This window comes from Pedobacter sp. ASV1-7, assembly GCF_040203335.1.
Taxonomy (GTDB): Bacteria; Bacteroidota; Bacteroidia; order Sphingobacteriales; family Sphingobacteriaceae; genus Pedobacter.
Genome location: NZ_JBEHBV010000011.1, coordinates 1 through 169,913, shown reverse-complemented (window position 1 = coordinate 169,913; position 169,913 = coordinate 1). Strand labels below are relative to the sequence as shown.

The following is a 169,913-nucleotide window of genomic DNA, read 5'->3' as shown; positions in this document are numbered from 1 at the left end:
GTGGCTGATGAGGCTTTGGGCCATTTTTCTTTCGTTAGCTGATATTTATACTCATCTACTGTACTGCCGTCTACTGTTACATCATTTTGGGTAAGCGTAATAATAATTTTATCAAAATCAAGACCTGAGGATGGTAGCTTTACAGGCTTAATCAGGATTGGTACATTAGTTTTATGATTATAGCTGTATTGTTTTATCGCTTGTATTGTAACTGGTGATGACCATTTACCTTTAAAAACCAAGACAAAGTTCTTTTTCCTATAATCCATTTTTGCTTCGAGATATTGGAATTTAAAACGGGCAATTGAATCAGATTTATTTAAAGGTTTGAGTATAGCTACAGGAAAATCAATGGTTGCAGTCGAGTCCAGACTCAGGTTGAAGCGAGGGTTAAAGTGATCATCTATTTTGGCTTTCATACCACCCTGAAAAAACCTGGTGACTGCATAGAAACGTTCAATTTTTTCCATGGTTTTTACAGAATCCTTTTGTTCAATGAACGTTTTGTATATGGGGTTAATGCGTTTTAAACCGAATGTCTGAATGTAGTATTTAAGATATTGGTTGATATCTGCATATGCCTTTTCAGGAACTATAATGTTGGTTTTCATCTTTTTGTTCACCATTTCATTAAAGATCTTCAGTTTTTCAATTGATCCGTCTGACTCGATTTCATAATTTAGTGTATTGGCTATCATTTGACCCGGTGATAGTTTGAGCATTTTATAAGCTATATAGAAAAAGTCTTCGTTTGTCTGTGGAAGTTCATCGTAGCGCACTTTGCCGAGATAAGATCTTATTTGCTGCGTGAACAGTACACTGATTTTTTGAGAACGTGCGCTTGGTGGCGGAAGTGTTGCAAAGTTTAGCTGCATTCCATTAGTGCCATCAAGCGGCACCAGAACAGGATTTCTTCCACGAAGAGAAAAACTCAGAAAGTTGTTATCTCCATAAGTTGATGTACTATACTGCAAATTCGCAATGTATAAAGGGCTGATAGATTTCTTAATCCACTCTTCTACTTTAGTCATGTCGCAAGGCATTTCGGTACAACTGGATAGATTGAAAAGTAAGTCTAAAGTGTTTTGAGCTGATGCTTTGGCTCCGCAGATAATAATTAAAATCAGTACAAAGAGCGTTCTTCTAATTTTCATAGTTCAAATCTAAAGAAAAACAAGTGTTAATTTTTATAATGTATCTATGAATCATTTGCAATATCTTGTAGTTCTTTTTTATCTTCAAAATAGGCATTGATATTCTTTGAAGTTAGCATGTGGATGATAAAGAATAAGTTACAAAAGCCGATTAAAAGAAATACCCAGGCAACAATGGTTAATTAGATTACTGGAATTGGACTTGCTGAAATGTTGATTAAATTAATAAAGACTACTTTATCTATAGTAAATAGGTAATGATGGATAGAAGTGGGAAATATTTCAATGAATTGAAACTACTATAAATAATACTATGGGAGAAACTGCAAATTAAATGCTTAAAGCCCGTTAACTCACCAAGCTGGATGTGCTTCGAATTATTGGAATTAACCAAAGAACAGGCTGCTGTAATTTAAAACTCTCACTTCTAAATATTTTTTATATTAGTGATCAATAAATATTTATGACGCTACTCAATACGTTTTTTGAAATATGAAAAGAAAAGGAACTGGTTTAAATATGGTATTCTACGCCATTATGTTTTTGGCTTCATTATTAGTGATATACGCTTGTTATAGGATTTTCATTAGTTCAAATAAAATATTTTCCCTGAGTTTCATTGCATTAATGGCAGGGTTGCTGTTTCATGATAAAAAGACCGTTGCAAAATTAACTGAAGGAATTACCTTGATCCAATCAATTGCCATTATCTACTGGGTTATTGACTACGGATATTTAAATATCGACAACTTATTTATGTATATATTACTTGGTATAGGTTTGTTGTTTTGTTTGTTTTCTTTTATTAATGCTTTGACTTATATTGAGTTGTCTAGACCGTATCGCTTGTGGTTAAGCGTCTGGAGCTCAATTATCATGCTATTGTTTTCCATAGATAATATTTTCAGGACTTATAGCAATGGTGATATCGAAAACACATGGGCAGTTTCTGATTCAATTTTTATTGGTTTGCAGTATTTTCTTTTAGGTGTTTCAGGAATGTATATTGTTAAGAATATGCTGATGCTATTCGGACCTTTACCAGGTAAAGGAACTTTCTTTAATGCTCAATATTTTAGGGATTTATACGAATTGAAGAAAGAATATATAGAAAGATATTCCGAAGATCAGATTTACATTGGTCATGTGATCTTTTGCATTCTGATTACCGCTGGTCTTTTTTTTGCAAATTACACCTACAGATTTATACCAGCTAATATTGCCATTTGGATCAGCTTTATTCTGTTCCCAGGAATACTTATGCTTGTGAATTTCAGAAGAGGAAGACGTAATGGATGAGGCTGTTATATTTAGCTGTAAGCGACTAAAAAGATAGCTTCCATAACCAAATCAACAAATTCGAAAATATGAGTGTATTTACTTATCATTTATTAAAAATTTCGCTTTATCAAGCATTGAAAAATATGATTTTTCCTCTAAAATCAAAAAATATCGAAGGTTTAATACATGCAGAAACGATGTCAGCAATGATTTTAGGGTCACCTGTTTTCTCTAGTTCCAGATTCTTATCACGAGAAATCATTGTCTTTGCACAATGGGAAAATGACCAAGTTTTCGACAATTTTTTGGCAAGTAATTCATTCGGGATACAATTAACCAGAGGTTGGTACGTCAAATTAGAATTTATAAGACAATGGGGTGAAATTTCTGGTTTCCAAATCCCTAATGAAACTCAAGAAAATCATAGTGATGAAAATCCCGTAATTGCGGTAACTATCGCAAAAATGAAATTTACAGAAATACCGAGATTTATTCGTTGGGGAAGACCGGTTGAAAAATTAGTTCGTGATCATCCCAGTACTACTCTATCATTGGCATCTATTAAATATCCTAATATGATTTCAACTTTTTCGATTTGGAAAACTCAAAAGGAAATGACAGATATGGTGAGAGGACATAGCGCTGTGCCAAAGCCTAAAAGACATATCGATGCAATGAAAGAACATGATAGAAAGAATTTTCATTTTGAATTCATAACCTTGAGATTCAAACCAATTTCTGAATTTGGTCAGTGGAAAGGTAAAACGAATTTAACCCACAAAAATCAAAACTTAGAATGAATTTAGCATATACGATGCAAAAATTTCAAGATTGGTTTACGCAACAATGGGTAATCCTAAGGGGAAAGAAATTTAATCCAAATGATCATTCTTGGCTTATTGGTCCATTCGGAGAGTTGAATGGAATAGGAGAAGATTTTATCTATCAATTAGCTAAAAAAGAAAATTTAAATGTTAAAAGAAATTGTCTGTCAAATGGCTTGTTGGCATCAATTAACGATCTTGAATTAAGTGAATATGATTTAAATAGGCTATCTAAAAATGTTATTGGTTTTTACGAACATACTTCAAGCTATAAACTACAATTCAAAGTAAAATGGAATCCATTTTTTAGAATTTTCGGTTACTTTGTGAACAGATTATTTAGTCAACGAATAAACCAACTAAATATCCCAATTAAAAACATTCATGATTCTGAAATCCTTAAAAGCGAAATAATAAATCTCTTTAATTCAGAGACAAATGAAGTAAAATACACTATTTGGTTAAGGAAATTTGAGTCGACAGGTAAAGTAATCTATTCGGGTATTTATGGAACTTGTAAAATTCCTTCAGGAAAAACATGTATCAAAGCTATTTTTCCTTTGCCGAAGGGAAACGCAACTGTTATAATGAAGTCTAGTGTTGGGGAAAATAATGAATTAATCTTAGATTCATCAGGTAATAAATTTGGAGATGCGGGATTTTATTTTTTGCTAAACGATGAAAAAAATAATTATTGGGCTCAATTTATTTCTTCATTTACTGATAAACTAATTGTAAGTGAAATCAACAATTCTCTACAGGCTACACAAACCTTAAAACTTTGGAATCTTAGAGTCGCTACTTTCAATTACATAATAGAAAAATAAACTACATACAACATAGGTTGGCAAGATTGCGGGCTAGTTCACCAACCTTTCCAAACTGCGAAACATTAACAGTAATAAATTTTGATAACCGTAAACTTGACTGTAAACTATTTCCAGTATCGGACAACCAGTATAGCCATATACGAATAAGACAATGGTGTCCTGATTAAATATTTTATACATATGGCAAGCATGAAGTATGGTATCCTTGGACCGATCATCGGGAAAATTTCAAATCTAGTGACTTATATAAGACGTGGCGTGCCAGTGGTCAGGACAAAGCCCACTGTTTATTACGACGCAGACTGGAAAACTACGATAAAAGCCAATGCCTCTTACTATCGAATAGTAAAGTTAGTTGAAGAAAGTAAAAAGTATGAAGTTACCGATTTCTATATGTCTGGAAAGATTCAAATGACTGGTACTTTTTCTTCTATGTCACCCGAAATAAAGGATGGTATTTTGATGTTCCATTTTGGAACATCAAGTCGGGTGGAACAATAAAGTACTTAATTTATGATGGTATTGCTACCCTCGTCAAATATTGGACTGATATGAAAAACGTTTGTGTCGATTAAATTCCCACTACTATTCCCCGGAAAATTCACCATTATGGGTATTTGTAATGTGAAGGGGAATCTGTAAAAATTTTCTTTATCCAAAGTCCTTGCTAAACCCAGGCTGTTCGGATGGATACAGATCATCAGAAACCCGTTTCAATATTTGGTGTGGATTACGAAACTGTTATATAATGTTACTTACTGGCCGTGTAATTATTCTTCCTAAAATATTTCAATTCTCATATTTAGTTACAGGAATACTTTCCAATAATTTGGAAAATCATTCAAATTTTTAACTATAAAAGTAATTATTGTTTTTTAGAGTTATTATTTTGTTTTTGTTTGTTATTTATTTCTTTTTGGTTATTTGCTAGATGCTCTATAAGTTTGTATTAATTATAGATTTCATAACAACCATTCTAATCAAAAAGTAAGCTTTTGACAAACTCAAGACGAATTATTAAAGTGCAAGACATTGGTATTGAAATTTTAAATGTGAATGGTTATATCTCATTAACAGATATCGCCAGAAGTAAAAGTGCAAATGAACCTAAAGATATAGTGAAGAATTGGATGAGATCAAGAAGTACGATTGAATTCTTAGGAATATGGGAGCAGTTAAACAATACTTCTTTTAAAGGGGTCGAATTCGACCCCTTATTGTTTGAAGCTGGAAGTAATTCATTTACATTATCTCCAAGTAAATGGATCGAATTAACCAATGCAAAAGGAATTGTTTCAAAACCAGGTAAAAACGGAGGTACTTACGCCCATAAGGATATTGCTTTTGAATTTGCATCTTGGATTAGTCCAGTATTTAAACTTTATTTGATTTCAGAGTTTCAGAGACTTAAAAAAAGTGAAAATAACAAAGAGAATTTGGATTGGAGTCTTCAACGTACACTCGCAAAAGTAAATTACGGAATTCATACCGACGCAATTAAAGAGAAAATTATCCCATTAGAATTAACTAAAGAACAAGCTGCTGTAATTTATGCCAATGAAGCGGACATGCTAAATGTCGCTTTGTTCGGTAAAACAGCTCAGCAATGGAAAAGAGAAAATCGGAATTTAGAAGGTAATGTCCGTGATTATGCTACATTAGAACAACTCGTTGTATTAAGTAATATGGAAAGTATGAATTCGGTTATGATTCACCAAGGTTTAGCACAGAAAGATCGTATTATACAACTAAATAAGGTAGCTATCATTCAACTTAAATCGTTGTTAGGCAATAAGCAATTGAAGAAATTGCAAACATCTGTTGGTTAGCTTTCTTAAAAGAGATTAAGAGTGTAACCCTTCCAAAATATCGGACTGTATAAAAGGCGATAATTCGTAACTTCCATATTAAGAACGATTGACGGAATGGCCAGTTGAATTTGCTCTTGTTAACAATTTAAAAATCAAAATTATGGCACTTATTAATCCTCACATTAACTTCAACGGAAATGCCGAAGAAGCATTCAATTTTTACAAATCAGTTTTTGGCGGAGAGTTCGCAATGATTATACGTTTCAAAGATATGTCAAGTCCTGAAGTTCCAATTTCAGAAAATGAAGCAAACAAAATCATGCACATTGCTTTGCCTATTGGCAAAAATATTCTGATGGGTAATGACGTTCCGGAGTTTATGGGAAAAGTTAATGAAAATGAAAACAGAAGTAAAATTTCCATAAGTGCAGAAAGCAAAGAAGAAGCTGATAAATTATTTAATGGACTTTCATTAGGTGGAAATGTTGAAGTTCCAATTGCTGACAGCCCCTGGGGTTCATACTTCGGAATGTTTAGAGACAAATACGGTATTGAATGGATGGTAGATTTTGACCCAAAATATAAAGAACAAATTTAGATATACTGAATATGAAATTTCGTGAAGCAACAATAGAGGATATTAATCAAATTCAAATTGTTAGAAATTCTGTAAAGGAGAATACTTTATCAAATCCGGCACTTGTTACCGACCAAGATTGCAAAGAGTTTATGTTTAAAAGAGGTAAAGGTTGGGTTTGTGAAATAGAAAATCAGATTGTTGGTTTTGCGATTGCTGATTTACAAGATAATAATATTTGGGCTCTTTTTCTTCTTCCGGAATTTGAAGGAAAAGGTATCGGCAAGAAACTTCATGAAATAATGCTAAACTGGTATTTTGAAACAGGGAAAGAATCTGTCTGGCTTGGAACTTCACCAAACACTAGAGCTGAAAAGTTTTATGAAAAATCAGGGTGGAAAAGAAACGGGATGCATGGCAAAAATGAAGTGAAATTTGAAATGTCAAAACAAGATTGGGAAAAAAGTAAGTTCGCGAATTCTTGCTTGGGAAAGCTCCTTTAGTGCAAACTATGGATTCGGAGATGCAACAATTTCTGCATTTAAGGCTTACAGCGGAAAGACGGTGAACAGTAATAATGACATCATCACCGCAACGGGCGGGATTGGTCCCATTTATAAGGACTGGATAGAGTTTCGATCGATGGCGGTAACAAATCTCATTACCAATATCCGTACTAAAGTAAAATCTATCAATCCGAAACTGGAACTTCATTTATGGGCTTCTGCAGATTGGGCTTCGCGTTATAGTGTGGGGCAGAATTGGGCCAGTAAAAATTATAAGCCGACACCAAGCGGTATTTACACAGATACTTATAGCAAGACCGGTTTTGCTGATCAGCTGGATGTATTTTCTTTAGGCGCATACACCGACAATATTTTTATATCAGAGAATCCTGGCTCGGTATGGTCAGTGGAGAATTTTGTTACTACCTATGATAAATTTACCAAGGGAGACTGTAAAGTATATGGCTCGTTCGCATCTTATGCGTATGGGACCACCGCAAGTAAAGTATCAGATGCAGTTTATCTGTCTCTTAAAAACACGGAGGGAGTGATGGCTTTCGAAATATCGCATGTAATCAATAACAATCAATGGGGTGCCATTAAAGCTGGGATTGACCGGGTTTATAAAAAATAAACAAAGTCCTAATCAAGCCGTTAAACGGAATTTAGAAAGATTCCCTTGGGGGTATCTATCAAATGACTAAGGAGGAATTAAAAAATTGGAAGTCACAATTTGTGACTTCCAATAAAGAAGTAATGAGGCTTCTTAAACGATTGTTAGCCTCCCATACCTAGTTTTATAATTCTATTTTTCATCTTCAGGGCGATAAAACTCCTGCACATTGCTTAAGTTTCACTTTACTTGTATTCTTTAAGGAAAGAAACGGTCATCCTGAATTTCAATAATAGCTAGGTTTATGGAAAGTAAAATCGGCATAGGTTTCGTTTATAGGTTTTGGTTAATTAATCTTTCTAAATCAGAAATAGGAATTACTCCAGACTGTCGCCAAAGGATTTCACCTTTTTTAAATAAAATAAGTGTTGGTACGCCACTTACACGATACGTAGCTGCAACTTGCTGATTTTTATCTACATCTATTTTAATGATGCTGGCTTTATCACCCACGCGTTTTTTTAAGTCTGTTAACATGGGGGCCATCATTTTACACGGGCCGCACCATTCGGCAAAAAAATCTATTAAAACGGGTTTATCTTGATTGATGATTTGTTTAAAGGTCATACTGTTTGTTTTTTATCTTTTGATTGCTAAGCCAAAAACAGCTTCCATAAATGATATTGTACTACATTAATGCCTCGATCTCTTCTCTTGAAAGCTTAGTGTATTTTGATATTTTATCTATTGATTCATTATTAGCTAACATCTCCATCGCTATTTTTATTGCTTTTTTATGTTCGCCTTCTTCACGTTTTAAAGCATAAATCCACTTATCCAATTGAGTATGAAGTTCGTGGGGCTCTTTAACAAAGTTAAGCAACTCAATGAACATTAAGGTTAATTTGTCGTAGAATATTTTACCTGTATACCTGTTAGCTAAACATATATCTGAAATACTGCGTTTTCCTCAGTATAAGGGGTAATACGTAATAAGAAATTTGCTTAAAGAAAGAGAATAGAATAGTTGACAGAATGTTGTTTGGTTCAAGATGTATCAATGGGCTTTCTTTATATCAATTACTGTAAAAATTGATATATCCGAAAATTTATTTATCATTGAATAATTTCTACGTATTTTTTGCGGGAAATAAAGCGGATGATAGATTATAGTAGCTATACAGATCAACAATTAATTACGCTTTTAAAGGAAGGCGATCACATGGCCTATGCCCAGTTGTACGACCGCTATTTTCAGTTACTTTTTGTATATGCATTTAAACGCCTTAGAGATGAAGCCGAAGCAAAAGATGTGGTACAGGATTTTTTTACTGTGCTCTGGGTTAAACGCGATACGCTGAATTTTAATTCATCTATTTCAGCCTATTGTTTTACTGCTGTTAACAACAGGATTATAGATATTTTTCTGCATAAAAGAGTAACCGATAAGTATAGGGATTCCATTTCTTTTCCTACAGAACAGGAGGAAGCCAATACAGATCATCTGGTAAGGGAAAAACAATTGATGGCTTACATCGATAAAGAAATACAGGCATTGCCTGCTAAAATGCGAAAGATCTTTGAATTGAGCCGGAAATCTAATTATACTTATAAAGAAATAGCTGGTGAATTGTCTATCTCTGAAAAAACAGTACACCGCCAGATGTCGAATGCATTACTACGTCTGAGGACCAAATTTGGGCTTTTTGTCTTTCTGATGATCTTAACAAAAATTTAATTTAAAATATTTTCATTTTTTTCTGCACGTATAGTGGGGACTTTCCCGTCATGTCTTTAAATACGGGAATTATCCGCTTTTAGCTATGTCAGAACAAGAGAGAGAATTACTTATAAAATACAATGCCGGCAAATGTACTGAAGCCGAAAAGGCCGCAGTTGAAAAATGGCTTTTTGAATTCGATACATCTGCTGATTTATCTGCTGAAAGAATTGCGGAAATAAAGGCTGAAGTGTTTAGCCAGTTACCCGGACCGGTAGTAAAAATCAGGAAATTCAGCTACTGGCCTCGTATTGCTGCGGCCATTGCATTGATGCTGGGTTTTATTTATTTCTTTAAGGCAGATTACTTCCCGGTTGGCAACCATCGGCTTTCCAGCCTCAGTAATGATGATGTGTTGCCGGGGAGAAATTCGGCAACCCTTACGCTGGCAAATGGAAAAAAAATTGTTTTATCTGATGCGCATAAAGGAGAGCTGGCCAGTGAGTCGGGCGTGGTAATTTCCAAGACAGCCGACGGACAGATTATTTACAATGTAACACAAGCTTCTTCATCAGGAGCGGCAACTTATAACACACTTTCTACAGCCAACGGAGAAACTTTCCAGGTCCGTTTACCTGATGGCTCATTGGTGGTACTTAACGCCGCTTCTAGTTTAACCTACCCAACCAATATAAACCTGGTAAATGAGCGAAAAGTGAAACTTGGGGGAGAAGCTTATTTTGAAGTTGCAAAAGCAATGATAAAGGTCGAAGGTGCAACGAACAATGTTGCAGGGAAAAGGAAACCCTTTATTGTAGAAACAGATAGACAGCAGGTAGAAGTGCTTGGAACGCAGTTTAATGTGAATAGTTATGCGGATGAGCTGGATACAAAAACAACTTTAGTGGAGGGAGTTGTGAAGGTGGCAAGCCTGGGGACGGTAAAGTATTCTTCAGTTTTAAAGCCAGGGCAACAAGCTTTGAGCAGGCCTGATGGGTTTTTGGTAAAAGAAGTAAACATTACACAGGCTATTGCCTGGAAAAATGGAACCTTTGATTTTGACAATGAGGATATCCAAAGCGTAATGCGTAAGATTTCGCGCTGGTATAATGTGGAGGTGGAATTTGAGGGCAATGTTTCCAGAGAAAGATTTAATGGCGCACTCTCGCGTAAAAAGAACATCAGCCAGATGCTTAAAATGCTGGAGTCAACCGGAGTAGTTCACTTTAAAATAGAAGGAAGGAGGATCATCGTAATCAATAACTAAACAAAACGATAGTCCTTGATAAGCCAGGAAACCGACGGCAATCGGAATCCTGACTAAGTCTGGATTGTCAATACATTAAATTACATATCAACTAACTGCGATTACCTTCGCCATCTTGCAAAATGAAAAGGTAAATCGCCTAACCAAACTTATCAAATGTACAATTTTTACTCAAAGAAAATGGTACAGCCACCAGACTGTATCGCAAGAATTTTGCTGATTATGAGGTTTACCCTGCTAATTCTAATCACCGCCATTTTACAGGTTAGCGCAAGTTCTTATGCGCAAAAAATAACCTTATCTGAAAAGAACGCTCCGCTAAGGAAGGTCTTTGATCAGATTAGGGTTCAGAGCGGATATGATTTCTTATTTACTTCGACTATACTGAAAGACGCGAAAAGTGTAAGTATTAATGTCAAGGATGCCGAAATTGAGGTTGTTTTGCAGAAAATATTTGAAGGACAGCCTTTGAAATATACCATTGATGAAAAAACTGTGCTGATCAGGAAAAAAGAAAAAAACTTTCTGGATAACCTTATTGAAGGTTTACAGGCAATTGATGTGCGAGGAAAGATCCTGACGGAGACAGGAAATAACCTTGTTGGGGCTTCCATTACGGTTAAGGGAACCGGTAGGGTGGTCAGGACAAATGAAAAAGGAGAATTCTTTATCGCCGGGGTAGATGAAAATGCCATACTTGTGGTTACTTATATGGGCTATGAAACCAGGGAAATAAAGGCCGAAAAAACAATTAGCCTTGTATTAAAAGTTGACATGACTGCTTTGAGTGAGGTGGTAGTAGTTGGGTATGGAACACAGAAGAAATCTTCCCTGTCAGGTGCTATATCATCTATTAAGGGCGAGGAATTGCTGAAAGGACCATCTACAAATATATCTAGTTTATTGGGCGGCCGACTTCCGGGTATATCATCGGTACAGGAATCGGGAGAACCGGGCGTTGACCAGGCGTCATTGAGAATACGTGGTTCTAATTATGCGGTTACTTATATTGTAGATGGAATGCCACGGTCTATAAATGATCTGGATCCAAATGATGTGGAGAGCGTATCGGTATTGAAAGATGGTGCTGCGGCTTCAGTTTATGGTTTGAAAGCTGCCGGAGGAGTAGTGATCATCACAACTAAAAAAGGACTTTCTGGAAAACCAACTTTAAATTATAGTGGTGCGACAGGTGTTTCGCTAAATGCCAATTTCCCGAAATTTATGGATGGGCCGCAGTTTGCTCATTATTACAACATGGCCGATATGATGGATAAGCTTGCAAATGGTACCATCAAAAATAGAAATGAATATACACCGATTTTCCTGAAAGCGGATGTGGATGCGATGTTGAACGGAGACCCTAACGACGGCTGGGACAATGTAAACTACATTGATGAAGTGTTTGGAACCGGACATACAACTAAACACAATCTTTCTGTACAGGGTGGAAAAGACAATACCAATTATTTTGTATCGCTGGGCTATCTGGGCAATAAAGGGAATATCAAAAACTTTGAATATGACCGTTATAATCTGCGCAGTAATATAAGCACCCGGGTGGCACAAAATCTGAATATGGAGTTTGGCATAGCGGGTAGCACAGGCTATAGACAAACACCTGGTTTTCTGTCGGGTGGTACAGACAGTAGCCCAAGTTTAGGTGAACAGGGATGGTTTTCAATTGCGAAACAAACTATTGGTATGCACCCTTATCTGCCTATCAAATATAACGGTCTTTACACCGGTGTTACGCCTAGAAACAATTCGGGGGCCCCAAACAGCCCGCTTGCTGCAATAAATGAATCGGGGTATAAAAAAACTAATGCTGTAGACCTGCAAACCAATCTATCTCTTGAATACAAATCTCCATGGTTAAAAGGATTAAGCTTTAAGGCTACAGGATCTTATGACTACAGCACTTCACACAATAAAAACCTGGATACTTACTATTCGGTAAATGCAGTGAGATTAACAGATGCGACCAGTAAACTGGGATTCAATAAAATGCTGGATCCAAGAGGAAGATCGTTCAATTTCTTGGGCGAAGGCCAATCTCAAAGTAAACAATTGGTAGGACAGGGTAGTGTGAGCTATAAAAATACTTTTGCTGAACATAATCTTGATGTGCTGGCATTGGTGGAAATCCGCGACAATAAATCCAACTCTTTATCGGCCTACGCCAAAGATGTTGCTTTCCCGGAATTGCCGGAATTGGGCCTAAATACGCCTGCTGATAATCCGATAGGCGGAAGGAGTGCAGGATCGAGGAGTTTAGGGTATGTGTTCCGTTTAAAATACGACTACAACGAAAAGTACCTTGCTGAGTTTACAGGCAGGTATGATGGTTCCTATAAATTTGCGGGCAATGTTGAGGGTAAAAGATGGGGCTTCTTCCCTTCTGCTTCATTAGCCTGGAGGGTGTCTAAAGAGGATTTTATGAGTAACCAAACTAGTATTGACGATTTAAAAATTCGTGCATCCGCAGGCTTGCTGGGAAATGATGGCGTGCCCGATTTTGCTTTCCTGAGTACTTATTCATTTGGGAGTAAATTGCCAATGAATGGTGGCCTGCAAAATTCATTGTATACCAGCGTTATTGCCAATCCAAACCTTTCCTGGGAAAAAACACTTTCTTATAATGTGGGGGTTGATATGACGATGTGGAAAGGGCTGCTGGGGCTAGAGTTTGATGCTTTTTATACTTATACCTATGATATCCTGACGGGGATGTCGGCCGGATATCCTCCGTCAATGGGCGGTTATTATTTTTCTTATGAAAACTTTAGCGCTACAGATGCCAAAGGTTTTGAGTTGTTGCTGAAACACAGCAATAGTTTCAATCTTGGAGGAAAAGCATTTAAATATCGCGTATCTCCGAATGTTACTTTTGCCAGAAACCGCTGGATTAAATATCCGGATAGCGAGAATGCTCCCGAAATTCAAAAGGTTACCGGAAAAAGAACAGGGATAGTTTCCGGTTGGATTGCTGATGGACTGTTCCGCTCGGAAGAGGAAATTGATAATGCAGCCTGGTATGGTAGTCGTCCAAATGTGGGTGATGTTAAATATGTGGATCAGAATGGTGATGGTAAAATTGATTATCAGGACAGAGGTCTGATCGGAAGGCCAAACAGACCGGAACTTACTTATGGACTGAACCTGGCTGCCGAATGGAACGGTTTCGATATCAATGCTCAGCTAACAGGGGGGATGTTTTTTGATGTATCATTAACGGGTACTTATTACAATTATTACGATGACAATACAATCTGGACGCAAACCTTTAAAGAGGGTGCAAACTCTCCTTTATTTTTGGTGGAGAATGCCTATAGTATAGATAATCCTAACGGAACGTTTCCAAGAATGACCTTAAGCTCTACTACACATGGTGGTGATAATGGCCTGGCTTCAACTTTCTGGTTCAGGGATGGAAAATACATCCGTTTAAAGTCGGCACAGATTGGCTATTCTATACCGAAGAAAATTATGGATAAAATGGGCCTGGGTACACTGCGCTTTTTTGTTGAGGGATCTAATATTTTTACCATATCGGGATTACCAAAGGGTGTTGACCCTGAGTCGCCTGGTGTAAATAATGGTTATTATCCGCAGCAGCGAATATTTATGGGCGGTGCAACACTCTCTTTTTAAATCTTAAATCTTGATTCAAATGAAAAAATATATATTCAAAGCTGCTCTGATTGGCCTGGCCGCTTTAAGTTTTTCTTCCTGTAAAAAGTACCTGGATATGACACCTACTTCTGCCGCCTCTGATAAACTGGTATGGAGCAAGATCGAATATGCTGAGCTGGCCATCAACAGCTTTTATCACGACCTGAATTACTTTGGTAATTTCAGCACAGGGCAATCTATTGCAGGTATGACAGATGGTTTTACAGATGCATTTAAATATTCATCAATGACCTACAATGCCTATATGTATATTCCTAATGAAATTGCTTATGGGGGTAGCGTGCTCACACCAAATTATGTAGCTGTTTACCTGGGTAACTGGGCCGCAGTTTATGAGCAGGTGAGACGGGTTAACGAAGCTTTGTCAAACCTTAAAAAGTATGGCACTTTTGGAGATGCCGACCGCAACCGTCTGGAGGCCGAAATCAGGTTTTTCCGTGCTCAGCTTTACTTTGATTTGGTAAAGCGTTATAAAGAAGTAATCATTTACGATGAGGACCTTTCGAAAATCAATAAGAATACAGGATTAAGTACTGAGGCCCAGGGCTGGGATTTTGTACAGGATGATTTAAATTTTGCTGCTAAACATTTGCTGAACAGTAAAAATCCGAATGGCAGGGTAACCATTGGGGCAGCTTATGCCTTGTTATCAAGGGCAATGTTGTATGCTGAACGCTGGGAAGCAGCAAAGATTGCAGGTGCTAAAGTATTGGAAATTGGCTATGAACTAACGGGCAATTATGCTGATGCATTTAAAACGGGAAGTACAGAAGCCATTCTCCAGTACAGTTATAATAAGGCTTCATTTACACATAATTTTGATGCAAGTTATGCACCGGGTGGCGACCGTAAGGGAGCTGGGGCTTTGGGTACTCCTACACAGGAAATGGTGGAGTCTTATGAGCTGAAAACAATTGGAGGCTTTCCCGACTGGACTGCCTGGCATAATACTTCTGGAACTAATGATGAACCACCTTACGCAGATTTAGAGCCGCGCTTCCATGCCAGTATCTTATACAATGGCGCAAGTTGGAAAGGACGTAAAATAGAGCCTTTTATTGATGGAACTGATGGTTGGGCAAGCTGGAAGGATGATGCTGTACCGGCTGGACGTACTGTGACCGGTTATTTTTTAAGAAAGATGCTGGATGAAAATATTGACCTGAGTAAAGATGGGTCTACACAGCCCTGGACATCATTTCGTTTAGCTGAAGTATTGCTGAATTATGCAGAAGCCTGCTACCGTTCTGATGCTACTGCAGATGCGAATGCAGCAGTACGTAAGGTAAGGGCCAGAGTAGGACTTCCTTATCAGGATAAAAGCGGTTCAGATCTGATGGCTGCCATTATGCAGGAGAGAAAAGTTGAGCTGGCGTTTGAAGGATTCTATTACTGGGATATGAAACGCTGGAAGCTGGCAGAAAGTGCATTTACGGGAAAGCGTGTACATGGATTGAAAATAGAAAAAATAGGAGCTGGGTTTAAGTATACTTATGTAGACTGTGATAAACAAGATCGTAATTTTCCCGCCAAGATGTATCGTATTCCATTGCCAACAGCTGAAATCACGAACAACACTGCAGTGAAACAATTTCCTGAGTGGAATTAATTGCATTATTAAGAAATATAAATATGAGAAAGCACATATTCAATATAATTATAGTGGCTGTAGTTATCCTCACAAGCTGTAAAAAAGCGGTGCATGTACAGCCAACAAACGATGCCAGGGGGATTAATAGCCTGGTAGCTAAGTTTGCTACTGGTGACCTGAAGGAAATGGAAGCCGTTAAGTTTGATATAACCGGAACTGAAACTGAGTTTGTGATCCCTGTACCCTGGTTTTTTCCAGAGGATAGCGATCATGAAACTACTCCGTACATGAAAGCGATGAAGATTGAAGCCAACCTTGCCAACAATTGCAAAATTGAGCCAAAACTAGGCATATTGGATCTGACTAAGGAGAACTTCTTTACTTTTACAGATCAGCTTGGAAATCAAAAGCGGATTTCCATCAGGGGAGAACGTACAAAATCTAAAAAATCAAGCATTACTTTCTTCAACATTGAATTAGTAGGGGTAACGGGCTTGATTGATCAGGATAAGAAAACAATTTCCTTAATTACAGTAGAAGATTTATCCGCTGTGAATGTAGAGGTCTCGATGTCGGCACATGCTACTTTAGACCGTTCTCTGGAAGGTATGAATCTGAATGCTCCGACTCAACTTACAGTAATTGCGCATGACGGGGTAAGCAAAACGACTTATTCGATTATGAAAACGGCTCCGGCTAAAATTACTTATGGTTTTAGAAGTGGTTCTGAAAATCTAAGCTTCAACCTTAACCTTGGTACTTTAGGCTATACTGATGGAAGTAAGCCAAGTTTAGCCGCATCGGGTAACTTCCTGGTAGTTTCTACGGCCAATGGACAGGCTCCTAAATATTATAACAGAAGTACTGGTAAGTATGTTGGGTTGATGAATTTGGGCGCTGCAAAAGGCAATGGTTCTGTTGCCAGTGATGGTGCCGGAAATATCATTGTAGCAGATTATACCAATGCTGGCGAAACCTTAAAAATATACAAAACCAGTGCGGTGACAACTGCGCCTCAAGCCTTAATCAGCTGGACAAATACCTCAGGTTTCCCTGTAGGAAGTAAAATGTCTGTTTATGGAAATCTGAACGATAAGGCAATTCTTATTGCTACCTGCGACGGTACTTCTGGTTCAGGTTCGAACAGGTTTGTGAGGTGGGTAATTACAAATGGAGTGGTAGGAAGTGCTGAAGTAGTTACTGCCGATGGTATTCCTTTCTGGGGAGCAGGCGTGAACGGCACGAAAGTCACTTCAAGAAGTGCTGATGTTGCTGATGGATCTTTTGTCGGTTTTTACGATGGCGGAGTAAATAACCTGTATTATCTGGATGGAAACAACACCAAAGCGTTGAACCTTGCCGATCAGACATCTGGTAACGGATGGGGTATTAACAATAGTTTAGCTGATGCCAAAGAATTTAATAATGCTAAATACCTGGCCTTCTACTGTCCAAGTCATTTCCCTGGATGGGGCATTTCTTCTGAGTTATACATTTATGATGTTTCTTCAATGGGGAACTTTAAAGGTAATGTAGATAAAACCAGTGCTTTGGTATTTTCTGCTAAATATGGTGTTGTAGGAAACGCAGTTTCGGCTAGTGGCGATGTGTTAATTGCCCCAAGTACCGATGGCTATAAAATGCAGGTCTTTACCATTGATTTTAATGCAGGCAATCTGGCTTGTTATGAATTTAATTGTGTTGACGTAAAATAAATAATGGTGGATATGGAAAGGGACTAATTGTGTAAAAAACAATCTATAATCCTTTCCATGCCACTGCTTTTGTGAAATTATTCAAAGTATAAAACTAACCGAATATGAATAGGAAGAATTTCTTGATGGCTGCAGCTGGTCTGGGCCTGTTTGGGGTTACCTCGTCCTGTAAAGAAGATAATGCTGCTATAGAATGGATCTGGGATAAAAAAGCTGATCCAAGTCAAACTGCAAAACCAAGATACATATGGATTGATGCTGCGGCAAATTTTCCTGATTATGCGAACAGTAAGGAAAATATTAAAAGAGACCTCGGGAAACTGGCCGATGCAGGGATTACTGATGTTGTGGTTGATGTACGCCCAAGTATGGGAGATGTGCTTTTCAACTCTTCGCAGGTACAACAGGTGAAAAAATTGGATGTGTGGTCTTCGGGCTCATACGGATTTGTGGAACGTACTGCAACATGGGATTATCTACAGGCTTTTATTGATGAAGGACATGCTTTAGGGCTTAAAATCCATGCAGCAATAAATACGTTTGTTGCTGGAAACAATTATGCATATGGATTGGGGCAGCAGGGGATGCTGTTCAGAGAAGGGACTAAAAAAGAATGGGCAACAACTTTAAACCTGCCGGGAGGATTGGTAAATGTAATGGATATTACCACTGCCCAGGATCCTAATAACAGTTATGGAACCAAGTTTATCAACCCTGCGAATGATGAGGTGCAACAGTATATGCTCAACATTATCGGTGATTTGGCTAAGTATAATATTGATGGACTGATTCTAGACCGTTGTAGATACAATGATTTTGTCTGTGATTTTTCTACTGTCACGAAACAAAAGTTTGAACAGTACATTGGTGAAACAGTTACAAATTTCCCAAATGATATCATTGTTCCCGGAACACCTTCTTACCCTTTGCCAGCTACCATGCCCAAACATTTTAAGAAATGGATGGAATTCAGGGTAAAGACGATACATGATTTTATGGTAAAGGCAAGGGAACGTGTAAAGTTGGTAAATGATAAAATACAGTTTGGCGTATACGTTGGAGGCTGGTATTCTACCTATTATGATGTAGGAGTAAACTGGGCCAGCCCGAAATACAATACCGCACAATTTTATCCGGCCTGGGCAAGTCCTGCTTACAAGGATTTTGGTTATGCTGATCATATGGATTTTATATTAATTGGGGCTTATGCACCTGTAGATCGTATATATGGTTCAGGTGAATGGACCGTAGAAGGTTTCTGCAAAAACGCCAAAACCTTAATGCAGGGCGATACTAAAGTCTCGGGTGGACCTGATGTTGGAAACGGAGATGGTTGGGGAAATGGTGGTATGGATGCTGCAGTGACCAAAACGGTTGATGCAGCAATAAATGCGGGCGACGGTTATTTCATTTTTGATATGGTTCATGTTAAAAGGTATAATTACTTTGCAGCCCTAAAAACAGGGATTGATAATTATCTGAATAGTATAAAAAAATAAGCGAATTTAATCAATGAATAAAATAACTAATCTTCTCATTATAGTACTTCTGTGTGGTATTGCTACGCAGCTGGAAGCAAAAATTAAGCTGAGTACTGTATTTGGAAATCATATGGTTTTGCAACAACAGGCAAATGTGACCTTTAAGGGATATGCCGATGCAAATAAACGTGTAAAAGTTAGGGTTGGCTGGAATACAAAAAAGTATGCCGTGATAGCCGATGCAACCGGATATTTTGAAATTACGGTGTCGACACCTGAATCTGTTGCAAAACCATATGAGATTAGTTTTAATGATGGGGAGGAATTACTGTTAAAAAATGTGCTTATCGGTGAAGTATGGTTTTGTTCTGGACAATCGAATATGGAAATGCCGGTAAAAGGTTTTCGAGGCCAGCCGGTTTTTGGTACTTTAAAACATATTGTAACAGCAAATCCTAACAGAAAGATAAGGCTATATACCGTAAAACGTGCCTGGAACACCATGCCACAAGTGGAAGGGGTTGTAGGAGAATGGAAAGAGCTGTCTGCAAAAGACGTAGCTGAGTTTTCTGCAACTGCCTATTTTTTCGGAGATATGTTGGAGCAATCGCTCGGTAGCCCGATTGGTCTGGTCAACTGCTCCTGGAGTATGTCGAAAATTGAAACCTGGATGGATCAGGAAAGCCTTGCCCGTATAGGAGGGATAAAATTTCCGGATATCAATCAAAAGGAATTTGAATGGCCAGCAGGAACGCCTACGCTTTTATGGAATGCCATGGTAAACCCATGGAAAGGATTTCCGATTAAAGGTGTGATCTGGTACCAGGGAGAAGCCAATACTGGCGATCCGACATTGTATAAACAATTGTTCGCTGCAATGACCAGGCAATGGAGGACATTTTTTGAGGCTCCTGAAATGCCATTTTATTACGTTCAGCTCGCACCCTGGCAATCGGGCGGGAAAGATCTGCTGGACTGGGCATATTTCAGACAAGCTCAACTTGAGTTGTTGAATGAAATTCCAAATGTCGGAATGGCAATAACCGCTGATCTGGGAAGTGAAGTTTTTATTCATCCGCCTCTTAAAATTGAAGTAGGGCAGCGATTGGCTTACTGGGCGTTAGCGAAAACATACGGCAAGGAAGGCTTTCAGTATTCCGGACCTATATTTAAATCTGCCCGCTTGAAAGATGCTGTTGCAGAACTGGTATTTGATTTCGGGAAGGACGGGTTAAATCCCGAGAACGAAAAGATTAAAGGATTTGAAATTGCCGGTAAAAATGGAGTCTTTAAGACTGCTGAGGCATTAATAATCAATGGTTCAGACCGCGTTAAAGTGTGGTGCGACGAGGTTAAGGAGCCGGTAGAAGTACGCTATTGTTTTAAAAATTATAAAATTGGTAATTTATATAATAATGCAGGTTTACCCGCTGCTCCCTTCCGTGCATTAATCAGTAGGTAGATGATTTCTTGGTTTTTTACATGTTTGAGCAAACTCAATCAGATCAATGAAAAATGGTATCATTTTTCTTTTTTTTGAAAATAAAGATTAACATTGAGCCTTGTTTTGACCAAATATTATGCAGAAGGATCTCTTTTATGACCGATTTTAGTAAACATTCCGATGCTGCGCTTCTGAGATTGTTGAAATCGGGTGATCATTATGCTTATACCGAATTGTATAACAAGAACTGGAAGTTTCTTTACAATTCAGCGTACAATATTTTACGAAATCACCAGGATACGATGGATGTATGTCAGACCTTATTTATGTGGATCTGGGAGCATCACGATCAAATTGAGATCAAAACTAATTTCAGGGCTTATCTTTTTGTCGCTGCCAAATATAGAATCGCTAATTTGATCAGGGATGGCAGGGGCAGAACTGACCTGTTTGAAAATGCAGATTTTGAGCATTTAAGTGATGGCGATTTTAATCCTCTGGAGGTGAAGGAACTCAAGAACCTGATCCGGCAGTTGATTGAAGAGCTGCCACCCAAGTGCAGGGAGATCTTTATCATGAGCAGGGAGCGTGCAATGAGTCATAAGGAGATAGCTCAGGAATTAGGCATCTCTAATAAAACTGTAGACGAACAGATCAGCCGGGCGTTGAAGAAATTAAAAATTCCATTGAATAGATTGGCTTCTATTATTTTATTGTGTTGATTTTTAATGTTTTGTGAGTTTTTGAAATAATTTTTAAATTCTTTGTAGGTGTTCCCTCTGTTTTTTGTGTCATACAAGCAATTCTCCGAAAAGTATGGACAAACAATTATTCAACAGGTTAACAGATAAAATTAATCAGGGCATTGCTTCTGATATTGAACTGGCTTTATTCAATGCTTATATGAATAAGATGGCTGTTGATGATAGAGATTGGACAAATGACTATCCGGGAGGGGAAGAGGCAATAAATGATGAATTGTGGACTAAGGTTAAGCCTATAAGGACATCAAGATGGCGTTTCTGGCAGGTGGCAGCTGCAGCAATGCTGATTGTAACTGTAGGGCTAGGTATGTATTTCTTAGCGGATCAATCCCCCAGAGCAGAGGAGTCTATTGTTCTGAGAAATGATATTGATCCGGGTAAACAGGGGGCAACATTGACACTTGCTGATGGAAAGAAAATTCGTTTGGGGGATGCCTCCAGTGGAAAACTGGCAGAACAGGCCGGAGTGTTGATAAGTAAGGCTGCTGGTGGAGGTTTGTTGTATGAAATTAAGGATTCGGATGCTGGAAGAAAGGTGAGAAGTAATCAGTCAGTCAATACCGTAAATACACTCTCTACTGCTAAAGGGGAAACCTATCAGCTTCGGTTACCTGATGGTTCTAGGGTTTGGCTTAATGCGGCCTCAAGTTTAACCTATGCTGTTTCTTTTCAAGGGCGTAGCCTGCGAACTGTAAAGCTTCAGGGGGAGGGATATTTTGAGATTGCAGAGGATAAGGCGCATCCTTTTATCGTGGAAAGTGCGGGGCAGCAAGTGGAAGTGCTGGGAACCCATTTTAACATTAATAGTTATGCAGATGAACCGTTTATAAAAACAACGTTATTGGAAGGAAGTGTGAAGGTGCGTTCAGGTGCTGAGGAGAAATTATTAAAACCCGGATATCAGGCTCTGAATTCTGGTAAGCAGATTAATATCACTCAAACTGACGTGAGTCTGGCTATAGCCTGGAAAAATAATGAGTTTGTTTTTGAAAGTGAGACCCTGCCCAATATCATGAAAATGTTAGAGCGCTGGTATGATGTAAAGGTCATCTATGAGGGGCCTGTTCCCGCAGATTTGTTTAATGGTGGGGTATCAAGATTTGATAAGGTCTCGGAAGTTCTGAAGGTATTGGAATCAACGAAAAAAGTTCGTTTTAGAACTGATGGGCGGGTGATCTATGTAAGTAAATAAAAAAATAAAATATAATTAACCAAATATTAAACCAAACCAGTAATAATGATGAGTAGATTTTACAATAGGAATGTTAAGTAAATAAAAAACAACCAGATCCTCTAAAGACCTGGTTGTGGTTGGCCTTGGCCAATACTAAGTATCAACTGAAACTGCAGAAGCCTTTCCCCTAGGAAAGTTGAGGCTACTGCCTGGAACCAACTAAAGACAAATGTATCTAAAAAAAACAAAAGATGGGAAGCCTATAGGGCTATGCTCCAATATATTGCTTATTATGCGATTATCAACTATCATATTGATTGCATCGCTGATGCAGGTAAGTGCTGCAGGACTTGCTCAAAAAGTTAATCTATCTGAAATCAATACGCCTTTAAAACTCGTTTTAAAAGAACTGAAACGGCAAAGTCGTTATAATTTTGTGATTACTGATGCTCAATTACGGATTGCTAATCCAGTGAATATTCATGTAAAGAATATGCAAGTTGAGCAGGTGTTGGTGAAAATTTTTGACCAACAACCTCTGTTGTTTGAAATTGACAACAAGACTGTTGTGGTACGGGATAAAGGGCCTTCCTTTCTCGATCGCATGGTTAGGCCCTGGACTACTGTTGATATCCGTGGTCAGATATTAGATGAACAGAAAAAACCGATGCCAGGTGCAACGGTCAGGATCAAAGGAGCCAATCAGGTTGCCATTACTGATCAGAATGGGAAGTTTGTATTGAAGGATGTTGCGAATGAAGCAATTTTGGTTGTACAATATGTGGGCTATAAAACCAGAGAGGTTCCTTTGAAAGATGTTAAGAATGGAAGTCCCATCATTTTATTTGTGGAAAATGCAAAGTTAGATGAGATTGTAGTCGTTGGTTATGGAGAGGTAAAAAGGGGTGATTTGACAGGAGCGGTAGGAACGGTTAATATCAATGATTTAAACAAAGCTCCTATAGCTACTTTTGATCAGGCACTTGCCGGTAGAATTGCTGGTGTGCAGGTAACTTCGAAAGATGGGCAGCCCGGCGAACAAATGAATATAGTAATTCGTGGAGGAAATTCTTTAACACAAAGTAATGCTCCTTTATATGTTGTTGACGGATTTCCAATGGAGAATTTTTCGGTTTCTTCCATAAATCCCTTAGATATTAAATCTATTAATATCCTTAAAGATGCCTCAGCTACTGCAATTTATGGGTCCAGAGGAGCTAATGGTGTTGTTATCATAGACACTAAACAAGGTTCAATAGGAGATCCTGTTATTAACTACGAAGGTTTTATTGGAACCCAAAATACCATTGCACGTATGGATTTAATGAGCCCTTATGAGTTTGTAAAATACCAAATTGAGTTAGACCCTGCTTCTATGACTAAACGCTATCTTACTGATAGAATGATGGTGCTGGAGGATTATAAAAATATTGATGGGATTGACTGGCAGGATAAATTCTTTAGGGAAGCGCTTATGCAAAATCATGCTATATCGCTCAGAGGGGGAAGTCAGAAGACGAAGTATGCGGTTTCATTATCTACTACAGATCAGGATGGAGTAATAAAAAACTCAGGGTTTCAACGAAATGTAGGTCGGGTAACTTTGAATCAGGATATCGGCAGTCGTTTGAAAGCCAATTTAATTGTCAATTATAGTCGGGACAAAAATTTTGGCTCAATCACATCTTCGCAAGCAACTTCGGAAGGCGGATATGCTTCTTACCTGATGTACAGAGTTTGGGGGTACAGACCTATATCTTTTGGGACAACAGATATTGTGGAAGATCTTTTTGATGAAGAGATAGATGGGGCGGATGGTGCTTACATATTAACCATGAATCCGATAATTACGACTGAAAATGAAATTCGCCAGCAAAATAGGGCAAATTTATTTACAAGTCTCGCATTGAATTACGATCTCACTAAAGACCTTAAATTAAGTATTAGGGGTGGATATACCAATGTATCAACGGTGGATGAAGCTTTCTATAATTCGAAAACCTGGCAAGGTTATCCTTCGGCGACGAATAGAAAAGGGGTAAATGGGAAGTATCAGAACGTAGAGTTAACAAACTGGATGAACGAAAATACGCTCAATTATAAAAAGAAACTAAATAGTAGAAACCAATTGGATGTTCTTGTTGGTGCAACAATACAAGGTGCTGAGCGTAAAGATTATGGTTATGAAGCATATAATATTCCAAATGAAGAGCTTAAGCTTAAATCCTTACAATTAGGATTGCCTGCCTCAGTTATATCTACGGGATCGGAAAATGCGCTTATTTCTTTTCTTGGAAGAATAAATTATAATTTAAATTCTAAATATCTGTTTACAGCATCAATTAGATCGGATGGATCATCTAAGTTCTCCAGATCAAAAAGATGGGGTACATTCCCTTCAGCAGCATTTGCCTGGCAATTAGGTAGAGAATCTTTTCTGAAAAACTCCAGATTTATCAGCGATTCTAAATTGAGATTGAGCTATGGAATAACAGGGAACAATAGAATAAATGATTTTGCCAGATATACAACATTAGATATCGATGATTATTATTCTTTTGGTAATGCGACTCCTGGTTACGCAGCACTGTTATCAAATCTTGGTAATGAATCGCTCAAATGGGAGAGAACAGCACAATGGGATTTAGGCTACGAGATCTCCTTGTTTAACAATAGAATTAACATAGAGGCAGATGTATACCGTAAAACCACTAAAGATTTATTGTTATATAGCGATCTTCCATATTCTACCGGATTTAACAGGGTTTATAGAAATGTTGGCAGTGTCCAGAATGATGGTCTTGAAATTAGTATCAATACCGTAAACATAGCATCTGGAGATTTCAAATGGACGAGTGACTTTAATATCAGTTTTAACAAGAATAAAGTTATTGCTTTATCCGATAATCAAAATAGTTTTTTGTCAAGCGTAAATTTTACAGGAGATTTTAATACGGTTCCCTTGTATATAACAAAAATAGGCGCACCTGTATCATCCTTTTATGGTGTTGTATGGGATGGTGTATATCAATATGAGGATTTTGATAAACTGCCTAATGGATATGTACTGAAACAGTCTGTTCCAACCAATGGTAGTGATCGTTCTTTGATTCAGCCAGGAGATATAAAATATAAGGATCAGAATGGTGACGGAGTGGTTGATGAAGATGATAGGGTGGTAATTGGACGTACACTCCCTAAGCATTTTGGAGGGTTTAATAATAATTTTTCGTATAAAAATTTCAGTCTTAATGTGTTTTTTCAGTGGAACTACGGTAATAATATAATGAATGCTAATCGTATGTTGTTTGAAGGAAGCTATAATAACCGGTTGAATTTGAATCAGTTTAGATCTTACGAAACACGCTGGACAGCAGAAAATCAATCTAATGTGATGTATAGGACACGTGGTGCAGGGCCAATGGGAGTTTATTCATCGAGAACAATTGAAGATGGTTCATTTTTACGATTGAAAACTGTACGCTTTACCTATTCTATCCCGAAAAAATCTATCAAAGGGATTGATAATGCGAGTGTTTTTCTTGCTGGACAGAATATTTATACATGGGATCGTTATTCAGGGATGGATCCGGAAGTTTCAACCAGGCAGACTGCACTTACACCTGGATTCGATTATTCAGCTTATGCCAGAAGTCTAACCTTTACGGTAGGAACCAGTATTACATTTTAAATCGTTTATACAACACATTTTTGATTATGAATGCAAAAATATCATATTATCGTTTAAGAATTTTGATAATAATCGGAGTAGCTTTTTTGACGCAATCCTGTAACAAGCTATTGGACGTAAATCCGGGAGAGTATACATTGACTTCTGGTGGTTTTTATAAAAACAAGGCAGAACTTAATGATGCTTTAAGAGGAGTATATTCATTCCTGGCTTCAGGAGATCTTTATGGAAGTGCGATGTTGGGAAGAATGGGACTTGATGCTGACGAAGGATATATTAATAATTCAGTTGATAGAGGCACCATAGGGTATTATGATGCAAGTACGGCAGATACCAAGATCTTGTTCTATTGGAGAGCGGTTTATGCAGCCATAAATAACGCCAATGCTATATTGGCCCAGGTAGACAATCCAGAGATTGAAATAGATAAGGCAGAAAGGGATAATATTAAAGGACAAGCACTTTTTTTAAGAGGTTACTATTATTTTATGCTGTTAACTAAGTTTGGTGAAGTGCCTCTGGTTAAAAAGCCTACCTCCTCTTCAGGATCTATGGACGTCTATTTGCCCCGTACCTCATTGAAAACGATTTATGAATCTATTGTTGAAGACATGGAGCAAGCTTCAGCATTGGTTTATGATATCAACAACGTAGAATCATCTGGGAGGGTATCTAAATCGGTTGTCTGGGGAATGCTTGCCAGAGTCTGTTTACATATGGCTGGAGAACCTTTAAAGGATCTTTCTAAGTATAATGAGGCTGCTAAGTATGCTAAAATGGTAATAGATACAAAATATCATGAGTTAAATCCATCTTATAAGCAGGTATTTGTTAACTATGCCCAGGATAAATACGATCCTAAAGAAAGTATATGGGAAGTAGAATTTTATGGAGATGGCAAAGGGGTTTATAAAAATATTTATGGTACGGTAGGTCGTACCAATGGTATTAAGTATGCAGGAACAGATGGACTTAGTTTTGGTTATTCTGTTGGTGTAACATATACTACTGAGTGGTTGTATAATTTGTATGAGGCTAATGATCTGAGACGTGATTGGGCAATTGCTCCTTTTAGATATGTTAATGACCAGAAAGAATATTGGACAGCTAGTGCAAATAAGCTACAGCGAAATGCAGGGAAATTTAGGCGCGAAGAGGAGATTTTATTACCTAGAAATCCAAGTAGTACTCCTCAAAACTTTCCGCTATTGCGTTATTCAGATGTCTTGTTGATGTATGCGGAAGCTATCAATGAATCAGAAGGAAATCCTGAAAATGCTTTAAAATATATCAATCAGGTAAGAAGAAGAGCAAAAGGTATTGCTGTTGAAGGTGGTAATACTTCGGCAGATTTACCATCCGGTATTCCTTATTCAGATTTTAAAACAGAAATTAAAAATGAACGGGCAAGAGAACTCTGCTTTGAACTTTTGCGCAGGGATGATCTGATGAGATGGGGAATGTTTTATAATAGTATGAAAATCAGGTTGTCACAGATACCCTCAGGTACATCTGGCTATCTTGTACAGGCTCGCTTGTATTTTGGAAATGTATCTCTAAGAGATATCAGATGGCCCATTCCATCTTACGAAATGGGTATAAATAATCAATTAGAACAGAATACAGGTTGGTGATTAACTTGTTGTTAGTGAGTTTGTTATTTTGAATGTGGAATTCAATAAATTATATATATTATGAAGTTGTCAATTATATTTTTTCTTGCTATTTGTTTGTTTTTCTGCGCTTGTACGAAGGACAAAATAGAGGCTGTTGATTTTAACGTCAATGTGGTCTCAAATACTGTAAAGGTTGGAGATGCCATACAATTTAATTTTACAGGCAATCCTGATATTATAGCATTTTATTCCGGAGAGTTTCTTTCTGACTATGATTTTATAGCAAAGGAAAAGAAATTCAATGCGTCGAATGTACTTTCCTTTTCCTCAACAAAATACAGTGGGGTTAATAATGATTGTGCAAGGTTAAAATATTCAACCAATTTTAATGGATCTTATGATTCTGTATCCATTGCCAAGGCTGATTGGATAGATATAACCAGTCGTTTTTATATACCGGATATTACACCTACTTCAGTTTTTTATGATTCAGGGGAAGTAGATATCACTGATATGGTAGAAAGTACAAACAATACTATTTATTTCGGATGGTTTTTTGAAACCCAAGAAAATAGTAGAAGAACCTTATTTAAAGTAAATGATTGGCAAATTAAGGCTGTGTCTAAAGATGGTACTTCTATAGTGCAACCTAAATACACGCATGTGAGTACTGCTTTTAAAATGCTTTTAGGAAGCAGCTGGGCAAATGAAACAACGGATATCCCTTTGGTAAATACTACTCAAATTGTTTGGACAGGAGTTTCAGCCAATGTGACACGTAAACAGGGATGGGTCATAACAGCTCCGCTTTATTTACCGAAGGAAATAAATTATGGTATAGCACATTCAATAGCTGTTAAATCTTTGAAGGACGGAAATTTGAGCAGATATACTTATACTTATGATAAGCCGGGTACCTATCAGGTAACTTTTATGGCGGCCAATTCTGGTATTTATGGGAGGAGTGAAGTCATAAGGCAGTTGACCATCACTGTTGAGCCATAGTTTTAAATTCTTGAATAACAATTTTAAATAACTTATAATATGAATATAATGAAAGTTGTAGGGATTCTTACGACCCTATTTTTTATTTCCTGTAAGGTCAATGGCCAGACTCCTGTAATCGTTTCAACAGATCCTTTACGTTATGCAGATACTGTAGTAACGGAATTTTGTATGGGATTAGAGAATTCTCCGACAATTTTACCTAATAAAAGCCTGATTTTTAATATTATTTTATTAGGAGAAGGAATGTATCAAAGTAAATACCTGGGTAAGACTCCAAATGGTTCAAATTTATATGATCGTCCACAAAAGTTGCCGGATTGGAGTAAAAAAATCACCTTCAGTAAATTATTCCATCTTGCTAAAAAATCTTCTGAGTTATTTTTATTTGATTCGGAGGAAAAGAAATGGTTCCATTATGATTTTGAAGAAAGTCCTTCTTTAAAAATCTCAAATCCAAGGGTGCTCATTGCAGGGGGGAAGCCTGTTGTTGGAGAGTTTACTATTATGAGGGTAGGGCAAAAGAATATTTTAATAAAAATGTTTAAAAGTCCTAAAAGTGGCTATTATATACCTAATAATAGAAGCCTTTTTGGATACCCTCCTAATCCTGATGCAGGTTTTAACAAAGGCTATGATGAAAAAGGAAAATGGATGGGAGAAAAAAGTATATTTTATATAAGTTATGCCGAACAGATTGAAGGGAAAGATTGGGAATTTGGAGGTTGGAAGCGAATTAAAATAAATGATGAGGATTTTACCTTAACAACATTTTCTAATCAGATCAAATTTCAACAAGTTGATCTGTTGAGGAATAATAGTCCTCAACTTCTTATTTCTCATGATGTAGATGAACTGTCTTTATACAGTTTGAATTATCATTCGGATAAATTGGAGTTTTTGTCTTTAAAGTTACCTAAAGGAATAAAGAAAACTACCGAAGAAGTATATTTTAGTATGCCATTTACCTCAACGATTCCTTATGGAGAGAAAAATAGTGGATTTGTAATTGGCGGAAATCCAGGTATTCTTATTGAATATTTTTGGGATAATAAAAATAAAGCATGGTCTCACAGACCTCTAATGATGCGTGGGGGAGATTTAAACGTAAGAACATTAGCCGTTCCTAACTGGGTTGATTGGGATGGGGATGGCGTTGCTGATATAGTTTCTGGAGACTCATCTGGTTTTTTATGGTTTTTTAAAAACACCGGTACCGATGAAAATCCAGTATGGAAGCCAGGAGTAAAGCTGTCTGCCGCCAACAGAACTATCCATCATCAGGCCGGTTTAACAGGTTCTATACAGGGGCCTAATGAGAAACGATGGGGATATACACAACCGTTAGTGACGGATTGGGATGGAGATGGTTTATTGGATATTGTTTGTAATGATATTACAGGATATTATGTCGTGTATAAAAATATTGGGAAGGTTGGCCAACCGACTTTGAGTTCAGCTGTGTCTTTAATGTTAGATCAAAAACAGTTTAAAGCAGCATGGAGAAGTAAACCTTCATTTTTACCGATGAAGTTTTTAAAGTTAACTGGAGTTAAAGATCAACTTGATCCTCTTTTAGCAATAAACGGGAAAGGGCTTTTGTGTATGTACACTAGAAATAAAAAAAGTCCAAATACACTTATTGAAGAACGCGAATTGTTAAATGTAAAAAATGAACCAGTAAGAATCGTTGGATTTGCCGGCAATGAAGGAAGGGCGACTTTAGGTATTTGTGACATTAACCAGGATGGTGTTTGGGACATTATTTTTGGACAAGGCAACCATATGTATCTATCCAGGGAAGTTCCTCAAGCTTTACCTTATGCTTCAGCCTATGTTATGGTTAATAAAGGAAGCAACGAAACTCCCAGATTTGCAGCACCAGCACCACTTTGTGATAATCAGGGGACTTCAATAAATATGGATAGGCATGGTTGCTGGATTAGCCCAATTATGGATTCTAATTATAAAATAATTGATTTGCTTGTAGGTGGTGAAGATGGAAGATTTTATATCTACAAAAATCCTATTGTTTGTGAATCAAGATAATGGGAAGCGTTATTTTTTGAATATTCTACATTTATAATTTATTATGAAAAAAGCCAGGTATATTTTGGTCATTATTTTAGTGATTTTTTGTACTCAATTTTTAATAGCACAAACTTCAATAACCTCTTATGTTAACCCTTTTATTGGTACAGGATCTGTCGATTCTAGTAGTCTTGCAGGAAATAATTTTCCAGGAGCTACGGTACCTTTTGGTTTTGTGCAACTAAGCCCGGATACGGATCCAAGCCCATCGTATAATTTAGCATCAGGGTATAACTATGGAGATAATACTATAGTAGGATTTAGTCATACGCATTTAAGTGGAACAGGTGTAGCAGATTTTTTTGATCTATTAGTCATGCCCATTTCGGGTGATGTAAAATGGACACCTGGGAATGGATCAGAAAAAAGATCAGGATACCGGTCTGCTTTTTCAAAAAAGGATGAGTTCGCAAAACCTGGTTATTATCGGGTTTTATTACAGGATTATAATGTAAATGCTGAGCTTACAGCAACTGAACACGCCGGTTTTCATAGATATACTTTTCGGGAAAACCAGCCGGCTCATATATTGTTTGATCTTTCCCATTCAATAGACAAGAAAAGGGAAAAATGGCCTGTTGATATTATAGGGTCACAGCTTAGAGTAATAGATCAATACACTATTGAAGGGTATAGAATTATAACAGGGTGGGCCAGATTGAGGAAGCTTTATTTTCATGTAAAATTCTCAAAACCTATAATTAATCACCAAATGGCAAGAGGAAATAAGGTATTTGAAAAACTTCCGATAATAAATGGATTTAATGCTTATAAAGCAAAAGGAGATATCTCAATTAGAGCAGTGTTTGATTTTGACGTAAAGCCCGGTGAACAGGTTCTTTTAAAAGTTGGATTATCTTCGGTAAGTGTTGCTAATGCGAAGGAAAATCTGGAGAAGGAAATTAATGATTGGGATTTTGATGCGGTTACAGCTAAGGCAGATGCACTTTGGGAAAAAGAATTGTCGACCGTTCAAATAGAAGCTACACCTGAAGTCAAAACTATTTTTTATACAGGTCTTTATCATTTGTTTATACAACCCAATGTTACATCCGATATAAATGGAGATTATCAAGCCTCTGATATGACAATAAAGACTGCACCTACTAAAAAACACTATTCGACTTTTTCATTATGGGACACCTATCGGGCAGCACATCCGTTGTATACCTTGTTGAAGCCATCAAAAGACGCTGCATTTATCAATAGTATGATAGCTCATTATGAATCTTATGGCTATTTGCCGATATGGCAATTATGGAATGATGAGAGCTATACTATGATAGGGAATCATGCAATTCCTGTAATCGTAGATGCGGTGCAAAAGGGGATAACGGGATTTGACTTACATAAAGCCTATGAAGCTGTTAAAAACACTTCTATAATAGAACACCCTGGTTCTCCTTTTAAATTATTAGATCAATATGGCTATTTTCCTGAAGATCTTCAAACACAATCTGTTTCCTTAGGCTTGGAAGTTGCTTTTAATGATTGGTGTGTTGCTCAATTTGCAAAAAAGATGGGCTATAAAGATGATTATGATTTCTTTATAAAACGTTCTCAGCTTATAAAAAATATTTACGACAAGAAAACAGGCTTTTTCAGAGGTAAAGACAAAAATGGAAATTGGTTAGAACCATTTGACCCTTTCAAATATGGAGGTAATGGGGGTAGTCCATATACAGAAGCCAATGCCTGGCAATATCTTTGGTATGTGCCACAGGATATTCCCTGGATGATTGAACTATTTGGTGGAAAAGATAAGTTTATAAAGAAGTTGGATGATTTTTTTAGTTTAAAGCAAGGTGAAGATCAAAAAAATCATAATGCATCAGGTTTTATTGGACAATATGCCCATGGAAATGAGCCTAGTCACCACATAGCGTATTTGTATAATACTGTTGACCAAGGGTGGAAAACACAAAAGATGGTTACAGAGATAATGAATAAATTCTATACTACTGAGCCTGCAGGTTATTCTGGAAATGAAGATTGTGGACAGATGTCGGCATGGTATATTTTTAGTGCTTTAGGGTTTTATCCTGTTAATCCAGCAATTGGGAATTACCAATTTGGATCACCAAAATTAAATAAAGCAGTTATCAACTTAGAGAATGGTAAACAATTTTCAATCTTAACTAAGAACTTTAGTGAGCAGAATGTATTTGTCCATTCAATACGATTGAATGGTAAGTTGGTAAAAGAAACTTTTATTTCTCACGATGATATACTAAAAGGTGGTGTTCTTGAGTTTGAAATGGGGAAAAGCCCAAAAAATAAGTTCCAAAATGAATAATTGAAGCTATCAATTTGCTTGAAAAGACTACTAAGTTTCTATGTTTGGTCTCATTTGTCGTTGATTTTCAGTATATTTATATGTATTGAGCTGCTGAATTAATCGTATGAAGAATAAGATTTTATACTTGGTTTTTCTCATTTGTTTCCCATTGATGTTAACTGCTCAAAGGGTTGTGGTGATAAAGATTGATGGTTCAATTAATCCGGTTTCGGCCTCTTTTATTCATGATGGAATTGAAAAGGCAAGCAGAGAAAAAGCAGAATGTTTGGTTATTCAACTCAATACCCCTGGAGGGTTATTGGAATCTACGCGTACTATTGTTAGCGATATTCTGATGTCACGGGTTCCTGTGGTGGTTCACGTTTACCCGTCCGGTGCGCGTGCTGGTTCTGCCGGGGTTTTTATTACCCTTGCAGCTCATATTGCCGCCATGGCACCCGGAACCAATATTGGTGCTGCACATCCCATAAAATTGACTGGCACGGTAGATTCAGTGATGAATGTAAAAGCTACAAATGATGCCGCGGCGTTTATTCGAAGTATAGCTGAAAAACGAAAACGTAATCTAGAATGGTCGGAGGAGGCTGTCAGGAATAGTTTATCTATTACCGAAAATGAAGCATTAGAAAAAAATGTGATCGATTACATAGCTCCAGATGAAAATGCATTGCTTAATCAGATAGATGGCAAAAATCTGGAGCTAAGTTCAGGGGATATTGTATTGCATACAAAAGGAGCAAAAATTCAACATCTGGAGATGAGTGCTTCTGAGAAGCTGCTTAACTTTATAAGTAATCCTGATGTTGCGTATATTTTACTCATGCTCGGCATGGTGGGTATATACTTTGAATTGTTCAACCCGGGAGCTGTGTTACCTGGTGTAGTAGGTGTTATAAGTCTGATCCTTGCTTTTTATGCTATGAATACCTTACCGGTTAATTATGCCGGATTAATGCTGATCATCTTTTCTTTAGTGTTGTTTCTGCTTGAAATTAAGGTGGTTAGTCATGGAGTACTGGCAATAGGAGGCGTAGTTTCTCTGTTCCTTGGATCTATAATGTTATTTAAACCAAGTTCTTCATTGGATATGATTAAGATATCAACAGGAATTATTATTTCAGTTACGGTTTTAAGTACGGTTTTCTTTCTCTTTATAATTGGCCTGGGACTACGGGCACAACGTCTAAAAACAGTGACGGGGATTAATATCTTGCTTGGACAAATTGGAGAAACATTGAGTCAGCTGGATCCTCAGGGACAGCTCCAGGTAAATGGAGAAGTGTGGACTGCAGAATCAACCCTGGGAAAAATTAATAAAGGGGAACTGGTAAAGGTGATAGAGATTAAAGGGCTTACTTTACTGGTGGAGCCACTGAAGCGTGTGGTTTAATTTTATTTCTAATTAAAAGGAGGTGGTTATGTACAATGTGTTTATTATAGTGCTCATTTTTTTTGCAGTTCTGGTACTTTCCAGTGCGATCAGGATACTTCGTGAATATGAAAGAGGGGTTATTTTTCGTTTAGGCAGGGTGCTTGATAAAGGGGCAAAAGGACCAGGTCTGATTCTTTTGATTCCTTTCATAGATAAAATGGTCCGCATATCTCTGCGTATTGTAGTTATGGATGTGCCACCTCAGGATGTGATCACTCGGGATAATGTGTCTATTAAGGTTAATGCTGTAATCTATTTTAGAGTAATAGATCCTCAAAGAGCTGTAGTTGAGGTAGAGAATTTTTTAACGGCTACCTCTCAGTTTTCGCAAACCACATTGCGTAGTGTGTTGGGGCAGTCGGAACTGGATGATTTACTTTCACAGCGGGATAAAATAAACCTGCATCTGCAACAGATAATTGATTTGAAAACGGAGCCATGGGGGATAAAGGTAACAGCTGTTGAGGTGAAACAAATAGACCTTCCTCAGGAAATGCAAAGGGCAATGGCTAAACAGGCCGAGGCAGAACGGGAAAGACGTTCAAAAGTAATTTCTGCTGAAGGGGAGTATCAGGCTTCGCAACGTTTGTCTGACGCTGCAAAAATCTTAAGCGAACAGCCAAGTGCACTGACCTTACGCTACCTGCAAACACTTCGTGAAATTGCTACAGAAAATAATTCAACTACCATTTTTCCTGTTCCCATTGATTTGTTGAAACCTTTTATGCAGCCATCTGTAGAGATTCATTCGAAGGAAGATAAGCCGGTAACAGATACCTGAGTTGAATTGCATATGTAAAAGATATTATCCTACTTTTGCAAGCAAAGAATTGATTATGGACTCAAGCGAATTACGAATCATCAGTTTGTATTAAATGAAGATTTACAACCTATGGACGGCGAAATTGCAATGCCGGGGATTCTTTGTAATAGATAACATAAGCAGTTGCAGATTTTGACTTCATTTCTGCTGTCCACTCATAATTGGTATGAATTAAACCTAGAGGTTTGAATATATGTTCTTTCATATAGCTTGAAAATCTTTCCTTAGTTTTTTCTTCAAGAAGTAATTGTGCAAGCGTGTAGCCACCACCGGAATATTCCCATTTTGTCCCTGGTTCATTTATCAGGCGTACACTTTCCCCATTTCTCTTTGTTTTCCCTTCAAGGGATTCTTCTAAAGTTAGCAATTTGCTTCCTTGCTCAGCTCCTCCATATCCATGTACCGAAAGACCTGCCGTATGACTCAGTATGCGTCGTAATGTAACTTTTGATCGATTGTATGACGATTGTGGTATTTTCCAACGGGTTAAGTATTGATTAATCGGAGCTCCGTTACTGGTTTCTTATCTGCCATATCAGCATAACCGATACATTGTATCCATGCTATCTTTCCATTTCGAATAACTGATACTGCTAATCCTGGAACATGCTCCCTTTTGGTGAGTTCCAAACCTAGTCTTTCAATTTCTTGATAAAGCAAGTCGGATTTTTCAGGTGTTACATTTGTTTTTATTTCCTGCGTTATATTTTTTGTTGATGAACACGAAAAAAGAAACACAATAAATGTGATGAAAAGTAAGGCGTGTTTTCTTCTATTTGGCATAAATGAAAGAAATACTGTCTTGGACAATAAGTCCGCTCATGTTTTGACCTACATACTTAATAGTGTATTTTGAAGGTTTGGTGATGCTATATCCTTTTAAAAGATCGACAGTAATAGAAATACTGTCTTTAGAATTTACAGGTAGGTAACTGTCAGCCGGTGGCGGCATTATTCGTTTCGCCATAGCGCCTTTGTAGTCAACTTCTTCACCAGATGCTGATGTTAAATCCAGGTATTTGCTGATGAATGGTTCAAAAGGAGTATGCCATTTGCAAAAATGTTGTGTAGTATCGGCATTGTTGTATACTGTGAATTTCAGTTCAACCAACTCGCCAGCCTTAACTGTATCTTTCATTGACATCTTTGCGAACAGACCTTTTTCAGCAGTGCTGTCTACAGCTTCAGTTGTTGAGGAGTCTGCCAGATCAGTACTGTTTTGTTCGCTATTATTGTTGATTCCGCAAGATGAGAGTACGAGTACAACAACAATGGATAATAATACTTTAAAGTTTTTCATAGAGTAAAAGTATCTTTTTTGTGCCAGACTTCTCTATTATCTTTATGTGATGTTACCTTTATGTCGAGAGGTGAGATTTTTGAGAATTATTCAGCTGATGGAGAAAATTTCAATAATGATAAACCATAATGGACAAATTTTTTTTAGATTTATTGAACATTAATCATCAACTATAAAAAATGGATGCATCCGTAAATGACCTTTTAGCAAGTAAATACGACATCAGATTATCAAAGCCTGAAGATGCAATCACAATTTTGGAAACTGGGCTCGCCGGCATGATTTTTATTCCGGATGATATTGACGAAAAATTTTTCGATCTAAAAAATGGAGTACTGGGAGAGACATTCCAAAAGCTTGTTAATTACCGTTTTCCTATAGCTGTTGTTCTTCCTGCCGATCACGATTTTGGATTAAGGGTAACTGAATTAGCAAGAGAGCATTCAAAACATCCCATTATCAGATTTTGTCAAGACATTGACGATGCTAAAGCATGGATGACCCAGTTTTTATTCTAATTTGTATTATCTGATTTTAAATATACATTTGGATTCTGATCAAATATAAAATGTCGATAGATAATCCTGTGGAAGAAAAAGAGCTACTGAAGAATTTGAGCAATGGTAATACTTTAGCTTTCGAAAAATTATATTTGAAATATAGTGCCAGAATATATGGTAACATTATTAAACTGGTTAAATCTACTGATGTTGCTGATGATATCCTTCAGGATGTTTTTGTAAAGATATGGGAGAAAAGAGAGTCTATAGATCCGGAGAAATCATTTAAGACTTATCTATTTGTTTGCTCAAGACATATGGTCATTGATTTTTTTAGAAAAGTATCTTTAGAGCAACTTGCAGAGAATTTTTTAAGTGAAAATGGATCTGAGTTGTATAGTCATGTTGAAGAGGATACAGTTTATCGGGAAACGGGAAAGGCTCTGGATAAAATTATTGATCAGCTTCCGGAAAAAAGAAAAATGATATATAAGCTATGTAAAGTTGAAGGACTGAGCTATAAGGTAGTTTCTGAACAACTAAATATATCTATCTCCACAGTACATGATCATGTAGTTAAAGCCGGTCGATTTGTAAAGAAAGAACTGTTAGTTCATGAAGGAAACACAATAACTGGTCTGATTTTCTTGTTGTTATTTAAATAATTAAATCTTTTTGATTTTATTTTCGTTTGGAGCCGACCATATGTCTGTCTCATCCGTATTATATATAAAAGGACCTGAATTGACAACTGAACAAAAGTTTAAAGAAACATTACATAACTACAAAAATGGACAATGTAGCATTGCCGAACTAGAGTGGTTAATGGATTATATACGCTCTTCACAGTCAACTGAGATGATGGACGATGCGATTACCGATGAACTGTTGGAAGAGATTTCAAATGGAGTAACAGATACTCCTGAAATGAGACAAAAGCTTAGCCATTTGTATGCGGGAATAGAAAAGCGGACAAAGGTTAAAGTTGTACAATGGAGAAGATGGTATGCAGCAGCGGCTATCTTGGTAATAACTTTAGGTAGTGTGTTTTTTATGTATCAAAAGGATAAAACCACAATTGAAAATAATGTATCTATTAACAAAATTAAGCCAGGAAGTAACAGGGCTGTGTTAACTCTTGCTAATGGGAGATCGATTGTGCTTAATGCTGCAAAGGAGATGGTTGTGATTGATGGTGATCGGATGCAATATAATGATGGAAGTGAAATCTTACCAAAAGGCACTAAAACGGATTTTTATACAATTTCTACACCTAAAGGCGGACAGTATCAGGTGTTATTAGCAGATGGAACTAAAGTTTGGTTAAATGCTGCAAGTACATTAAAGTATCCTTCTTCTTTTAATGGGGGTAGACGAATTATTGAGTTTGAGGGGGAAGGTTATTTTGAGGTTGTTTCTAATGAACAGAATGGTAAAAAGATGCCATTTATTGTTAAAACTCCTCAACAGGAAATTGAAGTTCTGGGGACCGGGTTTAATGTTAATAATTATCTGGACGAAAAGGTTGTGACCACAACGTTGCTACATGGGCGCGTAAATGTATTTTCAAAGGCAACAGGAAAACAGATGTCCCTTAAGCCTAATCAACAAAGTACTATTAGTACAATCGGTACTGATATGAAGGTTAAGGATATAGATGCAGAAACAAGTGTAGCCTGGAAAAATGGTTACTTTAAATTTGATGAAGCTGATATATGGGTAGTGATGAGGCAATTGAGCCGTTGGTATGACATTGATGTAGAGGTTGATAAATCAGTCCCTGCTTTGAACTTTTCAGGTAAGATAAAACGTAGTGAGTCTTTCAAAAGTCTACTGGATCAACTGAGTTATTTCGGAGTTCGATTTGAAGTCAAGGGTCGAAAAGTATTCGTTGAAAAGAAATAAAAAGAACTAACCAATTTTATAAACCAAATATAACAACCATGATATAGAAAAGAGACCAGACAATTCCAGGAACTTGAAAAACCAGTAACGTGCTCGAACACGTTACTGGAAAATAATCAGGTTTGAAGGGCTGTAGAAACGGCCCAATGTTACGAAATCAACAATTTCAATAAACCTTCATATCACAAATTTATGTATTTTATTAGACTTCTAAACATCCTGGCAAGGATGAGTGTACATGTGATGTATATTAATGAGCAGCCAGGCAAAACGAGGCGATGTCAGTTATTAAATAAATATGTCATTATGCGTATTAATATCGTTGCTCTAATCCTATTTACTTCGCTAATGCAGGCGGGCGCCACAGGTAAAGCGCAAAATATTACCCTGGTTATGCGAAAGGCTGTACTAGAGGAAATATTTAAACAGATTGAAAAGCAAACTCCTTATACCTTTTTAGTGGATAAGAACGAGCTGATCAATACAACTAAAATAAATGTAAATGTAAAGAATTTGCCACTTAAACAGGTTTTGGACCAGTGTTTTGAGGGGCTTCCCATTACTTACAAAATTGTAGATCAGAATGTATTGATTAAGACGACTGACGGTTTACTTGATAGAAATAAGATTTATGGAGTTCAGGACGGGTTGATCAAAGGAACGGTTACAGATGAAAATGGAGAACCCATACCCGGAGTATCTATCCGAATTTTAAATACTAATAGAGTTTATGCTTCTAAAACAGATGGTACGTTTGAATTCAATGCAAAATCAACCGATAATGTCTCTTTTTCTTATGTTGGTTACCAGACGCAAACTATCCCGATTAAAGATGCAGTACAATTGATTGTTAAAATGGTGCCATCAGATAATCAGGATTTAAGTGAGGTAGTTGTATTGGGGTTTGGCCAAACCCAGAAAAAGATAGCCCAGACAGGATCTACCGCTTCAATTACAACCAAAGAACTGAAACAAAGTCCTACAGCAAATATTACCAATGCCTTGGCTGGTAGATTGCCTGGTTTGATTACACTTCAAAGAGGTGGTGAACCAGGTAAGGACGCATCTTTATTGTTTATTCGTGGACGTGCAACAATTAATAATGCAACACCTTTGGTTACGATAGACGGAGTACAAAAGGATTATAGTGCAATTACTTTATTGGATGTCAATGAAATTGAAAGCGTAACTATTCTAAAGGATGCATCAGCCACAGCTTTATATGGTGTTAAAGGAGCAAACGGAGTAATTATTGTAACGACCAAACGTGGTGTGAGTGGAGCTCCACAGATCAATGTTTCAACCGAAACAGGTTTACAAAATCCAATTAATGTACCAGAGTTTTTAGACTCTTATAATTATGCAAAGCTTGCAAATGAAGCATATCTGAACGATAATCCTGGTGGAGTTCCTTTATACAGTGATCAGGTTTTAGAACATTATCGTATTGGTGATAGACCGCTAATTTATCCGAATGTGGATTGGGCGGATCAAATTATGAAAACCGGTATTCAGTCAAGAGTGAATTTCAATATTAATGGAGGTTCTAAGCAGGTAAAATATTTTGTTAACGTAGGTTATTTGGATCAAGGCGGAGTTTATAAGGCGCAAAAAAATGATCTTTATGATCCTAATGCAAATTTTAAACGTTATAATTTCAGGTCTAATGTAGACATTGAGTTTGATAAAGATTTTTCTATAGGCCTGAGTCTATATGGCGCAATTGAAGATAAAAGAAATCCAAACTATACAGATGCTGATATATTCTGGACTTTAATACAGATACCACCAAATTATGGGCCGGTGATGTGGCCTAATGGATATTACAGTTTAGGAAATGATGTACAGAATCCTTTATGGTTACTGAATGAGAGTGGCTATGCGCAATCATTTAACTCTTCCTTGTCTGGAATGTTTACTTTAAATAGAAAGCTGAATTTTATTACTGAGGGCTTATCCTTAAAGGCTAATTATTCTTTTGATGGTTATTTTAAGAATAGTTTAACCAGATGGGCCAGAGCATTACAAGCAAAATATAACAATGGCTATTTTGAAGATCCTTCAAGTTATACATATTTTAATGAAGAATTAGCTTTACAAGCTCCAGCCTCATCTTATTCACAAAACCGGGATGTATGGATGGACTTTTCTTTGAACTACCAACGTAGGTTTGGAAACCACGAAGTGTCAGGTTTATTACTGGCAAACCGTACACAAAGGGTTTTAGGAAATGAGGTCCCATATGTTTCGCAAGGTTTGGTTGGACGTGTGGTTTATAATTACAAATACAAATACTTTGCTGAGGTTAATGGAGCTTATAATGGTACAGATAACTTTGCAAAAAAGAATCGATATGGTCTTTTTCCTGCCTTTTCAGCAGCTTATGTTTTGTCTGAAGAATCCTTTCTTAAAAGTTCGCCAGTTATTAGTTTGTTAAAATTGAGAGGTTCCTACGGAATTGTGGGTAATGATCAGCTTTCAGGAAGACGCTGGCCATTTATTTCAGAGTACCAGGGCTCAGCCGGTTATGTGTTCGGCGAAACACTTTCGAATGCCATAGGGGGTAATTCGGAAGGAGCATTATCAAATCCAAATGTAACCTGGGAAACCGCTGTTAAATCAAATATTGGACTGGAGCTTAATCTTTGGAAGGACCTATTTGCTATTAAGGCAGATGTTTTTATGGAGAGACGTAAGAATATATTGATTAGTAGAAATACTGTTCCTGGAATTATTGGTGCTTCGGGATCACGATTGCCAACGGTAAACTGGGGGAAAGTAAATAATAGTGGGTTCGAGATTGAGCTTAGTCACAGGAATAAGATTGGTCAAGTGAACTATTTTATCAATTCAAATTTCTCTTTAGCTAAAAATAAAATCATGTTTATGGATGAGGCGCCAACTGTATATCCATGGCAGCAGCTTACCGGAAACCCTATAGGATCACTTTATGGTTTAACCTCTATCGGCTTTTTTCAAAGTCAGGAAGAAATAGACAATAGTCCAACTCAATTTGGGAAGGTAATACCTGGCGATATTAAATATGCTGATCTTAATAATGATGGAGTCATTAATAATAATGACGAGGGATTAATAGCGAATAGTAACATTCCGGAAGTTTTTTATGGGGCTTCTGCAGGAATCAATTGGAAAAACTTTGATTTTAGCGTCCTTTTTCAAGGCTCTTCAAATTCTTACCGCCAATTGTCGGGAGTGGCAATCTGGGAGTTTTTTCAAGGTGGTAAAGTTGCAAAATTGCATGAAGGAAGGTGGACACCGGAGAATGCACAAAACGCGACCTATCCTGCTTTACACTACGGAGCGAGTGCAAATAACTTCAGGCCTTCATCATTTTATTTGGACGACACCAGTTATTTAAGGTTGAAGAATGTTGAATTGGGCTACACTTTTAAAAATGTGAAATTATCAGAAGGAAAAAGCCTCTCAAGTATCAGGGTTTATAGTAATGCAATTAACCTGCATACCTGGACTAAGGCCAGGTTGTTTGATCCTGAGAATTATAATGGTTATGGTGCTGTGTATCCCCCAACACGTGTAATAAACTTCGGATTATCAGTAGGATTTTAATCAAGTTAAAGATGAAAACAAGATATATACTTATAAAAGTAATCGTATTGCTGATTTTGATTCAAGGAATCTCAGGATGTAAAAAGATTGATAGTTATCTGGATCGTGATCCAGTGGGTGGACTATCAGAGAAGCAAGTATTTTCGAGGTATAATGAAACTGAGAAATATGTGGCAGGTCTTTATGCAAAATTGCATAACCGTATAGAATGGTGGCCATCAGCAGAAAGCGACAATAAAACTTTTTCTTATGCTGCGGCAAGTGATGAAGCGTTATGCTCTGTTCAATACCCTGATGGTCCCCACACTTTTACACAAGGGACCATAAATTCAAGTTATAACCCTCTTGATCGCTGGGTAGAGCTTTATGGCTCGATAAGAGCTGCTAACCTTTTTCTTGAAAAAATAAACTTGTTGGTTCCTCAAAACAATCAGCAAACAATCGGTAAAAACAGAATGATTGGCGAAGTACATTTTATGCGTGCATTCTATTATATGGAATTATTTAAGCGTTATGGTGGCGTACCGATTATTGATCATGTACTGAATACTGATGATGATTTGAATATCAACAGGAATACCGCTGAAGAAACTGCTAATTTTATTGCAGCCGACTGTGATGCGGCAGCTGCGCTTTTGCCACTTGAATATACTTCTATAGACTTGGGTAGGACAACAAAAGGTGCAGCTTTAATGTTGAAAGCAAAAGCATTTCTTTTTTCAGCTAGTTTGTTGCACAATCCGCAACAGGATAAAGAGCGTTGGTTAAAGGCAGCAGATGCTGCTAAAGCTGTAATGGATCTGAACCATTATGAGGTTGATAATGATTATGATGGATTAACACATAAAAGAATTGCCAAAAATCTGATCTTTCAGTCTAACTTAAATCAGACCACTTGGGTACATTTTAATTTTTTGCCAAGTTTAGGTGGACAGGCAAGGGTACAGCCTTTACAAAACCTTGTAGATGCCTATGATATAAAATCAAGTGGATTGCCGATTAATGAAGATCCTAATTATGATGCTGTGAATTCTCCATACATTGATAGAGATCCCAGGTTTTATAGTTCTATTATTTATGATGGCAGTTCTTTTAAAGGCAATACTATTTACACTTACGTGGGAGCTCCCGGAGGAAACGATATCCAACGTTGGGGAGGTGACCGGAGGACACAAACGGGCTATTACCTTAGAAAGACAGTTGATGAAAATGGGAGTATAACTCCAAATTTTATTGTTGGAGATCATTTTTGGATTTTTATGCGATATGAGGAAACATTACTGATTTATGCTGAGGCTTTAAATGAATATTTGGCTGCACCTGATCAGAATGTGTTAAATGCTGTAAATGAAGTTAGAACACGTGTGGGAATGCCAGGATTACCCGCCGGAATGCCTAAGGAAAAGATGAGAGAGAGAATTCGAAATGAACGAAGAGTTGAACTGGCATTTGAAGGACATCGTTTTTGGGACATCAGAAGGTGGAGAATTGGTGGAGATGTTATGAAATTGGCACGTGGAGTAATTGTAGATGGTAGTGTAACGCCAAGAAAGCACTGGGATAACAATATTGAAGTTAGAAAATACCCTGTTTCATATGATTTGTTCCCAATTCCTCAGTCAGAAATTAACAAACATCCTAAACTGAAGCAAAATCCTGATTATTAATGTTATGAGAAAATTAAAAATAAATAATTTATCCTTTGTATTGACGATGATTGCTTTGTGTTTAGTCATCAGCTCATCATTTGGACAGCATACCACACATGGAACAGAAGATAATTTAAAGATTGGGATCTTCTGGCCACCGTCCTGGGCTCATACTAACGATATGCAATATAAACGCTTGCATGAAGCTAAAGTCGATGTGATACAAAATACTACTTCCACGGATTTAGCTAGGCCCGAGCGTAACAAGAAAATGCTTGATCTGGCTTTGAAGTACAAAATGTTAGTATCTGTCGCTGATTCATTGATTTATGGAAACCTGGAGGATTCGAAAACCTTTATAAATAGGTATAAAGAACATCCTGCTTTATTTGGGTATTATATTAAGGATGAGCCGACTATAGCAGAATTGGAAGGATATGCGAAAAAATATAAAGAATTACTTTCTTTAGATATTGATCATGTACCGTATTTAAACCTGTTTCCGAATTTCGGTGTTGAAGGTGATTACGATAAAGAATATGTTGAGCGCTGGATAGAATTGGTAGGGGCTAAAAATCTTAAATATCTCTCATTTGACCATTATCCTTTTAAGCCTTCAGGAGAGTTTGCGCCAAGATATTTTGAAAATCTTGAAAGCATTAGAAGAGCTGGTATCAAGTATAATGTGAAAACTTCCTCTTATTTGCACTCAATGGGTATAAGAGGGTCTTATAGAAGACCTAATGTTGCTGAACTCCGCTATAGTGTGTATTCAAATCTGGCCTATGGAATTAAGATGCCGGTTTGGTTTACTTATTATACACCAACAAGTTTAACAGAAGATTTCATGGATTCTATTGTTGCCAGGGATGGAACTTTAACGGATTTGTATGCCCCGTTTAAGGTGCTGAATGGAGAGATTAAAGCATTAGGTAAGACTTTAGTTTCACTAGAGGCAGAAGCCGTATATCATATAGGAAGCGAAATTCCTAAAGGGACACCAAAAATGCCAGCTGATTTTGAATGGAAACCAGTGAGTAATCAGGACTTAATTGTAACTCTGTTCCGTTCAAAAAACTCAACTGAAACTTATTTGATGATTGTTAATAAGTCTTTTGAGGAGACATCGAAGTTTTCAATGAATATTGCCAAAAGCGTTGATAAAGTGAGTGAGATTGACAATAAAAATGGTCGTAAAAAGTCTTTATCCTATAATAAAGCTACAAATGTGTTTGCTGATACTTTGTTGCCTGGAGGAGGTAAACTATATGTTTTACAAACTAATTAATCAACTTAAATGATACTATTATGAAACTAAATATATATCTGGCAATTTGGATTGCTACTGTTTGTTTGACTTTTTCATGTAAAATTGAGCCTATTGCAATTCCCGAGGATACACCAATACTTGTTGAACCACCGACTCCACCGGAGGATAATGAGTTAACAAACTTACTTATTGGCGTATATTGGCCACCGACTTTTGATTTTGTTACGGATCAGCAATTTAAAGTATTGAGCCAGGGAAATGTAGACATGCTTCAATATGTTATTACCTATAGTCAGGCTCAAAATATGACGATTTTAGATAAATGCAGAGACAATGGAATGAAGGCTATCATATTTGATGGCCGTGTGATGGGGAATGATAATGATTTAAGTAACATGGTTTCTGTTTACCGTAACCATGCAGGCTTAGGTGGATATTATATCAAAGATGAGCCTGCTCCAAATGAGTTAAATTGGGCTTCAACGTTGTATAAGAAACTCATTGCCCTGGATCCGGATCATTTACCTCATGTTAACTTGTTGCCTAGTATTGCAGCCTCTATGGCTGGTTTAAATTATGAAACAGACTATATGAAGGCTTGGATTGATAAAGTTGGTGCTCCAAACTTGAAATTCCTTTCACTTGATATCTATCCATTTATGGCAGATGGTACTTTTAACCCGGTTTATTATACTGAGCTCGACCGTCTAAGAAGGGTAGCACTTGAAAAAGGTGACCTCAAAACTTCTGCTTATATTCAATCTATAGGTATACCTGGAGCTTATCGCAGACCAAATGAAAATGAACTTCGATATAATGTGTATTCGATGTTGTCATATGGTATTAAACATCCGGTATGGTTCACCTATTTTACACCTGAAAATACTGTAAATGAAACATTCACTGATGCTATTATTGATCGGGAAGGAAATAAGACAAACTTATATGTGCCTTTTCAGGTTTTGAATGCTGAGATGAAAAAACTAGGAAAGGTATTGTATAATATGCAATCTCAGATTGTATTCCATACAGGGGCTAATATTCCTGCTGGTGCAGAAAGCTTACCGACTTCTTATTTTCTACAGTTAGCAAATCCGAATGAAGAATTGCTTATTGCTCAACTTAAAAACTGGCCTGAAGGAGGTAGAAATTACGCTATGATTGTTAATAAATCTTTAACTGAAACAAAAGAAATTACGTTTAATGTTGCCGGATGGATTACTGGGATAGGTGAGGTCTCTAAGGTTTCTGGATCTGAAAATCCAATTACTGTTACTAACAATACAATAACGCTGACTTTTAAGCCTGGGGAAGGAAGACTTTTTGGGTTTAAACCATTCTAGATTGGAATGATATAGAAGTGAAATTAACTTTTTTGACACTTACTCATCTCCCTGGATGCAAGATAAACCTGTATGATTAAAGTAAATAAATTGTTTTTAATGCCTTTAGTGGCTGTTTTTTTATGTTTCTGTTCAAAATCCAAAGTAGAGGACGCTATAGATTTTGAAGGGGCGGTATGGATTGGAGATCATAAAGAGGAGCCTATATTAGATTCGCTGATGTATCTGGATGATCCTGCTCCGGTATTCCGAAAGGAATTTGCATTAAATAAAGCTGTAAAATCTGCAACACTTTATATTACAGCAGCTGGGTATTATAGTGCAGTAATAAATGGAAAGAAATTAGAGGATAACTATTGCGATCCCGCCTGGACGGATTATCGAAAGCGTATTTATTATTCTGAATATGATGTTAAGGATGATTTACTAAAAGGGGAAAATTGTATCAATGTAATGTTAGGTAACGGATTTTACAATTCATTACCGATGAAATTTTGGGGGGTATACAATTTAAGGGACGCATTGGTTAGCGGCCGGCCTATGCTTTTGGCTAAGCTGAAAATTATTTATTCGGATGGAGAAATAAAGGAAGTTAGCACTGATAAAACGTGGAAATACACTTATGGCCCTGTGATTCGGAACAATATATATCTTGGAGAAGTTTATGACGCAAGGAAAGAGCTTAGTGGTTCAGAACTACCTGGCTTTGATGATAAAGGATGGAATAATGCAGTAGAAAAAGAAGGGCCGGGGGGACAATTACAACGGACGTTTTTCCCACATATAAAGGTTATTGATGTAAAACAACCAATAAAAATTACTGAGATGCCGAAACAAGTTTATGTTGTTGATATGGGGGTGAATTTTACAGGGATTTTTAAAATGAAATTGCGTGGTAAGCCAGGAGACACAATTCGATTCCGTTTTGGTGAGCGTATAAATGATGATCAAACATTGAATCCGCTAACTGCTGTTGCTGGTCAGATTAAAGAGAAAGGAAAGGGGGGACCTGGAGCACCTGATTTGGCTGCTCAGGCCGGAATGTACATTTTTGGCAAGGAAGCAGAGGTAGAATATAGCCCGCGTTTCTCCTATGCTGTGTATCGATATATGGAAATATCGGGACTTAGACAGGCTCCTGAATTAACAGATATTAAGGGACTTGCTTTAGGATCTAATGTGGTTAGTAAAAGCAATTTCTCTACCTCGAATGGGCTAATCAATTCTATACAGGATATGATAAGAAGAACTTTTCTTAGCAACCTGATGAGCGTGCAGTCTGATTGTGCCGGTAGAGAGAAATTTGGTTATGGCGGGGACTTAAAAGCAACGAGTGAGGCTTTTATATATAACTTTAATATGCATAGCCTATATAAAAAGGTTTTGTATGATTGGGTTGATGTATATCAGGATTCTGTTTTCGTCGATTCTGCGCCTTATGTTGGACTGAAGTATTGTGGAATTAACTTTGAATCAGCCATTTTTGATTTGCAAAATGATTTGTTGCAATATTATGGAGACACGGCTACTATAAGAGAACTCTATGACTTTAATCTGAAATGGATGGATAAGGCTGCAAGGATTCATCCTTCGGGAATAGTAGATAAAGGCTTAAGTGACCATGAATCATTAGTGAATGTACCTGTTGAGCTTTTAGGTACTGTGTCTTATTTAAATACTGCACGACTTATGAAAGAGTTTTCAGCGCTGTTGAATAATAAGGATAATGAAAAGCGTTTCGCTTTATTGGAAAACAAGATCAGAAAGAAGCTTAGAGAAATGTACTGGACCGGAGAATCCCCTGGGGCTTTATTGGATCAGCAATCAAGGGCAGCCTCTATGACTTACATCAGCACGCTTCCCGAATCAGAAAAGGCAATAGCGATAAAAGCCTTGAATGCTACCAAAGATGCATTCAATAAACAAACATTTTATACTCTATTATTATATGCTGATGTTATTCCTGAAAAAGATAAAAGTAAAGCTGTAGCATTATTGTTAAAGGCCTTGGATGAAGCACCTGCTAAACATTTTACGACAGGGATTTTTGGTACAAAATATATTCTTGACGTCCTTTCTAAATATGGTCACGCAGACAGAGTTTACCAGATTGTAAACAGTACAGAGTTTCCTGGCTGGGGGTTTATGGTTAAGAATGGAGCAACTACCCAATGGGAAACCTGGAAGGAAAGTGATAATATTTATTCAAACTGTCATCCGATGTTCGGTTCAGTATCTGCATGGTTTTATAAATGGGTTGCAGGAGTAAGGCCTTTGACTCCAGGTTTTAGAAAGTTTTTGATTGCACCAGTATTACCCTCTGGTCTTTCGGAAGTTAAATGCAGTTATGTATCTCCACAGGGGACTATAACCGCAGACTGGAGTAGAAAGGGAAATGAAGCCATTTTTAATTTGGTCGTACCTTCAGGAACTACGGCTTTATTTAAGTTACCTATTAAGAATCCTAAAAAAGTTAATGTAAAAAATCTGGAAGATGATCGTCAATTTACTCCAAAGCTTAAAGCTGATGGTTCATGTGAATTTGATTTATTGCCTGGTAAATATTTAATTGTATCGGAATGAAGAAATTAATATTTGTATTTCTTTTTGCATTTTCCACAGCTTTAAAAGCACAGGATATGGCCATAAAATTGCCCTCAATTATAAGTGATCATGCAGTGTTTCAACAATCTGAGGATGTGAAACTTTGGGGCTGGGGTCCATCAACCCGTAAAATTGCTATTGTTGGAAGTTGGGCCCCTACAGATACTATTAAGACTTTGGTTAAAGATGATTGTACCTGGAGTACCAGTATCAGAACTCCTAGAGCTGGTGGTCCATATACTATTAAATTTATTAATGGCGTTGATGTTGTTACCATCAATGATATTATGATTGGAGCTATTTGGCTTTGTAGTGGGCAATCTAACATGGCTTTACCTGTTAATGAAGCGCTATTAGATGTGGGAAATGCACTCAAAGAACCCAAGAACAATCAAATGCGTTTTTTTATGCCTGAGTTTGCATACGATGTTCTGCCTCGTAGTGATTGCAAAGGTAAATGGGTAGTTTGTGAATCGAAGACTATGGCTTCTTTTAGTGCTGTAGGATATTTTTTTGGTGCCAGATTGCAAGAACAACTAAATATTCCTGTTGGTTTGATTGGCGCTGCTGTTGGAGCAACAAGAATTCAACCCTGGATGCCTAATTATGCAGTAGAAAATGATGCAGAACTAAGTAAAGTAAGTGAAAATATTGGTAATTCATGGTCACCTCAAGGAGTCTCTATATTGTATAATGGGATGATTAATCCCTTGGTTCCTTATACTTTATCGGGAGTGATTTGGTATCAAGGAGAGACGAATGCATGTGTAGATGCTGAAGCCAGGGTATATGGGAAAATGTTAAGGGGCTTAATTACTAGCTGGCGTAAGGAATTTAAAAAAGAGATGCCATTTTATAGTGTTCAAATAGCACCTTTTGATGGTTACTATCCCCCTGATGCAGCTGCATACTTGCGTGAACAACAGGAGACATCACTGGTATTATCCAATACTGGGTTAATCACAATAGGTGATTTAGTAGATTCTTTAAAAGATATACATCCACGGTTGAAAGCGAATGTAGGTCGACGATTAGCAAACTTAGTTTTAAAGGAGCAGTATAAGGTGGATGAATTAGAACCCTATTCTCCTCGTTTTGCAAAAATGGAAATTCGCAATGGACGCGCTATTATTTATACCACTCAGGCTACTGCACTAAAAACCGCAGGAAAGAAAATTAATAGTTTTAAGATGGCAGGCAAGGATAAAGTATTTCATCCTGCCGAGGCCAAAATAGAAAAGAATGGAAATATAATTTTGTTGTCGAAAAGTGTTAAAGAGCCAGTTGCTGTCCGCTATTGTTTTACCAATGATGGTGTACCCAATATATTTAATTTAAGAGGTTTGCCGCTGATGCCTTTTAGGACAGATACTTGGGAATAAACACTTATTTCCTTTTACTACTTACAAGAATTACGACTCCTGCAATTAATACAATACCACCCACATAAGGAGGCCAATTCACATTTTTCTCTTTATCTGCGGATATTTGAATAGGTCCGGCATCTACTATTTTTTCTTTTTTATTGTATGTGAAGCCAGTCCATACTAGCATTACAATACCTAAAATGGTTAGGATTAGTCCAAGAGGTTTATTCATATCAGTTCTGTTAAGTTTATGTATTAACAGAACTGATAATGGAATGTTTGAAACTTGTTTGATTCATTTAAATCTCTCGAATTCGAGACGCTAGATGTTATTGGTCTGTAAATAGTCTTCACCGATATTTGTTACATCATCTGCTGCATTGGAAAGAATGACTATTGCCCGCTGTCTATTCAGATCAAACCCAACGAATGAGCGAAAACCACCTGTTCCACCCGAATGGTGGAAATAAGTGTTTCCCTTATTGTGATTGATTCTCCAACCCAGTCCCATGTCTTGCTCCTTGCCCTTAAAGGTAGTCTGATGGCTTAATATGATTGCTTTTTGAAAAGGGGTTGTATTGCTTATGTTCATTTGTGCCATGGTGTATTTCACCATGTCACTTAGAGTGGAGCGGATGGCTCCGGAGCCCTTCAGTGCTGCAAGATCCCATGGCGCTGTAGCTTCACCAGCTTCATTGTAACCTTGTGCAAAGTTTTTCCTTGCTATTGGGCTGAGGGAAATCGAAGTGTTGTTCATTTTAAGCGGTTTGCAGATTCTTGTAACAATGATTTGTTCAAAGCTGCAATTTGTATTACGTTCCAGGATAGTGCTCAAGACTCCCGCTCCAAAATTGGAATAGGAAAATAAGGTGCCAGGTTTTACAGTTGGTTGATAATGTTTTAAAAAGCTATAAAGTGCATCTGTTAGGTAATGTTTATATGGGTCTTTTGGATCTACATTTCTGCTGAAGATGTTGGCTGGTAGTCTTGGTAATCCAGATGTATGGTTAGCCAGGTTCTCCAGGGTGATTCTGGTATTTTGGAATTGAAGTGTTGGTATTGAATCTGGTAGATAGCTGTTAATCGGGTCGCTAAGTTTCATTCTGCCTGCAATGACTTCCTGGGCAAGAACTAGTGCATTGAAAGTTTTTGTCACAGAGCCGATCTCGAAAATGGTTGTTTCAGGACTTGGGAGTTGTTTTGTGATTTTGCTTGTCGATCCATAACTGTAGGTGCGTATTTTTCCGTTTTGGATAACGGCAAGGGTTATGGCTGCTGTATTTCCTTTTTGTATGTAGGATCTTACCTTTTGCTCTACCCAAAGGTCTGTTGAGTCTTTCAAAGGATTATTGCTTTCTTGTTTTTCAGTTTTGTTGGCAATGATAATGGGAGTGGCTGCAAAGTTGAGTCTATCGATTTTGCCTTCGGCATTGAGCTTGAGGGAAAAGATTTGTTTTGAATTCTCAAATAGAGCAATATAATCGAAGCCTTTCTCATTTTTTTCTTTGAAGTCATTTTTTTTCCAATCTCCAACTTTTGTACGGAATCTAGCCATTCCTCTAGCAAACTGTTCGCCGGTCATTTTCTTTTGGAATATAGCGGAGGTGAGTTGGTATATTCTCTCAGACTGATCAGCATTAAAGTTAGCCTGTACTTTTATGGCTATAGCATCGTAATCTTTTCTTTCCTGCTGGGCATGGGTAAATTGAATGCTGAGCAAAATAAAGCAAATTATAAGCTTGATGTTCAGAAGTCTACGCATGATGTTTTCTTTAGGTATTTTAAAGTTAATATCCTTGTTTTGAGATTACAAAAGAGTATTTGTTACAATCCCATTTCTATTTTTCTGGCTATACTTAACCTTGGGGATGGCTTTTTCTCAATTATATATTAAATTTGGTAAATGCATGTTTCAGGTATTGTAATTGATTGATTTAACGATGATTGTGCAAGTAGTTAAGCAATTAAGCCAAGTGAAGACACCAATTTTATAATGCAGGAGAAAGGAGATTGCGAAAGCACTATGAGAATTGAAATATCAAAAAGTCTAACAGAAGATCAGGCCAAGCAAATTGATCACTTCTGGAATGAAGTTTATCCGGTTAAATTAAAAAATAGATTTGGACTGTTGTTGAAAGACTTAAAAGAATCTAAACACCATGTTTTACTTAATGAAACCGACGAAGTAGTAGGTTGGGCTGCTGCATTCTTGCGAGATGGGGAAATATGGTTTTCTATTCTTGTATCTTCTGAAAATCAAAACAAGGGTTATGGAAATATGCTAATTGATAGTTTAAAGCAAAATTTCAAGAATTTATACGGTTGGGTTATTGATCATAATAATGATTTGAAAGAAGACGGTTCAACCTATTTTAGCCCAATTCAATTCTATTTGAAAAATGGCTTTGTTTTAATGGAAGATAGAATTAAAACCGATATTATTTCTGCAGTTAAAATTAAATATGAGGCAAATATTAAGTAGTTAAAAAATGAAATACTAGAGTCAAGCTCTGTCTTCAAGGTATGGAAATGGAAGAAAAGCCACTTTGCATTAAGCAATTTAAGAATTTCTTGTTGTAGGCTCCTTTTCTGTAATGGCCTTAAACCCGCACTCCAATACGGCTTTAAGTAGCTCTATGGTGTAACTATTAATATAAAGTCCAATATAGGAGTAGTTCTTAAGATGTTCATTAATAAAGCAGCTTTCGGGATATTTTTCAAGAAAGAGTTCCCTATTTTGAAAATTGGTCCGTATAATCAGAGATTCCCCGTTTTCGTGCAATCTGCAAAGTAAGTGCTTTTTAATCTTAATTGATGGTGTATTGTAATGAGATAAGCTGTCCTGGGCACCAGGGAATAATAAGGCGATCTGTCGTACTGTTTCAAAATCAGCTGGATTGAAATTGATCTCTTTCATGGCATATGATTTTATCTAATTAATGACAGCTAGATTGTTACAATCAATTAATTAGAAATTTATGTTCTATTCGTATTTTATACCTAATTTAGGATACTGCTAAAACAACAACGAAATGAAATAATGACATTCTATTACGCAATTATTAAGAGCAGAAATCGTTAAAGCTGATAATAGTTCGAAATATTAACCTAGTTTAATATGATAGCTTCATATTTTATTACAAAATAAATATGTTCTGATGAAAAAACTGAGATCAAAAATAGTAAAAACGCTCAAAAAGGAATTTACTTTCGAATGTATCATTTCCTCCAGAATGAATCAGGTAATTTTAGATGTTAAGAACATAGATTTTGAGCAACACCTTGGGCAGTTGATACAGCAAACTCAATTCATCATTGATAAATACTTCCCTCAAAGGGAAGATCACTTATGTCTTGTCATTCGCGCTATAGATGGAACAAACGAGAATAAATTTAAAATCTGGAAGTCTCATTAATACTTATTTGCCCTTTATATAGGTCTATCTTCCTTCTTTATCTCTTTGCTTTCAGGCGTTTCTTTAACTATAGTTTTTTCTACATAGTTTTCAACTGAGTTAGAATCCTCTGGTTTGATTTTTTCTTTCAAAATTGTATCCCAGAAAACGGTAGTTTTACTTTCCTTAATCTCGTCCTGCTTTTCTTTTCTGATCATAATATCAAATTTACTGAATTAATGTAGTGAAGACAAATCTCAGATTGCTGATGTATTTGAATAACGTACATGATAAGTTTTTTGTTATGTACTCAACTTTGTGAAAAATTAAATAATTTAATTTAGTTAAGTCTTTTGTTGTAAGATAATTATAGGATTAAAATAAATATTATTGTTATTGTGAGTTAAAACTATAAATTTGAGAAGGCCAATATCAAAGGAGATAAGGACATAAGTAAGAATTAATAAAACAGACGATGATTAAATACCTTTTAAAAATACAATTAATCGGATTTATGCTAGTTGCCATAAACACGATTAATGCGAAAGCTCAGAAAGGGGCATTGTATGAAAACTTTCCTGAAAGTTTTGAAAGCTCCGGAGAGCAAAAAGGTATAGCAAAAAAAACAGTAAATCTTTCTTCTGGTAAATGGGAATTTTATGGGGTTTCTATAGATTCTTTTATAGTAAATGATCGACCAACAAGTGGAAGTTTTGCTCTTAGAATGGCAGCAAATAATACTGAACCTTTATATGCACAAATGAATTTTGATTTAACCCAAGGCGCGTCTAAAGTTACGGTTTGGTATAGTTCTTATGGAGCTAAGGCAGACCAGAAAGGTACTTTTAAGTTAGAATATTCAACTGATAAAGGAAAAAGCTGGAATCAATCTGGAAAAGATGTGGTGGCTAATAGTAAGACTAAACAAGGATTATCTTTTCCATTAAATATTTCTGGGAATGTGCGCTTTAGAATTGTAAAACTTCCACTAGGTAATGGTAAAGACGATCCTAGCATTGAAAATGGAAGATTAAGTATCGACGATTTCTCAGTCTATAAAAATTAGCTTAGAACTCATTAAACAATAAATAAACCATCAAATAAAAATATTATACTAAAATAGATGAGAAAAGTACTTTTTATATTGATCCTGATTATTGGATCGAATCAGTTAATGGCACAAAGTATCCGATTAGCCACTTATAATATTAGAGGGATATTAGCTAGAGATGTTCCTGTGAATATGTGGAAGGATAGAGTAGGGCTTGTTATACCTTTAATTCAATTTCATGACTTTGATGTTTTTGGCGTTCAGGAAGCAAATGAAGAGCAATTGTCTGATTTAGAAAAAGCACTCCCTGGTTATGGAATTATAGCAGAAAATAAAAATAACGGCTTAAATACATCAGCTATATTTTATAAGAAATCAAAGTTTAATTTTCAAAAAAGTGGACATTTTTGGTTATCCGCTACTCCAGATGTAGAAGGAAAAGGCTGGGATGCGAAGCATCCAAGAGGTTGCTCTTGGGTAGAGCTAACAGATATCAAACAGAATTTTAAATTTTACTTCTTTAATACCCATTTTGATCATGTCGGAGTACAGGCTCGTAAAAATAGTGCAAAGTTAATTATAGAAAAAATTGACCAAATTGCTGGTAATAATCCTGCTGCGGTTGTTGGTGATTTTAATTTCGATCAGAGAGATGAGAATTTTGCCTACATCAAAACTTTTAATAAGCTTTTTGATTCTTATGAGGTAGCTAAATTTAAATATGAACCAAATGGAACATCAAATAGTTTTAACATCACTAAGAAATCAGATGCTCGTATAGATCATATTTTTATAACTAAACAATTTGAAGCCTTAAAATATGGTGTTTTAACTGATAATTCTGGAGGAAAGTTTCCTTCTGATCATTTTCCAGTGGTAGTAGATGTGATAACGAAAAAGTAATAGAAGTTACTATATAAGTTTTTAAACAAAAAGGTCGGATAAAAATATTTCCGACCTTTTTGTTTATTTCATAGGTATATAGCTTACTGAACTACTTTACCATCTTTATCAATTTTGATTGATCCTGTTTCTTCTCCTTTTTTAACATCAATTTGATAGTATTGAGTTTTATCTGCATTCGTTACCAGGAATGCTGCTACTGGAGTAAGTTCTTTAGCTTCTTCAGATTTTAATACTGCTTTTACAGGTTCTGGAAGGTCTTTTAATTCAACTGGAACTTTTGTAGTGCTATCTTGGTATACCGCAATGTTAATTGGGTTTTTAATTTCGCTTGCTTTTACTGATGTTAATCCTGCTACGGCTAAAAATGCTGCTGATAAGATGATCTTTTTCATAATATTCGTTTTAATCAATTAAAATTCTTGTTAATTATGAATAGGATAGGTTTGATAACCGTGCCGAAACAAGTGGTTTTTGGCACAACTCTGGATGTCAGTTTGTTGTGTTATTCTTGCCTTTTGAATATTGTAGTATTTTTCTACAGTTTGTTGTTTGGTTCAACAAAGTAATGTTGTGCTGTATTTATCACTTACAATCGCAATCCCAATCCGTATCCATATCAATTACAGTTACTACAATTTGAGTGTCGTTACAGGGTGAAAAGATAATTCTCACCAGCTGATTGTCCCTGGTTGTGCCTTCCAAAGCATATTTTTTGCGACATGGATTGTTAGAAGAAGTATCACTTTTAACATAATTAATATAACCTTTTTTAAGTATCTCATCTACTTCTAAAGAGTCAATAGAACGACATTTCATTCTACATTCACCGTGTTTGGTGAAGATAATCCGCTCAGGTTTTCTGTTAAAAGAATTTTCCTTTGTTTCAAAATCTTGTACATCTGTATTTTGGCTTTGATTACCGCATCCATTAGAAAGAACTGATATAGTCAAGCCGAAGAATAAAAAAATATTGAATCGAATCATGAATGAAGCTGATTGTTTACTACAATTATAGTTTTTTTATTGAATCAAATTGTTATTGTGAAGAAGAGAGATAATTTTTGTGCTTGTTTTTGCTGTGTTTTGGTTTTACTGAAGCTTTGTTTATAAAAACAATGCTGTTTTTTGCGGTTTTTTAATTTTATTGATATATTTAAGAATTGGCTTGACAAGAAGCAGTGATTTTTAAATGATAATTCTTTGTGACTTGTCTTATGAATTATAAACATGATACATGGTATGAAGTTAAAAGTTTTAATACTGATGGTTTGTTTGTCTGGATGTATCATTCCAATAGTTGCTTGTGCCAATCGTTTGACTGATTCTGAGGTCTTAGTCGATACCAGTCGATATACTAAATTGTATGGAGCAATAGTGAGAGGCGATATAACCAAAAAACAAATTGCTCTTGTTTTTACAGGAGATGAATTTGCTGACGGAGGAATGGTTGTCGCACGTACATTAAAAGAAAACGATATCAATGCTTCTTTTTTCCTTACGGGAAGATTTTATAGAAATAAAGACTTCCGAGATATTATCAGTTCGCTGATTGCAAATGGAAATTATATGGGAGTGCATTCTGATATGCACTTATTATATTGCGATTGGAAAAAGCGTGATAGCTTATTGGTTACACATAAACAGTTTACTGAGGATCTTGAAAATGCTTATAAAGAACTTAAAAACTGGAAGATTGAAAAGGATAAGGCAAGGTATTTTTTACCTCCATATGAGTGGTATAATAATACCATTGCCAATTGGACAAGTCTAATGGGCTTGCAGCTTGTAAACTTCAGTGCTGGAACTCGTAGCAATGCAGATTATACTTATCCTGAAATGGCTGGCAAATATGTTGATAGTGAACGTATCTATAAGTCTATTGTAGATTATGAACGGAGTTCTGAAAGCGGTTTGAATGGCTTTTTGTTACTTGTACATATCGGTACAGATGCGAGGAGGAAAGATAAGTTTTATGATCATTTGCCCAAATTGATCAGAGAACTAAAAGAGCAGGGGTATAAGTTTGTGAAAATTGATGATCTATTAAATTGATTGCTGATGAGGTTATTAGGTATTGATTTAGGTGGGACAAAAATAGCGGCGGCTACTTTTTCAAAGGAGGGGGATGTTATTGAGCAGTCGACTGTTTTATTAAATGGTAGTAATGGTAAGAAAGTAGGTGAAATAATACAAAATGAAATAATCAAGAGGATCGAGATAGGTTTAACTACGGATAATCCTATTGGTTCTATCGCTATATCAGTACCAGGTATCAGCAATACAAAAGAAGGTACGGTATGGGCGCCAAATATCCCTGGTTGGGAAAAATACCCTTTATTGGAGGAAATAAAGTCAATAGCTGTTAATATTCCTGTAGTGATTGAAAGTGATCGTACTTGTTATATTTTAGGAGAAGTGTGGAAAGGTTCTGCAAAAGGATGTGAGGATGCTATATATATGTCAGTAGGTACTGGAATAGGTGCTGGTATAATTATTAATGGTCATGTTTTTAGGGGAGCAAATGATATTTCTGGTGCAATTGGATGGATGGCATTAAAAGATCCTTATAATAAAAAGTTTGAATGCTGTGGGCATTTTGAATATTACGCATCGGGAGAGGGCATTGCCAGGCTGGCAAAGGAGCTAAGTTTAGAGAATGTCAAATACGAAGGTGTATTATCTGAGGATAGGTCAGCTATAACTGCTTATGATGTATTTGAAGCTTATGAAAGAGGCGATGAGCTTGCAGAAGCTGTTTTTGCCCAATGTATCACTTATTGGGGTATGGCGGTAGCTAACCTGGTCAGCTTATTTAATCCACAAAAAGTTATTTTGGGTGGAGGTGTATTTGGTCCGGCAAAACAATTTATACCTGAAATTTATAAAGAGGCTAAAAAATGGGGGCAACCCATTAGTATGGGGCTTTTTAAGCTGGAGGGGTCGGCACTTGGCAATGATGCTGGATTGTATGGCGCTGGTTATGCGGCTTTAAAAAATATTGGAGATTAAAAAATCGGAACAATGTATAATAAAAAGTTAGTTTTCTTTTCTTCCTGCTTGGGTATGCTTTTGTTTGGTGTAACCCTCATTACGCTTGGTTCGGTCGCTCCGGAGCTTGCCCGGAAATTTGATTTAAGTAAAATAGCTTCTGGTACTTTGTTTTCAATCATGCCATTTGGCGTTTTGATGGGGTCTTTTTTCTTTGGCCCTTTTTGTGATAAATACGGATATAAGTATCTATTGGTATTTTCGGCATTTTTAATTTTTATAGGTTTTGAAGGAATTGCTTATGCGACTGATTTCTCTATACTTCGTATTAGTGTCTTTTTATTTGGCTTGGGTGGGGGTGCTATAAATGGTGCTACTAGTGCTGTAGTAGCCGATATTACAGAAAAGGATAAATATGCGAATTTGAGTTTGTTGGGCGTGTTTTTTGGCATTGGCGCACTGGGGATGCCTTTTGTACTGGCCTTGTTTGAAAGTGTGGTTGATTATCAGGTTGTTGTTGCTGCTGTTGGTCTGTTGGCTTTACTCGCTTCAGTTTTTTATATGCTGATAGCTTTCCCTCTTCCAAAGCATGTTAATGGTTCTCCTATTAGGCGAAGTTTTAGTTTACTAAAGGATCATGTGCTGATATTTATTGCTTTCTTTCTTTTTTGTCAGTCGAGTTTTGAAGCTATTATTAACAATTGGACTACTAGCTATTTGATAGCTCAGGTAGGGGTTACGCCAAGTAAAGCGCTTTATGGTCTTTCTTTATTTGTAGTGGGGATGACCGCAATGAGGTTGTTAACAGGGAGTCTATTTAGAGATGTAAAGACGCAAAAATTATTGATGGCTTCTTTTCTGTTCTTACTTTTTGGCTGTTTTTTATTAAATACGACTAATTATATATCTGCAGTGATAGGATTGGTTTTTATCGGAGCTGGTTTGGCTGGAGGTTTTCCGATAATGTTAGGTATGGTTGCTGCAAGATATAGTGATTTATCGGCCACAGCATTTAGTATGGTGCTGGCAGTTGCGTTATTAGGTAATATGTTGGTGAACTATATGATGGGCATTGTAGCCCAGAAATATGGGATTCATAATTTGATTACTGTCGCTTTTATGGAAATTGTAGCAATGACCATACTGGCTGTATTGATATTTAAATTTCAAAAAACCAAAAGCGCTATTTAATTTTATTGACTTTAGAATACTTGCTTAATTCAGGATCTTCCGGATTAAGTTCGGTAATTAGGTAATCAACATCATTTAAATCGCAAACTGTTAAGTTTTGTATTGCACCAAGCTTTTCAGCAATACTCATAACGGCTAATTTGTTAGCACGTTTGATCATTTCCTTTTTTACTTGTACCACATCCCAATCTGTATCGGTTAGTCCTTCGGTCGAAGAGATGCTGTTTGTACCAAGTAAACAAAGATCAACCCTGATCTCTGAAAGTTGTCTGATGACAGATGGACCTGTGCAGATGTAGGAATTTCTGGCAAGCTTTCCACTGATTAAAATTACGTCTATCGATGAACGTTGTGCAACTTCTAAGGCTACCAATGGACTAATCGTGAAGAATGTGCCTTTTAAATTCTCAGGAATCATTCTGGCAAGTTCAAGCATTATAGTTCCTCCACCTGTTAAAATGTTCATCCCATCTTCAATCAATTCCAGTGTTTTTTTTGCGATTTCCTTTTTGTTTTCCTGGGCATAAACTGCTGGCTGTTGAAAGGGGTAATGGAAAGATTTTGATATGGCGCCTCCATGTACCTTTACAAGTTTGCCTATTTTCTCCAGATCAGTAAGATCTCTTCTGATGGTATCCAGTGAAACATTGAGCTCGTTACATAAATCAGATGTATGAACTTTGTTGTGTAAGTTAATCTGCGTTAATATGTAGTTTTGCCGCTCTTCTATTAGCATTGCTGATCTATTAAAATGTAGATTTTTTGATGAAATGATATCAAATATACCCCTTTTAAGCGCAAAAGTAAACAAAGTGGTACATTTTATTGAAGATTTAATTTGATGAAGATTTGCAGTTTATTGCGTTTTATTTGTATATTTAATTAAATTACAGCAAAAAGCTGCATCCTTACTTCTAAACCAATAGCAATATGCAGAAAATTAAGATTAAGAAACTTTTATGGATGTTGACAGTAATGTTGCTGGCGTTTAATTGTAGCTTGTTGGCAAAAGATAGTCAAGGCATATGGATTCGGATAAATCAGTTAGGCTATGCGCCTGCAAGTGTTAAAGTGGCCGTTCTGGGTGCTAAAATGGAAAATCCAGGTGTTACTGATTTTGAGTTGATTGATGCAGGTACAAATAGGAGTGTTTTTAAAAAGAGTGTAGGTAAGAATTTTGGAGCATATGGTCCATTTCTTTCTAGTTATCGACTCGATTTTTCTGCTTATAAACTTTCTGGAAGCTATTTTATTAAGGCTGGTGGCGCTGTATCACCTTCTTTTAAAATTTCGGATAATGTATATGATGGAGCAGCTGATTTTACTTTGCGGTATATGCGGCAGCAAAGAAGTGGCTTTAATCCTTTTTTGAAAGATTCATGTCATACGCATGATGGCTATATTGTTTATGGTCCGGTACCGGAGCGAACTAATATAGACGCCTCTGGAGGTTGGCATGATGCTACTGATTATTTGCAGTATGTTACCACATCGGCAAATGCAACCTATCATCTTTTGGCAGCTTATAGGGATTTTGGTTCTGTATTTAAGGATCAGCATCAGGCTAATGGTTTGCTCGGACCGAATGGAGTGCCTGATGTTTTGGATGAGGGGAGATGGGGACTGCAATGGTTGCTGAAAATGCATCCACGGGCGGATTGGATGTTTAACCAGATTGCGGACGACCGTGATCATTCGGGAATGCGCTTGCCAAATAAGGATTCTGTTGATTATGGCTATGGTAAAGGCACCGGTAGGCCTGTTTATTTTATTACTGGTGAGCCACAGGGCCTGGGTAAGTATAAAAACAAAAGTACAGGGGCAGCGTCTACCGCTGGTAAGTTCGCTAGTGCTTTTGCTTTGGGGGCTAATATTTATAAATCAAAAGAGCAAAAGTTTGCAAATTTGCTTGCACAACGATCAATTTCTGCATTTAAATATGGTTTAGCAAAACCCGGAGTAGCACAAACAGCAAGTGTTAAATCTCCTTATATCTATGAAGAAGATAACTGGGTCGATGATATGGAGTTAGGTGCAGCGGCCTTGTTTCAGTTAAATAAGGATAAAAATTACTTAAAAAGAGGGATCGAATACAGCAAGAAAGAAAAAGTAACACCATGGATGGGAGCGGATACCGCAGGTCACTATCAATGGTATCCGTTTCATAACTTCGGTCATTATGAACTGGCGAAAAATGCCAGTCCGACAGAAAAGGCCACCTTAATTAAATATTATAAAGATGGTATTGAAAGGGTGTGGACAAAAGCTTCTAATAATGCATTTTACCGAGGTGTGCCATTTATTTGGTGTTCCAATAACCTTACAGTTTCGTTCACCATACAGTGTTATTTATATAGAAAATTAAGTGGTGATAAAACCTATGAGCAGCTGGAACAGGCTGGTTTTGATTGGCTTTTTGGATGTAATCCATGGGGAAAGGCCATGGTTTATGGCTTGCCCGAAAATGGAGATACACCGCGCGACCCCCATTCGTCATTTACAAAATTATACGGTTATGCTTTGGATGGAGGTTTAGTTGATGGGCCTGTCTATACTACTATTTATAGTAAGCTCACAGGTATCCGGTTGACGGGTGAAGATAAGTATGCTGATTTTCAGTCTGGTTTAGCAGTTTATCATGATGACTCGGGTGATTATAGTACAAATGAGCCAACTATGGATGGCACTGCGTCTCTTATTTATTTGTTGGCTGCACGTGAAAATGAATTTAAAGCAGGGGGTAAAAAAAAGTAGAGGATAGGATGGAGATAAAATAGAAACGATTATTTATCAAAAAATAAACAGATATGTTAGCAAAAGAATGGTTGAATAGCGCAAGGGACATCATGACCCGTATTGAAGATACACAGATGGAGAACATCCGTAAGGCAGCAGAAATCATGGCCGACTCTATTGAGGCGGGGAGGTGGGTACATACTTTTGGATGTGGTCATGCGACCATTCCAATCGAAGAAATGTATCCAAGGATTGGGGGCTTTGTAGGTTTTCATCCGATGATAGAATTGCCGCTGACTTTCTTTACACGTATCACTGGTGAAATGGGAGTTCATCAATTTGTTTTTTTAGAACGTGTTGAGGGTTATGGGATCGAGATTATGAAAGGTTATAATTTTGATACACGTGACACGATGTGGTTATTTTCACATTCTGGTATTAACAATGTGAACATTGATGTTGCGCTTGAAGCAAAGCGTAAAGGGATGAAGGTGATCGTATTTGGATCTGCAGCAGAGGCGAAAGGAAAGCAGACTCGTCATTCTAGCGGTAAGAACATATTTGATATAGCGGATCTTGTGGTAGATTCATGTGCACCAATAGGTGATGCTGCGGTATCGTTAAAAAATCATCAGGATAAGATCGGACCTGTTTCAACTATGGCATTTGTAACTTGTGTATGGATGACTATCACTACTGTCGCCGAAATATTAGCTGAGCGTGGAGTGAAACTATACATACATCCATCTCATAATGTGCCTGGAGATAATACAGCAAAAGATAGGTTAGAAGAAGCTTTAGCTGTTTATAAAGAACGGATTACGGGAGTATAATTTAGTTGTTCATCTTTTAAATTCGTTATGAATATAGCTTTGTCCGGTACTACTCAAAGGCAAATTTCAATTGATGCGTTTCGTGCAATAACACTGATACTCATGATTTTTGTGAATGATCATTGGACACTGGTAAATATACCTTCCTGGTTGGAGCATGCTGATGCAAATAAAGATGCTATGGGTTTTGCAGATGTTATATTTCCAGCTTTTTTGTTTATAGTTGGACTGTCCATACCATTTGCTATTCAAAGCAGACTAAAAAAACAACCTTCAGTCTTTAAAATTGAATTACATATTATATCCAGAGCACTAGCTTTATTAATCATCGGTTTCTTTTATGTCAACATGGGGAACTATAGTCATGAAGCAGTATTGCCTGCTCCATTATGGAAGGCGCTTGCTACAATTGCATTTTTTTTAATATGGCTCGATTACCCAAATGATGGAAAACATAATTATTGGAAAGTACTAAGGGTTATTGGTATCGTGCTTTTAGTTATACTCGCATTTTTGTATAAAGGTACTTCTGCTGATGGGCCTGTTTGGATGCAAACTAAATGGTGGGGTATTCTGGGTTTAATAGGTTGGACCTATCTTATCGTTAGTTCAGTTTATTTGTTAAGCAGGAATAAATTATGGGTAATGGTGATTGCCTTTCTATTCTTTGTTTTATTTAACGCTGCAACACAACTGGGATGGTTGGATATGTTAAAAGGTGTAAGTAAGTATATTTGGATTGTTGGTGATGGTTCTATGCCTGCATTGGCCGCTGCAGGTGTAATAAGCAGTATGTTGTATCGAAATCCATCCGTTTCTTATCAAAAGTTTTGGATATTTACATTATTTTCGTCAATAGCATTAATTGCCTTTGGTTTTGCAACCCGGCCTTTATGGGGAATTTCTAAGATAAGGGCAACGCCTTCCTGGGTTACCATTTGTATTGGTATTAGCTTAGTCGCTTTTGCGGTTATGATTTATCTGACTGAAATTAAAGGGTATAAGAGGTGGTACAATTATGTAAAAGCAGCAGGTAGTATTACGCTAACTTGTTACTTACTGCCTTATTTGCATAACGTTTTTTTAGAGCTTGTTCCTTATCGTTTACCTGTCGAACTTAGGACAGGAATAATAGGCCTGCTTAAATCTATGGCATTTACATTATGTATTGTATTTATAGGAAATCTTCTAGAAAAGTGGCGTATACGCTTAAAACTATAAAATGCAGTTTCATTTACATCTTTATGATGGAAATGCAGGAGGTACTTATTACCTTTGTCCGAAATTAAACCTGTATAATGTATAAGAATTGGTGGAAAATTTTAGGAGCTGTGTTGGTTATTTACTCAACCATTGCCGGTCTTTTATCTGGTGTACCTGAACTTCCTATTTTGTATGAGAGCATAAGGAACCTATATTTCCACGTTCCTATGTGGTTTGGGATGATTGTATTGTTTAGTGTGTCTGTATATCACAGTATCAAGTTTTTAAGCAATGGTAATCCTGATCATGATCTTAAAGCTGTTGAAAGTATAAATGTTGGCGTGATTTACGGTATACTTGGAATTGTAACCGGTGCTATATGGGCAAAATTTACCTGGGGACAAGCCTGGAGTTTTGATGTTAAACAGAACTTTGCTGCAATTGCCTTATTGCTGTATTTTGCTTATCTGGTATTACGTAATGCCATAGATGAAGAACAAAAAAGAGCTAAAATATCCGCTATATATAACATATTTGCTTTTCCAATGATGGTGGTATTACTTTTTGTCTTACCACGTTTAGCTGATTCTTTACACCCAGGAAATGGTGGGAATCCAGGATTTAACGCTTATGATCTTGATAGCCGTATGCGAGCCGTATTTTATCCTGCCTGCTTAGGATGGATTTTAATAGGATATTGGATTTATACAGTTTTATACAGAGTACGTACATTAGAAAAAAAGAATATATTATAGTCATGAAGAAATTTTACGTTACCTTTTTAATGTTGGTATTATCCCTTCAATTGTTTGCACAAAATGGAGGTTCTTCCATCACTGATAGTATATATGCTTCAGGTAAAATATATGTTGTAGTCGCATGTATTGTTCTAATTCTATTGGGGCTACTGTTCTTTCTGTTCACGATTGAAAAAAGATTAAAAAAATTAGAACAAAAATCTGCTGGTAAAAACTAATTTTAAATCGTTTAATGCCTGTTTTTGCCTCTTTTTTTGTGTGGTGTGACAGGTACACTAAGTGATTTTGCATTTGTATTAATCGTTTTTTTTAGTGCAATTTTGTACTCATATTGAGACTTATTTCATAATTCATTAAAAAACTAATAATGGCTAATAAAGCAAATGAGACAAATTTCTTTGCAGATGTCTGTAAGAATTTTGACAGTGCCGCGCAATTTACCTCTCATCCAGAGGGTTTATTAACTCAGATTAAAGCTTGTAACAGCGTGTACCGTTTCCAGTTCCCTATTCGCAGGGGTAATGGTTTCGAGGTTATTGATGCATGGCGTGTAGAACACTCGCAGCATATGAACCCAACAAAGGGTGGTATACGTTATAGTGATATGGTAAATGAGGATGAGGTAATGGCACTTGCAGCATTAATGACCTATAAGTGTGCGATAGTAAATGTGCCCTTCGGTGGTGCAAAAGGTGGAATCTGCATCAATCCTAAAAATTATACCATTGGTGAGTTAGAGAACATTACCCGTCGTTATACGACAGAATTAATCAAAAAGAACTTTATTGGTCCTGGTATTGATGTTCCTGCTCCTGATTATGGAACGGGTGAACGTGAAATGAGCTGGATTGCAGATACATATATGACCATGAATCCTGGTCAGCTTGATGCTCTTGGTTGTGTTACAGGTAAGCCCATTGCATTGCACGGAATACGTGGGCGTAAGGAAGCTACTGGTCGTGGTGTTGCTTATGCAGTGAAAGAATGTGTAAACGTTGCAGAAGATATGGCGAAAATTGGTCTAACGGCTGGTTTAGGTGATAAACGTATCATCGTTCAAGGATTAGGTAATGTGGGGTACCACGCCGCTAAGTTCCTTTCTGAGTTTGGGGCAACGGTAGTTGGTCTTTGTGAATATGAAGGTGCAATTTATAACGAGAATGGCTTTAATATTGATGAAGTATTTGCTCATCGAAAATTAACAGGTTCAATTTTAGGTTTCCCAGGTGCTAAAGAGTTTAAAAACTCAATGGAAGGATTAGAGCAACCATGTGATATCCTGGTTCCTGCAGCTCTTGAAAATCAGATCACTGTACACAATATCCGGAATATCAAAGCAAAAATTATTGCTGAAGGTGCTAACGGACCTTGTACTCCTGAAGCAGAAGTAATTTATACAGAGATGGGGGGGATCATTATTCCAGATATGTACTGTAACGCAGGTGGTGTTACTGTTTCTTATTTCGAATGGTTGAAGAACTTATCACATGTTGCTTTCGGACGTATGGAAAATCGTTATGCTGAAAACTCAAATGCTAATCTGATCAATACACTGGAAAGTCTGACCGGAAAAAGTATTCCAGCGGAACATCGTTTAATGATTGTTAAAGGTGCTTCTGAGATGGAACTGGTAAATTCAGGTCTGGAAGATACCATGATTCATTCTTATCATGAAATCAGAGAAACGCTAAAGAATAAGCCTGGAATTAAAACTTTGAGAACAGCAGCTTTTGTTGGTTCTATTGATAAGATTGCTATATCGTATATGAATTTAGGCGTTTGGCCTTAAACTATTCTTAAATTTAGGGAACCGCGATACCTTTTGGTATCGCGGTTTTTTTATGCTTTTGTCAGAGAACTATCAATAAACTGTCATCATAGCGTTTTGAATGATTGCGAAAGGTTTTGGCTCCTTATATTTTTTATCTTTGTGAAGTTTCTTTAATTTTTTTTATAGTCCATGAGAAAAAGTGCAATTATTGGTTTGATAACAATAGCATTATGTGTAGGTTTTTTAGTAAGCCTTAACGCTGATACAAATACCTATTCGACCTTTAGTGAAGCGGCGAAAGATCCAAAAGAATTTCATGTGATGGGTTATTGGGAAAAAGATAAGGGTACACATTATGATGCCTTAAAAGATGCTAATCGCTTTGAGTTTTTTATGAAAGACGAAAAAGGGAAAGTGAATAAAGTAGTATACGCAGGAACCAAGCCCCAGGACTTCGAGCGCTCAGAAAAATTGGTGTTGATTGGTAAAATGGATAACAATACTTTTTACGCCTCCAAGATACTGATGAAATGCCCATCCAAATACAATGATGAACTTGTAGAAGTTAATAAGGATGGTATAGTAGAAAAATACAACTAAATTTAATGGATATACAGTTTATTGGAGAGAACCTCCTTCCCGGTAAAATCGGCCAGTTTTTTATTGTTTTGGCATTTGCCGCTTCTTTATTATCAACTATAGCTTATTTCTTTGCTACCCGAAATAAAGAACTCGGAGATCATTCATGGACTCGTATAGGTCGTATTGCTTACTTGATAAATGTAGTGAGTATTTTAGGTATCGGGACTACATTATTTTATTTGATTTTAAATCATTATAACGAATATTACTATGTTTATTCGCACTCTTCAAAAGAACTTCCTGTATATTACATAGTATCTGCTTTCTGGGAAGGCCAGGAGGGAAGTTTTTGGCTATGGGCATTTTGGCAGGCATTGCTAGGGATTATTTTAATCTGGAAAGCAAAATCATGGGAAAATAGCGTGATGACTGTAGTTGGGTTCTCACAAGTGTTCCTGACATCGATGCTGCTTGGTGTTGAGATTTTTGGTGAACGTTTAGGTAGCTCTCCATTTATTCTGTTAAGAGATGCTGTAAATTTAAAAGAAATGGCGCCAGCAGTATTTGCTGACCCTGAAAACTATAAAAACTATCTTAAATTTATTACTGATGGTAGAGGCTTAAACCCACTACTTCAAAACTATTGGATGGTAATTCACCCACCAACCTTATTCCTTGGTTTTGCGGCTATGATTGTACCTTTTGCGTATGCAGTAGCAGGATTATGGCAAAAACGGTATAAAGAGTGGATTAAACCTGCAATGCCATGGGCCCTGTTCGCTGTAATGATATTAGGTGCGGGGATTATCATGGGGTCATTTTGGGCATATGAAGCTTTAAACTTTGGTGGTTTCTGGGCATGGGATCCAGTAGAAAATGCCTCTATTATTCCTTGGTTAACATTAATCGCCGGTGTGCACGTAATGATTGCGTTCAAGAATACAGGACATGCCTTTTTTACAGCTATAGTGTTGGTGTGCATTAGTTTTGTGTTAGTATTGTATGCTTCTTTTCTAACCAGAAGTGGTGTACTTGGCGAAACATCAGTACACTCATTCACTGACTTAGGAATGTTCTGGCATCTGATTCTGTATAATGTTGTTTTTTTGGCTATCCCGACTATATTGTTAATCATCAGATGGAAGGAATTACCAATTACAAATAAGGACGAGGAGACTTATTCGAGAGAGTTTTGGATGTTTATTGGTGCATTGGTAATTACAGTAGCTTGTATTCAAGTGATCTTCTCTACCTCTGTCCCAGTATTTAACCAGGCTTTTGGAACCAAGTTCGCGCCACCAATTGATGCGATAAAATATTACAACCAATGGCAAGCACCATTTGCTATTCTCGTAACTATTATATCTGGTTTTGCGCAGTTCATGAAATACAAAAGAACTGACGCAAGGAAATTCTATAGCAGCTTAATTGCTTCTATTGTTTTCTCAATTGTAATTACAGCTGGGTTTGTTTATATCACAAACGTATATCATAACCTGATGTATATCTTGCTTACATTTAGCTGTGTATTTGCAGTTATATCTAATGCCAGGATATTAGCACAAGCATTTGGTGGAAAACGTAAACTGGCAGGTGCCGCTGTTTCGCACATAGGATTCGCTTTATTATTACTAGGAGCACTTGTTGCCGCTGCTACAAACAGACCAATTTCACTGAATGTAAGTAACTTCATTCCGGTTAAAGATTTCGAAAAGGTTGAAAAACCAGGAGAAAATATTGTTTTGTACAAAAATGAGCCCAAAAAGATGGGCCGTTATACAGTAACTTATGTTAGCGATACTACAGTTAAGCCGAATACATTCTATAAACTTAACTTTAAGGTGTATGATGAAAAAACAGGTGAACTAAAAGAGGATTTTGAATTGAATCCACACGTACAGGTTAACGAGAAAATGGGATTGATCGCTTCTCCTGATACCAAGCATTACCTTACGTACGACATTTACACACACATCACCAGTGCTCCTGAGAAAAAAGAAGATCATGACCACAATCATGAAGGACATACTGAGGAAGAAAATTATAAGGCACCAAGAATTGTAAATGTAGCTGCCGGAGATACATTACACACTAGTAGTGGAGTGCTTACAGTTAAAGGATTGAATAATCAACCAAAAGCGAAAAGCCTTATTTTGGCTCCGGGCGACTTAGCAGTAGGTTTACCTATTGAAGTTGAGGTGAATGGTAAGATTTATAAAACTGAGCCTATTTTCCTGATCAAAGGAAACAATACATTTGATTTTGCCCGTAATATCGACGAATTGGGTTTAAGACTTAGGTTTACAAAAGTATTACCTGAACAACAAAAAGTTGAATTGCAGGTTTATGAAAAACCACAACAGGCGAAAGACTGGGTCGTATTTAAATCAATTGAATTCCCATATATTAATCTTTATTGGGTAGGTACAATTGTAATGGTTATTGGATTTGTTATTTCTATCTTTAGAAGGCAAAAAGAAGTTAAAGCAGCTTAGTTTATCGCTGTTTTTTATAACCATAAAATAATAATTGTATCCCTATGAAGATTGTTTGTTTAGGTTCTGGTAATGTAGCCACACACATGGCTATTGCTTTTAAAGATAATGGTGCTGATATTGCGCAAGTATGGAGCAGGGACTTCGAAAATGCAAGAGAGTTGGCTAATAAGACAGAGGCTCAGGCTATTTCTGATTTAAAAGATGTAGATGAGTCGGCAGATTTATATCTTATTGCTGTTAAAGATGATGCTATTGAAAAGATATCTAAAGCATTGAGAAATGTTAATGGCCTGGTAGTTCATACTTCTGGGGCAACTAATATAGATGTATTACAAAATCATAAACAGTACGGCGTATTCTACCCTTTACAGACTTTTTCTAAATCGCAACCTTTGGACTTTATCCGGGTTCCTTTATGTTTAGAGGCCAATACAGATGAAAATATGAGTTTGTTGCAATTGGCTGCTATGAAATTGAGTCCTTTGATTTATGAGGTAGATAGTAAACAACGTGAGATATTACACGTTGCTGGGGTATTTGCCTGTAATTTTGTAAATCACATGTACCAGCTTAGTTATCAAATGCTTCAAAAGAATAACCTTGATTTTGAAATACTGAGACCATTAATTGTAGAAACAGCTGCAAAAGTTCAGGATGCTATACCAGCTGATGTACAAACAGGACCAGCAGCAAGAAATGATAAAAAGACAATATTAAAACATGAAGAGCTCCTGAAGAAAATGCCTCACATGCAGGAAATCTATAAAATTTTAAGTAATAGCATTAAAAAAACGCATTAATCATATAATTACCGTTTTTGGTGCTTATTTTTGAACCATATTATGAGTATTTTTAAATTAAAGATAAATTTCGAAGAACAAGGAAAAGAATCAGTTGAACTACCTATTGCCGGCGGAGAGTCTGTATTAGATGTCTGCCTTGATCATGGAATAGAATTACAGCATAACTGTGGTGGAGTATGCGGTTGTAGTACCTGTCATGTATATGTAACTAAAGGAATGGATAACATCCAGGAAATATCTGACAAAGAAGAAGACTTCATCGACAGAGCAGTTCGTCCAAGAATTACTTCCCGTTTAGGTTGTCAGTGTGTAGTAAGTGCTGGAGATATTGAAGTTACTATACCAGATCAATCTGAATTTTTAGGCCATTAATTATAAAATTTAATAAATTAAAACATGGATAAGTTTGCCCTGCCGATATATTGGAATGATCATGAGGATATCGCTCAAGAACTATATGAGAAATTTGGTGATGATTTTAATGAAGCTAAAATCTACAGAATCAGGTTTACTGAACTGTTGGAATGGGTATTAGCCCTACCTAACTTTAAAGGTACTAAAGAAGAAAGTAATGAAGGACACCTGGAGCAAATCCAGTCGGCCTGGGTTTACGAATGGAGAGATAACCAGGATTAGTGAATGTTTCTTGAACAGCTAAAACATATTACAACTTTCATCTTTGATATTGATGGGGTATTAACTAACGGTGATATCATCGCGTCTGATTCTGGCGAGTTTTTACGTACTTTTAATATCAAAGATGGATATGCGTTGCAGCTTGCTGTTAAAAAAGGTTATCATGTTTGTATCATTTCAGGTGGTAAGGGTGCAGCAATGGAGAAACGATTTGAAGGTCTTGGTATCACCAATGTTTTTTTAGGTGTTTCTGACAAGGTTGCAGTATATAGTAGCTTTCTTGAACAATATAAACTTAATGCTTCTGAAGTCCTTTTTATGGGGGATGATATTCCTGATCTTAAAGTGATGAAGCTCGTAGGAATTGCAACCTGCCCGGCAGATGCTGTTCCTGAAATTAAAGCCGTCTCTCAATATATATCGCCCTATACTGGTGGCAAAACAGCGGTTAGAGATGTGATAGAAAAGGTACTTAAAGTACAAACAAATTGGTTTGATGAAAACCCATCCGCTGCCGATTCCGGCAAATAATCTCAGTTTCTATTTATGTAACAATTATGTTGCAGTTTATGGTTAAACCTAATTAGGTATTGGCTTCTCTAACATCTGAGCTTACAAGAGAGCTATAATTTTAAAGGATTGACTATGAAAAAATTAATGATTATTTGCGGATTGTTATTCAGTGCAGTAACATTTGCAAACGCGCAGACCGGTGATCGTCAAATGCCGACACCTGAAGAAAGAGCAGAAAGAAATGCTACCCAACTGACTAAGAAGTTGAATCTTACTGATGATCAGAAAGCCCAGGTAAAAACCATTTATTTAGATCAGGTAGCTGCAATGACTAAAGCTAAAGCTGAGAGTAATGGCGATAAAGCAGGTATGATGGCGAAAATGAAAGCTCTGAATGAAGAAAATAACGCGAAAATAAATGCTTTGTTAAATGAAGATCAGAAAAAAGCTTATGCTGCCTGGCAGGCTGAAAGAAAAGAGAAAATGAAAAATAGAGGTGGCAAGGGAGCTGGCAAAGGTGCTCCTGCTGAGGTAAAACAATAACGTAAATCAAATAAAAAATAATAAAGGCGGCTTTACAGTCGCTTTTGTTATTTTTGCCCACAAAAAAATAAGAATGTATATACAAAAGCTTCCAATAATACTCGCCTCAAAATCACCTCGCAGGCAAGAACTGTTGAAATTAATGAACTTAGATTTTAAAGTCGTATTAAAGGAAGTTGATGAAAGTTATCCGGAAAATCTGTTACCAGCTGAAATTGCGGTTTATATTGCTGAAAAGAAAGCCGCTGCTTTCATTGCTGAACGTAAGGATAGTATTGTGATTACTGCAGATACAATTGTGGCATATCAAAAAGAGATACTTGGTAAACCAGAAGATGCACATCATGCTGCCGAAATGTTAGGCAAATTATCTGGTACCAACCATCAGGTATATACAGGTGTCAGCATTGCATATGATGATAAAATCCAGTCCTTTTATGATGTGACCGAGGTGTTCTTTAATGAACTTACACCAGCCCAAATAAATTATTATATTCACAATAACAATCCTTATGACAAAGCTGGTTCTTATGGCGTTCAGGATTGGATTGGATTAGTCGCAGTTGAAAGAATGGTTGGTTCTTATACCAATGTGATGGGCTTACCAACTGAAAAACTGTATAAAGCTTTGATGAATTTTTAAACCCTTAGCTGATATAAGATCCCCATTTTTAAATCATAGGTAGACAAACTTAGTTGTTTGATTTTGCAGTTATTTATTACATAATTGGTGATTAACACAGCAATTACAATCATATCTACTCTTAGTTTTATTAGGTTTGGCATTAGATCTCTTTCAGCATGTGTCGAGAAAATTAGATTTTGTGCCAGGTTCTGGTACTTTGGTAAATCGATAGGAGCTGACTTAAGATTCTTGATGTCTTTTTCAGGATAAATCATAGCTGTAAAGGTTTCAAAAGCACCAGCAGAGCCTATCAAATGTTCTGGTTGATATAGTGCGCAGGCAGCAATCAGATCAGTCAGTTCTGCATCCAGGTGTTTGTTGATGGAGGTCTGATCATCATTACTTATTGGATCAGATTTAAAATAAGCTTGCATAAGTCGTGCAGCACCTATGTTGTAACTCTTTTTCCAGAATAAAGTATCTTCATCACAAATAATGAATTCGGTACTTCCTCCACCAATATCCATAATCAAGGTCATACCTTTTATACTACCTGTTGCTTTAACGCCATTAAAGATATAATCTGCTTCTTCGTCGCCTGTTGCGATACTAATCATGATTCCTGCATCTTGTTTGGCAGAATTTATAAAGTCTGTACCATTAGCAGCACTGCGTATAGCTGATGTGGCCACAGCCTTAACAACATCAATGTTATTATGTTTGTCAATTTCTTTTCTGAAATTTTTAAGGGTATTTATACCCCTTTCAAAAGCTTCTGGAATAATTATACTATCATTAATTCTTCCTTCTCCTAATCTTACAGGTTCATTTGTTTTAAATAGGATGTTTATATCCTTGGATGATAGGTCTGCAATGATTAAGTGAAAAGTATTGGTGCCAAGATCTATAACGGCTGCTTTCATGTTATGTATTTATGGCTATAAAGCTATTAAATAGTTTTTTCTAAAAAAAAGCCCGCATTAAGCGGGCCTTTGGAGTATTTAATTAATTATTCAAAATATTCTTTCATTTTTTCGAAGAAGCTCTTATCATTCTTACCTGGTTGCGGTTTGAAATTTGGAGATTCTCTAAGTCTTTCAAGGATTCCCCTTTCTTCAGCACTTAAGGCTTTTGGCGTCCATATATTTACATGGATGATCTCATCTCCACGGTGATAAGAATTAATCTCAGGAATACCTTTACCTTTCAGGCGTAGTAATTTACCACTTTGGGTACCTGGTTCAATCTTAATTTTTGCTTTACCATCAATGGTAGGTACTTCTGCGCTATAACCCAGTGCTGCATCTATAATAGAAACATGTAAATCATAAACCACATTGTTCCCTTCACGTTTTAGGGTTTCATGTGGAATTTCTTCTATCAGGATGATCAGATCTCCAGGAATACCTCCGTTAGGAGCTGCATTACCTTTTCCACTCATGCTCAATTGCATACCATCACTTACACCGGCAGGTATATTGATTGTAATAGTTTCTTCCCCTCTAACAACACCTTCACCATGGCATGAACCACACTTTGCAGTGATTTGAGATCCACTTCCATTACAAGTAGGGCAGGTTGAAGTCGTTTGCATTTGTCCCAATATAGTATTGGTTACTCTGCGTACCGCTCCACTACCACCACAGGTTTTACAAGTACTTACTGATGAACGGTCTTTAGCACCGCTACCATCACAAGTTTTGCAGACGATCTGTTTATTTACTTTTATTTTTTTCTCAGTACCATTGGCAATTTCTTCGAGCGTAAGTTTTACTTTGATACGCAGATTGCTACCTTTCGATACTCTTCTGCCACCACGTGATTGCTGACCACCAAAGAAACTTTCAAAAGGGCTGCCGCCACCGCCACCGAAGATATCACCAAATTGGCTAAAGATATCTTCCATGTTCATGCCGCCACCACCATAGCCACCGCCTGAAGCACCACCTACACCAGCATGACCATAATGATCATAACGTTGTTTCTTTTCAGGGTTACTTAGAATCTCATAAGCTTCAGCTGCTTCTTTAAACTTCTCTTCAGCCGCTTTATCATCAGGGTTTTTGTCCGGGTGATACTTAATGGCTAATTTGCGATAAGCCTTCTTAATTTCGTCAGCCGATGTGCTTCTGGATACACCAAGCACGTCATAATAATCTCTTTTGCTCATAAAATATTAACTACCTACTACTACCTTGGCAAAGCGTATCACTTTGTCATTTAAAGTATATCCTTTTTCCAATGTATCTACTACTTTTCCTTTCAGATCCTCTGTAGGTGCAGGTATTTTAGTAATAGCCTCATGGCTGTCAGTATCAAAAACGGTATTGCTACTTTCTATCTCTTTAAGACCTTTTTGGGCCAGGGTATTTTTTAACTTAGTATGTATAAGATTTACACCTTCACTGATAGAAGCGATATCAGTAGCGCTCTCCATAGCTTTATTAGCTCTGTCGAAATCATCCAATACAGGTAACAGGGAAATGATAACGTCTTTACCTGCTGTTTGCAGCAATTCTAAACGTTCTTTATGAGTGCGACGTTTATAGTTGTCGAATTCTGCAAATAATCTTAAATATTTGTCATTTAAAGCAGCATTCTCTTGTTGTAATTTTTCTTCTGCGGAGAGTTCCGGTACAGTTTCAGTAGCTTCCTCATTTTGTCCTGAAGCTTCAGTATTCGTTTCTTCTGTATCTTGTATCAATTGATCTTCAGCATTGATTTCTGCTGCAGGGTCTTGATTTTGCATAGTTGTATCTTGATTATTGTTTTTTTTCTTCTTGCTAAACATAGTATAGTAGAATTTTGGTTATGAACTCAAAAGCTTTGCCAATAGGTAATATCCGTCATGCTGTCAGTTTTAATTTAGAAACAACTAACAGAATGGCCGAATAAGAAAATTTTGTCAGAAAATTATATTAAATAATCTGAGCGTCTTCATGAACAATCCCAGTTTCACATTTAATGATTCTTGAAGGGAATGTTCTGATGATATGGTAATCGTGGGTTGCCATTAAAACGGCAGTTCCACTCTGACTGATTTGCTTTAATAACATTACAATTTCTTCAGAAGTATCTGGATCTAAGTTTCCTGTCGGTTCATCAGCAAGGATAATTTCAGGATTGTTTAATAGTGCACGTGCAATTACAACACGTTGCTGCTCTCCACCAGATAGTTCATGAGGCATCTTTTTTATTTTTGAACGTAATCCGACTTTTTCCAGCACATCCTTAATACGTTCATTAATCAAGTCTTTATCTGTCCAGCCAGTAGCCTTAAGTACAAATTCGAGGTTCTTTTCAATTGTTCTATCAGTTAGCAACTGGAAATCCTGAAATACAATACCAAGTTTCCTGCGTAAGAAAGGCACTTCTTTAATGCTCAGTTTTTTTAAATCAAAACCAGCTACCTGTCCATCTCCGTTACCAATATGAAGGTCACCATAAATAATTTTAAGTAAACTGCTTTTTCCGGAGCCTGTTTGCCCGATTAAAAAAACGAATTCCCCTTTGTCTATATTTAAGTTTACGTTCGACAAAACAAGATGCTTTTGCTGAAATACATCTACGTTTTTTAAATTTATAACTGCGCTTCCTGTCATGATCTAGATATCTAATTTAGCAATTTGTCCAAATGGCAAATCGTTTACAAAATTCATAATGTATGGCACTTTATCCCTCAAACCCAATTTGTCTAATGACTTATCTGGTCTGTCTACTCTGAAATAAGCCAATAAGGTAAATTTGTCATCCCTTAATTGTACATAATCTGGAATCTTGGCAATGCCTTTCACTTTTATAACATACATTGTTCAAAAATAGTATTTCAAAATGAGAAACAAGACATGAGGGCTATTTATCTGGTAACAGTTAAGATCCGCTGAGCCTACTTAAAAAATCTATAGTATTTACATTATCAGCATAATCCCATAGTTTTGGATTTTGGCTCTGTCCAAAACCTAATACCGGAGTTTTTAATTTTAGCGGAGCTTTACTTACCACGCACTGAATATCATCTGCTTTACTCTTAAGGATCTCTTCAACTTGGTTTATGTTCGTATATGTTTCGTAGTACAATACCGATAAAGGAGAAGAAAGGCTATCGCCTTCTGTTAATAATAAAAACCCATTGTCGTAATGATGTTTAAGATTTACTAAATAAATGGATTTGTTGTAGTCATAGTTATTATTGTATTTGAAATGGTTGATGATGTCATTAAACTTTTCAATAGGTTCAAAAAAGTTTTTGATGTCATAATCTTCAGGTATATATAATTTAGAAACGTTTCTACATCCTAAACCAAAATAATCAAACACATCATGTCCTAACTGTTCTAATTCTTCCTTTGTTTCATTTCCGGTAATTACAGCAACACTATTTCTGTTTTTACGTATGATGTTTGGACCTTTACCAAAATAAAAATCAAAATATCTTGCAGTATTATTACTACCTGTGGCAATTACTGCATCAAAATCTTTCAGACGCTCTACGTATATTATACGATCAGCGAGTAAAGGTTCAAATTTAACTAGTGCCTGTAATAGAGCAGGTACCAGTTTATCATCTGTTGATGAAAGTTTAATTAGAGCAATATTTCCAGTGGCTAGAACAGCAATTACATCATGAAAACCTACCATAGGGATGTTTCCTGCTAAAATCAATCCCACTTTTTTTGGTGTTTTTGTTACATTAATATCTTTAAACCAAATTTCAAGATCATGTTGATTTAACATATTATGAAGGGAATTTAACGCCCTGTTTACTTCTTCTGCGGTGAACCATGCATTACTATTTGAAGCAGATAAGACTAGATTTTTGAACGCCTCGCTGGGTTCAATCATGAAGTCACTAAGTTTTTTTAATGCAATAATTAGTTTTTCGCTATTAAGGATTGGCATATTTCCAATGAATTTAAAGTTTATGTATTATATTTGCTGTTGCAAAGGTAATCTTAGCAATAGATATAGACGAAGACATGGCTATTAAAATAACAGACGAATGCATTAATTGCGGAGCATGTGAGCCTGAATGCCCAAATAATGCAATTTACGATGCAGGCACAGCCTGGAGATTTTCAGATGGTACCAATTTAAATGGTATTATTGATTTTGGAGGTAAGGAAATTGATGCAGAAGCTGCTCAGGAAGCAGGATCTGACGAAGTTTACTATATCGTTTCCGATAAATGTACAGAGTGTAAAGGTTTTCATGATGAACCTCAATGCGCAGCGGTATGTCCTGTAGATTGTTGTGTAGATGATGAAGATGTTCGTGAAACTGAAGAGGAATTACTAGCTAAAAAGGCCTGGTTACATCAGGAAAATTAAGCTCAGAATATTAACTAGTGAAAGCCAGTCTTGATAAAGGACTGGCTTTTTTTATGATTTTTCCTCATATTTGTTAGGTATAATCAATACCGGACAGGCAGATTTTCTTGCAACATGTTCAGCTACGCTTCCCATTAGGAAATGATAAATTCCAGTGCGTCCATAAGTGCCAATTACAATTAAGTCAGAACCCCACTCATCAGATTGTTTAATGATTCCATGCGCAGCACTGTCAATTACACTTAAATAAGTGGTAGGAATCCCAAGACTGTATTTAGTTTCTATTTCTTTTAAAAGTATATGGCTGTTCTCTTCACTATTATCATACGACTCTAAAAAAACAGGTGCCAAGGTCAAATCAGGATTGATATTTGCCGGTATAGGTTCAATAATATTTACAAGTGCAACTTCTGCACCAAAAGTTCTGGCAACTTCATATCCTGTTTTAGCCGCTTTTTCTGAGCAGGTGCTATTATCAACAGCAATTAAAATCTTTTTAAGGTTCATGTCGTTAGTTTAAATTATAATTATTCGCTTGATCTATAAATGTTCTATATAAAAATAACGAATTAACCTCATAAAAGTTTAATTTTATAACATTGATTTTATCATTATGGAACCACAATACGGTATTTGCAGAGTTGCTGTCTCTCCAATAAGAGCAGATCAGTCAGATAAAGCAGAGATTATGTCTCAGTTATTATTTGGCGATCATGTAGAAATAATTGAAAAAACTGATAAATGGTGGAAGATCAGAAATGCTTACGATAACTACGAAGGCTGGCTTGATTTTAAGCAATTAAGTAATCTTACTGCCGAGCAATACTCAAAATGTAATGGAAAGACCTTTTTAGCACCGGCACAAGTTGTAAATGAAATCATTGCTGCTGATGGAAGTAAATATTATGTCCCTGCGGGAAGTAACTTACCCTTATATTCAAATGGATATTGTTACTTAGGAGATGAACGCTTTGAAGTTGGCTTTATACCAAAACAACCTTCGTCAGCTCCTGAAATTGATAAAGTAGTAGATACAGCTATGTTTTTTAAAAATGCTCCTTACTTATGGGGAGGGAAAACACTGTTTGGAATCGACTGTTCTGGTTTGAGCCAGGTGGTATTTAAGTTAAATGGTATTAATATACTTCGTGATGCGCGTCAGCAGGGAGAACAGGGTACTACAGTAGATTTTTTACCAGAAGCGAAAGCAGGTGATCTGGCCTTTTTTGATAACGATGAAGGACGCATTATTCATGTCGGTATCATGTTGAATGCTAGTGAAATTATCCATGCATCAGGACGTGTAAGGATAGACCCTATCGATAATCAAGGGATTTATAATGCAGAACTAGGTCGCTATACACATAAACTTAGGATCATTAAGCGATTTGGTTAATGTAGTATTGTTAAATAAAGCTAAATAAATATCATCTTAATTAAAATGTATTAGTTTTATGGAATCGACAATTATTTGCATCCATATTACAAATACATTTATATGAAGCATTTCTTACGCTCAGTACTCCTAATTTTAGCAACCGTAACTGCCTCTTTTGCGCAGAAGAAATTGACAAATAGCCTCACATCTGGTTCTTACACTTATATTTATAAGTTAACGGATAAAGAAGCCTTTTCTATTGCATCAATCAAAGAACCTGCAAGTAAGCAGATTGTTAATGATGATTATTTGCATACGTTGGTTGATTCATTTTATAATGTAAAAAGTAATATCTACCCCAAAAAGCTTCCTTTTGGTAATTATCTGGAAGTCAAAGCAGTTAAAAATGAACTGGTTTACAGGCTGCTGGCAGAGAACAACGTAAATCTTCAGTTTATAAACAATAGAAATGATTTTCAATTTACAGTAACAGATCTGAGAGGAAATGAGATCTCTGATGCTTCTGTGAAAATTGGGAAAGGTAAAACTGTAAAGTATAATCAGCAAGCTAAATTATACATAGCGCAGTCGGTAAATAAGTTGGCTGTGATTGCAGTGAATCACAATGGAATAAATAACTATTTCAATTATGAAGAACAAGATGTTTACAGACCCTATAGACCAGCCAAAAAAGCTTCATTTTTTAAACGGATATTTAGTCCGAAACCGCAACAAAGAGCAAAAGTTGTAAAACCGAAATATTCTGGCTACATGGTTTTTAATAAGCCTATGTACAAACCTTTAGATACAGTAAAGTTTAAGGCATATCTGGTTCAGGCCAATGGGAAAAGATTAAAGAATAAGCCACTTAGGGTAGAATTGTTAAGAAATGGAAACGCTCCTGGAACTTTATTAACAACTTTAAATCCATATCATGAGGGTGGCTATGAATATAGTTTTGTATTGGCAGATAGTCTAAAGCTAACTTTAGACCGTAATTATGGTATTGCATTGAAAGAACCTGCAAAAAAGGGCTGGGCTGATGTTTATAAAGGACAATTCAGGTATGAGGACTACGAACTAAAATCAATAAGTTTTAACGTTAGAACAGATAAAGAAGAACATAATCCTGGCAATCCTGTTACCGTGTTTATGAAAGCTACTGATGAAAATGAGCTGACTGTACCAGATGGCCGCGTAGAAGTAGTTATGACTGCTAATTCACCTATAAAGTATTATAATCCTCATGTATTTGTAAAAGATACCTTATGGAAAACCAGCATAGTGCTTGATCCTGTTGGTGAAACAAAAATGGTATTGCCAGATAGTATATTTCCAAAGGCTGACCTTAGTTTATCTATGTCTTTTAGCTTTTTAAATAGTAATAACGAGCATAAGCGTGCATACAAGAACCTAAGGTTTTCGATGAAAGATCAGGAAATCAAGACTGAATTTGTAAAGGATAGTCTGTTTATTGATTATCAGGTAAAAGGGAAATCAATTAAGCAAAAAGCCGTCTTGAAGTCTGTTTACTCTTTTAGTAACGAAAAGGATTCTATAAAAGTTGAGTTGCCAACAAAAATTAAAATGAACTATAAATTGGATAGTTATGAGGTGAAAACTGCTGATGGCTATACAAAAGACATTAATTTTGACGATCTCCGGCCGGACTTAAATATTGCTGCCAGACAAAGTAAAGATTCAATAATTATTGCTGTAAACAATGTGCATAAAATTCCTTTCTGGTATACTGTTTTCTCAGGTAATGATATCCTTTTTAGAGGTCACGCAAGTAGTCTGGACACTGTTGTTAAGCATAGTAGCACCAAGCCCGCGCATATAAAACTGAACTATCTATGGGGTGAAAGGGAACAAAATGTTGAGAGGAGCGCATACACTACTAATAATTCATTAAATGTAAAATTATTAGCTCCAGATTTGGTTTATCCGGGACAGACGGTAAATATGCAGGTGAAGGTTACCGATGTTAATGACAAACCTGTAGCCGGGACAGATGTTACAGCATTAGCTTATACCACAAAATTTAGAAATGGGTATCAGGTTAATGTTCCATATTTTGGTAAACCATTTTATGGCCGTAAACAAAAACCTCAATTTGAAGCTGAGGAGTTGAGATTATCAGGCCAGATGAAGCTTGTTTGGGAAAAATGGGGCAAAGAATTAAAGCTAGATACTATTGAGTATTACAAATTTACTCAGGCCAAAGAGTTGTATGCTATACAGGAAGATTCCGATGAGACTGATAATGCTATAATTGCTCCTTTTGTAGTTAAGGATGGTGCAATTATTCCAATTCATGTGCTTTATGTAGATTGGGTTCCGGTATACTTTAGCCAGACGAACCAACTTCAGCGATATGCTTTCAGGCTTCCTGCGGGGGAGCATCATATTAGTATGCGTACGGCTGGATATACTATAGATCTTCCATCATATAACCTTGTAAAAGGAAAAAAAACAATATTAAGTGTTGCTGCTGATGTACTGAATACTAAAGCAAAAGTTACAGCTTCGAATAATGAACTCAGCACTGAAGATGCAGCCTATTTAACAAAACATCTGATCCGGATTGAAGATAATTTTAATGGAAATAAAACAACTATTAAAGCGGGGAATAATACCCATTTATTAAATCTTTCAGGTCCGGCTTTACCTACCGCTGGGCTAAGACAAAATCAAAGATATATCAACTCAAATAATATAAGCAATAGTTTGTTAATAGGTCCTTTTTCAGAGAATCTGTTAGAATTTAATTCAGGTAATGTTAACCTCAATTTTATTAAAGAGCCGGGATATACTTATACCTTTTTACCAGGTTTACTTAAACAGAAATCATACGCTACACCTTATGGTTTTAACACCACATTGAATGGGGCAGGTGCAGATGATTACAAGCAATATCCATTAAAAAAAGGAGAAGCAGATAGTATCTGGAATGAATATCTGGATTTAAGAAGTAGTACAACCGTTTTATTTAGTCAGAATAGAAGGTATAATAAGAATAATGGAAGATTGGTTATGAAGCTTGATACTTCAATTTCTAATCGCCTGTCATATCTGAAGAATGTTATTATCTATAAGCATGATGAAGCTGATTTTATTCAGATCTATCCAGGTAATACAGGTTATTTTAATCCATTAGAACCCAGTGATTACAGGGTGATGTATTTGTTTAAAGATAACCGGTACTTTGTTATTGAAAGGATGAGTGTTAAAGGAGGCGGTACAAACTATTTTGAATGGAAAGGGGTGACGATCAAACCTGCCGATAAGCTAAGCAGGAATATTGATGAGAAGATTAAATCTGTCCGTACTGGATCTAGCGGTAGTAAGGTAGATGCAGAAAGAACTATCCTCGAAAACATGAATGATAAGCATTTTGATTCTGCAATTTTAACAGGTACAATGACTGGTCGTATTGTAGATGCGGCTAGTAAGGAGCCTGTAACAGGAGCCATTATAAAGTTAAAAGGAATAAGCCATGCAGCAGTAGCTAATGCTGACGGATATTTTAGTATTAAAGTTCCAAAACGGGGTAAAATTACGGTTTCTTTTATTGGTTATGAATCGGTAGAGCTTCCCATAACTAACGGGAATGTGAAGACAATTAAACTTAATGCTGCTAGTTCATTTTTGAATGAAGTTGCTGTTGTTGGCTATGGTACGCAAAGAAAGGCAGATTTGACAGGTTCTGTACAGGCAATTGCTGAAGATGCATTACAGGGGAGGCTTGCAGGAGTAAGTATCCAGGATAACGTGGTACTAAGAGATATTAGAATTCGAGGCGCAAATTCTGCGACTAATAACAAACCTCTGTACATTGTTGATGGTTTGCCTTATAGTGGTAATGTAGATAAATTAGATCCTCAAATGATTGCTTCAGTTGAGGTTCTAAAAGGTGCCGATGCATCTGCTATTTATGGTGCCAGAGCTGCGAATGGAGTAATTATAATTAAGACTAAAGGAGGAAGTGCTATAACATTGCCAAGTGGTGAGTTGGTTCAGCAGCAGGGTGCCATGCGGACTAACTTCTCTGACTATTCCATCTGGCAACCTAAATTGCTAACGGATGCATCTGGAAAAGCTTCTTTTACTGTGAAATTCCCGGATGATATCACCAACTGGAATACCCAGCTAATTGCCATGAATGGCCGTAAACAAACCGGAAGTACACAAACAAATATCAAGTCGTTTAAAACGCTAAGTGCAAATTTTGTGTCTCCTACTTTTGCTTTAGCTGGCGATAGCATTAATGTAATTGGCAAGTTGATGAATTATAACAATCAGGAGGAGACGGTAACCAGAAAGTTTGTTTATAATGATGCAGAGTTATTAAACAGTAAGCTGAGTTTTAAAAATGCTAAAATTGATACAGTGGCAATTGTCGCTAAGGGGGCGGGATTTAAAATGCATCCTGATCATTTGAATATTACAGATAGCCTTAAGTTTGAATATACCATGAAACAGGACAATGGATATTTCGACGGTGAAATTCGTAAAATTCCATTGTTACAGGCTGGAGTAATGGAAACGAAAGGTTTCTTTAATGCTTTGACACGTGATACTACAATCAACTATCAATTCGATGCTGGTTTGGGTAAGGTAAAGCTTAGAGCTGAATCTTCTTTATTCCCAATTTTGTTAGATGAGATTGAGAAAATTCGCAATTACGAGTATTTATGTAATGAGCAATTGGCTTCTAAGTTAAAAGCACTATTGTTAGAGAAATCAGTTAGAAAATATCTTGGGGAAACATTTAAAGAAGAAAAGAACATTAAGGAGATCCTTAAAAAACTACAAAACAGTAGGCGTCCGGAAGGCACCTGGGGATGGTGGCAAAATAGTTCTGAGGAACTTTGGATTAGCTTGCATGTGGTTGAGGCCTTAATAGATGCTCAGAAGCAAGGCTATAAGGTAGAGCTGGATAAAGATAAGCTATACCGCTATCTTTTAAGTAAGATGGCACATGAGAAAGGGTTTGATCAGGTTTATGGAATCCGTTTGTTGCGTATTCTGGACGAGAAGTATTATATAAACGATTGGATTAATGCTGTTGAAAAGAAAAGGACAGCGCTTGAAGAAAGAAACAGACTAGAGAGAAAAGCGGATTCAAGAGTGGCAGCAATTGCTGATCAGCCATTATATGAAAAATTGCTATTGATGCAATTGAAACAAAAAGCCGGAATGCCAATAGATATAAAATGGTTGCTTAACTTAAAAAATGAAACCATGTTTGGTAATATCTATTGGGGAGAAGCAGGCTGGAGATTCTGGGACAATAGCATTCAGAATACTTTACTGGCTTATCAGATTCTCAAGGCAAATGGCGGACATACTGCTGAACTGGATGCTATTCAACGTTACTTTTTAGAGCAACGTAAAGATGGTAAATGGCGTAATATTTACGAATCATCTTTAATACTACAAACCATATTACCTGATCTGATGGCATCACCAGGTAAAAAGTTTCAGCCGGCATCATTGGTGTTGAACAAAACAGAAACGGTAACCACATTTCCATTTGATAAGATAGTTGATGCAACTACATTAACTATAAATAAGAAAGGAGATGCTCCGGTATACTTCACAGCCTATCAGCAATTCAACAATCCTAAGCCTGTAAAAGTAGATAAGGATTTCAGTGTGGTGACATCATTTGAACAGAATGGATCAGCTGTTAAAAAGCTAAAAGCAGGTACTGTCGCCAATTTAAAAGTGGTTGTTAATGTACGTGCAGATGCGGATTATGTGATGATCGAAATCCCAATTCCTGCGGGTTGTTCATATGAAAACAAAATGCAAAATTTTTGGGGTATAGAGACACACAGAGAATACTTTAAACACAAAACAACAATATTTTGCAGCAAGCTAAAGAAAGGGAATTATTCTTTTAATGTACAATTGATGCCAAGATACTCTGGTAATTACATTCTTAATCCGGCTAAAGCCGAAATGATGTACTTCCCAGTATTTTATGGCAGAGAAGAAATGAAAAGAGTGCCGATTAAATAAGTATGTTATGGTGTAAACTCCCATATCATTACTTGTCTGTCATCACCGGTAGAGATGAGGTATTTGCCATCACTGCTCCAAATCATCTTGTTAATGGAATGAAAATGGCCTGGAGTATTTTTCTCCAGGCTCAATATCTTGTAAAGCTTAAAGTTTTCACTGTCCCACAATTTTATGCTTTTATCCTGACTACAAGTAGCAAAATAGGGGAGTGTAGGATGAAATACCACGGAATAAACACTAAACATGTGTGCTGGTATATTCTCTTTTAAACGATAATCTGGCAAGTTCCATACTTTCAATTGTGCATCTCTGCTTCCAGAAATAAGGTAAGTGCCATCTGGCGAGTATTGTACTGCTGTAACAGCAAATTTATGCCCTTGCAATTCTCTGATCAGTTCGTAATCCTCCGAGTTATAAATTCTGATGATGCCGTCTTTACAACCTAAAGCCACTTCTTTATCATCTTTGCTAAGTGCAATGGTACGTACTGTGTTCTGTATAACGGGAAAATGATATAGTAACGTAAAGTCAGTTAAAGACCAGACAGCAATGTTTCCATCTTCTCCTGTACTAATGATTTCGTTTTTATAAGCAATGGTTTTTATGTCGAAAACACCTTTTTGGTGATAGCTTAAGGTTGCTTTTATTTTCTGTTCTGATAGGTCATAAACGAGTATCATTCCACTTCTTTGGGCAACAAAAAGTAAGTCGTTGTGAGTGTGTAAAGCGTATACAGAGCTTTGCACAGGTAATATCACCTTGACAAAAGACATGGTATCTAAAGACCATTCTACCACACCCTTATCATTACCAGCACTAAAAAAAGCATTAGTCTTATTGGAATTAGCTAAAGCATAAATCGGATTCTGATGGCCGCTAAGGGTATGTAGGTGTGTGATCATAATTTATTTCTTGTGCCTGCTTTCCAGGTTCAATCCTATATCAGCAAGTGTTTTTCCTTTTTCCCTTAGCAATACCAGCAAGTGGAATATCAGGTCAGAACTTTCATTTACAAAGTCAACATCAGTCTCATTTAATGCTGCAATAACCGTTTCTACACCCTCTTCACCAACTTTTTGCGCAATTTTATTTAACCCTTTTTCCCGCAATTTATTTACATACGATTCTTCAGAAGGATTTTCGTATCTGCTTTTGATAATCTGCTCCAATTCAAAAATGAAGTTTTGATTGTAATCTGTTTTAAAGCAGCTGCGAGAGCCTGTATGACAAGTTGGACCAACAGGCGAAGCCTTTATTAAAATTGTATCCTTATCGCAGTCAATATGTGTTTCCTTTACAAAAAGGAAGTTGCCACTTTCTTCGCCTTTTGTCCACAAACGGTTTTTGCTGCGTGAAAAGAAAGTAACCTTACCTTCAGCCTGTGTTTTCTCCCAGGCCTCCTGGTTCATATAACCCAGCATTAAAACCTCCAGGGTTTGTTCATCCTGTATAATAACAGGAACCAAACCCTGTGTTTTTTCGAAATCTATTTCCATTCTGATTTTTTGATCTTATAAATGACCCCGGGTTTATCACCACAAGGTTCATCAGTGTCATATTTCATTCCCAGCTTCTTGAATACATTTATTGAAGCAGGATTCTCTAGCATCGCTGTGCCGATTATCTCTTCAAGATTTAATGTATTGAATCCGTAGTCTAAGCATACCAATGCAGCTTCAGTAGCATAACCTTTACCCCAATGTTTCTTCAGGAGGCGATAACCAATATCAACCTGACCACAATCTTCCAGATATTTCAATCCGCACCAACCAATATATTCACCAGTAACCTTATCAAACAGACTTAGCCTGCCCATTTTATATTTAGTATACTGATCGTAGTTTTTAAGCAGATTTAAAGCATCATCAATACTAGTGAACATCACATCGCCAGTATACTGAATCACTTCAGGATCACTGTTTAAAATGAACATGTCCTGAGCATCAGTAATGTTCATCTGCTTTAAAAGCAGTCTTTCTGAGGATAGTGCTATTTCCATATTTAAAGTCTTACGGGAATATTTTGTTTTTTTAATTCTTCTTTTAAAACAGGAATTGGAATTTCACCAAAGTGAAAAACTGAAGCTGCCAGGGCTGCATCAACACCTGTTTGCAAAAAGACTTCTGAAAAATGTTCTATTTTACCAGCACCACCAGAGGCGATAACCGGAATATTGATAGAACGGGCAACTTTATTCAGTAACAGGCAGTCGAATCCATTCTTTGTCCCATCATGATCCATGGAGGTGAGCAGTATTTCTCCAGCACCCAGATTTTCAGCCTTAAGAATCCAGTCTTCTGTTTGGAGTTCTGTAATTAATCTTCCGCCGTTTAGATGTACCATATTCCGACCGTCAACCAGTTTGGTGTCAACTGCAACCACTACAAACTGAACCCCAAAAGCCTTGGCCAGATCTTCAATCAACTGAGGGTTTCTTACAGCTGCGGAATTAATACTGATTTTATCAGCTCCCGAATTCAGTAAAGCTTCAGCATCAGCAACAGAGGTAATACCTCCACCAATCGTAAAAGGAATATTGAGCTGTCGCGCAACTGATTTAACCATTTCAATGGTTGTTCCGCGACGTTCATGTGTAGCAGTGATGTCCAGGAAAACCAGTTCATCAGCGCCTTGCTGTGCATATTGCCAGGCAAGTTCAACAGGATCACCAGCATCTTTCAGGTCAACAAAGTTTACACCTTTAACCGTACGACCATCTTTTACGTCCAGGCATGGAATAATACGTTTACTCAACATGTCTTAAAGAGAAGTCATTTGCTTTAAATTCCAGTCTTTAATCTCTTCAATCGTTATTCTGTTTTCATAAATAGCTTTACCAACTACTACAGAACGAATATCAAGTGTTGCCAGCTCTTCTATATCAGCCATTGAACTAACTCCGCCAGAAGCGATCAGTTTGATGAAAGGAGAATGCTCAAGCAGTTTCTTGTATAAATCCATTGCTGCTCCTCCTAATTTACCATCCTTATTGATGTCGGTACATAAGAAACGGAAAAAGCCCAGCTGTAAACATTTATCAACATAGTCCATCAGTTTTATTGGAGAACTTTCCATCCATCCAGAATACTTGATTACCTCATCTAATACATCGATAGCAATCACGATACGATTAGCATAATCGTATTTCTTGCCAACCTCAGTGCTCAATTCCTGTAAAAAGTCAGGGTTGGTAATGGCCTGGGTGCCCACAATAACACGGTGAATTCCTGCATCCAGCAAGTCAGTTACCTGTTTTATGGTACGGATACCACCACCATACTGAACACGCATATCAGTTTTTTTGATGACTTCAAATAGCTCTTTTTGATTGCTGAAGTCGCCTTTAGCACCGTTTAAGTCAATGATATGTATAAACTCTGTGCCATTAGACCGGTAGGTCTCTATCATTTCAGCGATGGAAACATCATAAACTGTTTTCTTGTTATAGTCACCTTCTGTTAGGCGAACAACCTTTCCATCTAAAATATCAATTGCAGGAATAATGTACATTTTACTGTTTTAAGTTTGAAAAATTTTTTAATAAAAGTTCTCCGGCAGTGCCAGATTTCTCTGGGTGGAACTGAACGCCGTAGAAATTATTTATTTGTACAGCTGCAGAAAATGGCATGCCATAGTTTGCAGTCGCGATGTCAAAAGTAGCGTTATATTCAATAAAGTACGAATGCACAAAGTAAAATTGTGTGCCACTTTCAATTCCTTGAAATAACGAATTGTTTTTGTGCTCAATATTATTCCAGCCCATATGCGGAATTTTAATCCCCTGGTTCTTATCGAATAATCTTGTTTTAATAGGTACAATGCCCATTAAGGCAGCATTTCCCTCTTCTGAGTGTTCGGTAAGCAGTTGCATTCCTACACAGATACCTAACACTGGTTTCTTCAATGCTTTAATAGGGGCAACCAATCCCGTTTGCTCTAATTTATTCATGGCCGTACCAGCATGTCCTACACCAGGAATGATGATGTGGGTATATTTATCCAGATCAGGCTCAGTGTTGACCATGCCGTAAGCGATATTCAACCTTTCCAGTGCTGATGTCAACGAAAAGATGTTGCCTGCTCCGTAGTTTACAATTCCAATCATTACAATACTCCCTTAGTACTTGGTAAGACCAATTTATCTGGATCACGTTTAATCGCCACTTTAATAGCTTTAGCAAAAGCCTTAAAAATAGCTTCAATTTTGTGATGCTCGTTGTCTCCTTCAGCTTTAATATTCAGGTTGCATTTTGCAGCATCACTAAAGGATTTAAAAAAGTGATAGAACATTTCTGTTGGCATATCACCTACCTTTTCACGTTTAAAATCAGCATCCCAAACGATCCAAGCGCGACCACCAAAGTCAATCGCTGCTTGTGCCAGACAATCGTCCATAGGTAGACAGAAGCCATAACGCTCTAAGCCTAATTTGTTTCCTATTGCTTTGGCAAATGCTTCACCAAGTGCAATTCCAGTATCTTCAATAGTATGGTGTTCGTCGATATGCAGGTCGCCAACAGTTTTTATTTTAAGATCGATGCTACCATGACGGGCAATCTGATCCAACATGTGATCAAAGAAGTTCAGTCCGGTATGAATATCAGCTTTACCTGTACCATCAAGATCAATAGTGATGCTGATCTTGGTTTCATTGGTATTACGTTCATGAGATACTAAGCGACTTCCTGCGCGTAAAAAAGTATAAATATCTACCCAGTCCTGTGTTTGCAAGGCGATTACATCGCCAAGTGTATCCGCTTTTTCCAGTACTTCATTAGCACCTAAAAGATCATTATTACGTAACCAGATGGCTTTAGCACCTAAATTTTTCGCAAGAATCACATCGTTAATGCGGTCTCCGATTACAAAAGAGTTTTTCAGGTCATATCCCTCAGCCAAAAAATGTTGCAGCAGACCAGTATTTGGTTTGCGGGTAGGGGCATTTTCATGTGCAAAAGTTTTGTCAATGATAACTTCACTAAATTCTACACCCTCACTTGCAAATGTTTTTAAAATGAAATTATGCACTGGCCAGAAGTTTTCCTCGGGATGTGAATCCGTTCCTAAACCATCCTGATTGGTCACCATTACCAGATCAAAATCCAGCTCCTTAGCTATTTTGGCAAGATAAAATAACGATTTCGGATAAAACTCAAGCTTTGCAAACGAATCAATCTGTTCGTCCTCCGGCTCAGTAATCAGGGTTCCATCTCTATCTATAAATAATACTTTTTTCATTTTATGGTTAAGGTTGTTGGTTTTTAAAGTGTTTTTAGCGTTTCTAAGAGTGTTTTGTTTTCTTCTGGAGTTCCAATCGTTATACGCAGGCATCCTTCGCATAGTGTGACTTTAGAGCGGTCTCTGATGATGATACCTTCGTCTACCAATGAGTTGTATGTGTTTAACGCATCTTCTACCTCAATTAGTATAAAGTTAGCATCCGATGGATATACCTTTTTAACCATTGGGAGGGCAGCAAGATCATTACTCAGGCTTTCTCTTTCTGCAACAGTGCTCTTTATCCAGTCATTTACCAGCTCTATATTCTGCAAGGCTGCCAAAGCGATATCTTGTGTGGCCTGATTGATGTTGTATGGAGGTTTTACTTTATTCAAAACATCAATAACCGGTCTTGCTGCAAAGGCCATTCCTAAACGAAGCGCAGCTAGTCCCCATGCTTTTGAGAAAGTTTGAAGAATCACTAGATTTGGATATTCCGTCAGTTCCTGGATAAAAGTGCGTTGTTTTGCATAATTGATATACGCTTCGTCAATAACCACAAGGCCATTGAAATTGGCTAATACAGTTTCAATATCCGTACGGATAATAGAGTTTCCTGTAGGATTATTTGGCGAACATATAAAGATTAATTTGGTGTTTTTATCGATCGCTTCAGCAATGCCATCCAGGTCTAACTGAAAGTTTGGAAGCAGGTTTATTTTGCGAACTTCAACATTGTTAATGCTTGCTGAAACTTCATACATCCCATAAGTTGGAGGGAGGATAATCACGTTGTCTTGCCCTGGTTCGCAGAAAGCGCGAAACAGTAAATCAATTGCTTCATCGCTACCATTTCCCAGGAAAGTATTTTCGATAGGCACGCCCTTAATTTTTCCAATAGCATCCTTTAAATCCAGTTGAAGTGGATCAGGGTATCTGTTGTAATTCTTGTCAGCTGTAGTGCCCGGATTAAGTGGAGAGCCATAGCTGTTTTCATTGGCGTCCAGAAATATGCTGGCTTGCCCTTTATATTCGTCCCTTGCAGTAGAGTAGGGGCGAAGGTTTTTGATATTTTCTCTTTGTAATTTGTTAATGTCCATTGCAATATTTTTATGGCTATCGTCATACCGGAAAGAGTCGGTATAACGATTTTACTAAATCATTTTTAAACGAATGCTTACTGCATTTTTATGAGCGTCCAAACCCTCAGCTTCTGCCAGTACCTCAACCGTATTTCCTATGTTTCTTAATCCCCTTGGCGTGATGTGCTGAAAGGTGATTTTTTTAACGAAAGAATCCATTGATACACCTGAATATGCTTTTGCAAAACCACTGGTAGGAAGTGTATGATTTGTTCCTGAAGCATAATCACCCGCACTTTCAGGTGTAAGGTTTCCAAGGAAAACAGAACCTGCATTACTGATCAATGGAATCAATTGTTCAAATCGATCTGATGATAGGATTAAATGCTCCGGAGCATAAGTGTTGCTGAATTCCATCCCTTGTTCCAGGCTATCTACAAGCACTGCATAGGAGTTTGAAATGGCCTTTTCTGCAATATCTTTTCTAGATAATCTGTTCAATTGAGCTTCGATTTCGATTAAAGTATCATCTATGATTTTACTGGAAGTGGCTACTAAAATGGTCTGACTATCAGTGCCATGTTCAGCTTGAGCGAGAAGGTCGGATGCAATATATGACGAATTGGCAGTCTCGTCTGCGAGTACCAAAACCTCTGATGGACCGGCAGGCATGTCGATTGCAGTACCTGCAGCCGATTGTACCAGTTGTTTAGCCTGCGTTACATAACGGTTTCCAGGTCCAAAGATCTTATAAACCTTAGGTACGCTTTCTGTTCCGTAAGCCATTGCAGCAACTGCTTGTGCACCGCCAACCAGGTATATTTTTTCAATGCCGAGTAACACGGCAACATAGGCTAAATAGCAATTGGTTTTTCCGTCTTTTTGAGGTGGAGAACATACCACAATCTCTTTGCATCCGGCTAATACAGCAGGTATACCAAGCATTAAAAATGTACTAGGTAGAACTGCCGTTCCTCCCGGAATGTAAAGCCCTACACGCTCTATTGCGCGTGTTTCTCGCCAGCAGGTAACACCGGGCATGGTCTCTATTTTATCTTCCCTGTATTGTTGACTTGCATGGAAAGCTTTGATGTTCCGGTAAGCGGTATCAATTGCAGATTTTGCCTCAGCAGGTATTGTTTCGGCAATACTTCTGATCTCGGCTTTTTCTATGAAAAGCTGTTCAAGTTGAATCTTGTCGAACGTAAGTGCATAGTCAAATAAGGCCTCATCACCTTCCGATTTTACTCGGTTTACAATGCTTTGTACCCTTTCTCCAATGGTTATGTCGTCTTCCAGCTGTCGCAAACAGATTGATTCAATTTCTTGTTTAGTTAAATCGTTATATCTGTAGAGTTTCAATGTTTTATATTTTTAGTTTAACTAATAGTTAATGGTTGTTTTGCCGATTTTCCTATAAAATGGTCTGCATTTTAAAGAAAAATACCTTTTTCTTAAGCAATGATTTTTTCAATAGGCATCACTACAATACCTTCGGCACCGGCAGCTTTTAGGCTATTGATTTTTTCCCAGAAATCATATTCTGCAATTACCGAATGTACAGCAACCCAGTCTTCATCAAACAAGGGAACTACGGTCGGACTTTTTACTCCTGGTAATAAATCTACTATTTTTTTAAGGTTGGTTTTTGCAACGTTAAGCACTACGTATTTGGTTTCTTTTGCACGCATTACCGAACGGATACGTTGTAGCAATTCCTGAACTTCTGGAAGTAAATCCGAACCTTCTTTTCCAATCAGTATCGCTTCAGATTTCATGACTTCCGAGAAAGGTTTTAGTCCATTGTTTTTTAATGTACCACCTGTAGAAACGATGTCGCAAATCGCATCACTTAGTCCAAGTCCCGGCCCAATTTCAACTGATCCCGAAATCATTCTCACCTCAGCATTTACATTGTTTTCTTTCAGGTACTTTTCAAGAATTACAGGATAAGAAGTAGCAATTGCTTTACCGCTTAATTGAGCAACTTCAGTGATGTTACTTTCGTTAGGAATGGCAATTTTCAAAGTACACTTACCAAAACCTAGTTTTTGCAGGTAAGTAACTTTAGCGCCAGCTTCAACAATTACGTTTTCACCAACAATACCTAAGTCGGCAATTCCGTCTTGCACATACTCAGGAATATCATCATCTCTCAGAAATAGAATTTCCAAAGGGAAATTTGTAACTGTTGATATTAATGAACTTTTGTAGTTCTCGAATGATAGACCACAATTTTTAAGAATCTCTACTGATTTTTCGTTTAACCTACCCGATTTTTGGATAGCAATTTTTAGTGTTTTCACTTAGTGCTTTTAGAATTATTGATTGAACAAGAAAATATTTCGGAAACAAGTTTTGAAGTACAAAACATTACATATACATCGCCAATTGGCGATGGTGCAAATGTAAATGATGGTTCAAAAGGTGTTTCATATAATATCTTAAGTTCCTTATCAACAATGGCTAGCATTATGAGGAGCTGCAAATATAGGGATTGAAACGGCAATTCCAAATAAAATATACAAATCTAGTAGATAATTGCTGTCCGGATCTTGGTTTTAGTAAAGAAACCCAAACAACCATAGTGGGATTTTATGATTAATACCTGTCTCAAGTTGATCCATTGCAATGAAAGCATCACTTACATTTTTGATTTGTTTATTCGTTTTATTTTTTCCACCTATTTCAAAAGTAATTCTGTCATCAACAAAAAAATCACCGGTTTTAGGTAAACTTAAATGGTGTTTTGCATTGCTGAGCTGATTCATAAAGAAGGATTCTCTTAACGAACCAATGTCAACATTATCTGGAGCAAGAGCATAATGAAGATTTGTATTTTCCAGAAAGATCTTATCTGGTTTTTGTAAAATGCTGATGCTTCGTCCATCAGCCGACAATGTATTGATTAAACGTGCATTATTAAGGTAATACAAGTATTCAACAATCATATTTCTATGTATTCCGGTCTTTTGACTTAGGCTTGTAATATTGGGTTTAAAAGGGACATTTGTAGCCAGAATAGACATAAGTTGGTAAATTTTTCTGGAATGATGTGGATTAAAACCAGCAATAAATTGAAGATCATCTTCAATAATCAGACGTACAACCCGTTCTACTCGTATTGAATAGGTAGCAATGTTTTCTATAAAGAATGGATAATAGCCATGCTTCAGATAATCATTGAAGTATTGAATTGGTCTGAATTTTAAAACCAATTCATTTGCAATTTCTACATGGTGTTTTAATAGATCTTCGAGCTTGAATACGTCGAATTTGCCAATCTCTGTAAATTGAAGGAATTCACGATAAGATAATCCGCACATTTCATACTGTATTGCGCGCCTGCTTAAATCTGCATCTTGACGATTAATATCTATGATGGAAGAGCCTGTGAAAACAATTTTAAGGTCTTTATAGAAGTCATAGATGTTTTTTATTTCTTTGGCCCAGTTTGGGTATTTATGTACCTCATCTATAAAAAGTATTTTTCCTCCCTGTTGCCTAAACTTTTCCGCCAGGTCAGAAAGAAGGTGGTTGGCAAAATAAATATCATCCATTGTGATATATATAGCTTCGTTACTAGTGCCATATTCTGACTTTAACCTTTGTAATAGTAGCGTGGTTTTTCCTGTTCCCCTTGCACCAAGAATTGCAATTAATCTGTCATTCCAATCAATGGATTTTGACAGTGGACGAACAATACTCAGTGATTGCTGACCAATTATTACATTTGATTTAATTTGGAGATGTTCCATTTTGCTATTAATTTACAGCAAAAATAACAATAAGTGCTGTAAATTAATAGCAAAATTGGTATTTTTTACTAAAGTAGCATGGCAAAATTGAAAGTTGTATGCTGATGCTGGGATTAATCTGACTGTTAATTGTGGTATAAATCGGGTTCAAATTAGTTCAAGACAGCGTTTAATCTTTACTATATCTAAACAGGGTGCAAACAGGGTCTAAACAGGGTGGTAACAGGGTCATTCATATAGTTTAAATACTGTAGTCACCTTGTAATTGTTAATTGATTTTACAAATAACTATCTAAGCTGTTTCATGGGCTATCTTGAGTTTAATAAGATCGAGTTGGTTTGAATTAGCAATCTCAAATGAAATATAGCTTTTAATTATTTTTATTAGTAATGTTGCACAATACATTAATGCTTTTAAAATGATCAATAAAATAATATTAGCTGCTCTAATCTTTTCTATGTCTCTTGGAGTATTGAGCGTAAATGCACAGGAAAGTCCGGTTAAGATTACATCTAAGGTAAACAACGATAAAAGTGTAGATATTTCCTTTGAGAAGGAAGAACCTGGCACATTTACCGTCCTCATTAAATTCCGGGAATTGACAAATACTGATGCGTCTAGTGAACAGGAATTGACCATTAAAGGGTACTCTGGAAATATATTATCCCTGAAACCAAAAAATGAGGGACAAGGTATCGGTTATTCTTATATATCCAGATATATTAGAGGGAAGCTTGAGCCAAAGTACAATGCTGATTTTATTTATACTTTACCTTATAAAGCAGGAACAAAAGTGATGGTTGCGGAATCTGGATTTGTTGGAGCTAAATACTTTGGTAATGCTACCCCGGCTGACTGGAAGGCTTACCGTTTTTATAGCAAGACTCAGGATACTGTTACAGCAGTGAGGAAAGGGATTGTTGTAGAAATTAGAGATCTGCATGATACGGATAAGACTGGTGATGTAGCCTATAGTAGCAAAAGCAATGATTTAATTATAGAGCATGCTGATGGCACGCTTGCTACTTATAGAGGATTTAAGAAAGGTAGTTTTGTTATAGAAAAGGGGCAAACTGTTTTTCCAGGTACAGCATTAGGGCTAAATAGTAGTAGTAACACTAAACTTGGATTCGGTATTTCACTTATGTTGACGTATCTGAAGTCAACAGAGATAGATCCTTCCCAAACACTTCAGAACTCTAAAAGCTTATACGGTTTTATAACGCCACGCTTTACTACTGTCGAAAATCCAAACATTATCCTGGAATCAAGAAAGGAATATAGTGTTTTGTTGCCTGTAGAAGTTCTAAAAAAAGAGCTTACTAAAAAGGAGATGAAGAAACAGGGTGTAAAATAATACTTTTGCTTCTTGGCACTTAATTTGATTAAAGGCAGATGACAATACTAAATTACGTTATTTTTGCATTTCAATCCTATTATTTTGAAAAGAGTCTTACTTTTTCTAATCCCTTTTTGTTTAACGTTTAGCGCTTGTAATTGGTTTAAAGAAACTCCAGAAGTGGGTTTGATGCTATCCGAGCATTTTAACAATAAGCTTTATAAAAAGTTCGATACTGCAGAATTCAATGTCATTTTTAAAAAACATTTAGATTCCCTTAAAGGCGGTTTTTCTAACCCAAATACCATTGCTGCCTATTATTTACAAAACAATAGCGAGCCAAGACTGGTAAATAAATATTTTGCCAATGGAGGATTAGATTCACTTGAAAATTATATCAGCAGAAGTGAAGAACATGGTTTTAATCCACAGGTGTTTAATTTTAAAAAATTGAAAACACTGATGGCACAATTGTCTGCGAATGACTTCAAATCGATATCTGAAGTTTATCCTGTAGTGGCAGATTTGGAACTGAATGCGGCAGAGAGCCTGATCAAATACAATAATTTCATTTATTACGGTAGTTTAAATCCACGTAAACTTCTTTCTCGGTACTATGTGCCGGTTAAAAGACCTGACAGTATAAGTATTACTGCCGTTCTGGCAACAGAAGATTTGACGAAATTACTTCAGGATATACAGCCTGCTTCAGAAAGTTACCGCGAGTTGCAAAGGGCAATGCTCAAAAAGGAACGAACGGGTAAAGGCGATGATGAAACCTTAAAAACGATAAAGGTGAACCTGGAAAGGTTGAGGTGGAAATTGCCCGATCTTGGTGAAGAATATGTAGAAGTAAATATTCCTGATTTTTCATTAACCTGGTTTGACAAACAAGATACTTTAAGTCATATGAAGGTTTGTGTAGGTGCAGTTCGTGAAGCTGGTTATGCAGAGAAATTAAAGTTGTATGCAAAATCGGGTAGTCTTGATGATAAACCTAAAAATCATGAAACCCCAATATTGTATAGCAAATTGAATTCTATACAGGTAAACCCAATCTGGAATATTCCTGTTAGTATTGCTCGTAGTGAAATATACTGGCAGGCAGTCAGAGACCCCTATTATCTTTCCAATAATAATATCAAAGTATATTACAAAGGTAAGCAGGTAATGGATCCGGATACTATTCAATGGAACAAGTATTCTCGTGAAAAGCTTCCTTTTCAATTTAAACAAGGCTCTGGTGAGGGCAATGCACTTGGTAAGTTTAAGTTTATATTCGACAATGGTTCGAGCATATATTTACATGATACCAATAATAAAAGTGGATTTGCAAGAGCAAACAGAGCTATCAGTCATGGTTGTGTACGAGTAGAAAAACCTTTGGAGTTTGCTGAGATGATGGTAAAAGACAAGTATCAATATGACCAGTTGAGGATGGAGGTAAGCTTGCCACCACTCGATACTACCAAAATGGATGTCTACAGAAAAAAGCTAGCGAAAAAGGCAGATACCGTAAATATATTTCAGTTAAAACCTAAGTGGTTTGGCCCTAAAAAACCAATTCCACTTATCATCAATTATGTTACTGCATGGTCTAAAAATGGAGTAATACAATATAGAGCAGACGTTTACGGTTTAGATGAAACTTTGTATGCAGCCATGAAGAAATTCATGTAAAATTGCTAACTTTGTTTTTTAATGAATTTCCTATATCCAGGTTTTCTTTTTGCGCTGCTGGCAATAGCAATTCCTATTGTAATACACCTGTTCAATTTCAGGAAATTTAAAAAAGTTTATTTCAGTAACGTACAGTTCCTGTCGGCAGTTAAAGAACAAAATTCATCCAGAGAAAAGTTAAAACACCTGCTCGTATTGCTGAGTAGAATTTTGGCTATCGTTTTTTTAGTACTCGCATTTGCCAGACCATTTATCCCATCATCAAATCAAAATGTTAATAATGCTTCAGGCACTCTCATAAGCATATACATTGACAATTCATACAGTATGGAAAGCCTTAATAAAGAAGGTAGCCTGCTGGAAGAAGCAAAACGTAAGGCAAAGGAGATTGTAAATTCATACGCACTGACAGATCAATTCAGATTAGTTACGAATGATTTTGAGGGCAAGCATCAGCAGGCGGTAAATAAAGAAGAGCTAATCAGTATGCTGGATGGTATAAAAATATCAACAGCTGCAAGATCTCTTCAACAGGTAATGAATCGTATTGAAACAGATGCCTCAGCGAATAAAAATGAAGCGGCTTATCTGATCTCTGATTTTCAACAAACTTTTGTAGGGAAAAAGCCGATAAAGAAAAATGAATCAGTAGACTATTCATTTATAAAATTAAATGCCAACAGCTTGCCAAATATATCAGTTGATAGCGTTTGGAGCATTTCACCAGTTCATTTGCCAAATCAGCCCGAACAGTTTGTTGTACAGTTAGGTAATTACAGTGAGGAGGATGCTATTGATATTCCATTACAATTGACCATCAATAAGCAGCAAAAGGCAATAAGTAATGTGAAAATTGCTGCAGGTAAAACATTAAAAGATACCTTGTCATTTAGCGGACTGAAAGGAGGTTGGCAAAAAGCAACGATTACGATTAAAGATTTTCCACTTACTTTCGATGATCAGCTAAACTTTAGCTTTAAAGTAGCACAGGATTTGAATGTGCTAAGTATTAGCAGTAATTCCTCAGAAAAGTATATCCGTTCACTTTTCTCTGCAGATCCTTACTTTAAACTTACCGAAATGCAAGAGTCGAATATCAGATATTCGGCTTTTGAAGATTATAGTCTGATTGTTTTAAATAGTTTAAAGGAACCGTCTTCTGGATTGGCTCAACAGCTTAAACTGTATGTTGAAAATGGAGGTTCAGTCGTTGTTTTCCCTGATTTGGATGTCAATGCTGCAACTTATACCTCATTTTTAACCAGCCTGTCTTTACCTGGAGTCCAGCAATTAAATATAGGGCCTGCTATTGCAAGTACCATCGATTTAAAACATTCCATCTTTAATGATGTATTTGAACAGGTGCCTCAAAACATTGATCTTCCGGTTGTAAACAGGTATTTCAGTTATGCTGAACGAAATTCAAGTAACAAAGAGAATATTCTTAAACTACCTCTTAACAGGTTCCTGTTTGCCCGGTACAATATCGGAGCAGGTAAAATTTATTTATCGGCCAGTTCATTGAGTGATAAAGATGGCAATATGGCGTTACATCCTGTTTTTGTACCCTTAATGTTTAAAATAGCTTTTGCAAGTACAAAAGAACAACCATTGTATTATACTACTGGGAAAGATAACTTGCTGGAAAGCGAGCGTATCAGTCTTTCCGGTAATCAATCTTTAAAATTGGTATCTGAAGATTTTGAAGTGATTCCTGAAGTCAGACAAACGCCAGGCAAGACTTTATTATATATAGCCGATCAGGTAAAAAGAGCTGGGTTTTACGATTTAAAAAAAGCAGAAGAACTTTTATCGGTAGTGGCTTTTAATGATGACCGGTTGGAATCAGATATGCATTATGCTGATGAAAATGAAGTTAAAGCCTTATTTGGCAAACAAAATATAGCGTTTTACAATTCTAAGAAAGACGCTTTATCTATGAATGTGGAGTTGAAAAATAAGAGCAGCGAGTTATGGAAACTTTGCCTAATTTTAGCTGTTGTTTTTCTAGCCATTGAAATAGTACTGATCAGATTTTTTAAACTTTCAAAAAATATATAGACAACATGAATCTTCTCATCACAGGCGTAACCATTGCCGATCCCAATAGTAAGTTTAACAAGCAAAAATGTGATGTGCGTGTAGAACAAGGTAAGCTAATAGCTATAGATAGTAAATTAAGCCCGGTAAAAGGTGAGACTGTATTTGATGGTGCAGGAATGATCTTATCTCCCGGTTTTTTTGACTTGAACTGTTCTATCGGAGATCCTGGTTTTGAAACCAGGGAAGATATTTATACAGCTACTGCAACTGCTGCAGCTGGAGGATTTACTGGACTTGCAGTTTTGCCTGATACAAAACCTATTGTACATTCTAAAGGTGAGGTAGCCTATATCATTAATAAAGCAAAAGGTAATTTAGTTGATGTACTGCCAGTAGGAGCCATCAGTCAGCATTTGGAAGGAAAAGAACTTGCCGAACTTTATGATATGCAGGAGGCCGGAGCTATCGCATTTTCGGAAGGCAATAAGCCTGTTACTGATGATGGTTTTATGAGCCGTGCACTTCAATATGCTAAAGGTGTTGGATGTTTATTGATGGTTTATCCGGAAAATAAATCAATAGCAGGTAAATCGCAGATCAACGAAAGCAAAAATAGTGTGCTGTTAGGAATGAAAGGTGTTCCTGCCTTAGCAGAAGAAATGCAGGTCAGCAGAGATATTTTCCTTGCAACTTATCATGATGCCCGACTTCATATCAGTAATATCTCTACAGCCGGTTCTGTCGCTTTGCTGAAAAAAGCTAAAAAGGACGGACTTAAAATTACTGCGGATGTTGCAGCTCATAACCTGGTGTTTACTGAAGAACTTTTATCAGATTTTGATAGTAATTATAAAGTGAAACCTCCTTTGCGTGGAAAAGCAGATGTAAAGGCGCTATTAGCTGGATTAAAAGATGGTGTAATTGATGCGGTCAGCTCACAACACCGCCCACATGAAATAGAATTTAAGAATGTGGAGTTTGAAATTGCTGCTTATGGTATCATCGCTCTGCAAACTGTATTGCCATTATTGCTTAAAGCGGGGCTAGAAGCTTCACAGATCGCTGAAAAACTGGCTATAAATCCACGTGCCATTTTAGGTATGACAGCTCCGGTAATAGAAAAAGGAGCAGAGGCGAATTTTACAGTTTATCACCCAACAGAAGAGTGGACATTTAATGCCGCTAATAATTTATCTAAATCTGCAAATTCACCCTTATTAAATCAGAAATTAACCGGTAAAGTAAAGCTGGTATACAATAACAAACAATCACAATCATATGGATAATTACGTAAAAGCTGCGCTGGTTGCATCACTGGATAAGTTTGCAACAGCATCGGGAAATGATTCAGTAAAGCTAAAAAACAATTTAATTGAAGTATTTAGTAAAGATTTAGGTTTTTTAGAAAAAGTAGAAGAGTTTGATGCTGCTTTTGATGAATATCCTGCATTTGAGGAATTAAGAGAGGTATTCTTCGATCTATTGATGATTAATTTCTTTGCTAATGATGTGAAGAAATTGGAAGAGGATTATCTGGATTCTGAAGAATGGGCAGATATTGAAGAAGAAACGATTGATAGAGGAACCGAATTGTTGAACTTGTTATTGTACATTAATGAGTGTCATGATGAAAAGATTAAACCTGAGCTGGATGATTTCCTAAAAGAGTTTTTACTAGTTGAAGAAGATGAGTTTCAGGATGAATTTCATATTTACGAAGACTTAATCAGTAATCAACAATTGGTGGATAGTAGTGTAGAAGATATTTGCAGTCATGCAGGAATGATTGAATTAGCCGAAGAAATGGAAGAGTTATTTGTTCCATTTATGGTTTTCTTCCATCAACCGAAAGCAAATGCTGAAGTGGTTGCTGATTTGAATAGCTATAGTGCTAATAAGGAGTTCGATATTGCTGTATACTCACTGATTTCAGCATTCAACGAAGCTTAAATTAATATTATGACTATAAATACATCAACTATAGAAAGCTTAAAACCTGAGGCTTTAAAAAACGGGATAGGTTTAGGATTAATTTCCCTGGTATTGGGGATTATTACTTCTTATTTATTAGTAGGAACTGAATCGATGATGACGGTTTTTGTTGTTCCTATGATATTTGGTTTAGTCATCCCCCTGATTGCTGCAGTGTTTTTCTGTTTTGATCTCAGGAAAAAGATTGGTGGATTCTGGACATTGAGACAGGCTACATCTGGTATTTTTATCATGTTTATTGTCGCTTATGCTTTATCTACTGCTGGAAGTGTAATCTTCAATAAATTTATTGAAAAAGATATGACTGAAAGAATTCAGACAACAGTCGTGAATGCTACATCATCAATGATGAAAAGTCAAGGAATAGATGAAGATACGATTGATAAAAAGGTTGAAGAAATGAATGACGAATTTGATAAAAAAAATAAAGGCACCATCATGCAAACCATACAGGGGCATGTTATTGGGGTAATTATCGTATTTGTTGTTGCTTTACTTTTTGGTGCTGTATTTAAAAAGGAAAAACCTTTGCAGCCAACATTTGATTAATTGGATTGTGTGGGATATGAGTTAGCTATTAAGCTTATTCGTTCCTAATAACTAAGGATATAAAGCGGACAGGTCGTATCATAAATCATGATGCGACCTGTTTTATTATGTGCTAAAATCTCCTGGAAACACAGTTTAACAATATAATAACACGATACTTTGCTGTCATTTGGAAATTAATCTATAATATTGGCATCCATAATACCAAACCACGAGCCAGGGATTTTTTTATCATGTTAGAATATAGTGATCATAAGGACGCTGATTTGCTTCATTTATTAAAAAATGGAGATCACATGGCTTATAAAGAAATTTATAACCGGTATTGGGGGGTACTATACAGACATTCGTTAAGGATGTTGCAGGATACTGAGCAAACCAAGGATGTTATTCAGGATGTATTTACTATGCTATGGGTAAAAAGGTCAGAACTTGAATTACAGATTTCTTTATCAGCTTTTTTGTACACCTCTGTAAGAAACCGAACTTTAAATCAGATAGATCATAGTAAGGTGAGGACAAAATACATGGATTCTTTGCAACTGGCAATTGAAGAAGGGGTGTGCAGTACTGATAATCTTGTAAATGAAAAGGAACTCATAAAACGAATAGAGGCTGAATTGGCAAATTTACCCGAAAAAATGAGGGCAGTATTTGAATTGAGCAGAAAGTATGATTACTCTTATAAAGAGATCGCTGATGAGTTAAGTATTACTGATCATACGGTTAAAAAGCAGATGAGTAATGCACTCAAAATCCTGCGTTCCAGAATCAATTTGCTATTTTCTATCTTCTAAATAAAAATATTTCATTTTTATCTTACACAAAACGTTCGTTCAGCTTTCTTATACTTAAACAGCCATTTTTATGCTGTCGCCAGATATGAAGAACCAACAAGCGGAAACATTATATAAAAAATACCTTGCAGGTAACTGTACACCCGAAGAACGGGCTGTTGTTGAAGCCTGGTATGTAAATGAAATTGATAAAAGAGAAAAGGATCAGCTAGAGGTAGATGATGAAAGGGTTAAAGCTGAAATGTGGGCAATATTGGAAAAACGTACCAATACTGATATTCCTCGCAAAGGGATATTGCGTCGTTGGTATTCTTATGCGGCCGCTGCGGCAGTTATTCTTGTTGCTTTCGGGATCAATTTGTTTTTACACAAGGATAAACCGACGCCAGTTGTACATCAGGTGAAAATTACAAAACCAGTAATAGATGATAAGAATTCTGCAACATTAACACTTGATAATGGTGAGAAGATTATATTATCTGATGCTGTTAATGGAGATCTTGCCAGGCAGACAGGTGTTGTTATCCGTAAAAATGCTAAAGGACAGATTATATATGATATGCAATCTGCCTCTTCTTTTACTGATAAAGATATGGTTGCCAGGAACAATACTGAAACCCGAAACATACTAACTACTAAACGTGGACAACAATATCAGTTGGTGTTGCCCGACGGTAGTAAAGTCTGGCTTAATGCAGAATCATCATTACATTTTCCTACATTGTTTAAGGGGAGTGAACGTCGTGTAGAGTTAGTTGGAGAAGGGTATTTTGAAATTGCTAAAAATAAAGCCAGACCATTCATTGTAAAGATTAAGGATGTTAATATAGAAGTCCTGGGTACCCATTTCAATGTAAGCTCTTATCCTGACGAAAGGCAGGTTAAAACTACTTTATTGGAAGGCTCTGTAAAAGTAGCTACGGGAAATGCTCATGATGTTTTAGTGCCGGGTGAGCAGGCAATTGTTAATCAATCCAATAAGATAGAGGTGAGTCAGGCCGATATAGAAGAAGCAACAGCATGGAAAGACGGATACTTTAAATTCAACAAGCAAAACATTCGTTACATCATGCGGCAATTGGCCAGGTGGTATGATATAGAGGTAGCATATGAGGGCGATGTATCTGAGGATGTATACATTGGTAAGATCAGGCGTACAGGGGATATCTCTGAAATGCTTAAGGTGTTGGAACTGAATCAGATCAGATATGAAATTAAGGGCAAAAAAATCACGATAAAATTTTAACCAAATAAAATCAAACCAGCAACATAATATGACCAAGAAACAGACTTAGAAAAAACGGCAGATCAAAAAGAACGGAAGGTGTTCCAGCACCTTCCGTATAGGATCAAGCTACAAAAAAATCATTTGACAGATCATTTTATTATTTAATCCAATCCTACAAAAGTATGAAATTTAACTTATGTGGTAAAGCCTTTATTCAATGGGTTTTACCACAAAAAATGTTTCTAATCATGAAACTTACGCTAATATTATTAACTATTTGCCTGCATGTTGGTGCCAAAAGTTTTTCTCAGAATATTAACCTTTCTGGAAAAAATATTCCGCTTGAAGATGTGTTTTCGGCGATAGAAAAACAAAGTGGATACTTCTTCTTTTACAAATATAATGACCTTAAACAAGCCAGGCCGATCAACATCCACATTAAAAATTCTACAATTGAACAAGCATTAACAAAAAGTCTTAGTGGGCAACCCTTTACTTATTCAATAAGTAATAAAACTGTGATTATTACAAGGAAACGAGTTATGACAACAGCCTTACAAGACACGATTTTAACAGTAAAAGGTAGAGTTGTGGATGCCCAGAGTCCGCCAAAGGTATTACCTGGAGTAAGTATTAAGCTTAAAGGGAAAACTACGGGTACGGTATCTGACAAGGATGGTCATTTTACGCTGAAAGCTGTAAAGAATGATATTCTGATATTTTCAATGCTGGGTTTTAAAACCTTTGAAATAAGAGTTGGTTCTGCTGCTTATAAGGAAATCATTTTAACAGAAGAGCAACGTGGTTTGGATGAGGTTGTTGTTGTTGGTTATGGCGAAGTAACCAGACGTGACCTTACTGGTGCAGTAGCAAGTGTTAATATGAAAGATCTTGAAAAGATGCCAGTAGTAAGGGTTGATCAGATGTTACAAGGTCGAATTGCTGGTGTTGATTTGATTTCTGCAGGCGGTGATCCTGGTGGAGGTACATCTGTACGTATTCGCGGAACAAGGTCTATCAATGCTGATAACGAACCTTTATACGTGGTAGATGGTATTATAGATGCAGGGAGTTTAAGTAACATTAATCCCGCGGATATTGAATCGATACAGGTGTTAAAGGATGCTTCATCTACTGCCATTTATGGTTCCAGGGGAGCAAATGGTGTTATCATCATCACCACTAAAAAAGGTATGCCGGGCAAGGATATATTTACTTACAATACAGAAGGTGGATTTGCTCAGTTGCCAAGGTATTTAGATATGATGAATGCCCGTGAATATGCGGAAATGGTTAATGAGAATACCTTGTTATCTAATCCAAATGCAGTGAATCTGCCTTACCCTGATGCTGCATCATTAGGTGAGGGGACAAACTGGACAAAAGAGGTTACGAGGGTTGCGCCATATAACAATCATACGATATCTGTTTCTGGTGGTGTACCTAGTTTACGCTATTATGTTTCTGGAAACTATGCGAATCAAAAGGGGGTAATTAAATCTTCCGGTTTTGAAAGATACCAGGGAAGATTAAACCTTGATAAAACATTTTCGCAGAAACTAAAAGGTGGGTTAAGGCTCAACTATTCATCAACTGTTACAGAAAATAATAAAGTTGATATTGGTTCTAACGAAGGTTGGTGGAATTCAACTCTGGCCATTCCGCCGGTAATGAATGTATATGATGGTGGTGAGGATGGTGCTGGCGATTATGAGGACTGGAATCCGGGATGGTATTCCGGAGGGGTAATCAATAGTCCGGTTGCGTTGGTTAATATGATGAAAAATACTTCTTATCGTAAAAACTTATGGACCAATTTCTTTTTGGAATATGAACCTATTAAAAACCTGAAAATTAAATCTGCTTTCAGCAATACCAATTATTTCCTGAATGTAAGTCGTTATGATCCGGGAGAACTACCTAGAAGAAAGTTTTTAGAGCAAGGTGGTTATGCTGTTAAACAAGCTTATACGTATGAAAAACTACTAAGTGAAACTACAATTTCTTATGCTAAAAGCTGGACAGATCAACATAAGCTAAGTGTACTTGGTGGTTGGACTATGCAAAAATCTAAAGCTGTTAACCAATGGCAAAGAGGTCAGGGTTACCTGGTAGATGCTGTGGAAGATAATAATATGCAAGCCGCAGAAATTGCAGGAACTACGGTTACTTCAAATTTAGATGATCCCACCATGGTATCGGCTTTAGCAAGAGTGAATTACGACTATAAGAGAAAATACTACCTTACATTTACAGGTAGAGCAGATGGTTCTTCAAATTTTTCTGCAAATCACAAATGGGCATTTTTCCCATCTGGTGCATTCAAATGGGCATTACTACAGGAATCATGGATGAAGCCTTTTAGAAATGCACTAGGTGATGCCTCTCTTCGTTTAAGTTATGGTACTTCTGGAAACCAGGCTATTCCATCTTATGGTTCTTTAGCCAAATTAACTGCAAATAATAACGGTTACATTTTTAATGGGATCATTCCTGTAAACTATTATTCAACAAATATTCCTAACGATAACCTTAGCTGGGAAACTTCATCGCAATGGAATGCAGGTTTAGATATAAAGATGGCCAACGAAAGAGTCAGTTTTACTTTAGATGCTTATAATACCATTACAAGAGATTTATTGCTGACAGTTCAGCTGCCTCAGCAAGTTGGTTTTCCAAGTAGATTGGTCAACTTAGGTAAAACTCGAAACCGTGGATTGGAGTTTTTAGTAAATACGGTAAATGTACAGGCCCTTACTGGATTTAAGTGGGGAAGTACTTTTACATTCTCGACCAATAAAAATGAGGTGCTTGACTTAGGGCCACTTGTTCGTGTAACTACAGAAACAAATTATGCTGCTCCGCAATATTATATGTACGGCTATGAAGTTGGAAAGCCTGTTTCAGGATTGTATGGTGTGAAATATGCAGGAACATGGAAGTCGCAAGAGGATATAGATAATTTACGTACGGAGTTTGTTTCTATTCCTACTTTTTATCAGCCGGGTAGACAGCGTTACATCGATGAAAATAAAGATGGCGTTTTAAGCGAGGCTGATGAGGTTTATCTTGGACAATCGGAGCCTAAAATACATGGTGGTTTAGGCAATAACTTTACTTTTAAAGGTTTTGAGCTGGATGTGTTTATGCAATATTCATGGGGTGCAAAAATGTATAATCCTATTGAATTTAAGCAAGGGACTGGTTATGTAGGTCCGAATCAATTTCAATACATGGTAAACAGATGGCATCCGGTTAATAATCCGTATTCTGATATTCCAAGAGTTGGTTCACAGGATTTTGTAGCAACGGATAGGTTTTTACATGATGCTTCTTATATCCGTTTAGCATCAGCTCGTATTGGTTACACATTTAATAAGAATAATATGCCGATAAAAGCATTGAAAAATCTTAGCCTTTATGTAACAGGAACCAACCTTTATCTGTGGACCAAGTACAATGGATATGATCCGGATGTGAGCAGTAATTCTTCTTCAACAGTACGAAGAAAAGATGATGGTGCTTATCCAAAGAATAGAACCATTGCATTTAGTTTATCTACTAAATTTTAACTGATATAATTAGTTTTTAAATAAACGATTTGAATATGAAACGATATTTTTTAAAAATTGCTATTCTGTTTTCAGGGATTTTAGTTACTACAGGTTGTTCTAAATTTCTGGAAGAGGATATCAAAAATAATGCTGCTCCATCTAACTTTTACAAGAGTGTTGCTGAGTGTCAGGCTGCTGTAAATGGAGTTTACCCAGTATTGTATGATCTCTTCTCCAATATAGATTTCTTTATTGCAGCAGAGGGAAGTACGGATTTAGTGGTAATGATCACTGAAAGAAACCTGAATGGTAATTTCGGTTATACGCCATCAGCACCCGGAGTTGGACAGGAAGTATGGCGACATGCTTACAAAGGAATCATGTACGCAAACAATACAATTTCTGCGATTAAAAAATCACCGATATCTGAAGATGATAAAAATAAGCTGGTTGGAGAAGCACTTGCTTTAAGGAGTTTATATTATTACTTTTTAACCAGTACATTTAGTGATGTTCCTTATTGGGATAAAGGTTTAGAGACTGAAGATGATGTGAATAAAGTGATCGTTCAGCCTCGCAGCAGTGCTGATTCTATTCGTAATGTATTAATTGAAGACTTAGAACATTATGCTCCTTTTTTAAGAAAAACGGCAACAGGTAATGATCTTGGTCGTGTTACACAAGGCTTTGCTTATACCCTTATTGCCAAAATTGCTTTATTTAATAAGAATTGGGAGAAAGCAAAATGGGCATCGGAACAGGTAATAAATGATAAAGTTTATAGCCTGAATATGGATTATGCAGATATTTATAAAGTAGAAAATAATAAGGAATCTATTTTTGAAATTCAGTATTCTTATTCTCCAACTGGAATTATGAGGTCTCATCAGATTTATAATTGGTGTATGCCTGCTCCAAAATCGGGAAGTACCAGTGTTTATGACGGGGTTGACCTGGGCAGTAGTTCTTCAACTACCTATGGAGCTGTACTTCCTACCCGCAGACTTATTTCGTATTATACACCAACAGATACACGTAAAGCAAATGTATTGGCATACTCATTTAATGGCAAAGAGTTCAATCGTTCTAAAAACAGATCGTTGCCATGGTTAGGACCAAAATTCTGGGATGTGAATTCTATAAACATTGCAAGTGGCAGGAATATCATTTTTATGCGTTATGCAGATGTATTGCTTATGATGTCTGAGGCTTTGATCGAGTTGAATGAGCTGGATGATGCCAAATACTATATGGATCTGGTTAGGCTTAGGGCAAATACAAATGGCGTTTCTTTAACTGACCAGCCGACCATGCGTGAAGAGCTGAGAAAGGAAAGAGGAAGAGAGCTAACGGGAGAATACGTTCGCAAATGGGATATTGTAAGATGGGGTATTTTTTATGAAAGTATAAAGTCTGTTTCTGTTGATTATCCTGCTGCCGCAGCTAATGTAAAGCCGTATAATTTATATTATCCTATTCCAGCCTTAGAAAGGGTTAAGAATCCGGCTTTAGAACAAAATAATGGTTACTAAATCTTTAAATATGAAACAATTATTTAAGCCATTGTTTGTCCTGTTCTTTTGTTTAAGTAGCTTTCAGAACATTGCTTTTGCTGATGAGAAAGAGCTAAAGGTGATGTCTTACAATGTGCTTACAGGCTTCAATAACAATGATCACTACAAGCAAAAATTTAAAAGCTGGATAGAAAAGGAATTACCCGATGTTATCGGCTTTCAGGAGATGAGCAAATTTACTGCTGAGAGTTTTAAAACCTTTGCTAAAAGCTATGGGCATGAGTATACTGCTTTTATGGAAACCGGCGGCTGCTGTCCGATCGCCCTATCTTCAAAATATCCGATTACTGATGTTAAAAAGGTTAAAGAACAATTGCATCATGGTCTGCTAATGGCTAAAATTTTGGATTATAATGTGATGGTGTTGCATCTGAATCCTTTTGATTGGGAAAAGCGTGCTGTTGAAATCCAAAGTATTTTAGAAATCGCCAAGCCATTGATGACTAATGAAAAGGTTATCATGATGGGAGACTTTAATTCACTGTCGGCTGTTGATAGTCAGATTTATGGTGCTGAAAGGTTAGAGAAAGCCATAAAAGGTAAGAGTAAAAATATCAATAACGGCAATTTTGATTACAGTGTTACCGGTGCAATTCAGCAAGCAGGTTTTGTAGATACTTTCTGGCAGATTAACAAAAAGTTCAGCCTTTCTTGTCCAACAAAGTACTATGCTACATCCGGGACAAACAATCCGATTAGAATAGACTACATATGGGTTAACGGAGTATTAAAAGAGAAAGTTAAAAACAGTGAGATCATATATAATCCTGTTACCCATTTTGTATCTGATCATTATCCGGTGCTGTTAACATTGTCAAAGTAAAAAATGATTCATTTAAAATAGAACATAGAAATGAGTATAAAATTAATATACACTGTTATGCTTGGTGTAATGGTTTCAATATTTAGTGAAGCAATTGCACAAGGTACAAAGCCTGGTAAAAAGGTACTTTTAGAAACCTTTTTGGATGCGCAGAATAAACCACAATATCCAATAGCAGAAGTTTATAGCCCATACGGAGAATGGACTTTTGATGGTGCATTGTTAACACCAAATGAGAAGATGGATATAAGACCTAAGTCGCCAAGGGTATTAGGCCCGCGGTCGGCAAATTCTGAGAATGGTTATATCAGTACCAACTTCGATTTAAAGGGATTAACCTTAATAAAAGTAGGATTTATAGGCTTTAAAGCTGATGAAGGTTATTTTGCTGTAGAGGTTTTTGTTTCAAAAGATCAGGGGAAGAATTGGGTATCACTAGGTATCAGAAGAGGTGATCCGACAAAAGAAGAGGAGACAATAACTGAGTTTAAGATTAACAATAAAGGCAATGATGCTTATCGTGTAAAGATCGTGAATGCATCTGCTCCAAAGTCTAATCGCTTAAACAGGGTTAACATTACAGAGGTAAAATTTGAATATTCAGAATAAAGAATCAGATGATGAAATTACTAAGTATAAAAATGTTTTTTGTGCTGATGATGTTGTTAACTATACAACAAGTGCATGCTCAGTTAAAGACAGAAAAAAGCATATCAGAAAACTTTGAACAGGCAAGTAAGAAAGGCCGGTATCCTGAAGGTGAGGTTACGACTTCGAATGGGGTGTGGATTTTTAAAGATGCATTGGTATGGGATAAAGAACCAAATGATTATCGCCCGATGTCGCCAAGATTACTAACCGCATTTTCTATAGATGATGAGCCTGGAAGTATTGCTACTGCTTTTGAATTAAAAGGTCTTAAAAGTGTTAAAGTAGGCTTTGTTGGACATAAACCGGATCCTGGATATTTTCAGGTTGAGGTATTTGTTTCAAGAAATAAAGGCCAAAGCTGGGAGTCTGTGGGTACAAGTAGAGGTAGATATGATAAAGAAAAGGAAACCTTTGGCGTATTTAAAGTAAACGCCAAAAAAGATGAGGCCTTGAAAGTGAAGGTTGTAAATGCATCGGCACCAAGACTAAATAGAGCGAACAGAATTAATATCACACTCATAGAGATGGAGTGTCATAAGTAAAAAAAAATAATAATCTAATTGATAGAATTTTATGAATTCGAATAAGACATTTATTAAAAATATCTGCTCAATCGTATTGGGGATATTTATCACATCAGGAGTTCTGTTTTCTTGTAAGAAAGATTCGACTACTGAGGGCATAAAGGAAATTCCAGGATTTCCTGTGAATACCACGATCTCAAAGTTAGTGGAGAATGCAGAAAATGGAAAGACTATTGAAAGTGAAGCTGTAGTATGGGGCTTTGTAGTTGGATCTGGTGCCGGACAAAACGCAAATTCAATGGTATGGATACAGGATGATGAATCAGGTTTGGCCATTAAGGTTGCGGAAGAGGAATTGAGTAAATACGAAGAGGGTACTCTGGTTTTTGTTAAAGCAAAAGGCTTAACGATTAAAAGAGAGGGTTCTTTCTTAGTCATGGGAACTTTGGAAGCTGGGGCTATAAAAGCATTGAGCGGACAGAATTTAAAGGAAAGAATAGGGGTTGGAGCTAAAAATCAAAGTATACCTGTGGATGCAATGGGTATCGCAGAACTAACGATCCAACATAATCAGCGATTGATCTCTCTAAAAGACGTAGAGGTGATCAACGAAGATATCGATGGCAATTTCGGACCTTCTGATAGTCAGGACAGCAAGGAAATTATTTTGCAGGATTGTGGAGGTAACGAAGTTTATGTAGTTACTGACAAAAGATCAGCTGTTGCAGCTAAAGAAATTAAAGATGGTCGTGGAAATATCAAGGGTTTGTTAACTGTTAATAATGGCCGGAAAGAACTTCGTTTGCTTCTTGAAAATGATGGAGAGGGATTAACTGGTATCCGTTGTGCAGGTTCTGGTGATATTAGCTTAACCAGAGTTATTGCTGGTATTAGATCATTAAATCCTGGTAGTGTAATTGCCGCAGGAACGGTTTTAAAGGTGGTGAATATTTCATCTGGTGTAAGTGAAACAGTAGGTATTACAGTTCAGGACGCCAGCAGTGGTATTTTTATATCAGGGCTAAATACGCAAAATTACCCATTAGGTGCTGCTTTGATTATTAATGTTGCAGGTAAAACTGTAGCTACGGTTAACGGTCGTTTGGCCATCACAGGTGTAACTGGTGCAGATGTTCAGAATGCAGGTTCATACCAGTATCCTGAGAAAATTGTAACTGTTGCGAGTATGATTACTGAGAATGTAAGTGAAACTCTTGTACAACTGAATAACATGCAGATTTTCTTATATGATGCATTAACGACTGAAAAAGTATATCGCATAAGAGACAATTCTGGTAAAATAAACTTAAAAGTTGCTAACGCCAGTGGCATAAATATTACTGATGGAACTGCTTCTGTAAAAGGATATTTTGCGGTGCAGAATGGAGAACCTGTGTTTAAAATCCGCCAGCAATCGGATATTGTTTATGGAGGTACAGCACCAGCAAAAGATCCGGATTATATTGTGGAGACTTTTGAAACAGCTTCTGTAAAAGGCTTGTATCCTTTAGGTAATGTGACTGCTCCTAGTGGAGTTTGGGTGTTTGATGGGGCATTACTGTATGGTCTTGAGCCTAAGGACTGGCGCCCAATGTCGCCAAGATTAGTTGGTGTTAATAACCGTGATGCCGCAATTCCTGGACCTGGATTTATTCAGAATAAATTTGATATTAATGGTTTGAAACGGATTAAGGTTGAATTTGTTTCTCACAATGATCCAGCTGATATTGGTCCTGTTTTTAGAGTAGAAGTTAAAATATCGACAGATAATGGTGCTAGCTGGACAAGCCTTGGTACAAAAGACACTGGTAAGAGTGTAATTGCTACGGCTGATTTTTCTCCAGGCATTTCAACAGATAAAAAGGTTCTGGTAAAAATTATTAATCAATCGCCACAGCCACCTGGAATAGCTACCCAGTTGTTTAGAGGTAACAGAATTAATATCCTGAAAGTAATCTTAGAACAGAAATAATGTTTTTATGAGGCTGTCCGATTTATTTAGGACAGCCTTTTTTATCGAAAATTTAAACCCTCTTATATCTCAAAGATGAAAAAAAGCTTATTGATTATATTATGTGCTTTTGCATTGAGTTCCTGTAGTAAGAAATCGACGATTGAACCAGAAGTAAAACCGCCAACTAATCCACCAGTAGAGACAAAGTGGCTTAATCCAATAAAAGTAGCTTCTTATAATATTGAGTATAACAATTTAAACCCTGCCAATCCTGCAGATTCCTGGGGAAATAGAAAGACACTGGTTGCTAATATATTTGATAAGTATAGCCCTGATATAGTAGGTGTACAGGAGGCTTATTTTAGTCAGCTGAGTGATATGATGGGGTTGATGCCTGATTATGCTTATGTGGGTAAAAGTGTAAATGGAAGTTTGAGTGCTGACAGACAGCTGACCGTTGATATCGTATATAAAAAAGCAAAGATAGAGATCCTTAACTGGGATAGTTTCTGGCTTAGTAGTACACCTACAGTTGCCGGGAAAGATTGGGGTGCAGGGCAATTGAGAATTTGTACCTGGGCATTTGTTATAGATAAGTCAACCAATAAACAGTTTTATTTTTTTAACGTTCACCTTGACTTTACCGGAACTGAAGCGCGCGAAAAAAGTGTAAAGCTCCTATTGGACACTATCCCTAAAATATCTAAAGGCTATCCGGCAGTGCTTACGGGTGATTTTAATTTTAGTCAGCACGATATCTTTTATCCGCAAATCAGATCGGGGAAAATACTAATTGACAGTTATGAATTGGCAGCTGAACGTACCAATATTACCAGAAGTACTTTTAATGGATATGATGTCAATGCGACTGGAGACAGAAGGATTGATCAAATCTATTTAAAAGGCGGAGTAACATTGAAAGTAAATAGCTGGGCTATCCGGGCGGATTCTTTTAATGGCAGATATCCTTCAGATCATTTTCCTGTTATGATTGATCTGAGTTTTGAAGCTGACTAGAGGCATTTTCAGGCTGGTAAGGAATATAGAAGCTGAAAGTTGTACCTGTTCCCAATTCACTTTTAACACTGATTTTTCCTTTTTGCATTTCCACCAGCTGCTTACAAATGTAAAGTCCTAGTCCTGTGCCTACCTTACCTTTTGAAGAGCTGGTTTGGTAATATTGAGAGAAAAGGTTAGCCTGTTGGTCAGGACTGATACCCATGCCAGTATCCACTACATCAACTTGTAAACGGGCATCATTATGTAGTTCCGCATTGATTGTAATCTGTCCTTCATTGGTGTATTTTATCGCATTGCTTAACAGGTTAACCATTACCTGTTTTAGTCGGAAGCCATCACCCAGTACGGTGGCTTCTTTATTTCCTTTAAAGTTATATTGAATTACGAGTTTCTTTTTGGTTGCGCTGTAGCTCATACTTTCAATTACCTGTTCGATAGTGGGCGAAGGTTTAAATGGATCATTTTCTATTTTTAGCTCACTAGTTTCCATCTTTGCAGCATCCAGAGTATCGTTTAAAGTTCGTAGTAGCATATCTGATGACCCTTTGATGGATTCTAACATGTCAGACTGACGTTGTGTTAGCTCAGTTTTTCCGAATATATAAAGAAATCCTTTGATTGCTGTTAAAGGGTTTCTGATTTCATGAGTCATGTGCGTAAGCAATTCCATTTTCTGTTGCGCTATATTTACGGACCTGTCGTTCTCTTTTAACAATTGCAGTTCTGATTTATTAAGCTGGATAATGAACAAAATCAAAAGTGCAGCAAATAAAACAACCAGGAATAAGGCTGCCAAATAAAATTTATTCAGTAAAGAAGTAGTTTCCTGATAATTCTTAAAGGCCATTTCTTTTAACTCATCGGCCATTTTATAATTTAATTCCTTTAAGTCATTTAAAATACGTTGAAGTTCATTGCTGATATGACTATTCAAGGATATGAGTTCTCTTTGCATATTCAACATTTTAACGTTGTGCTGCTGCAGTTCTCTCAACCTTTTGGCATTGTCTTCCCGATTACGAGCTACAATTCTTTGTGTAGTCAGGTCAGTATTGCTAATACTATTGTTTTTGTGTATCTCAACAACTTTGCCTCCTGCACCAGGTTTATTGGATATTGCATCTTTTAATCTTCCAAAAAGCCCCTTTTTCTCTGCAGATATATCTTTGCTTACAGTATCAACTACACTGTTGATTTTCTTTTTGCTTGATTTGGTTTTAGTAACAACTTCAATTGTAGTGTTTTGAGTTGCTGAATTAAATTGAGCGTACACGGTAAGCAGAGAGTCGAAATTATGTTTTAATTCAAACAGTCTGTTAGATAATTCTAGTTTCTTTTTATACCAGATTTTCACCTTGTCCCCTTGTGAAGCTGTTAATTCTGTAACATCGGCCTGCGTTTTTAATAAAGTATCTATCTCTGTAAAGGCAAGTGATAGTTTTATTTTATAATCATTAATTTTAGGTCCGTTAATATCTAACAATGATTCCTGAAAATCATCTTCAGCCTGATGTAATAATAAAAGTGCCTGTTCCGGTTTAAGATTATGTTCTACATTGTTGGCTAACTGAGAGATGCGATCTAACTTATTCGTTATAGAGTTACGGACAAAAAGAGCAGCAACGGCAAGAAGAATAACAAATAGAAGAAAAGTTAGGAGAATTTTCCTTGCGAGCGTTCTGGTGTAGGTAAGTTTCATCGGGCAACAAAAATAAGGATAAAAATAAGTATTCTCTTCAGAATCTGGCATCTTTTGCTGAAAATGCAAAAGCGCCTAAGGCTTCTTCAGAGAAACTGATTTTTATTTCAGTAGGGAGCAGATTGGGAGTATAGGTTAGGAGTAGCAGGAAATTGTCAGATTTTACATAAGTTTGCAGTTGGTTTTAGCGTTTATAAACACACATGGATATTTCTATTGTAATCCCATTATTTAATGAAGACGAGTCGCTTCCCGAATTAACCGCCTGGATAGCCAAGGTAATGCGGGAGCATAACTTTTCATATGAAATTCTTTTTGTTGATGATGGAAGTACAGACTCTTCATGGGAGGTTATTGAAGGCTTAAAAAAGGAGTATAATGCTGTTAAAGCCATAAAATTTAGAAGGAATTATGGTAAATCTGCAGCATTAAACGTAGCTTTTGCTGCGGCTGAAGGGGATGTGATCATTACAATGGACGCTGATTTACAGGACAGCCCGGATGAAATACCTGAATTGTTCCGTAGATTAAAAGAAGAAAAACTTGATATTATTTCGGGTTGGAAAAAGAAGCGTTATGATCCAATCAGCAAAACGATACCTACTAAATTGTTTAATGCAGCTACAAGACGCATGTCGGGCATAAAGCTAAATGATTTCAATTGTGGTTTAAAAGCTTATCGTAAAGATGTCGTTAAAACAATTGAAGTTTATGGAGAAATGCATCGCTATATTCCTGTAATTGCAAAATGGGCAGGTTTTAAAAAGATAGGAGAGCAGGTTGTAGAACATAGAGCAAGAAAATATGGCGTAACTAAATTTGGACTTAGTCGTTTTATCAATGGCTTTTTAGATTTGTTGTCGATTTTCTTTGTTGGGAAGTTTGGGAAAAGACCAATGCACTTCTTTGGTTCTTTAGGTGTTTTAAGCTTTTTGATTGGAACATTTATGGCGATTTGGTTAATAGGTGTAAAGCTTTATCATATTGCAGTAAGCATCCCTTATAAAAGAGATGTTACAGATCAGCCTTTGTTTTATATTGCATTGGTAGCAATTATAGTAGGTTCACAATTGTTTTTAACAGGGTTTGTGGCAGAATTGGTAACCAGGAATGCTACAGAACGTAACCATTATCTGATTGAAAAGGAAATCATTTAAGTAATGTTTTTTTCAATAATTATCCCGCTTTATAATCGTCCTCAGGAAATAAATGAACTGCTCAGTACGCTATCTAAACAAACTTATCCGCAGTTTGAGGTATTGGTAATTGAAGATGGTTCGGTAAATGATGCAAAAGATATAGTTGAACAATACAGCAACAAGCTGGATGTGAAGTATTTTTTTAAACCTAATGAGGGACAGGGATTTGCGCGTAATTATGGTTTTGAACGGGCTAAAGGTGATTTCTTTGTGATATTTGATTCGGATTGTCTGATCCCTGATGATTATTTGGAAACCGTAAAGAACTGCCTTTTTGAACATAAGCTGGACGCTTATGGCGGACCAGATGCCGCGCATAAGAGCTTTACACCAGTACAAAAGGCGATCAGTTATGCCATGACCTCACCATTTACTACAGGAGGAATAAGGGGGAATAAAAAGCACATTGGGCAATTCCATCCACGAAGTTTTAATATGGGGGTATCGCGGGAGGTATGGGAAAAAGTTGGTGGCTTTATATTGACACGGTTAGGTGAAGATATTGAGTATAGCATAAGGATTCATGAGAGTGGCTTTAAGATTGGATTGATTCCTGGAGCTAAAGTTTACCATAAGAGACGTACCAGCTTCGCTCAGTTTTATAAACAATTGCATTTTTTTGGCAGAGCGAGGATAAATATTTATAAACATTTCCCTTCTGAGCTTAAACTGGTACATTTTTTTCCGGCAGTTTTTACCTGTGGATTCATATTTACAGTGCTAATAAATATATTTTATTGGCCTTTAGCGTATTTATGTAACTTTATACTTTTATTATACCTGATGTTGATATTTTTTCATTCATGGCAGGTTAATAAATCGTTAAAGGTTGCATTTTTGAGTATTATTGCTGCGTTTATTCAACTAACAGCTTATGGCTTAGGTTTTATGCAGGATTTTTTTAAAAGAATAGTATTAAAACAACAATGATAGAGTTTTTAAAGGAAAGTACATTTACTGTAAATGAGGTAATAGGAAAAGCCTGGACGGTAACGCGGAGGAATTATTTTTCGATCGCTACACTTTGCTTTTTAATGTTCATTACTTCCAACGCATCTGGTTTAATGGCGTTTTTTCTTAAAGATGTAAATATGGGGCTGAGTATACTGATGGCTTTCTTTTTTGTCATGTTCTACTTTACTATCAATCTATCTTTGTTCAAATATATTTTTCATCTGTTGGATGATGAATTGAACGTAAGCATCGTAGATACAATTCCTACAAGGAAGCAGATTATACGGTTTCTTGTAGCTATGCTCTATTTTATGTTATGCATCATCGGGGTTTATTCCATTGTAATATTGATTGCCTTTCCATTTATTTACACAGGTATTAGGATGGATATCATTACCAATATTGCTATTTCTGTAGGCATTATAGCCATATTTATTACCTGGATAAGAATTTCATTCTTCCCATTTTTTATTATCGATAAAAATCTTCCACCTTTTTTATCCATTAAATTTAGTCTGGCTACTACTAAAGGAAACTTTACCAAAATCCTTTTGCTATTATTGGTGTTAGGCGGTTTTCATGTATTGTATTTATTCGTTAGTTATTTACAATGGCCTGTAGTGGCTTTCTTTATTAATGTGCTCAGTTCTTTCATTATCGTTCCGTTATCAAGCGTAGCTTTAACAATTGCCTACAGGAAAATGATAAGTGAATATAAGGGAGAGGGCGACCCAGACATTATTCATAATATAGTTTAATATTTTTATGGGATTAAAAGCGGCATTAAGCAAGCCATTTGCTGCCCTTGTGGTAAAGGGCATAAATAAGTGGAAAGGAAATGCAGTAAAAGCTCAACATGATATCCTTAAAAAGTTGGTCAAGACTGCAAAGCATACCTCTTTTGGTAAAGATCATAAATTTGCATCAATCAAGACTTACGAAGATTTTAAGAAACTCGTTCCGATTAAGGATTATGAGGAATTAAGACCTTATATTGATCGGGTAGTTGCAGGAGAAAAGGATGTGATGTGGAAAGGAAAACCGCAATATTTCGCTAAAACATCAGGTACCACTTCTGGTGTTAAATATATTCCAATTTCGGCTGAATCAATGCCTGAACATATTAAGGCCGCACGTAATGCTCTGCTCACTTATGTTCATGAGACAGGTAGGGTGAAATTTATTGATGGCAAAATGATCTTTTTGCAGGGGAGTCCTATCATGAGCAAAAAGAACGGTATTAACGTAGGACGTTTATCTGGAATTGTAGCGAATCTGGTGCCTGCATATTTACAAAAAAACCGTTTGCCTTCTTACCTTACCAACTGTATAGAAGACTGGGAAGAAAAAATTGATGCTATTGTTGATGAAACAATAGATCAGGATATGACCCTTATTTCAGGAATACCGCCATGGGTACAAATGTATTTCGACAGACTTTCTGAAAGGTCTGGAGGAAAGAGAATTAAGGATGTTTTCCCGAATTTTGAACTGTTTGTATATGGTGGTGTAAATTATGAACCCTACAGAGCTAAAATTGAAGCCAGCATCGGTAAAAAAATAGATTCTATTGAAACATACCCTGCATCTGAAGGATTCATTGCTTATCAGGATAGTCAGGATGACAAAGGACTTTTACTCCTGGCGAATGCAGGAATGTTTTATGAATTTGTTCCAGCAGATGAATTTTATAATGATAACCCTACACGCTTAAGTTTAGCCGAAGTAGAGTTAGATACCAATTACGCTTTGATTCTAAATACCAATGCCGGCCTTTGGGGTTATGTAATTGGTGATACAGTTAAGTTTGTTTCTAAAAATCCATATAAAATTATGGTAACTGGTAGGATCAAACATTTTATCTCTGCATTTGGGGAGCATGTAATTGGTGAAGAGGTAGAGCATGCATTACTTTCTGTTGCTAATGAAGAGGGAGTAGGAATTACCGAGTTTACTGTAGCCCCACAGGTTAGTACACCTGCTGGCGAGCTGCCTTATCATGAATGGTTTATAGAGTTTTCAGTTCCACCATCAGATATGGTATCATTCAGTAAAAAAGTTGATGATGCTTTACAAAAGAAGAATATTTACTATTTTGACCTAATTGAAGGTAAAATATTACAACCCTTAATCATTCGTTCTTTGCAAAAAGATGCATTTGTGAACTATATGAGGGCACAAGGTAAGCTTGGCGGACAAAATAAAGTACCGCGCTTGTCGAACGACAGGAAGATAGCGAATGATTTACTTGGTTTTATAACTCGTCACGATGACGAAGAACAGGGGAGAGTTTAATTGAAAAATATATCTATTTTAGGTTCCACAGGTTCTGTGGGTACCCAGGCATTAAATGTTATTGAAGCGAATCCTGATTTATACAGGATTTTAGCACTTACAGCACATTCTAATTCCAATTTATTAATTGAGCAGGCCCTTAAGTTTAAGCCACTATTGGTAGTCGTTACAGATGACAGTAAATATCAACAGGTAAAGACAGCCTTATCTGGAACAAATACCAAAGTCTTAGCAGGTGAGGCTTCTTTATGTGAAGCTGCATCTTTAGAAGGGGTAGATTTGGTGCTAACAGCAATTGTGGGTTCAGTAGGGTTAAGTCCTACAGTAGCTGCTATTCAGGCGGGAAAAGACATCGCTTTAGCAAATAAAGAAACGCTTGTTGTTGCAGGTGATTTGATTACGGCACTTGCAAAAGCTCATAATGTTAAAATTATTCCTGTTGACTCAGAGCATTCTGCCATCTTCCAATGTCTGGTAGGCGAATCTAATTCATCTATTGAAAAGATCTACCTTACTGCTTCAGGAGGGCCTTTTCGAGGGAAAGATGCTGATTTTTTAAGAAGTGTTACAAAAGCGCAGGCACTTAAGCATCCGAATTGGGTAATGGGAGCTAAAATTACTATCGACTCAGCTTCCCTTATGAATAAGGGATTGGAAGTTATTGAAGCCAAATGGCTTTTTGATCTGGAAGTTGATCAGATAGATGTTATTGTACATCCTCAATCTATTGTGCATTCCTTGGTGCAATTTAACGATGGGTCGATGAAAGCGCAAATGGGATTGCCAGATATGAATTTACCCATTCATTATGCATTAGCATATCCTGATAGGATTCACAGTGATTTTAAACGTTTCAATTTTATGGATTATCCTGAATTGAATTTCTATAAAGCAGATCAGAAAACATTTAGAAACCTGGAACTTGCATATACTGCATTACGTAGAGGGGGGAATATGCCTTGTATCATTAATGCTGCAAATGAGGTTGTTGTAGAAGCATTTTTACAAGAAAGGATTGGATTTTTACAGATGAGTGACGTTATAGCCGCTTGTATGGAAGAAATTGCATTCGTTGAAAAACCAAGTCTGAATAATTATTTAGAAACAGACCGGTATACACGTATATTTGCCGGTCAACTGGTAACAAATTAGAACATTTTAAATCAAAATAGAATATTAAAATAAAAATATGAGTGGATTGATTATGGCGTCCCAGTTAATTTTGGGATTATCGATATTAGTAATTTTACATGAGTTGGGACATTTCCTGGCAGCGCGTGCTTTTGGAATTAAGGTAGAGAAGTTCTATTTGTTTTTTGATGCATGGGGTTTTAAATTATTTAGCTTCAAAAAAGGTGATTGTGAATACGGAATAGGATGGTTACCGCTAGGTGGCTATGTGAAAATTGCCGGTATGATAGATGAATCTATGGATACTGAACAAATGGCACAGCCTGCACAACCCTGGGAATTTAGATCTAAACCAGCATGGCAGCGCTTAATTGTAATGTTAGGTGGTGTTTTTGTAAATATCGTTGTTGGTATTTTTATTTTCTGGATGCTTACATTCAAATATGGAGAAACTTATATCGCTAACAGCTCTGTTCAGAATGGAATTAATCCTGGTAGCATCGGTAAAGAAATAGGTCTTAAAAAAGGAGATAAGATTATTGCCATTAATGGTAATAAGGTAATTCGTTTTGATGAACTGATCAGCTCTAAAGTTTTACTTGGTAATACAAATCTGACGCTTGTTCGTGGTGATCAGACAATGGATATTAAAGTACCTGAAGATATTCTTAATAAGGTTTCAGACTTAGGAATTGAAGCGTTTATTAGCAGGATGCCTCTTTTAACTTCAACTGTGGATAGTGTTATAGCTGGAAAACCGGCCGCAAAAGCAGGGATTGAAAAGGGAGATAGGATTGTTGCAATAAATGGTGTTCCAATTAAATATGATGCTGATGTGAGATCATTAGTGCCTGATTTTAAGGGTAAGACTATTCCAATAGAAGTGAACAGAGGTGCTGAGCATCTATTTTTTAATGTGCCGATTGATACTGCAGGGACCATTGGTATAGCTTTCAATTTTGATGAAATAAAAGAAGAAACGCTTAAGTATAGCTTAATGGCAGCATTGCCGGTTGGTGCAAATCAGGCATGGAAAACTTTTAGTGATAATGCTAAAGGAATCTGGAAAGTGTTAACGGGTAAGATACAAGCTAATAAAGCATTTTCAGGCCCTGTAGAGATTGCTCGTAAGGTTTATGGCGGTGAGTGGATTTGGGCTAAGTTCTGGGCATCTACTGGCTTTATTTCAATTGCTCTGGCATTTATGAACTTGTTACCTATTCCAGCATTGGATGGTGGACATGTTGTGTTCTTGCTTGTTGAAATGATTAAAGGAAAACCATTGGGAGAGAAGTTTATGGAACGTGCACAAATTGTAGGATTCGTGATGTTAATCTCGTTGATGGTCTTTGTGCTGGGGAACGATATTTTTAAGGCTATTTTCAGGCATTAAAGTAGATGGTAGATTATTTTGAATTTTATGAATTGCCGGTTAGCTTTAATCCTGACCCGGCAGTCGTAAAGCAACAATTTTATAAATTTAGCAAGCAGTTTCATCCAGACTTTTATATCAATGAAAGTGAGGAGAAGCAAGCTGAGGTTTTGGAATTAAGTACTCTGAATAATAAGGCTTACCAGGTGCTTAGTGACCCTCATAAACGGCTGCACTATATCTTAGAATTAAGAGGGCAGCTTGTAGAAGGAGAAAATTATGTGCTTCCTCAAAGCTTTTTAATGGAAATGATGGATGTAAATGAGTCGTTAATGGATTTGCAATTTGATCCTGATCCTGCTCGTCTGGCATCGCTAAAGGAAGAGATTGCGACTATTGAGAAAGGGATTGCTGATAAAATTTTAGGAATAACAGCTTCTTTTGATACTCAGGATGTGTCTGTACAACAGCAATCTCTTGCTGCTATTAAGGATTTGTATTATCGCAATAAATATCTCATGCGCATAAGAGAAAGTATAAATAAATCAACCCCATCACTATAGTGTTGTTGAAGCAGTGTAAAAAAGTATTTTTAGACTTTTTTACACTGCTTATTTGAGGTAATTTCGGCCTCAGGTTCAATTGAATGGTATCAGTTAATATGGTGAGGTCTTACAATTGAGGAATTATAAAAACCAACTGAATGAATACATTATCAATTTTTAGAAAAGTAGCTGTTGCTGAAGGAATTTCTTATGTACTGCTGTTATTTATTGCTATGCCTTTAAAATATTGGGCTGAAATGCCTCTTGCGGTTAAGTATACTGGATGGGCACATGGTTTGTTATTTGTGCTTTATATAGCGTTCTTAGCTATGGCTTTCGTAGAGTATAAATGGAGTTTTAAGAAGACAGCGATGTTTGGTGTGGCTTCATTACTTCCTTTTGCTCCTTTTTGGGTTGATAAAAAATTAAAAGAAGAAAATTAAAATAAAAGTTGGTATTTATAATATCAATTTATACATTTGCAACCCGCTGAATAAGCAAATGCCCAGCTGGCGGAATTGGTAGACGCGCTGGTCTCAAACACCTGTGGGAAACCGTGCCGGTTCGACTCCGGCGCTGGGTACAACCCCTCTTTACGCAAGTAAAGAGGGGTTTTTTGTTTGAAATGATTACCGGGATAGCCTCTATGTGTTCAAAGTTTTCCCGCTCATGGGTACTAAATTGGTTTCAATCAATTTGATTAATTTTTTGTACGAAGCAATATAATCACTATATTTATTGACGAGAGCGTTAATTTAACGGGGGTAAGTCTTAGGATTTATCCCCGTTTCTTTTATACCTGATATTCGGCTTTTAAAAGAGCTTTGTAATTATCTAGGGCTTTACCTGTATCCTCTACTTCTTTTACAGCTACTGCATCTTTGCGACTAATTCTGTATCATCATGTTCATTCTTTTTGTATTGCTATTCTTGTGCCTCCAAGGTTAGATTTTATTGTTGCATTGTTTAAATATATATCATTTGGATTGGCCGTAAAGCTCCCAAGAATTAAAACAACAAAAAAATATTACTTGAAATTTTTGGCACTCGCCAGATGTGTATGCCTCTTATTTATAGTAAGACAATTCATTAAATTCCTTTATAAAAGAGTAATGAACAAAACCACGCTTTCCTTCACCATTGGTTATTTCGATAAGAACCATTTCATTGTCATCTGGTTGTGGTTTGTCTGTTGTTGCAATAAAACCATAACCTTCTTCATCAGCTACTTTGTATTTAAACCAACTTTCCAGTTTAAATGATAAGTCGCTTTTAATATTATCAGTGTAAGCATATTGACTGGTTATGGGGGCAGTAGCTGAAGGATTATTTGTTAATGTTATATTAATGGGTTTACCAGCATAGGTCTTTTTCAAAGAATCCAAAGTCAATAATTTTTTGCTACGCTTTTCGGTGCAACCAAAAGAACTTACGATCAAGAGTAATAAGAGTGTATAATTTTTGATACTATCAAAGATACAATTTTCAACAATAACTATAATTTTTACTACCTAATGTCCTTATTTAAATATTCCGAATTAAAAAGATAGGGTAAAAATAGTATCTTTTCCCTATTTAGAAGCTTTTTTTGCTATTATGAAACGGCCTGTAATGTATGTTTAAGTAAAACTCGCTTTAAAAGCGCCTTACTAACAGCCATTTTGCCATTTCTTAGCAAATCAATCTTGAACTGTTTCGACCTTAATACGGTGGGGATTACGGGCTAAATCCTTAGAGAAATCTAAGGCTTTTTTTATTTTAGAATTTTAGTGGATCAAGCGGAATTCTTGGAGTGAAGAAAAGTTTAAGCATATTCAAAATTTAGAGTTTCCCACAAAAGTGACGAAGAACCATTTTCCCGAAATAGACTGTCTATCGACGCGTGATCTCCACAGTGTTGTACTTGAATTATCTTCTTAATCTTGAAAGAGTGAAAAACAAAGGAAATAATACAAAACTTATCCATATCGCAGAATGGGCAGGGAGGTACTGATAGCGATAATTTATGTAGTAACAAGCGAAGGTTAATAAAATGCAGATGATAGAATGACTGATATAGCTCTGTTTTTCATCATATCTATTGATATGCGCATATTTAATTTCGTCAAGATCTCTGAAATATTTTGTGTTAAAAAAGCTTCCCTTACTTGGGAAGAAGCCCAACAGCATAATAATATTTCTGCCAATGTACATTCCTGAAATTCCAAGTAAAAAGTATTGTAAACCAATAATTAAAGAATCGGAAACATTCCATGTATTTTCTATTTCCCCTTGGCTAAAAATCCTGTAAATGTTATCAATAGATAATATCAACATGATTATGGAGCTCCAGACGCTGAGCCAAAGCCTGTTTGATTTAGATAGGATGAGAGGGGTCAGAGCATTAAAAAATGAGAACAAACAAAATAGCAAGCCTATACTTAATGACGTATAGGCAAGCCAATTATCTAATTGTAAAAGATTGTAGTCAATAACTAGATAAATTATTGCCATGGACTGAAGCAACGTTATTTGTTCATTTAATCTTGCAGTGGTTTTGTCTCGGTAAACAATCGATGATATGAATGTAAAAAGGGCTAAAAATATGTATGGCCACAAAACTAGGTGGGATTCGAAGTTATAATAACGCTCATTTTTTCCAGGAATAAAAATAAATAAGCTGAATATAAAACTGCCGATAAATGTCCAGAGGATATATGACCATTTTTTTGCGACTCTGATGCTCTCAAATAATAAACCGCCCATTAATGCAAGCATACTAAGGGGGAAAATATTATTGGGACTTGTCCATATTCTGTAGCACATATAAATGATAAAAGCTACTGCTAAAACAAGGATGGCAAGTAAAAATATTCCTGAAATAAAATCTTTTATTTTTGATAGATTCATTAAATTTTTTATTCGCACCTGATCTATAATTCTTTAATTAAAAGTAGATCAAAAAATGAAGTTAAAAAATATAAGTCATATTGGTAAGAATTTCATTAAGGATTTACCCTATGTGTATTTCGGGAAAAGTGGTTCCTAGCTACTTTACCATGAGGTTCATTCGTCACAAAAGTATGCTAATGATGGCATCTGAAGATTTAGTTAGGTTGGTATTCCACAAGATAATTAATTACAATGAAAAAAATAGCGAATGAAAGTATGATGTAAAGCCAGGCTAGTTGCCTGTTATTATTATTTGGCATAATTCATTAGTAGTTTATTCATTATTGTTAATCTTTATAAAGCTTTTATTTTTACTGTTTTTTTTATTTCAGCCTCTAAATTATCGCTTAGGGCGTATAGATTTTTAAAACCAGCTGGCGTCAGATAATTGCTCATTATTGTAGAATAATCAACGGTTGAATAATTTCTAAAAAAAAATCTCAGTTCTCCCACCAATCATCTTAAAATTACCTCCACCATTATTAATTAATTCAACTCTACCATCTTTATGAAAGATCATTGATGCCATTAAAAAATCATCAAATTGCCAGTCAATTATTACTGATCCCATCTTTTCTATAAAGTCAGCGCTATTGCAAGATCCATAATAGAGATAAGTCTTTTTCTCGATATCGACTCTACTAACTGTTACATCATCGAATGAATAGTTTTATACGCTGTGATGCAATTATAAAAAAAATGATATTGAGCTGAATAGAGAGAATTATAAGTTTAGATAATATAATGAAGCGCTACAGATCCTGATTTAAGTACCTTCGAGTTTACGAGTTTTAAGTTTAACCGCTTCTGAAGGTTAATATTATCAAACAACCGTCTTCCTTCCCCAACAATGACAGGATGAATTACAAAGTGAAATTCATCAACCAGGCCAAGTGCAATTAATTGAGAAGGAAGATCAACACCACCAATTGAAATCTTTTTGCCTGGTAGCTGTTTCAGCTTTAAGATTTCCTCAGCGAGATTTCCACGAATAATTCTCGTATTCCCCTCAGCACTGTCTAATGATTTGGAAAAAACAATTTTGTCGATCGCATCGAATGTTCGTGCAAATTTATTCGACGTTTTTGTCTCGGATTGGCTTTTTGCTATATCAGGCCAATAAGGAACCATTAGTTGATAAGTTATACGTCCATAGACGAGCAGATCAACATCCTGCATGAGGTCTGTAAAATATTCATGAACATCTTCAGTGCCATTACCCTTAGTGTGGTCGCAACAGCCATCTGCAGTCAGATTGATTCCATAGATAATATTTCTCATTTGAATAGTTTTTATAGTCTTCTACCTGTTAGGTCCTCTTGAATTGTTATGTAATTGTAAGGTATTTAGTGCTTTACAATAGGACTAGTGTGGATGGCTAAGATCTGAAAGAACAATTAACCTAAATTACAAAATAATGAAAACTAACCAAAAACTATGCAGTGTGTTACTGGCATTATGTATCCCAGTATTATTTTTCTCTTGTAAAAAGGATATCGATGAAGGATCAGCTAAGACAAATGAAGGAGGTCAGACAGTTCCCAGAGCAATTTATAGCAGCCGGTCGCTCAATTGGAACGGTAGGGCTGATGCGGCTTATACATTAGCCCAGGCGCAGACCGATTTCGGCAACATCATGAGTGGCTGGAACGAAAGTAGAGCAGCTTTTCGGGAGGAGCAATGTCGCATCACCATACTAAAAGATGCACTTGGTGCAGCTGGAGGAATGATTGCTTATGCAGATGTGGCCGATGGATCTGAATATGAAATCCAATTTGACGTTGCTTTTAACAGTACTTTCGAACTAGGTAAAGGTGGAAAATTGGGCTGGGGTTTTATGATCGGAAATGGGGCTTCAGGAGGCTCTGATGCACGCGACGGCTTAGGTGGTAGCTTGAGATTAGTTTGGCAGCAAGATGTCGATGGTAGCTTCTTTCAAGCTTATGCATATCATAAAGATCAGGCGAATGCATATGGAACCACTTATGGAAGATATCCTGCTACAGGAAGTATCACACCTGGTGCTTGGTATACAGTCAAATTATATTTTAAAAGTAATACTGGTAATAGTACGAATGGTCGGTTAAAATTAACTATAAATGGAACTTCAGTGGTAGACAGAGCTATGCGCTGGACGACTGATGATACAAAAAGGTTGGCAAACAAGTTTTGCTTTTCAAACTTCAGAGGAGGTAGTACCGTCGACTGGCAATCTAGTGCAACTAGTTTCATTTACTTTGACAATCTAAGTTGGACCCGATTGGCATTGTAATTATCCTATTCAATGAAGGCCTATAATGTTTTAAAGTACACTCTGCTTTTTGTGCTGGCATTTTTTGTATGCTTAATGCATTTGAAGGCTCAAGTAACAGAAAGTTCTAAAAAACTTTCTGTCACAGGTTCTTTTGGGTATACTTCTGAAGATCTTGACTGGTCTATCGCAGGAAATTTAAACGGGCAGGCTCCAAATGTCTATTCGGAACTTATATGGAAAGACCTGCAAGGACCTGCTTTTCAATTGAATGTTGAGTGGGATGTCTGGAGAAAGTTTTTTTTAGAAACAGAACTATATAGATTCCAGATTATTTCAGGTGTGGTTTCAGATACTGATTATCATTTTGATAATAGGATAAATCCTTCTTTTCAAGCTAATTTGAAGAGCGAGGAAGGAAAAATGCAATCTATATCAGCAGGACTTGGGTTCAGATTTTTAGATAGTAAGAAATATGTGATCACATCAGTGGTGGGGTATAGAAATGAAAGACAATTTCTAACTTTACTGGATTACAATGAGGACGCTGTAGAAAAAATTAACAGTTCTTACAAAACCCGATGGAACGGGCCATTTATAAGTTTAAGGCCTGCAGTAAACTTATCAAAAAAGCTCACATTGAAAGCTTTGGTTACCTATCATCAGCTTGAATATATTGCTACGGCCGATTGGAATTTAATTGAACAATTCAATAGACCGGTTAGCTTTAGACATACAGCCAAAGGTTATAGGTTTGATCAGGGCCTTGAGCTGTTTTTTTCATTGAACGCTTATATGTTGTTTGGGCTTTCGGCAATGATTTTCCAATCTTCAACTGGAACAGGTATTGATGAACTGTATTTAAAGGATGGGACAGTCTTAAAAACACGTTTTAATGGTGCGAATAGGAGAGGGGAGCATATCGGATTAAAGTTCGTATTGTTTTATTAATATATTTGAATGTAATCCTATGTATCAAAACTTTATAACCCACCTTAGAAAATACATCTCACTGGACAATGATGAGGTAGAGCTGATTTTGTCCAGTGTAAAGCCTTTAATCGCAAATAAGAAAGATTTCCTAATCAAAGAAGGCCAGGTTTGTAAGGCTAACTACTTTGTAGAAAAAGGGTTACTCAGAATGTTTTTCATCAACAATAAAGGAATTGAGCAGACTACACAATTTGCTTTGGAAAACTGGTGGATAGCTGATTACATGAGTTTGACTAAACAAAGTAACTCTCATTTTTATATTCAGGCAGTAGAAGCTTCAACAATTATTGCTATTGAACATCATAAACAAGACGAGTTGTTAAAACAATTACCACAGCTCGAACGCTACTTTATGCTGATGATGCAACGTGCTTACGCAGCAGCACAGATGCGGGTTAAGTATTTTCACGTCTATTCTAAAGAAGAAAACTATCGTCAGTTTGTAAGTTTGTTTCCCGATTTTGTTCAGCGTATCCCTCAGTATATGTTAGCCTCTTATTTAGGACTTACCCCGGAATATGTTAGTGAATTAAGAAAAAAACAATCCTGATTTCATTTCTTAAACCAGTTTAAGTTTTTAAAAAAGACATTGATTTATCTTTGATCTATCATTTAAACATAAAAGAAATGGGAAAAAGAATAAACATTGCAGAGCTTGAACCAGCTGCTTATAAGGCTTTAGCTGGTCTGGAAAGCTATCTGGCTACTACTGCCATTAACAAAACATTGAAAGAATTGATCAAGATCAGAGCCTCCCAGGTTAATGGTTGTGCATTTTGTATCAATATGCATACTGTAGATGCGAGAAAACAAGGAGAAACCGAGCAGAGAATTTACCTGTTGAATGCCTGGAGAGAAGTTGATGGGCTCTATACAGATGAAGAAAGAGCTGTTCTAGCTTTAACAGAGGAAATGACTTTAATTGCAAATGGTGGAGTTTCTGATGAGACTTATCAAAAAGCAAAATCCTTTTTTGATGATAATTTGTTAGCACAAATTATGGTGGCTATTATCACTATAAATGGCTGGAACAGAATGTGTATAGCTACACATATACAACCTGCATAATATATAACGATAGCATTTTTTTTTCGTAAATTTAGGATAGGGAAAACTAATTCTAAAAACATGAAAAAGTTAACATTATCTGTTATGGCTTTGCTATTCTTTGCCTTAACAGTACGCGTTAGTGCTCAGGATGACGCCATGATGAAAGCCTGGCAAAGCTACATGACGCCAGGAGATATTCACAAAATGATTGCGAAAAGTGACGGTAAGTGGAATTCGGATGTCACTATGTGGATGGCGCCTGATTCTCCGCCAACAAAAAGCAAATCTGTTTGTGAAAACACTATGATTTTGGGTGGACGTTACCAGCAGTCAATTCATAAAGGCACTATGATGGGGATGCCTTTTGAAGGGATAAGTTTATTGGGTTACGATAATGCAAAAAAAATATTCTTGTCGACCTGGATAGACAATATGGGGACTGGTATTATGCAGATGGAAGGGACATGGGATGAGGCAACGAATTCCATTAATTTTAAAGGAAAAAGTGTCGATCCTACTACCGGAAAAGACATAGATATCAGAGAGGTCTTTAAATTGGTTGACGACAATAATCAAACAATGGAAATGTACTGCACCACTGATGGTAAGGAAATGAAAACTATGGAGATTAAGTTTTCAAGACAGAAATAGTAGAAAGAGGGATGTTGTTCATCCCTCTTTTTTTTATGCAATATTAATTGCCTCTTTTACTTAATTAAATCTTAGCAATAATATTTAACTTAGCCAAACCGAATGAATCTTATCTAAAGATAATCACCACTATTCGGTACACAAATCCCTTATGATTTCATGAGTATAATACGAGCATAGAATAAATATAAATTGACAAAAACGGATATAAATTGAGATGATGAAAAACACTGTAAGTGATATTTTAAGAATTGGTATTGTTGGCTATGGTAATTTAGGAAGAGGCGCTGAGTTGGCCATTCAGCAAAATCCAGATATGGAGCTGGTTGCTATTTTTACAAGAAGAGAAACTACTGATCTGAGTACGGATTCAAAAGTGGTATCGATTTCTCAAATAGAAGATTATAAAGATAAAATTGATGTAATGATTCTGTGTGGAGGTTCTGCAAAAGATTTGCCTGAACAAGTAATAATGATTTCAAAATTGTTTAATACAGTGGATAGTTTTGATACGCATGCAAAAATTCCAGAATATTTTGAGCAGGTTGACCAGGCTTCTAAAACCAATGGTAAACTAAGCTTAATTTCTACAGGTTGGGATCCGGGATTGTTTTCAATGGCAAGATTATTAGGACAAAGTATTTTACCAGAAGGTGAAGACTATACTTTTTGGGGAAAGGGTTTAAGCCAGGGACATTCTGATGCAGTAAGACGCGTTGATGGTGTTAAAAATGGAGTTCAGTATACCATCCCTATGGAGAGTGCAATAGAAAAGGTTAGAGCAGGAGAAAATCCTCAACTTTCAACTGCAGAAAAACATGAAAGGGTATGTTACATTGTAGCAAATGAAGGTGTTGATTTAGCTGAAATTGAAAATACTATCATTAATATGCCTCATTATTTTGATCAATATGATACTACTGTCAATTTCATTTCTGAGGAAGAATTGTTGAAAAACCATTCGACTATGCCTCATGGCGGGATCGTATTTCGTTCTGGCGTTACAGGAAATGGCTCTAAACAAAGAATTGAATTTAGTTTAGAGTTGGAAAGTAATCCTGAGTTTACAGCTAGTGTATTAGTCGCTTATACACGGGCAATTGGTAAAATGGCAAAAGAAGGTCAAACAGGTGCTAAAACTGTATTTGATATTCCATTAGGATACTTATCTCCAAAATCAGCAGCAGAATTGAGAAAAGAGTTGTTGTAATATAAAGTCGCCTCCCAAGAGGCGACTTTATGCTATTTAAACTTTCCACCAGTTGTAATAGTTGTGATCTTCATCAACCTCAAATCCACATTTGGGATACAACTGATTGCCTATATCGTTGGTTTTTTCAGTCTCCAATAATAAACCACATGCCCCTGTTTCATAACAAAGTGTTTTACATTTGTCAATTAGCATAACTGATAAGCCTTTTCCCCGATATTCAGGAGAAACAAATAAGTCACTTAGTAACCATTGACGTTGTAGCGTTTTATAATGAAATAAGGAATATAACTGTGCAAATCCTACCGCTTTCCCATCTTCGATTGCAAGAAAAGTAAGTGATTCTTCATTGATCAACCGGTCTTTTAAAAAGGCTTTGCTTTTTTCTAAATTAGATTCCTGACGATAGAAGATTCTATAACTATTAAACAATTCAGCAAATTCATCGAGGTGCTTGATTTCCGCTTTTACTATTTTTTCCATCTTGTTAAATAAATATGTGATTAAATGATGTACAAAGGTTCGAATATGCTGGCTCACTTTATTCCTCCAGTTTTTATAATTATATAGGTCCAGTTAGATGGATTCATGTAAATTTGGGATCTCTTGTATAATCAGTTAATCTAGTATAAGCAATATGATCAGACCCTGGAAAACCACTTTTAACATCTCATTCGACTCAGGTAAAACAATAGTCGAAGAAATTGCAGCAAGTATTAGAGAAGAAATTGTTAAAGGAAGATTGGAAAGGGGGGCTCCATTGCCTGGTACCAGAACTCTAGCTAACGATTTGGGTGTAAATCGAAAAACAGTTGTATTTGCATACGAATCCCTTATTGCTGACGGTTGGGCAGAAGCCAGGTTGAAATCCGGAACATTTGTTTCGGATAAGCTGCCGGAAATAAAAGGCTTGAATACGGAGGAAGCAGTTAAGATGGAGAGCAATTTTGAAATCAGAGAATTTATATCTGCTCCTTTGACTGAAAAACCTACTCCTGGAAATCTTATTTTTTTTAATGAAGGAGCTCCTGATGCAAATTTAGCACCATTGAAAGAATTATCCAGAGCCTATAGAAGGATTTTAGACAGACAAGGTAAGTGGCGTATTTTAGGCTATGGCGATGAACGTGGCGATTTAAAACTAAGGGAGATGTTGACACTTTTTTTATCCAGAGATAGGGGATTTCATGCTGATCCAGAAAATATCTGTATTACAAAGGGAAGTCAGATGGCATTATATCTTACAGCAAGGGTATTAATTAATCATGGAGATACTGTAGTTGTTGAAAACCCAGGCTACCCTGCAGTGAGAAGGCTATTTGCCGAAAATGGTGCCTTAGTTAAAACGGTAGAGGTTGATCAGGAAGGGATTGATATTAACGCTTTAGAATCACTATGCAAAAATGATAAGATCAAAGCAGTTTATGTTACACCTCACCATCAGTTTCCAACTACCGTAACAATGAAAGCAGGAAGAAGAATAGAACTTCTTGAGCTATCTATTAAATACAGTTTTGCCATTATAGAAGATGATTATGATCACGAATATCATTTTGGCGCAGGTAATAACCTTGCTCTAGCAAGTAGTGAAATGGCTGTAAATGTGATTTACATCAGTTCATATAGTAAATTGATTGCTCCAGCTATACGGGTTGGATATATTACTGGTCCGAATATGTTTATGAAATCATTGATTAGTCTACGTGCACAAATAGATCGTCAGGGAGATAATATTCTTGAACATGCTATAGCCGATTTGATGGAAGATGGAACCATTGGACGACATGCTAAAAAAGCAGTATCAATATATAGGAACAGGAGAGATTTGATGGAGAAATGTTTGACAAAGGATTTTGGTACTATACTTAATCATAAACGTCCTGAGGGAGGATTGGCTTATTGGATCGAGTTTAATGAAAAAATTGATTTTAATAAATATGCTGAGCTTTTAAAACGTAAACATATTCAAATTGTACCTCCTGAAACTTTTTATAATGATGGACTCGCAAGATTTGGAATGCGCTTGGGTTATGGTTCTTTGAATGAAGAAGAATTAGAAAATGGGATTAAAACATTGGCTGAGGTTTATAATGAAATGAAAGGGCAATAATGATGATAAGGAAAAAGCTTGTTTGTTAATAATTTGGGAAAATTTAGTTAATATTGAATGTGTTTTTTTGCAAAAAATACTGGGATTCAATATGCATCAGGAAAGAGTAAATAACTTAAATGAGGTTCAGCTGCTGATTGCACTTAAATCAGGAGACCGCTATGCATTTGAAAAAATCTATCAGAATTATAGTCCACGGATCTTTCTGAATATCCTGAAAATGATTAAATCAGTAGATGATTCTCAGGAAATCTTACAAGATGTATTCATTAAAGTATGGGAAAAACGTGAACTGATAGATCCCGAGCAACCCTTTAAATCCTACTTATTTCAAATCTCAAGATATACCGTATACAATTTCTTTAGAAAAGTCAATCTTGATAAAAAACTCAAAGCTTATCTAAGTTTTGAAAATACTGAACTGTATACACATATTGAAGAGAATATTGCGCAGCGTGAGAATAATCTGATTATAATGAAGGCAATCGAAGAATTGCCTCCACAGCGCAAGCAGATTTATAAATTATGCAAAATCGAAGGTAAAAGTTATGCTGAGGTTGCTATATTGTTAGGCATCTCTTCATCTACCATCAACGATCATATTGTTAAGGCTACAAAGTTCTTGAGAGAAAGGCATTCTTCTTTTGGAACTGCACTTACTTTATCAATAATTTCAATTCTTTTGAAGGACCTTTAGTATTTCTTTTTAAGTCATCAAAGCAATAGATCACAATTTTATTTAAATAAGTGATAATTATTTATAATCAGAGCAGATGCTTTTTGATTTCCAGGTGTAATAGCAATAAATGGATAAGCCTTGGAGAATATAAATAAAATAAGAGCCACCCTTAGCAGATACATCAACAATGAGTTGGATGAGGATGAGGCAAGGGTATTTCTGGAATACATACAGTCTGGTTCCGATCAGGATATTGTCATGTTACTGATTGAAGAGTGTCTGAATGGTGCTCAGAATGAGCAATTGCTAGATAAACCAGAACTTTTAGCCTTGTTGAACCAGTCTTTTACAAGGATCACAAATAGTATTGATGTTAAACGGAAGAAAGTTGCAATCAGATTATGGCCAGCTATCGCCGGTATTGCAGCTGCCCTGGCACTTGTCGCTATTGGTATCTATTTCTTTAATCATAAAAATGCAGGTCCGGGCGAACGTTTTGATGTAGCTCAGATAGTTATTCCCGGAAAAGTGGGGGCTACTTTAACCTTGGCAAATGGAAGAAAGATCAGATTGTCTGAAGCCGGCGATGGAGAAATTGCTAAAGAAGAAGGGATAAGTGTAATAAAAACATCAGAAGGGGAATTAGTTTATGAAATATCAAACAAGGCTGCTGGGGTAAATAAGGAAAATACCCTGACAACTGCAAAAGGTGAAACATACGTTCTGATCCTGCCGGATAGATCTAAAGTATGGATGAATGCTGCTTCAAGTTTAACCTACAGTACTAACTTAAATAAAGGAATCAGACAGGTAAAACTACAGGGAGAAGCTTATTTCGAGATATCTGAAGATAAAACCCGTCCTTTTATTGTAGAAACAAGAAAACAAAAGGTTCAGGTATTAGGTACTCATTTTAATGTGAATGCATATTCAGATGAAGATAAAGTAACTACTACACTTTTAAAAGGAAGTGTAAAGGTGTCGGGTAATTCCGGAGAGGAAATACTAAAACCGGGCGATCAGTCTTTAGTAACAGAAAACTCAATATCTATTTCCAAAGTTGATACAGAAAGAGCAGTAGCCTGGAAAAACAACAAGTTTCTTTTTGAAAATGACGACATCCGTTACATCATGCGTATGATTGGTCGCTGGTATGATGTAGATGTAATTTATACAGGAGAAATGCCAACAGAGAAATTTGGTGGAGGTGTATCACGCTTTGATAATGTCCTACAGGTGTTAAAGATCTTAGAATCCACAGGAGGTGTACATTTCAAAATTGAAGGTAGAAAGATTTTCGTATCAAAATAATAAAAGCTAAAAATAGAATGATGTATAAATCTAAAAATGAACAATATGTTAAACCTAAAAAATTAAAGATGGAGAAATGAGTACGAAAGTATAGCAAAGGCTTTTATCCAAAAAAACCAGAAGTGTAACTAGCACCCCTGGTTTATGATTGGTCTATGTCAATAAGAATTAACATTTAACCGCAGATGCCTTAAGTTTTCGAGGCCATAGGCATACTGCACAACCAAACTAATACGAATGTATATAATTTCTACGAAGAAACGGGATATACCGCAATGGTATGTCCGTAAATTTTTGCTGATTATGCGATTAACCACGGTTATATTAATAGCATCGCTTATGCAGGTTAGTGCTTCCACACTAGCTCAAAAAATCAGTCTGTCTAAAACAAATGCCTCTTTGAAAGCCGTTATCAAAGAAATCAGGGCCCAAAGTGGATATGAGTTTATTTACACAGAAAGTGTTTTTAAAGCATCTTTACCTGTAACCATTAATGTTAAAGGTGGCAATTTTGATGATGTGCTAAAACAAGTTTTCAGGAATCAGCCATTAAGTTTTTCTATTGATAGTAAAACTGTTATTATCAAACAAAAGGAGAAAAATCTACTAGATGAAATTGTTGGTCAGTTTCAGACAACTGATGTCCGGGGTAGGGTATTGGATGAAAATGGCGAGCCAATGTACGGAGCTACAGTAAGGGTAAAAGGTACAAACAAGGTCGCCACAACAGATGGAGAGGGTAGGTTTATACTAAAAGGAGTAAGCGAAAATACTATACTTGAGATTTCTTATCTGGGATACCAGGTCAAAGAATTGAAAGTAACTAAAGATACACGAGAGGTTACAGTTAGGTTGGCAATTGCAGATAGTAAGTTAAATGAAGTGGTGGTTACTGCATTGGGGATCAAAAGAGAAGAAAGAGCGTTAGGTTATGCAATTACAAAATTAGATGGTGACCAAGTTACCAATGCGCCTTCTGGAAACTGGCTTGATGCACTATCGGGAAAAGTTGCTGGTTTAAACATGATCAGGTCAAATGGAGGCCCTGCTGGTTCAAATAAGATTATCTTACGTGGAGAGAACAACCTAACCGGAGGTGCAGACAATGAAGCTTTGGTTGTCATAGATGGAGTAATAGTCAATAATGGCAGTGGTAAGAGAACAGCGACAGGTGGATCTGCTGCAGGACCATCAGACGGGATTCAGCCAACTGATTTTGGAAGCGGAATTAACGATCTTAACCCCGAAGATATTGAGAGTATTACAGTACTTAAAGGCCCAGGTGCTGCTGCTTTATATGGGCAACGTGGTGCAAATGGAGCCATTATTGTGACTACCAAATCGGGCAATACAAAAAGTAAAGGGGTAAGTATAACCTTAACCTCTAATTTAGCAATAGAAAGTCCTAACAGATGGCCAGATTTACAATATGAATATGGACAGGGACAAAGTGGTGCTGATACTTATGGGTATGGTGTGAATAGCGCAAGTAGTTTGGCTTTTGGCCCAAGATTTAATGGTCAGAAATTTGTGCAATATGATCCTGTAACTCAGGCGGCAGCCACAGAAGCTACACCATGGGTGCCTTATAAAAACCAGGTGAGGGAATTTTTTGAAACAGGGAAAACCTTTACAAATTCTATCAGCCTTAGTGGAAACATAAAAAAGAATACTACTTTCCGTGTTTCTGCAACACATGCTGATAACGAATGGATTATTCCGAATACAGGCTTTAAGCGTACCAATGTCTCCTTCTCGGCTAACAGTAAACTCACTTCAAAATTAAGCTTGTCTGTAAAAGCAGCTTACACGAACAGGGAAAGTGATAATTTACCAGGTATGGGATATGGAAATCAATCTGTAATGTATTGGTATGTATTTTGGGTTCCAAATGCCGATATCAACTGGTTACGTAATTATTGGGTAAATGGTAAAGAATACAGAGAACTTAAAGATGTTTTTACCGCATCACCAGAAAATCCTTATGCCATTTCGTATGAGTTTATTAATGGTTCAAAACGTAATGGTATAACTGGTAATGCACAGCTAAACTATGCTTTTACAAAAGAATTGAGCTTGCAGTTAAGAGCAACTTTGGATCGTACAGACGATGATAGAGTGCAAAAACGTCCCTGGACTGCAGCCCGTTTAGCTACTGGTTCTTATCGAACTCAAGATATTATATCTAAAGAATACACCGGTGATTTTTTATTGAAATATAACAAACAAATCAATAAAGATTTCAATTTAACAGGAACCGTTGGTGGCAGTATGCTCAAAAACCGTTATTCCAGAAACGAAACACGTGCTGATGGATTGATAGAGCCAAATGTTTATAGTTTTGATAATGCACAAAATGACCTGGTATATATACCGGATACTGCACGTTTTTCGATGAATAGTGTGTATGGTTTATTCTCTACTTCCTATAAGAACTATCTATATTTAGATTTGACAGCTCGTATGGACTGGAACAGTACTCTTGCAAATCCACAAAGGAAGAATAGTACTGGTTTCTCTTATCCATCCGCAAACCTGAGTTTTATTGCTTCCGATTATTTTAAATTACCTGAAGCTGTCAGTTTTGCAAAATTGAGACTTTCTGTTTCGCAGGTTGGTAGTGGGGGGACAGTTCCTTATCGTACGGCATATTTATATGGCTTGGCAGCTAACGGAACTTATCCAAATGGTTCTCTGCAAAATCCAACTACTATACCCAATCCAGATTTAAAACCGTTAAAAACTACAGCTTACGAAATTGGTACAGACATTAAATTATTTAAAAATCGTTTAGGCATTGATATTGCCGCTTACACCGGAAATACCAAAAATCAAATTTTAGAGCGTATTGTCGACCGCTCATCGGGTTATTCCCGCCAAATTATTAATGCCGGACAGATTAACAACTCTGGCCTGGAGGTGGCAATTAATGGTACACTCTTAAAAAGTAGAAGTTTTAAGTGGACAACCTTTATGACTTTTGCCACAAATAAAAATAAAATCATTGCTTTAGCAAATACAGATACTACTGTATTGTTGCGTTCAAGTGCAGTAGGTGGTGCTCAAATTATAGCCAAGGTTGGTGGTAGTCTGGGTGATATGTATGGCACTGGTTTTTTACGTGCTCCAGACGGACAGGTAATCTATAATGCTACTACAGGAATTCCGCTCTTATCAAGTACCCCTGTTTATTTGGGTAATACCATCCCTAAGTACAAAGCAAGTATAGGTACTGAGTTTACCTATAAACAGTTAAGGCTAAATGTTTTGTTTGATGCGCAAAAAGGAGGGGTAGCCCATTCTTATACCCATGGTCGTCTGGCAGATTTCGGTAAGCTTTCGGCTACTTTGCCGGGGCGTTATAGCGGTATAACCGGAAAAGGTGTGGTAGATAATGGGAATGGGACTTTCAGTCCGAATACAACCATAGCTACTGATATCACATCGTTTTATAATACCTCTATGGGAACAATTAATGGAGAAGGAGCAACCTATAAAACAGATTTCATCAAATTTAGAGAAGCGAGGTTAGATTATACACTACCTAAGTCACTTCTAAAATCAATAAAGGTATCCCGGGCAACTATAGGGGTGTACGGACGTAACCTCGTAATATGGTCCAACTGGCCAATGTTTGATCCGGAGTTTGGTACTTTGAGCGGTACTGATATTGTACAAGGATTTGAGATTGGACAGTTCCCTTCGACACGCACTTTTGGTTTTAATTTAGTGGTAGGTATTAATTAATATAGCAATGAAAAGAACAATATACTTCATTACCCTTTTATGTTTTGCATCGGGCTTTTTGGCTTGCGATAAGGGGTTTGACAGAGAAAATACCGATCCGATAAACATTATCAGTTCTTCGCCTGATAAGTTGCTGGCACCGGCTTTGGTAAACGTTTTAACAGGAAACATGACGCGTAACCGTAACTTTAATAACGAACTGATGCAGGTAACCGTAACACAAAGTGAAGATGATTTTACTGTATTCAGATATAATTTCAGACCGAACATTGCAGATTATACCTGGAATATATGGTACCCTGAACTTACTAACTTTAGGGATATCTATGAGATAGCGAGTAAGCCTGAATACAATAATGATTCGTATAAAGGTATTTCATTGGTATGCGAGGCATGGGTTTTTTCTTTACTTACTGATACCTATGGTGATGTGCCATTTAAGGAAGCAAATCAAGGGAAATTTGGTTTGGTAGAGCCGGCATTTGATAGTCAGAAAGAAATTTATACAGCTTTGTTGGCCAAGCTAGAAGAAGCGAATACTTTGCTGACAGTAAATAAGGCTATTGATGTAACGAGTGATCCGGTTTACAAAGGAGACATTATGTTATGGCGTAAGTTCTGTAACAGTTTGCACCTTCGCCTGTTATTACGTTTATCTGGAAAACAGGAAGTGGCAAGTAAGATGATTGCCAAAATCAAGGAAATGGTGGATACTAATCCATCGAAATATCCGGTGTTCAGTTCAAATGCTGAATCGGCTGTGCTAAAATGGAACGGAACAACTACCACTACAGATCCTTACACAAATCCCTATGCGATCAGTTTACGTGAAAATGATTTCACCATACCTTCCATGTGTAATTTCTTTATACTCAAGTTGGATGATTGGAAAGATCCACGTATAGATATTGGTGCAGTATATGGGGCTAATGCGCGAAACAGGTTGGGGATAGCACCTGGATCCGGTGGATTTATTGGTATTGACAGTGGTTACGAACCTGGTAGTAAAGAACTAAGACAAGCTTATTTTTACTCTTTTGGCAACTCTGAATTCTCTTTGCAAAAAAGTGCGTTAACAGGCATCATTATGACTTATGCTGAATTACAGTTTATTTTGGCTGAGGCAGCAGCTAAAGGTTGGATTTCAGGTTCTGCGGAAACATTCTATTATACAGGTATTGCAAGTGCTATTAATTACTGGGTGCCAAACTTTAACGCAAACATTCAGGATCCTGTGTTTACTAATTACATAACCAATGCAGGCATTGGATGGGATAATAGCTTGCCGTTAGATGCCAGCACGGGCGACAGTAAAATGGAACGCATTCATATCCAGAAGTATTACAGTCTTTTTCTAACCGATTTTCAGCAATGGTTCGAACATCGTCGTACTGGGCATCCAATACTGCCTAAAGGGGCAGGTTTAAAAAATGGCGGAAAAATGCCGGCCAGAATGAACTATCCGGTTTATGTACAATCAGCCAATCCAACTAACTATAGTAAAGCTGTAGCGAGCATGGGAGGTGATGACATGAACACTTTGGTTTGGTGGCAAAAGCCTTAATAAATAAGATTTTATTTAATTTAAAATATTTAACGATGAACAAGCTAATACTTAATATATCATTGCTGTTTTCAGCTTTGTTTCTTTTAGCTAGCTGTGAAAAAACTGGAAATTTTCCGGGTGGAGAAGTTAATCCGCATATAGCCATTTACGATTTAAGAAGCTTTTATAAAGGAGCCGATTATCCACTTACAAAAGAGTCTATGCTCGGCTCAATTGGCGTCACTGGTGTAGTTGTTTCAGATCATAGTGGTAAAAACATGACTTCTGGTTTGCTGATGCTGCAAAACAGATGGAGATTAAATGAGCTTAGAGGAATTGCGGTTAATATTGGTGCTGATGCAGCAAACTATGTACCTGGAGATTCTGTAACTATAAACCTGGTTGGTGGAGTTATGAAGCGGGTTGACGGAATGCTGCAAGTTACAGGAGTAAATGGTTCAGCTGTAGTTAAGGTCGCCTCTGGTAAAACTATTGCGGTTAATCGTGTTCCCAGTAGCTATATTCTGGCTAACCCGGAAAAATACGAAAGCACAGAATTAGTAATTGTAAAAGGTGGTTTTGATCCAATACCTGAACCAACAGATGTATATAGTGGTGATAAATTAGTAAATGACGGGTTTGGTAACTTTAACTTACATACAGAATCAACTGCAACTTTTGCTAATACATCTTTACCAGGGATGGCGAATTTTTTTGGTGTTGTAGAATATACGAAAAGTACAGATGGTAAGTATGTCCCACATTTGCGTATACGCAGACCCGAGGATATTACTGTGCTAAGTTCTACCATTACAAGAGCACCAATTGTAATTTCTGGTTTTTTGGCCATGCCAGAGGGAAGTCCATCAACAAATGGAGAATACATGCAATTTTTGGCAACACAGGATATTGATTTCTCTGTAACTCCATACTGTGTGGTAACTCATAATACCAATTCTGCCTATCAACCAACCGGTGTGCCCCTTAATGGTTGGGCTGCGGGTGGAAGACGTTCATACAAATTTGATCTTAAAGCAGGAACGGTTGCAAAGGGACAATATTTTTATGTAGGCGGAAACTCAAACAAGCTAATTAATGGAATAGGCTCCACCAGTATTGCAAATGGTAAGTGGATCGTATCTAAAAATACAGGAAGCTCTGCAGGTGATGGTCTTGGTGATATCAATGCCGATTTATTATTAAATGGAACCAGTGGTTTTGCTGATGGTATTGCTGTATTTGAAGGACTTACGGTTACAAAAAATACAACCCCGATAGATGTGATCATCACAGGAGCAAATGGTGCGATCTATAACTTAGCGCAGGGTGCAGGTTTACGTATAGCTAACACAGATTGGTATGACATCGTCAATCCTGTTACATTAGAGTCCCAACCTTTGTACAAACAGGGCTCAAATACAATTTGTTTAAGCCGACCGGCACCAACAAATGCTGGCTTTTTTTATAAACTTGGTGGGGTGTACAATATACGTTTGGGACGTTGGATAACAGCAAGGTCACAAAATAGGTTAGACTTAGAAATCACATCGGTGCTTGATGAACTTGAAAAAGAATTCCCTGTTGGCAATGGCACGACTAATGGATTGGTTCCAACTAAAGTTGTAGATTAGTCTGCATGAAAACACAACACACATTTGACAAACAATAATTATGAACAAGATCGCATTCATCATTTCCATTTTTATGCAACTGTATTTTCTGCAGAATGTACAGGCTCAAAGCAAATCTGCAGATAAAAAAGATCAAGAGGTTTTACGGATCATGAGTTATAATATCCACCATGCTAATCCGCCATCGAAGCCGGGTTTTATTGATCTGGATGCCATTGCCCGTGTTATTAATGATGCTAAGGCAGATATTGTAGCATTGCAGGAAGTAGAAACGGGTGTAAACCGTAGTGGACGTGTAGATGAAGCAAAAATGCTTGCTGAAAAGACTGGATTACATTACCAGTTCTTTAAAGCTATAGATCACGATGGTGGCGATTACGGTATTGCCATATTAAGTCGCTATAAAATGCAGGATGTTAAATTGGTTCCGCTTCCGCAGAAAATCACTGCGGAGAAACGTATTTTGGGTTATGCGACTATAAGGGTGGGAAAACAGAAATTCATACTCGCTAATACCCATTTGGATGCTACCAAAATACATGATAACCGTGTGGTACAGATGGAAGGCATTTTAAAAGAGTTTGAAAAGAGTACTTTGCCGGTAATTTTATGTGGCGATTTAAATAGTGTTGCTGGAACAGAAGTGATTAACTTATTGGACCAACAGTTTAAACGTACTTGTACAGAAGACTGTCCAGGCACCATACCACACGATAATCCACGACGTACAATAGACTTTATTGCTACTAAAGATATTAAATGGCAATTGTTGAAATATGAAGTGATTCCAGAGAGCTATGCTTCAGATCATCGCCCTGTTATGGCTACATTTAGCATTCGTAAATAAATAATATTCTTTTGTGCTTATAAAAGCCCTGTTAGTTAGCAAACCTAATTAACGGGGCTTTTTGGTATTGACGAATACTTATTGTTGAGGTATTTTCAATTTAATTTTTTATTATTGGCTGTATTATATTCTTTTTTATAGGGTTAGTAGATTATGAGGGATTTCAGTAAGTATTCAGACCAGGAACTTGCCGCTTTGTTGCGGTCTGGTGATACTGCTGCATTCAAGACAATTTATAAAAAGTATTGGGACAAACTATTAGTTGTAGCGGGTAAACGACTCGATGACCTACAGGAAGCAGAAGAAGTATTACAAGATATTTTTCTAAATCTTTGGTTAAAGAGAGCCGACTTCCAACTCCGTATCAGTTTTGATAATTACTTTGCTGTCGCTGTGAAATTTCAGATAATCAATAGACTGGCAAAACGTTCAAGAGAATCCATTAGAAATAAAGCATTTGCTGCGGGTAGGGTAGAAGTGGCAGAACCTGTAGCTGTTCAGTTCGATTTAGTGCTTTTAAAACAACAGCTTAATGATACTATAGAGACTTTACCTCGCAAATGTCAACTGGTTTTTAAAATGAGCAGGGAGCAGGAATTGTCCAATAAAGAAATAGCTAAAGAACTGGATATCTCTGAAAAAACGGTTGAAAAGCACATGACCAATGCGCTTAAAACTTTGAGAACTCGTTTTGGAAATTTGCTTCCTGTATTGATGTTATTGATCAGATAATATTATTTTATTAAATAAATCAAAAAAAAGGTAGGGTTGTTTGAATTTGATTTGACTATCTATTTAAACACCCATTGATGAAAGTACCTATTTCAACTGAACGGATTAATCTTTTAGCACAAAAATGGCAGGAAGCGAGAATTACTGAAGAGGAGCTGATTGAGTTCAATTCCTGGTATAGTTCTTTTGATGATCTGTTGGAAGTGGATACCGGTGAGGAACGAGAACAGGCTGAAGTTAGAATTTATGAGTCCATTGCTAAGAAAGCAGAGATCAAACCGTATCGTCAAATAACTTTATGGTCGAAAATTGCAGTAGCTGCAGTATTGGCTATTGTAGTTGGGGGAGGCTTATACCTGTTTCAATCTTCGCAAAGTCGCTTAAACGATGCAGCGTTGAAAATGGCAGCTGCCTATCAAATTAAACCAGGAGGAAATAACGCTTCGCTAATACTTGGAAATGGTAAAACTGTAGTGCTGAGTACCGAAAAATCTGGGATAGCCCTAAATGCAGCTGGACTAACTTATGATGATGGAACTGTTGTACAGTCAAATTCTACGGTGGATTTTAAGGATGATTTTACTGTGATTACTCCACGAGGTGGTAGCTATCAGGTTGCACTTCCCGACGGCACAAAGGTTTGGTTAAATGCGGCATCTAGTTTAACTTATAAAAAGGCATCAAAAAATACGATCAAAACCAGAACTGTTGAGTTGAATGGAGAGGGGTATTTTGAAGTTGCTAAAAACAAAAACATTCCTTTTGTAGTATTTTCAAAAGGTCAACGTGTACAAGTGCTCGGTACACATTTCAATATTAGTAGTTATCCAGAAGAGCTTATTGTTAAAACGACTTTAATGGAAGGTAGTATAAGTGTAGAGCCTATTAGTGATACTGATGCTGTACGTATCTTGAAACCCGGTGAACAGTCCCTGCTAAAAGGGCACACGATCCAGGTTAAACAAGCAGATATGGAAGAAGTTATTGCCTGGAAAAATGGATTTTTTAGATTTAACGAAGAACCGCTGACTAGTGTTATGAATAAAATATCACGCTGGTACAATGTGGACTTAGCTTATGAAGGCGGAATCAAAGAATATCAGCATATCGTCTTAGGTGGTTTCGTGTCCCGCTCTAAAGATTTAGGTACAGTACTTAAAGTTATTGAACAGACGGATCAGGTACATTTTGAAGTCAAACAAAGGAAAATAAGAATCATGCATTAGCTTTTGCGTGAAAACACATAATTCGATTAATTAAACCAATAAAAACCAAACCACCATGATACTTTCAAAAAGAGCACCTTAACCATACAAAATATATCGCTAAGATGAAACAGGAGCGCTACCAACGCCCCATGTTTCTTTCTGATCGCTAAAAAATGTATTCACAAATTTCACCAAGCGTAATTGCCCCTGATCTGAAAAAAAGAAGGCAAAACGCCATAACCAGAATATCAAATGTATAAAATTTTTACTAAAATTTTATGTGCCCGGCATGGGTACATAGCTAGACTTCCGTTGCCGATAAATCATGTTTTTAGGCTGTTGGAAGTAAATAAAAGCAAATGGATTATGCGAATTAAACTCGTTGTTGTTTTATTAATTGCTGGGATTATCCAGGTTAGTGCAGCCTCATATGCCCAGAAAATTACATTGAATAAAACAAAGGCAACTTTACAGACCGTATTTGATGAAATAGGCAGACAAAGCGGTTTTGATTTTATTTATGATGCCCAGATTTTAAAAAATACCAACCTGGTCAGCATAAAGATAAGCCAGGGAAGTCTTGAAGAAACACTAAAGAAATGTCTTGATGGGCAGCGTCTTACTTTTACAATTGAAAGTAATACCGTTATCATTAAGCCTCGGGAGCGCTCTTTTCTGGAAGGAGTGGCTAATTTTCTGGCTGCTGTTGTGATTAATGGCCGTGTGGTAGATGAAAATGGGGCACCCGTACCTGGCACAAGTGTAAGGATAAAGGGAATGGATAAGGTCGTTGTTACTGATAGTGATGGTAGATTTACCGTTACTGTTCCTGATGAAAAAGCAATATTATTATTTTCTTATGTAGGATACAGTTCGAAAGAGTTACCCGTAAAACAGGGAATGGTAGTAAATTTGGTTGCAGAACAAAACAAACTTAATGACCTTGTTGTAGTCGGTTATGGTAGTACCAGGCGTAAAGATCTTACTGGCTCTGTGTCTTCTGTAAATATGCAGGAGGTAAAAAATGTGCCATTTGTAAGTCTTGATAATGCGTTGGCAGGTAAAGCTGCTGGTGTACAGGTTGTACAAGGAGATGGTTCACCAGGTGGAGTAGCGAAAATACGTATCCGTGGTGGGGCATCTTTACTGGGAGGAAATGACCCGCTTTACATTATTGATGGAGTTCCCGTTACCATTCAAAATAGGTTTTTAAATACTGCTGCGGAGGTTATAAACCCCGTTGAAGCGACGTTGGCGAATGAGGCTGGAAATTTAAGCGGAACGAGTGTTTCGGGCTCTTTTGCCAGAGGGATAAATAGTCTTGCCGGTTTAAATATCAATGATATTGAGAGCATTGATATTTTAAAGGATGCTTCAGCTACTGCAATATATGGTTCTAAAGCTGCTAATGGTGTCGTAATTATCACCACCAAAAAAGGAAAGGTAAACCAAAAGGCAATTTTGGAAGCTAATTACTATACTGGATTGGCTTCACCAATAAAAGAAAAGCTTCTGAATAAAGATCAGTACATCATGATCATGAAAGAGTCTGCAAAAAACTTCAATGATATCAGGGCCGAAATTGGAAGGGCACCAAATGCAATTGCAAGTAATATATTGAATAACCCGAATTTTTTTGGCACGAATAATACCGATTGGTTAGGCTTGGTACTGAGGAATGGAATTACTCAGAATGCAGATGTCTCTGTTAGAGGAGGTGGAGTCGCTTCAAGTTATTATACTTCTTTGTCTTATACCTCACAGAATGGAGTAGTAAAAGGATCTGATTTTGATAGAATTTCAGGGAAAATTAACCTGGATAATCAATTGAGTAAGAAATTCAGAATCAGTACAAATTTGGATTATGGCTTTACTAAAAACAACATCAGTAATGGCGTTTATCCTCAGGCGTTAATGGCTCCGCCAACAATTGCTCCTTATAATGCTGATGGAAGTATACACATTATCACTAATACCGAATTAGGGAACGCACTTCCAGATTCAAGATTATCTAGTATTCAAAGTCCGCTTGCACTACTCACTGCAATCAATCAAGGTAAAAGCACATCATTGATCGGATCATTGTCTCTCGACTATGAATTGCTGCAGGACTTGAAGTTTAAAAGTACGGTATCGGTTAACCACAGCAGTTATCACCAGTTGAATTATGCACCTAGTATACTGGCTTTGGGTAGCCAAACTGGGGTAAGAGGTTCAGCGGGAGGTGTCGGTACACAGGGGCAGACGGAAAATAATGTTGTATTTTTTGAAAACACATTCACATGGAATAAACAGTTCAATGAAGACAATAGATTAAACCTGCTTGTTGGAACCTCTTTTGAAAAAAATCGATTCAATTCATTTTCTGCAAGTGGACAAGGATTCCCTGATGATCAGTTTTTGAATGGCTTATCTTCAGCCGCAATTCCACTTCCACCTTTTAATGCATCCGGACAAAATGCTTTACTTAGTTTTTATATGAGGGGAAATTATGCCTGGAAAGATAAATATCTATTGACATTTACAGCCCGTGCAGATGCCTCATCTAAGTTTCCGAAAGAAAACAGGGTAGGGTATTTCCCTTCTGGAGGTGCTGCCTGGAGGATGTCTCAGGAGGATTTTATGAAAAACATTACCTGGTTAGATGAATTGAAACTTAGGGCAAGTGCTGGTTATACAGGTACCCAGAATATTGGTAACAATCTTTTTTATACGCTTTATAGCCCGGTTTCTATTGGGGGAGAGAATGGCTTAATTCCTACTCAATTAGGTAATAATACCATAAAGTGGGAATCTACTTTACAGAAAGACCTGGGGATAGATTTCTCTGTTTTCAAATCAAAACTGACCGGTACTTTCGGATATTACCAGAAAAATACCAGTGGTGTGTTGTTCAATACACCTGTTGGCAGAAGTTCAGGCTTCGGAGAAGTGATTGCTAATGTCGCAAACATCCAGAATAGAGGACTAGAATTGGATTTGAATGCAGAATTCATCAATAATAAAAATTTCAAGTGGTCCGGTGGCCTTAACATATCCAGAAATAGGTCTAAAGTACTTAAACTTTCAAATGTCTCTCCCGATCTTTCTAATCCTGGGGTTTATACCTTCGGAAATGCGGTTTTAAAGGTAGGTGAGCCATTGGGTTTATTGTATGGAGTTCCTTCATTGGGTGTGATAAATACCAAGGAAGAATTAGAAGCATACAAAGCTGTTGATATACTCTATCAATGGGGTGCAAATCCTTATCTGACAATTGGAAGTCCTAAATATGAACATGATGCTGAAGGATATAATAAGAAAGATATCATTGGACGTGCTGAACCTAAGTTTTATGGGGGCTATACAAACACAGTTTCTTACAAAAACTTCAGCTTGAGTTCATTATTTACTTTTTCTTATGGAGGAGATATCTTATACCTGCGAGATGCTATGAATAAGCAGGTAACAAACCTAACCAATAAAGGTACGCGTATATTAGATCGTTGGACACCAGAAAATGTTCAATCAAGCAGACCACAATTGGCTTATTTGGTTTCATTGGTTAATTCCACACCATCAAGTGCTGATGTGTTTGATGCCTCTTATATAAAACTTAAGTCGGTAACGCTAAATTATCAGTTGCCTAAATCATTATTAAATAAGCTGAAGATTAACCAATGTTCTGTTTATGCATCAGGAATAAACCTGTTCAGCATTACAAACTATCCCGGCTTAGATCCTGAAGTCACGGATGACCCATATAGTATCATCGGGGGATACACAGATGCAGGGGCCTACCCGGCAGTAAGACAGTACAGTTTAGGTATTCGTCTTGGGTTTTAAGTTTTATCAATGTTAATTTATCAGAAATGAAGAAAATACTCACCTATACTTTTTGCAGCATGCTTTTATTGCTGCAGTATGCTTGTAAAAAAACACTGAATGCCTTGCCCGAAAATGCAAAGGTAGATGCGAATACTATCCTGGATCAAAAAACAGCTGAAGTTGCACTTCGGGGAGCTTATTATTTATTGTATAATATTCCTGGACGTGGTACGAATATTACCTGTTGGGATAATCATCAATGGCTTCCTGCTTACTATGCTGGTTATCTTGCAGGAGCATCTGATGGACCAGAAGAGGAGAACCGGTATGCTGAAAGTTCTATGATTAGTTCTGTATGGAATGAATCGTATGCAACAATTAACGCTGCAAATGGAATCATCAACAGGTTAAATATATTACCAGATGCATCTTTTGCCAACAACAGAAAAGAAGGGATTCTTGGTGAAGCTAAATTTCTAAGGGCATATAGCCATTTTAAAATTTTAAGCTATTATGGAGAATGGTTTAAATATGATAGTAAGTATGGTATCTTAATTCGTGAAGAATTGTCTAATCTTGCGAATATTGCAAAAGCAAGAAGTAATGTAAAAGATAGTTATGATTTTATACTTGCTGATCTTGATTATGCAATTGATAATGCACCTTCACAGGGGCCGAACCATTATGCTACTAAATGGGCAGCAATGGCATTAAAAATGAGAGTGCTGATGAGTAGGTCACAAACAGGAGATTATAATGAGGTGATTAGTATTGCTAATCTGATCATACAGAATAGCCCTTATAGTTTAGAAAATGATCCTAAAGATATATTCAGAAGCAAAGGACTAAGTAGCAATGAAGTTATTCTGGGGATAAAACCTCAGCCTAATCAGGAGAATAATAGCTACAATTTAAGTATTTTATATTCTCAATATACTGCTCAGATTACCGTAACACATCACGCGACCAAAAGACTGTACGACTTGTTTAGAACTACTGACCCTCGTAAGAATTGGGTAACAGGCGATCTTGTTCCTGGTAATACTAACGGAGGGCATTTATTTAGCAAATATATCATTGCGAATGGCAAGCCAACTGTAGTTTCTGAAACGGCTTATGCATTTCGTTTATCTGAAGTATATCTGTTAAAAGCAGAGGCAATTACGCGTTCAAAAGGTAATATGGATGAGGCAAAACTAATTCTTAAACAAATGATGCAATATGCAGGTGTTACAGATCGTAATTATGTTGATCAGATTAGTTCATATGATGGATTGGAATTAGAAGTATTTTATGAGCTAAGTCGGAACCTGGTAGGTGAAGATGGACAGGAATGGATGGCTCTATTGAGATTTCCTCTGACAACCGTAAAAACGTTGAAACCTACGATTTCGAATACGATACAGTATATTTTACCGATCCCAGCTCATGAATTTTTAACCAATCCTACTATTGGGGATCAGAACCCCGGATACAATAAGAATTAGTTAATCTAAAATTGAAGAAATAAAATATATTTAGAATGATATATAAAATCTTAAATTCGCGGCTTTAAATAAGTTCATGATAAAATTATTTGTGGTGGGATACCCACTTGATATACAGGAAGCTGATCTGATCGAGATCTTTAGCATCCATGGAATGATACATAGCATACACCTGTTAACAGATAAGTATACCCACAAACATAAAGGTTATGGGTTTGTTGAAATGATGGATCAGGCTGGAGCAGACAGAGCAATTGCTGCAATTAATGGGATGGTATTAAGGGGTAGAAAGATCAGTGTTAAACTGGCTGATGAGAATCGTGAGGGAAAACCAAGAGCGTTTAAACCAAATAGGTTTCCTGCTGTGGATGGACAAAGCAATGAAAGTAATGCTAAAACATTCAAAAATAAACGCCCAAGAAAATTGATTTCAAATACTTTCAGGGCAGAAAATTAGTAAAATAAATAGAGCCTGTATCATAACGATCAGGCTCTATTTATTAATCAGGTGCTATCATCCCGAATTCTGCCCATTCTTCTTTTGAAGGACCATATAGACCAGGAACAGGAAGCCCAAGTATACGCATGATCACTGTCATTTGACCACGATGATGGCTTTGATGAGAAATAAGCACACGTAATATTTTGCCCTTTTCCCAAAGTTCTTCATACATTTCTACTTGGTCAGTTAGTGATGAATCTGTCCATTTTGAACGAACAGCCTTGATCAGCGCTTCACTATATTTTTCGTAAATTTTAGCAAGTTCCTGTACAGTTGATGGCATATTGGAATGTTCCAATTCATCTTCATTAAATAATCCGGCTCGATTTCCCATTTCAGTAATCGTTTGGATAAGGTGCCAGGAAAGTCGTTCCAATGAACGTACTTCCGGGTGGACTAAAACCTTTTTCGTATTTTCAGTCAGGGTCGAAAATACTTTAACAGAACCTGTTGATTCTGCGTCCCAGTCTTTTATAAAATCTTCAATGCTACGATACATAGTTAATTCTTGAGTTTAATACCACAAAAATATTATTTTAATATTAATATTGCTAATATTTTTAGTTTTTTATTTGGAGTTACCAATCCATTTAGCTTAGTTTTGTATGGTAGAAAAAGAGAGGTTATGATTGAACTGGTTTATTTTTTAGAAGAACAAAATGGAACACCTGCCTATCAGGTGATTCAATTTAATCCAGGAGAACCCTGGCAAATTGTAGATGGAGATGAAATCATCGGACGCATACAAAAGCAGGAGGGCTTATGGAGTCTTAATGCGTTAAGCAACGTGCCCGAAGGTTTGTTAACCGGAATAGCTAAATTGATAGAAGAGCAGGATTTTAATAGATTGCCTTCCAAGATTAAAGAACATTGGGCCACTTATGTTCAGGAAGTTATTGCACAGAATGATGCTTTGTATTTAATTGTCTGCAAGGATAACATAGATTTTGATAGGTTTAAAAAGCTGTTTTGGGGATATATAGGAGAATTAATTAAAGACCCCTGGGAAATTCGTTTCAGAGTTTACAATTCGGATATGTCAGATGATTTTGAAGTTGTTGTAAACTAATAAAATGATTATTAACTTCATCTGTTTTTAAAAAAACTGATGTTGAAAAACGTTACAAAAGACAGGTATTCAGCTCTTACCCTTTATATGTTAGCAGGTATTCTGTTGATCAGATTGCTATCTATAGGCATAATGGGGCCTATGCCACAAGACGCTTATTACTTCTTTTACAGTGAACATCTCGATTTATCCTATTTTGATCATCCTCCAGGAATAGCCTATATCCTTTGGTTATTTACCAGCATATTCGGCAAAAATGTAATCGCTATTAAACTGGCTGATTCAATAGTCACCATGCTGACAGTCTTTTTCTTTTATAAATTGTCGCGTAGTTTTTATGAACCAGAGCGAGCATTAAAGTCAGTTTTGCTTTTCTTTACAACCTTAATGGTTACAGTGCTGTCATTGGTTTCTACACCAGACACACCATTATTGTTGTTTTGGACAATTGCTTTATACCTGCTTCATAAAGCAATTTTTCTGCAGAAAAATGTTTATTGGATATGGGCAGGCATTGCAATGGGCTTGGCATTCGATAGTAAATATTCGGGAATGTTTCTTCCAGTAGGGATGATATTGTTTTTATTGCTGTCAATTCATCATCGCAAATCACTATTTACTATATGGCCATGGCTCAGCTGTCTCTTTTTCATATTGACTATATCACCTGTATTATTCTGGAACTTTGAAAATAACTTTGCATCCTTTAGGTTTCAGGGAGAAGAACGAATGCAATCAGCTTCTACATTTATATTTCAACCCAAAAATTTATTAGGATTAATAGGACATCAATCGGCTATACTTGGACCATTTATTTTTGTGTTTTTATTATACGGTTTATACAGGTTGATAAAAAAGTATAAAAACAAATGGAATGAATTATCTGCAGAAAAATTATTTTTGCTATGTTTCTTTTTACCTGTGTTTCTATTATTCCTGGGTATTTCTTTAGTTTACTGGGTTAAACTCAACTGGATGATGCCAGCTTATATCAGTGGTATTATTTGGGTTAGTCAGTATATCACCTTTAAATGGCTGAAAATACAGGTAGTCTTTTCATTTATAATTCATATTCTGTTAGCTATTGAAGTTCTTTTCTATCCTTTCGCTGTCAGATCAGATGATACTTGGTTTGGTTGGAAGGAACTTTCAGATCAGGTAACGGCAATTGAAAAGAGGTATCCGGTAGACTTTATTTTTTCGGCAGACAGCTACAAAACAGCCGCTGAACTCAATCTTTTTATGCCAGAATTTATTTATTCGGAGAATGTAATAGGTGAAAATGCTTTACATTTTGATTTTATCGGGACAAACTTAAAACGACTAAAAGGTAAAAATGCCTTATTTATAAATTCACAACCAGGTGCTACAGATATAGAAAAATCAGGAACTATTCCTTCGGAAGTATTGCCTTACTTCAATTCAGTGATAGAGTTGGAGCCAATAATTATAAAAAATAATGGTTTTCCAGAAAGGAAGTTCTTAGTTTACCTGTGCAAGGGATATAAACCATTATAAGGCTAACTACAGAATTTGTTCAAAATTGAATTGTAGATTTGAGGAAAATATTTAATTATGAAATTGAAGTGTATCTCCTTATTGCTGAATTTACTGTTCATAAGTTTACCGGTGCTTAGTAAAGCACAGGTTCGTGATACCCTTGTTTATAAACCAAAATTTAAAGCATTTATCATTCCTACAGTATTTATAAGTTATGGTCTCGTATCATTAATGGGTAATAATCCAATAAGAGATCTGGATTTCACAACGAAAAATGAACTTCAGGAAGATCATCCTTTGTTTGCAGCTCATTTAGATAATTATTTGCAATATGCTCCAGCAGCTGCAGTATATGGTTTACATTTAACTGGAATAAAAGGAAAAAGCAGTTTAATAGATGCAACAGGTACTTATGCATTATCGTTGGGTATTATGGGTGTAACAGTAAATGGCTTAAAGAGAATCACTCATCGGGAAAGACCTGATCAATCGTCTTTGAATTCATTTCCTTCTGGTCATACAGCAAATGCTTTCGCAGCAGCAGAATTTTTAAATCAGGAATATAAAGATATATCTCCCTGGTATGGGTATGCAGGATATACTGTGGCAGCAGCTACGGGAGTTTTGAGGATGTACAATAACAGACACTGGGTTAGTGATGTTGTTGCGGGAGCAGGTTTTGGAATATTGTCGACTAAAGTTGCTTATCTTGTATATCCACATTTAAAGCGTCTCGTAGTAGGTAAAGGCAATGCTAATTACACTCTGGTGCCATCTTATCAGCAACATCACCTGGGATTTGCATTCAATGGAACATTTTAATTTTTACCAATTATAATCTAGTTTGGTCAATTTTTGAACCTATTTCGTCAATTTTTGAGACCTTCAAACAGTCTTGATATTTAGTTTTGTTATTACTGATAACCAAATTATAAACCATTTCTACAATTGAAGTATAATGAGTTTAATGACGAAATTTAAACGAGGGCGGGTGTGTCTAATTGCTATGATTTTTACCAGTGCAGCTTTATCTGTAACGGCACAACAATCAACAGGAACAGTATGGAAAACTACAGCAGAACCATTAAAAGAAATGGAACTGATTCGAAAACAGATTAAAGTGCCTGCTTTTCCTGCAAGAGATTTTATTATTACGAATTACGGGGCAAAAGGTGACGGAAAGACCTTGAACACCGAAGCATTTAAAAAAGCCATAGCAGCATGCGCCAAGAGTGGAGGAGGTAGGGTTGTCGTGCCTTTAGGAAATTTCCTTACCGGTGCAATTCACTTGAAAAGTAATGTGAACCTGCACCTGGCAGATAGTGCAAAGATTACTTTTAGCGTAGATACAAAGCATTATCCAATTGTATTTGGTCGTTGGGAAGGTATGGAGTTGATGAATTATTCTGCACTTATATATGCCTATGGACAAAAGAATATCGCAATTACCGGAAAGGGAATATTGGATGGCAATGCAACTTATAATGATTGGTACGATTGGAACAACGTGAAACCAAGAAAGCAAGTTAAAGCCAGAGATCTGTTACATGTAATGAATGAAAAACAGATTGCTCCAACAAAGAGGGTGTTTGGGGAGGGAAGCTTTTTGCGCCCCAACTTTATACAACTTTATAAGTGTGATAACATTCTGATCTCTGATGTAAAAATGATCAATTCACCAATGTGGAATGTAAATCCTGTATTGTGTGAAAATGTAACATTAAAAAATATGAGAATCATTGCACATGGTTCAAATACAGATGGGATTAACCCCGAATCGTGTAAAAATGTGTTAATAAGTAATTGTTATTTTGATACAGGTGATGACTGTATTGCTATCAAATCTGGCAGAGATCAGGATGGACGTAGGATAGCAAGACCTGCAGAAAATCATATCATTGAAAATTGTGAGATGAAAGATGGGCATGGTGGTGTAGTTATTGGAAGTGAAATATCAGGAGGAGCAAGGAATATATTTGCTATAAATTGCATCATGGATAGCCCAAATTTGGACAGGATTTTAAGATTGAAAACTAGTTCTAGCAGAGGAGGAACGATAGAGAATGTTTTTATGAAAGATATTAAAGTAGGTGCTTATGCAGATGCTGCTATTACATGTAATATGTTCTATGAAAAACCAGGTAAATTTATGCCAGTAATCAGAAATATATGGGTAGAAAATGTGGACGTAGAAAAGGGTGGAGAATATGGTATTTTTGTTAATGCATATAAAGAATCTCCAGTTCAGAACCTTAAGATTATTAACTGTAATATAAGAGGTGTGAAAACGCCGATGAAAATTGATTATGTGAAGGACTTAAAGCTGGAAAACGTTAAGATTAACGGACAGGATGTTTCCAAATAATACCCATTTAAAATAATATTCAAATCCCGGTAATAAGATCCGGTAATAAGATTAGGAGTAAAGTTTTACCGCACAAATAATTCTGTGTCGATCACTTTATTATCAAATTCTGTTACCGGGTATTTACTTTCAATTAGTTGCAGCAACATTTCAGTTGCTTTTTTGCCCATTTCAAATGCAGGCTGTCTAACAGAGCTAATTGGATATTCAAAAAGATTTAGCACATCAGAATTACTAAAACCTGCGACGGTCATTTGTTTAGGAACACTAATGTTTAGCTTTTTAAGTACTTCCAATGCACCGATGGATAACCTGTCGCCAGCTATAAAAATAGCATCAGGTTTATCTTTAAGATTGATCAGTTCTAGAATAGCCTGTTCGGTTTCTTCAGGAAACATACCTCCATGTGGACAATGTTTAATATAGTCGGGGTTAACAGGGATATTGTATTTATTTAATGCAGCTGTATAACCATGTAATCTTTCAATACTGATAGATAAATGGTCGGAGCTCGTAAGATGAGCTATTTTTTTCCGACCCAGATTAATAAGATGTTCAGTGGCATCAAAAGCTCCTTTTTCATTATTTGCAATAATCTTGTGCGTTTCAATATCACTAGGCACCCTGTCAAAAAACACAATAGGCATACCTCTGTCATGTAAGTATTTTAAATGTTCAGTGTCTGCAGTTTCAGCAGAAAGCGAAACCAATAGCCCATCAACTGAACGAGAGGCTAAATGCTGTGTATTGATCTTTTCTCGTGCATAAGACTCATGTGTTTGCGTAATGATTACATGATAACCTCTATCATATGCAATTGATTCAATCCCACTTATAGCTTGAGAAAAATAGTGATTAGCAACTTCGCTTACAATCACACCTATAGATTTACTCTTCCGTTCTTTTAAACTTAAGGCATTTGGGTTGGGCTGGTAGTTAATTTTTTCAGCGTAATCAAAAACCAGTTTTTTAGTTTTAGCACTGATCTCGTAAGTATCTCGTAATGCCCTGGAAACAGTAGAAGTTGAAAGGCCTAAGGCATTGGCTATATCTTTTAAGGTTGGTGGCTCGAACATAGAATTAAATAAGATGCAATATAAGGTTAATATGAATAATATGATAGCCTGTAAAAGTAATCGGGAACGATTGCACAAATTTTACCCGCAATCATCAGGACTTTCTCCATAAAACCATGTAATTTGTTTGTTATTAAACTGAAGCTATTAACCGAAAACTATTGATGAAGAATCTGTTGTCGACTTTTATTGGGGTGTTGATTTCTTTTGCCGCACTTAGTAACAATAGTTCGGTTAAGGATAGGCAAATAGTTGAAGAAGGTGAGAATAGAATCGTTGTAGCAAAGGATGGCTCGGGACATTTTAAAACAGTGCAGGAAGCTATAAATGCAGTCCCTGATTTTAGAAACGCGACGACAATAATTTTTATTAAGAACGGTATTTATAAGGAAAAACTAAACCTTTCTGCTTCAAAACGAATGGTGAAAATGCTGGGCGAGAGTTTGGAAAAGACCATTATCACTAATGATGACTATGCACAAAAGAAAAATCGGTTTGGTGAAGAGATGGGGACTTCTGGTTCTTCAGGCTTTTATATTTATGGCGATAGCTTTACAGCAGAGAACATAACATTTGAAAATTCTGCTGGACCGGTAGGACAGGCTGTAGCGCTTTGGATTGCAGGAGATAAAGCAAGGTTTTTCAATTGCAGGATTTTAGGATTTCAAGACACTTTGTATACCTATGGAAAAGGCAGCCGCCAGTATTTTTATAAATGTTATATCAGTGGAACAGTTGATTTCATTTTTGGATCAGCAACAGCAATCTTCGAGGATTGTACCATTTATTGTAAGAAAGCAGGCTACATTACTGCTGCCTCAACCCCTGATACTTCCAAATACGGTTATGTTTTTAAGAATTGTAAAATTGAAGGCTCAGCAGATGTGGGAACTGTCTATCTGGGCAGACCATGGCGCCCAGCGGCAAAAACGGTATTTTTAAATTGTGAACTAAGTGCTGTAATCAGGCCAGAAGGCTGGCATAATTGGGGTAAAGAAAGTAATGAGAAAACTGCGTTCTATGCCGAATATAAGAATATAGGTAAAGGAGCAGAGTCCTCAAAAAGAGTTAGTTGGACAAAACAGCTAAGTGATGAAGAAGCAAAAGGCTATTCAATGGTCGAAATATTCAATGGATGGGATCCAAGATTATTAAAATAGTCAGAATGGCAACGATTGCGCAGTTATTTTCAGCCTTTTAGTTTAAATCTTATATAAAACTACGTAGACTTGTTATTGTTGAATAATAATCAAATATAAATTTTGCGTTTAAATATGAAAAAGATAGTATCTGCTGTATTAGCCATTCCTTTATTTCTTTTGTCGTTTAATACCATTGCACAAACTAAATCTGAACAGAAAGCTTATTCTTTTGATAACCTTCCGGTAGTGGCTGCAACATCTTTTAGAAATGATACAATTAGTATACTTAAATATGGTGCGAAAAGTGATGGTTTAACCTTAAATACCAAAATTATTAATCAGGCGATAACAGACTGCAATAAACGTGGTGGTGGGGTGGTTTTGATTCCAGAAGGATTATGGCTAACTGGCCCAATAGAGTTAAAAAGCAATGTGAATTTACATCTGGCAAAAAACTCATTATTACAATTTACCAAAGATTTTAATGAATATCCGTTGGTTGAGGGCAATTGGGAGGGTACACCACAGATGCGCAATCAATCTCCAATATGGGCTGTTGGGCAGCAAAACATAGCTATTACCGGTTATGGTATAGTAGACGGGAATGGAGATGCCTGGAGAATGGTTAAGAAAGAAAAATTAACTGAAAGTCAGTGGAAAAAATTAATTTCATCTGGTGGTGCACTAAGTGAAAATAAAAGGATCTGGTATCCATCTGAAAAGTCTTTAAAAGGTTCTAAGATTAAAGATGCAGGTGTTTTATCGAAAGAAAAAGATGCTGCTTTTTACGCAGAGATAAAAGATTTTTTGCGCCCTAATATGGTGGTGTTAAACAGCTGCAAGAGAATATTACTGGAAGGGGTAACTTTCCAGAACTCTGCAGCATGGAACCTACATCCTTTAATGTCGGAAGATATTACGATCCGTAATGTTTATGCCAAAAACCCTTGGTATGCACAAAATGGTGATGGACTAGATCTTGAATCATGTAAAAATGTATTGGTTGAGGGTAGTACATTTGATGTAGGGGATGATGGTATTTGTATTAAATCTGGACGTGATGCTGCTGGACGTGAACGCGCTATGCCGACAGAGAACGTGATTATCCGTAACAGTACCGTTTATCATGCACACGGTGGTTTTGTAATCGGTAGTGAAATGTCTGGTGGAGCAAGAAATATTTTTATAAGTGATTGCACCTTTATCGGAACCGATATAGGTTTACGTTTTAAAACAACCAGAGGTCGTGGTGGTGTGGTAGAAAATATTCATGCAAGAAATATCAATATGAAAGACATTGCTGGTGAAGCAATCTTATTTGACATGTATTATGCTGCAGTTGATCCAGTACCTTTAACCGGTGAAAAGAGGGCAGCACCAAAAGTGGAACTATTACCAGTTACTGAAGAAACACCTGTGTTCAGAAAGTTTTATATCAGTAATGTTGTTTGTGATGGTGCAGAAAAAGCTGTTTTTGTTAGGGGGTTACCCGAAATGAGTATCAGTGATATTTATCTGGACAATATAACCATTAAAGCAAAAGCAGGAATTGATATACAGGAAGCAAAAAATATACAGATTAGTAATGCACATTTGGAGATCAAAGATGTAACACCATTAATCTATATTCAAAATGGTAAGTCTATAGGATTGAAGAACATTGGTTATACTAATGCTGATTTATTGATGAGAATAAATGGTGACAGGAATGCCGATATTAAATTGTTGGGGACAGATACAAAGCGTGCTAAAGCACAAGTTGAATTTGGCCATGGTGCATCAGCGAAGGTATTGCGAATGAAATAATACTAAATAGCATAATATGAAGACTAGTACTAAATTGTTTTGTTTATTAATTACTGGATTTGCCTGTTTCGGTATAAATGCACACGCACAATCCGATAAGAATCAAAGTAGTATATCAACAGATCCGGTCGCAGAAAACATGCTTGCCTACCAAAGAAGTGTTGGGGGCTGGCCTAAGGCAGTTGGTAAAGTGGTAGTAAATTATGAAAAGGTATTATCTGAAAATGAGCGGATAGCCATTAAGGCTGATTCATTACGCAATGATGCAACGATTGACAATAAAGCGACATCAAAAGAAATCCGTTATTTGATTAAAGCTTATAAAGCGAAACAAGATCCCCGGTATCTGGCAGCTGTAGAAAAGGGAATTGATTATTTACTGGAAGCCCAGTATGAAAATGGAGGTTGGTCACAATATTATCCAGACCATAGTTCGTATCGTGGAGAGATCACTTATAACGATAATGCAATGATTAATGTGCTTAACATTTTGCAGGATATAGTTGAAGGTAAAAATGATTTTGACCAGGTTAACAGTTCTTATAAAACCAAAGCAGAGCAATCAATCCAGAAAGGTATTTCCTGTATTTTAAAAACACAGATTGCTGTAAATGGAAAGCTAACGGTTTGGTGTGCCCAATACGATGAGAAAACAATGAAACCGGCAAAAGCAAGGTCATTCGAATTGATCTCGTTAAGTGGTAGTGAGTCTGTCGGGATAACTGATTTCCTAATGAGGATTAAAAAACCATCTGAACAAATTAAACAAGCTGTTAACAGTGCTATGGCTTGGTTTGAGCGTTCAAAAATTGAAGGTTATGATCTTGTCTCTGTAGATGATCCTAAAAACCCTACGGAAAAGGACAAAGTGCTTGTAGCAAAACCAGGTTCTGTGATTTGGGCCAGATTTTATGATATCGATACCAATGAGCCTTTTTTTAGTGGAAGAGATGGTATAAAGAAGAAGACCATTGCTGAAATTGATAAGGAGAGGCGAGTTGGATATGCATGGTATGGCACCTGGCCTGCAAAATTATTGGATACTAAATACCCAGCCTGGCTGAAAAAAATATAGTGTAAACGCAAACGTTATCGGTAACGTTTGCGTAAATAATTACCTCCGAATACCGTTTTTAACTTATAATATTTGCGTAGACTTGTTTTACGACCATATTAAAACAAAATATGAATTTATCAAAAAAGACACTTACTAGCATCGAAGCCGCTGGTTTAACCATGCCTGCAGAAGAATTATTTAATCTTCCTGAAAGAGTATTGCAATTTGGAACAGGAGTGCTATTACGTGGCCTGCCAGATTATTTTATAGATAAAGCAAACAGGAACGGCCTGTTTAATGGTAGGGTAGCAGTAGTGAAATCTACCAGTAAGGGTGGTACAAAGGAATTTGATGAGCAGGATAGTTTATATACTATATGTGTAAGAGGCATTGAAAATGGTAAGCCTGTTGAAGAAAATATCATTTCTTCAGCTATCAGCAGAGTATTAACAGCGGATCAGGACTGGCAGGCTATATTAGAAATTGCTACTTCTTCCAAATTAAACATCATTGTATCAAACACTACAGAAGTAGGAATACAGTTGGTAAATGAAAATATTGACCAGAGGCCTCCGGTGTCTTTTCCAGCAAAGTTGTTAGCCGTGTTATTTGCCAGATATAAAGCTTTGGGAAGTGTTGAGCAGGCGGATCTTGCGGTAATTGCAACTGAATTGATTCCTGATAATGGAAAAAAATTAGAAGCCATAGTACGTGAGCTTGCTGTATTTAATAAATTGGAGGATGAATTTACTGCCTGGTTAGGAAAACATATCCGCTTTTGTAATTCATTGGTAGATCGTATTGTTCCAGGCAAGCCAGATGCTGTGGCATTGGCGAAATTGGAAGCTAGCCTTGGTTATAAAGATGACTTGATCATTATGGCAGAGCCATACCGCCTTTGGGCAATAGAGGGTGATGAGAAGGTTTCAGAATTATTAGGATTAGAAGCTGCGGATTATGGGATAATAGTAAGGCCTGATATCGAGATTTTTAAAGAACTGAAAGTTCGTTTATTGAATGGAACTCATACTTTGACTTCTGGAATTGCTTATCTATCAGGCATTGATACCGTAACTAAAGCAATGAACGATGAAGCAACCCGCAAATATGTAAATGAAGTGATGATGCAGGAAATTGTAGGTGCAATACCTTATCCTGTAGATCATGAGGAAGCTGTATCATTTGCCAATACTGTAATTGATCGTTTTGCAAATCCTAATATAGAACACTTATGGATCAACATTACATTCCAGTATAGTATGAAAATGAAAATTCGTGTGCTACCGGTATTGTTGAACTATTATAAATTAAACAATAAAGTTCCTGCACATATTGCTTTTGGTTTTGCTGCATTCCTGTTGTTTATGAAATCATCAAGGAAAGAAGGAAATCAATACTTTGGAAATCATGAAGGTCAGGAATATGTAATAACGGATGATGAAGCTGCGTATTTCTATGACAAAGCTGTTAATAATGAATCGGATTATGTAATTTCAATATTGTCAGATCAGCAACTTTGGAAAACAGACCTTAATGCACTGGAAGGGTTTATCGCTGCGGTAAATGAAAATTATAACAACATATTGAAAAATGGAATGGCTGGTGCATTAGCATCTATTGATCAATCACTACAAGTATCAAAATAATGAAACAAAGAATATTAAAGGTCCACCCTAAAGACAATGTACTGGTTGCACTTACGGACCTTGCAAAAGGAGAAGAGGTGATTTATGAAGGGCAATCTTATCTGTTAACAGATAATGTACCTGCAAAGCATAAATTTACGACTACAGACCTGTCTGCCGGTGATCAATTGATCATGTATGGCGTTTTAGTTGGCAAAGCACAGATAGATATTCCTGTAGGTTCAATCATTACCACCAGTAATATTAAACATGCAGCTACTGAGTTCAACACAACAGAAGCCCATATCGAATGGGAAAAACCTGATGTTACGGAGTGGAGAGATAAAACCTTTAATGGTTTTCATCGTGCTGATGGGCAGGTTGGGACTGCAAACTATTGGTTGGTTATTCCAATGGTATTCTGCGAAAACAGAAATCTTGAAGTTATACAAGAGGCTTTGATGAATAACCTGGGATATGGAAGAAATGAGAATTACCAGTCGCAGGCAAAGCAATTAATGAATCTTTATGAAAATGGAGCAAACGTTAATGATATTTTAAACGCTGAGCTTACTTATTCGGAAAAAGAGGCAAAGCAGAAACGTATGTTCCCGAATGTTGACGGAATTAAGTTTTTAACGCATACAGGTGGTTGTGGTGGCACACGTCAGGACTCAGAAACTCTTTGTGGTTTACTTGCCGGTTATATAACTCATCCTAATGTTGCAGGTGCAACAGTATTAAGCTTAGGTTGTCAGAATGCGCAGGTGAGCATACTGACAGAAGAAATAGAAAAACGAAGCAGAAATTTAGGAAAGCCTCTTTATATTTTGGATCAGCAAACGATAGGTAAAGAGTCGGAATTGCTGAGTCAGGCTATTAAACAAACTTTCGCAGGTTTAATTCAGGCAAATGCAAACGAAAGAAAGCCTGCACCATTAAGTAAATTGTGTATTGGATTGGAATGTGGGGGCTCTGATGGTTTTTCTGGTATATCTGCAAATCCGGCAATTGGTTATGCTTCAGATTTATTGGTAGCACTTGGTGGTTCTGTAATTCTTGCGGAATTTCCGGAACTATGTGGTGTAGAACAAAATCTAAGTGATCGTTGTGTAGACAAAGAAGATGCAGAACGTTTTGAATACCTGATGAAAACCTATAGTAAAAGAGCTACTGAAGCTGGTTCAGGTTTTGATATGAACCCTTCGCCAGGAAATATTAAAGATGGATTGATTACAGATGCGATTAAATCTGCCGGTGCAGCTAAAAAGGGTGGAACTTCACCAGTAGTTGCAGTGCTGGATTATCCTGAAAAGGTAACAAAACCAGGCTTAAACCTGCTTTGTACACCTGGTAACGATGTGGAATCTACTACTGCTGAAGTAGGTTCTGGTGCTAACATCGTGCTTTTTACGACAGGATTAGGAACCCCAACAGGAAATCCAATTGCTCCGGTGGTTAAAATATCAAGCAATACCAAGTTGTTTAATAAAATGAGTGACATCATTGATTTGGATACAGGGCCTATTATTGATGGAGATGAAACTATTAAGGAAGCAGGTAGTCGTATTTTAGATTATGTAATTGGAGTGGCAAGTGGTACTACAACGGTAAGTGCTGTACGCCATATTCAAGACGACTTTATCCCATGGAAAAGAGGGGTTTCATTATAAACCCTCTTAAAGTAATTAAGAAATATATACACTATATATAATAAGCATTAAATGAAGAATTTTTTAGACGAGAACTTCCTGTTAGAGACTAAAACTGCTGAAAAGTTGTATCACGACTACGCCAAGCAGATGCCAGTGATCGATTATCACAACCATTTGATTCCTGAACAAATTGCAAATGATATTAATTTTGAGAATATTACACAAGTTTGGCTATATGGTGATCACTATAAATGGCGTGCCATGCGTGCCAATGGAGTAGATGAATATTATATCACAGGTGGTGCCAGCGATTTAGAGAAGTTTAAGAAATGGGCAGAAACTGTTCCATACACTTTAAGAAACCCATTGTATCACTGGACGCATTTAGAATTACAACGCTATTTTGATATACATGAGGTGTTATCTGCTGATAATGCTGAGCGTATATATAATGAGTGTACCGCTAAGTTACAAACACCTGAGTATTCTGTACAGAATCTCTTGCGTAAAATGAAAGTAGAGACATTGTGCACCACTGATGATCCATTGGATAGCCTGGAGTTTCATCAGAAAATAAAAAATGATGGGGTAGATATTAAAGTATTACCTGCATTCAGACCAGATAAGGCAATGAATGCTGATGATGTAGCTGGTCTGAATGCCTATATTAATAAGCTTGCTGAATTAACAGGATCGGATATTAATGATTATGATACGTATTTATCCGCTCTTAAAGCCCGTCATGATTATTTCGCGGAAAATGGGTGTTCTGTTTCTGATCATGGTTTAGAGCAGATTTATGCTGAAGACTATACTGTGGAAGAAGTAAAAGCAATTTTTAGGAAGATCCGAAGTAATGATACGCTAACTTTAGAGGAAAATTTGAAGTTTAAATCGGCTCTGTTGTTTGAGTTTGCACTTTGGGATCATGAGAAAGGTTGGGTACAACAATATCACCTCGGAGCGCTTAGAAATAATAACAATAGATTGTTGAGTCAATTGGGCCCGGATACAGGCTTTGATTCTATCGGCGATTTTAGTCAGGCTAAACAACTTTCTAAGTTTTTAAATAACCTGGATTCGCAAAATAGGCTGACAAAAACCATTCTGTATAATCTAAATCCGGCAGATAATGAATTAATGGCAACTATGATCGGAAATTATAATGATGGTACAGTTGCCGGTAAAGTGCAGTGGGGATCTGGATGGTGGTTCCTTGATCAGAAGGACGGGATGATTAAACAAATCAATGCCTTGTCTAATATGGGGCTTTTAAGTCGTTTTGTAGGGATGCTTACTGATTCAAGAAGTTTCCTTTCCTACCCTCGTCATGAATATTTCAGACGTATCCTATGTAATCTGTTTGCTGATGATGTAGAAAAAGGTGAATTGCCTAATGATACAGCATGGATTGGACAGGTTGTACAAGATATCTGTTATAATAATGCTAAGTCCTATTTTGCCTTTTAAAGGCATTTAACCGTTAATACTCAATTTTAATTTTAGATAGGCCCTTGTAGTTTGATAACTGCAAGGGCTTTTTTTGTCACAAATCTCTCTCATAGACTTATTACTATTTTTTTTTCAGCTTTTCACAGCTTTTTTCCAGCTTTAGAGCTATCAGACATGATTATAACTACAGGATAATTACGGTCTGATCTCTATATAACTACTAGGTTGCGCTACCCTTGAGCTACCCTTGCGATAGGGTTAAGCTACCTTAGGGGTATTTCAACGGTAGCGCAAGGGTAGTTTAAGGGTAGCTCAAGGGTAGCGCAACCCTGTAATCATCCTGTATTTATCCTGTAATTAAGTAGTCTTTATTGTCTTATCTGGTTTGTTTTCGATCCTTTTAGAAAGCTTGTTGAATTGCTGTTTAATTTTTCTGCTTGTGGGTTAGCGAGTTATGAAATAAATGCAAATAATAGTGGTTATATGTTTGTGGGTTTATATTATTTTCCTACTTTTGCATCCCGCTTCGGAGGAAGGGAAACAGTGAAAGGGATATAGAGAAGGATGATTTGAGTGGTTGCGTGTAGAGATGGTAATTTCTTTGAGTCGTTTAAAACCGGCAGAAAATAAAAAGGAAAAAAAAGTTTTAAAAAACTTTGCAACTACCAAAAAGATTTCTACCTTTGCAATCCCAAACAGAACGGGTTTATCAAACGGAGTTTGATAATAAGAAAAACAAGATTGAAACGTTGAAGTAATCGAAACTGAAACCAGGAACATTAAGACCT

At 36.7% G+C, this 169,913-nt stretch carries 148 protein-coding genes and 1 tRNA gene; 109 read left to right on the top strand and 40 right to left on the bottom strand.

Features of this window, described 5'->3' with window-relative positions:
* Positions 1-1,154: hypothetical protein (locus ABDJ41_RS21600; RefSeq protein WP_349788224.1), on the bottom strand; the 1,154-nt coding region annotated here is incomplete at its 3' end.
* A gap of 492 nt (positions 1,155-1,646) precedes the next feature.
* On the opposite strand from ABDJ41_RS21600, the gene ABDJ41_RS21595 reads away from it, so the two are divergent.
* The 8 genes from ABDJ41_RS21595 (at position 1,647) to ABDJ41_RS21560 (ending at position 7,617) form a co-directional block, all read left to right on the top strand.
* Complete coding sequence (locus ABDJ41_RS21595) at positions 1,647-2,453, top strand: hypothetical protein (RefSeq protein WP_349788222.1); 807 nt, start codon at positions 1,647-1,649, stop codon at positions 2,451-2,453.
* 68 nt (positions 2,454-2,521) lie between these two features.
* The gene (locus ABDJ41_RS21590) at positions 2,522-3,235 is read left to right on the top strand and encodes a hypothetical protein (protein ID WP_349788221.1); all 714 of its coding nucleotides are present in this window, start codon (positions 2,522-2,524) and stop codon (positions 3,233-3,235) included.
* Positions 3,232-4,086: a hypothetical protein gene (locus tag ABDJ41_RS21585; RefSeq protein ID WP_349788220.1), complete on the top strand. Its 855-nt coding sequence runs from the start codon at positions 3,232-3,234 to the stop codon at positions 4,084-4,086. The genes ABDJ41_RS21590 and ABDJ41_RS21585 overlap by 4 nt, the downstream gene beginning before the upstream one ends.
* A 183-nt stretch (positions 4,087-4,269) precedes the next feature.
* Complete coding sequence (locus ABDJ41_RS21580) at positions 4,270-4,590, top strand: hypothetical protein (RefSeq protein WP_349788219.1); 321 nt, start codon at positions 4,270-4,272, stop codon at positions 4,588-4,590.
* A 494-nt stretch (positions 4,591-5,084) separates the two neighbouring features.
* The gene (locus ABDJ41_RS21575; protein WP_349788218.1) at positions 5,085-5,918 is read left to right on the top strand and encodes a KilA-N domain-containing protein; all 834 of its coding nucleotides are present in this window, start codon (positions 5,085-5,087) and stop codon (positions 5,916-5,918) included.
* 142 nt (positions 5,919-6,060) lie between these two features.
* A complete protein-coding gene (locus ABDJ41_RS21570; protein ID WP_349788217.1) occupies positions 6,061-6,498 on the top strand; it encodes a VOC family protein in 438 nt (145 codons plus the stop codon).
* A gap of 11 nt (positions 6,499-6,509) precedes the next feature.
* Entirely contained in the window at positions 6,510-6,980 is a 471-nt protein-coding gene (locus ABDJ41_RS21565) for a GNAT family N-acetyltransferase (RefSeq protein ID WP_349788216.1), read from the top strand.
* A complete protein-coding gene (locus ABDJ41_RS21560; RefSeq protein WP_349788214.1) occupies positions 6,913-7,617 on the top strand; it encodes an alpha amylase family protein in 705 nt (234 codons plus the stop codon). Before ABDJ41_RS21565 ends, ABDJ41_RS21560 begins: the two co-directional genes overlap by 68 nt.
* Before the next feature lie 312 nt (positions 7,618-7,929).
* Here ABDJ41_RS21560 and trxA read toward each other — a convergent pair whose 3' ends face one another.
* Together trxA and ABDJ41_RS21550 are read right to left on the bottom strand one after the other, a co-directional pair.
* Entirely contained in the window at positions 7,930-8,223 is a 294-nt protein-coding gene (trxA, locus tag ABDJ41_RS21555; RefSeq protein ID WP_349788213.1) for a thioredoxin, read from the bottom strand.
* 61 nt (positions 8,224-8,284) lie between these two features.
* On the bottom strand, positions 8,285-8,545 hold the full coding sequence (locus ABDJ41_RS21550) for a PD-(D/E)XK nuclease family transposase (protein ID WP_349788227.1): 261 nt from the start codon (positions 8,543-8,545) through the stop codon (positions 8,285-8,287).
* Between the two features lie 210 nt (positions 8,546-8,755).
* On the opposite strand from ABDJ41_RS21550, the gene ABDJ41_RS21545 reads away from it, so the two are divergent.
* The 16 genes from ABDJ41_RS21545 to ABDJ41_RS21470 all read left to right on the top strand — a co-directional run bounded on the left by ABDJ41_RS21545 (position 8,756) and on the right by ABDJ41_RS21470 (position 35,363).
* Entirely contained in the window at positions 8,756-9,334 is a 579-nt protein-coding gene (locus ABDJ41_RS21545) for an RNA polymerase sigma-70 factor (protein ID WP_349788212.1), read from the top strand.
* An 85-nt stretch (positions 9,335-9,419) separates the two neighbouring features.
* Positions 9,420-10,583 carry a FecR family protein gene (locus ABDJ41_RS21540; protein ID WP_349788211.1) on the top strand — a complete coding sequence of 388 codons (1,164 nt, stop codon included), beginning with the start codon at positions 9,420-9,422 and terminating at the stop codon, positions 10,581-10,583.
* A gap of 156 nt (positions 10,584-10,739) precedes the next feature.
* Entirely contained in the window at positions 10,740-14,237 is a 3,498-nt protein-coding gene (locus tag ABDJ41_RS21535) for a TonB-dependent receptor (RefSeq protein ID WP_349788210.1), read from the top strand.
* A 19-nt stretch (positions 14,238-14,256) separates the two neighbouring features.
* Positions 14,257-15,888: a RagB/SusD family nutrient uptake outer membrane protein gene (locus ABDJ41_RS21530; protein WP_349788207.1), complete on the top strand. Its 1,632-nt coding sequence runs from the start codon at positions 14,257-14,259 to the stop codon at positions 15,886-15,888.
* Positions 15,889-15,911: 23 nt separating this feature from the next.
* Positions 15,912-17,585, top strand: a complete 1,674-nt coding sequence (locus tag ABDJ41_RS21525) for a DUF5018 family protein (protein ID WP_349788206.1) — start codon at positions 15,912-15,914, stop codon at positions 17,583-17,585.
* A gap of 104 nt (positions 17,586-17,689) precedes the next feature.
* Positions 17,690-19,084, top strand: coding sequence for an alpha amylase family protein (locus ABDJ41_RS21520; RefSeq protein ID WP_349788205.1), 1,395 nt, complete (start codon positions 17,690-17,692; stop codon positions 19,082-19,084).
* 13 nt (positions 19,085-19,097) lie between these two features.
* Positions 19,098-20,528, top strand: a complete 1,431-nt coding sequence (locus tag ABDJ41_RS21515; protein WP_349788204.1) for a sialate O-acetylesterase — start codon at positions 19,098-19,100, stop codon at positions 20,526-20,528.
* Positions 20,529-20,665: 137 nt separating this feature from the next.
* Positions 20,666-21,232, top strand: a complete 567-nt coding sequence (locus ABDJ41_RS21510; protein WP_349788202.1) for an RNA polymerase sigma factor — start codon at positions 20,666-20,668, stop codon at positions 21,230-21,232.
* 94 nt (positions 21,233-21,326) lie between these two features.
* Positions 21,327-22,466, top strand: a complete 1,140-nt coding sequence (locus ABDJ41_RS21505; RefSeq protein ID WP_349788201.1) for a FecR family protein — start codon at positions 21,327-21,329, stop codon at positions 22,464-22,466.
* Positions 22,467-22,677: 211 nt separating this feature from the next.
* Positions 22,678-26,139: a TonB-dependent receptor gene (locus ABDJ41_RS21500; protein ID WP_349788200.1), complete on the top strand. Its 3,462-nt coding sequence runs from the start codon at positions 22,678-22,680 to the stop codon at positions 26,137-26,139.
* A 26-nt stretch (positions 26,140-26,165) separates the two neighbouring features.
* On the top strand, positions 26,166-27,773 hold the full coding sequence (locus ABDJ41_RS21495; protein ID WP_349788199.1) for a RagB/SusD family nutrient uptake outer membrane protein: 1,608 nt from the start codon (positions 26,166-26,168) through the stop codon (positions 27,771-27,773).
* 60 nt (positions 27,774-27,833) lie between these two features.
* Positions 27,834-28,760, top strand: coding sequence for a DUF5017 domain-containing protein (locus tag ABDJ41_RS21490; protein WP_349788198.1), 927 nt, complete (start codon positions 27,834-27,836; stop codon positions 28,758-28,760).
* A gap of 39 nt (positions 28,761-28,799) precedes the next feature.
* A complete protein-coding gene (locus tag ABDJ41_RS21485) occupies positions 28,800-30,809 on the top strand; it encodes an FG-GAP repeat domain-containing protein (protein WP_349788197.1) in 2,010 nt (669 codons plus the stop codon).
* Positions 30,810-30,852: 43 nt separating this feature from the next.
* Positions 30,853-33,147, top strand: a complete 2,295-nt coding sequence (locus ABDJ41_RS21480) for a GH92 family glycosyl hydrolase (RefSeq protein WP_349788196.1) — start codon at positions 30,853-30,855, stop codon at positions 33,145-33,147.
* Positions 33,148-33,253: 106 nt separating this feature from the next.
* Positions 33,254-34,540, top strand: coding sequence for an NfeD family protein (locus ABDJ41_RS21475; protein WP_349788195.1), 1,287 nt, complete (start codon positions 33,254-33,256; stop codon positions 34,538-34,540).
* Between the two features lie 28 nt (positions 34,541-34,568).
* On the top strand, positions 34,569-35,363 hold the full coding sequence (locus ABDJ41_RS21470; RefSeq protein WP_349788194.1) for a slipin family protein: 795 nt from the start codon (positions 34,569-34,571) through the stop codon (positions 35,361-35,363).
* Positions 35,364-35,472: 109 nt separating this feature from the next.
* Here ABDJ41_RS21470 and ABDJ41_RS21465 read toward each other — a convergent pair whose 3' ends face one another.
* Genes ABDJ41_RS21465 through ABDJ41_RS21455 form a run of 3 tightly spaced genes read right to left on the bottom strand, consistent with a single transcriptional unit; the run spans position 35,473 to position 36,705 of the window.
* The gene (locus tag ABDJ41_RS21465) at positions 35,473-35,880 is read right to left on the bottom strand and encodes a serine hydrolase domain-containing protein (RefSeq protein ID WP_349788226.1); all 408 of its coding nucleotides are present in this window, start codon (positions 35,878-35,880) and stop codon (positions 35,473-35,475) included.
* Positions 35,881-35,891: 11 nt separating this feature from the next.
* Positions 35,892-36,188 carry a serine hydrolase family protein gene (locus ABDJ41_RS21460; RefSeq protein ID WP_349788193.1) on the bottom strand — a complete coding sequence of 99 codons (297 nt, stop codon included), beginning with the start codon at positions 36,186-36,188 and terminating at the stop codon, positions 35,892-35,894.
* Positions 36,178-36,705, bottom strand: coding sequence for a protease (locus ABDJ41_RS21455; protein WP_349788192.1), 528 nt, complete (start codon positions 36,703-36,705; stop codon positions 36,178-36,180). The genes ABDJ41_RS21460 and ABDJ41_RS21455 overlap by 11 nt, the downstream gene beginning before the upstream one ends.
* Positions 36,706-36,884: 179 nt before the next feature.
* On the opposite strand from ABDJ41_RS21455, the gene ABDJ41_RS21450 reads away from it, so the two are divergent.
* The 9 genes from ABDJ41_RS21450 to ABDJ41_RS21410 all read left to right on the top strand — a co-directional run bounded on the left by ABDJ41_RS21450 (position 36,885) and on the right by ABDJ41_RS21410 (position 50,946).
* Positions 36,885-37,223 carry a DUF4180 domain-containing protein gene (locus tag ABDJ41_RS21450; protein WP_349788191.1) on the top strand — a complete coding sequence of 113 codons (339 nt, stop codon included), beginning with the start codon at positions 36,885-36,887 and terminating at the stop codon, positions 37,221-37,223.
* A gap of 50 nt (positions 37,224-37,273) precedes the next feature.
* Positions 37,274-37,870, top strand: a complete 597-nt coding sequence (locus ABDJ41_RS21445; RefSeq protein WP_349788190.1) for an RNA polymerase sigma factor — start codon at positions 37,274-37,276, stop codon at positions 37,868-37,870.
* A 79-nt stretch (positions 37,871-37,949) separates the two neighbouring features.
* A complete protein-coding gene (locus ABDJ41_RS21440) occupies positions 37,950-39,110 on the top strand; it encodes a FecR family protein (protein ID WP_349788189.1) in 1,161 nt (386 codons plus the stop codon).
* Between the two features lie 192 nt (positions 39,111-39,302).
* Positions 39,303-42,698 (top strand): TonB-dependent receptor, encoded by a 3,396-nt coding sequence (locus tag ABDJ41_RS21435; protein ID WP_349788188.1) that lies wholly within the window; start codon positions 39,303-39,305, stop codon positions 42,696-42,698.
* Positions 42,699-42,709: 11 nt separating this feature from the next.
* Positions 42,710-44,365: a RagB/SusD family nutrient uptake outer membrane protein gene (locus tag ABDJ41_RS21430; RefSeq protein ID WP_349788187.1), complete on the top strand. Its 1,656-nt coding sequence runs from the start codon at positions 42,710-42,712 to the stop codon at positions 44,363-44,365.
* Between the two features lie 4 nt (positions 44,366-44,369).
* Positions 44,370-45,635, top strand: a complete 1,266-nt coding sequence (locus ABDJ41_RS21425) for a hypothetical protein (protein ID WP_349788186.1) — start codon at positions 44,370-44,372, stop codon at positions 45,633-45,635.
* A 20-nt stretch (positions 45,636-45,655) separates the two neighbouring features.
* The gene (locus tag ABDJ41_RS21420; protein ID WP_349788185.1) at positions 45,656-46,960 is read left to right on the top strand and encodes a hypothetical protein; all 1,305 of its coding nucleotides are present in this window, start codon (positions 45,656-45,658) and stop codon (positions 46,958-46,960) included.
* Between the two features lie 72 nt (positions 46,961-47,032).
* Complete coding sequence (locus ABDJ41_RS21415) at positions 47,033-49,543, top strand: family 78 glycoside hydrolase catalytic domain (protein ID WP_349788184.1); 2,511 nt, start codon at positions 47,033-47,035, stop codon at positions 49,541-49,543.
* Positions 49,540-50,946, top strand: a complete 1,407-nt coding sequence (locus ABDJ41_RS21410) for a sialate O-acetylesterase (RefSeq protein ID WP_349788183.1) — start codon at positions 49,540-49,542, stop codon at positions 50,944-50,946. The genes ABDJ41_RS21415 and ABDJ41_RS21410 overlap by 4 nt, the downstream gene beginning before the upstream one ends.
* A gap of 4 nt (positions 50,947-50,950) precedes the next feature.
* On the opposite strand, the gene ABDJ41_RS21405 is transcribed toward ABDJ41_RS21410, so the two are convergent.
* Positions 50,951-51,163 (bottom strand): YidH family protein, encoded by a 213-nt coding sequence (locus tag ABDJ41_RS21405; RefSeq protein WP_349788182.1) that lies wholly within the window; start codon positions 51,161-51,163, stop codon positions 50,951-50,953.
* 90 nt (positions 51,164-51,253) lie between these two features.
* Complete coding sequence (locus ABDJ41_RS21400) at positions 51,254-52,693, bottom strand: serine hydrolase (RefSeq protein WP_349788181.1); 1,440 nt, start codon at positions 52,691-52,693, stop codon at positions 51,254-51,256.
* Between the two features lie 261 nt (positions 52,694-52,954).
* Between ABDJ41_RS21400 and ABDJ41_RS21395 the strand changes: the two genes are divergently transcribed.
* Complete coding sequence (locus tag ABDJ41_RS21395) at positions 52,955-53,413, top strand: GNAT family N-acetyltransferase (protein ID WP_349788179.1); 459 nt, start codon at positions 52,955-52,957, stop codon at positions 53,411-53,413.
* 78 nt (positions 53,414-53,491) lie between these two features.
* Here ABDJ41_RS21395 and ABDJ41_RS21390 read toward each other — a convergent pair whose 3' ends face one another.
* Complete coding sequence (locus tag ABDJ41_RS21390) at positions 53,492-53,848, bottom strand: hypothetical protein (RefSeq protein WP_349788178.1); 357 nt, start codon at positions 53,846-53,848, stop codon at positions 53,492-53,494.
* A 241-nt stretch (positions 53,849-54,089) separates the two neighbouring features.
* Here ABDJ41_RS21390 and ABDJ41_RS21385 point away from each other — a divergent pair, with 241 nt between their 5' ends.
* Complete coding sequence (locus ABDJ41_RS21385; protein ID WP_349788177.1) at positions 54,090-54,347, top strand: hypothetical protein; 258 nt, start codon at positions 54,090-54,092, stop codon at positions 54,345-54,347.
* A gap of 14 nt (positions 54,348-54,361) precedes the next feature.
* Here the strand turns inward: ABDJ41_RS21385 and ABDJ41_RS21380 are convergent, their stop codons facing one another.
* Positions 54,362-54,544 (bottom strand): hypothetical protein, encoded by a 183-nt coding sequence (locus ABDJ41_RS21380; protein WP_349788176.1) that lies wholly within the window; start codon positions 54,542-54,544, stop codon positions 54,362-54,364.
* Positions 54,545-54,801: 257 nt separating this feature from the next.
* Here ABDJ41_RS21380 and ABDJ41_RS21375 point away from each other — a divergent pair, with 257 nt between their 5' ends.
* Together ABDJ41_RS21375 and ABDJ41_RS21370 are read left to right on the top strand one after the other, a co-directional pair.
* On the top strand, positions 54,802-55,392 hold the full coding sequence (locus ABDJ41_RS21375) for a hypothetical protein (RefSeq protein WP_349788175.1): 591 nt from the start codon (positions 54,802-54,804) through the stop codon (positions 55,390-55,392).
* A 57-nt stretch (positions 55,393-55,449) separates the two neighbouring features.
* Entirely contained in the window at positions 55,450-56,280 is an 831-nt protein-coding gene (locus ABDJ41_RS21370) for an endonuclease/exonuclease/phosphatase family protein (protein WP_349788174.1), read from the top strand.
* 83 nt (positions 56,281-56,363) lie between these two features.
* Here ABDJ41_RS21370 and ABDJ41_RS21365 read toward each other — a convergent pair whose 3' ends face one another.
* A complete protein-coding gene (locus tag ABDJ41_RS21365) occupies positions 56,364-56,675 on the bottom strand; it encodes a hypothetical protein (RefSeq protein ID WP_349788173.1) in 312 nt (103 codons plus the stop codon).
* Positions 56,676-56,865: 190 nt separating this feature from the next.
* On the bottom strand, positions 56,866-57,267 hold the full coding sequence (locus tag ABDJ41_RS21360) for a DUF4258 domain-containing protein (RefSeq protein ID WP_349788172.1): 402 nt from the start codon (positions 57,265-57,267) through the stop codon (positions 56,866-56,868).
* Positions 57,268-57,522: 255 nt separating this feature from the next.
* On the opposite strand from ABDJ41_RS21360, the gene ABDJ41_RS21355 reads away from it, so the two are divergent.
* From ABDJ41_RS21355 to ABDJ41_RS21345, 3 genes are read left to right on the top strand one after another with little or no spacing between them, the layout of a single operon-like run.
* The gene (locus tag ABDJ41_RS21355; RefSeq protein ID WP_349788171.1) at positions 57,523-58,335 is read left to right on the top strand and encodes a polysaccharide deacetylase family protein; all 813 of its coding nucleotides are present in this window, start codon (positions 57,523-57,525) and stop codon (positions 58,333-58,335) included.
* A gap of 6 nt (positions 58,336-58,341) precedes the next feature.
* The gene (locus ABDJ41_RS21350; RefSeq protein ID WP_349788169.1) at positions 58,342-59,292 is read left to right on the top strand and encodes an ROK family protein; all 951 of its coding nucleotides are present in this window, start codon (positions 58,342-58,344) and stop codon (positions 59,290-59,292) included.
* Between the two features lie 12 nt (positions 59,293-59,304).
* Positions 59,305-60,462: an MFS transporter gene (locus ABDJ41_RS21345; RefSeq protein ID WP_349788168.1), complete on the top strand. Its 1,158-nt coding sequence runs from the start codon at positions 59,305-59,307 to the stop codon at positions 60,460-60,462.
* Here ABDJ41_RS21345 and ABDJ41_RS21340 read toward each other — a convergent pair.
* Positions 60,455-61,198: a DeoR/GlpR family DNA-binding transcription regulator gene (locus tag ABDJ41_RS21340; protein WP_349788167.1), complete on the bottom strand. Its 744-nt coding sequence runs from the start codon at positions 61,196-61,198 to the stop codon at positions 60,455-60,457. The genes ABDJ41_RS21345 and ABDJ41_RS21340 overlap by 8 nt on opposite strands.
* A 194-nt stretch (positions 61,199-61,392) precedes the next feature.
* Here ABDJ41_RS21340 and ABDJ41_RS21335 point away from each other — a divergent pair, with 194 nt between their 5' ends.
* The 14 genes from ABDJ41_RS21335 (at position 61,393) to ABDJ41_RS21270 (ending at position 73,981) form a co-directional block, all read left to right on the top strand.
* Positions 61,393-63,216: a glycoside hydrolase family 9 protein gene (locus tag ABDJ41_RS21335; protein WP_349788165.1), complete on the top strand. Its 1,824-nt coding sequence runs from the start codon at positions 61,393-61,395 to the stop codon at positions 63,214-63,216.
* A 53-nt stretch (positions 63,217-63,269) separates the two neighbouring features.
* Complete coding sequence (locus tag ABDJ41_RS21330; RefSeq protein ID WP_349788164.1) at positions 63,270-64,031, top strand: sugar isomerase domain-containing protein; 762 nt, start codon at positions 63,270-63,272, stop codon at positions 64,029-64,031.
* Positions 64,032-64,058: 27 nt separating this feature from the next.
* A complete protein-coding gene (locus ABDJ41_RS21325; protein ID WP_349788163.1) occupies positions 64,059-65,252 on the top strand; it encodes a DUF5009 domain-containing protein in 1,194 nt (397 codons plus the stop codon).
* A gap of 77 nt (positions 65,253-65,329) precedes the next feature.
* Positions 65,330-65,989, top strand: a complete 660-nt coding sequence (gene ccsA / locus ABDJ41_RS21320; RefSeq protein WP_349788162.1) for a cytochrome c biogenesis protein CcsA — start codon at positions 65,330-65,332, stop codon at positions 65,987-65,989.
* Positions 65,990-65,991: 2 nt separating this feature from the next.
* Positions 65,992-66,210, top strand: coding sequence for a CcmD family protein (locus ABDJ41_RS21315; RefSeq protein ID WP_349788161.1), 219 nt, complete (start codon positions 65,992-65,994; stop codon positions 66,208-66,210).
* Positions 66,211-66,359: 149 nt separating this feature from the next.
* On the top strand, positions 66,360-67,781 hold the full coding sequence (locus tag ABDJ41_RS21310) for a Glu/Leu/Phe/Val family dehydrogenase (protein WP_349788160.1): 1,422 nt from the start codon (positions 66,360-66,362) through the stop codon (positions 67,779-67,781).
* A 171-nt stretch (positions 67,782-67,952) separates the two neighbouring features.
* Complete coding sequence (locus tag ABDJ41_RS21305; RefSeq protein ID WP_349788159.1) at positions 67,953-68,363, top strand: cytochrome c maturation protein CcmE domain-containing protein; 411 nt, start codon at positions 67,953-67,955, stop codon at positions 68,361-68,363.
* A 5-nt stretch (positions 68,364-68,368) separates the two neighbouring features.
* Complete coding sequence (locus ABDJ41_RS21300) at positions 68,369-70,840, top strand: heme lyase CcmF/NrfE family subunit (protein ID WP_349788158.1); 2,472 nt, start codon at positions 68,369-68,371, stop codon at positions 70,838-70,840.
* 44 nt (positions 70,841-70,884) lie between these two features.
* On the top strand, positions 70,885-71,643 hold the full coding sequence (locus tag ABDJ41_RS21295; RefSeq protein ID WP_349788157.1) for a Rossmann-like and DUF2520 domain-containing protein: 759 nt from the start codon (positions 70,885-70,887) through the stop codon (positions 71,641-71,643).
* Positions 71,644-71,685: 42 nt separating this feature from the next.
* Complete coding sequence (locus ABDJ41_RS21290) at positions 71,686-72,018, top strand: 2Fe-2S iron-sulfur cluster-binding protein (protein ID WP_349788156.1); 333 nt, start codon at positions 71,686-71,688, stop codon at positions 72,016-72,018.
* A gap of 24 nt (positions 72,019-72,042) precedes the next feature.
* On the top strand, positions 72,043-72,282 hold the full coding sequence (gene iscX, locus ABDJ41_RS21285; protein ID WP_349788155.1) for a Fe-S cluster assembly protein IscX: 240 nt from the start codon (positions 72,043-72,045) through the stop codon (positions 72,280-72,282).
* A gap of 3 nt (positions 72,283-72,285) precedes the next feature.
* Positions 72,286-72,813: a KdsC family phosphatase gene (locus ABDJ41_RS21280; protein WP_349788154.1), complete on the top strand. Its 528-nt coding sequence runs from the start codon at positions 72,286-72,288 to the stop codon at positions 72,811-72,813.
* A gap of 114 nt (positions 72,814-72,927) precedes the next feature.
* Positions 72,928-73,338: a DUF4890 domain-containing protein gene (locus tag ABDJ41_RS21275; protein WP_349788153.1), complete on the top strand. Its 411-nt coding sequence runs from the start codon at positions 72,928-72,930 to the stop codon at positions 73,336-73,338.
* 73 nt (positions 73,339-73,411) lie between these two features.
* Positions 73,412-73,981, top strand: a complete 570-nt coding sequence (locus tag ABDJ41_RS21270; RefSeq protein WP_349788152.1) for a Maf family protein — start codon at positions 73,412-73,414, stop codon at positions 73,979-73,981.
* Here ABDJ41_RS21270 and ABDJ41_RS21265 read toward each other — a convergent pair.
* The 6 genes from ABDJ41_RS21265 to ABDJ41_RS21240 form a co-directional block, all read right to left on the bottom strand.
* Complete coding sequence (locus ABDJ41_RS21265) at positions 73,978-74,886, bottom strand: Ppx/GppA phosphatase family protein (protein ID WP_349788151.1); 909 nt, start codon at positions 74,884-74,886, stop codon at positions 73,978-73,980. The genes ABDJ41_RS21270 and ABDJ41_RS21265 overlap by 4 nt on opposite strands.
* An 86-nt stretch (positions 74,887-74,972) precedes the next feature.
* Complete coding sequence (gene dnaJ, locus ABDJ41_RS21260; RefSeq protein WP_349788150.1) at positions 74,973-76,133, bottom strand: molecular chaperone DnaJ; 1,161 nt, start codon at positions 76,131-76,133, stop codon at positions 74,973-74,975.
* A 6-nt stretch (positions 76,134-76,139) separates the two neighbouring features.
* Complete coding sequence (locus ABDJ41_RS21255; RefSeq protein ID WP_349788149.1) at positions 76,140-76,712, bottom strand: nucleotide exchange factor GrpE; 573 nt, start codon at positions 76,710-76,712, stop codon at positions 76,140-76,142.
* Positions 76,713-76,881: 169 nt separating this feature from the next.
* Complete coding sequence (locus ABDJ41_RS21250; protein ID WP_349788148.1) at positions 76,882-77,565, bottom strand: cell division ATP-binding protein FtsE; 684 nt, start codon at positions 77,563-77,565, stop codon at positions 76,882-76,884.
* Positions 77,566-77,568: 3 nt separating this feature from the next.
* A complete protein-coding gene (locus ABDJ41_RS21245; RefSeq protein ID WP_349788147.1) occupies positions 77,569-77,772 on the bottom strand; it encodes a fructose-6-phosphate aldolase in 204 nt (67 codons plus the stop codon).
* Between the two features lie 61 nt (positions 77,773-77,833).
* On the bottom strand, positions 77,834-78,862 hold the full coding sequence (locus ABDJ41_RS21240; protein WP_349788146.1) for an acyl-CoA reductase: 1,029 nt from the start codon (positions 78,860-78,862) through the stop codon (positions 77,834-77,836).
* 77 nt (positions 78,863-78,939) lie between these two features.
* Between ABDJ41_RS21240 and ABDJ41_RS21235 the strand changes: the two genes are divergently transcribed.
* Entirely contained in the window at positions 78,940-79,290 is a 351-nt protein-coding gene (locus tag ABDJ41_RS21235; RefSeq protein WP_349788145.1) for a 4Fe-4S dicluster domain-containing protein, read from the top strand.
* Between the two features lie 51 nt (positions 79,291-79,341).
* Here the strand turns inward: ABDJ41_RS21235 and ABDJ41_RS21230 are convergent, their stop codons facing one another.
* Positions 79,342-79,797, bottom strand: a complete 456-nt coding sequence (locus tag ABDJ41_RS21230) for a universal stress protein (protein ID WP_349788144.1) — start codon at positions 79,795-79,797, stop codon at positions 79,342-79,344.
* 106 nt (positions 79,798-79,903) lie between these two features.
* On the opposite strand from ABDJ41_RS21230, the gene ABDJ41_RS21225 reads away from it, so the two are divergent.
* Positions 79,904-80,686 carry a C40 family peptidase gene (locus ABDJ41_RS21225; RefSeq protein ID WP_349788143.1) on the top strand — a complete coding sequence of 261 codons (783 nt, stop codon included), beginning with the start codon at positions 79,904-79,906 and terminating at the stop codon, positions 80,684-80,686.
* Between the two features lie 102 nt (positions 80,687-80,788).
* Positions 80,789-86,698 carry a carboxypeptidase-like regulatory domain-containing protein gene (locus tag ABDJ41_RS21220; RefSeq protein WP_349788142.1) on the top strand — a complete coding sequence of 1,970 codons (5,910 nt, stop codon included), beginning with the start codon at positions 80,789-80,791 and terminating at the stop codon, positions 86,696-86,698.
* 5 nt (positions 86,699-86,703) lie between these two features.
* Here ABDJ41_RS21220 and ABDJ41_RS21215 read toward each other — a convergent pair whose 3' ends face one another.
* The 11 genes from ABDJ41_RS21215 to ABDJ41_RS21165 form a co-directional block, all read right to left on the bottom strand.
* Positions 86,704-87,603 carry a WD40 repeat domain-containing protein gene (locus ABDJ41_RS21215; RefSeq protein WP_349788141.1) on the bottom strand — a complete coding sequence of 300 codons (900 nt, stop codon included), beginning with the start codon at positions 87,601-87,603 and terminating at the stop codon, positions 86,704-86,706.
* Positions 87,604-87,606: 3 nt separating this feature from the next.
* On the bottom strand, positions 87,607-88,197 hold the full coding sequence (gene hisIE, locus ABDJ41_RS21210) for a bifunctional phosphoribosyl-AMP cyclohydrolase/phosphoribosyl-ATP diphosphatase HisIE (protein ID WP_349788140.1): 591 nt from the start codon (positions 88,195-88,197) through the stop codon (positions 87,607-87,609).
* Positions 88,188-88,700, bottom strand: coding sequence for a GNAT family N-acetyltransferase (locus ABDJ41_RS21205; RefSeq protein ID WP_349788139.1), 513 nt, complete (start codon positions 88,698-88,700; stop codon positions 88,188-88,190). Before ABDJ41_RS21205 ends, hisIE begins: the two co-directional genes overlap by 10 nt.
* 2 nt (positions 88,701-88,702) lie before the next feature.
* The gene (gene hisF / locus ABDJ41_RS21200; protein ID WP_349788138.1) at positions 88,703-89,458 is read right to left on the bottom strand and encodes an imidazole glycerol phosphate synthase subunit HisF; all 756 of its coding nucleotides are present in this window, start codon (positions 89,456-89,458) and stop codon (positions 88,703-88,705) included.
* Positions 89,459-89,461: 3 nt separating this feature from the next.
* Positions 89,462-90,211 carry a 1-(5-phosphoribosyl)-5-[(5-phosphoribosylamino)methylideneamino]imidazole-4-carboxamide isomerase gene (gene hisA / locus ABDJ41_RS21195; RefSeq protein ID WP_349788137.1) on the bottom strand — a complete coding sequence of 250 codons (750 nt, stop codon included), beginning with the start codon at positions 90,209-90,211 and terminating at the stop codon, positions 89,462-89,464.
* A gap of 1 nt (position 90,212) precedes the next feature.
* A complete protein-coding gene (gene hisH, locus ABDJ41_RS21190) occupies positions 90,213-90,806 on the bottom strand; it encodes an imidazole glycerol phosphate synthase subunit HisH (protein WP_349788136.1) in 594 nt (197 codons plus the stop codon).
* On the bottom strand, positions 90,806-91,939 hold the full coding sequence (gene hisB, locus ABDJ41_RS21185; RefSeq protein ID WP_349788135.1) for a bifunctional histidinol-phosphatase/imidazoleglycerol-phosphate dehydratase HisB: 1,134 nt from the start codon (positions 91,937-91,939) through the stop codon (positions 90,806-90,808). The genes hisH and hisB overlap by 1 nt, the downstream gene beginning before the upstream one ends.
* 23 nt (positions 91,940-91,962) lie before the next feature.
* Positions 91,963-93,021, bottom strand: coding sequence for a histidinol-phosphate transaminase (hisC, locus tag ABDJ41_RS21180; RefSeq protein WP_349788134.1), 1,059 nt, complete (start codon positions 93,019-93,021; stop codon positions 91,963-91,965).
* Between the two features lie 54 nt (positions 93,022-93,075).
* A complete protein-coding gene (gene hisD, locus ABDJ41_RS21175; protein WP_349788133.1) occupies positions 93,076-94,365 on the bottom strand; it encodes a histidinol dehydrogenase in 1,290 nt (429 codons plus the stop codon).
* A gap of 92 nt (positions 94,366-94,457) precedes the next feature.
* The gene (gene hisG, locus ABDJ41_RS21170; protein ID WP_349788132.1) at positions 94,458-95,309 is read right to left on the bottom strand and encodes an ATP phosphoribosyltransferase; all 852 of its coding nucleotides are present in this window, start codon (positions 95,307-95,309) and stop codon (positions 94,458-94,460) included.
* 255 nt (positions 95,310-95,564) lie between these two features.
* Positions 95,565-96,761: an ATP-binding protein gene (locus ABDJ41_RS21165; protein ID WP_349788131.1), complete on the bottom strand. Its 1,197-nt coding sequence runs from the start codon at positions 96,759-96,761 to the stop codon at positions 95,565-95,567.
* A gap of 419 nt (positions 96,762-97,180) precedes the next feature.
* On the opposite strand from ABDJ41_RS21165, the gene ABDJ41_RS21160 reads away from it, so the two are divergent.
* From ABDJ41_RS21160 to ABDJ41_RS21090, 15 genes are all read left to right on the top strand, one after another.
* Complete coding sequence (locus ABDJ41_RS21160) at positions 97,181-98,119, top strand: hypothetical protein (protein WP_349788130.1); 939 nt, start codon at positions 97,181-97,183, stop codon at positions 98,117-98,119.
* Between the two features lie 84 nt (positions 98,120-98,203).
* The gene (locus tag ABDJ41_RS21155) at positions 98,204-99,781 is read left to right on the top strand and encodes a L,D-transpeptidase family protein (protein WP_349788129.1); all 1,578 of its coding nucleotides are present in this window, start codon (positions 98,204-98,206) and stop codon (positions 99,779-99,781) included.
* A gap of 21 nt (positions 99,782-99,802) precedes the next feature.
* Positions 99,803-101,842 (top strand): BatA domain-containing protein, encoded by a 2,040-nt coding sequence (locus ABDJ41_RS21150; RefSeq protein ID WP_349788128.1) that lies wholly within the window; start codon positions 99,803-99,805, stop codon positions 101,840-101,842.
* 5 nt (positions 101,843-101,847) lie between these two features.
* Positions 101,848-103,110: a dihydroorotase gene (locus ABDJ41_RS21145; protein ID WP_349788127.1), complete on the top strand. Its 1,263-nt coding sequence runs from the start codon at positions 101,848-101,850 to the stop codon at positions 103,108-103,110.
* Positions 103,103-103,774 (top strand): hypothetical protein, encoded by a 672-nt coding sequence (locus ABDJ41_RS21140; protein WP_349788126.1) that lies wholly within the window; start codon positions 103,103-103,105, stop codon positions 103,772-103,774. The genes ABDJ41_RS21145 and ABDJ41_RS21140 overlap by 8 nt, the downstream gene beginning before the upstream one ends.
* A gap of 9 nt (positions 103,775-103,783) precedes the next feature.
* Positions 103,784-104,365 carry a DUF4199 domain-containing protein gene (locus ABDJ41_RS21135; RefSeq protein WP_349788125.1) on the top strand — a complete coding sequence of 194 codons (582 nt, stop codon included), beginning with the start codon at positions 103,784-103,786 and terminating at the stop codon, positions 104,363-104,365.
* Between the two features lie 233 nt (positions 104,366-104,598).
* Positions 104,599-105,162 (top strand): RNA polymerase sigma factor, encoded by a 564-nt coding sequence (locus ABDJ41_RS21130; RefSeq protein WP_349788124.1) that lies wholly within the window; start codon positions 104,599-104,601, stop codon positions 105,160-105,162.
* Between the two features lie 85 nt (positions 105,163-105,247).
* A complete protein-coding gene (locus tag ABDJ41_RS21125) occupies positions 105,248-106,408 on the top strand; it encodes a FecR family protein (RefSeq protein WP_349788123.1) in 1,161 nt (386 codons plus the stop codon).
* Between the two features lie 230 nt (positions 106,409-106,638).
* Positions 106,639-109,962: a TonB-dependent receptor gene (locus ABDJ41_RS21120; RefSeq protein ID WP_349788122.1), complete on the top strand. Its 3,324-nt coding sequence runs from the start codon at positions 106,639-106,641 to the stop codon at positions 109,960-109,962.
* 35 nt (positions 109,963-109,997) lie between these two features.
* Entirely contained in the window at positions 109,998-111,476 is a 1,479-nt protein-coding gene (locus ABDJ41_RS21115; protein ID WP_349788121.1) for a RagB/SusD family nutrient uptake outer membrane protein, read from the top strand.
* 10 nt (positions 111,477-111,486) lie between these two features.
* Positions 111,487-112,341, top strand: coding sequence for an endonuclease/exonuclease/phosphatase family protein (locus ABDJ41_RS21110; RefSeq protein WP_349788119.1), 855 nt, complete (start codon positions 111,487-111,489; stop codon positions 112,339-112,341).
* A 30-nt stretch (positions 112,342-112,371) separates the two neighbouring features.
* Positions 112,372-112,950, top strand: coding sequence for a hypothetical protein (locus tag ABDJ41_RS21105; RefSeq protein WP_349788118.1), 579 nt, complete (start codon positions 112,372-112,374; stop codon positions 112,948-112,950).
* Between the two features lie 8 nt (positions 112,951-112,958).
* Positions 112,959-113,534, top strand: coding sequence for a hypothetical protein (locus ABDJ41_RS21100; protein WP_349788117.1), 576 nt, complete (start codon positions 112,959-112,961; stop codon positions 113,532-113,534).
* A 31-nt stretch (positions 113,535-113,565) separates the two neighbouring features.
* The gene (locus ABDJ41_RS21095) at positions 113,566-115,488 is read left to right on the top strand and encodes a DUF5689 domain-containing protein (protein ID WP_349788116.1); all 1,923 of its coding nucleotides are present in this window, start codon (positions 113,566-113,568) and stop codon (positions 115,486-115,488) included.
* 75 nt (positions 115,489-115,563) lie between these two features.
* A complete protein-coding gene (locus ABDJ41_RS21090) occupies positions 115,564-116,487 on the top strand; it encodes an endonuclease/exonuclease/phosphatase family protein (RefSeq protein WP_349788115.1) in 924 nt (307 codons plus the stop codon).
* Here ABDJ41_RS21090 and ABDJ41_RS21085 read toward each other — a convergent pair.
* Positions 116,456-118,189 (bottom strand): sensor histidine kinase, encoded by a 1,734-nt coding sequence (locus ABDJ41_RS21085; RefSeq protein WP_349788114.1) that lies wholly within the window; start codon positions 118,187-118,189, stop codon positions 116,456-116,458. The two genes, ABDJ41_RS21090 and ABDJ41_RS21085, sit on opposite strands and share 32 nt — an antisense overlap.
* Before the next feature lie 203 nt (positions 118,190-118,392).
* On the opposite strand from ABDJ41_RS21085, the gene ABDJ41_RS21080 reads away from it, so the two are divergent.
* The 9 genes from ABDJ41_RS21080 (at position 118,393) to ABDJ41_RS21040 (ending at position 126,268) form a co-directional block, all read left to right on the top strand.
* Complete coding sequence (locus ABDJ41_RS21080) at positions 118,393-119,346, top strand: glycosyltransferase family 2 protein (RefSeq protein WP_349788113.1); 954 nt, start codon at positions 118,393-118,395, stop codon at positions 119,344-119,346.
* A 3-nt stretch (positions 119,347-119,349) separates the two neighbouring features.
* Positions 119,350-120,318: a glycosyltransferase family 2 protein gene (locus ABDJ41_RS21075; RefSeq protein ID WP_349788112.1), complete on the top strand. Its 969-nt coding sequence runs from the start codon at positions 119,350-119,352 to the stop codon at positions 120,316-120,318.
* A complete protein-coding gene (locus tag ABDJ41_RS21070; RefSeq protein ID WP_349788111.1) occupies positions 120,315-121,100 on the top strand; it encodes a hypothetical protein in 786 nt (261 codons plus the stop codon). Before ABDJ41_RS21075 ends, ABDJ41_RS21070 begins: the two co-directional genes overlap by 4 nt.
* A 7-nt stretch (positions 121,101-121,107) precedes the next feature.
* Entirely contained in the window at positions 121,108-122,637 is a 1,530-nt protein-coding gene (locus tag ABDJ41_RS21065) for a GH3 auxin-responsive promoter family protein (protein ID WP_349788110.1), read from the top strand.
* Positions 122,638-123,789, top strand: a complete 1,152-nt coding sequence (locus ABDJ41_RS21060; RefSeq protein ID WP_349788109.1) for a 1-deoxy-D-xylulose-5-phosphate reductoisomerase — start codon at positions 122,638-122,640, stop codon at positions 123,787-123,789.
* A gap of 37 nt (positions 123,790-123,826) precedes the next feature.
* Complete coding sequence (rseP, locus tag ABDJ41_RS21055; protein WP_349788108.1) at positions 123,827-125,161, top strand: RIP metalloprotease RseP; 1,335 nt, start codon at positions 123,827-123,829, stop codon at positions 125,159-125,161.
* 5 nt (positions 125,162-125,166) lie between these two features.
* On the top strand, positions 125,167-125,703 hold the full coding sequence (gene hscB, locus ABDJ41_RS21050; RefSeq protein ID WP_349788107.1) for a Fe-S protein assembly co-chaperone HscB: 537 nt from the start codon (positions 125,167-125,169) through the stop codon (positions 125,701-125,703).
* 140 nt (positions 125,704-125,843) lie between these two features.
* Positions 125,844-126,128, top strand: a complete 285-nt coding sequence (locus ABDJ41_RS21045) for a DUF3817 domain-containing protein (protein ID WP_349788106.1) — start codon at positions 125,844-125,846, stop codon at positions 126,126-126,128.
* Positions 126,129-126,188: 60 nt separating this feature from the next.
* A tRNA-Leu gene (locus ABDJ41_RS21040) sits at positions 126,189-126,268 on the top strand.
* Positions 126,269-126,752: 484 nt separating this feature from the next.
* Here ABDJ41_RS21040 and ABDJ41_RS21035 read toward each other — a convergent pair.
* The 4 genes from ABDJ41_RS21035 to ABDJ41_RS21020 form a co-directional block, all read right to left on the bottom strand.
* Complete coding sequence (locus tag ABDJ41_RS21035) at positions 126,753-127,061, bottom strand: hypothetical protein (RefSeq protein ID WP_349788105.1); 309 nt, start codon at positions 127,059-127,061, stop codon at positions 126,753-126,755.
* A 532-nt stretch (positions 127,062-127,593) separates the two neighbouring features.
* Positions 127,594-128,574 carry a hypothetical protein gene (locus tag ABDJ41_RS21030; protein ID WP_349788104.1) on the bottom strand — a complete coding sequence of 327 codons (981 nt, stop codon included), beginning with the start codon at positions 128,572-128,574 and terminating at the stop codon, positions 127,594-127,596.
* 469 nt (positions 128,575-129,043) lie between these two features.
* Positions 129,044-129,187, bottom strand: coding sequence for a hypothetical protein (locus ABDJ41_RS21025; RefSeq protein ID WP_349788103.1), 144 nt, complete (start codon positions 129,185-129,187; stop codon positions 129,044-129,046).
* 161 nt (positions 129,188-129,348) lie between these two features.
* A complete protein-coding gene (locus tag ABDJ41_RS21020) occupies positions 129,349-129,897 on the bottom strand; it encodes a dihydrofolate reductase family protein (RefSeq protein ID WP_349788102.1) in 549 nt (182 codons plus the stop codon).
* 136 nt (positions 129,898-130,033) lie between these two features.
* On the opposite strand from ABDJ41_RS21020, the gene ABDJ41_RS21015 reads away from it, so the two are divergent.
* The 6 genes from ABDJ41_RS21015 (at position 130,034) to ABDJ41_RS20990 (ending at position 134,771) form a co-directional block, all read left to right on the top strand.
* Positions 130,034-130,888 carry a polysaccharide lyase gene (locus ABDJ41_RS21015; protein ID WP_349788101.1) on the top strand — a complete coding sequence of 285 codons (855 nt, stop codon included), beginning with the start codon at positions 130,034-130,036 and terminating at the stop codon, positions 130,886-130,888.
* An 81-nt stretch (positions 130,889-130,969) separates the two neighbouring features.
* Entirely contained in the window at positions 130,970-131,818 is an 849-nt protein-coding gene (locus ABDJ41_RS21010) for a hypothetical protein (protein ID WP_349788100.1), read from the top strand.
* A gap of 19 nt (positions 131,819-131,837) precedes the next feature.
* Positions 131,838-132,410: a Crp/Fnr family transcriptional regulator gene (locus ABDJ41_RS21005; RefSeq protein WP_349788099.1), complete on the top strand. Its 573-nt coding sequence runs from the start codon at positions 131,838-131,840 to the stop codon at positions 132,408-132,410.
* A gap of 77 nt (positions 132,411-132,487) precedes the next feature.
* Positions 132,488-132,928: a carboxymuconolactone decarboxylase family protein gene (locus ABDJ41_RS21000; RefSeq protein ID WP_349788098.1), complete on the top strand. Its 441-nt coding sequence runs from the start codon at positions 132,488-132,490 to the stop codon at positions 132,926-132,928.
* Between the two features lie 60 nt (positions 132,929-132,988).
* Entirely contained in the window at positions 132,989-133,561 is a 573-nt protein-coding gene (locus ABDJ41_RS20995; protein WP_349788097.1) for a DUF1579 domain-containing protein, read from the top strand.
* Between the two features lie 217 nt (positions 133,562-133,778).
* Complete coding sequence (locus tag ABDJ41_RS20990; protein WP_502930358.1) at positions 133,779-134,771, top strand: diaminopimelate dehydrogenase; 993 nt, start codon at positions 133,779-133,781, stop codon at positions 134,769-134,771.
* A gap of 36 nt (positions 134,772-134,807) precedes the next feature.
* Here ABDJ41_RS20990 and ABDJ41_RS20985 read toward each other — a convergent pair whose 3' ends face one another.
* A complete protein-coding gene (locus ABDJ41_RS20985; protein ID WP_349788096.1) occupies positions 134,808-135,254 on the bottom strand; it encodes a GNAT family N-acetyltransferase in 447 nt (148 codons plus the stop codon).
* Between the two features lie 154 nt (positions 135,255-135,408).
* Between ABDJ41_RS20985 and pdxR the strand changes: the two genes are divergently transcribed.
* The 12 genes from pdxR to ABDJ41_RS20925 all read left to right on the top strand — a co-directional run bounded on the left by pdxR (position 135,409) and on the right by ABDJ41_RS20925 (position 154,333).
* The gene (pdxR, locus tag ABDJ41_RS20980; RefSeq protein WP_349788095.1) at positions 135,409-136,881 is read left to right on the top strand and encodes a MocR-like pyridoxine biosynthesis transcription factor PdxR; all 1,473 of its coding nucleotides are present in this window, start codon (positions 135,409-135,411) and stop codon (positions 136,879-136,881) included.
* Positions 136,882-136,948: 67 nt separating this feature from the next.
* Positions 136,949-137,578: an RNA polymerase sigma factor gene (locus ABDJ41_RS20975; RefSeq protein ID WP_349788094.1), complete on the top strand. Its 630-nt coding sequence runs from the start codon at positions 136,949-136,951 to the stop codon at positions 137,576-137,578.
* Between the two features lie 120 nt (positions 137,579-137,698).
* A complete protein-coding gene (locus tag ABDJ41_RS20970; RefSeq protein WP_349788093.1) occupies positions 137,699-138,871 on the top strand; it encodes a FecR family protein in 1,173 nt (390 codons plus the stop codon).
* A 237-nt stretch (positions 138,872-139,108) separates the two neighbouring features.
* Positions 139,109-142,618, top strand: a complete 3,510-nt coding sequence (locus tag ABDJ41_RS20965; protein ID WP_349788092.1) for a SusC/RagA family TonB-linked outer membrane protein — start codon at positions 139,109-139,111, stop codon at positions 142,616-142,618.
* 7 nt (positions 142,619-142,625) lie between these two features.
* Positions 142,626-144,182: a SusD/RagB family nutrient-binding outer membrane lipoprotein gene (locus tag ABDJ41_RS20960; protein WP_349788090.1), complete on the top strand. Its 1,557-nt coding sequence runs from the start codon at positions 142,626-142,628 to the stop codon at positions 144,180-144,182.
* A gap of 35 nt (positions 144,183-144,217) precedes the next feature.
* Positions 144,218-145,795: a DUF5689 domain-containing protein gene (locus ABDJ41_RS20955; RefSeq protein ID WP_349788089.1), complete on the top strand. Its 1,578-nt coding sequence runs from the start codon at positions 144,218-144,220 to the stop codon at positions 145,793-145,795.
* Positions 145,796-145,835: 40 nt separating this feature from the next.
* On the top strand, positions 145,836-146,642 hold the full coding sequence (locus ABDJ41_RS20950; RefSeq protein ID WP_349788088.1) for an endonuclease/exonuclease/phosphatase family protein: 807 nt from the start codon (positions 145,836-145,838) through the stop codon (positions 146,640-146,642).
* Between the two features lie 153 nt (positions 146,643-146,795).
* Positions 146,796-147,374 carry an RNA polymerase sigma-70 factor gene (locus ABDJ41_RS20945; protein ID WP_349788087.1) on the top strand — a complete coding sequence of 193 codons (579 nt, stop codon included), beginning with the start codon at positions 146,796-146,798 and terminating at the stop codon, positions 147,372-147,374.
* 77 nt (positions 147,375-147,451) lie between these two features.
* A complete protein-coding gene (locus tag ABDJ41_RS20940; protein WP_349788086.1) occupies positions 147,452-148,600 on the top strand; it encodes a FecR family protein in 1,149 nt (382 codons plus the stop codon).
* A 348-nt stretch (positions 148,601-148,948) separates the two neighbouring features.
* Positions 148,949-152,407 carry a TonB-dependent receptor gene (locus tag ABDJ41_RS20935; protein ID WP_349788085.1) on the top strand — a complete coding sequence of 1,153 codons (3,459 nt, stop codon included), beginning with the start codon at positions 148,949-148,951 and terminating at the stop codon, positions 152,405-152,407.
* A gap of 26 nt (positions 152,408-152,433) precedes the next feature.
* A complete protein-coding gene (locus tag ABDJ41_RS20930) occupies positions 152,434-153,876 on the top strand; it encodes a RagB/SusD family nutrient uptake outer membrane protein (RefSeq protein WP_349788084.1) in 1,443 nt (480 codons plus the stop codon).
* A gap of 76 nt (positions 153,877-153,952) precedes the next feature.
* Positions 153,953-154,333 (top strand): RNA recognition motif domain-containing protein, encoded by a 381-nt coding sequence (locus ABDJ41_RS20925; protein ID WP_349788083.1) that lies wholly within the window; start codon positions 153,953-153,955, stop codon positions 154,331-154,333.
* 43 nt (positions 154,334-154,376) lie between these two features.
* On the opposite strand, the gene ABDJ41_RS20920 is transcribed toward ABDJ41_RS20925, so the two are convergent.
* The gene (locus ABDJ41_RS20920) at positions 154,377-154,877 is read right to left on the bottom strand and encodes a DinB family protein (protein WP_349788082.1); all 501 of its coding nucleotides are present in this window, start codon (positions 154,875-154,877) and stop codon (positions 154,377-154,379) included.
* A 9-nt stretch (positions 154,878-154,886) separates the two neighbouring features.
* On the opposite strand from ABDJ41_RS20920, the gene ABDJ41_RS20915 reads away from it, so the two are divergent.
* The 4 genes from ABDJ41_RS20915 to ABDJ41_RS20900 all read left to right on the top strand — a co-directional run bounded on the left by ABDJ41_RS20915 (position 154,887) and on the right by ABDJ41_RS20900 (position 159,312).
* Positions 154,887-155,447: a hypothetical protein gene (locus ABDJ41_RS20915; RefSeq protein ID WP_349788081.1), complete on the top strand. Its 561-nt coding sequence runs from the start codon at positions 154,887-154,889 to the stop codon at positions 155,445-155,447.
* 39 nt (positions 155,448-155,486) lie between these two features.
* A complete protein-coding gene (locus ABDJ41_RS20910; protein ID WP_349788080.1) occupies positions 155,487-156,965 on the top strand; it encodes a glycosyltransferase family 39 protein in 1,479 nt (492 codons plus the stop codon).
* A 57-nt stretch (positions 156,966-157,022) separates the two neighbouring features.
* Positions 157,023-157,769 carry a phosphatase PAP2 family protein gene (locus tag ABDJ41_RS20905; RefSeq protein ID WP_349788079.1) on the top strand — a complete coding sequence of 249 codons (747 nt, stop codon included), beginning with the start codon at positions 157,023-157,025 and terminating at the stop codon, positions 157,767-157,769.
* Between the two features lie 145 nt (positions 157,770-157,914).
* A complete protein-coding gene (locus tag ABDJ41_RS20900; RefSeq protein WP_349788078.1) occupies positions 157,915-159,312 on the top strand; it encodes a glycoside hydrolase family 28 protein in 1,398 nt (465 codons plus the stop codon).
* Between the two features lie 65 nt (positions 159,313-159,377).
* Here ABDJ41_RS20900 and ABDJ41_RS20895 read toward each other — a convergent pair whose 3' ends face one another.
* Positions 159,378-160,388 carry a LacI family DNA-binding transcriptional regulator gene (locus ABDJ41_RS20895; protein ID WP_349788077.1) on the bottom strand — a complete coding sequence of 337 codons (1,011 nt, stop codon included), beginning with the start codon at positions 160,386-160,388 and terminating at the stop codon, positions 159,378-159,380.
* 164 nt (positions 160,389-160,552) lie between these two features.
* Between ABDJ41_RS20895 and ABDJ41_RS20890 the strand changes: the two genes are divergently transcribed.
* From ABDJ41_RS20890 to uxaC, 6 genes are all read left to right on the top strand, one after another.
* Positions 160,553-161,548, top strand: coding sequence for a pectinesterase family protein (locus ABDJ41_RS20890; RefSeq protein WP_349788076.1), 996 nt, complete (start codon positions 160,553-160,555; stop codon positions 161,546-161,548).
* Positions 161,549-161,662: 114 nt separating this feature from the next.
* Positions 161,663-163,336, top strand: a complete 1,674-nt coding sequence (locus ABDJ41_RS20885; protein WP_349788075.1) for a glycoside hydrolase family 28 protein — start codon at positions 161,663-161,665, stop codon at positions 163,334-163,336.
* Positions 163,337-163,352: 16 nt separating this feature from the next.
* Positions 163,353-164,411, top strand: a complete 1,059-nt coding sequence (gene pelA, locus ABDJ41_RS20880; RefSeq protein ID WP_349788074.1) for a pectate lyase — start codon at positions 163,353-163,355, stop codon at positions 164,409-164,411.
* 110 nt (positions 164,412-164,521) lie between these two features.
* Positions 164,522-166,039 carry a tagaturonate reductase gene (locus tag ABDJ41_RS20875; RefSeq protein WP_349788073.1) on the top strand — a complete coding sequence of 506 codons (1,518 nt, stop codon included), beginning with the start codon at positions 164,522-164,524 and terminating at the stop codon, positions 166,037-166,039.
* Positions 166,039-167,691: a UxaA family hydrolase gene (locus ABDJ41_RS20870; RefSeq protein WP_349788072.1), complete on the top strand. Its 1,653-nt coding sequence runs from the start codon at positions 166,039-166,041 to the stop codon at positions 167,689-167,691. The genes ABDJ41_RS20875 and ABDJ41_RS20870 overlap by 1 nt, the downstream gene beginning before the upstream one ends.
* Before the next feature lie 51 nt (positions 167,692-167,742).
* A complete protein-coding gene (gene uxaC / locus ABDJ41_RS20865; protein ID WP_349788071.1) occupies positions 167,743-169,143 on the top strand; it encodes a glucuronate isomerase in 1,401 nt (466 codons plus the stop codon).
* Between the two features lie 477 nt (positions 169,144-169,620).
* Here uxaC and ABDJ41_RS20860 read toward each other — a convergent pair.
* Positions 169,621-169,913: hypothetical protein (locus ABDJ41_RS20860; protein WP_349788069.1), on the bottom strand; the 293-nt coding region annotated here is incomplete at its 5' end.

Excerpts from the sequence above, each read along its gene's own strand:
- ABDJ41_RS21595 (WP_349788222.1), top strand. The coding sequence starts at position 1,647 with ATGAAAAGAAAAGGAACTGGTTTAAATATGGTATTCTACGCCATTATG.
- ABDJ41_RS21590 (WP_349788221.1), top strand. The coding sequence starts at position 2,522 with ATGAGTGTATTTACTTATCATTTATTAAAAATTTCGCTTTATCAAGCA.
- ABDJ41_RS21585 (WP_349788220.1), top strand. The coding sequence starts at position 3,232 with ATGAATTTAGCATATACGATGCAAAAATTTCAAGATTGGTTTACGCAA.
- ABDJ41_RS21580 (WP_349788219.1), top strand. The coding sequence starts at position 4,270 with ATGGCAAGCATGAAGTATGGTATCCTTGGACCGATCATCGGGAAAATT.
- ABDJ41_RS21570 (WP_349788217.1), top strand. The coding sequence starts at position 6,061 with ATGGCACTTATTAATCCTCACATTAACTTCAACGGAAATGCCGAAGAA.
- ABDJ41_RS21565 (WP_349788216.1), top strand. The coding sequence starts at position 6,510 with ATGAAATTTCGTGAAGCAACAATAGAGGATATTAATCAAATTCAAATT.
- trxA (WP_349788213.1), bottom strand. The coding sequence starts at position 8,223 with ATGACCTTTAAACAAATCATCAATCAAGATAAACCCGTTTTAATAGAT.
- ABDJ41_RS21545 (WP_349788212.1), top strand. The coding sequence starts at position 8,756 with ATGATAGATTATAGTAGCTATACAGATCAACAATTAATTACGCTTTTA.
- ABDJ41_RS21540 (WP_349788211.1), top strand. The coding sequence starts at position 9,420 with ATGTCAGAACAAGAGAGAGAATTACTTATAAAATACAATGCCGGCAAA.
- ABDJ41_RS21535 (WP_349788210.1), top strand. The coding sequence starts at position 10,740 with ATGTACAATTTTTACTCAAAGAAAATGGTACAGCCACCAGACTGTATC.
- ABDJ41_RS21530 (WP_349788207.1), top strand. The coding sequence starts at position 14,257 with ATGAAAAAATATATATTCAAAGCTGCTCTGATTGGCCTGGCCGCTTTA.
- ABDJ41_RS21525 (WP_349788206.1), top strand. The coding sequence starts at position 15,912 with ATGAGAAAGCACATATTCAATATAATTATAGTGGCTGTAGTTATCCTC.
- ABDJ41_RS21520 (WP_349788205.1), top strand. The coding sequence starts at position 17,690 with ATGAATAGGAAGAATTTCTTGATGGCTGCAGCTGGTCTGGGCCTGTTT.
- ABDJ41_RS21515 (WP_349788204.1), top strand. The coding sequence starts at position 19,098 with ATGAATAAAATAACTAATCTTCTCATTATAGTACTTCTGTGTGGTATT.
- ABDJ41_RS21510 (WP_349788202.1), top strand. The coding sequence starts at position 20,666 with ATGACCGATTTTAGTAAACATTCCGATGCTGCGCTTCTGAGATTGTTG.
- ABDJ41_RS21505 (WP_349788201.1), top strand. The coding sequence starts at position 21,327 with ATGGACAAACAATTATTCAACAGGTTAACAGATAAAATTAATCAGGGC.
- ABDJ41_RS21500 (WP_349788200.1), top strand. The coding sequence starts at position 22,678 with ATGTATCTAAAAAAAACAAAAGATGGGAAGCCTATAGGGCTATGCTCC.
- ABDJ41_RS21495 (WP_349788199.1), top strand. The coding sequence starts at position 26,166 with ATGAATGCAAAAATATCATATTATCGTTTAAGAATTTTGATAATAATC.
- ABDJ41_RS21490 (WP_349788198.1), top strand. The coding sequence starts at position 27,834 with ATGAAGTTGTCAATTATATTTTTTCTTGCTATTTGTTTGTTTTTCTGC.
- ABDJ41_RS21485 (WP_349788197.1), top strand. The coding sequence starts at position 28,800 with ATGAATATAATGAAAGTTGTAGGGATTCTTACGACCCTATTTTTTATT.
- ABDJ41_RS21480 (WP_349788196.1), top strand. The coding sequence starts at position 30,853 with ATGAAAAAAGCCAGGTATATTTTGGTCATTATTTTAGTGATTTTTTGT.
- ABDJ41_RS21475 (WP_349788195.1), top strand. The coding sequence starts at position 33,254 with ATGAAGAATAAGATTTTATACTTGGTTTTTCTCATTTGTTTCCCATTG.
- ABDJ41_RS21470 (WP_349788194.1), top strand. The coding sequence starts at position 34,569 with ATGTACAATGTGTTTATTATAGTGCTCATTTTTTTTGCAGTTCTGGTA.
- ABDJ41_RS21460 (WP_349788193.1), bottom strand. The coding sequence starts at position 36,188 with ATGCCAAATAGAAGAAAACACGCCTTACTTTTCATCACATTTATTGTG.
- ABDJ41_RS21455 (WP_349788192.1), bottom strand. The coding sequence starts at position 36,705 with ATGAAAAACTTTAAAGTATTATTATCCATTGTTGTTGTACTCGTACTC.
- ABDJ41_RS21450 (WP_349788191.1), top strand. The coding sequence starts at position 36,885 with ATGGATGCATCCGTAAATGACCTTTTAGCAAGTAAATACGACATCAGA.
- ABDJ41_RS21445 (WP_349788190.1), top strand. The coding sequence starts at position 37,274 with ATGTCGATAGATAATCCTGTGGAAGAAAAAGAGCTACTGAAGAATTTG.
- ABDJ41_RS21435 (WP_349788188.1), top strand. The coding sequence starts at position 39,303 with ATGTATTTTATTAGACTTCTAAACATCCTGGCAAGGATGAGTGTACAT.
- ABDJ41_RS21430 (WP_349788187.1), top strand. The coding sequence starts at position 42,710 with ATGAAAACAAGATATATACTTATAAAAGTAATCGTATTGCTGATTTTG.
- ABDJ41_RS21425 (WP_349788186.1), top strand. The coding sequence starts at position 44,370 with ATGAGAAAATTAAAAATAAATAATTTATCCTTTGTATTGACGATGATT.
- ABDJ41_RS21420 (WP_349788185.1), top strand. The coding sequence starts at position 45,656 with ATGAAACTAAATATATATCTGGCAATTTGGATTGCTACTGTTTGTTTG.
- ABDJ41_RS21415 (WP_349788184.1), top strand. The coding sequence starts at position 47,033 with ATGATTAAAGTAAATAAATTGTTTTTAATGCCTTTAGTGGCTGTTTTT.
- ABDJ41_RS21410 (WP_349788183.1), top strand. The coding sequence starts at position 49,540 with ATGAAGAAATTAATATTTGTATTTCTTTTTGCATTTTCCACAGCTTTA.
- ABDJ41_RS21405 (WP_349788182.1), bottom strand. The coding sequence starts at position 51,163 with ATGAATAAACCTCTTGGACTAATCCTAACCATTTTAGGTATTGTAATG.
- ABDJ41_RS21400 (WP_349788181.1), bottom strand. The coding sequence starts at position 52,693 with ATGCGTAGACTTCTGAACATCAAGCTTATAATTTGCTTTATTTTGCTC.
- ABDJ41_RS21395 (WP_349788179.1), top strand. The coding sequence starts at position 52,955 with ATGAGAATTGAAATATCAAAAAGTCTAACAGAAGATCAGGCCAAGCAA.
- ABDJ41_RS21390 (WP_349788178.1), bottom strand. The coding sequence starts at position 53,848 with ATGAAAGAGATCAATTTCAATCCAGCTGATTTTGAAACAGTACGACAG.
- ABDJ41_RS21385 (WP_349788177.1), top strand. The coding sequence starts at position 54,090 with ATGAAAAAACTGAGATCAAAAATAGTAAAAACGCTCAAAAAGGAATTT.
- ABDJ41_RS21380 (WP_349788176.1), bottom strand. The coding sequence starts at position 54,544 with ATGATCAGAAAAGAAAAGCAGGACGAGATTAAGGAAAGTAAAACTACC.
- ABDJ41_RS21375 (WP_349788175.1), top strand. The coding sequence starts at position 54,802 with ATGATTAAATACCTTTTAAAAATACAATTAATCGGATTTATGCTAGTT.
- ABDJ41_RS21370 (WP_349788174.1), top strand. The coding sequence starts at position 55,450 with ATGAGAAAAGTACTTTTTATATTGATCCTGATTATTGGATCGAATCAG.
- ABDJ41_RS21365 (WP_349788173.1), bottom strand. The coding sequence starts at position 56,675 with ATGAAAAAGATCATCTTATCAGCAGCATTTTTAGCCGTAGCAGGATTA.
- ABDJ41_RS21360 (WP_349788172.1), bottom strand. The coding sequence starts at position 57,267 with ATGATTCGATTCAATATTTTTTTATTCTTCGGCTTGACTATATCAGTT.
- ABDJ41_RS21355 (WP_349788171.1), top strand. The coding sequence starts at position 57,523 with ATGAAGTTAAAAGTTTTAATACTGATGGTTTGTTTGTCTGGATGTATC.
- ABDJ41_RS21350 (WP_349788169.1), top strand. The coding sequence starts at position 58,342 with ATGAGGTTATTAGGTATTGATTTAGGTGGGACAAAAATAGCGGCGGCT.
- ABDJ41_RS21345 (WP_349788168.1), top strand. The coding sequence starts at position 59,305 with ATGTATAATAAAAAGTTAGTTTTCTTTTCTTCCTGCTTGGGTATGCTT.
- ABDJ41_RS21340 (WP_349788167.1), bottom strand. The coding sequence starts at position 61,198 with ATGCTAATAGAAGAGCGGCAAAACTACATATTAACGCAGATTAACTTA.
- ABDJ41_RS21335 (WP_349788165.1), top strand. The coding sequence starts at position 61,393 with ATGCAGAAAATTAAGATTAAGAAACTTTTATGGATGTTGACAGTAATG.
- ABDJ41_RS21330 (WP_349788164.1), top strand. The coding sequence starts at position 63,270 with ATGTTAGCAAAAGAATGGTTGAATAGCGCAAGGGACATCATGACCCGT.
- ABDJ41_RS21325 (WP_349788163.1), top strand. The coding sequence starts at position 64,059 with ATGAATATAGCTTTGTCCGGTACTACTCAAAGGCAAATTTCAATTGAT.
- ccsA (WP_349788162.1), top strand. The coding sequence starts at position 65,330 with ATGTATAAGAATTGGTGGAAAATTTTAGGAGCTGTGTTGGTTATTTAC.
- ABDJ41_RS21315 (WP_349788161.1), top strand. The coding sequence starts at position 65,992 with ATGAAGAAATTTTACGTTACCTTTTTAATGTTGGTATTATCCCTTCAA.
- ABDJ41_RS21310 (WP_349788160.1), top strand. The coding sequence starts at position 66,360 with ATGGCTAATAAAGCAAATGAGACAAATTTCTTTGCAGATGTCTGTAAG.
- ABDJ41_RS21305 (WP_349788159.1), top strand. The coding sequence starts at position 67,953 with ATGAGAAAAAGTGCAATTATTGGTTTGATAACAATAGCATTATGTGTA.
- ABDJ41_RS21300 (WP_349788158.1), top strand. The coding sequence starts at position 68,369 with ATGGATATACAGTTTATTGGAGAGAACCTCCTTCCCGGTAAAATCGGC.
- ABDJ41_RS21295 (WP_349788157.1), top strand. The coding sequence starts at position 70,885 with ATGAAGATTGTTTGTTTAGGTTCTGGTAATGTAGCCACACACATGGCT.
- ABDJ41_RS21290 (WP_349788156.1), top strand. The coding sequence starts at position 71,686 with ATGAGTATTTTTAAATTAAAGATAAATTTCGAAGAACAAGGAAAAGAA.
- iscX (WP_349788155.1), top strand. The coding sequence starts at position 72,043 with ATGGATAAGTTTGCCCTGCCGATATATTGGAATGATCATGAGGATATC.
- ABDJ41_RS21280 (WP_349788154.1), top strand. The coding sequence starts at position 72,286 with ATGTTTCTTGAACAGCTAAAACATATTACAACTTTCATCTTTGATATT.
- ABDJ41_RS21275 (WP_349788153.1), top strand. The coding sequence starts at position 72,928 with ATGAAAAAATTAATGATTATTTGCGGATTGTTATTCAGTGCAGTAACA.
- ABDJ41_RS21270 (WP_349788152.1), top strand. The coding sequence starts at position 73,412 with ATGTATATACAAAAGCTTCCAATAATACTCGCCTCAAAATCACCTCGC.
- ABDJ41_RS21265 (WP_349788151.1), bottom strand. The coding sequence starts at position 74,886 with ATGAAAGCAGCCGTTATAGATCTTGGCACCAATACTTTTCACTTAATC.
- dnaJ (WP_349788150.1), bottom strand. The coding sequence starts at position 76,133 with ATGAGCAAAAGAGATTATTATGACGTGCTTGGTGTATCCAGAAGCACA.
- ABDJ41_RS21255 (WP_349788149.1), bottom strand. The coding sequence starts at position 76,712 with ATGCAAAATCAAGACCCTGCAGCAGAAATCAATGCTGAAGATCAATTG.
- ABDJ41_RS21250 (WP_349788148.1), bottom strand. The coding sequence starts at position 77,565 with ATGACAGGAAGCGCAGTTATAAATTTAAAAAACGTAGATGTATTTCAG.
- ABDJ41_RS21245 (WP_349788147.1), bottom strand. The coding sequence starts at position 77,772 with ATGTATGTTATAAAAGTGAAAGGCATTGCCAAGATTCCAGATTATGTA.
- ABDJ41_RS21240 (WP_349788146.1), bottom strand. The coding sequence starts at position 78,862 with ATGCCAATCCTTAATAGCGAAAAACTAATTATTGCATTAAAAAAACTT.
- ABDJ41_RS21235 (WP_349788145.1), top strand. The coding sequence starts at position 78,940 with ATGGCTATTAAAATAACAGACGAATGCATTAATTGCGGAGCATGTGAG.
- ABDJ41_RS21230 (WP_349788144.1), bottom strand. The coding sequence starts at position 79,797 with ATGAACCTTAAAAAGATTTTAATTGCTGTTGATAATAGCACCTGCTCA.
- ABDJ41_RS21225 (WP_349788143.1), top strand. The coding sequence starts at position 79,904 with ATGGAACCACAATACGGTATTTGCAGAGTTGCTGTCTCTCCAATAAGA.
- ABDJ41_RS21220 (WP_349788142.1), top strand. The coding sequence starts at position 80,789 with ATGAAGCATTTCTTACGCTCAGTACTCCTAATTTTAGCAACCGTAACT.
- ABDJ41_RS21215 (WP_349788141.1), bottom strand. The coding sequence starts at position 87,603 with ATGATCACACACCTACATACCCTTAGCGGCCATCAGAATCCGATTTAT.
- hisIE (WP_349788140.1), bottom strand. The coding sequence starts at position 88,197 with ATGGAAATAGATTTCGAAAAAACACAGGGTTTGGTTCCTGTTATTATA.
- ABDJ41_RS21205 (WP_349788139.1), bottom strand. The coding sequence starts at position 88,700 with ATGGAAATAGCACTATCCTCAGAAAGACTGCTTTTAAAGCAGATGAAC.
- hisF (WP_349788138.1), bottom strand. The coding sequence starts at position 89,458 with ATGTTGAGTAAACGTATTATTCCATGCCTGGACGTAAAAGATGGTCGT.
- hisA (WP_349788137.1), bottom strand. The coding sequence starts at position 90,211 with ATGTACATTATTCCTGCAATTGATATTTTAGATGGAAAGGTTGTTCGC.
- hisH (WP_349788136.1), bottom strand. The coding sequence starts at position 90,806 with ATGATTGGAATTGTAAACTACGGAGCAGGCAACATCTTTTCGTTGACA.
- hisB (WP_349788135.1), bottom strand. The coding sequence starts at position 91,939 with ATGAAAAAAGTATTATTTATAGATAGAGATGGAACCCTGATTACTGAG.
- hisC (WP_349788134.1), bottom strand. The coding sequence starts at position 93,021 with ATGGACATTAACAAATTACAAAGAGAAAATATCAAAAACCTTCGCCCC.
- ABDJ41_RS21165 (WP_349788131.1), bottom strand. The coding sequence starts at position 96,761 with ATGGAACATCTCCAAATTAAATCAAATGTAATAATTGGTCAGCAATCA.
- ABDJ41_RS21160 (WP_349788130.1), top strand. The coding sequence starts at position 97,181 with ATGATCAATAAAATAATATTAGCTGCTCTAATCTTTTCTATGTCTCTT.
- ABDJ41_RS21150 (WP_349788128.1), top strand. The coding sequence starts at position 99,803 with ATGAATTTCCTATATCCAGGTTTTCTTTTTGCGCTGCTGGCAATAGCA.
- ABDJ41_RS21145 (WP_349788127.1), top strand. The coding sequence starts at position 101,848 with ATGAATCTTCTCATCACAGGCGTAACCATTGCCGATCCCAATAGTAAG.
- ABDJ41_RS21140 (WP_349788126.1), top strand. The coding sequence starts at position 103,103 with ATGGATAATTACGTAAAAGCTGCGCTGGTTGCATCACTGGATAAGTTT.
- ABDJ41_RS21135 (WP_349788125.1), top strand. The coding sequence starts at position 103,784 with ATGACTATAAATACATCAACTATAGAAAGCTTAAAACCTGAGGCTTTA.
- ABDJ41_RS21130 (WP_349788124.1), top strand. The coding sequence starts at position 104,599 with ATGTTAGAATATAGTGATCATAAGGACGCTGATTTGCTTCATTTATTA.
- ABDJ41_RS21125 (WP_349788123.1), top strand. The coding sequence starts at position 105,248 with ATGAAGAACCAACAAGCGGAAACATTATATAAAAAATACCTTGCAGGT.
- ABDJ41_RS21120 (WP_349788122.1), top strand. The coding sequence starts at position 106,639 with ATGAAACTTACGCTAATATTATTAACTATTTGCCTGCATGTTGGTGCC.
- ABDJ41_RS21115 (WP_349788121.1), top strand. The coding sequence starts at position 109,998 with ATGAAACGATATTTTTTAAAAATTGCTATTCTGTTTTCAGGGATTTTA.
- ABDJ41_RS21110 (WP_349788119.1), top strand. The coding sequence starts at position 111,487 with ATGAAACAATTATTTAAGCCATTGTTTGTCCTGTTCTTTTGTTTAAGT.
- ABDJ41_RS21105 (WP_349788118.1), top strand. The coding sequence starts at position 112,372 with ATGAGTATAAAATTAATATACACTGTTATGCTTGGTGTAATGGTTTCA.
- ABDJ41_RS21100 (WP_349788117.1), top strand. The coding sequence starts at position 112,959 with ATGATGAAATTACTAAGTATAAAAATGTTTTTTGTGCTGATGATGTTG.
- ABDJ41_RS21095 (WP_349788116.1), top strand. The coding sequence starts at position 113,566 with ATGAATTCGAATAAGACATTTATTAAAAATATCTGCTCAATCGTATTG.
- ABDJ41_RS21090 (WP_349788115.1), top strand. The coding sequence starts at position 115,564 with ATGAAAAAAAGCTTATTGATTATATTATGTGCTTTTGCATTGAGTTCC.
- ABDJ41_RS21085 (WP_349788114.1), bottom strand. The coding sequence starts at position 118,189 with ATGAAACTTACCTACACCAGAACGCTCGCAAGGAAAATTCTCCTAACT.
- ABDJ41_RS21080 (WP_349788113.1), top strand. The coding sequence starts at position 118,393 with ATGGATATTTCTATTGTAATCCCATTATTTAATGAAGACGAGTCGCTT.
- ABDJ41_RS21075 (WP_349788112.1), top strand. The coding sequence starts at position 119,350 with ATGTTTTTTTCAATAATTATCCCGCTTTATAATCGTCCTCAGGAAATA.
- ABDJ41_RS21070 (WP_349788111.1), top strand. The coding sequence starts at position 120,315 with ATGATAGAGTTTTTAAAGGAAAGTACATTTACTGTAAATGAGGTAATA.
- ABDJ41_RS21065 (WP_349788110.1), top strand. The coding sequence starts at position 121,108 with ATGGGATTAAAAGCGGCATTAAGCAAGCCATTTGCTGCCCTTGTGGTA.
- rseP (WP_349788108.1), top strand. The coding sequence starts at position 123,827 with ATGAGTGGATTGATTATGGCGTCCCAGTTAATTTTGGGATTATCGATA.
- hscB (WP_349788107.1), top strand. The coding sequence starts at position 125,167 with ATGGTAGATTATTTTGAATTTTATGAATTGCCGGTTAGCTTTAATCCT.
- ABDJ41_RS21045 (WP_349788106.1), top strand. The coding sequence starts at position 125,844 with ATGAATACATTATCAATTTTTAGAAAAGTAGCTGTTGCTGAAGGAATT.
- ABDJ41_RS21030 (WP_349788104.1), bottom strand. The coding sequence starts at position 128,574 with ATGAATCTATCAAAAATAAAAGATTTTATTTCAGGAATATTTTTACTT.
- ABDJ41_RS21025 (WP_349788103.1), bottom strand. The coding sequence starts at position 129,187 with ATGGGATCAGTAATAATTGACTGGCAATTTGATGATTTTTTAATGGCA.
- ABDJ41_RS21020 (WP_349788102.1), bottom strand. The coding sequence starts at position 129,897 with ATGAGAAATATTATCTATGGAATCAATCTGACTGCAGATGGCTGTTGC.
- ABDJ41_RS21015 (WP_349788101.1), top strand. The coding sequence starts at position 130,034 with ATGAAAACTAACCAAAAACTATGCAGTGTGTTACTGGCATTATGTATC.
- ABDJ41_RS21005 (WP_349788099.1), top strand. The coding sequence starts at position 131,838 with ATGTATCAAAACTTTATAACCCACCTTAGAAAATACATCTCACTGGAC.
- ABDJ41_RS21000 (WP_349788098.1), top strand. The coding sequence starts at position 132,488 with ATGGGAAAAAGAATAAACATTGCAGAGCTTGAACCAGCTGCTTATAAG.
- ABDJ41_RS20995 (WP_349788097.1), top strand. The coding sequence starts at position 132,989 with ATGAAAAAGTTAACATTATCTGTTATGGCTTTGCTATTCTTTGCCTTA.
- ABDJ41_RS20990 (WP_502930358.1), top strand. The coding sequence starts at position 133,779 with ATGATGAAAAACACTGTAAGTGATATTTTAAGAATTGGTATTGTTGGC.
- ABDJ41_RS20985 (WP_349788096.1), bottom strand. The coding sequence starts at position 135,254 with ATGGAAAAAATAGTAAAAGCGGAAATCAAGCACCTCGATGAATTTGCT.
- pdxR (WP_349788095.1), top strand. The coding sequence starts at position 135,409 with ATGATCAGACCCTGGAAAACCACTTTTAACATCTCATTCGACTCAGGT.
- ABDJ41_RS20965 (WP_349788092.1), top strand. The coding sequence starts at position 139,109 with ATGTATATAATTTCTACGAAGAAACGGGATATACCGCAATGGTATGTC.
- ABDJ41_RS20960 (WP_349788090.1), top strand. The coding sequence starts at position 142,626 with ATGAAAAGAACAATATACTTCATTACCCTTTTATGTTTTGCATCGGGC.
- ABDJ41_RS20955 (WP_349788089.1), top strand. The coding sequence starts at position 144,218 with ATGAACAAGCTAATACTTAATATATCATTGCTGTTTTCAGCTTTGTTT.
- ABDJ41_RS20950 (WP_349788088.1), top strand. The coding sequence starts at position 145,836 with ATGAACAAGATCGCATTCATCATTTCCATTTTTATGCAACTGTATTTT.
- ABDJ41_RS20945 (WP_349788087.1), top strand. The coding sequence starts at position 146,796 with ATGAGGGATTTCAGTAAGTATTCAGACCAGGAACTTGCCGCTTTGTTG.
- ABDJ41_RS20940 (WP_349788086.1), top strand. The coding sequence starts at position 147,452 with ATGAAAGTACCTATTTCAACTGAACGGATTAATCTTTTAGCACAAAAA.
- ABDJ41_RS20935 (WP_349788085.1), top strand. The coding sequence starts at position 148,949 with ATGCGAATTAAACTCGTTGTTGTTTTATTAATTGCTGGGATTATCCAG.
- ABDJ41_RS20930 (WP_349788084.1), top strand. The coding sequence starts at position 152,434 with ATGAAGAAAATACTCACCTATACTTTTTGCAGCATGCTTTTATTGCTG.
- ABDJ41_RS20925 (WP_349788083.1), top strand. The coding sequence starts at position 153,953 with ATGATAAAATTATTTGTGGTGGGATACCCACTTGATATACAGGAAGCT.
- ABDJ41_RS20920 (WP_349788082.1), bottom strand. The coding sequence starts at position 154,877 with ATGTATCGTAGCATTGAAGATTTTATAAAAGACTGGGACGCAGAATCA.
- ABDJ41_RS20910 (WP_349788080.1), top strand. The coding sequence starts at position 155,487 with ATGTTGAAAAACGTTACAAAAGACAGGTATTCAGCTCTTACCCTTTAT.
- ABDJ41_RS20905 (WP_349788079.1), top strand. The coding sequence starts at position 157,023 with ATGAAATTGAAGTGTATCTCCTTATTGCTGAATTTACTGTTCATAAGT.
- ABDJ41_RS20900 (WP_349788078.1), top strand. The coding sequence starts at position 157,915 with ATGACGAAATTTAAACGAGGGCGGGTGTGTCTAATTGCTATGATTTTT.
- ABDJ41_RS20895 (WP_349788077.1), bottom strand. The coding sequence starts at position 160,388 with ATGTTCGAGCCACCAACCTTAAAAGATATAGCCAATGCCTTAGGCCTT.
- ABDJ41_RS20890 (WP_349788076.1), top strand. The coding sequence starts at position 160,553 with ATGAAGAATCTGTTGTCGACTTTTATTGGGGTGTTGATTTCTTTTGCC.
- ABDJ41_RS20885 (WP_349788075.1), top strand. The coding sequence starts at position 161,663 with ATGAAAAAGATAGTATCTGCTGTATTAGCCATTCCTTTATTTCTTTTG.
- pelA (WP_349788074.1), top strand. The coding sequence starts at position 163,353 with ATGAAGACTAGTACTAAATTGTTTTGTTTATTAATTACTGGATTTGCC.
- ABDJ41_RS20875 (WP_349788073.1), top strand. The coding sequence starts at position 164,522 with ATGAATTTATCAAAAAAGACACTTACTAGCATCGAAGCCGCTGGTTTA.
- ABDJ41_RS20870 (WP_349788072.1), top strand. The coding sequence starts at position 166,039 with ATGAAACAAAGAATATTAAAGGTCCACCCTAAAGACAATGTACTGGTT.
- uxaC (WP_349788071.1), top strand. The coding sequence starts at position 167,743 with ATGAAGAATTTTTTAGACGAGAACTTCCTGTTAGAGACTAAAACTGCT.